Below are 225787 nucleotides of genomic sequence, written 5' to 3'. Positions count from 1 at the left end.
ATCTCCTCACCCGGCTTGTAGCCCGCTTTTTCGATCGCTTTCAGGATGAAATCCAGCGCGTCACGCGTTGACCCCAGCTCTGGTGCAAAGCCACCCTCGTCACCCAGACCGGTGGACATGCCAGCGGCGGACAGGTCTTTTTTCAGGGTGTGGAAGACTTCGGAGCCCATGCGCACCGCATCACGGATATTTTCCGCGGCAACAGGCATGATCATGAATTCCTGAATGTCGATCGGGTTGTCTGCATGCTCACCACCGTTGATGATGTTCATCATCGGAACCGGCAGAACCCGCGCCGAAGTACCACCAACATAGCGGTACAGAGGCTGGGTGGTGAAATCAGCAGCCGCTTTTGCAACGGCCATCGACACGCCGAGGATCGCGTTTGCGCCCAGGCGGCCTTTGTTGTCGGTGCCGTCCAGATCGATCATCGCCTGGTCGACCGCAACCTGATCGGTTGCGTCAAAGCCAACCAGCTCTTCCGCGATCTCGCCGTTTACCGCCGCAACGGCTTCCAGAACGCCTTTGCCCATGTAACGGGACTTATCGCCATCGCGTTTTTCGACCGCCTCATAGGCACCGGTCGATGCGCCGGATGGTACTGCGGCGCGGCCCATGGTGCCGTCTTCCAGCAGAACGTCGACTTCAACAGTCGGGTTTCCGCGGCTGTCCAGAATTTCACGGGCGTGAATATCGATAATGGTGCTCATCACTGTTGTCCCTGGCTGTGACTTACGGGTGCTGACGTCATACCAGCCGGTTTGTAAAAGTAAACCATGTTCGTTATCGCTAACGGCATTTAAATGCGCAGTTTAGGGCTAACAATTAAACTGTTTGCGCCAACGGTCTGAAATTAAAGGGCAAACGGCTTATGCGTTGATCGCGGTCGCAGCCCGTTGCAGGCGGCGTTCTCGTAAGAAGGTGTAAAGCCCTGAGCCAATAACAAAAGTAGAGCCCACAAGCGTCCAAAGGTCGGGCCGCTCGCCAAACACGATAGCGCCCACCAAAATGGAGAATAAAAGCCGCGTATACCGGAACGGCGTGACCACGGATGCATCGCCAATGCGCATTGCAATAACAATGGCGTAATAGCCGCAAACCCCAAAAAGGACGCCCGCTGCGATCATACTCCAATCGGTGGAAACAGGCGCAGTCCAGGCATCACCGTTCCACCACATCAGCAACACCCCCGCCGGCACAACAGTGACAAAGGCCTGGAAGCTGATCACGGTCGAAGGAACATTGGGATCCAGCTTTCGGGTCATCAGATCACGGGCAGCCACTCCAAGAACGGCAATCAGAACAAGCAACGCAGACGGCTGAAATCCCTGCAGACCGGGACGGATGATCATGATCACCCCCGCAAACCCCACAACAATGGCGCTCCACCGGCGCCAGCCAACCTGCTCTCCCAGAAACAGAGCCGCGCCCATAGTGATCACAAGAGGCGTCGCCTGAAAGACGGCGGCAACAGTTGAAATATCCACCAGAGACAAAGCTGTTCCATAAGACAGGGCCGACAGGGATTCGGTAGCGGCCCGTGCCAAAAACAGCGGCGTCCAGGCCCGACGGTCGAACAGATCATGCCCCTGCAGACGCGCCAGAACTGCAAAGGCAGTGGCGCTGCCCGCCGCAATAAGAATCAGGATCTGGCCAACAGGAAGCCCCACCGACAACGCCTTGATAAACATATCCTCAAGGGTAAAGCCCACCATCGCGAGCAATACCAACAGAATGCCATTCACATTATTCACTGTGATCTGCCCCCACATAGACGGCGCGAACCGAGAACCGTCTCATATGCTTGACATCGGATCCGCGGCTTGGTGCAAGCTCATATGCGACAAACCGTCATGATATGGCGTGCGACAAGGCATCACCATTCTTGATGGGAGGTTAGCTGTTGCGCTTTGGCACGCCATAAAGTTCCAGCTTGTGCCCGCGCAGCTCATAGCCCAGACGCTCGGCGATCTTTTCCTGCAGCGCTTCAATCTCGGGATCACAGAATTCGATCACCTCACCGCTGTTCAGGTCAATCAGATGGTCGTGGTGATCGCGTTCGGCATCTTCATAGCGCGCACGCCCGTCGCCGAATTCGAGGCGCTCCAGAATACCTGCCTCTTCAAACAGTTTCACAGTGCGGTAAACCGTTGCAATCGAGATCGCATCGTCCATGGTACTCGCCCGTTTGTACAGCTCTTCCACATCGGGATGATCCGCGCTGTCTTGCAACACTTGGGCAATCACCCGGCGCTGACCTGTCATACGCAACCCTTTGGCCTCACAACGGGTGATAATTGACGATGTCATCGCAGTCCTCTCTTTTCACTGCAAAAGTCTTAGAGCGTCCTGTCTCTAACGGAAATGAATGGAACCGCAAACCGGCTTTTATTGACCATAGCCGGTTGACAAGCCGGTTATCCACAGTCATTTGCCCAGCAACTGATATTCTTTGGTATGCGGACCGCCTGTAACGGGTTCTCCGCGCATGACAGCAGCCCCGCCCGAACGGCGCATGCGGCTGCGAAAGGATCACCGAGTGAGCGATTTTGCTGCAATGGAGCTGCCGCCGCAGCTTTTGAAACGTCTTGAAGCCATGGAGCTGACCACGCCGACCCCCATTCAGGGGCGCGCCATTCCCCATGCTTTGCAGGGGCGTGATGTCCTGGGGCTGGCCCAAACCGGCACAGGGAAAACCGCGGCCTTTGGCATTCCTCTGGTCGCCCAGATGCTGGAGTACGGGCGCAAGCCGGCCGCGGGCACCGTGCGCGCGTTGATCCTGGCACCGACACGGGAGCTGGTAAACCAGATTTCGGAAACCCTGAAAGCTCTCACCGAGGGCACGCCGGTCCGTGTCACCGTGATTGTGGGTGGTGTGTCGATCAACCCTCAGATCACCCGCCTGTCGCGCGGCTCTGATATTGTGGTCGCAACGCCCGGGCGTCTTTTGGACATTATGGACCGGAATGCGATCGACCTGGGATCCTGTGACTTCCTGGTGCTGGACGAAGCCGATCAGATGCTGGATATGGGCTTCATCCATGCGCTGCGGAAAATCGCCCCCCTTCTGCCCGAAGAACGCCAGACGATGCTGTTCTCGGCCACCATGCCCAAACAGATGAACGAGATCGCGTCGACTTATCTGGACAGCCCTATCCGGATCGAAGTCACCCCGCCGGGCAAACCCGCAGCCAAGGTGACCCAGTCGATCCACTTTATTGCCAAGGCCGAGAAACTGTCGCTGCTGAAAGAGCTGCTGGCAGAGCACAAGGATGAGCGCACGCTGATTTTTGGCCGCACCAAACATGGCATGGAACGTCTGATGAAGACGCTGGACAAGGCGGGCTTCTCGGCGGCGGCGATCCATGGCAACAAAAGCCAGGGACAGCGTGAGCGCGCATTGGCGGCGTTCAAATCCGGAGAAGTCAAATTCCTGGTGGCTACCGACGTGGCAGCACGGGGTCTGGATATCCCGGACGTGAAATATGTCTATAACTATGAGCTCCCCAATGTTCCGGACGCCTATGTACACCGCATTGGCCGGACCGCACGTGCGGGCAAGGACGGTCAGGCGGTTGCCTTCTGCGCTCCCGATGAGATGGACGAGCTGAAGGCGATTCAGAAAACCATGAAGATCACCATCCCCGTGGCCTCTGGCCGCCCCTGGGAAGCTATGCCGGATCCCTCCGCCGCCAAAGGGCGTCGTGGAGATGGTCCGCGTCGCGGAGGTCGCCCTGGCGGAGCTCCCAAAGGGGACGCAGGTTCCCCAGCAGGCGGCAAACCCGGTGGGTTCCGCCGTCGCAACAAGGCCAAGAAACCGGCCAAACATGGCGCGCCGTCACCCGGACGCCGCCCCAGCTGATCCTCTGCCTGCGGGACCTCTCAGGTCCCGCAAAACGTGGCCTGGACCACTTCGGTGTCCAGCGGAGGCCGCGTCAGATCCCTGTCTTCGTCCTGCAGGTTGAACGGAGTCGAGAGCACCCTGTTCAGACGGTCAAATGGTTCAAAGTCCCCCTCGACTGCTGCCGTGATCATCTGCTCGATCCGGTGATTGCGCGGGACAACAACAGGATTGGTGGCCTGCATGACGGAAATGGGATCCGCTTCGCGCGCCAGACGCGCGCGCCATTCGCCCTCCCATTGGTCAAAGGCTTCGGGCTCTGAGAACTGATCCCGTGCCCCCCCATCAGAGAGCGCACGGAATGTATTGGTGAAATCCGCTTGCCCTGCGGTCATACGGTCCTGCAAGCTCGCGATCAGGGCTTGGTCGCCCTCCTCTGCCGTTGCAAGGCCGATTTTGGCGCGGAAGGTTTCGACCCAGGCATCTTGCAAGAGCTTCGGCATGGCATGGACGATCTCTGTTGCCTCCTCTACGGCAGCTTCGGGGTCGTCCATCTGTTGCAACAGTGCCGTGGCCAGCTGTGCAAGGTTCCAGACAATGATCTGCGGCTGATTCGCATAGGCATAGCGCCCCATGCGATCAATCGACGAGAACACCTGGTTCGGGTGGAACACATCCATAAAAGCGCAAGGGCCATAGTCGATAGTTTCCCCCGCGATTGAGCAATTGTCCGTGTTCATTACCCCATGAATAAAGCCAACGCCCATCCACCCCGCAATCAGCTGCACCTGACGGTCCCGCACGGCCCTGAGCAGTCCCATGGGGCCCTGGGCCTCCGGGTAGTGGCGATCAATGGCATATTGCGTCAGAGCTTTCAGCGCGTCGGTCTGCCCACGCACAGCAAATATCTGAAAGCTCCCCACCCGAAGATGACTTTGTGCCACCCGCGTTAGAACCGCACCGGGCAGGCCGCGATCCCGCCACACCGTCTCACCCGTTTCAACAGCCGCCAAGGCCCGGGTAGTGGGGATACCCAGGGCGTGCATTGCCTCGGATACCACATATTCCCGCAAGACCGGCCCCAACCAGGCGCGCCCGTCCCCCTGACGTGAAAACGGCGTACGACCGGACCCTTTGAGCTGGATGTCGCGGCGGATACCATCAATTCCGACAACCTCCCCCAAGAGGATCGCGCGCCCATCTCCTAGCTGCGGATTATACGTGCCAAACTGATGTCCACTGTAAAGCTGCGCCAAAGGGTCTGCACCGGTGGGCACATCACTTCCGCCAAAGGCCCGCGCCATTTCCCCCGCATCACCCGCTGTGATCTTGAGGAGTTGCGCAAGCACACCGTTAAAGGCACGCAGCCGCGGGGCCTCAACCGGCTCCGGCGCAAGCTTTGAATAAAAGACCGGATCAAGGCCTGCGAAAGTGTTGTCAAATGGGATGGTGAGTGTCATGGCGCAAAGATATGCAATGCACGCAGGAATACCAGAGGCAATGGAGCACCAGATGACCGCAGATGAGATTATCGCAAAACTGGACCTGACCCGCCATCCCGAGGGCGGCTGGTATCGCCAGACTTGGGTTGCAGAAAACGAAGGTCGCCCCTCCGGGACATGTATCTATTTCCTGCTCAAGGCCGGGGAGAGCAGCCACTGGCACCGGGTAGATGCGGTTGAAATATGGCTTTATCACGCTGGAGCGCCTCTGGTTCTGTCCTTGGCCGCGGATGAGAACGGCCCAGCCCAGGATATCCTTTTGTCCCCGGATCTGGCCAAAGGCGCTCCGCAGGTGATCGTACCCAAAGATCATTGGCAGGCGGCGCGTACAACCGGCGAATGGACCCTGGTCAGCTGCACCGTCAGCCCCGGGTTTCAGTTTGAAGGATTTGAACTGGCTGCGCCTGCATTTGACATCCCACGCTAGACCAAAGGGTCGCAGACCTCACATCTGTAGAGGTATTTCGCTTAAGGCCCTGCCTGAAGCGACCCGCGCGCCGCCGCCCTTTGGGCGGCGGCGCGCTTGGCCCAACGGGACCCGGGGCTTTGCAAAAGCACCCTGGGACGGGCGGGAGCCATTTGCGGGCGGAGACCGAAACGTCCGCTCTCTTTCTACTCTTCGTCTGTCGGAATGCTCAAAATTCCTCCGCCGACGCAGGCGCTGACACCTGTTGTTCCCGGGGCAGAGGTTGGTAACCCCCGGGCAACCCTTACGGCCAAATAGGCAAAGGCCTGTGCTTCCAGCATATCTCCGTCAAGACCAACCGCTTCTACCGGCTCCACCGCGCACTCCAGCGAAACGCGTAACATCTCCATCAAGACAGGATTATGCCGCCCGCCCCCGGTGACCAGCACCTGTGCGGGGGCTTCGGGGCAATGGCTCATCCCTTCGGCCACACCAGCCGCACACATAGCCGTCAGCGTAGCTGCCGCATCCGCGTCTTTCAGCTCTCGTACCAGAGCCACCATCTCGGCGAAGTCATTGCGATCCAGAGATTTTGGCGGCATACGAGAGAAGTAAGGCTCAGCCAGAAAGAGCTCAAGCGCACCGGTTTCCACTGTCCCGGATTGCGCAACCTCTCCGCCTTTGTCCATCGGCTGCCCCAAACGCTCCATCATGAGATCGTTTACAGGCGCATTGGCTGGCCCTGTATCAAAAGCCAGAAGGGCACCGGGATCTTCGGGGCGATCAAAGCGCGGATCCACATAGGTCAGATTGCCAACGCCGCCGAGATTGAGGAAACAGACCGGCGCATCCGCCTTGATGTATTTTGCACAGGCAAAGTGAAAAAATGGCGCCAGGGGCGCACCTTCTCCGCCCATCGCCACATCATCAGATCGGAAATCCCAGACCACCGGTTTGCAAAGCACCTCTGCCAAGGCTGCTCCATCGCCGACCTGCAATGTGCCCTGAAGACGCGGCGCATGGGCCAAAGTCTGACCATGAAATCCGATCAGATCCACCGCGTCAAACGCAGCAAGAACCTCTTGATGGGCCGCATCAACAACCTTGCATGCGGCATCCACCTCTGGCCCGGACCATTTCCCGAGCGCGGCCCGAAGAACGGCCTGCTCTGCTTCTTCATAGGGACGAAAGGCTGTTTGACCAAATCCTTCAATCCGCATGCCATCGGTGACAATTTCTGCCGCATCAACACCGTCCAAAGACGTGCCGCTCATCGCGCCGACGGCCCGGACCATGCCGGTTTTCGAAATTCTCTGCCCCATCTGCGACCTCTTATTCAAAGCCATTGTGCCTCCAGCGCATCCACGCCGCTGGTTTCTTTGTTTTCCGACAGACTACAGCGAGAAGTTTCGCAGGAAAATAGGTTCCCACTCCCCCAATTGCGCTTTATACAGCCCCTCGCAATTCCATAGCCGAGGCATATCATGACCTATCATCCCAAATCGGAGTTCATCGCAACCATGATGGAACGCGGGTTCCTTGCGGACTGCACCGATTATCAGGGCCTGGATGAGGCGCTGGTGAACGGTACCGTGACGGCCTACATCGGTTATGATGCCACCGCGCAGTCGCTCCATGTGGGCCATCTGCTGAACATCATGATGCTGCGCTGGCTGCAGAAAACCGGCCATCGCCCCATCACGCTGATGGGCGGCGGCACCACAAAGGTGGGCGACCCCTCTTTCCGTTCGGATGAGCGCCCGCTGCTGGGCCCGGAGCAGATCGACGCCAATATCAACGGGATGAAGCAGGTATTTGCAAAATACCTCTCCTATGGCGACGGTGCATCGGACGCGCTGATGCTCAACAACGCGGAATGGCTGGACAATCTGAACTATTTGGAGTTCCTGCGTGACATCGGTCGACATTTCTCGGTCAACCGGATGCTGTCTTTTGAAAGCGTCAAGTCCCGCCTGGACCGCGAACAATCGCTGTCGTTCCTTGAATTCAACTACATGATCCTGCAGGCCTATGACTTCCTTGAGCTGAACCGTCGCTATGGCTGTGTTCTGCAGATGGGGGGCTCGGACCAATGGGGCAATATCGTTAACGGCATCGACCTGACCCGCCGGGTTCTGGAAAACGAGATTTATGGCCTCACCTCCCCGTTGTTGACCACATCCGACGGGCGCAAGATGGGCAAGTCTCAGGGCGGCGCGGTCTGGCTGAACGGCGACATGCTGAGCCCTTATGAATTCTGGCAGTTCTGGCGCAATACCACTGACGCCGACGTCGGACGTTTCCTGAAGCTCTATACCGAGCTGCCGGTCGAGGAATGCAACCGCCTCGGAGCCCTGCAAGGGTCAGAAATCAACGAAGGCAAGGTGATTCTGGCGCGCGAGGTTACAACATTGCTGCATGGCGCTGACGCCGCTGCGGCAGCCGAAGCAACCGCGCGTGAAGTCTTTGAAAAAGGCGGCATTGGCGACGATCTGCCCACCCTGTCCCTAAGCGCGGCGGACCTCGGAGACGGCATTTCCATCGTGCAGTTGATTGTCAAATCAGGCCTCGCAAAAACCGGCAAGGAAGCCAAGCGCCTGATCGCCGAAAACGGCGCCAAGCTGGATGATCAACCCTTGACCGATGGCGGTCTGATGATTGACGCGGCGGCGCTGTCCTCTCCGATCAAACTGAGCGCAGGAAAGAAACGCCACGCTCTGGTACAACTTCAGGGCTGAGGCATTGGACGCAAACAAGGTTAGAACAGGGGCGCAGAGCATGCGCCCCTTTTTCGTGCCTTAGGGTTACAACACAAACAGATCCAAAAGCGTCAGAATGACGAACACCGGCACAGATAATAAAATCGCGATCACAAAAGCCGCGGTTTTTGTCATGCGTGAACAGGGCGCTTCGATCCCGTATACTTTAATTCGATTTCTCATGGCTCCATTAACCATCATTTAGGTTTCACCGGAGTTAATACGGCGTATGTTTGACACCCGTCCCGCCGAGCTCATGCCGCATGACAGCCAAGCCAACGCCGACACGAATGCCAACGCGCGCGCGTTGCCGCAATCCCAGGAATTTGCCAAGGCCCTCCGGATCAGTGGGCAAAACCCGATGCAACTGGACCGCATGCAGAACATGTTGGTTCTGCGGCGCAAGATCTTTGGACGGATGCCTGTTGCGATGATCAATCGTGCAGAGCTGCAAGACCCCTCTCTGCTGTTTAAAATCCTGCAGGAAGAAGGGCTGCGACGCACGCCGGTTCTGCTGTCCCCGGAACGCCCTACGCCAGAGCTTGCCCGTCTTGGTGCTCTGCCGCTGATGACACCTGTTTCGGTTGCAGTTCTCTCCCTTGCGGGAACATCGGCGGACCGTCGGGGGCGGCTTCGACAAAAATGGCGCAACCGCCTCTGCGTGGCGGAACGCTCTGACCTTCGGGTTACGCGTCAAAACCAGCCGCTTGATGCGGATCACTGGCTCCTGCGTGCGGACAAGGCACTTCAGAAAACCCGCGGATACCAAAGCTGGCCAATCGGGCTGACTCTGGCGTATGCCAAGGCAAACCCCGGTCGGGCCAAACTGTTTCAGGCACATCTGGGAAAAGAGGTGGTCGCCGGCATTCTGGTTCTGACCCACGCCGCCCGCGCTACCTACCACGTTGCACATAGCAGTCATCTGGGCAAAACACTGAATGCCCATAACCTGTTGGTGTGGAACGCACTGGAATGGCTGGCTGCGAAAAGGATCTCTACGTTCGACCTTGGGGTGATCAACACCGAGGATGCAGAAGGTCTGGCCCGTTTCAAACTGGGTACCGGCGCAGATGTGCAAAAGCTGGGCGGCACCTGGGTCTACTGGCCACCTTTGGGGCGCAGTTTTGCCCCGCTTGCATCGCTCGACCTCAATCTCATGCGAGCCTGAGAGGTCTGAGGTCACAGCCGCTACAAACGACCCGCGCCGCGCCCTTTGGGCGCGGCGCGGGTCGTTTCGGGCATCGCCCGAAGCGAAAAACCTCTCTGCGACCGGACTTATTCAGCCGCCTTCTCTTCCAGAATCAGCCACTCTTCCTCAGCAGCCGCCAATTTCTCCTGACGTTCCACAAGGGCTTCGGTGGCCTTCTTGAACTTGATCGGCTCACGCGTGAACAGCTCCGGGTCCGCCATCAGCTCTTCCAGTTTGGTGATCTCTTTCTCGAGACGCTCAATCTCTGCTGGCAAAGCTTCAAGCCGGTGCCTTTCCTTAAAACTCAAGCCCCCTTCGGCCTTGGCCTCAGCCTTTGGCTTGGTCTTTGAGACTTTGGGTTTGGCAACCACTTCCACGGCCTCATCCGGCTGGCGCTGCGCAAGGTAGTCGCTCCATCCGCCCGCATAAACCGTCGCCTTACCATTGCCCTCCATTGCGATAGTGGTTGTCGCCACCCGGTCCAGAAAATCCCGGTCGTGGCTGACCAGAAGGACAGTCCCATCATAGGCGTCCAGCAGCTCTTGCAGAAGATCCAGCGTTTCCACATCCAGATCGTTGGTGGGTTCGTCCAACACCAGAAGGTTCGAGTTGCGCGCCATCAGACGGGCCAGCAACAAGCGGGCCTTCTCACCGCCGGAAAGGGACCGCACCGGTGCGCGCACCTGCCGTTCATCGAACAGGAATTCCTTGAGATATCCAACCACATGTTTGGGCTGGCCACGCACCATTACCTGATCCGCTTTACCTGAAATCCGCATGGACGGATCTGAAGTCAGGTTTTCCCACAGGCTAAGATCCCCGTCCAATTGATCACGGGTCTGGTCGAACAGAGCAATTTCCAGATTGGTTCCCAACTTTACCTGACCAGCGTCGGGGTCTTCCATCCCCAGAAGCATCTTCAACAGCGTGGTTTTGCCCACCCCGTTGGGTCCGACAAAGGCCACGCGATCGCTGCGCTGAACCTTCAGATCGAAATTCGACAGAATCACTTTATCGCCGAACGACTTTGCGAGACCTTCAGCCTCAATAACCTTACGGCCGGATTTGGGTCCGCTTTCCAATGCCAGCTCCGCCGCGCCCTGCCGTTTGATCTGAGAGGCCCGTTCCGCCTTCAGGTCCTGCAAGGCACGCACCCGCCCCATATTACGTTTGCGACGCGCACTGATTCCCTCGACAGCCCAGCGGCTTTCTGACTTGATCAGACGGTTGAGCTTGTGTCGGGCCTGATCTTCTTCGTCCCAGATCTTGTCACGCCAAGCCTCGAATTCGGCGAAACCTTTTTCCTGACGCCTGACCTGACCGCGATCCACCCAGAGGGTTGCACGGGTCAGAGCATTCAAAAATGCGCGGTCGTGTGAGATCAGAACAAACCCCGCGCGGGTTGAGGACAGCTCATCCTCAAGCCACTGAATCGCGGATATATCAAGGTGGTTGGTCGGCTCATCCAGCAACATCAGATCAGGGGCTTCAGCCATCAGCTTGGCCAGCGCTGCACGGCGACGTTCGCCACCAGACGCGGTCTCTACCGCCCGGGCCGGGTCAAATTTCAGCCCTTCCCCTGCCCTCTCGACCTTGTACATCTCTCCGGGTTCCAGCCCGCTGGCGGCAAAATCCCCAAGGGTGGCAAACCCCTCCATCTTGGGGTCCTGCTCCATATAGCCGACCGATTTTCCCGGCGGCACCACAATGGAACCCGTGTCGGCCTCAACCAGGCCAGCCATGACTTTCATCAAGGTTGATTTGCCCGATCCGTTGCGCCCGACAAGGGCCACCCGGTCACCGGGTTGAACCACCAGATCAAGGTCGGAAAAGATAGGATCACCCCCAAAGGTGAGAGAGATCCCGTTCATCTGAAGAAGAGGAATACGTGCCATGTCAGCCAGCTAAACCGCTGGCCACATTACGTCAACGTTCACGCATCCATCTTTTGTGGAAATGCTGGGCTCAACCGGCGACCGCACGTAGCAAACGTTTGCGAGATGCAGGAATCGCACCGATCTCCAAACCGGTGAACACATGGAGCGTGTTCATATGGGAATCGACCACAGCGTGATCACTGACCCAGCCTCCCATCAGCAGATATGTCCGCAACAAGGGCGGCATCCGAAGCATGGCTTTCTTTGCATCCGGCTTCCGCCGCAACCGGGCCGCAAATTTGAACACATTGGGCGCCTTGACCCGCGGCAACCAGCGTTTCGGAGCCAGATGGCGGTGTTTCAGCATAGCAAAAGCATCCAGATAATCCTGGGTTTCCGTCCCCGCAAAAGAGGAGCACCCAAACAGCATCTGGATATTATTCTGGTCGACAAAGGCGGTCATTGCGCCCCAGGCAACACGCAGAATATCCGCGTCATTGCAGGACGGATGGATGCAGAAACGCCCCATTTCGACCATACGACCTTCGAAGGTCTGGAGCGCAGAAAGATCATAGAACTGTGCCGAATAGCTATTTGGAACCTCTGTTCCACCACCCAACATCAGCATGCGGAAGCAGCACACCAACATGCCGGACCGGGTATCCTCGACCAGAACATGCGCGCAGCTCGGGTCAAAGTCGTCCTGATCCACCTCAGACGTGTGAAAGCAAAGTGTTCGCAAGGCCTGAGCCGCGGCGATATCCGCCTCGGAAGATGCCAGTCGGGCACGATAGCGCCCTTTGCTCAGCAACAGATCAGTTTCAGACATGCTGTCACCCCACCTCATCGGGTCATTTCATCGGAGTTGGCGTCCGCACCTTTTGCGTCCCGTTTACATAGGCTCCGTGACAGTCAAATGAAGGCCTTCCGGCGATATGAGCCGAAATCAATTGTCGTCGATAAAGTTACCCGGACCAAAGTTACCCAAGTTACCCAACAGCTGACGCAGGAAGGTTTTGTCTTCGATGCTTGAGCTTGTGACACGACGTTGCAAAGGAATGACCCGGCCATCTTCAAGTCCAAAACGTTGGACCCCTGTGACAGTGCCGCCTTCGTTGAAGTTGATGGCAACCAGCTCGCGCGAGATCGTTTTGGGCTCGAGCCCGCCGCGCTGACGAATGACGGAAGACACATAGTAATAGCCGCTTTCGTTCAAAACGCCCGACGCGGAAGGAACACCAATGGTCTCGGCCACCGAATCCTTGGTATCGATTCCGGGAACGATGTCCGCCAAATCACCTTCGCTGGGCACGTATCCGTGCTTGCGATCAATGGGGCTGCAGGCTGCAACCACTGCGAAGGCAAACGCCAGCGCTGTTCCCTTCAGAGCTGCCTTGATAGTGTTGCTCTGCTTAAAAAGACCTGCGCGCATGTACCGATAACCCTCTCTGGCTTGAACCCGGCTCTGAACCCGATTACCTAAACCAAAGCCCCGGTTCAAGAAATGAAAGAGTTCTTAATGTCACAAAGCGCTATCTTCCGCGTATCCGACCTGGATCAGAACGCGCCCACGGCCTTTGATTTACGCCCGGAGGCCGAAGCGCTGGCGAAACTTGCCACGGAATTTGGCGTCGAAGATCTACGCAAGGTGCGCTTTGCCGGTGAGATCCGCGCCCGTGGTCGCCGCGACTGGGAACTGAAAGCCACATTGGGGGCGACCATCGGACAAACCTGTGTTGTGTCGCTTGAGCCGATGAACACGCGGGTGGACGAACCTGTTCATCGTATCTTCCTGGCTGACCTGCCCACGCCCGAGGGCGCTGAGGTGGAGATGCCCGAGGATGACAGGTATGAACAACTTGGCCCCGAGATCGACATCTTCGCGCTCATGGCCGAAGCTCTGGCTTTGGTGATTCCAGAGTTTCCTCGCAAGGACGGTGCGGAACTCGGCGAAGCGGTATTTGCCGAACCTGGCGTCACACCTATGCGGGATGAAGACACCAAACCCTTTGCAGGGCTGGCCGCTTTGAAAGATGCGCTCAAGAAAGACGATTAAATTATCGCGGGCGTGCATTTTTAAGTGGAAGAGTTTTCCCGCCTGACCTAAAAACCGCTTGCGCTATTGAAGATTCTGAGTATTTTCGCGCGCTCATCGGATTTATCGTTGGACATCGGACAGGCTGCGGCCTAAACGCACGTCACACCGATTGAACACGGAACACGAAACGCGCCGCGGGCATGCCCCAAGGCCCCAATGTACAAAGGTTGAGACATGGCCGTCCAACAGAACAAAGTATCCAAATCGCGCCGCAACAACCGCCGCGCGCACGATGCACTGGTTGCTGCAAACCCGAACGAGTGCCAGAACTGTGGCGAACTGAAGCGTCCGCATCACGTTTGCCCGTCTTGCGGTCACTACGACGACAAAGAAGTTGTTGCACAAGCTAACGAAATCGATCTGGACGAAGACGCGGCCTAAGCCGTCTTCCATTTGACGTCAGGCAGGCCTTCGGATGACCGGTACCACCGCTTCCCGTCAGGATAAGTCTGACCGCATTACCATTTCGGTTGACGCCATGGGCGGAGATGCCGGTCCCTCAGTCGTGGTGGCCGGCATTGCCAAATCCGCGAAGAAGAACCCGAAGATCGGGTTCATTCTTCACGGCCCAAAAGATCAGCTTGATCCGCTTGTTGCCCGTCGCCGTATTCTGCGCGATCGGGTCGAAATTCGTGACTGCCAGGGTGTGGTCACGATGGAAGACAAGCCCAGTCAGGTAATGCGTAATGGCAAAGGCACGTCCATGTGGTCGACACTGGACTGTGTTCGCAACGGCGAGGCGGACGGTGCCGTGTCCTGTGGCAACACAGGCGCTCTAATGGCGCTTAGCATGCTGAGATTGCGCAAGTTACCGGGCATCAATCGCCCGGCAATTGCGATTCTCTGGCCGTCCCGCAACCCACAGGGGTTTAACGTGATGCTCGACGTTGGCGCCGATGTGCGGGCCGATGCCGGTGATCTGTTGCAATTTGCCTTGATGGGCGTGTCCTACACGCGCAATTCGATGGACATCGCCCTTCCGCGCGTTGGCCTGTTAAATGTGGGCACCGAAGAGCACAAAGGCCGCGCCGAGCTGAAAGAAGCCTACAGTCTGATCAGTGACAGTGCTGAAGCGGCGAATTTCGAATTTGTGGGGTTTGTCGAGGGCAGCGATATTCCCGGTGACATCGCGGATGTCATCGTCACCGACGGCTTCACCGGCAATGTCGCCATCAAGACAGGCGAAGGCACTGCAAGCCTTATTCGCACCGCGCTGCGGGAAGCATTTGAATACTCTCTGCTGTCCCGGTTTGCGGCAGTGCTGGCCCTGACCTCCCTCAAGCGCCTCTCCAAACGGATAGACCCGCGCCGGGTAAACGGCGGTGTTTTCCTTGGCTTGAACGGAACCGTTGTAAAATCCCATGGCGGCGCAGACGCCACCAGTGTATCTGCAGCCGTGAAGCTGGCATTCCGACTGGCAGAGCACGGTTTTGCACAAAAACTGGCCGCGCGGGTTGCATCCGCCGGGGAGCTTACCCAAGATGGGTCCGCCACAGTCAAGACTGGCGCACCCGAATAGACGACACATAAAAGGCAGGCACAGATGACGCGACGCGCAGTGGTTATCGGAACCGGACATTATCTCCCCGAACGCGTGGTCGAAAATGCCGAATTTGAAGACAAGCTGGACACCACCGATGAGTGGATTCGTACCCGCTCTGGAATTGAGCGCCGCCATTTTGCCGCCGACGATGAAACCACCTCTGAGCTGGCCACCAAAGCGGCGCTGGCCGCGCTGAAGGATGCTGGCCTTGACGGGTCGGATGTGGACGCCATAGTTCTTGCAACCTCCACCGCCGATCTCACTTTTCCTTCAGCCGCAACCATGGTTCAGGCCGCCATTGGGATGACCCGCGGCTTTGCATTTGACGTTCAAGCGGTCTGTGCCGGTTTTGTTTATGCCCTCAGCAATGCAAATGCGCTTATTGTTTCAGGACAGGCAAGCCGCGTTCTGGTCATCGGCGCAGAGACGTTTAGCCGCATTATGGACTGGAGTGATCGCTCCACCTGCGTGCTGTTTGGCGATGGCGCCGGTGCTGTGCTTCTGGAAGCGCAGGAACAACCTGGAACCAATAGGGACCGGGGTATCCTGTCGACGGATCTCAACTCGGATGGTCGCTACAAGGATCTCCTTTATGTGGATGGCGGTGTTGGAACGCGCACCACCGGTTATCTGCGCATGCAGGGCAACCAAGTCTTCCGCCATGCCGTTGAAAAGCTTGCGAAAACCGCTCATACCGCGTTAGATCGCGCAGGGTTGAGCGCCGATGATGTGGACTGGATTGTCCCGCATCAGGCCAACATCCGCATCATCCAGGGCACCGCAAAAAAGATGGGCCTGCCAATGGAAAAGGTGGTAGTGACGGTTCAGGATCACGGCAACACATCTGCCGCATCCATTCCGCTGGCGCTGTCAGCCGGCAAAGAACGCGGCCAGATCAAAGAAGGTGATTTGGTCGTTACAGAAGCCATCGGAGGCGGTCTGGCATGGGGGTCAGTGGTGTTGCGCTGGTAAAGCGAACTTGCGTGTAAGATTTTATAAGCAATTCATTGATATTGACAGGTAAAATCTCTGCACCCTATGTTTTTGAAAACAACGGGGACTGGAATGAGCGAGAAAACACTTACACGTATGGATTTGAGCGAGGCTGTCTTTCGCGAGGTTGGCCTTTCACGAAACGAAAGCGCACAGTTGGTGGAAAGCATGTTGCAACACATGTCGGATGCTTTGGTGCGCGGAGAACAGGTTAAGATCTCCTCCTTTGGTACGTTCAGCGTCCGGGACAAGTCCGCGCGTGTCGGACGCAACCCGAAAACAGGTGAAGAAGTGCCGATCCAGCCGCGTCGGGTACTGACCTTCCGACCGTCTCACCTGATGAAGGACCGCGTAGCAGAGGGCAACCGTAAGTAACAACGGGACCCGAACGAATGTCTAAATCACCAGATGCCTTCCGCACCATTAGCGAAGTTGCGGATTGGCTGGCGGTCCAAGCGCATGTGCTGCGCTTTTGGGAAAGCAAGTTTCCTCAATTGAAGCCAGTAAAACGGGCGGGTGGTCGCAGGTACTACCGTCCGGCTGATATGCTATTGCTTGGGGGCATTCGATACCTGCTGCATGACGAGGGCATGGCAATCAAGGATGTGCAGGCCCTTTTGCGGGAAAAGGGGGCGGCGCATATTTCAGCCAAGTCGCACCCGCTTGACGAGCCGTTCACTCCAGGCGCTGCCGGTGATCCAAACGGAGCACAAAAAAGCGCAGAGGAAGACACCTCAGCACCGCAAACACCGGACGTTCAAGCGGACGTTATGGAAGCGGCACCGGAACCGGCGGCGGATCTCGCTAAGCCTCCAGAAAGCGTTCTGGCGGATCAAACCGCTGCTCCTGCGGCAGCCGCTCCCGCAGTCCACACATCGCCAGCGGCGGTGCAACCTGTCGGGCAAGTTACGACTGCGCCAGTAGCACCAGTGGCTGCCCCGGAGGCACCTGTCATGGCTTCTCCGGCGGCGGCGGTTGGTCCGGTTGCAGCAGGTGTTCATCAACCGCAAGCACCGGCAGTGCAAACCAATCAGCCAGTGCCAACCAGCTTCTCCCCTGCTGCCGGGGCACCGTCGGCTAATGACCCCACGGGTTCGGTTTCTCCAGCGCCCCCAACCGCAGCAGCCCCGGCACCAGTTCCCACACCTGCTCCAGCTCCCACTCCTGCGCCAGCTCCTTCAACTGCGCCAGCTCCTTCAACTGCGCCTGAAAGCTCGGGCCAGACCGCGCTGGATCTTGGCCCGGTCGCGAGCCCACCGCAGGAAAACCCAACTGAAAAGGCCGAGCGTTTGCAGTCTGCGCTCACCGGATCTGCGGTGCAAACGCACACTGCAGCACCGGCTCCATCCCCAAGCACAGGAGCCCAGCCCGGCCTTTGGGATACGGCTGCTCCTCAGGACCAGAGCGCTGTTCCCCAAACACCCGCTGCTGCGACACCAACACCGATAGAGACACCCGGCGTGGTGCACGCGCCAGAAGTTGCCCCCCCTGCAATGGTGGAAACACCTGCACCGGTAGAGACGCCATCGACAGCAGCACCGGCAATGGCGGAAATACCTGCAGCGGTACAAACGCCAGCGACTGCAGCACCGACAACGATGGAAGCATCTGCTGCGATGCAAGCGCCTACAGCTGCCCCCCCTGCGCCAGCTGACAAGAGCTTTGAACAGGATTTTGCCCCGCAGACCTCAGCAGCTGCAACGCCGACGCCTCAACCAGCGGCAGCCGTTCCAACTGCGCCGAATCCGGTTTCAGCAATCACCGACCTGCCAGAAACTCAGGAAACTGAGGCACCTGCGCACCCTGCCCCTGAAGGCTTGGTGGATGCCCCCGCGGCTCCCGCAGGAGTAGCGGCCGATACCTTCGCCCCAATGACCGAAGCCGCCGATGAAAATGTAACTGCGGCACAAGACACGAACCTGACCACCGACACGCTTGCCGAAATACCCGTGTCCGCGGCGCCAGTCTATGAAACGCCAGGTGTCGAATCTGAAACCTCTTCTCCTGAAGTTGAGACAGTAGAACAGCCGTCTTTTGACACGGCTCCCGCGACGTTTGCCGCGCCTGAGACACCCGTATCTCCGCAGCCAGTTCCTCCACAACCGCTTGCTGCGCCAGCTGTACATGCTGCCCCAACCGAAGAGGTCACGGTCAGCCACGCCACGCCTGCGCCAGCACCTCATACCGCGGCGGCGCCAGCCCAGGTTGAGGCACCTGCAGAGACAGCGAGCCATCCATCAGCTCCTGCTGCCGCTCCGCAGCCGATTGCAAGCCCGCAGCCAGCAGCCGCGCCTGTGCAGGACCCCGTTTCTGTGGCCGATATTGTTGAAGAGGGTGCAGACGGGCTTTCATCCGGTGAGAATCAGGTGGAGCAAATTCCTGCGGCTGAGCCTGCAGTCGAGCTACCGGTCACAATTTCTCAACCACACCCTCCCGCAGAGCCAGAAGCCGATTCGGCTCCTTCGGGCTGGGTGACCGGCGAAGTACAGCCAGAGGACGCACCCGCACCTGAGATTGAGCATGTTGCATATGCTCAGGAGTCAACTCCCCCCGCCTTGCCGGAGGCTGGATTTACCCCTGCCCCAAATCTGCCGGAAGACTCACCAGCCGATCTTCTGCCCGCAACTTCTGCGTCAGAACCGAACGCGGGGCTGACACCACCTCCCGTCGAACCGACAGCGCCTGAGCCGTCGATTCCCTTTGTAGACGACAGCGATGCGCCCTATGTGGCGGTCCCGCCTGCCGACACGCAGAATATGGACGTCTCCCATTTTGCGGCGGCAGCGGACCACAGCAGTGTTGAGGAAGAGCTCGTTTCCACGCCGGATGCAGCAACCGAAGGTCTGGTGGATGAATCGATCACAACTGTCCAGCTTGCTATCGCGGATTCAGATGTCACCGAAGGGACCTTGGCCCCCACAGAAATAGAAGAGGCTGAACCTGCGCGTCCGCGGGTCATCGAAGTTTTGGATTTCGACCCACAGATTGCAGCTGCCTCGGTACCAAGCATGCTGTTGCGCGCGGCAAAGCTCTCTGAAATTCCCACGCAAAATCAGCAAGCTATCGCTGAGTGCATTGCGGATCTGCATACGCTTGTGCAACGGGCATAAATTTAGGCCAAGATGGAAGAAAAATGGTTTTCCCTCTTGCCCCTGCCGTCAGAACCAGTAGAAAGCTCCCTCATCGGGCTATGGCGCAGCCTGGTAGCGCGTCCGTCTGGGGGACGGAAGGTCGCAGGTTCGAGTCCTGCTAGCCCGACCAAACAACCCCGCAAAAACGCCTGGGTGGCTCTCACCCGGGCGTTTTGTGCATCTGGGCTCCGGATGCCGGACCCTTGGCCAAGAATGGCAGAACGTATGACGGGGACACAGCGTCCCTTGAGCCGGAGGACAGGATCATGACCACTGAAACCACAGGCGTTTTGCCGTGTCAGGACATTCAGATGATGCTGGATGCCGGCGAAATCCAACTGGACCGCCCGGCAGCCGAAGGACAGATTCAACCTGCAAGCCTGGACCTGCGCCTTGGCACTGTGGCCTACCGCGTGCGCGCATCGTTCCTTGCTGGCCAGACGCAATCCGTCCGCAAGCGGCTGGACGAGTTTGAGATGCATCAGATCGACCTCGAAGGCGGGGCCGTCTTGGAAAAGGGCTGCGTCTATGTGGTGCCTCTGATGGAGCGGCTGGCGCTGCCCGATGACATTTCGGCCGTGGCCAATGCAAAGTCATCCACTGGTCGGTTGGACCTTTTGACCCGGACCATTACCGATGGCGGGGAAGAGTTCGACCGGATCAAACCGGGCTACTCTGGCCCGCTGTATGCGGAAATCTGCCCGCGTTCTTTCTCGGTTCTGGTGCGGCCAGGTATGCGGTTGAACCAGATTCGCTTCCGCCGGGGACAAGCCGTTCTGCCCGACGCCGAACTGCGTGCTCTGCATGCCGAGGCTCCGCTGGTGGACGGACTGGCCGTCATCGAAGACGGTCTGGGCTTTTCAGTAGATTTAAAACTCCCCGGCACCGACCTTGTTGGATATCGCGCCAAACCCCATACCAGTGTGATCGATCTGGATCGGATCGGTGTCTATGATCCCAAAGAGTATTGGGAAGAAGTCCGCAGCGACAATGGCCGCATCATTCTGGATCCCGGTGCGTTCTACATTCTGGTGAGCCGCGAAGCCGTCCACATCCCACCGGCCTACGCTGCTGAGATGGCGCCCTATCTGGCGATGGTTGGTGAGTTCCGCGTGCATTATGCGGGTTTCTTTGATCCCGGTTTTGGTCACGCCGCCGCCGGGGGCACCGGCTCACGCGGTGTTCTGGAGGTCCGTTGCCACGAAGCGCCTTTTGTGCTGGAGCATGGTCAGATCGTCGGACGGCTGGTCTACGAGAAAATGGCGGCCGTACCGGACCAGCTTTATGGCGCCGGGATTGCCTCAAACTATCAGGGCCAGGGGCTGAAACTTTCGAAACACTTCCGCACGCCTGGCTGATCGCTCGGCCTAGGAGTTTGAATTGCGCTTGGCACGCCGTGCCTGGCGCATGGCACGTATACGCTCGCGTTCTGCACGCTCCTCGTCGCTCATCTGCCGTTTGCCGCCTTTGGGCTGATCGCTCATCGCGCGAAAGCCTGCGTCAACGCCGCGGTTTACCAGCCGTCCGATCACCCGGCGCAGAATCATATTGATCAACCAATTTGCATTCATCGCCTTGGCTCCCTTGTTCGCCTACGCCTTGTGACACAGGATTACGAAGATATTAGGGCGTCTGCTCTTTGTCAGCCGAGTCCGCCGCCGGTTTGGCGGCATCTTCTTCTGGGAACAGCTCTGCCTGTTCCTCTTCCGGCTCATCCTCATCGTCCCGCCCACCAAGAGGCAGCGCACCCGGTGGAGGACGACTTTCCAGAAGGCCGGCCGAGCGCAATTCTTTTAGGCCCGGCAAATCACGGGCGCTTTCAAGGCCGAAGTGATCCAGAAAATGCGGCGTCACCACAAAGGTCACCGGGCGCCCCGGTGTCATCTTGCGGCGGCCCAGTCGGATCCACTCCATATCCAGAAGCTGATCGATGGTACCACGCGCCACCGAAACACCGCGAATCTCTTCGATTTCAGCGCGGGTGATCGGCTGATGATAGGCGACAATTGCTAGCGTCTCGATCGCGGCACGGGACAGTTTACGTTGTTCAACCGTCTCACGCTCCATCAGGAAGCCCAGATCAGGGGCGGTGCGAATGGCCCAGGCCTCTCCGACGCGGACCACACGGACACCACGCCCTTCATAGCGGCTGCGCAAATGCGCGACGGCCTCTGCCGGATTGCAGCCATGGGGCATACGGGACGCCAGTTCGCGCAGTGTCACCGGTTCGGCGCTGGCAAACAAAACGGCCTCGACCATACGCTCCTGTTCAGCCATCGGCGGCGCGTCAAAAAGCGTATCTGTGTCCAGCTGTTCGGGTTTTTCAGCCGTGTTCTGGGCTTGGATGTCCATTATTCACCTTCGTTCAGGCTGCGCAGTTTGATTGGTGCAAAGATGTCGCCTTGCCGCAACTCCAGCTTCCCTTCCTTGGCCAGCTGCAACGCAGCCGCAAAGGTGGCCGCTGTGGCCGAGCGCCGTTTGACAGGATCGCTGTGCCACCCATCCGGCAAATAGCTGATCATATCCGTCCAATCACCGGTAAAACCGATCAGGCTGCGCATACGTTCCAACGCCTGCTCCATGGTATAGACCGACTCGCGGTCCATCACGAAGGGGCGAAAATCATCTTTTGTACGGATCCGGGCATAGGCCTGCATCAAATCCAACAGGTTGGCGGAATAGGTCACGGATTTGACACGGGTCACACCTTCGCACATGCCCCGGACAAAGAAATTCCGTCCACGTTGATCCCGCGCCAGAAGCTGTGCAGCGCAATCCCGCATGGCCTGCAACCGTTCAAGCTGGAAAGCCAGATGGGCGGCCAGCTCTTCACCGGAGGGACCGTCTTCGGTTGGATCAGGCGGCAACAGCAGCCGGGATTTCAAAAAGGCAAGCCACGCCGCCATCACAAGATAGTCCGCCGCCAGCTCGATCCGAAGCTCTTTGGCACGTTCGACAAAGGTCAGGTACTGCCGCGCGAGCTCCAGAACAGAGATCCGGCGCAAGTCCACCTTTTGCGTGCGCGACAGCATCAAAAGAGCATCGAGCGGCCCTTCAAAGCCGTCGACGTCAACAATCAACGCTTCAGCCGCAAGCCGATCTTCGACCGATTGCGTATTTTCGGAAAAAAGCGTATTTTCAGCCATATACCTGTCCGCTCATGAGAGCGGATAGTTCGTCCTCTGCGGCGGAAATGTCAAGCGGCTGAGGCATCTTTCGCATCGCCAATGCGGCGGAGGCCCGCCGCTGCGCGTCCTGCGTCATTTCACCCGCAGCTTCGGCCACCGCAGTTCGGTCTGCGAGATTCGCATTACACAGCAAAACCACATCGCATCCTGCGGCAAGGGACCCACGCGTAATGTCCTCATAGGATCCCGACAGCGCCTTCATCGAGATATCATCGGTCATCAGAAGCCCATCAAACTCCATCTCGGACCGGATCATGTCTATCAATTTGGGAGACAGTGTCGCAGGCAGGCTGTCTATAGCCTCAAAGACCACATGAGCGGTCATAGCCATTGGCAGGTCATTCAACGCCTTGAAGGCTGCAAAATCCTGTACCGAAAGCTCGGCCTGTGACGCCGAAACGAGGGGGAGATCCAGATGGCTGTCGGACACTGCCCGGCCGTGGCCCGGTATGTGTTTCAGAACCGGAAGCACGCCGCCGTCCAGATGGCCATCGGAAACTGCACGCGCAAAGGCCACCACTGTATCCAGCGTCTCACCATAGCAGCGGTTCTTCAAGAACGGATGGGTATCAGGCGTTGCAACATCGGCAATGGGTGCGCAATTGCTGTCGATGCCCAAGCTTCGCAGCTCATGCGCAATCAGGCGGTAACGCAGGTACATCGCGCGTGCCGCCCCTGCTCCGGCTTGTGTCACATGGTCCAGCGGCGCTTGCCAGTCCCGCGCAAGCGGCGACCGCAGCCGTTGTACACGGCCACCTTCCTGATCAATGGTGATCAGGCAATCGTGGCCTGCAGCTTCCCGGAAATCATCGCACAGCGCGCGCACCTGGTCTGCCGACTCAATATTGCGGGCAAACAGGATGAAACCAAAGGGTTTGGTATCGGCAAAAAGGGCTTTTTCCTCGGCTGTCAGGCGGAGCCCTTCAGCATCAAGAATTGCAGCCCCGAACCGTGTCATCGGGTGGTCACCGGAATACAATCCGCGCTGCCAGCCACCAGAGCCGCACAGAAACGACGTGCGTCAGACAGATCGGCAAAGCCCATGGCCCGCAGGCGGAAGAACGTGCGACCGCCGCTTTCGGCCCGTTGGATAACCCGTTGCTTTCCTGACAGATAGTCTGAGAATTGCGCAGAGATCCGACCCCATTCCGCCTCGGCAACTTCCACGCTTTCATAGGCTCCTAGCTGGGCCAGACGCGTGCCAGACGGCAGACTCGCCGGATCCACATCAATTGCCGACGTATCCACAGCCGCAGGGGACACAGACGTCAGGCTGGCGCGGGACAGGCTGGATGGGCGCGCAGCCGGGCGCAGTGACACGCGCACACCGGGGGCGTCAAAAACCGCAGATGCGACAACCGGTTCGATCTGGCTCAGCGGCTCAGGCGGAACAATGGCAGGTGCAAGGGCTGCAACTTCAGTTCTGGACCCCGCCGCATTTGTAGGTGTAATTGGATCGACACCATCGGTCAGCTGCGCAACCAGCGCATCAATATCAGAGCTTTGAACACCCTGGGTCACTTGGGTCGCAGGCTGGCTCGGTTCGACGTCAGCCAACGCCAGGTTAAGGTTCACCGGCGTGTGCAGCGTTTCAATCTCGCTCAGCTGGGCAAAGGTTTTGTCGTCTTCGCTCAGATCCAGTTCAGGTGGCGCAAGGGTCAGGCGATCTGCAGGAGCTTCGGCAATACCTGTGGCCGCAACCGCATTGACAGCAAGGCCTTGGTTGTCCGCAGGACGCCCGCCCGGTTCGGAGGGTGAAACCCGCAACGGCCCTTCGGCAGCGCGCACAACAGGGATCCCGGTCACATCCCGCGTGATCAGGTTATAGCCCCAGTAGCCTACGCCGATGGTCAATGCGATCGAGGCAACCCCGCCAATTATCCCCAGAGTACGGGTCCAGTCCCGTTTTGCTGCGGGCGGGACATAATCCTGCCCGGCAGCGTTCGGAGCAAATCCGTTGCTCGGCGTTGCATATAAATTGTTGTCATATGCAGACTGCGCATATGTTTCAGTCCCAGGGCCGCTATAGCCGGAATGGCCAGCGCCGTTAGACTGTTGATAAGAAGAACCGCTTTGAGACGGTTCCTGCTTTTGGAATCCGCCTTGGGAATAGGCCTGGTGCGCACCGGCCTGCGTAAAATACGCCATATCCGCCTCTCTGCCCACGCGCACACGAATGAATCGCGTGCGACGGGTCTCTTTTGAACTCTGCCTCAGTCCAGCGGTAGCGTTTATTGGTTGCGAATTTGTTTTCGCTTTATCGCATTTCTTCCGCCGGTTTCACGCCAAGAATACCAAGCCCAGCAGAAATGACAACGGAAACGGCGCGCGCCAGCGCCAAATTTGCATGTGTTGCCGATTGGTCGCCATCCGTAACAAAACGTAAATTTTGGTTTGTTTTGCCAAGGTGATAAAGGCCGTGCAGTTCTGACGCCAGATCATACAGATAGAAGGCAACCCGGTGCGGTTCATTGGTACGCGCCGCGATTTCGACCAGACGCGGCCACTCTGACAGTTTTTTGACAACTGCCAACTGCGCAGGATCCGCAATCAGCGTCAGATCCGCCGAAGACAGGACTTCATCAGAGACGTCGACATTCTGCTCTGCGGCTTTACGCAGCGTCGAACAAATCCGGGCATTTGCATATTGCACATAGAAGACCGGATTATCCTTGGACTGCTCAAGCGCCTTGTCGAGATCAAAGTCAAAGCCTTGGTCGTTCTTGCGCGTCAGCAGCATGAACCGGGTCACATCCGCGCCCACAGCATCCACAACATCGCGCAGGGTCACAAAGGTCCCTGCCCGTTTGGACATTTTGAACTCGGCCCCGTCTTTGAACAGTTTGACCAACTGGCAGAGCTTGATGTCCAGCGGCACTTTGCCATCAGACAGCGCGGACACAGCTGCTTTCATCCGTTTGACATAGCCACCGTGATCGGCGCCAAAGACGTCGATCAGCTCATCAAAACCACGAGAAACCTTGTCGTAGTGATAGGCGATATCCGGCGCGAAATAGGTCCAGGCCCCATCCGATTTCATCACGGCCCGGTCCACATCATCACCATGGTCGGTGGATTTGAACAGCGTCTGCTCGCGCGGTTCCCAATCGTCAGGCTTCTTCCCCTTGGGAGGTTCAAGAACGCCGCGATAGATCAGGCCTTTTTTCTTCAGCTCTTCCAGCGCAGCTTCAATACGACCAGTGCCATAGAGCGACTTCTCGGAATAGAAGACGTCCATCTCGATGCCCAGGAGTGCGAGATCCTCACGGATCATCTCCATCATGGCATCCGTTGCAAAAAGGCGAATTTCGTCGAGCCAATACTGCTCACCCTTGTCGATGAACTGATCGCCGTATTTTGTTTTCAGAGCTTCACCAACGGGTTTCAGGTAATCGGCAGGATAGGTCCCATCAGGGAATTCGACCGTCTGACCGTGGGCTTCCAGATACCGCAGATAGGCGGAGCGCGCCAAGACATCAACCTGAGCGCCGCCATCGTTGATGTAGTATTCGCGCGTGACATCATAGCCTGCAAAATCCAGCAGGCTGGACAGCGCATCGCCAAAGACAGCACCACGGGTGTGGCCCACATGGAGCGGGCCGGTGGGATTGGCGGATACGTATTCCACATTGACACGCTTGCCCTGCCCCATGGTCGAGCGGCCATAATCGATCCCCCCAGCGAGGACCTTGCCCAGAACACCTTGCCAGACGCCGTCCGCCAGACGCAGGTTCAAAAATCCGGGCCCCGCAACCGAGGCTTCGGTGATGCGTGCGTCTTCACCCAGTTTGGCAGCCAGCGCATCCGCAATGTCACGCGGTTTCATTTTGGCTGGCTTGGCCAGCACCATCGCGGCGTTGGTCGCCATATCCCCATGCGCCGCATCGCGCGGCGGCTCTACCGCGACATTGGCAAAGTCGAGCCCTGCGGGCAGAGCCCCGTCCGCCACCATGGCGTTTAGGTTTTCGATCACAAGCGAATGAATATCGGTAAAGAGGTTCATATCCGGCGTCCTATTGTTCACTCCAGCGGATACCCACGCCCCGGCACAGGGTCAAGCTCTCCCATGTGATTTGATCATCTCCGGCGGCTACAAACCGGGATCTAAAGCGGTGAGGACGCCGCGCGGTCAGGAAAAATCTGCGCATGCAGTTGCAGAGCAAACCGGTCCGTCATCCCAGCAATATAATCAGACACCAGGCGCACGCGTGACAACTGGTCCGGGCAGGCTTGAATTTCAGGATGCCAGCGCGCGGGCATCTCCATCGGGTTTTCCAGATAATGCGTGAAGAGATCCTCGACCACTGTTGCCACATGACGGCGCACAACCATCACCGACGGCGCACGGTACATACGGGTGAACAAGAATGCGCGGATCATTTTCAAATCCTGCCACAGCGCATCCGAGAAAGCGACCACAGGGCGGCCAAGACCACGGACATCCTCGACGCTCTCGGCACCCGCATTGTCCAAATTTGCGCGCGTGGTGTCGATCACGTCAGAAACCAGCACCCCAAAAACCCGCCGCAGCGTCTCGTGGCGACGTCGGGTTGTATCCAGACCGGGGTATTTGCGATCCACTTCGGCAAAGGCATCGCGGATGATAGGCAGCGTCGAGATGTCCTCATCCGTAAAAAGACCTGCCCGCAGTCCATCGTGCAGGTCGTGATTGTTATAAGCGATGTCATCGGCAAGGGCCGCCACCTGGGCTTCGGTGCTGGCATGGGTCTCCAGCTCCAGATCCATATCTGCATTGCAGGCCGCCAGCGCCCAAGGCAGCGCGCCCACCACCGGACCATTATGTTTGGCAATGGCCTCCAGAGTTTCCCAGGTCAGATTCAGACCGTCAAACTCCGCATAGTGTTTTTCCAGCAAAGTGACGATACGAATGGCCTGAGCGTTGTGGTCAAATCCCCCAAAGGGCTCCATCAGCGCGTGCAACGCATCTTCACCCGTATGACCAAAGGGCGTATGCCCCAGATCATGGGCCAATGCGACGGCTTCCGTCAGCTCCTGGTTCACCCCCAACGCGCCGGCGATGGTGCGGGCAACCTGTGCAACTTCGATCGAATGGGTCAGCCGCGTGCGATAGTTGTCCCCTTCGTGCTCCACAAAGACCTGCGTCTTGTGTTTGAGCCTGCGAAAGGCGCTGGCGTGAATAATTCGGTCACGATCACGTTGAAAAGGAGAACGGAAGCTGCTTTCTTCTTCAAAGATGCGGCGTCCCCGGGTACGATCCGGCATGGTAGCGTAAGGCGCGTAGGTCAATGATCTTTTCCTTGAAGTAATCTTGTCGCCTAGCCTGCACCTTTCTATATATTAAGTTCCGCTGCAACACAGCATTGGAGAGATAATATGCAAATGCCCCCCAAAGTCACAGATCGGGCTTTTGAAAGACTGGCTGAGATCGGCGCTGCCGCACAGGGCCAGGCGCTGCGTATTGCCGTCGAAGGCGGCGGCTGCTCGGGCTTTCAATATCAGATCGAACTGGATGAACCGTCACAGGATGACCTGGTGCTCGAAGGCAATGGAGAAAAAGTTGTTGTCGACAGCGTGTCCCTGCCATTTTTGGCCGATGCGATCATCGATTTTTCAGAAGAGTTGATTGGCGCGCGCTTTGTGATCAACAACCCCAATGCAACAGCAAGCTGCGGCTGCGGCACATCCTTTTCAATGTAGGGTTTGTAACGGCGGGCATTCCACGGGCCAAGTCAGGATACTCTAGATCGCGCGCCCGCCCCTGGCAAAATATTCGTAGAATTGTTCGAAGTCAGGCGCGCTTCTTTCCGCGTCCCGCAGCAGCGCACCTTCGCGTTCGGGCAAAGCTGCCAGAACGCGACCACGCGCAGACGACCACGGCAGGCATCCCAAATGTTCATCGCTATAAATAACATGGGATAATGGGCGCATAACACCAGGTGCCTTTGCGCTGTGAATACCCATTGCCCCCCCTGGAAACCGATGGGTGAAGCCCCCTTGGCCAGCTGTCATCGACCACCACGCCCCGACAAAATAGGCATGGTAATCATCATGGGCACCGTCAAACCCATTGGCATCAAATCGATATCTCGCCATAGAAGCGGTCAGCGCACACTCCCAGGCCTCTGGCACCACGACACCGGCATATCGCAACGCAATACAGACCTCAGCCAGCAAATCCATATTTTGATCCAAGAAGGCGACAGTTCCCACGTTGTGCAAGCTGATCAGCGCCTCTGGCTGCAGCTCCGGGTCCACCCGACCATATTCTGACAAGTAGAAAACAATATGGGTCAGCTCATATGCAATTTTGATATTCGGCATCGCAAACCGGGCGCTTTGGTGCATGAACGAACGCAGGCGATCCGACAGCCCCGGATCCCGCGTCCCGACGTTACGGCGCGCCAGAAGACGCTCAGCCTCTCCACGTTGCAAATCCGAGAGTTCCGCATCAACAAGGCGTTGGCTGTCCACCCATTGCGCCAAGCGCTCTCCCTTGTTGCCGCAATTTCCCAAATCCTCAAGATCCATACAGATCGAAAGATAGAACCGATAGTATTGGCGAAAGAAAGAAATACGCCTCCCCACTGAATCATAAAACGGAGCGTAAAAATCCAACGGCAACTCCACCTCCGTTTTATGAGCGCACTCCAAAATATTTAACAGCTCTGCGTTTTCTTTGAGCCAAAAAACGTCATTCTCCGCACGTCGGCATTGAGAGAAACTGTGAATAAGCGCATCACAGGGATTACAGGTCGCCTGCCTCGGAAACCGATCCGCAAGAGAAATAACTTCTGCCATAAATCACCTTCTCTCAGTGTGTTTGCGCCGGGCATTCACCCGGCGCAACAAAGACTTAGCTACCGGAAGAAAACAGCATCACAGCTTCGCCGCAACGGATGTCCGCAGTTGCCTCAGGGGCTGAACCCGAAGAAAACATCTCTGTTGAAACACCATCAAATTCCGACGTTTCAGAAACCGGAGAGGAGCCCGAGGAAAACATGCTCACACCTTCGCCCGAAAACGCGTCCACCGAAACACGAACAGTGCGGGCGATTTCTTCTTTTTTCAATGCAGTCATTTTAAACTCCTAAGTTGCAGAACCACAACCTGAGTTCGAACCAAAAATCACACTCATTCAATGAATTTATTTTTCCGCCTAGAAATTTATTGAAAGCTGCACAAAATACTCACAGGCGAAGCCCTCAGCAATCAAGGACTAATTGATTTTATTAAAATATCCTCCACAAGATTATCCGCAAGACATTTTTGCAAAGATCCTTCGCCACACCCCTTATGCACCCATGGATTGCTGCAATGCCCATCGCTACCCCTTAACGTGTGATTCCCGGTTTCAGTGTCTTCAAATTCCACCAGCTGTACCCTTGCTCCGCTTCCGAGCATCGGCGATAGACAAGACAAGCAACCAGAATGCGGAGAGCCCCGAATGAAAATCGCGACCTTCAACATCAATGGCATCAAGGCCCGGGTGAATGCTCTGTGTGACTGGCTGGATGAAGCACAACCTGACATCGCCATCCTGCAAGAGATCAAATCCGTGGATGAGGCTTTTCCACGGGATCTGTTCGAAGACCGGGGATACATTGTCAAAACCCACGGGCAAAAGAGCTTCAACGGCGTGGCCATTCTATCCAAAATGCCATTGGAGGATGTAACACGTAGCCTGCCGGGCGATGAGGAAGACGTTCAGGCGCGCTGGATCGAGGCAACCGTGGTTGGCAAACAGGCCCTGCGGATTTGTGGCCTGTACCTGCCCAACGGTAACCCTGTGGAGCTGACATCCGATGGCAGCCCGATGCCCGGCGGCAAATACGACTACAAGCTGCGCTGGATGCAGCGTTTGCAAGAACGCGCAGAAACCTTGCTGGCGGAAGAGACGCCTTTCCTCATGGCGGGCGACTACAACATTATCCCCCAAGCCGAGGATGCCAAACGGCCAGAAGCCTGGAAAGAAGACGCGTTGCACAGGCCGGAAAGCCGCGCCGCCTTTCAGCGACTGGTCAACCTCGGCCTGACCGAAGCCTTCCGGGCCCGCAATCAGGCTCCTGGCCAATACTCCTTCTGGGATTATCAAGCAGGCGCCTGGAATCGCAATGACGGCATCCGGATTGACCATTTTCTGCTGAGCCCGCAGGCTGCGGATTTACTTCTGGACTGTCAGATTGACAAAGACATTCGCGGTCGCGAGAAACCTTCGGACCATGTCCCCGTCTGGATCGAGATCGACATCTGATCCCTGCGGTGCCGCGCTGCGCCTTGGCGCAGCGCCATGCCCAAGGGGGCAACTTCGTCCAACAGACGAAGCATGGCCCGCGCGGGAGAGCCCGACGTCGCCTTCACCTGAGTCATCAAGCGGTTACGTCGTGTCTGTAGATCCAGTCGAACTGGCGCACCATTTTTTCTGGTGCAAGCTGACCGGTCAACTTCAGTCCCAGATGCGCAGGCCAGGACAAAGGCACACGCAGGTGGAATTTCCAGGCATTGCGGTTGGCTGCGTCAATCACTTTCTGCGCGCGCGCGCGCCGAAGCATCTGATACTGCTGCAATCCCACCTCGATGCTATCAGCGGTATGAAGGCTTTGCGCCAATACCCAGGCATCCTCCAAAGCGAGATTGGCGCCCTGCGCCATAAACGGGAGCGTCGGATGGGCCGCATCGCCCAAAATCGCAACACCGCCGGACTGCCAGGTTTGCGCCACCGGGTGACGGAACAAACCCCATAGCCCGGTGCGTTCCACCGCAGATAACAAACGCCCCGCATCCCCACCAAATGCCGAAAACGCCCGGCGCAAATTTTGAGGATCGTCCTCAAATGCCCATCCTTCGTCGACCCAAGCCCTCTGCTCCTGAACCGCGACAAGGTTCACATGACTGCAGTCCCGCAGCGGGTAGGCAACCAAATGACGCCCTGGCCCCATAAAAATCTGCGCCTCAGGCGGAAGACCTACTGTATTCGGGACGATCGCACGCCACGCCACCTGTCCGGTAAAAAAGGGTTTCACATCGCCATTCAGCGCCACGCGCGTACACGAATGAAGCCCATCGGCGCCAACCACAAGGTCGGCACACAGGGACGAGCCATTTGCCAACTGAACCGTTGGCCGATGTCCAGGTTCAACAGACTGAACACGTTGCAGCAAGCGCACCTGAACGCCCGCGCCCCGAGCAGCGTCAGCCAGAATGCCGATTATGTCCGACCGATGCACAAAATAATACGGCTGATCCGCGGCAAACTGATCAAAATCCAGTTTAACAACCGCATCACCATTTTTGTGCTTTCGCAGGGTTACGCCATGGGACCGCGGAGACTTCCACGCGAGCTGTTCCTGCAAGCCAAGCGCCTTGACTACAGCGACCCCATTGGGTGTAATCTGCAGCCCTGCGCCAACTTCGGAGATTTCCTCGGCCTGCTCCAGAACGGTGACCCGTGCACCATGAGCACGCAGAGACAACGCCGCCGCCAACCCGCCAATTCCAGCGCCGATAATAACGATCTTCTGATCTTTGAGATCCATGACACCTAATTCCGTGCCCCCCACCCCCTTCATAAAGAAAAAGACGCCAGAGCAAAAGAGCGCTGGCGTCTTTAACGACTTATAATACGGTGTGCGATAAGCGCACTTCAATCGTCGCGGTGGACTTTTTCCCGGCGCTCGTGACGCTCCTGGGCTTCCAGGCTCATCGTTGCGATGGGCCGGGCATCCAGGCGTTTAAGGGAAATAGGCTCACCTGTCACATCGCAGTACCCGTACTCACCTTCGTCGATGCGGCGCAAAGCTGCATCGATTTTGGCAACCAGCTTGCGCTGGCGGTCACGGGTGCGCAGTTCCAGCGCACGATCGGTTTCTTCGCTTGCACGGTCAGCAACATCGGGAATGTTGCGCGTGCCATCCTGCAGTCCCTCGATCGTGTCACGGCTGTCTGCAAGGATATCGTGCTTCCAATTGATAAGTTTGCGTCGGAAGTACTCGACCTGCCTTTCATTCATGAAAGGCTCATCTTCGGCCGGGCGATAGTCATCCGGCAGAAACACTTCTTGCTTCATTTCGGCTCCTTCGGTCTGGCCCATAATGTCCGTCTCTTTATTGCTGTTCTCAAACATATGGCGTCCCATGCCGCTGCGTTTATCCCCTCGTGGATCAATTGTCACTACACAATCCTACCAACGTGAGGTTAAAACGGCCTTTAACACCATACAAGTGGTCCAAGTTCAAGTTCCGGGAGCGAAATACATGCATTTTCAGGGCACTAAAGAATATGTTGCAACTGATGATCTCAAAGTCGCGGTTAATGCAGCGGTGACTTTGGAGCGCCCACTGCTGGTCAAAGGTGAACCGGGCACTGGCAAAACAGAGTTGGCCAAACAGGTGGCCACGGCGCTTGGCCTTCGGATGATCGAATGGAATGTGAAATCCACAACCCGCGCGCAACAGGGGCTGTATGAATATGATGCGGTCAGTCGACTTCGCGACAGTCAGTTGGGTGAAGAGCGGGTGCACGACGTCAAGAACTACATCAAGAAAGGCAAGCTCTGGGAGGCTTTTGAGGCCGACGAAAAAGTCGTGCTGCTGATTGATGAAATCGACAAAGCGGATATCGAGTTTCCAAATGATCTTTTGCAGGAACTCGACAAGATGGCATTCCATGTCTACGAGACCGGCGAAACGGTAACAGCACGTCAGCGCCCGATCATCATCATCACCTCGAACAATGAAAAAGAGCTGCCGGATGCTTTTCTGCGGCGCTGTTTCTTCCACTACATTCGTTTTCCGGATGCCGACACGATGAAAAAGATCGTCGAGGTTCACCACCCAGGCATCAAGGAAGCGCTTCTGACAACTGCGCTGACGCAGTTCTATGACATCCGCGAAACGCAAGGGCTGAAGAAAAAACCATCCACGTCCGAAGTGCTTGACTGGCTCAAACTGTTGCTGGCAGAGGATCTGTCGCCCGAGGACCTGAAGCGGGATGGCGCAAATGCGTTGCCGCGACTACATGGGGCCTTGCTGAAGAACGAACAAGACGTGCATCTATTCGAGCGTCTCGCCTTTATGGCGCGCCGCAACCGCTAAGCCGCCCTGCCCCCGCCCGTCATTCTATCGACCCAAAGCCCTTATGAGGTTCAAATAATATGCTGGTACTACTTCCTATGATCTCAGGCGTTGCGTTTGGCGCTCTGCGCGCGAAAAAACGCGGCGGCAACAAGCTGGACATGCTCCAATACGCAGCAGTCTATGCCATCATCTTTGGGCTTTCGGGACTGGCGGTGACAATTTTTGCACATCGTATTCTGAGCTAAGGCCGCCGGATGTTTCAGCCTTTCTTCGAAAACCTCAGATCCCAGTCGGTGCCGGTCTCGTTGCGGGAGTACCTGACCTTTCTTGAGGCATTGAAGGCAGGCCTTGTGACCTATGACATCGATGGGTTTTACTATCTGGCCCGCGCAGCCATGGTAAAGGATGAACGCCATATCGACCGGTTTGACCGCGCCTTTGCAACCACATTTGAAGGCCTTGAACAGATCCCCATGGAGGCAGTGGCCGAGGCCGTAGCCCTGCCGGAAGAATGGCTGCGCAAGATCGTCGAGAAACATCTGTCGGCTGAGGAAAAAGCTGAGATCGAAGCGCTTGGGGGCTTTGAAAAGCTGATGGAGACGCTGAAAAAACGTCTCGAGGACCAAAAAGGCCGCCATCAGGGGGGGAATAAATGGATCGGCACTGGCGGCACATCTCCTTTCGGCGCCTATGGCTATAACCCGGAGGGGGTGCGGATCGGCCAGAAGGAAAGCCGCCATCAACGGGCTGTCAAAGTCTGGGACAAACGCGAATTTCGCAATCTGGACAGCGATGTGGAGCTGGGCACCCGCAACATCAAAGTTGCGCTGAAACGTCTGCGTCGCTGGGTGCGCGACGGCGCGCGCGAAGAACTTGATCTGGATAACACCATCCGCTCCACAGCCGAACACGGTTACCTGGACGTCAAAACGCGACCAGAACGACATAATGCGGTCAAAGTTCTTTTGTTCCTTGATGTGGGTGGCTCGATGGATCCGCACATAAAAGTGGTGGAGGAGCTGTTTTCAGCGGCGCGGACTGAATTCAAACATCTGGAGTATTTCTACTTCCACAACTGCCTGTATGAAGGGGTCTGGCGTGACAACCGTCGCCGATGGGACCAGCAGACCGCCACCTGGGACGTCTTTCGCACCTACGGGTCAGACTACAAATGCATCTTTGTCGGCGATGCCTCGATGTCCCCTTATGAGATCGCCTATCCCGGTAGCGCCAATGAACACTGGAACCAAGAGGCAGGTCAGGTCTGGTTGGAACGTGCGCGTGAGCACTGGCCGTCCAACCTCTGGATCAACCCTGTGCAGGAACAGCGTTGGGGCAACACCCATTCGATCGGCATGATCCGGGAGATCTTTGAAGACCGGATGGTGCCCATGACACTCTCCGGCCTTGAAAAAGGTATGAAGGAACTGGGCCGCTAGACCTTTTCGGTTCCCATTACAACGAAACTCCACGCATCCTGGCATGACGCAAAGCGCGGAGTTCATCGGTGCTGGGCCGCAAAGGCTGACTGGAGCAGCGCTCAACCGGTTGATTTGGCAGTCTGGCGTGATCAAAGGCCTGATTACACAAGGTCAGCGCCAGAAGGCCGGCCGCCCCGCCCAACAGGATCGCAATCGCGCCAGTTCCCTTTTCGAGAAGTTCCAGCGTATCGGTCGGCAAGTCCAACCCTTGGATGGCAGCCTGCGCCAAACTCATCACAGCAAAGCCGACAAACCCAAGCCCCACAAACAGGAAAGGCCCAAGATCACGCACATCCGGCTGCCGTACCCGGCGTGGCAACAGCTGTGGCATTGCAAAGAACAGGCACAAGGGAGAGGTGCCCAATATCAGAATCAAATTTGGCCAGATCGCCTCGCCCCCGCCAGAAAGCGCCTGCAATCCCGTTTGATGCCCCAGAATGACCAGGAACGGCAAACCCAATATCGCTAGGCCGCGCAGGCACAGGTGATACCCGCCCAAAAGTAGACGTCGCATGATTGTTTCCAATTCTCATTTTTGCTGCTCGTTAACTCTGAATTAACCGCGTTTTCAGGCAAAAATTGGGTGGAAAGCGGTCGGCTATTGTCCTTTTCTGTGCCCGCTCCCATATCAGACCCATGCTGAAGTTTTTGCCCATATTGCTCGCGCTGATTTATGGTCTGGTGACCTATCGACTGTCTGTCTGGCGCACGCACAAGGAGCTGGACCAGAAGTCCACCGAACTGGCGGATCGCAAGTTAAAGCAGGTGACCGATCAGTTGGCGGCGGCTTTGGAACTTCCCCGCATCCCTGTGTTCATCTATGAAGTCGACCCGGCGAACGGGCTGGCCGCCCCGGATGGGCGCATCTTCATCACCCGCGGATTTTACCGGAAGTATCAGCAGAACGAAGTCACCGCCGAAGAGCTGGGGAGTGTGATTGCACATGAGCTGGGGCATGTGGCCCTTGGCCATGCCCGCAGGCGCGCAATTGATTTTTCCGGACAAAACGCACTGCGAACGGCCTTGATGATGGTTCTGGGGCGGTTCATTCCGATCATCGGGCCATGGATCGCCGGGATGCTCACCAACCTCTTGGCGGCGCGGCTGTCGCGCGGGGATGAATATGAGGCCGACGAATACGCCGCAGCGCTGTTGAGCAAGGCGGGTATTGGCATTGCACCGCAAAAGGAAATGTTCCGAAAGCTCGACGCGCTAACCCAGTCCCGTGCTGGCATGGCACCCGCCTGGTTGATGAGCCACCCCAAGACAGACGAGCGCATTGCTGCGCTCGAAAAGCTTGAAACGCAATGGGCAAGAGACGCTTAGTTGGCGAATGTGTCTCGCTCAAATGCAACAAGGCTTCCGCCTGCGATCAGGTGATCCAGGAACAGCTCGCGCACATATGCGTCGCTCTCATTCAGGAATTTGACCTCTTCGACAGTCAACTCACGCCGCGTGTACCCTTGCTCGGTCAGGCATTTGTCTACTGCGTTGCGCGCACCGTTTTCGCGGATCTGGTCGGCGGTGGCTGCAATCGTCAATGGACCAACAATAACCCCTCCCCACAGCGGGCTGAACCAATAGCTCGCGGTCAGGTTCTGGCGGGCGCCCACAGGGCCTTGCGGTGCACAGATCTCAAAGGCAGCTTTGGCATCATCCAGGCCTTTGCCAGCCTGAAAGGGCACCGAGGGTCCCGGTGCTTCGGCGCAGGCCGTCACCAGACCAACCGCGGCCAGGGACAAAATTTTGATTGCCTTGCGCGTATGGGCAACGAGAGGCAGAGGGGGAAAACGCTTGGTCATATTTCAATTCCCAAAAACAAGTGTCGTTTGTAAGCTTCTAGCAGGGCTAGCATCACAACCCCACCGAGATCAAACTGCAGAGAGTGCAGTTTTTAAAGAAGTTAAGTACTGTGTCCCAGATGCCCCCGTCTGAATGCCCCTGTCTGACGTTGCCTAGGCTTGCGCCAAAGCTTTGGCCAGACGCGGCAGACGCGCCTTTTTGAGCAATCTGCGGATGTCCCATTCTTCTTCTGACATGCTGTTTGCGGTTGCCAGCACCTTCGCTCCGACTGCTTCCAGTTTCGCCGGTTGGTCCAACCAAAACCCATATAGAAGCTCATCCGGCGTGTGCCGGGTCAGCCCTTCCTCCGTCAAAGTGTGGCGGGGAAAATCCTTGTTGTTTACCGTAACGATTCCATACGCATGGCCCGCAATCGCCGCTGCAAGCACATGGATGTCCGCTGAATCCGGCAGCCACAACCGTGCTTCCAGCCCGGCAGCAGGCGCGACCTCGGCCTTTGGCCAGATTGCCCGCAGCATCGCAACTTCACCACGTGCCTGTGCTTCGCCTTCTGGCCCAAGTTTACGCGCCGCGCGGGACCATTCCTCCAAAATACGCGCGGACCACAACGGCGTGAAAAGCCCGGCTTGGGCTGCGCCCAGGAGCATCTCGCGCATCACAGTCGGATAGATCACACATGTGTCCAGAAGCAGCTTCACGCGATTAATCCAAACGGAAGAACACAGCTTTCAGATAGCCGCTTTCGGCCAGCTGAGGCATCTGTGGATGATCCGGCCCCGCATAGCCCGTGTGCAATAGCTGTCCACGCCGCCCACCGCGACCGATACCGCGTGCGGAGGCGTTGCGGAACTTGGTCAGCTCTGCTGCGTGCGAGCAGGAACACAGGCCCAAATATCCGCCCGGTGCCACAAGCGGTGCCGCCAGTTTGGCCACACGTTCATAAGCGCGCAACCCGGCTTCAAGCGTGATCTTGGAAGGAGCAAAAGCGGGCGGGTCACAGATGACCACATCAAACTGCGCCCCTTCCGCGCCCAGCGCAGTGAGGACTTCAAAGGCATCCCCCTGACGAGCGGTAAAACGATCGCCAAACCCGCTGGCCGCAGCCCCCATCTGAGCCAGTTCAAGCGCGGCAGCCGAACCGTCCACACAAGTCGCCTGCGCTGCACCAGCGGCCAGCATCGCAAGGCCAAAGCCTCCGACATGGGAAAACACATCCAGAACCCGAGCACCCGGAGCAACCAAACGCCCGGCAAAGGCGTGGTTCTCGCGTTGGTCAAAGAACAAACCCGTTTTCTGCCCGCCCGTTAGATCCGCCATATACGTCGCGCCATTCATCGAAACCGGAACTGGTGCATCGGGCGCAGAGCCAATCATAACTTGATCCGCGTCATCCAACCCTTCCAATGACCGCGTCCGTCCTGACGCGTTCTTCAGGATGGTTTCACATCCTGTTACCGCGGCAAGCGCTGCGGTCAGCTCCGCCAAATGCGCATCTGCCCAAGCGGCGTTTGGCTGCACGACGCAGGTGTCTCCAAACCTGTCAATGATGACCCCAGGCAGACCATCCGCTTCGGCATGGATCAAGCGATAGAAAGGATCTTCATAAAGCTGTGTCCGCAAAGCCAAGGCGCGCGCGATGCGGGTTTCAAACCAGTTCTGGTCAATCTGCGCCTCGGGGTCACGGTCCAGCATCCGCGCAATGATCTTGCTGTCCGGGTTCACCGCGACAACCCCAAGGGGTCGCTGGGCTTCATCTTCCAGCACTGCCAAGGTTCCGGGCTCCAGCTTGCGCGTTCTGCGATCGGTCACCAACTCGTTGGAATACACCCACGGAAACCCGTGACGCAGCGCGCGGGCATTTGCTTTGGGTTTCAGCTTGATACGGGGGCGCATGGGCGCAGAGCTTGGATCTGTCATAAGCCCTCTTACCCAGATGTCTCGCTGTGGAAAAGAGCTAAGCGCTGCTTTGCCCCCCTTATCGTGGTCGACTACGCCATCCTCCGCGCCGCTTCGGGCGGCCCATATCCTGCAGCCCCCCTTTCAAGACATCGGTCATCGGGTGGTTCGGGTGCTCCGGCTCGAATGTCTCAAGCACCAAGCGCAGCGCATCTTTGGCATCCGTCCCGTCAGGCAGGCTGAGCGCCCAGTCCAAAAAGATACTGCGGCATTGCTCATCCGTTATTTCGTCTATGCGATAGCTTTCCCGGAACAGCCCTTTAGGGTCGAGATGCAAAAGGTCCGTCATTGATCTGCCTGTGTTGCCAAAACCGAGTCTGCGATCTGTTGGCAAACTTGATACTTCTGTTCCAAATCCTGCACCAGATCCTCCATACTGTCCTTGCCCGAGACACGGCAAATGAAGCGAGCGGCCCCTTCCCCGATGTCCCCAAGATCCAGCGGCTTATCGCTTAATAGGCGAACAGCCATCTGCACCTCCCGATACAGGTCATAGCTGTCGGCCAGTTGTTGAACCTGGTCAGCATCCAGCCAGCCGCACCGCAGGGCCGCCTGCAATCCCAGCTCGATGCCTCGCGCTGTCTCGCCTGCAAAAAGCGCGCCGGTTTGAGCCAGCAACTCAACATCAACCATGCGGCCAGCACCGTTTTTGACGTCCAGCGGACCTTTGGGCTGTTTGGCCGCCGACAGCCGGGCACGCATATCTGCAACCTCTTTTAGCACGGCGTCGCGGGCTTGCGGCTTTTTCAAAACATCAGTGCGGATCACTTCAACGTCATTGGCCAACCCCGGCGCGCCCGAAATTACCCGCGCACGGGTCAGCGCGAGATGCTCCCATATCCATGCTTCGTTGTGCTGATAATTGTCAAAAGCGCCAAGGCTGGTGGCCACGGGCCCCTGGGTGCCCGAAGGCCGCAGCCGCATGTCCACCTCATAAAGTCGCCCGCGCGCCATGGGGGCCGTCAGCGCCGTAATCAGCGCCTGTGTCAGCCGCGCGTAATAGACACGCGACGCCAGCGGGCGTTTCCCGTCCGAGCTTTCGACCTCCTGCGGGTCATAGATGACAATCAGATCCAAATCGGACTTGGCCGTCATCTGGCAAGCCCCAAGAGACCCCATCCCAAGAACAGCCAGACCGCGCCCAGGGGGAGGCCCGTGTTTCGTTGCAAACTGCCCAACGACAACAGGGGTCAGCCCCGCAATGACAACGGTTGCCAGTTCCGCATATTGTGCCCCTGCATCTCTTCCTGTGATGAGCCCCCGCAGGTGATGCACACCAATACGGAATGTCCATTCTTTGCACCAGGCGCGCGCCGCGTCCAATTTGGTCTCATAATCGTCCTCCGCCGCAAGACGGTCTGTGATCTCGTCAAGCAACGCCGCAATTCCCGGCCAGGGATCAAAGAACGCCCCCCCGATGACCGCATCAAAAACCGATGAGTTACGCGAAAGAAACCCGGCAAGCTCCTGAGAAGTCCCAACAATGTCCATCAGCAGATCAATCAGCTGCGGATTGGCCTCAAACAGGGCAAAAAGCTGCACGCCTGCCGGAAGACCTGCCAGGAACCCATCCAAAGCCAAAAGCGACTCGGAGGGCTGCGCCGTGCGGGACAGACGTGACAGCAATTCAGGGCGCAGCCGCTCAAAGATCTGAGCGCCCCTTTCGGACCGCAATGCAGGGTAGCTCCGCCAGCGCCGAATGATATCGCCATCCAAACCTTCAGGGGTTTCCAATGATTGAGGGGCTACCGCCCGCTTGTCCGGGGCGAAAAAGCGATCGGCCAAGGTCCGCACCGCCAAAATGCGCCGCCCCACGTCAGCCACCAACTCCTGCGGGTCGAGATCCATCAGGCAGGCAATACGGGCAACCCCATCCTCTGATTTTGGCATCCGGTGGGTCTGGGCGTCGTGGATCATCTGGATCCGGTGTTCCACCGTGCGATGGGCCCGGTAATGATCGCTCAGCTCATCCGCCACATCCTGCCCGAACCACCCTTTTTCAGCCAGCGCGGCCAGACCTTTGACCGTTTCGCGCGTGCGCAGATCCGGATCCCGCCCCCCCGCGATCAACTGGCGGGTCTGTGTAAAGAATTCAATCTCGCGAATACCGCCCTGCCCCAGTTTCATATCATGGCCGGGCACTTCGAGACTGCCATAGGTGCCTTTGTTCGCCCGAATGCGCAGGCGCATGTCATGCGCGTCTTGGATGGCTGCAAAATCCAGATGGCGTCGCCAGACAAAGGGGCGCAGGGTTTTGAGGAATTTTTCACCGGCTGCAATATCACCGGAACAGGCACGCGCTTTGATATAGGCTGCACGTTCCCATGTCCGGCCCAGGCTTTCATAGTAGCGTTCCGCCGCTTCCATAGCGACACAAACCGGGGTCACAGACGGATCAGGGCGCAGCCGCAGGTCTGTACGGAACACATAGCCATCGGCCGTCTTGTCACTGAGAATACCGCACATATTACGCGTTGCGCGCACCATCGCCTGACGCACCTCATAAAAATCATCCGGGTCGTAACGGGTCTCGTCGAACAGACAAATCAGGTCGATGTCAGAGCTGTAATTCAGCTCATGTGCGCCCATTTTCCCCATAGCAAGAACCGAGAGCCCCGCTGCGGAGGCTATGCCATCCTCGGACTGGCCCGGCAGTTTCTTCCGGGTAATGAGCTTTGCGATCTCGGATTTGAGGACAACATCCACGGAGAGGGCTGCAAAATCGGACAGGGCAGCTGTTACCCGTTCCAACGGCCAGTGCCCGGCCAGGTCACAAAGCGCTGTCAGCAATGCCACCCGACGTTTGGCCCGACGCAGATCTGGCTTCAGTTGATCCGGCGCAATCCCTGGCAATTCTGACATCACATCCGCAAAGGCCTGTTCCGGCGCAGCCAGCGCTTCTGGCAACCAATCCCGTTCCTGTAAGATCAGGCTTTTCAGGTATGGGCTTGTTCCCGCAGTGCCTTTGATCAGCTCCTGATGCTCGGGGGCAAGCCAGGGAAGCACGGCCAGAGTTTCCTGACCAAGAGCCTGATCAAATGCGCGGGGCGGACGGGTGATATAAAGGGCGGTGTTCATACACCCAACCTGCGCCGAGGCGAACAGAAGGTCAATCACCGACGGCGCGGCAATTCAACGCCCCGTATAAACCATATATATCAATCACCTAACAGAACACCTTAGACCATGTAAATAATTTTAACATAGACTCTTGAATACGCGGGACTGGGTTCCGATATCACTATTACGCAATGTGAATGACATTTACATCGAACTTAACCTGGAGAGTATGATGACCACCGTTTACAACGCAGTCCCCCCCCACCATGCCCAAGGGTGGTTCACTCGCTGCGAAACCTGGCTGGATGAAAAGGGAAAAGGCGCCTGGATTGCCGCAATGGTACTGGGCTTTGTCTTTTTCTGGCCCGTTGGCCTCGCCCTTCTGTTTTACATGATCTGGAGCAAGAAAATGTTTGGACACAGCTGCACACGTTCCCGCACACGCCACACGGCATCCCGTTTTAGCCGCGGCAACAGCGGCAACAGTGCATTTGACGCCTACAAAGCTGATACCCTGCGCCGCCTTGAACAGGAACAAGACGACTTTGAAGCCTTCCTCAGCCGCCTGCGCGAAGCCAAGGACAAGGCGGAATTCGACCAGTTCATGAATGACCGCGCGTCCCGCCCCGACGAGCAGGACGCAGAAGACAGCGCCGCCAAGCCTGCGTAAATTTGGGTCACCAACAGCCGTCCGGGGGCCCAATTGCCCCCCGGACTCACACAGAACGTATAAGGACACATCAGTCTATGCCTGCCCTGCCTGATCCTATCTATGCACCGGAATTTTATGCCTCGGTCCCGGCCAAACGCCTATTTGCCTGGTTTGTCGACGGTCTGATTATTTGTGGTATCTGCGCAGCGATTGTGGTGGGCACCGCTTTTATCGGACTGTTCTTTCTGGGCGCTCTGTTTCTTATGGTGGGCTTTGCCTATCGCATCGTCACGCTTGCCAACGGGTCAGCCACCTGGGGCATGCGGTTTGCGGGTATCGAACTGCGCGATATGAGCGGCGCGCGCCTGAACCTGGGGCAAGCCGTCATGCACACACTGGCCTATTCGGTTGCGCTGGCTTTTGCTCCGCTTCAGCTGATCTCGATCGTGTTGATGCTTACAACCGCCCAAGGACAAAGCCTTGGCGATATGTTTGTTGGCACTGTGATGCTCAATCGCAGAGCGTGAAAGGAGCGATAAACCATTTCAACCCGCTGTGTCTTGGCGTTACACAGCGGGCTTGTTATCATTTTAGGTATCGCTTTGCTGTCTAGGATGTAAAACATATACATATGCGCCATTCATTGCCCATCGCTCCACAGTTTTATGTCACAGCTCCTCAACCATGCCCTTATCTGGAAAACCGGATGGAGCGGAAACTGTTTACGGCACTGCAAGGTGACGGCGTAGAGCAATTGAACAATTCCCTGTCCCAACAGGGGTTCCGCCGCTCACAAAACGTATTGTATCGCCCATCCTGTGCGGATTGCAGCGCGTGCCTCTCTGCCAGGATAGACGTCAAAGCCTTCAAACCACGACGCAGTCAAAAGCGGACCTTGAAACGCAATTCCAATCTGATACGGCGTGCCACTTCGCCGTGGGCTACGGAAGATCAGTTTGAGCTGTTTCGCACCTATCTTGACAGTCGCCATTCCGATGGCGGCATGGCGGATATGGATGTTTTTGAATACGCGGCCATGATTGAAGAAACCCCGGTCCGCAGCCGGGTAATCGAATATGTAGACGAAACCACACAAAAGCTGACGGCCGTGTCCTTGACCGACGTTCTGGAGGACGGGGTTAGCATGGTCTATTCTTTCTACGACCCAAGCCTGCCCCAGAATTCGCTTGGCACCTATATGATCCTGGACCACATCCAGATCGCACGTGATGCTGGGCTGCCCTATGTTTATCTGGGCTATTGGGTGCCTGGCAGTGAGAAAATGGGATATAAGGCCAAATTCTCTGGTCTCGAGATATATAGGCAGGGACGCTGGGAAGTTCTGGAAGACCCGGAAAAGGTAATCGAGGAAAGCCAGCCCTATACACGAGACCCGATTTCGGAACAGGTTGCCAATATCCAGCTGCCACCACTTCCGGACAAATCATGAAGCAAGCACTTCACGCGGTGTCTTTGGTTGTTCCAGACTATGACACGGCGATTTCTTTTTATTGCGGAACGCTGGGTTGGACCTTGGCCGAAGACGTAGACCAAGGGCACAAGCGTTGGGTGCGGATCCTGCCTCCCGGGGCACTGGTCGGCGGATTGATTCTGGCACGCGCAGATGGCGCGCGACAGGAAGCCGCCATCGGCAATCAGTTTGGTGGCCGTGTTGGACTGTTTCTGACAACGGATGACTTTGCCCGCGACCACGCACAGATGCTGGCCGAGGGCGTAGAGTTCGAGGAAGAGCCGCGCCATGAACCCTATGGAACCGTCGCAGTCTGGCGCGATCCCTTTGGCAATCGCTGGGATCTGTTGGAGCTGAAATCCAAGCCATAAAAAAGGGGCCCATCAAGGGCCCCTTTGTCGTTTTCAAAACATCCTGTGATCAATTCGGGATCAACGCCGGCACAATGGTCACGATGGTTGGGAACAACCACAGGATTCCCAGCCCAGCGACCTGGATCAGCACAAACGGCAGGATCCCGCGGTAGATATGGCCCGTTGTGACCTCTTTTGGTGCCACCCCGCGCAGGTAGAACAGCGCAAAGCCAAAGGGCGGTGTCAGGAAGGAGGTCTGCAGGTTCACCGCGATCATGATGGTCACCCATTTCGGATCAAACGACCCGCCATAGATCACAGGCCCCACAATCGGGATCACGATGTAGATGATCTCGAGGAAGTCGAGAACAAAACCGAGGATAAACAGAACCACCATAACGATCAGGAAGACCGTCAGCTCATTGTCAAAGCTCTTGAGGAACTGCTGGATGTAATGTTCACCTCCAAAGGAGATTACCACCAGGTTCAACAGCTGTGAGCCGATGAGGATGGTAAAAACCATCGAGGTCACCTTGGCCGTTTCCCGCACCACCGGGGTTAGAACGCCGCCTTTGTACAGAACCCAGCACCCATAAATCAGGCCAAAAAGCGCATACATATAGCATGCATAGGCGACAAAGAAAGCAGCCCAGCTCTCGGCGCTTGCGCCGCCTTGGTTGATACGGAGATCAAAGTTCACACCAATCAGAACCGAAACGGCAATGGCCAGCGTCGCCCAGATGATGATCGAACCGGATTGGCCTTCTTCCTTGAGCCGACGATAGGCCGCCAGCATGATCGCTCCCCCAGCACCCAGCGCTGCCGCAGGCGTCGGATTGGTAATACCCCCCAGGATGGAGCCCAGCACAGCGATGATCAGAACCAGTGGCGGGAAAACCACGCGGATCAGATCATTCTGAGCGCAGCGGATTGCAGCCTCGCGCACGCCATAAAGCGCCAGCGCTGTCGGGATCGCCATCAAGGCAACCGTACCGCTGGCCGATGTGGTCGGCTGGATCAGCAGAACATCGACAAGTGCCAGCAACAGCAAGCCAATCGCGCCAAGGATCAACGGCTTGGCGTCACGTGACGGAGAGACCCCACGACCAATTGCAAGGGTCAGACCAAACAACACGATCAGCGTCGCCATACCTGTTCCGATAGGCGCGGCGTTTTCGATCATTGCAATCCGGTTGGCTTCGATCTCATCCGCTGTCAGCTGGCGGGCTTGCTCAACACCACCTGCTGCGTCCAACGCGGCCTGTTCCAGAACAGCTGCGTCCCACGCGGCTTGACCATGCAGTTCAATCATCGCCGCCTGACATTGCGCACCTACATTTGTACGCAGTGCAGCACCTTGCCCCGCCTCGGAGAAGCTGGAGACAACCGTGCTTTGGCTACCGATAATGTCCAATGTCCCCAGCAACAGCGCGCCGGCGATAATGGCGATCGGAATACCCAGATACCAGGTAAACGCCTCGCTGCGGGTCACAGGTTCATTGGAGCCTCCTTCGAGCACAACCGCCGGGGCTTTTTCCGGGTTCATCAACGCATAGACAAAGGCATAGCCCGCATACAAAAGCGCCAGCATGATCCCTGGAAGCAGCGCCGCCTGGAACAATGTCCCCACGGACACTACCGCGGGCTCACCCAGATAGGTCAGCGCGTCCGTACAACCGGCCTCGCGCGCACGGGCTTCCTGCGCAGTGGAGTAGAGATCCCCCGCCAGGGTGCCGAGCAGAACAATCACGATGGATGGCGGAATGATCTGACCCAATGTGCCAGAGGCCGCAATCACACCAGTGGCCAGTTCAGGGCTGTAATTGTTGCGCAGCATCGTCGGCAGAGCCAGAAGCCCCATGGTCACTACGGTTGCACCAACGATACCAGTGGAGGCCGCCAGGAAGGCACCAACAACAACAATCGAAACGGCCAGACCACCGGGCAGCGGGCCAAAGACGCGCGCCATTGTGGTCAGAAGGTCGTTTGCGATCTTGGACCGTTCCAGAGTGATGCCCATCAGAACAAACATCAAAACCGCCAGCAGGGTCTCAATTGACGCCCCCGCCAAAACACGCTCGTTGATGCGGTTCACAATGAACGACACATTGCGATCCAGAGCGGTTTCCCAACCCTGAACAAACACAGGCTCAGCGATGCGCGGCAAGTCCGGGTATCGGAAGATCGATATGATATCGGGCTTAACGCCCGAGCTGACCAGCTCACGATAGACATCGCTGTTGGTGTCAATGGCCTGGTGGATCAACAGGCCCGCACTGTCCAGCGCGGCGATGATACCAAAAGAGATGATCCCCGCGCCACCGATGGCAAAGGCCACCGGGAAACCGGACAGGATGCCTCCGAAGAGGCAGAAGAATACAATAATGAGGCCGATTTCGACGCCATCAAGACCGAATAGCATATCCGTTGTCCCTCAGATTAATGAGCGCCTTCATAGGCTTCTTCACCTTCGCCAAGGGAATCCTTGTCGAGGTATTTGTTCTCGCTGGCCGGACCTTCGATGAATTCCAGGAAGGAGCGGTAGAAGAACGCGATTGCATGGATGAATACGATGCCGGCAAAGGCAACCAACAGGATCTTGAACAGGAAGTATCCGGTAAAGCCGTTGGGGCTGAAGCCTATGGTCTCCACATTCCAGCGCAGGGCACGCGACTTCAGCAGCAGACGATCCAGCGCATCCGAAGCCGATGGCTTTGGCACGATCAGGTGACGCCACAGGAAGAACCAGCCATACATCCAGATCAACGTGGCAATCGGCAGCATAAAGATCAGTGATCCAAACATGTCGATTGCGCGTTTCGTACGGTGGCTGACAGCAGAATAAACCAGATCGACCCGCACATGCCCACCTTGGACAAATGTGTAGGACACACAAAGGGCAACAACCAACGCGTTGTAGAGTTTCAGCTCTTCCGCGTACCAGCTGATGTCAAATTGCAGCGGCACACCCACACCAAACACGATGTCCGGCCGGGTAAAAATGCGCTGCATAAAGACGATAATGATTTGCTGCACAACCAGCAGAAGCCCCGCCCAGGCAAAGAAACGGCCGATGCCGTTTGCAAAACCTTCCAGCACCCGGACACAGCCCCACATGAAGGGACGATGATACAGGCCAATTGCGGTAAACACGACCACGATGGCCATGACAGCAAAGAAAAACTCAACCGATCCGCCGTAGTAAACAAAGCGCATAATCGCTTGTTTGTCTGACCAATCCAGCCAGAGCGACGGGTGAGTTATAGCATAGGCGATGTTGTAATAGGCTTCGCCAAGGTTCTTCAGGACCCACCAGAGACCGCTCAGAACGGTCAGGATCGCGCCACCAAAGCCTGCAGAGGCTGCTTCTTGCATGTCCCCTCCTGTCTGCCCCCGGTTTTACGGGGATCGCTTCACATTTTCTTAATGCATAAACAGAGGAAGCCCCATGAAGGGGCTTCCGTCGCATCTTAGGCTGGGTTTAGCCGCCCAGAACGCGGATACGCTGTTGAACGTAGTAACCGTCCGATTTGTTGATCCAGTCCGCAGAGGTCGCCAGCGAAGCCTCGAAGGAGTTGCGGATCTTTGCGAACAGTTCGTCGCCCATGTTTTCGTCCATGACTTCGGCAGAGGCTTTGCCAAACGCATCCCAGACATCGTCCGAGAATTGCAGTGTACGCACACCTTGCGCCTGAAGACGGGCCAGTGCCGCGCCATTGTTGGAAAGGGTTTCAGCCAGCTGGTACTGGGTCACTGCCATAGATGCATAACGCAGGATCGCTTTGTGCTGATCGGACAGCTCGTTCCATACATCCAGGTTCACAGAGGACGACAGCGCCGAACCCGGCTCGTGGAAGCCCGCGGTGTAGTACACTTTTGCAACTTCCTGGAAGCCGGCGCGCTCGTCGGCCATCGGCCCAACCCACTCCAGACCGTCCAAGGCGCCAGAAGACAGCGCTTGATACAGTTCGCCGCCAGGAATGTTCTGAACGGATGCGCCCAGTTTACCCAGAACCTTGCCGCCCAGACCCGGCATACGGAACTTCAGACCATTGAAGTCAGAGGCAGAGTTGATCTCCTTGGAGAACCAGCCACCGGACTGCGAACCAGAGTTGCCTGCGATCAGGCCCTTCAGGTTGAAGATCTCGCCCAGTTCGTCGTGCAGTTCTTCACCGCCGCCGTGATAGTACCAGTTCGAGACTTCCTGTGCAGTACCACCAAACGGAACGGCGGTGAAATACGCATAGCCCGGGTGCTGTCCGATAAAGTAGTAGTCGGCAGAGTGATACATATCCGCTTGGCCAGAGGTTACAGCGTCAAACACTTCCAGCGCGCCCACCAGTTCGCCCGGTGCTTTTTTATCAATGGTCAAAGAGCCGCCAGACAGCTCACCGACCATTTTTTCCATATAGCTTGCCGCATCGTCCAGAACCGCGAAGCCGCGCGGCCAGGATGTGACCATTGTCAGCTTGCGGTTGCCCTGCGCGTATGCAGGCGCAGCCAGAGTGGTTGCAGCGGCGGCACCGCCACCCAGCGCAGACGTCTTCAGAAAAGAACGACGATCCATGAATTTCCTCCCAAAAGTCCTACTGCCATAGATCCATGGCAGTTCATTTTCAGTTCAGACACCCTAGCGGTGGAAAAATTCATGTGAATACCAAGTACTCGGTAGACGCCTCCGCAAAACCACCAAAACACTGTAATCAAACAATAATACAAAGTCATATTTGGTGTTTTTTTCTCAGATGGGCAAAAAAACTAATGCATGGGTTTGCAAAAATCCGCCGATCGCATATCGAATCTATACATGCGTAACCTTTTCCCATTCTTCCGCCCGTCCTACGGCCAGAAGCTGTCTCTGCTGGCGGCCTTGCCTCTTATACTGGCTGCGGCGGCGATATCCGTTTTGGTGACCTTTCAGTCCCGGCAACTGGCTGAGCGGGAGATTGCGGCATTGGAAACCCAGTTGCTTGAGGCCAAAAAAGCGGAGCTGCGGAATTACGTCACCCAGGCCCGTAACGGCTTTTACTATATTTACGGTTCGGCTGCCCCAAATGACGAGGAAGCCAAACGCCAGGTCGCGCGGATCCTGGCCGCGATGATCTATGGAGATGACGGTTTCTTCTTTGTGTATGACTACGACGGCAACAATATCGTCAGTCCGCGACAAACCTCTCTTATTGGCAAGAACTGGTCAGGCTTGACGGACAGCCAGGGCACGCAGGTGGTGGACGAGCTGATCAATATTGCCCGCCAAGGCGCCGGTTGGCATACGTTTTTGTGGCCCAAACCGTCAACAGGGGAAGAGGCCCAGATGATTTCCTATGTTGTAGGGTTTCAAAGCTGGCGTTGGGCTTTGGGCACAGGGGTTTTTATCGACGACGTTCTGGAAACGGTCGCATCGGCCCGGGCCGATGTGGAACACAGAATTCAACGCACCTTTTACTATATTGGCGGCATTACGATCATTGCGCTGGTGATCGTCTTTGCCACAGGTATGGTCCTGAACATCCGGGAACGACGGTTGGCTGATGCCAAGCTGAAAGAGCTGACCCAACGGGTGCTGGACGCGCAGGAGGAAGAGCGTGGCAGGGTTGCGCGCGAGCTGCATGATGGAATCAGTCAAATGCTGGTCGGGGTAAGATACGCGTTGGACATCGCTCTGAGGCGCATAAAACGTCAGGATGTCGAGGAAGCGGCAAAACCGCTGACAAAGGGTATTGAACATCTGACAACGGCAATCAGCGAAGTACGTCGCATCAGCCGGGATCTGAGGCCAGGCGTGTTGGATGATCTTGGACTGGGCCCTGCCCTGAAGGCTTTGACCGAAGACTTTGCGACACGCACGGGGATCGAGACAGAGTTTCACACGGTGGTTTTCCGCAACAGGCTGGAACAGGAAAGCAAGATCGCCCTGTACAGAATCGCCCAGGAAGCCCTGACCAATATCGAACGCCATGCTGCGGCCAGCAGGGTCGAGATCCATCTACGTGGTCATAAAAAAGGCGTCACTATGTCCATTCGGGACAATGGGCGCGGTCTCCCGCAGGACAATATGCGCAGCGGCAACGGAATCGGGCTGCGAAACATTCAGGAACGTGTGGAGCAGCTTGACGGCACCCTCAAGCTTCTGTCATCTTCCGGCCCCCAGAGCGGTACGGAAATTGTCGTGCGCCTTCCGCTCAGTAGTTTGTTACCGCCAGGACAGAATTGGTTACCGGAACCCGAAGACAAAAGCGCATAAAGCGCGCCTTGTTGTTTGGAACAGAAACAAGGCCGAGGGAGAAAAACACGTGCCAGACACCCCGACACGCGTGCTTATTGTAGATGACCATCCGATGGTGGCAGAGGGTATTCAATCGATCCTTGAAAGTTATGATGACATCGAGGTTGTCGGCTGTCTCACAAATGGGCAGGAAGCTGTTTCCCAGGTTCCGCTCCTCAAGCCTGATGTCGTCCTGATGGATCTCAACATGCCCGGCCTTGGCGGCCTGAGCGCAACCGAGATCATTCGCGAGGAGGCCCCTCAGACGCGCATCCTCATCCTCAGCATGCATGACAGCCCGGAATATATCTCATCCGCGCTCAGTCACGGGGCCGTTGGATATGTTCTGAAAGATGTTCCGACTGACGAAATCAAGATGGCAATTGATGCGGTCATGGATGGCAAGACCTATCTGTGCACCGGCGCCGAAGGCAGCCTGAAGCCCAAAGACGACGGAGACCGCGAAGCTCTGACCGGGCGCGAACAGACGATTTTGCTGCAACTGGCGCAAGGAAAATCGAATAAGGAAGTCGCGCGCGATCTGGATATTTCCGTGCGCACGGTTGAAACCCACCGCAAGAACATCAAACGCAAACTTGGCATTTCCTCCACCGCAGGTCTGACACGCTATGCAATGGAGCATGGGGTGTTGCAGGGCAGCGCCGGGTATTAAACACTACCCGGCAATCGCCGCGCCAAAGAACACCAGCGCGCCATCCTCGTCCAGCACATGGAACTCTCGCTGGCCATAAGGCTGGTCAAACGGCGCGCGGACCCGCTCTGGTGGCAACTGGTCCAAGTGGGGCTTCAACTGCTGAAACAGCCCGTCCAGATCCTCAACGTCAATGTAAAACGAATGCTCGTGCCCCAACGGTGCCCCATCCGGGCGGGGCGGGCATTCCAGCAACCGCACCGCTGCCCCATCACGCCGCAAGAAGGCGTAATTCTCGGCATGAAACCCCAGCGTGAAGCCCAGAATGTCCCGGTAAAAGCCAATCTGACGCTCCAGATCGGCGCATAATACAAATGGGGTCACCTGGATGAGTGTGGCAGACATGGTCTCTCTCCTGTGCTTTGGTATCAGAAATAGCGGAAATCATGCTGTTTGTGATCGCAAATCCACAAAAGCATCAGGAAAAAAGGTCAAAAACACTGCCCGATATTGCCGAAAGTGTCCGCTGAGCCTAGGAAAATGAAATAAAATGTCCCACGAGGGGTGTTTTTCGACCGCTTTGCCGGTTGACGCCCCCTGACAGCCGTCCTAATGTCCGCTGCAACGCAACGAGGAGCCACCCTTATGATTTCCCTAGTCGTAGTCGTAGGAACCACGCGCATGGGCCGGTAACGGTTGACCATACTCGATCCCATGCGCCTCCGATCAAAAATCGGGGGCTTTTTTATTGCTAAAGTACGCAACGCGTAAAAACGATGTCGCCAATTGGAGCAAAGCAGATGACACGTGAAATGACCGGCGCAAAGATGGTAGTCCAAGCCCTGAAGGATCAGGGTGTCGACACTGTATTCGGATATCCGGGCGGCGCCGTTCTACCGATTTATGACGAGATCTTCCAACAAAACGACATCCGCCACATTCTGGTGCGCCACGAACAGGGTGCTGTGCACGCTGCCGAAGGCTACGCGCGCTCGACCGGCAAACCCGGTGTTGTTCTGGTAACCTCCGGTCCCGGTGCCACCAATGCGGTAACAGGTCTGACCGATGCCCTGCTGGACTCTATCCCGCTGGTTGTTCTGACCGGCCAGGTTCCGACCTTCATGATTGGCTCGGACGCCTTCCAGGAAGCTGACACTGTGGGCATTACCCGCCCCTGTACCAAGCACAACTGGCTGGTCAAAGAAACCGACGCCTTGGCCGCGACGCTGCATGAAGCGTTTCATGTCGCGATCTCTGGCCGTCCCGGTCCCGTTCTGATCGACATTCCCAAAGATGTTCAATTTGCAACAGGCACCTATCAGCCACCTAAGCCGTCGACATCCCATTACCAGCCCAAGCTCAAAGGCGATCTTGATGAGATTACTGAACTGGTGGCTGCAATCGAAAAAGCCGAACGCCCGGTCTTTTATACCGGCGGTGGGGTGATCAACTCGGGTCCGGCGGCCTGCCAGCTTTTGCGGGAACTGGTGGATTCGACGGGGATTCCGATTACGTCAACCCTGATGGGGTTGGGAGCCTATCCTGCCTCTGGCAAAAACTGGTTGGGTATGTTGGGCATGCACGGCCTGTATGAAGCCAATATGGCCATGCATGGCTGCGACCTGATGATCAACATCGGCGCGCGCTTTGATGACCGGATCACCGGCCGTCTGGATGCGTTCAGCCCGAACTCGATCAAGGCACATGTGGATATCGATCCGTCCTCTATCAACAAGGTTGTGCGCGTTGACATTCCGATCGTTGGTGATGTCGGACACGTCCTGGAAGATATCCTGACGGTTTGGAAATCCCGTGGCCGCAAAGTAAACAGCGAAGCGCTGTCCAAATGGCAACAGCAGATTGGAGAGTGGCGCGCCGTCAACTGCCTGTCCTACACTCCGTCCGAGAAGACAATTAAACCACAATACGCGCTGGAGCGTCTTGAAGCCCTGACCAAAGGCATGGACCGGTATGTGGCCACCGAAGTAGGCCAGCACCAGATGTGGGCGGCACAGTTCCTGGGCTTTGAAGAGCCCAACCGCTGGATGACCTCTGGTGGCCTTGGCACCATGGGCTATGGCTTCCCCGCCACCATTGGGGTGCAGATCGCTCATCCGGATGCGCTGGTGATCAACGTTGCGGGCGAAGCATCCTGGCTGATGAACATGCAGGAAATGGGCACCGCCGCGCAATACCGCCTGCCGGTGAAGCAGTTCATTCTGAACAATGAACGCCTCGGCATGGTGCGCCAGTGGCAGGAGCTCTTGCATGGTGAACGCTACAGCCACTCCTGGTCTGAAGCGCTGCCGGATTTTGTAAAGCTCGCCGAAGCCTTTGGGGCCAAAGGGATCTGTGTCTCTGACCCCAAGGATTTGGATGATGCGATAATGGAGATGATCGAATATGATGGTCCGGTGATCTTTGACTGCCTGGTTGAGAAGCACGAAAACTGCTTCCCGATGATCCCGTCGGGCAAGGCGCATAATGAAATGCTGCTGGGCGAGGCCGAGACCCAAGGCGTCATCCAATCCGGCGGCGCCGTGCTGGTTTAATCGCTTAGAACAGGTATCGCAGGGCGTGCGCGCCCTGCCCCGGATTGAGGAAAGGGACATAAATGTCTGCTCTACATATCAAAAAAGGCTCCACCAAGCATTCCGCCTATAACCTGCGCCCGACGTTTTCGGATGTTCAGGAGCGCCATACGCTGGCATTGCTGGTGGAGAACGAACCCGGCGTTCTGGCCCGTGTAATCGGCCTGTTTTCGGGCCGTGGCTATAATATCGAAAGCCTGACTGTGGCTGAGGTTGACCACACAGGCCGCCTGAGCCGTATCACCATTGTGACGACCGGCACGCCTCAGGTTATTGAACAGATCAAAGCCCAGCTGGGGCGGATTGTTCCCGTACACCAGGTCAACGACCTCACCGTTGAGGGACCATCCGTCGAACGCGAACTTGCGATTTTCAAGGTCGAAGGTGACGGAGAAAAACGTGTGGAAGCGCTGCGCCTTGCAGATATTTTCCGGGCCAACGTCGTCGACAGCACGCTCAGCAGCTTTATATTCGAGATTACCGGCTCACCTGAGAAGATCGATGCTTTTGCAGATCTGATGCGTCCCCTTGGATTGACCGAAGTCGCCCGCACGGGGGTTGCAGCTCTGCTGAGAGGTGAGGCGTAAAGGGTTCACCACAACCCTGTAAGTCTTGAACCTAGGATACGTGAACGACGCGGCAGGCCGATCCCCGGCGGGCCGCGTTTCTTTTTCCTGTTCTGGCTCGTGCCGGAAACGGGATAAGCTCGCCCATAACAGGAACACTATTGGGGCGTTGCGTGGGCTCACCCGCACTGCGCCCTGAGATTTCCCTGTCCTCACGCCCTAATTCTGCCAGACAGGCCGCCAGAGCCGGATGTGAGTCCTCTTCCAGAAGTGTTAGATCTCTGGCGTGACGCAGTTCACCATTCACATCGACCTCAAAGGCGACACAATCGCCGTCCCGCAAGACGGGTGCATTGTCGCTATCGGTTTTGTAGAATGCGAGATCTCCATGATCTTCGCACCAGATCACGGCCCTGTTTTTGGCACTATCACACCACAAAACGACACCGATCATACCATACCTCGCCATACCAACTTGTGTGTTCAATAAAGCATATATTCCAATAAGAAAGGTGATAACTGTACTTCCAATTCTGGATTTGCCTCTGGCATTTTGTGTCAACAACACAGTGCGCTGACGCTCTTCAAATTCAAAGTGATGCCGAATGGCGTCACATTCGATCTGTCAAAGGAGAAGCTGTCGCAATCCCGCTCACTTCAAGGTAGTATACAGCGTAAGAAAAAGGACACGAGCATGCCAGAATCTGAACGCTCTCCGGTTGAATTGCGCAATGTGTTTGGAGAGAACCTTCGAAAGCTGTCCCAACGACACACGTCGATTTCGGACCTGTCGCGCAAGCTTGGCATAAATCGGACTCAGTTCAACCGCTACTTGTCTGGAGAGAGCTTTCCGCGTCCCGATGTTCTGGACAGAATTTGTACGTTTTTTGACGTCGACGCGCGCATTCTGTTGGAGCCTGTGGACACGCTGGTTCAACATGGAAAGATCCTGAACGGCCCATTTCTGTCGGATTTTTTTGGCCAAAGCGCGCAACGTGTTCCTACAGATGTATTTCCATCCGGGTTCTATAGCTTTTCACGTCGCAGTTTTGTGAATACCGATCAATATGTGCTGGGATTGATCTATGTTTTCAGAAACGAAGACAACGTGACCTTTGTCAAAGGCTTTGAAGCAAAGGATGCAATGCGGTTCCAGGGCCTGCCTCTGAGCAAAGATTTTAGAGAGTTCCGTGGATATGCTCTCCCGCATGAAGACGGAGTGTCATTGCTGATCGCACGCAGAGGCTCGCTCACCTTTTCTTTCAATTACCTGGCGCGGGCCTCCTCGATGGAGAGCAACTTCTGGTCGGGATATGTCGCACGCACAACGCGTGAAACAGAACGCGCAGAGCGCGTGACCCGTATGGTTTATGAATATCTAGGCGCGAATTTGGCGCGCGCGCTATCTGTGGCTCGTGTGGCCGGCTTTAAGTCCGCACTGGAATTGCCACCGTTCCACCAACATCTTTTGCGCACTACGGAATCGTTCCGCTAACCCGCTGTTCGGCGCGCTTGGATGACAGTTATTCAGACTGCGCATCGGCCCGGCTTTTGCCGGAGACCTTCAGTGCCAGCGTCGCGCCCATGAACCCATCCAGATCACCGTCCAGAACCCCTTTGGTGTCAGAGGTTTCATGCGACGTGCGCAGATCTTTGACCATTTGATAGGGCTGCAAGACATAGGATCGGATCTGGTTACCCCAGCCTGCGTCACCTTTGGCCTCATGTGCTGCATTGATCTCTGCGTTGCGGCGGTCAAGTTCCTGTTGGTACAGGCGCGATTTCAGCGCCTTCATCGCGATATCACGGTTCTGGTGCTGCGACTTCTCTGATGAGGTCACGACGATCCCGGTCGGGATGTGTGTAATCCGCACAGCCGAATCTGTTGTGTTCACGTGCTGACCTCCCGCCCCGGATGACCGATAGGTGTCCACGCGAATATCGCTCGGGTTGACGTCGATCTCGATGTTGTCATCCACAACCGGGTAAACCCAGACCGAACTAAAGGACGTATGTCGTTTGGCCGCCGAGTCATAAGGAGAAATACGCACCAGACGGTGTACGCCGCTTTCGGACTTCAGCCAGCCATAGGCATTGTGGCCAGTAATCTTATACGCAACGGATTTGATCCCGGCTTCTTCGCCCGGTGTTTCTGACTGCAGCTCAACCGTGTAGCCTTTCTTCTCAGCCCAACGCACGTACATACGTGCCAGCATCGACGCCCAGTCACAGCTTTCGGTGCCACCAGCACCCGCATTGATCTCCAGGAACGTGTCATTCCCGTCTGCCTCACCGTCCAGAAGCGCTTCCAGCTCTTTCTCAGCAGCGGTTTCCCGAAGCGCCTTCAGAGCGGCCTCCGCATCGGCAATAACCTCATCGTCTTCTTCCATTTCGCCCAATTCGATCAGCTCGATATTGTCCGCGAGGTCTTGCTTGATAGTTTTATACGTATCAATTGCATCAACCAGAAGCTGCCGTTCCCGCATGAGCTTCTGCGCCGCTTCGGGATTGTCCCACAGGTTCGGATCCTCAACACGGGCATTGAATTCTTCCAGGCGGTACTCTGCCGTCTCCCAGTTCAGACGCTGGCTCAACAGCTCCAGCGACTTTTCGATCTCGGTCACGGTATTCTGGGTTTCGGCGCGCATGGTCGGAATTCCTGTCACAGTGTTCAGACTGGCGTGATAAACCAGAGTGACAATGCGGGCAAGCACCTGCGCCTTGTCTCAGTCTGTTTACGAAACAGGTCCCGTTTTCCCTTTTCAACGATTTTTAAAGGGTGCCCGATCTACTCTTCTGCAATGAACTATACCCATTCTTTGTAGACTGTAGGGCAGCACAATGGCACAGGGGTATTCGGTCACCCTTGGTGACAAATCGTTAGAAAGCCGCAATGCAATTGGCGGCGTGTATACCCCTTTGACAAACCCGCCCTATCTCGGCAGCGGCGGTTGGTCATGGAACGACGTGCAAGGGAACTGGTATTTCAATCCAAACGACGGCGCAATTGACAACCTATCAGATGACAGAGCGCCCAAAACACAAGCCAATGACCCGGCCAGTTGTGCAAGAATGACCGCCACAGGAAATGTCCAGAGCATAGACGATAGCGAAAGGCTGCGCGAAGAAGGAAACAACCGCATCGCTGTTGCTCAAGACAGCCCCTGCCCCGACACGGGTTCAGACCGTGCAAGCGCCCTGTCGGGCAATGAGATCAAAATGCAGATCGACCATGACACCGCGATGGGAGCCTATGAACAACTCTTTATCGACTTCGACCAGACGACAACCACCGCAACATTTGAGTTTCAGCACCTGCGCACCACCAGCCACGGCGAAGTTGGTCACTGGAAAGCCTATAAAGGCAGCATCCTCGTTGCTGAGGGGGAGTTTTCAGCGGAGACTGACTTTGGCACCGGCAGCGTCTTCATCACTTCTGTTGCGCCGTTTGACCAGCTGGTGCTGGGCGCAACCCTTCAAGCGGACCGGCGCAACCGCCTAAGCAATACAGATACGCAGATTACCTTCATCATCCCAGTGGATACGCCAGCCCCGCGTTCAGCTGCGATCGAAGGTGGCGTTGTCAAGGACAGTATGTTTGTCGAGCCACCGGTAGTCGGACAGGCAGCAAAGACCACCGACAGCGAATTTGACCGCGATACGGGGGGAATAGGATCCACAAACTTTCTTCTGGGTGGTGAGGGCGACGATTATTTTCAATTCGTTGGCACTGGGGAAAGCAGCGCAGCAGGCATTTCTGGAGCCGGTGGAGAAGAACAGGAAAAAGATCGCAAAACGTTGAACGGCTGCACTCAGCGACCATCCGGTTTACGGAAAACGTCCGAAGTTGATCAGGGCGAGCACATGTGCGCCACTCAGAAACTACGGGACGGGACCACCGCCCGTATTTCATCGCATCAGGCGGCAAGCGGCCTTGTGGCGGGCACACTAATTGACACCTCCAACGGCCCCCGACCGGTTGAAAATCTACGACAGGGAGACCTGATCAGAACCCAGGACAAGGTGCGCCAACCTCTGTTGTGGAAAGGTGAGAGTAAGGTTTCTGCCGCAGGCCAACTGTCCCCATCCGTCTGGAAAAGCCCCATAAAGGCGGCCCAAAAGACCTCTATCTTTCCCCGCCACACCGTATCCTGATCCGCGACCGGACAGCCGGGCTGATGTTTGACGCCCCCGAGGTTCTGGTTCCCGCTTTCGCGCTGCAGGAAGACGCTGATGTATATCGGGAGCCCTGCTTGGAGGTCAGATACTTCCATATCCTGCTGCCTCAACACGAGGTGGTTTTTGCGAATGGCCTCGAGGTTGAAAGCTTCTTTCCCGGACCGCAAGCACTGTCCAGATTGCCCAAGTCGATGAAAACCGACCTCGTCGCAACGGTTACCAATTCAGGCCGGGCGTTGTTGGATTGCCACCAAACCGCACGCCCATGCCTCAACGCTGTAGAATGGCGGATGTTACGTCAGTACAAACCGCCGGAACTGACAGTGCCAAAAGTCGCTTTGGGTCCCAACACTGCAGTGCCACCAGTAGACGTAGTGACCTGACGTCCCTGCTGCTGCACTTCTTCAAACAGCGGCAAGTTTGATCCCATGGCAAACCCACCATCGAACGTCAGTCCAAAGATCGGTTGATCACCATCGCGGAAGTATTCCGCCACCACGTAGTTGCCTGATGCATCGTCGGGAAGCCGCGCGCCAGTAAAACGGTCGATCTTGATGAAATGGCCACCTTCCGGCACACGGAAGGCGCCGCCGCCGTATTTCTCGGTCGCTTTTGTCATGAACTGCTGGAACACAGGACCGCAAAGGGTGCCTCCATAGGCCCCACGTCCCATGGGACGTGGCTGGTCATACCCGATGTAGCACCCTGCCACGATGTTGGAGGTAAAGCCCACAAACCAGGCATCACGGGAATCGTTGGTGGTCCCGGTCTTGCCTGCTGTCGGCACTGGCAGGTTGATAACAGAGCTTGCCGTACCGCGATCCACAACCCCTTTCATCATCGACGTCAGCTGATACGCTGTAATCGGGTCCATCACCTGTTCCCGACGAGTTTCGATGCGGGGCAAGGCCCCTGCTGGCAGCTGCGAGGCCGCGCAATCGACACAGTCCCGATCATCATGCCGGTAGATCGTCGCACCCGAGCGGTCCTGAATACGGTCAACCAAGGTCGGCTCGACACGTTCACCACCGTTTGCAAACATCGCATAGGCTGCAACCATCTTGTAAAGCGTGGTTTCTTCAGCCCCCAGAGAGTTGGCAAGGAACGCGCCCATTCTGTCATAGACGCCAAACCGTTCCGCATAGCCCGCGACAACTTCCATACCGACTTCCTGCGCCAGACGAATGGTCATCAGGTTCCGCGATTGTTCAATCCCGGTGCGCAATGGTGTCGGACCATAGAACTTGTTTGACGAGTTCTTGGGACGCCACAGACCCTGGGGGGTATTGATCTCAATCGGGGCATCTACAACGATGGTCGCAGGGCTGTAACCGCTGTCCAACGCGGCTGCATAGACAAATGGCTTGAAACTGGAGCCCGGCTGACGTTGCGCCTGTGTGGCTCGGTTGAAAACCGAGTGCTGATAGGAAAATCCGCCCTGCATCGCCAGAACACGGCCGGAATTTACATCCATTGCAACAAAGCCGCCCTGCACTTCCGGAACCTGACGCACCGACCAGGTTTCAGGATTACCCAGTTCACCGCCGACGCCCCGCACAAGAACCACATCACCACGGGAGAAGTTGTCAAAGAAATTGCCCTTCATCCATTTGATGTCGGACCGTGGGACAGAGCCGATTTTGGAATGCCCCTCCACACCAACCTCAAGGGATTGCTCGGCAACGTTCAAAACAACCGCCGGATACCAGCTGCCACCAAGGGTGATGTCACGCGGAACCTTGGCGCCGGAAAGCGCTTCGCGCCATGCTGTTTCGTCATTCAACACGTCTTCCGGAAGGGTCACGCCGGTTCCACGCCAGATCCCGCGTTGACGGTCAAATTTCTGCAAACCGGTCCGCAGAGCCAAGGCGGCCTCATCCTGCATTTCCTGGTCGATGGTTGCACGCACAGTAAAGCCACCGGTGAAAAACTCACCCTCGCCAAAATCCTCGCTCAGCTGACGGCGGATTTCATCGGTGAAATAATCCCGCGGAGGCAGAGCTGTGCGGAAGCTCTCGAAATCACCGTTCTGTACGGATCGCAGCGGCTGCATTTTTTCAACGTCATACACGGCTTTGGAAATGTATCCGTTCTCATACATCTCTTCCAAAACAAAGTTGCGGCGCTCCAGAAGGCGGTCTTTTTGTCTGACCGGGTGGAAATCAGACGGAGCCTTGGGCATCGAGGCCAGCGTCGCCGCTTCATGCGGGGCAAGCTCTGCCAGCGTTTTGTTGAAATAGGTCTGCGCCGCCGCGGTCACACCAAAAGAGTTCTGACCAAGGAAGATCTCGTTCATATACAGTTCGAGAATGTCATCCTTTTCCAACGTCTGTTCCAGACGCGCGGCCAGGATGATCTCTTTGATTTTGCGCTCAGCCTTACGTTCACCGGACAGAAGAAAGTTCTTCATCACCTGCTGGGTGATCGTCGACGCCCCGCGCACATTGCTGCCGCGCGAACGGATGGCCTCGATCCCGGCGGCGGCGATGCCGCGCATGTCATAGCCTTTGTGGTGATAAAAATTCTTGTCCTCGGCCGAGATAAAGGCCTGCTTCACCAGCGCCGGGATATCTTCTGCTGCGGTAAACAGACGCCGTTCTTTGGCAAACTCGTCGATCAGCGTTCCTTCGCCGGAATAGATTCGGCTGATGGTTGGCGGCTGGTATCTGGCCAGCGCCTCATGGCTCGGCAAGTCGCGGCCGTAAAACCAAAAGATCCCACCCACGGTCACGGCAACAGCCGCGATTCCCATAGTTATCGTGGTAAAAATAGCGCCCCAGAAGGACAAAAAGAACCTGAGCACGTCAAAGCCTCTCTCGCAGCATTGCGCCTATATATGCGGCAGCGCCGTCGGGGTCAAAAAGGGAAACACACGCGTATCGCAGCATATCTGCTAAATCACTATATCACACATTCAACCTGCTGTGATCCGCTCGGCAATTCCCGGCTGAAATACGTCAATACCTACTGACGTACCAGCGATTTACGGGCCGCATCGTCTTCCTGCCAAACCAAGAGCCCGTTCAAAATTCCCTGCGCCACTTTTTGCCGCCAGTCCGGATTGAGGATATTATCGAGGTCTCGCTTGCTCGACAGGAACCCGATCTCAATCAGGATTGACGGAATGTCTGCGGATTTGAGAACCGAAAACCCGGCCGACCGCAGTGGACGTCGGTTCATCGGCCCGCCCTGCTTTTGAAGCTCATCCGCCACCGATTGGGCCAGGTTCAAGGATCTGGGGTGCGTCTCCACCCGCGCCAGATCGAGCAGCACGTCGACAACCACATCATCGGTATTGGTCAGATCTGTGCCGGACAGCAGTTGATTGCGCTCTTGCCGCTCTGCCAATTTGGCCGAGGCCACGTCCGAGGCTTCATCAGACAAAGTATAAATTGTCGTACCATGCGCGTAGCCAGCTGAAAGCGAATCTGCATGAAGGGAGATAAAGAGATCGGCATCCGCCGCATGGGCCAGCGCAATACGTCGTTCCAGCGAGACAAAATAGTCGTCATTGCGGGTCAGACGCACGTCGAACTGTCCAGATCGCAACAGTATGTCGCCCAGCTCCAGAGCGAATTGCAAGACCAGGTCTTTTTCAAACACCGTTCGCCCATCCACCTCAGCTTCGGCACCGGGATCAATACCACCATGTCCCGGGTCGATTACAATCAACAGCGGCGCGTCCGGATTGCTGCCAATCGGCTGTGGAATGTCTTCGGGAGCGGGAAGATCCCATCGCGGATCCTGTGGCGCGCCGGCGTTTGCGGCAAAGGTCTCTGCCGCCACGGACTCGAGTTTGATGGACAAGCGCGCGGCGGCTGTGACGGGATCCACGCTCAACGCGGCCTCTGACACAACCACAGGTTCGGCAAGTTCCATCACCATCCGCGACCAACCAGGAACATAGGTGCCGTATTGCACCTCTTTGATTAGGTCTGTGGCCCGAAACCCATCGGCCGGGAACCCGGTCCAATCTACTTCCTGGAAATCCATAACAAGCCTGCGTGGCGCATCCAGTGTGAAAACCCGATAGGGCACGCCCTGTGTGAGCGACAATTCGATCTGCACAGAATCACGCGTCTCTTTTGCAAAGGTGCCGGTCGCATCCACACGGGCAAACCCGCTAAACCCCTGCGCCAGCGCGGCACCAACGCTCAGCCCCCAAACGCATATCGCAGCCCAAAGGTATTTCATCAGCACTTCATCTCTGTCTGCTTCTTGTCGTTACAGCGGATCATGCGCTGCTCAACCACGGGACGCCATAAAAGTTTTCAAACGCTCGAGACCTTCCGCGATATCGGCGGTCGCACGTGCATAAGAGAACCGCAAGGTGGTTGCCCCGCGTACCGGGTCGAAATCAAGGCCGGGAGTGACCGCAACGCCGGCCTGTTCCAAAATGTCCTTGGCAAAGGCGCGGCTGTCGTTGGTCAGGTCCGATACATCTGCATAGACATAAAACGCTCCATCCGGTGGCGCGATCTTGGTGAAACCGGCTTCGGGCAAACCCTTCAGCATAAGCTCCCGGTTTCTGGCGTACTCTGAGAGGTTTTCACGCATCTCATCCTCGCAATCCAGTGCAGCCAACGCCGCCACCTGGCTTGCATGCGGGGCACAGATGAACATGTTCTGCGCGATCCGCTCGACCACACGCACGTGATCCTCGGGCACAACCATCCAGCCCACACGCCATCCGGTCATTGAAAAGAACTTGGAGAATGAGTTGATGACATAGCATTCGTCGGTCAACTCCAGCGCGGTGACGGCCTTGGCCTCATACTCCAGACCGTGGTAAATCTCATCCGAGATAAAGGCCGCGTTCTGTGCATGGGTGGCCTCGATCAGAGCCTGCATTGCTGACCGCCCCAACATGGTACCCGTCGGGTTAGCCGGTGACGCAACCATAAGACCTGCCAGATCAAGATCGGCAAAATCCGCAGGCACCGGCTGCAAACGTTTTTCCGGACTGGTCTGAATATCTATGGGCGTGAACCCCAGCGCGTTCAGAATTTGCCGATAGGACGGATACCCCGGTGCACCGATCCCGACGCGGTCACCGCTGTCAAACAGCGATGTAAACGCCAAGGTGAACGCCCCGGATGATCCTGGAGTCACCACAACTCGATCCGGGTTCAGATCAACATTATACCAATCACCATAAAGGGTTGCGATACGTTTGCGAAGTTCAGGGATCCCCAGTGCAACCGTGTATCCCAATGTGTCCTGCTCCAGGGCCGCAGCCAAAGCGCGCCGTGCGCCTTCGGGGGCGCCGGTGGAGGGTTGGCCCACTTCCATATGGATGATGTGGCGCCCGGCTTCCTCTGCCTGACGCGCAGCTTCCATCACATCCATCACAATGAAGGGATCCACATTAGAGCGGGTTGAGTTTCGCATTCCGATCTCCCAAGGTGCGGTCATGACCTTTGATCGTGTATACCGGCTGGCGTCAATCCCAGCGTTGGTTTTTGGGTTCGTCATGTGGCTGGCAACTGCCGCGCATGCGCAATCGATTGGCTTGCTGCGGGACGCAGATATTGAACACGGGCTCCGGCAACTGGCAGCACCGGTCTTGCGGGCGTCCGGGCTGAACCCAAATCGGGTCCGCATCTTGGTTGTCAACCAATCCACCCTTAACGCCTTTGTCATAGATCAGCGAACGATTTTCATACATTACGGGCTGATCCTGAAGGTGGACACACCCGAAATGTTGCAAGCGGTCATCGCCCATGAGGCCGCACATATCACCAATGGACACCTTGCACGCCGCCTGGAAAATCTGCGCTCGGCCCGGTCTGCGGCAGGGCTTGGAACGGCGCTGGCTCTGCTTGCCGCTGCCGCCGGTGCAGGCGACGCCGCGGCAGGTATCGCCCTTGGAACGCGCAGCTCTGCGGAACGCAGCTTCCTGTCGCATACCCGCGCCGAAGAGAGCGCCGCAGACCGCACAGCCGCTTCTGTTATGCATCAGGCGGGAATTCCGATTCAGGGCATGCTGGATGTTCAGCAACTTTTCGCCGGTCAGGAGGTACTGAGTTCCGCCAATCAGGATCCTTACGCACGATCCCACCCTTTGACACGGGACCGTATCCGCGCCGCCAAGGCTTTTGTCGCCTCTTACGGAGATCAGGGCAAACCGGATCCTCAGGCGGCCTATTGGCTGTCGCGGGTTCAGGGCAAGCTCTCGGCGTTTCTGCGGGCTCCGAAATGGACGATGCGCCGGGCCTCAAGTGATCCATACAAAGACGTCAAACTGATGCGGGAAGCGGTCGCCTATCACCGTAACAACAAGCTGGACAAGGCACTGGCATCCATCGACGGCGCATTACGTCTGCGGCCGCAGGACGGGTTTTACCATGAGTTGCGCGGGCAGTTCCTGATGGAGAACCGCCGGTGGTCGCAGGCTCTGTCCACCTATAACCGCGCTGCACAGTTAAACCCGAATGATCCGCTGATCCTCGCCAGTCTGGGCCGAGCACAATTGGCGGCCGGGCAACCACGCGCCGCCCTCAAAACCCTCGAAAAAGCGCGCACCATAGATTTCCGCAACAACGCCTTGTTGAGAGACATGGCACAAGCCTATGCAAAGACAGGGCAAAATGGTATGGCCTCCCTGGTTACCGCAGAACGTTATGCGTTGCGCGGACGGTTGGGTGACGCGCTTGTACACGCGAAACGGGCCTCTGGCCTCCTCCCCACGGGTTCCGCAGCCTGGAGACGTGCACAAGACGTGCTGATTGCTGCCGAACGTTATGAAAAAAGGAAGAAATAATGATCTCTATGGCTCGAACGCTCAAACGTTTGGGAGGCGCTGCTGCAACGGCTCTGGCGTTGTCTCAACCCGTTTCTGCCTTTGATCTTGGTGCGATGACCGAGGATGAGCGGGCGGAATTCGGCGAACAGATCCGCGCCTATCTGCTGGAGAATCCGCAGGTCATTCTGGAAGCGATCGACATCCTTGAACAGCGCAATGCGGTGGCCGAAGCCGAACGTGACAAGGCGCTTGTCCAGCACAATCTGGCCGCGCTTGTGGATGACGGCTATTCTTGGGTTGGCGGCAATCCCGAAGGCGACATCACCGTGGTGGAATTCATGGACTATCGCTGTGGTTTCTGCCGTCGTGCCAAGCCCGAGGTGGAGCAGCTATTGGCCGAAGATGGCAATATCCGTTTGATTATCAAGGAACTTCCGATCCTTGGCGAATCCTCGGTTGTGGCATCTCGCTTTGCTGTGTCCACCAAACATGTTGAAGGCGCTGAGGCCTACAAGGCCATTCATGACGCGCTGATTGATATGCCGGGTGAGCCAAACGAAGTGAATCTGGCGCGTTTGTCGGACAGTTTTGGCTACAACACAGAGGCGATCTTGGCAGGTATGAACACCGAAGAAGTCACCAGCGAACTTCGCCAAACCCGCCAACTGGCCAATAATATGTCGATCGGTGGCACGCCCACCTTTATCTTTGGCGGAGAGATGGTCCGGGGCTATCTGCCGTTGGACCAGATGAAAGCAATGATCGAAGAGCAGCGCGCGCAAAACGGTTGATCCGCAGCCCGTAGGAGAAATAAAAAAGGCACCCAGCGGCGGGTGCCTTTTGATTTGGCAAAAAACTCAATGCGCCGGGATTATTCCGCCGCCTGTGCCGCGGCCTCAGCATCCAATGCGGCAGCCTTCTTTTCGACCTCTTCAACGATGTGATCGACCATCTGTTCGTTGGACATCTTGTGGCTCGCCTTCCCAGCCAGGTAGACCATGCCGGATCCGGCCCCGCCACCGGTGAAACCAACATCCGTCATCAAAGCTTCGCCGGGGCCGTTCACGACGCAGCCAATGATCGACAGGCTCATGGGCGTTTTGATATGAGCCAGACGCTCTTCAAGAGTTTCGACAGTCTTGATCACGTCAAACCCTTGACGCGCACAGGATGGGCAGGAGATTATGTTTACCCCCCGGTGACGCAGGCCCAGGGATTTCAGGATCTCATATCCAACTTTGACCTCTTCGACTGGATCCGCAGAGAGGCTGACCCGCAGCGTGTCTCCGATTCCCATCCACAACAGCTGCCCCAAACCAATCGCTGATTTGATCGTGCCGGACATCAGCCCGCCGGCTTCTGTAATCCCAAGGTGAATGGGCGCATCGGTTGCATCGGCGAGCATTTGATAGGCCGCTGCCGACATAAAAACATCTGAGGCTTTTACGCTGATCTTGAACTCATGAAAATCGTGTTCCTGCAGGATACGAATATGTTCAAGACCGGATTCAACCATCGCATCCGGGCAGGGCTCGCCATATTTTTCCAGAAGGTGTCTTTCCAGCGACCCCGCGTTTACGCCAATCCGGATCGAGCAGTTGTGATCCTTGGCAGCTCTTACAACTTCGGCCACCCGAGCGCTGTCACCGATATTGCCGGGATTGATGCGCAGACAGGCCGCGCCTGTCTCTGCCGCCTCAATACCGCGTTTGTAGTGGAAGTGAATGTCCGCCACGATCGGAACAGGGCTTTCAGCGACAATGTCTTTCAGTGCCTTGGACGAGGCTTCATCCGGCACCGACACACGGACAATATCGGCTCCGGCTTCTGCAGCCGCCTGAACCTGTGCAACCGTGCCCGCCACATCGGTGGTCAGCGTATTTGTCATGGTCTGGACCGCAATCGGTGCATCCCCCCCAACGGGAACATTACCCACCATGATCTGACGGCTTTTGCGGCGTTCAATATTGCGCCAAGGACGGATATGGTTGATCGACATGGTCGTTTCCCACTTGCATTCACTGCGGCTTAGATACGCATGAAAGCTCCGTCCTGCAATGATCCCGCGAAAAATTGGGAGGCGCGACGATTACTCGGAAGCAGGCGCGGTTTGCAGCTCGGCCACCACTTTGGCTAAGACTCGGTGTTGATCGCTTTGAATGTCATCGACCTTTGCAAATCGTTCAGACACAGCCGACACCGAAAGTTCGATGTTTTTGCTAACCTGACCACGCTCCCCGACGGGGCCGAACTGCCCGTCATTCGTCGCAAAATAGATCGCGCTGCTCTCACCGGTTCGCAAACGCGGCGGGTTTTCCGTCAACGGCACGCTAAACGTTTGTTCAGCTTCCATTATGGATTCAAAAATCACGCTGCCATCAGCAGAAGTCACCTGCACCCAGGATGGGCGGACCGCTACCATAGTCAGGCGCGGTGCAAGGTCTGCAACCACCTGCGGAGAGGCAGGCGCAGCCTCGGATGGTTCATCCGCTGAAACAGAGGCTTCAGCCAAGGAAATGCTTGGACGATCTGGCGTCACAAAATTGCCGAACTGGTTCGGATTCAATGTGGAAATCGGCGCATCGCGGGATACCAGAACCGGGACATCCAGTGCTGGCGGACGATAGAGGCGATCCAATGCCTGAGCCGCCGGATCCTCTGCCGTTTCGGCTTCCGCATGCAGAACGCCCTGCAGCGGGTCGAGTTCAGACTGAACCGTCGGCACTTGCTCAACCGGTGCGAATTGCACCTGCTGGACTTCCTTTAAAACGGCCAGCGCCCCATAGCCGATACCGCCGATCAGCCCCAAAAGTACAACCAAAGATCCGATCGCACGCGGATCAATCTGGCTCAGCACCCCCCCGACTGAAGGGGCAAACGGCGTATTGGGAGAGACAAACGCATCACTTCCCAACCCACCCACAGAAGCGGTTGCTGCGGATCTAGGCTTGCGCCCGGAGGCATCTGCCGACATCCCGTGTGCAACTTCAAATCCGCTTTCTTCACAAAACTGGCTAAAGGCCGCCTCAGGATCCATGTTGAGATAGCGCGCATAAGAACGCACATATCCTGCAATAAACCCAGGTGTGTCAAAAACGGAAGGATCTGTGTTTTCGATAGCTGCAATGTAAGAGGCTTTGATCCGCAATTCGCGTTGCACATCCAACAGCGATTTACCCATGGTTGCCCGCTCACCACGCATAACATCTCCAAGCTTTAACTCAAAATCGTCAAAGCTCTTGGGAGAAGACGTACTTGCCCCCGCCTTGGACCTGCGCTGCGTGAGGCGCCCAATCATCCTTGCTGTCCCATCTTATCCTGCCGCAATCGACGTGGGTTTGGACAAAGTCAATATTCCGACTCAGTCGCACCCATTCGTTGAGGTTAGAATAACACACTCAAAAGTTTTTTACACAGAACAGTATGCTATCCGGCAAGTTCGGCGCGATTTAGCGCACAATGAGACCAAAGTTCGTCCATCGCACTAACCAAACGGTTAATCTCACCCACCCCATGAACTGGTGACGGGGTGAAGCGCAGACGTTCGGTGCCACGCGGAACAGTTGGGAAATTGATCGGCTGAACGTAGATCCCGAAATCATCCAACAGCATGTCGCTCAGTTTTTTGGTATGGACCGGGTTACCTACGATCACTGGCACGATGTGCGAGCCGTGATCAATGATCGGAAGGCCAAGCCCCTTGAGGCGCAGCTTCAGAACTTTTGCCATATCCTGGTGCTGATCGCGCAGCGCCTGATTCTCTTTCAGATAGGCGATGGAGGCTGCCGCGCCAGCAGCAACTGCCGGGGCCAGCGAAGTGGTAAAGATGAACCCCGGCGCATAAGACCGGATTGCGTCACACATTTTGGCAGAGGCCGCAATATAGCCCCCCATGACACCATAGGCCTTGCCCAAAGTACCATTAATAATGTCAATCCGATGGGCCAGGTTATCGCGCTCAGCCACGCCACCGCCACGCGGGCCATACATGCCCACGGCATGCACTTCATCAATATAGGTCAGCGCTCCAAACTCATCGGCCAGATCGCAGATCTCTTTGATCGGGCCAAAGTCACCATCCATCGAGTATACGGATTCAAAGGCAATCAGCTTGGGTGTTTGGGGATCATCCGCGGCCAGCAGCTGCCGCAGGTGATCAACGTCATTGTGACGGAAGATGCGTTTGGCTCCACCATTGCGGCGCACGCCTTCAATCATTGACGCGTGATTGAGCTCATCAGAGTAGATGATGAGACCCGGGAACAGTTTTGGCAGTGTCGACAGCGTTGCATCATTGGCGATATAGGCCGACGTAAAGAGCAGCGCGGCCTCTTTGCCGTGCAGATCCGCAAGCTCGGCTTCCAGCGCATTATGATAGACCGTGGTGCCGGAGATGTTGCGTGTTCCGCCCGATCCTGCACCGGTTGCATCAATCGCTTCATGCATCGCATTCAGAACAACAGGATGCTGACCCATGCCAAGATAATCATTGCCGCACCAAACAGTGATCTCTTGTTGAGACCCATCCGGACGGGTGCGCATCGCGTGCGGAAACTGACCCTTACGGCGTTCGATATCAATAAAGGTCCGGTAACGGCCTTCTTCATGAAGGCGGTTGATCGCAGCGTCGAGTTGCGCGGTATAATCCACGATAGTCTCCATCCATAGTTGCGGGCTGTCCGTGCAACCGTTTCCCCTTCTGATGGGAAAGCGCAGTCTGTAAACAGTCTGCCTGTGGTTTACAACGCGTAAGCTCCGCTGCCTTGATGCATGTCAAATAGGCTTTTTCTGACAATACAGCAACAAACATGGGCTATTTTGCACTGCGGTCAAACGTCACAAAACCGACAATTTAGTCGTAACCCGCTGATGTACAAAAAATGACCGAATCATGAGAACGTTGCCCGGCATTGCTGGAACCCGCACGCCGCCGCTGATAGCTATCTGTTCAAATCGGAACTTCCTTCAGGAGAAACTCATGTCATTGACCCCGGTACTTGAGAAGATCGACACGGATCTGGATGCAGCGATGGAGCGGTTAATGACCTTTCTGCGCATTCCCTCAATCTCTACCGACCCGGCCTATAAAGCCGATGTGGAGCGTGCCGCAGACTGGCTGGTGGCTGATTTACAAAGCATTGGCATTCCCGCAGAAAAACGACCCACCCCAGGGCATCCGATGGTCACGGGTCAGATCGGGACAGACCTTCCCGATGGTACGCCACATGTGCTGTTCTACGGTCACTATGACGTGCAGCCCGTCGACCCGCTGGAGCTTTGGGAGACACCACCGTTTGAGCCGGAACTTCAGGACACACCCCACGGCAAAGTGATCCGCGCACGTGGCGCATCGGACGATAAGGGCCAGCTGATGACCTTTGTGGAGGCCTGCCGTGCCTGGCAATCCGTTCATGGCACCCTGCCCTGCCGCATTACATTCTTCTTTGAAGGCGAGGAAGAATCAGGATCACCTTCGCTGGTGCCCTTCCTGAAAGAACACGCCACCGAGCTGCAGGCCGATCTGGCGCTGGTCTGTGACACCTCTATGGTGGCGCGCGGCGTTCCATCCATCTCCTCACAGCTGCGCGGCATGTTGAAGGATGAGTTTACCATCGTCGGCCCGCGGATTGATCTGCACTCAGGCCATTACGGTGGTCCGGGCCTTAACCCTCTGCGCGAGATGTCGAAAATCATCGCCTCCTTCTATGACGATGAGACCGGCAAAGTTGCCGTCGACGGGTTTTATGAAGGCGTCCATGAGGTGCCCGAGGATCAGCTGCGCCAATGGCAGAATTGCGGCTTTGACGAAGCGGATTACCTTGGCGGTGTCGGCTATACGCAGGCGCATGGTGAACAGGGCTATTCTACGCTGGAACAGCAATGGGCGCGCCCGACATTGGAAGTCAACGGCCTTTGGGGTGGCTACAATGGTGCCGGGTCCAAAACCGTGATCCCCTCAAAAGCCCACTGCAAAATCACCTGCCGTCTGGTTGGTGACATGGACCCAAACGCGTTGCGTGGGAAGATCCGCAAACATGTAGAGGACCGGCTGAGCGTGGATGCCAAAGTGGTCTGGGACAACGACATGGAGGGTTCCCCCGCATCCGTCATGAACCTGGAACGGCCCGAATTCGAAAAGGCACGTGGTGCCTTGTCCGATGAATGGGAACGCGAGGCCGTCTTTGCCGGGATGGGCGGTTCCATTCCCGTAGTTGGTTATTTCAAAACCGTCCTGGGACTTGATTCGATGCTGGTGGGTTTTGCCAACGAAGATGATGCCATTCATTCTCCAAACGAGAAATACGACGTCAAAAGCTTCCACAAAGGCATCCGCAGCTGGGCACGCATTCTGGACGCGCTGTCGTCCTAATTGCCTCGCAAAAGATGCAGCAGAAAGCCCCCGCCCTGTGGTGGGGGCTTTTTGCTTTAATCCGCGCGCTCTACCGGGCGTGGACGCGCATCATCATCCAAGGCCACAAAGGTAAAAACACCTTCGGTCACTGGTTTGCTGTCTTCCTGATGCCGCGCACGGCTCCAGACCCGCACTTTGATCCGCATAGAGGTGCGCCCAATCTTTTCCAGCTCAGCATATAATGACACCTCATCGCCCACAGTCACGGGCTGGTGGAACTGAATCCCGTCGACAAAAACCGTGGATGCGCGCCCCTTGGAGACACGCGCGGCAATTGTGCCCGCGGCAAGGTCCATCTGGCTCATCAGCCAACCGCCAAAGATGTCCCCGGCCGGGTTGGTGTCGGTCGGCATCGCGATCACGCGAATGGTGGGTTGGGTTTCGGGGGGCTGGACCAGATCGGCCATATCGCGCTTCCTGTGTATTAGATGCAGACTGCCTGCATGTTTCTTTTCAGGATCACTATGCACGACCAACGACTTAAGGGGAATTTGAAAAACAAAAACGGCCGCCTTTCGGGACCGTTGCAAAGAAAAGTGGCGCGGTTGACGGGGCTCGAACCCGCGACCCCCGGCGTGACAGGCCGGTACTCTAACCAGCTGAGCTACAACCGCGCATCGTATTTTCATCCCCTCCGGGGCGGACCTGATATCCTTCAGGTATGGTGAAAGTGGCGCGGTTGACGGGGCTCGAACCCGCGACCCCCGGCGTGACAGGCCGGTACTCTAACCAACTGAGCTACAACCGCGCATCAAACTTTCATGTCCCCTCCGGGGCGGTCCTGATACCCTTCAGGACTGGGAGCAGTGGCGCGGTTGACGGGGCTCGAACCCGCGACCCCCGGCGTGACAGGCCGGTACTCTAACCAACTGAGCTACAACCGCTTGCTGCTATATCCAGCGTCGCCGCTGAACGTTGGGGTGTAATATTCTCAGGCCCATGGGGCGTCAAGCGGTGAATTTGCATTTTCGTTGTTTTGGGATGTCTTTTTTTGTCAAACCCGAAACAACATCTTGAAGCATCAGGAAAAAGCCCGCTCCACAGCTGCCTTTCAGACAGCCTTGCTTCAAACAAGAACCACGGGGCGGCCCGCGACGTCATGCACTTCGGCGGTTGTTTCAAAGACTTCTTGCAACATCTGAGACGTCACAACCCGTCCCGGCGAACCATCAGCGACCACTTCCCCTGCCTTCATCACAACAATACGGTCCGCATAGGCCGTTGCGAAATTAATGTCGTGAAGAACAATCACAACTGTTCGCCCCTGCTCGTCCGCCAAGCTGCGCAGGCGATGCATCAACCCCCGCGAGGCTGAAAGGTCCAGGTTATTCAACGGCTCATCCAGCAGCAGAAAATCCGTATCCTGCACATAGCTCATCGCCACAAAGGCCCGCTGGCGCTGCCCACCCGATAAGGTCTCAAGCTGGCGGTCCGCAAAATCCCGCAGGTCAAAGAGATCAAGCGCGGTTTCCACCCAGGCGTGGTCCTGCGCGGCAGCACGGCCGCGATGATGGGGGTATCGGCCAAAGCCGATAAGATCACGCACGCTCAGACGGCTTGAGGCATTGACCTGCTGTGGCAGGATCGCAAGTTTGCGCGCCAGCGCCCTGTCATCACAGTCACCCAGCAGGAGATCATCCACCGTGATCCTGCCCTGCTGCAACGGTTGCAAACGCGCCATCAAAGACAAAAGCGTGGATTTACCCGCACCATTCGGCCCTGCCAGAGCAATCACGCCACCTCGCTCCAGTTGAAGCGTGATATTCTTCAAAATCCGCGCACCGCCGATACGGTGTGACACGCCCTGAATATCAATCATCGTTTCAACCCTTTCAAAAGAAGCCCAAGGAAAACCAGCCCCCCCAAGAACTCCACCACAACACTGAGCGGCGTGGATAAATGCATCACCCGCTCCATCACGGTCTGCCCACCGGCAAGTACGATCCCGGCCACCAATACCCCGCCGGGTAAAAGCACCGCGTGGCGATGTGTTGGCAGAACCAGATAGGTTAACGAGGTCACCAAAAGACCAAAAAACGCAACCGGTCCCACAAGCGCCGTCGAGACCGCGACGAGGACGGAAATTATCAAAAGCGCGCCGCGCTGCCCCCGCAGCGGGTCTTCTCCCAGGGAAACAGCCGCAACAGGGCCAAGCGCCAAGACATCCAGGCGAAATCGCATCCGCCAGGCCAGAACCATGGCCGCGATACATAAAACAGCCGCGACCCCCAGGACATCCAGATCTGCCCGTGAAAACCGCGCATAGGAGCTCGCCTGAATGACAGAGAATTCATTGGGGTCGATCACACGTTGCATAAAGCTGGTGATTGATCGAAACAGCACGGCCAGGATCACCCCGGTCAGCACCATGCGCATCAAATCTCCCTGCCCCTTGCGCAAGACCGTCCCAAACAACAGTACAGCTGCGCCACTTAGCAACAGGGCATTTGCCCCCATCACCAGGCGTGAATCCAACAGCAAATACAATTGCGACCCCATGACAAAGATAATGGTGTTCAGGAGCAGCAGATACAGCGCATCAAACCCCATAATGGAGGGTGTCAGAATACGATTTCCCGTTATGGTCTGGAACATCATGGCGGCCACGGCCTGAGTTGCGCCAACCAGCAACAGAGCCAGCAGCTTTTGCCCGCGAAACATCAGGGCAAACTCCCAACTGCCTTTTACGCCAGTCAAAAGATATGCGGCGCAGCTCAGGATCAGAGCAACACACAGAAGCAAAAGCCTTTTACGCAGCATTGGAACCCTTACCGTAGAGCATCCACAGGAAGCCTGCCGCTCCGACGATGCCAATCACTGTTGCCGCTGGGATTTCAAAGGGATGGATCACCAAACGGCCAACCAGATCAGCCGCCAGCACGATGGCAGCTCCCGCCAGGGCTGTAACCGGAAGGCTGCGGCGCAGGTTGTCGCCCGCAAACTGGCTGACCAGATTAGGGACCACCAACCCAACAAAGGGGATCGTGCCAACTGTCACCACGGTCAGCCCCGTTACAACCGAGACCACCACCAGACCGCTCAGCACCACTTGTTTATAGTTGAGACCAAGGTTCAGGCTGACGTCTTCCCCCAGGCCAAGGATCGAGAATTGATCCGCCACAAGATAGCAGAAAACCCCGCCAAGACCTGCGAGCCACAAAAGCTCGTACCGGCCACGCATGGCTCCTGAAAACTCTCCGGTGGTCCATATCTGGAGATATTGCAACATATCCGCCTGAAACGCGACATAGGCTGCCCCCGCTCCAATGACTCCTCCGTAGACCAGACCGACCAGAGGCACCAAAAGCGGCTGGGCCGGCGGCAAACGGCGCGTGATTGCAAAAAAGCCCAGACTGCCCAGAAGAGCCGCGAGCGAGGCCAAAGCCATCTTGATGCCCAGCCCTGCTCCTGGCATCAGAAGGGATACACAAAGAATACCTAAAATCGCGCTCTGCCCCGTGCCCGCCGTCATCGGCTCCACAAAACGATTGCGCGAAATAAGCTGCATAATCTGACCCGCAATGGCCAGAGTGGCCCCGGTCAGCAACACCGCCAGTGTTCGCGGCAAACGGCTGTCCCGGATCAGGATCCAGGCCTCACCATTTGCCAGCGAAGTGGCATTGATCCCGGACACACCTGCAAGAAGAGACGCCACACACAGGGACACCAGTGCAAGAAGTGCCAGGATCAACAGACGCATCGCCTTCAGCGCCCCTCAAAGGCTGCCGTCAACGTGTCTAGAGTACGGTTCAACGATTGTATCCCGCCCCCTGCGATATAGATGTCCGCCGAGTTCAAATAGATGACCTGACCGGACTTCCAGGCTTTGGTGTCCCGGACCAGAACATTATCCAACGTCGCCGCAGCGCTTTCACCGGGGCTGCCAATGGCGGCCAGACGGTCCACCACAATCAGCCAATCCGGGTTTGTATCACGGATAAACTCGAACGAGATGCTTTCGCCATGGGTCGACGCACCGATTTCCGGCGCGGCTTCAGGAAGGTCAACAGCCGTGTGCAGCCAGCCAAAGCGTCCGCCCGTGCCATAGGCTGAAATCTTCGGACCATTGGTCATCACCACCAAAGCGGTCCCCTGACCATGTGCGGCCTGTTTTGCATGGTCCAAACGGGCTTCAAAATCCGCCTTGAGCGCTGCGGCTTGTTCCTGACGCCCAAAAACCTTGCCATAGGCCTCGAGCCGCGCAAGAGCTTCACCAACGATATCGACACTGACGCTCATATCAATTGTGGGTGCAATACGCGACAAGGCGTCTGCCTGATCCGCAGTGCGCGCACCAATGACAATCAGCTCGGGGTTCAGCGCATGCAGAGCCTCAATATCCGGCTCAAAAAACGTTCCCAGGTCAGCCGCTTTGTCAGCGGTTTCGTTCAGATAGTCGACATATAGCTTATTCAGCGTGCCCGCCACAGGGACACCCAAGGCCGCAATTGTATCGGCGGCAGCCACATCAAACACTGCAATGGTTTTAGGCTCTTCGGGAACATCCGCCGCGCCGCGCGCGGTTTCCACGGAAAGTGTTTCGGCCGCAAGCGGCCCGGCGATCATCAGCGCAGTCGCGCAGACAAGCGTTTTGAAATCCATATCAGACCTCTTGGTCGTTCAGCAAGAAAAGGTGATTTCCGGCTTGTGCTGCAAAACGGCGGGCACTGGCTATGTTCCCTTTGCCATATCAACAAACGGAACGCCATATCTCCCGACTATTTTACTGCGAATTCGGGAAGCCGCGCAAAAGCAGAGAGATTTCGATGCGCTAAAAACCCCAGCGCAATGAAACTGCTGACGCCTAGTAACGATATATATTGGGATTAAAATGGTGGGTCGTGAGAGGCTCGAACTCCCGACATCTTCGGTGTAAACGAAGCGCTCTACCAACTGAGCTAACGACCCGGTGAAGGCGGATTTAAAGAATGTACCGGAAGAGCGCAAGAGCTGTTTCGAAGTTTTTTGAAAAAACTTCAGCCCTCTTTCAGAACGGTTTCCTGCCCGTTTTCCAGAACATAGATACAGCCCTGCTCATTTGGCAGCACGGCCATTGAGGCGCGATCCAGACCACAGACCAACCCCCGCAGGATTTGCCCCCATAGCCCGTGCGCCACAATAACCGTTGGACATTCCAGCCCCGCCAAAGTGCGCGCCACCCGGTCAGAAAAAGCATCAAACCCTTCCCCTCCCGGAGCCGCACAGAACAGATCCAAAGCATGGGGGCATGCGGCGGAAATCTCAGGGTGTGACACCGCAATTTCATCCAGGGTCTTACCTTCGAAATCCCCAGCCTGTGCCTCAGCCAGCAAGGGATCTGTCACATAAGGATATGAGCCAAGCGCCAGTCTCGCAGTTTGCTGTGCCCGCCGCAGAGGAGACACCAGACAGGGCGGCTGCGCGTCCGCCAGAATCGGAGCCAGCAAACGCGCCTGTGCCTGTGCCTGCAGGGTGCCCAATTCCGTCAGATCCGATTCCTTCTGCCCCTGCACACGGCGTGCTGCGTTCCAGGTTGTCTGCCCATGCCGCAGGAACCAGATTGTGGGAAAATCACCCATGCAAACCTCCATAATACAATGTGTAACAACGGCTAACGAGAAACCGCCAAGGGCGCAATTCCCAGCCTGCCAAGAGGTACAATTCCCTGCGCCCAATCCAGACAGGAAGGATCACCGTAAGCAACTCATTTGTAAAGGAGAATGGTGGACCAGATGAGCCGAATCTAGAACCTTTTGAAGCGGATAAAGTGTTGTCTGCGCTTGAGGATTGGTCAGAGGTTTTGCGGGCAGATCCAGAGGTCTCGCGCAAGCTGGCGGCGTTTTCTGAGGCTACGGAAAATACTTCAATTGGCGACACAAACGCTCTGCCTCCCCCACCGGAGCCAAGCCCATGAGGAAGGGCAAGGTAACAACCGAGGCGTCGCTGACGTCCGCGCACCGGGCCGCTGCAAATGGAAACATTAAAACCAAAGCATCCAAACGTCGGGAATTGTCCCCTTTGACATTGCGCCTGACCGTTGAGGAGCGTGCGCGGCTGGAAGAGCTGGCGGCGGGGATGACGCTCAGTGCCTATGTGCGGGCTTGCGTGTTTGCTGAGGAGGAACGCCTGCGGGCGGCGCGCCCTGCGGATGCTATTGCGGAGAAAAAAGCACTGGCCGAGGTGATGGGGCTGCTCGGCCATTCTCGCATCGCCAGCAATCTGAACCAATTGGCGCATCACGCAAACCTTGGCCTGATGATTGAGGATGATCGCGCCAAGAGTCAGATCGCGGAGGCCAATCAACACCTCTTAGCCATCCGAACCGCTTTGATGGCAGCGCTTGGCAAGGCGCGGAGGCGTGGATGATACTCGAGGCCAACACACGCGGGTATGGGGCGGAGCTTGCTCGGCATTTGATGAACCCGCGCGACAATGACCATGTCACTCTGCACCGCGTGGAAGGTTTTTTGAGCCATGATCTGGCCAGCGCATTTGCGGAAATTGAAGCGATTGCATCTGGCACCCGCTGCCGGAAGTATCTGTTTTCCATGTCGTTCAATCCTCCGCCTGAGGTCGAGGTGCCGGTCGAAGTGTTTGAACAGGCCATTTCTGATGCTGAGGCACGCCTTGGCCTTGCGCGACAACCCCGCGCGATTGTCTTTCATGAGAAAAACGGACGCCGCCATGCCCATTGTGTGTGGTCGCGCATTGATCCCAAGACCATGACCGCAATTCAGCTGCCGCATTTCAAACGCAAGCTGATGGGGCTGTCGCGTGATATATATAGAGATCAGGGCTGGGACATGCCCGATGGTTTCAAGCGGTTTGAGGATCGCGATCCGCTGAACTACTCCCGCCAAGAGGCAGGCCAAGCAAAACGCACGGATCGTGACCCCAAAGCGTTGAAAGCAAAGCTCCAAGATTGTTGGGCGCAATCGGATGATCTGAACAGCTTTGCCGCTGCACTGCGAGAGGAAGGCTTTCTGCTGGCACGCGGAACACGCCGTGGTTTTGTGGCCGTGGATGGCGATGGCAAGGTCTGGTCGCTGTCGCGTTGGTGCGGCGTGCGCCCAAAGGATCTGCGCAAACGTCTAGGATTACATGACAGGCTACCCTTGGTTGAAGATGTTAAGTCGCAAGCCAAAGACCTGCCAGCGCCAAAGAAACAGAAATCACCTGCCCTATTTCGAAAGCAGCGGGATGAGCTGGTGATGCGGCAGCGGCAGGAACGCGAGGCACTGATTGCACAACAAGTCCAACGGCAACGTGATCGTTTGTTGGCGCAAAGACAGAGCGCTGGCAGAGGGTTGCGCGCGCTGTTTGATCGCATGACCGGGCAGGATGTGGTCAAAAGAGACAAGGCTATATCTGAAGCGAAGGCCGCAAAGATTGCCGCCCGCGCCGAACAACAGGCCTTGATCAGCCGCCATCTGGCGGAACGCCGCGCGTTAGATCAGCACTCGCGGGAACGATCCCTACAGCCGGTCTTTGGTCGCAGCACAGATCCTGAACAACGCCTGCAGATCCGTCCCGAAGCGCTGCCATATACCGCCAAGCAATTGCGCAAAGATCCTGCACTGGTGCTAGATCATATCTCGCAGAAAAAAGCCGCGTTCACCCGCACCGATGTGTTGCGGGCAATGGCGCAGGTTTTGCCGGACCCGATGGAGCTGCAGGCTGCGACGCGACAGGCGATGGCCTCAGGTGAGTTGGTGACCCTGCAAAGCACCAGTACTTTGCAGCCGTGTTTCACCACCAAGGATTATCAAAAGGCCGAAGCGCAACTGCACGCCTCAGCCACCAAGCTGGAACAGCAAGGCGGTTTCCAGGTTCAAGACCAGCATATCACCCGCGCCATAGCAGATCAGGACAGGCGCATGATGCAGGATTTTGGCGGCAAGCTGAGCCAGGAACAACGCGGTGCCCTACATCATGTTCTCGGCGACAATCGCATGGCTTCTGTTGTTGGGCTCGCGGGCGCAGGTAAAAGCACCCTGCTGGACACCGCACGTATGGCCTGGGAACAGCAAGGCCTGCGTGTCCATGGAGCTGCTCTTGCTGGGAAAGCCGCCGAAGGATTAGAAGGTGCATCCGGTATTCCCAGCCGCACGCTGGCCTCACTGGAACTCTCTTGGAAAAACGGGCACAGCCCGATCTCCAAAGGGGATGTGCTGGTGGTGGATGAAGCCGGAATGATCGGCACCCGTCAACTGGCGCGGATTACAAAACAGATAGATGAGATCGGGGCCAAGTTGGTCTTAGTTGGGGACCCGGAGCAACTGCAACCCATCGAGGCAGGCACGCCCTTCCGAGATCTGGTTAAGAAGCACGGCGCAGCACGTCTGACGGAAATCCACCGGCAAAAGGCTGATTGGCAGAAACAGGCCTCCAAGGACCTCGCTGAGGGGCGCAGCCATCAAGCCTTGGCGCGCTACGCTGAGGAAAACGCTGTATCGATGAACACCTCCAAGAACGATGCGATTGATCACCTCGCGGCATCTTACGTCATGGACGTGGCAGCGCATGGCCCCCAGAAATCACGCCTTGCTCTGGCCCATAAACGCAAAGATGTGCACGCGCTGAACCAGGCCATCCGGTCTCAACTGCGTGAAGGACAACCACCAGACATCGAACATCTTTATCACACGGAAACCGGCCCGCGCGCCTTTGCCGCCGGAGACCGGCTCGTCTTTAGTAAGAATGACAAGGATCTGGGCGTCAAAAACGGCATGTTGGGCACGGTCACAGAAGCCAGCCAAGGGGAGCTCCAGGTCACCCTGGATGATGATCCAAAGCGCGACTTGCGCGTGAATACCCAAAAGTATCAACACTTTGACCATGGCTACGCGGTCACAATCCATAAATCGCAAGGCGCAACCGTAGATCAGGCCTATGTGCTCGCCTCGCGCAGCATGGACCAACATCTGGCCTATGTCGCCATGACCCGGCACAAGTCAGATCTGCAACTGTATCTGGATCAAAGCGATCTGCCCCAATGGGCGCAGGACAGAGATTACAGAGACCGAACGCAAGAGCAACAGCACCAAAGAACCCGCGCTGGCCCCAGCATGGGCTGACCGATCAATACGGGCGATCTGACCAGAGCCGCCGTTCAATCGGTCAGCTGTAGAGAGTAAAAGTGCGGGACCTTGCTGTCGTTGCTATTTCTGGACTAGTCGTCTGCTTTCCGCTTAGATTCCATGAAAGACAAGAAGGCTGAAGTGATGTTTAAAGTCGAACCAACAGAAGAAAGTGGCGGCGTTTGCGATTGCTGCGGCAATCAAACCCGAATGGTCTGGGGCTTTGTTCATGAAGAAGGTGGAGGAACGCTCGCCAGTTACTTCGTTCAATGGACTGTTGGAAGGTCAATTGAAGACCATCCTGCAAATTTCGATCTAATTTATGGAGCTTGGGGTGAAGGAACCAGCAAAATGGATCGATGCGCGATCTCTCTAGTCTACTTTGAGAACGAAGGCGTTCCCGGTGTTTCTGTGATCAATGCAAACGACCGACCAATCGCTTCTAGCGAACTCGTTGGATCAGCGATGAGTCGTGAAGAGCTGGTTGGCACACCTCTAGCTCAGCAGATATTCTCAATTTTTGATGCAGTAATTGTTCAAGACAATCGCTTTAGCTGACATTGGTTGCGCTGCAGCAATCCAGAAGTATGGGCTCTCAGCACCCATTCGCCGCGCTTCGCACGAACTTCTCCTTTGATGGACGCCCCACCCTATGCGGACATACAGATTACGATCAACTGGTGACGAACAGCGGGACAGAGCGGTCATTGGGCAGTACAGTTCCTCTAGCTGAGATCGCCGCTTCGTTTGTTGGCGCAGTCGATCCAGTCAGAGGCAAAAGCGACTAGAGATCGGAAATCGCATACCTTGCAATCGGCACCTCCGAATTTTCCGAAAGAAACAGCGCCGGTCTCTTCGAACGCTTCACCAATCGCCGGAAACAGCCGGTTCATATCATCTGCTACGTCGGGTGTTTCGATCCATGATCCATTGGGACCTCCGTTCTTGAAGCGCCGCGTCTTGGTACGCTTGTGTTGTGCAAAGGTCTCGGCTGTGTGAAGAGCTGAGCATCGGTTCCAGTCGACCCCGATCAGCAAGATCTTCATGGCATGGCGATCACGGAGCTTCCCTAAGGGCGTTTTCTCTCCCGTGGCCCACGCCAGACTGTGTTCCTTCAGAAAGTCGTTTGCATTCTTGCCATTGAGGCAGATCGATACAGCCGGATGGTCGCTGCGTTGGGTTCCCGGCCAGGTTCTGAAAGTTTCCGCAATGACACCCATGCCAGACGTTGGGGATTTCGCCACATCGAAGCCGGGAACCGCGCCCTCGATTTCGGTAATCTGGTCTTGGGTTAAGCGCGACGGATCAACTCCAGCAGGAAAGTAGGCGTCGGAAGAGAAACCCGGCATTCCTACAAGACCTGTTCCACCCACCGTTTCCAGAAGGCTTTCCACAATTGTTCGGGCACCGCCCACGGTAGCGCCTACGGCACTCATCGAGCCATGCACAAAAAGCCCGTCTCCGGCGTGAATGCCGAGCGAGATAAGATCATCAAGAAGGCTTGTCTGGGTATGAAATACAGCAACCATACGCCTGACTATCACCATTTCTGCGGATGCAACATCCGTCATAGTGGGCTCGTTCCCGTCATTAGCCGCACGTTGCCTGAAAGGCTGCACTGGTGGGGTCAGTTTGAAACTCTGACAGCGTTCCCCTCGCGGATGCGAGATCGCCGCCGGGTTTATCCCGGCGGCGAATTTTTTCTTTATGCTCAAGCAGCCTTTGCTTGGTTTTCTGGAGCGTCCTTGACCCTGTCGTCTGTTGCAGCCGTGGTTTTATCTTGCCGATAACTGCCCTGCGGAAACGCCATGTAGTGCGGCATCCAGTTGGGATCGGCGGGGGTACGTGTGCCATCCAGACAGGCGGTCAAAATCGTGCGGTGTGTCTTGGCGGTGGCGGTCAGGTGTTCTTCTGCGGCTTGGGCTCCGGCATAATCCCGCACCATGGCGTTTAAGGTGGCTTTGTCTCGGATCAGCGCGAAGAAAGTGCTGTCTGGCGACCAATGTTTGGACATCTCTGTGCCAAGCGTTGCGCCGAGCCTGTCGATGATTGGGCTGGTGGCGCTGAGGCTTTCGGCCATGAGGAAAGTGAGCAGCCGCAGGATGTCATTGTCGGAGAGTGTTTGCAGATGTTCAAATAACGCGCAAATTGTCGGGCGGGGTGTGAAACCTGCCTGAGGGTCTTTGTTTTCAAGCAAGGTTCCAGCGCCAAAACCAAGCAGATCAGCCATTACGTTGCGCTCTGCTTCAAAACCCTGTTGGCCTTTGTTCTGGGACAGGCTGTCTGCGATGTCATCTCGTGCGGTTTTCTGGGGATCCGCATAGACCGTCCAATGACCGGATGAGGCCAGCATATGGGCTGCGATCAGGCGCAAAGCCAAGCTGTGGTGCCCCATGAGATCCGCACGCACAGCCGCATGGCGGTGCAGATCAATGTAGTTTTGCGCAGGTTTGGTCAGTTCCGGTTTGGCATTCTCCGTTGTGGTCTTTGTCTTGCGGATGTCTTTGCGCGACAACTGGCCTTTGAACACGGTGACCTCACCATTATGGCTCACTTGAATATAGACCTTGCCGCCCTCTACCAGAGCGGTGTCCACATAATCCCACGCGGCAAAGCGCGCACCGACCTCCAGCAAGATAACATCCGCCCAGCCCTCTTGCTCCAAGCTTTGTTTCAGCGCTGCGATTGCACGGTTTTGCTGTGTCCAGAACAGTTCTACATCGTCAAAATAGCTGTCACGGCCAAAGAGATCACGGATCACTGCACCGGAATAGGTGTCCAGATCAAACAAGGCCACATCCGTTTTGATCTCTGAACCGCCAAAGAGCCATGATTTCAACCGATAACCTTGGGGTGCGGAATTGGGATCATCGCGATAAAGGCTGAGCCACGCCTTTTGCTGCGCCTTGGTGGCCATGGTCAAAGTGCGCAGACTGGCCGCGCCAATCTCCTCTTTGCGATAGAGCGTCAGGATTGGCGGCAAGAGATTACCAAGCGCCAGCCGCTGCGCAACCGCCTGTTCGCTGATGGCAAAACGTGCGGCGATATCGCCCGCATCCATGCCCTTTTTCACAAGCGCAGCAAAGGCCTTGTATTGATCGATTTCATCCATGGGCAAGCGTATGAGGTTTTCCGCCAGCGAGGCTTCAATTGCTTGGGCATCGTCACCCTCCTGCATCACCACGCAGGGCACGGGATCGGGGGTGGCATCGTCGGATAGTGCGCACAGCGCGTGGTAGCGCCGCTGTCCGGCGATCACTTCAAAGCCGTCCTCAAAGGGTTGCACCAGCAAGGGCTGCAACAGCCCCAAGGCCGCAATGCTGGCGGTTAAATCCTGCACGTCTTTTGCACCGAGTTTGCGCACATTGCGGCGTGAGGGGGTAAGCTGTTCTCGGTCAATAAATGTCAGTTCCATCGTCTGTCTCCTGTGTTGAAAATGGGTTTGGTGCCCAACTGCACCCCGAAGCCCCCGCCCTGTTTGCAGGGGCTTGCGGGTGCAGTTGGATCAGGACAGGCGATAGATCAGGTTGGTGCCGCCAAGGGTGATCTCGCAGTAGTCAAAGGAGAGATCCCGCGCGATGGTGTCATAATCGAGGTAACAGCTAAGACGTTCTGGGATGTCGCCGAACAGCCCTTCGTCAATGAACAGCTCGGCCAACTCCCGCAGGCTGTCCAACTGGTACAGATCAATGTCATAGCTGTCGGGGTCGACCTTGGGGTCAAAGGTGTATCCCCCTTCGCCCACCGCGATGATCACGCGGGTCTTTTGATCTGTGTCCCAGTCCTCGGCGCAGCTTAGGAAATCGGCGAAATTCGCTTGGTTTAAACCAATGGCCTTGGCCAGTTCCGCGTCCAGTTCCTCGCCATCAATGAACTGGATTTCGAATTCCTCCACGGGTTGGCCAAACCGATCCTGATGGCGGTGGCTCTTGTCAAAAAACTCGTCCGCGCTTTGAAAGGAAAAGTCAATCGCATCAATATTATAGGGTTGGGCATAAAGGGTAATCATATCTCTGTCCTCGCTTTTGGTGGGTTCAAAAGCCCGGAGATCAACCATCACCCCGCGCTTGAACCTCTGCCCAGCGGCGAGCGTCCAAGACAGATCAGCGATAACGCCGCCCCAGCCTGCTGGGGCGACCGCTGTTGGACGATCGGTCACAAGAAAGACGCCCCAAAGGTCAAATGCGGCCACACGGGAGGGCGGGTTCCCCGCCCGAATGGAGCGGGCAGACGCATTTGATCTATTGGGAAAGCGGCTTTTGGTGACACAAGCTGAAGGATCAGGTTCCCAAGCGTGGCACACGCGAAAAACGTGGCGGCCCCGCCGCCTCACCAGACGCGCCCGGGATCAACGCCCGGAGGGCCACGACCGCATGCGGGCGTGGTGCACGCGAGCCCGAAAAGGCGCACGACAAAAAAGGCGGACAAAACGCCCGCCTTTCTCACAGATCGACAATGTATTAAGTCAAGCCAGGTGGCGTATCTTCCAACAACTCAACGGCTTCATCCCCATCATCATTGACCGCACGCAACACCAACCGCCCATCAACGGGCAAAGCATCCATCTGCACGTTAAAGCCCTGACCATCCTTATGCGCCCAGGCCACCGCCACTTTGCTCCAATGGGATTTCTGACCATCCCCGATGGGGCGCACGGTATAACCCAGCATATAGGGTGTTTTACCCCCGTTTACCTTGCGGTTTTGATCTTTGTTCTGCTCATCATTCATATCTCCTCCAATCAATTGCAGTTAACAAATGAGAACATAAATAGAACAAATAACCGCAAACCTACAAGAAAATAGTCCTATTTACATACACATGTGTGGAAACGAAGACCGATCAACAAGCGCCTCATGCGACTGCTGCAACGCCATATCAACAACGATAACGCGCTCGCATATCAAATCCGTCGCTCGGCAGACAGGGCGGGAAGAGGACTTTCGCTACAGAAGCGAGATCCCGGCTGTGCATTGTCAATAGCCGACATTCAGTGGAGCCAAACTTTAGCATCGATCAGACTAACCGGCGTGAAGTTGAGCTTCCCTACTGCATTTCAGTCAACCTGAACCGCTCGCACCACACGTTGGACAGCTTTCTATCGCCCTGACATTGCGGTGGGGTACATCACTCCTACCTTCGTATTCAATGCGAACAGTGCGAAGATCGCCTGTGTATCCATCCCCAAAGACGTCAGACACATGCTGAGAGCCTTTGAGCGCAATTGGAAACCTGACCAATTCTGTGCAGGTTGGATGCCACCACTTTCCAAAAAACGGATCACGCCTGAGAAATTGTCCTCTAACACGGGACGCTGCTCAACAGTCCGACTCTGGTATTTGCTAACTTTTTAGGTACTCGATGATCTAGGAGCCGCGACCTCGGAAACTCAGGAAATTGCCAGTGGTAAGCTCTTCCAGCGCCTAACTCTGCCGATACAAAGTTTTTTTAAGCTCTCCACTCTTGATTGTTTCTCAACAGCCTGTACCGTCCTGTGGTAGCATTCCGCTTAGAGCTAACGAAACCGACCAGACACAAGACACAAGACACAAGACACAAGACACAAGACACAAGACACAAGACACAAGACACAAGACACAAGACACAAGACACAAGACACAAGACAAATGGCAGTCGTCGAGCGAAAAAAAATCAAAAGTTCTGCGCCAGGCCAGTACCTTGGATACGGGCTACAGCCAGTTCGTCTCTGTTATCACCTGCTCTCCGCGACCAAGGGACACAAGGTTTCCTTAGAGTACATCGATGATGTTGCGATCCACGGAACCGGGGACAACGTCTTTCTGGAGCAGACTAAAAGCGCATTATCTGGCAACCCGGCAAATGACCGTTCTCCAGAGCTATGGAAGACTTTGGCTAATTGGGCCGAACTTTTTTGCGCTGGTCACGCTAAAGTTGCCTCTGCAAACCTGTGCTACTTTGTTACTCCAGTAAAGACCGGTCCACTGGTGGAGAAACTGCATTCAGTAAATGGTTTCGAGAGTGCCTCAGACCTTCTGAAACTCTTCAAATCTAAAGCTTTTCAAAAAACACCTGGGAAAGGAATCGAACCTGAGATTCAGAGATTCCTAAGTGCTGGCGATCAAATTTGCCTTGATATCATCGTAAGGTTCAATCTGCAATCCATAGAGGATCCTGTTGAGCCAATTAGACAAACGTTGATCCCTGTACTACCAGAGGAAACAATAGATGATTTTTGTGCGGTCGCTATCGGGATGGCTAAAGATGAGATTGAGGAACTTCTGAGAAACAACGAACCGCCCATCATCGATGCGGGAAGTTTTCGAAAACGGTTTCGAGCATTCATAAGGAAGTATGATCTTTCTCAGATACTTGTGCCAACAGTAGAGGCTCCGTCTTCTCAGCAAGTTGCGGATGTGCTACAAAAACTTCCTCTCTTTGTGCGCCAATTGACATCGGTAAATGCCTCGGAGACCCTCGTGACCTCCGCAATTAGTGACTATCTCCGTGCCACATCAGACAAAGTAAATTGGGCCGACGACGGTGATATCTTTGAGGATAGCCTAAACGAATTGGACGACGCGCTTCTTCGCCATCATTTACTTGAAAAGGACGAAGTAGTGGACCTCTGCAGCCACCTCTCACCACAAGATCAAGGTCGACGACTGTACCGAAAATGCATTGGACTCGACATTCCCCTCGAAGGCAGCCCGTTACCAACATACTTCATTCCTGGAGAGTACAACGCACTTGCCAATGAACCTCGACTGGGATGGCATCCAGATTACGAAACTATTTTTCCGAATGAATGAGCATGGCCGACTCTAGCTTCAAAACCAATGCAGTAGGCCTCGTCCAAAATCCTGCACTCGGCGCAGTCTTGCTTTGGCATTTTGGGCGATCTTACCAAAAAGAAACAGTCGCAGAGCTGCCATTGCTAAACTTGCATTTCCTGGTGCTGCCATTGCTGTTGCATGCGAAGACACTTGAAAGCATTCGAACGACCTTTCCAAGTTCGGGGCTAGGACAACTTGTGGGTAAGCTTGCTGTGCAAAGAGAACAGGTCTTATCCATACACAGCAGAACCCGAAGCATGAAGGAACTTACATTAAATTCGGTTTCTACTGGGATCGCATGTCAGCTGTTACACTTGGACTACACGACCGCGAAGGTCCGAAGCAATGAAGTCAAGCCCCCTAAAGCTCCTGAACGCCTCAAGTACCATCTCAAAGGCGCAGAGAAGTTAGGAATCTGGTTCGCCAGAGTACCACTACAACAAGTTTTTTCACTTCTTCAAGTAGAACCTTAAAATGCACTTTCAGATTCTGAAATTGATCCTTTGGTCAAAAGGCGATCATAAGCCACGCGTAGTGCCCTTTGAACCAGGTATGGCAAATGTAATCAGCGGCGCCTCTAAGACAGGAAAATCTGCTGTTATCCCGATCATAGATTATTGCCTAGCGTCCGGGAAATGCAGCATTCCTGTCGGCACTATTCGCGAGGCCTGTTCGTGGTTCGGCATTATCGTTGAAACACTGGAAGGACAGAAACTGCTCGCTCGGCGCGAGCCTGGTGATGCCAAACAAACTGGTGATATGTTCGTCCTTGAAGGCGACGCAATCGAAGTTCCAGACAGGATTCAACAAAAAAATGCTTCGGCAGATGCAGTGAAGCGCAAGCTTGATCAGCTAGCTGGGTTGTCGCAAATACGCATCAACCCAGATTCGGAAGTGGGGTACCAGTCACGGGTCAGTTTCCGCGACTTAATGGCGTTTAATTTTCAACCCCAATACATCGTAGCCAACCCTCTGGCGCTTTATTTCAACGCAGATTCCGCAGAACACAGAGAAAAGCTAAAGTCGATATTCCCCTATGTTCTTGGTGCCCTTACTCCTGAAATGCTTGCTGCTAGATGGGAGATAGATCGGTTGCAACGAATGCTGCGTCAAGCAGAGGCTGCATTGCGAGCGGTACAAAACGCAGTCAACGCTTGGCGAGTAGAGACTCGTTCGTGGATACGGCAGGCGATAGAATTGGGGCTTTTGCCGCCAAATACGCTGGTGCCAGAAGACGATGTCGAACATTCGATAGACCTTCTAAGGCGGGCCACTGAGACCAATACCAGAGATTCATTTGTCACCATAGGTTCAATTGAGCCAGCCCTTCAGGAACTCAAAGCGCTGCAAAACCGCGAAAGCGAGACAGCTTTTGAACTCTCCAAATTGCGTCAGCGCTTGAACGAAGTCCAAAAGCTCGTCGAGAGCAGTGAAAAGTTTGGTGACGCCATCCGCGTCCAGAGAGATCGATTGAGCATCTCGCAATGGCTGAAAGATCGTGTCGAAACCAGCGACGATCCTCTGTTGGCCATGACCGACGGTAGGGAAAAGCTTGATGCGCTGGTGCAGGCACTGGCCGGTATTGAAATCCAGCTTCGAACTCAGCCGGGTCTATCAGATTCATTTGACAAGGAACGGCTCCGTCTCCGTGCCGAGGTTGACGACGTTACGAAACAGTTGAGTAGCATTCGTCAGGAAATAACTTTGTTGGAAAGGAAGTCGGAAGAAGTCCAAAGAGCCACGTATAGGCGTGATCGCATGGAACGCTTCCTTGGTCGCCTTGAACAAGCTCTTGAGACTTTCGAACGCGCCGACGATGCCTCGCAGCAGGCGTCCGAAGTGGCAAAACTTGAAGAAAAGATTCGGGAGCAGAGGAGAATCTACTCTGAAAGCCAGGTTGCAAGCCGTACTCGAAACGCTCTCCGACAAGTGGAGCAGTACGCTGCCACAATAATCCCCAAGCTTGATGCGGAATGGCCCAATACACCGATTGAGATTTTGGTCAACGACCTTTCTATTCGTGTAATCCATCCGGACAGAAAGGACTATCTTTGGGAAATCGGGAGTGGAGCCAATTGGTTAGCTTACCACATTGCTGTGACCCTGGCCTTTCAAAGGTTCTTTCTTGAGGTCCCAAACCATCCTGTGCCGGGCTTCCTAATGTACGATCAGCCGAGCCAAGTCTACTTTCCGACCGGGTTTGAACACCACGATAGCGACATAACTGGAAGGACAAGAGATCAAGATGTCTCTGCAATTAGATCAGTTTTCAAAGCTCTTTCACGAGAGGTTGTTGGTGCAAAAGGCCGTCTCCAAGCAATTGTCTTGGACCATGCCGGACCGGAAGTCTGGGGAAAGCTCGGAGGCATTACTCTTGCGGCGGAATGGCGTGGTGGCGAGGCACTAGTACCTCTCGAGTGGTTACCCAGAGTTGACTAGGTATGCTATTGGGAGTTTTTGATGCTGGGCACCGTCGTTGGTGAGCGGCCGCCGCAAACAAAGAATCGTTTTGGCCCGCTAGCCGCCTATCGTGAATGTGGCAGTTTGTGGACGCCTAGATGTGAGAGTTAGCAACCGGCAGCAGCGAGCCCCTCAGTCGCCGTTGTTTCTTTGCTGGGATGCCGCAGTCGCAGCCGGTTACATATTTTCACGCAGATAGGCGGCGATGGACTGATCTAACACCGCGAGGCGATGATCGAGTTTACCGCGTTTTAGACGCAAAATCTAACTCAGCAACAAAGCTATCTCGACCCGATTGGACACCGTGTCAAAGGTTTCTTGAGGCTCAGACACTGTCAAGTGTGGAGCAATGTTTTGATATTGTTGGTAGATTTGACAGCGTGACAGCGACTTGTTCTCAGAAGCATTTCTCAATGCCAGAAGCTCTGGACTTGAAAAGCCCTCTCGAATGCACCGTGACAGACACTCAAGCGGTGCGGGCGGCTCCCATGATGTAGCACTCTGAGAGGCATCCTGCTCGAGAACCTTCATTGGCAAGCTGAACGAGTACGAGATGTCGGGGATGCATCTCAAAACGAAGCGTCTTGCCGCAAGACACTTGTTGGCTTTAACGGCTTTTTGCTGATGTCTCTCTTCGATCTCAATAAGTGGCGCACCCTCCAACCAGAGCCTTGTAAAGGCTTGCAGCTTAGGAACGGCGTAGTCACGTTGCGCATCCAATTTGAGCGCCTCGTAGTGCGAGCCAAACAGTCTCGCGAGGTTCTCATGTCGAAAGCAGGCCTGAAACGCAGCTCTATCACCTGCCAGCCAATCGAAAAGTGCATCGCACCACTCCAAAATGGTGAAGTGCTTATCGCTACCGATGGCGTCAAGGAATTCTCTTAATGACTGTATGACTGAGATCGGGAAGCCGAACAGAGCCGCGATGTTTTGATCTGGTGTGATTTCGGATGCCGCAAACAGACCAGCCTCTTCGGCATATCTCATTACGGCAGACACGCGATCTTCAATCCATTGCTCGTCCTTTTTCTTACGAGCTCTGTATCCAGACAGAGTGGAACGAATTACTCTAGCGAGGGCAGCCTCGTCCGCCTCATCCTGGATCAGTGAAAGACGCGTAATGCAGTAGCGTGCCTCTTCGTCACCTGGTTCAATTCCGGCGTGGATCCGATCCATGACAGCTGTCAGCGGGTCGTCGATTTCCAAGCATTGATCCGATTGACCAAAAATCGCCAACAACGTCGTCCAGTGGTTGCCAATCGTCATTTTTTCCATGTTGATTGGCACAACTTTGCCTGGAACGACTAACACCATCCCATTGGCATTCATGCCAGCACGCCCTGCGCGCCCTGCAGCATTCAGAAGATCTTGAGCTTCCAGAACCTCACGGCGGTTCGCGGCCTCATTAAACCTACTGTCCTCGGCAATGACTACCATCTCACTAGGCAGGTTCATTCCCTGGGCCAATGTGGATGTTGCACACAAAACAGATATACCATCAGAACGCTTATAGAGGCTTTCAACCAACCTTCGTTCTTCGGGGAGCAACAAACCATGATGAATGGACGCCTGTTCCGAGACGCAATCGTCCTCAACGTTCAGATACAAGCAATTGGAAGCGCCAAATTCCAATACCGCCGCGTTGAAGAGGGTCTGTTCCGTTGAAGTAAGTTGAATGGGATCATTCGGCAGAAGTTTGGCTACTTTCTTTGCCGCGCTGTTGGCATTTTTGATTGTCTGGAAAAACACGAGCGTCTTGACGCCCATCTGGCTCGATTTTGCTGCGATCGCCGACGAGATTTCGCCTGCGTTCGGCGTCAATCGCCAATACCCATTGATACCGAGCAAGATCTCGTCTTCTAACAATTTTTGTAGGCTGTAGTCGTTCGCCTTCTTGGTCGCCCATGTTTGATGAAGACTAAAAAAGCCATAAGGCGCCGCACCAATGCTCTTCTTAACCGCGGTCGGAACTCCTTTCGTCGTGGCTGCTGCTCGTTTGGGGACGAGGTCGCTTTGAATGGCTTTGATGTCATTGTCATCGTAGACTACGCACCCTCGGATCTGTCGGGTGGGTTTCCATGACAGTGACAAAGGTAGGCATGATTTGCCTGTTAGCTCGTTCAACCAACCCGCAAGCTCGTCAGTGTTTTGCACCATAGCCGACAGCAACAAGACATCCGTCTCGTCAGCAAGTCTGATGAGGTTGAGCAAGCACAACATCGCATCGATCGGCCGACGATCTTCGGGGCGGTCAGAAGGGTGGAGCAGATGGCACTCATCAAACACAATCAATCCGACGTTCGCAAATGCTTCTTTGTCGAAGCTCATCTGGGCAAGGCACGCCTCGGGTGTCAGGACTAGTATCTCGACGGCATCTTCCTCTAAATTGGCAAGGAAAGGATCAGATTTTTCCCGATCTATCTGTGCATTCGGAAACGATTTTGCGAGCGATAGCGCGGTTTGATCGACCAAGGCCAAGGTGGGCGCCAAGAATACGACGGTTTTACCATTCAACAGGGCAACATTGATCTTCAACTCGGACAAGGTTGATTTACCAGCGCCAGTCGGAAACCCAACAACCGATGATACGCCGATTTCAAGATAACCCGCAGCGATCGCTTCCCTGTGGTTGCGCCACAGAAACGGACGTTCAATTGCAACCTTCTTTAGGCTGTCAGCCCAACTGTCTGGATCCAGCCCATTGGGGCAGGGAATGTTTACAGCCGAACTGTCCAGCAGATCGTCGGAAAGTGCAGCCAGAAGCGTTGCCAGGTGAAAAGGCCCAGGAAATCCCGAAACATATTCGGGCTGACCATCAGCGAAGACATCATGTTGATCGGACAAACACAGGTCTCTCAGCGAGATAAACAGGTCTCTTGGATTCGCTTCAGTCGCTTGACCGGCGAGACGGAGCGCGAGCGTGCGCAGTCCCACCAGAAGTTGCCGGTAAATGGACGCGACAGCTAAATCCGCAAGATCTGCCCCATCGAGGTGGTCCAATCCTGGTATCTCAATTTCAAGAATGTCTTCCAACCGCCCTCTGGCGAGCGATCTGATCGAGTTCAGAATGGCCCGTTCAATCGGGTCTGTGCTGTCTACGAAAAGGTGTTCGGAGGCCTCGCTCGCATCTGCTGTCGCTTCGGCAATCAAGAACAGCAGCACAGTGGCGATCTCAGGCGAAACATCCCGGGCGCTGAGGCGTGACGGCGCAATCGGTCGCTCCTGAAGAGCTTCTGCATTGAACCAAAGCTGGTATGCCGTCCCTGCGACAAAAGCCGCCGCCGCACGATCTTCACGCTCGATGTCTACGGTGACAAATGCCTCATTTGCCATGGCGAGCCGGCGCATTTCATCAATGACTTCGACTAGCACGTCATCCGCTTCTGCTTCTTCTATTGTTCTTAAACGAATCCGAGCGGCAGAGATTTGTGCGAATGCTTTTGAAAGAGATTTGGCAAGCGCCTCTTTCTCGAGGCCTGGAAGATCAGGGACTGTACCGATCAACGCACTTGTGTCTGGATCAAACATGCTGAGCCTCCAGAGTATTGAGTGCTGTCAAGCATCGTGTTGCTAGGTCGACAATCCATTTTCGGATGTCTTCTTGGTAGAGTGTCTCTGCGCGTCTTCTCTCGACATCGTCCGAGACATGGTTCTCGTAGTCTTTAAAAAGACGAGCGCGACCTGTCTTCGAATTGTGTGTTTCGCCAATCGTGATGGATAGCCGGTATGCGCGCGCCTTGTTCCAGATGACGTTGGCAATCGCGGAGTCTGCGTCAACATCTCGTGATGTTTCAAGGAGTTGCGTTACTTCTGATACAAGTCGATGATCTTGCGCACCCGTTTCGAAGTCATCGAATTCTGGCCAAACTGAGTCGCGAATGGTGTCGCGGGGGTTTTCTGTCGCCTTCTCTTCGCAAATTACGGCATGTGTAATCTTACTCGTATCTTTGCAAACATGTAGATGAAGTCCGTCGAACCCCTTGTCTGCATGTTGCATATGAGGTGGAGCGATAAGTTCCCCGTTACTTTGAAGATGAGCTGCGATCCATGATATGACTTGAAAGATCCAGCCATCCCGATGCCACGGGTCTTTCTGTGTTTGTGTCAAAAGCGCGCGTGCCCCTTGGAAGGCGGTTTCGTGGGGAACTCCAGCTGACGGACCTGTTGCTGCCAGCACCTTTGCGACATGTCGGTATTGCCCCAACGCAATACGGGCAATGTGCCGAGCAAGCTCATCTCCATCCCAGATGGTCCAATCAGAACCGAACCATCTGTCGTCATTACCGATCTTTGTAAACTCTATTGGCATTTCTTAGACTATAAATTTGATTAGCTAGAACAAGCTTGGCCCACTCTGTGCCAATCAGCCTATTTTCTCTCAAAATTCAATTGACTATTATGAATAGTACGCAAGCGTGTCCGTCTCGTCGAGGTACGAAACGAGCCCAGCCGACGATGTCGCACCTGCAATGGATGACCGCTTTGCGGACTGCAACTGCAGCATTACAACACTGTATTGAGTGACCGGTAAGGGTTGCAGCCGCTTGTGACCGTCGCACACCGGAACAACCCCAAATCAACCACTGGCCCCACGTTGCGCGGTTGCGTGCAACCACAGGGCCTAGACAGATGCGCCGCGCCTCCGCATACTCAAAAATGTTAATTCCGCGTTCCCGCGGCGCACAAAGGCTATTGAACCCATCGCATTCGTAGCGCGGCATGGCCCGCAGAGAGGCATTGGTATGAGCAAGAAGACCGCCATCGTTATGATCCACGGAATGGGCGAGCAGCGCCCGATGGAAACCTTGCGCGGCTTCGTCGATGCGGTGTGGAGCGACGATCCCGGCATCGTCCATCCCAGCCGGGCGGGCATTTTTTCGAAGCCTGATTTCGTCTCAGGTTCGTTTGAGCTGCGCCGTATCACGACGCGCGAGTCCAGCGCGACACCGCCTAAGCGGATGGATTTCTTTGAGTTTTACTGGGCCCACCATATGCAGGGGCACACAACCGCGATCGTGATCAGTTGGGCGCAGCGCGTCTTTCTGCGCGGGAGTGGCGATGTGCCAGCCGAACTGGTCGGGCTATGGCGCTTTGCGCTGATTTTGCTGGCGGCGGCGGCTCTGGTGCTGGGACTGTGGCTTGCGCCCAAATGGGGCCTGCCGTTTGGCCTGCCTGGCTGGGCTGCGGCTCTGGTCGGGGCGCTGGTGGCGCTGGTGGGATGGCTATTTCCCGCCAAAGTGTTGCCCAGGATCGGTGATGCGGCGCGTTACCTCGACCCCTCCCCAAACAACGTGGCGATCCGCCAGACCATCCGGTCCGAAGGTGTCGCGCTGTTGGAGGCTTTGGCAGCTAAGAAGAAATACGACCGGATCATAATCGTCGGCCATTCCCTTGGATCGGTCGTGGCTTATGACATCGTGCATTTCCTTTGGCTGCGGCTGAGCCACGAGGCACAAGTGGCCGCTCACGCCGATCCCGCGACGGCTGCGGCGCTTGCCACGGTCGAAGAAACGGCGCGCGTACTTGCCGCCGCGCCTGCCGATCAGGTTGGCACGGCCCGCATTGCGTATCGCCAGGCGCAGCGCGCTTACTTCGCTACAATCTCGGCAGACAAAGATGACCCGCTATGGCTCATCAGCGATCTGGTAACGCTCGGCTCGCCCCTGTCGAAGGCCGACGCTCTATTGGCCGACACGCCGGACGCGTTCGCCGCGCGCAAAACCTTGCGCGAGTTGCCGACGGCCCCGCCCACGTTCGAGGACGAAGGCGGCACCCCGGTCTTCACTTATCAACCGAATGCCAGCCCACACCGACGCCCGCACCACGCCGCCCCCTTTGCCGCCACGGTTTGGACAAATATCTACGTCCCTTTCCGCCGGATCGTGCAGGGCGACATCGTCTCGGGCCCCGCCGCGCCTAAATTCGGGCGCGCGGTGACAGATGTGGAACTGCGCATCGGCACGCCACCGGGATTTCGCCACAACGACTATTGGACAGCGCCCATCGCCAACACGCGGTCTGAGACGCTCAAAGCCCTCCGCGCTGCGGTGAACCTGGCGCATCTAACCGAGGAAGAGGCGCTCTGGCACGGCAAGTCTGAACAGACGCCTATCCGGGCGCACAGCCTCTGACGGTCCGCCGATGCGCTTTGTTGAACGCGACCGCGTCCCACCGCCCAAATGGTTTTTCACCAAGGAAGCGGAACAGAACCGTCGAAACCTGCTAGATTTTTTCTCGCAAACCTTCGAAGGCCTCACGCAAAAACGCATCGGGGAACCGGCAATGAAAACTGTCGTGATCGGTCTGGAGCAAGGGGTGCGCGGCGATCTGATGAAGCTGTTCGACCGGTGCTGTGCCTTTTGCGAAACGCCAGTGGGCGATGAAGCCCCGATTCATCGGTTTCGCCCGACGGCCAATGCCGAACCCGCCGTCGATACCAGCACCTCGCACCTCTACTACACTTGGTTGGCGGAAGCGTGGCAGAACCTGTACCTGATCTGCAACGACTGTCAGCCCGACCGCCCGGAGTATTTTCCAGTCAAGAACGACCGGCGCGCGCCGTTGCCCGGGGCGGAGGCTTTCGAAGCCTTCGTTGACCGCGAGGACGGCCGCTGGCCGGAGTTTCCATTGAAGGAAGCACATGTCTTTGCCGATCCCTGCTATGATGAGAAGCTGTGGCGGCACTTCCGCTTCTTGCCTCATGGAACGATCCTTGGGAGAGACCGGACCGGTCGCGCGACCATCGCCCAGTTCAAGCTGGACCGAAACAGTCTGACCCGCGATCGCGAAGCTGCCTTCCGAACTCGCCAGTTTGCGCTGGAAAACGTTTTGGCGGGCACATCTGGCGCAACACCAGACCACATATTGGGCCCGGATATCGCAGGCTTTCCCGGTGCCTCGCTGATATACTTCCGCGAGGTGCTGGGCATTGCGCTTGGTCGGTCGCGCCCCTCGGCCAACGTCACAGGTGCGCTTGAACAACTGATCCGCCTGCCCGATGCGCAAGATCGGCTGCGCGGCGCCATCGCCCGGCTGGACGCGGAAGAGAGGGACCTGATCGCCCATGAAGCCGTGGATCCTGAAGAGCTGATGCGTGCGGGCTATTATGCCCCGCCGCCGTCTTCTGCCTTGCCTGTGCATCTGGCGATCCGCAACTACAAATCGCTGGAGAAGATCGACCTCTCAGTGCCCGATGCACCGGAGGGCGGCACCAGACCCACTGCACCTTCGATGCTAATCCTGGGCGAGAACGCGGCGGGCAAAAGCACCATCCTCGAAGCCTTGGCGCTCGCGTTGATCCCACCGGGCACGCGGCAGATGTTGCGGCTCGACCCCTCGAAGCTCGTGCTTAACCCTCAATTCATTGGCGGCGAAGACCCCGCGCCCGAAACGGCAGAGATCACCCTCACTTTCCATAGTGGTGCCACCCGGGCGCTGAATATACGTGCGGGCGGCGATGCAGGAGTTGGTTTCAGCGAAGACGGTGTCGCTTCGAGCCTGCCGCTCTTTGCGTACGGCGCTTTTCGTCAGTACCTTGAAACCGAACGCCGCAACACGCGCCATAGGCATATCCGGTCGCTCTTTGAACCCAACGAGCTGCTGTCGAACCCCGAAAAATGGCTCCTCCGCCTCAGCCCGTCGGATTTCAACATGGTCGCTCGGGCGCTGCGCGACGTGTTTTCCATCGAGGCGAGCTTTGATGTGCTCGCTCGCGACGACGATAGTGTCTATGTCGTCTCTCCCATTGGGACCGACGGGACGTCATCGCGCACGCCGCTCTCGGTTGTGTCGTCGGGTTTCCGGGCGGTGCTCGCGATGCTGTGTGACATCATGCAGGGGCTCATGAACCGCAAGATCAATCGCGATTTCGAGTCGCTGGAAACCGCCACCGGGCTGGTTCTGATTGATGAGATCGAAAGCCATCTACACCCACGCTGGAAGGTGTCGATCATGACCGGTTTGCGCAAGGCATTGCCGCAGGTCTGCTTCATCGCGACCTCGCATGACCCGCTGTGCCTGCGCGGTATGCACAAGGGCGAGGTTCTCGTGCTGGAACGTGTAACCGAGACCTCTGAACAGGGCCTGCCGGTTACTACCCAAGCCTTGGTAGACCTGCCCGACAACCAGAACTGGACGATCCAGCAGCTTCTGACGGCTGATTTCTTTCAACTGCGCTCCACCGAAGCTGTGGACAGCGAACGCAACCGCGCCGCCGCCGAAGACGCTTTGGCCCGTGGCGACCGACCCGAGGACAATCCCGATGTCCGCGCTTACCTGACCGAGATCAGCGCCGCCCTGCCCATCGGCGACACAGAGGTGCAGCGCCTGGTTCACGAGGCCATCGCCGACTATCTGGCAGAGCGGAGCACTGCCACCCGGGCGCGCATCGACACATTGCGCGACGCGACCAAGGCCCGCATCCTGAAAGCACTCAGAGGCTACGATGCGCCGAATTGAGGAAAGAGGCCCAGCCCCCGATGGGTTCGAGGATCGCGCGCGTAACGAATTCGACAAGGTCGTCGCTCATCGTGCCGATCGCACCAAGAAGAAAAGCTTCGATTTCAAGGTCTACAAACACAAAGATCTTAAGGACGCGCTGCACAATCTGTTCCATGGCAAATGCGCCTATTGCGAAACCTTCTACTCCGCCACGCAGCCCATGGACGTCGAACATTTCCGCCCCAAGGGCGCCGTGGCCGAAGATGACGATCATCCCGGCTATTGGTGGCTGGCGATGAAATGGGACAACCTACTGCCCTCTTGCATCGACTGCAACCGCAAGCGAAAGCAGTTCACGCCGCATGGTGACGTTCGCCAACTCACGCTGGTCAACGAGACCGCCAACGCGTTTTCCGATCATGCGGTGCAAAATTCCGGGAAGAAAGACAGCTTCCCGCTTGCGCCCACCGGCGCCCGCGCCAACGCCCCTAGCGCCACCGCGCGCGATGATGTTGCCGCCGCAGGCAGTCCGGGTCTTGTGGGCGAGGCGGCGCTGCTCCTCAACCCGGCGGCAGATGATCCTGCACAGCACCTGGTCCATCACTTTGCGCGCGTGACCGACGATCAGGGGCGCAGCTTGCCGCCTGTGTCTTTCCTGTTGGCGGCCCCCCTGGATCCTGCCGAGCCAGACCCGTTCCGGGGAGAGGATGACCTAAGCCTGAAGGGTGCAACCTCCATCCATGTCTACGGGTTGAACCGGCTGGGCCTGGTTCAGGCCCGGACCGAATTGCTGCGCAGGCTGGAGTTTATGGGCACTCTGATCGTTCAGCTTCATGCGCTTTCCGATCAGATCGAGGACGTTCCCCCCCCGGCAGACGCCGGAACCGCTCAACTTCTGACACACGCTGCGCGCGCCTTGCGTGGATTGGCGGACGAGATCACGGCCGAGCTGGTCCAGATGGGCCGTAAAGACAAGCCGTTTTCATCGATGGTACAAGCGTGGCTGGACAGTTTCACTGGCGATTTTAGCGTCTGAGTATGGACATATGTCGCCTTTAGCTGATCGGAATCGTCCGGTCACCCCGTTCGTTTCCAATGTCGTGATGCTGGCATAAGGCAAGATGTTTGAGGCCGATGATGCACTAACAATCAACTTGGACCAGTCAGATGAGGCTGCTCACTGCGGGATCAAAAACGCTTGTAAACTGATGGAGGATCGGACCAATCCTATCGTTCAGCCAAGGCGTTGGTAGCACATGCCTGCCTTTTCTGTGCAATCGGTCTTACATGTCTGCAAGGCGCAGGAGAGCAGACCTTCTCTTCCACTGATCTAACAGCAGAAAGGCCCCGCAGAATGTAAGTTCGACCGCGTTCAGATTTTGCTCATGCAGCGAATGGCATGTGTGGATGGCTCCTGCATAGCAAGACATTTTTGATCTGATTTGTGCATTTGTCAGAAGCAGTCATGTGTCCGGCCTGTTTGCGCGGTTTTGACCGCTGGCCCTGATGGGTTCCGCAAACCAAGTTCCTATCAGCTTTACGGGCTATTATGCCCGCGCCATTCGGCGGAGTGTCTTGGCTTTGGCGGCAGACTTATGCACCATCATCTCGCGGGTCTTGCTAACTCATTGTTCCTTTCGTCTCAGGCTATAGTGCGTGGGCTGTAGGGTTCGTTGCGGGTCAGGACAGCCCAGACGATCCGGGCGGTCTTGTTGGCCATGGCAACAGTTGCGACACGCGCAGATTTGCGTTCAAGCAAGGATGTAAGCCATTTGCTGGCTCGCTCGGGGTGGGATCGTGTTTGTCGAACGAGTGATGTCATACCAACGACAAGCAATGATCGCAGATACTGGTCACCCATCTTGGTGATCCGCCCCAACTTCTCTTTACCGCCGCTGGATTTGTTGGCAGGCGTTAAACCCAGCCATGCTGCGAACTCCCGACCGTTTTTGAATTGGTGACCATCTCCAATGCTGGCGATGATCGCAGAAGCCGTCACCGCGCCGACGCCGGGTATAGTGCGCAGCAAACGGACACGCGTATCTTCTTTGGCCACTTGCTTGAGGCGCTCTTCATACCATCGGACCCGCTTATGCAGAGCCATGAGCTGTTCTGACAGATTGCGGATCACCTCGTTGGCGATGTCTGGCAAGTCGAGCACTTCCCCAAGAGTGATGTCCTCAGCAAATCCAATCACACGGGCCAGCCCTTTGGGAATGAAGATACCGAACTCCGCGACCAGACCACGCAGATTGTTGATGAGTTGCGTTCTTTGACGCACCAAAAGGTCACGCGCCCGATGCAGCGACAACAGGGATTGCTGCTCGACTGTTTTGGTCGCAACAAACCGCATGGTGGGTCGAGTCACTGCCTCGCAAATTGCTTCGGCGTCAATGGCATCAGACTTACCGCGTTTGACATATGGCTTCACATACATCGGCGGAATCAGCCGAACCTCGTGACCAAGAGCTGTCAGTTCACGGGCCCAATGATGCGCACTGCTGCACGACTCCATGCCAATCAGGCACGGATCCAGTTTTGCAAAGAACGGCAGAAATTGCGCTCGTCGCAGCGGCTTGTTGAACACGACTTCTTCGCTCGCGGTGATCCCGTGGACTTGGAAAACGTTCTTGGCCAGATCAACGCCGATTGTGGTATTTTGCATGGGGTGGCTCCCCTCATAAGCAGATTTTGACACCTGCACTATGGCGCATTGCGACGCCGGTTGAAGCAGGAGCCATCCACCCCATCAGCTTTTTTGCTTCGAATAGACTTAACCTCAATGGCCAGTCTACTCAGCGTCACAGGGCATCACGGCCTGTTCGCCGGACCCTGCTGAAAAGAACTTCCCGTCAGGTGATAATGCAAAGGTATTGGTCACAACACACCCATTTGGGTTCCTATCCATAAGCAGAAACGCCGCATTAACCGCAGGTGGAATGGGCGATAGCCGCCGATCCAGTTTATGAGTTCCGACACCGATTAACTCGACTTGTCTTATTAGGAAGTGTCGCAGCAGAAGCGCTTGTTCGGTTGGCGGTAAAACATACTGTTCATCTACCAGTCTTATATCGCATAGGCGTCTTTGAGTGCCGTCTCGAGATGTCCATTGCGTGAGCAAAACATACAATTCTGACTCTGGAGGAGCCCAAGCCTCTTGTGTCGAAGACATGCCCCAATCACGTGCATGGTGCTCCGGAACGTCGCGCTCTTCAAGGCCTGCGCTATTGAATGCCGAGCTAAATTCGATGGACAATCGACAGCGTTCGAATAGGCTTTCAAAATCTTGAATGATACTCTGAGCGTGAATTGGTTTGCCCGACAACCACAGCGTCATCACCAACAGAGCAAGGTATCTTTTCCTGAAACTCACCGAAATGCCTTCATTAGCTGAAACTCGGAATCCGACATTGGCTGCAACGTAGAATTCTTGCAAGATAGGCTCGGAACGGACCAATGCCAGCGCGGCGATGCCATCGGAGCAGGCAAGTTCAGAGCGGACATCATCCGTTCAGGCCAAGCCCTTGATATCGCAGCTTGCCACGCGGTGCCTGATCGTCGGCAGATTGTAGGCAGATATTCGAACAACTGGCGGCGAAAGCGCCAGAAGAGCCCTTTTTGCTCAATGCTGCGACAGGGACCAAAGCCCGCTTTTGGTACGCGCGGTGGAAGGAGATCAAATGACAACAGGTGCAAGTCCTTACTGTGCCTGCAGACAATCTATGGAGGACTACAGAAAAGACGTAGCAAATCCAGGTTTTGATGTGTATGTCTACTTGAACTGCGGTTTAGAGAGTTACGGAAGAGGCATCGTCCATGTGGCCAAGAACATATAATGTCTTTGTGCTGACCACAGAAGAAGTATCAGAAGCAACAGTCGAACATATTACACAAATCCTAAGCGGAAATGATGACTGCGTCGTCGTCACGCACAAACCTAACCGCACCACAAAGGCGGCTAATGGGAAAGGCTTTAAATACGAAGGGTGTAGAGTTCGGGTACGAGAGCAACAATGCATGATAGAATTGAATGATCGAACAAGTTTGGATACATACAAATATAAATTGAGGAAATCTGGTTAAGAAAAGCCTTTGCATCGTCCGGTAGCGAGGTTAATTAATTAATGTCAGGTGATTATGTATTCGTGCGGCGCTTACATTCCAGCGCCGAATATGAAAAGGTGCTAAACAACAACCTAGATAAACTTCGTCTTTGGAACGAAGCGTATCCTAATCACGAGTCCTGGATTAGGAACGTAATAACAGGTCTCAAAGAAGACGACTACGCGCGCATTGCCTATGGAGCGTTTGCCTTACTCGATCATAAGGACGAGCAATATATTCCGCTAGCAGCGTCGATGATTCTTACGAAGAAGGCCTTTACTCCGTACCTCGAGATAAAGAACCTTTCAATCTTGGATAACGAGCTGAGTGAGGCCGTTAAAGAAGGCACTGACTATAGCCGTTTCCGTGAGCGATGTATTGAAAAACTTTTGCTGGAAGCCGTAAGGTTCGCAGAGGCGAGAGGTTACGAAAAGTTAGTTTCAGAGGTGTTCAACAGTCGCCAACTAAATGGAGAAATCATCTCTCAGATGGTGCGCTTCGGATTTAACTTGGACGGCAGTCACGCTCGAAAGCATAGGCTGAACGACAGCACTGTGTATTTGTCGAGGGAAGTTGAACAAATATATTCACTTGATCCCTACGACAACATGGCAAGTGCAAAGTGGATACTAAGCCAAGTAATGCCTGGCTTTGAGAAAATAGAGCGGAGCAAAGTTGAGTTTGTTTGTGACGATGGAACAAAATTAAACGGATTTGGTTTTATCGTGTCTGTAAGGAATTTCCATACGCACCCAAAGAAGAAGTTCAACCGAGATGAGATTATAATCTGCGTGCCAGAGATTGCTTCGAGTAGGTTGACCTGTAACGTTTCTCAGATAAAGTCTGACTTCGATCTTCATAAAGTCTCCTACGTACTCAACTTTCAGCGTTCGAATAGTTTATTGCGGTCGATTAATAATTTTCTGAAGGCAACAAACGCGCAAGCGGAGTACTTCGACCGAATAGAAATTGATCGAATTTTGCTGGGTGACGCTATGGGGCATAGTGCTCGCTTGAGTGAAGAGCATTTGCAGCTACCGTATGATCAAGTAGACGGAATGATGGTTTCGTCTAATCCGAAACGTATTGAAGGAAGAAAGACGAGTTCGGCTCTCTCTCAGGGTAAGTATCCGGTCTATGTTCAATTAGGTCCTCGCGGGCGATACCTCTTTCAAGAACAATACCTTGTATTTACTTATACTTTTGATGAAGAATTGAACCCATACGAAGAGAGGGGTTGCAAGATTTGGGGCATTGGACGCATTGAAGGTACTTACTTCGTCGACATTGATCAGGAACGAATAAAGCTGAGGGAATCGGGTGATCCGAACTCAGAACGATACTCGGATGCGGACATACTTTTTGAAAACCTGGAGGCGGTTTTTGATGGAGAAACTCACGAGATTATATGGAGCAAAGAGCAGTTTTCTCAACACAACAATTATAATGCTTCTAACCAAGTGGTCGGAATTTCCCTCGATCAGTTTTATGATCTTAGTGGGGCTGGGCTATCCATTCCAGTAAAAAACCTCAAAACTACAGATTTAAGGAAAAAACTCCTAGCAGAGGATAGCGCTGTCTATCTGAGTGCTGATGAAGTAAACGCGATTTTGTCTTCAGTAACGTCGGAGCCTATCTTTCCCGGTACTGGGGCAGCGGGTGTTCGGTCTGTCGACCTTTCAAGTGCTCCGACTTTACAGTATTGCCACTCATCGCCCTCTAACAGGGATAAATTGTTTAACAACCACAGCACTTTAACCGAGATTTTTCAATCGTCCTTTAGTTTTCTCGACCCAGTACCTGTACTTTCATACAGCAGATTGTTGGCTGCCATGAGCCTCCGGCCCGAGATTTCTGTGTTGGCCGCGCACATTACGAGCAGTAACGTTCTTGAATTAGTTAGTGAAGAACCTGATCAACGCGCAGTTTCGATTGAAATGGAGGTTTTCGCTCAGGCCATTATTGACACGGGCTTCGCGCCAAAGCTCAGCGTGCTGCTGTGCTGCAACTCGACCGAGTATGCTCGAAAGATATCTGAAGCGGGTGGGTTTGCGGTTGGCTTCGAAGGCCTTTTACACGAGACGATCCCTCCAACGCTTATTCAAAGATTACTCAAAGATGTTCAGGGCAAAACCGAACTTTCAGAGTTTGATTTGAGAACATCGCTTCAAGGTCTTAGTTTAGAACAATCGGGAAAATTCAACTTCAATCTATTCCACAAAGGGCAAACACTATGTTAGACGGATACTCATGGCTTAGTGTACCTCAGCCAACCCTGAAACCTTTTGCACTTTTGACTAAAAGCAAAAGGAGCGGTTTAAGTCTGTTTAAGAGTCAGCCTGTGACCGTGGTCCACTCCGACATAAGGGCTTTGTTGCCTTCGAGCTCTGGCGGCGTGCCCCCAAGTACTGATGGCGGTAAGGTTCTATTGACAGACGCGACATTCAAGTACGGCTTTGATGGTAAAGCGACCGCCGGGGTTCCGCTGGTTTCTGGCGTTGATGGCGCAAGCATCAAAGGAAACCTAGGTGTGCAATGGACATATATTTACAGATTCAAGACTTTGGTGACAGAGTCAATTGTCGATAGGATCTCTTTCAGGAGGGAATTGAGCGAGAGTTTTTCAAAAGAATTCGGCAAAGAAAACTATGAGACAGTCAAAGGTGGCCGGGCTTTTGTTCTTACTGATTTGGTGCTCTGTAGCAGTTTCGAGGTGCGGAAAATTCGAACCAGTGAAGCAGGTATGGAAGCTCATGGGCCTTCTATGACGCAATTTGAGGTCAGTGCTGGAATGGAGAGTTCATCAGATTTGGTGCTAAATTACTCTGAGACCGTCGGAACTGCTGTGGCGTTTAAGGTATGCGAATTGGTCTACGATCCTGAAGAACGGATTGTACGGATTGGTGATGACAGCATACAAACCTACAGAGGTTCCAGTTCAAAGTCGACTGACGCTCCATCAGGTAGTTTTGAACCGCTTGTATTGCTTGACCCGCCATAACGCGCATTGAAAACTCACTGCTGTATGGCCATGAGACAATCCAGTCCCGACGGCGGATTCAAAAAGCAGACATTGGTGCAGCCACAGCGAATTGGCACTTTGTCCCGCAGACTTCCAGTTCGTCGGTTGCTCGATCGTGCACCTGCGGCGAACGGCGGCTTCGACGGGCCGCACTGCAGCAACTGACACCCCAATCGGAAGGCGGCTTTGGGCCGGGAATGTCACCAGCGAGCAGAATGCCTGCTCAATCTATGCGTCGTCGCAGCTTTGCCATTGATCGATTGCCCACGCCTCGACGGTGCACAAGAATTCTGCTCGTATCTTTGGGTCTCGGATGGCGGTGTAGGCAGAGGTCAGCCGGAATAATTCTGCTTCGCTTAGCTGGTAAACGGTTTCAATCATTTGGGGTCTCCTTTGTCGTGGTGAATGGGGTATGGTAGCCCCAACCTTTTGAAATTGCGCTGTAATGTGAGGCGGGAGACGCCCAGTAACCACGCAACATAACGGCATGGCAGGTCTTCTTCGGCCATCCAGTCGTATGCGTCTTGAATGATTTCTGGGGTAAGGCATGGTGGTCGGCCAAGGCGTTTTCCGCGTTTTCGGGCGATATCCAAACCCTCGCGGGTGCGGCGGCTGATGATACGGCGTTCAAAGTTCGCGAAGGCAGCAACCATCGTGTAGAACAGCTCGCCTTCCGCCGTGGCGGTATCAATCGGCAAAGACAAGATACGCATTTTGATACCCCGCTCACGCAGTGCCTCTGCTGTCAGCATGGCATCAATCGAACTGCGAAAAGCACGATCCAGATCCAGCACGACAAAGGTGTCGTTGTGCGAAAGCGCAGCCAATGCAGATTCAAACACCGGACGCTCATCCGCAACGGCTGAGACATACTCGACATAGAGGTGATCACATTCGGCTTCCAGCGCTGCGGTCTGACGATCCGTCGCCTGCGCCCGGGTCGAGACGCGGATATAGCCGATCCGGCGGGGTGTCTGCATCAGATGTGATCGAAAACGATCCTTTCCGATCACCTGAGTTCGCGCATCACACACGCCCGTATGCGCGGCGTAAATCCCCGTTTTTGCGTGTTGCGACGTTAGGCTGTATGGTCGCTCCAGTAAAGTCTCGCCCTGTTCAAAAATCATGGAATATGAACAGCATAGCCAAGATGGTCAAGGCAACGGCAATGGTTACCTCCCTCGCAATCTGTCCACAGGTTTCTTCTGCGGAAGGATTTACCGGAGAGGTTTTTCTCAAGCGTTCGATGGACGATCAACGCGCTTATGTCTCAACACAACTCGTGATGGCTTCTTCAATTGCAGCGCGTATCAAACCCGAAGTGTCGGACTGCATCGGACGCGTTTTCTTTGACGAACTCGGGATGTCAGAGAGCGGATTTGATACTGTGATGGCTAGGGTCGGTGAGTTTTCAGAATTCCATCCAAGTTCGGTGCTGGTCATTGTCATCGAAAACGAATGTGGTTCGTTCAATTGAAGCTTGGGAAGGCCTGCGGTGCGGACGAGAGCTGCGCCTCTTGGCTCGGTTTTGTCTCGACAGAAGCTGGGGCCGGACGCAGATCCTCAATGCGCTGAATGGCATCCCGCAGGTCATCTTTGCTCATGGGGTTGTCGCGGTCGTCATAGCGGTCGCGAATATCGCCAAGCACTTCAAATCGGTAGGTACGCCATTGATCCAATAGGTCCGTATAATCACGATGGCTTTGCTTTAAAGCAAAATACTCCTCCGCCGTTGGTGCGTTTGCAGGCCAAATGATCCCATCTGCGATTTCGGGCGGCAATTCCTGACCATCCGCTGACACAACCCGCCCATCGGCTGTTTTGAATACAGGCTGCCCATCCGGGCCACGGGCGGCGGCATTTTCCAACGCCTCAATCTGTATTTGCAAATCGATTAATTGTTGTTCGAGGTCTGAGACCGCCTGATCCGCATCATATTCTGCGGAAGACAGTTCATGCCCAAGCTGCTCATACAAGGCACGGTATTCTGGGTCATCTAGCAACCGTTCCAGAAGGTCACGAAACCGCCGCTCAGCTTTCTTGCGCCGCCCTTCTCGAGATCGGGGATCATCGTCACGCAAGAACCGCTGCACCCGCGCGCCGTCCTGACCCGACAATTCGCGTTGCAAATCATCAAGGTCTTCTTTTCGTTGTATCTCTGGCCAATCCGTCTTCTGCATAAATCCTTGCCTATAAGTATACCTTAGATCGGCAGAGAGGTGCAAATTTGAGGCGGATACGGATTACCCACGCATGCACACAACGGTTCAATTGAGACGCGCACTGGGGGATTGAACGGGGGCTTTGCCCCCTTCACAAGCCGTTTTTGGTATTACCAAAAACACAGCTTGCGTATATTCTCCTTAGCCCAATTCTTTGCAACTCTTGGGCTGCCAGGTGAACCACTTGGCGCATGATCTGGATCGCACACAGCTAAGACCATCACGGGTCCCATCGCAAGCAGGATCGGGTCATGCACCGGTTTACGATCTGAACAGATGAAGGAGAGTCCTCGGATGTCTCGAACGCAAGAACAGATAAACCACCACGTCGTTGCAAACTATGCAGGCATTGACGTCAGCAAAGACACTTTGGATTTCGCGATTTATGGCAAGGACACTCATCTGTCCGTGCCGAACAACAAACGCGGCATCCAAAAGCTCATACGAGAGTGTTTGCTGAACAATGTCGAGCTGGTCGTTTGAGAACCTACCGGCAAGTTCCATAGGCTGCTTCATAAGCAGTTGCACGATGCCGAAATCCCCGTCGCAGTCGTCAATCCGTTCCGCAGCCGTCAATTCGCGGACAGCCTCGGACAGTTGGCGAAGACTGACAAAATCGACACGCGCGTCCTCGCCAAGTATGGCGCGGTGATCAATCCACCAGCAATTGAGCCGATCTCAGACACGGGAAAGAAGCTGCAAGAACTTAAGACCGCGCGACGCCAACTTGTTGATGAGATTGGCAATCTCAAGCGCCGCCTCAAGGCCTGTGACTACGACCTCGTTCAAAAACAGTTCCGGGCGCGCCTGAAGCTGGCGCAATCTCATAATTCGGCCATTGAAGACGCGCTACGGGCAGTGATTTTAGCTGATCCCGAGCTTTCGTCGAAGTTCAAGATACTCACGTCCATCCCGAACATCGGCGCGACGACCGCTGCACGGTTGCTGGCCGATCTGTCAGAGCTGGGTCACGTGAATTGTCGCCAAATCGCAGCGTTGGCAGGTGTGGCTCCTATGAACTGGGACAGAGGTTCGCGAACGGGAACGCGTGTGACACGAGGCGGACGATCGCACATCCGGAAGGCGCTCTATATGTGCGCGGTTTCCGGCATAAATCGACGCGGCGCATACAGCAAGATCTACAAGAACCTGATCCAAAAAGGGAAACCACCTAAGGTCGCACTCACTGCGATCATGCGGAAGCTCGTCATTCGGGCCAATACCTTGGTCTCCGAAAACAGGTGTTGGGAGCATCGCCTTCCGTGATCCTGTCAGGGGTTGAATGAACTCGATATCAGGCTTGCGAAATCACAGATGCTTGCATTAATAGCTCAACGGAGGGTAATCTCGCACGGTAGAGCTTAATGAAGCTCCAACGAGCAAAAATAGAGCTCTCCATTAGAACTGTAAAAACTAATTACATTGAATGGTTTTTCGCTAAACTCGGATGTGTACTTAAATAATGGAAGAGTGAATGTTTGAAGTGAAATACACGCTTGCGGTTAGCATTTCAGTTGTTATCACAATGTATAGCTCCTCGCAATTTGGATACTTTTCTCCCCAAGAATTTATTGAGGGAATTCGGTCTTTGGTGTCGAGCGAAGTCGTTAAAACTGAACGTTTCATGTGTCGCCTGGTTGCTCCTGGCAGACTGGAACTTAATGAAACCGGTCAAGAATGCTTGGCTATCTCATATTATTCTACTGCTCAAGGACAACAAGAGGTCGAATTAAGGGCAATATGTCCCACCTACGGCCTCGTGGTCAAAGGGAACATTGATGGGACAAGATTTCGTGCATCCTTAGCAGGCCCGCGCCACTTAAGTGCCTATCATAAAGTTTATACCGATAACGGTATCGAACACGACCCAGTGTCGATAAAAGCGCCATGGTCCAACCAAGTCATCGAAATCGACGATTGCGGAATAATTAGTGACGACCACGAAAGACAGGGATGGGGAATTCCATTAGCTCCTAATCCACAGTAAATTTTAATATTTTCTAAGGTCAGGATTGATAACAAGTAGATTATGGTTGCCGCTAGTGCGATGGCTTGCACTGCGACCTCGGGAAGAAAAGGGAAAGCTTGGCCATCTGCTAGGGTCAGGACCCATTGATTTCCGCCTCGTGGCGTGATTCACCGCTGCAAAAATAGCGGTGAATATGTCTGATCTTTTCTGGCTGACGGATGCGCAGATGGCGCGTCTCGAGCCCTTTTTTCCAAAGTCCCACGGCAAGCCGCGCGTTGATGACCGGCGTGTTTTGAGCGGGATTATCTTCATCAATCGCAATGGCTTACGATGGCGCGACGCACCCGCCGCATACGGGCCACATAAGACGCTCTACAACCGTTGGAAGCGGTGGAGCGACAAAGGTATCTTTGCGCGGATGATGGCAGGTCTGGCCGCAGATCACGGCGAAAAGAAGACTGTGATGATCGACGCTACCTATTTGAAAGCACATCGAACGGCGACCAGTTTGGGCGTCAAAAAAGGGGGCGTGGGCGTCTGATCGGGCGCACCAAGGGCGGTATGAATACCAAGTTGCATGCCATCTGCGACAGCCAAGGACGCCCGCTGAACCTGTTCGTGACCGCAGGACAAGTCAGCGACTACATCGGTGCACGGGCGCTTGTCAAACGCCACAAAATCGAGAACAGCTTTGCCCGTCTCAAGGACTGGCGGCGGGTTGCGACACGATATGACAGATGCCCAAAAGTCTTCTTGTCAGCATGTGCCTTGGCAGCCGTGGTCATGTTCTGGTTATGAATCCTGACCCTAATCAAGAGGGGGAATTACCCAATCACTTGAGTGACAAATTTTGGATTTACATATATCAAAAACAAACCAACAACCGAAGTAAGGAAAATAAAAATAGGAAACCAACTTTTTCCTCCGATCCATAGCCCACTCCAAACCACACCTCCATTCAAGGTTATCCGGTATAAGCGAAATAAGTGAATTATCGCTTCGCCCACCCCCCACAGAAAAACAGGGGAGATCAAACTACTAGCATGCCAACCTACATCCGAACCTATCCCTGTCCATGCTCCCGATATTAGTCTAGCTGCAAGCAAACCATCATTCACAAATTGCAAGGCTGGCAGTCCGAATGCCAATCTATTCTGATCAGGGAGAATTCGCACAAACAAGCCAACGATTATTGAACTTGATAGTAATATCGCATTTGTAAAGGTCGGGATTCCGGAAAGTAACTCTTCACCATTCCTCAGAACTGGGTCAGTAAACCTATTTGTTTCAATCGCTTCAGCGAGGTAGCCATGAATAAAGGTGTCGACCTGCCAAATCAGAAATAACGTAACAAAGATACTTGGCAAGTTCCTCCAAAAATGCTTTCTTGGCTTTCGGCAAGTGGATATTAGCAACATTAGAGCAATAGAAGCCCCAAACGCGCTAACAATCACAAACCCGCTCCGCAATAAAAAAATCTGAATATTTGAGAGCTCACGGGCAGCAAACGGAACGTATGAAGCAACCAAATCCAAAGTAAGTAGGGCAAACAAAGGTGCAAACAATAACATTAAGTATGATTGGAAAATTACAAATGGAACAAATTTCCAACTAAGAGTATTGACCTCACTTAATTTCTCAAGTCTATCACTATAGCTGGAGTGCGTCATTTTATTCCAAAATTTCACCAGCACATTAGAGGTGGTAGACATATCCTCAAGGATAATCTCTCGCTTTAAAATATTTTCGTAACGTTCTTTAAAGACCTCATAACATACCCTGTCCACAAAATACTCTCTTTGATGCGAGTACCGCGATAAGAAAAACAACGGATACACCGAAACCCCAACCACCAGAAGCAAAAAGCCTAAAATGATAACGCTTTCCCTGGCTAGAAAATTCATCTGAGAGGCGAATTCCCCACTGGAAACACTTACCGAAAATAGCCCCCATGAAATTATGGTTAACAATGAGCAAAAAATCAAAACAGAGATACGTAGCGGATCTCTGTTTTGCAGATGAACAGCTTCATGCAGATTTACGATAGACAAACCAGAAGTACTACCCTTTCTGACGCATTTCTCCAGTTCTTCTTTAGCGATCGTAGAAAACTTAAAGAAAATAAAGTCGTAGGCCGCTGATGAACCCCTCTGGGAAATTCGAACACCAGCTAACCTTTTAGAAAAAAAATCCAAGTCAGCACTCAATAATTCACGCTCTAGGAGGGTCGCCTTTCGAGAGGTTAGGAATCCGAACAATGGCCAAATGAAGAAAAGAACAAGAAATAAAAACAAGCTAACAAATGCCAAGTATTTTAGATCAACGAACATACTGACAGGCAGTAGAGATAACGCGGTCAAAGCCAAGGGAAAGAATAAATTTTGACTTTGACTAAATTGCATTGAGAGTGGTCGTTGAGATTCTATCAACAGGTTCACATATTTCTTCTCCAAACCATCTTTACTCACAACAATCTCTCCTTACCGCCAAAATTAACTTTGCAATTACTGAAATTACAAACAGAAATCGCAAGAAAAGTTCCAACACCAAAAAACACAATCAAAAATAGAAGCCTATAAATCAAGCAAGAAATCTATCCCATCCACCTCCCAAAAAGCCCCCTCTATAGCTTCACTTGCTTTAATAAAAGCAAGTATTGCCCCAATATTAGAAGGTGTTAAGCTTGATGGATCGTCAACTTGCAAATGCACCTCCTTGATCTTCGAATGCCCGAAACCCATCATCACTCTTGGGCCTATTTCGAACTGAAGCCTAGAAACTTGCTTCAGTTCTGAAAGTTGCTCATCCCTTAACTCAGAGACGACTACATTTAAAGATTTCCCGACTGGAGCACGCAATACCAAGCGAAACACCGAAATTGATTCCGTTCCCTTCGTTTCGCGAAGCCGCTTTTGTTTGGACGTTTGTGAAAGGATCATAGCTAAATCGTCTAACGGTCGGCCTTGCAAAGAGAAAACCTTATCATTTATCGACAACACGCCTTTCGGAAGTTTACAATCTAAAAATGAGCAGTTCGACACATCGCTTCCGGTGAAATCAAAACCCTCTAAATCTAAGCCATCAAACGAAATACCCGAAAGGTTCACCCACCTAAAGTCTGTTTTGGGATCAAGCTCCAGGTGTTTTACTGAATCTAAAAAGTTCAACTCAGAGGATACCTGCAAGAAGGCAATGTTATCAAAGTCATTCTGAGTAAGACTTAAAAATGGATTACCGTGAATCAAAGCTGCACCTCTCCAACAAAGATCAAACCGCAAGAAACGTCATAACTAGAGCACTGCCTTGATTGTGCTTCAAAATGAGAAAATGAGAAAATATCAGTATAATCAGCCCTATTAACTTACTCCCCTTGCAAAACGAAACCTTTCAGAAATGAAAAATTCCTCCAAAAACAAAAAAATGATCCGATCCACCTTAAGAAGGTCTCCGCCGTTCGAATTCCATCCACATACAGCAACCCTGATTAGCTATTTTATCAATCTTGACGCCTCAAGAAATACACTGCCTTCCCATTTTAGGCAAAGTAAAATTCAGGCAAACCTAAACCTCAAATAGTTTTCAGGTGAAACTTATCAGAGACAAGCACAACCTATTCTGTGAGCGTGATTTGCGATACCTTGATATTTCGACCCTCCACCTCGAGAAATCTCTTATTTAACAGAACACAAACCAATCTATCGATCAAGTTCACACGCTCATCATCATCCTCGTCCCCAGTAACATTTGAAGAGGTGTCAATCGATCTTACATCAAGATTGTAACGCATTACCTCGGTAGATACACGAATTGATCCACCGGCGCTTGACTTAGGGGTTACGATACATACGATGTCTGAAATTGCGTTCCCAAAAAGAAATCCAAAATCATCTTTTGGTCCTATCGCAGTGTATCGGCCCCGATTATTGTCTAAGATGTAGTTTGGCAGCTCTCGTCTGCTGCTTTTAGAGAACTTAGTTGCTTCAAAATTTTGCGCCTTGATTTCGAATGCTGCGCGCGTAGTTCCGTACATGTAGAAGCGGTTACCGATTTCCTGTTCGAATATATCAAAAGTCAAGTCCATCGCCATACCTCTGTCAATATTGTTTGCAGGAAGCTCAGTCCATCTTAGGCCCGAAACATTGATCAAGGATCTATGTCTATTTTCGTCATCCAGTGTCGTTACGCCGTCGAGCTCACTTGCTTCAACGAACTCACAAATCTTCCCAATGGTTTCTTCCGCAGGCTCACCAAAAGCTCGATAGTCGAGCAATTTGGCAAATTTCTGAGCTCGAGTGTCTGCGGTCGCGTGGAGTCTGTAGTGCACTATTGCAGCATAGTGTATTCCGGATCCCTCCTCCAATTTGCTGATGTTTCCTCTGCTTATTCTACACACTTTGTTCCACACATTGCGTTCTCTGCCCTCGGCGTTCATAGGCTTGGCGACATCTATCCACGCTGGCCACCACTTGTCTTGCGTGCCATCAAGTTTAGGATCGTGATGTCTATCCCTGTACCAGAAGGCACATTTTTTAGCTGAGACCTTGTAGCTATACTCGAGATCTTTATCTTCTAGGCGTTTTGAATGTTTGATCGCATCATAGAACTTAACGAACGGGACAATAAGTTTCGTTTTCATCACCACCCCACTTAAACACTTCAGTCACTGTGTCGGAAGAATCTTTAAGGTTCAAGATCACTGTGAAGATCAAGAAGCTTGGTGCTAAGCACTAGACCTGAGCTCATCTGACGATCAACGATAAACGGCCCAAGAACGCTAGGACGGGGATGGTCATGTAGGCGATAGAATTCTCGTTGGATATCGTCGTCTGGATAAAAAGTAATTGAGGATGGGTCGTTGGTTTCGGTGTGCTCCAAACCATGATGGTGCCACTCAAAAGTACGTGGCCGACCTCGTTTGTCGAAAATTGCATGAGATGGATCACCGCTCGGAGGACTATGTAATTCATCCCCCAGCCGCACTTGTCGCACGCGCAAAACACCTGTTTCTTCGTCGTATATTTCTCTGATGTTGTACTGCGTTTGTCCTTCGCCAGGTCTAGAGTCAATCACAGTTATATCTTACTTTGAAAGATAAAATAAATCAACAAAAACATAATATTACAATATTTCCGCGATTTCTGCGGGCTTCCGAAGACTTCTGCAACTAGGCGGAATTACATGCGGTTCAAACTCTGCCAAAACATCAGATGTTGGGCAACTGTCTCAACCTGATCGGCCGATCTGACTGTCTAGGAGTTGCGCTTCTCCGCAGTGCCAAGGAGATATAAAATGGCACCTTTTTTGAACAGTAATAGAACTGTTTATTCCGTCTCAGCCTCTTTTCAAAAGGCAAGCCCCAAACAGCAAGCGACCTTGCCAGATGGTAAGTTGGTTTCAGGAGAAGTCTCAAATACCGCACTTTTTACGCAGACGGTGGAGGTTTCACAATGAGCCGCATTGTTATTGCCGCACATGCGCGCTTGCTGCGCAATCCGCTCCACGCATCCAGCCTCGCTCAGTATTGGCGCGACAAAGGGTTGAGTGCGACGGCAACGGCGGATGAGATCTCCTACACGCCTTATTATTGGCACATCGCTGGAAACTCGGTTCTGACGCATGAGGTCGAGGAGATTGATATCGAGCGCATGGACCTGTCTGACGACCCATTTAGCTACACGGTGGACGGTACGCGCGTCTTTGTTGAGAAACGCTTCTATAAGCGCGGCAAGATCAGCACAGAGCAAAGCATACCGCTTTTAAATACCAATTGGGCCTTTGGCAAAGATCCTCGCCGCACGATGAACCGCTTCTTTGCAAAGGCAAATGCGCCCAGCCGTAACCGCGTTAAGGCAAGCCAATTGTCATTGATGTTCTGGGCAGATGTTTCCCAGCGGATCCAACAAGAAGAATAACCGCCCGCCATCGGCCCCAGTCATCGCCTGATCTCTGTTTTTGAGGTCGGGCGATGATCTTATTGGGAAGGGTTTTGTTATGTCGGTTTTGGCATCGGGGATGATTGTCTTTGCAAATACGGCCTTATCTGTTGCGGGGTCTCTGGCGCTTAAACATGCGTCCCAAAGCGGGGATGCGTGTTTTGCGATTGTTGGCTGCTTGGCCTGGGCCGGAACCGCTTTGGGGGTGTTTGCCCTCCTGAACCGGGCGCATGATCTGGGCTCCATTGTGTTGGTAAGCCAAGGTCTTGGCTTTATCGCCGTGCTTGCTCTGTCGTGCATCTTCTATGGTGAGCCGTTGCCTCTGCGTCGGGCCATGGCGGTGGGCCTGCTGCTGTTAAGCCTTGCACTTGCGGCCTGAATGCGCGGCCATAATCCGCCCAGTGATGGCCCATCCGCCCCTCTCAATCCACGTATTCCCAATCCTGCGTCACCTAAGGCGCAGATAGGAGCGTGAGATGAAAGCAATCACTGACACACTGAGCGAGGCAGACGGGTTCATCCTGTCGATCTCGCGGCAGTGGATCTTGGAACTGGCAGCCCTTGGTAAAACACCTGAGGAGGTGCGCGCCCTGGCAGAACATCTGTTTCGGGCGCAAAACCCCGAACCTCAGTATCCGTTCTCAACCGCCGTTCTGACAAAACTGGGCAAGACAGCCGCGCGCATATTGAAGCAGCTTGGCGCAGAACAAGCCGCAACAGATCACATTGAAGAGTTGATCACGGCTGAGCGGCCAAAGCCCGTGCACAGGCTGTTTCGTGTGGTTGGCTTTGGAACAGCCGTGCTTTGCACCACAATGCTGGTACCCTTGGTGCTTGTCGTTGGTTCCGGGGTGGAAGAGTCTTTACTGATTGATCGTGTGACTGAGACACCACTTCTGGCGCTGACCTATGGGGTGGCCCCATTGGGCGGTGTGGTTGCGGCCCATGGGTTGCGCGACACATTCCAGACCGATAGAGCAAAACGTTGGTTTGATCGCACGATCTTTGTCGCTGCCATCGCAACCTTTGGCGCATGGGCGCATCAGTTTGGCCCGGTGTTTCTAAGCGATGTCCTTTCAGGCGGCTTTGGTACCGAGGTGGCAGATAAAACCAGCCTCAGCGAGTGGTATGCGCTGCATTTGGGTTTGGAATTTCTCGGCGGGTCTGCCGCTTATATCGCTGCAACCCATTTGCTGACCTATGGCGCGCATAAAGTGGCGCAGGTCAGTGCCAAAGCCATCACCCTAAAAGACCTGCTGTCCCAACGCAGTGAAGATGCGCTCACGGTGGCACAGCAGCGCGACGCCATGGCCGCCGCACCCCATCATTATGCTGCGGCGCTGCAGGCGTTTCAGGATCGTGTGGTTCTGAAGGTGGAGATGGCGCAGCAGTTTCTCGCAGCAAAAACAGCAACAGACAGTGTCAACGCCCTGATCGCACTCAAGCGCGATTGGCAAAGCTTTGAGGAGGAAACACATGTATAAATTGCTTTCTAAAACCCTGACGGCAAGTCTTCTGGCCAGCACGGCGCAGGCGATGGAGTTTTCCGTAGCCCTGCCGGAAACACTGCCGGAGGGACCGGAGGCCGTGCAATCTGAACTCTGGTCGTTCTTCACCGAAGACATTGGCCCTGGTGATAGCCTTTATGTTCATAATGCCTCAGACCCCGGCGAAATCGCCGTCATCCATATCCCCGATGATCCGCGATTTGAGCGGGCCAAATGGCGCATTAAGCGCTTTGCCAAAGAAGCCCGAGCGGTTGGGGCTTTTGTCAAAACCATCTCCTCAGGTGATGGGGCCACCGATCTCACCGGGCTTTTGCGTCATGAGGCCACCAGCCGCCTTGACCCTGCGGCTGAGCGGCATCTGCTGTTCATCGGCTCGGTGATCAACAGCTCAGCAGATCGCGCCGCAACAGATCCAACCTTTGATCTGCGCAAGGGGGAGACATTGCGGGTGCCCTCACCAGCCCATATCCAACAACCGCTGTCCATCTCGCCCTGGGGCATGGGCGCGGCAGGACCGACAGGTCTGCAGAATGTCTCGGTGCATATCTGCCCAATGGGTGATGCGCTGTCCTCTGATGAGGAAGCGGCATATCAGCAGTTCTGGTCCCATTACATCGCTGCACGTGGTGGCACCCTGGTGAGCTGGAGCGACAATCTGCCAAGCTGCTTTACCCGGTTTGCGGCGCAAGCCAACACGCCTTTGACGGTGGAGCCCTTTGTTGAGCCCCATGGGGCTGGTGCCGTCGAGATGCGCGAGATCAATCGCGGCGCGGTGGGATCAACAGCGGTGACAGGCGCGTATGTTGCGCGTTTTAATCTCTTTGCCTCCAAACCGCATCCCAGCCTCAAAGGGGTCGAGGTGACCACCGGCACGCTCTATATGCAAGACAACTACCCGGATCGGTTTGAAAGCGCCTGGTGCTACTTCAACATCACCAAATCCGGGATCACCCAGCGTTTTGATCTTGGCACCAAAGCCTATGGCAAACCAGTTGAGCCTGGGAGTGCCACCGCATCTGCGTTGCGGGCCAGCGGCATCTCAAGAGCGGCCTTTGAAGCGGGCAAAACTGTCTGCCAATGGCCCGCGTCGTAAGCATTTCCACGGCTCACACATAAGCTGACTCACACACAGGTTAACTTAACACGGGGCGCGCTATGCGCCCCGTCTTTTGTTTGGAGCGTCACCGCATAATCCGCCCACTCTACGCCCGCCATAAGCCCATGTGATATCGCAAAAAATCCGACGGTTCCTTCAGTTGAGGCGCACCGCGCCTCGTTCATCTGGAGGACGCTATATGACGCTGATCACACGAAGACACCTTCTGGCCGGAGCTGCCAGTTTTGCAGCAACAGGTGCCTATTCCTCAAACGGAGCCTCAGGCGGGTTTTACACTGGCTATCCAGACCAGATCACCGGCTGGAGCGCGCGCTACTTCAAGCCTGAGGAATTTGCATCCAATGGCAATGGCCTCGTGAAGATCTCCGCAAGGCTCATCGCGGAATTGGATCAGGTGCGCGACAAGCTGGAACACCCCATTATCATCACCTCCGGTTATCGCGACCCGCCGTGGAACAAAGCGGTTGGCGGCGCAACACACAGCCGTCACCTGATCTCAGACGCGGTTGATATCTCACTGCAGAGCTACAGCGCGGCAGAGCGCACCCGTTTGGCCTCGCTCTTGATGACCCACGGCTTCACGAGCTTTGGCACATATCGGCACATCCCACACATGTTGCACGCGGACATGCGCCCCAAAGCTGCAACCTGGCATTCTGGCGGCGGCACACGTCCCATGTGGCTCTCCCGCGCGATGCGCAAACATGGCTGGACACCCGGCATCGGCCCCACGCGCTGATCATCCATGCTGCGCAGCCACGGCGGCGCAGCATCCTCTCTCACACCCCTTCGTTTTGATCTTGCATATGAGGCATTCTCCATGAGTAACCGACCTGCTTTAAAACCTGTTCTACAAATCATTGGCGATCTTCTGAGCGCCGGTCTCTGCTCCTGTATGGCCTGGCTCTTTTGGACCGCAGGCGTGGGCGACTGGGCGCTGCTCAGGCTCTTTGCCGCCATCTTTGCCGCAGGCGCGCTCCAGCCGCTGGTCAAAGGCCTCTATGGCCTTCTGCGCCTTATCCTGCGCCAACGCAGCTGGGCCCGGTTCCAGCGCCAAGGTGCCGCCCCAAAGGCAGATAAGCTGGCAAGCAGCGAAGATCTCTCCACCCGGGGTATGTTCAAATGAGCCTGCCTTTCAAACGGACCAAACCTGGCACGGTCCGCGCTGCAATCGACCCCGAGGGACAGCGCCTGCTTGGGCTGGATATCGAGACCAAACAGCCCGTTTTTGCCCCCAAAGGCCACAGTTCCACCTATGCTGCCAATGGCAGCGGCAAGACCACCTCCGTTGCGGTGCCCGCCGTGATGAGCTTTGCCTGTAGTGAACCGCATAAAGCGATTGCAGTCCTGGACAGTAAAGACGGTGAGCTCGCCAGCCAACTGGCCCCGATGCTTGAACGCATGGGCCGTAAAGTGGCTGTTATTGACGATATGGGCACGCGCCCCGAGCTTGCGCATCTCAGGGTGCATCTCAACCCTTTTGGCGCGGCCTGCGCAACCTATCAGCGCGATGCGCGCGATGTGCGCTTTTCCACGCAAGCCATCGCCGAAACTCTGGTGCCCGAGCCTGCAGAAGGCGATGCCAAGAACAAATACTTCCGCGATGTGCCGCGCGATATCATCGGCTTTGCCCTCCATGCAACGTTGTCGCGCAACCCTGAGCAGGCCACACCCGGGGCGGTGGCCGGGCTGTTGAGCGATCCGGACATGCTCAAATACATCACCGAGGTGGAAGTTGCGGAAGGCAGTCCGCTGCTGCAATCCGAAGCCCGGACCCTGATTGAAGCCTCGGCGCAAGACAATTGGGGGCAACATCTCAGTGAGGCGCGCCGGGCCTTGCAGCTGTTTGCACCGGGCACACGCCTGCATGATGTCGGAACGCACAAACCAAAATCCCATTTCGAGCTAATCAATCAAGGCTATGTCATCTTCATTGTTGGCCCGCAGCGGTTCTTAAATCTCTGCGCCTCCTATTACGCTCTCCACATCCAGGCCTTTTGTGATGCGCTTTATGATCAGGCGGGCGCTTTGCGGGTCATTGCCGATGAGTTCACCAATACCCCTCTAAAATCACTTGTAGCAGCGCTAACAACGCTCAGAGCCTATGGAGGCGAGATCCATATGATCAGCCAGTCCCGCTCAGAGGTGGTCCGTAAATTTGGCGCAAAAGAAACCCAAACCATCGAGGACAACAGCATCACCATGCAGTGGCTGTCCTTCTCCTTTGATGAGGCGAGCCGCGTGTCAAAAGCGATGGGGGAAGGTCATACGGTGATGCGCGGCATCAGCGGCAGCGCCGCTGAGCTCAAAACCCAAACCAACCTCAGCCTTGCAAAACAGCCCCATATGACACCGGCTGAGCTGATGGCTCTGCCGCGCAACTGGATCATGAACCACGTTAAGGGGTTGGGGTTTTTCTTCACCGAACGTCTGACCCAGGCCAATATTTGGCCCTACTGCGATCACTACGCCGACAACGCGCTGGAAGGCGCGCGCCTGCCGTCGGATCCCAAAGTGACCTTTGTCGCGCCCGCTGGCTTTATTGGAGGTGTAGCATGATTGGACGCGGCAGTGGTGCCTGCCAGTTTCCACGCGCCTTCAAGTGCGAGCACTTCCCTGCGCGCAGGTTCGTGCTCGGGCGAGTGCTCAGTTTAATGCCCAGCCTAATGTTCAGTTTAATGTACGGAGGCGAGGCACTCAGCGTCACGCGGCATATAGATCCGATCTTTCAGTCCGAACCGCAACTGCAACGCCACCCGGGCCGAGATCTTCAACCCGGCCAGCACCGTCTCAGCGGTGGCGATGCCTCGGGCAATGGTCTCATCACAATGGGCGCGATCCTCGGAGTCAAAAAGCATCCAAGGTTCAACCGCTTGCCAGAACTGCGCGTAGCTCAGGGGCTGCAACCAGTCTTCAACGGCTTGGATATCTTCAAACATGCTCTGATCATACCACGCCCCGCACATGCCTTGCAAATTTGGAGCGTATTCTCATGAGCTTATCCCCCTATGACGCAGTACGAGAGACCTATCGGCTGGCGCTTCAACACTCCCTGCAAAGAGCTTTGGTGACCCAGAAAGATTGGGAACAGTATTTAAAGATCGCACATGAGGCAGCCACGCGCACCGATCAGGAAAACACCTCGTTCCAGCAAGACTACAAACACCGCCTGGTAGAGGCCTATGACGTCATCTTGCGTGAGCAAAATGCGCGCCAGTTGAACCACCCAAAGCCCAGCTGGGCCGTGGACACCCCACTGAGCAATGAGCGTCTCAATCTCATGGCGCGCAACCGCGTGCAGGCCGATCACGACGCGCGTCTGTTGATGATCCGCACCGATGAGATGGATCAATATCAAGACCTGTCCAAAGACTTGGCGGCCCGCGCAAAGATCCGCAGCCAGGCGCGCGATCAGCGCAAAGACCAGGCCAAAGAGGCCTTCGCCCAAGTGAAGACAAAAGATCCGCAGCACACACCCAGTCGATCCGGCCCAACCCGTTCATAACAGGAGACCAACCAGATGAGCACTCAATCAGATCAACGTGACCGCATTCAAGCCGCCCGCGACAGCTATTCGGGCAAAAGTCTGACCAACAGTCAGTTGCAGTCCGCCTGGGCGATTTCCAGCATTTTGCACAGCCAAATACAAAAAACAGGCTCGTTCCGTGAACCGCTCACAGATTACGCCCACGCCTTTGCGCGCGGTGAACGCTTTGATGCGCTGCGCGCGGAAACCATTTTGCGCGATATCTATACCGCCCGCTATGAGCAAAGCCTCAACCAAACCCGAGAAAGCCTCTTGGAGCGTGAGAAGGCCTTGCCAGAGACCGCGCAGGCCCGCGCCCTGGCACAGGCCCAATCCATCAGCGCGCGCATTCAAGACGGTGCAACCCAGCCCTTCTATCAAGCCTATGACACCGCAGCCGTGGCGCTTTCAAAAGAGCTCTCGATCACCCAGGCCGGAGCAAAGACACTGATGAAAGAGGCTTTTGAGCAAAGCCAGGGGCGCACGCTCTATGAGGTCGGCAAAGACTATGAAGACGCCTACCACCGCCCAGCCAAAGAGGCAGAGATCGCTGCTCGAAAGGCCGAACAGCTCCAAACCCGCCCGCAGGAGCGCCAGCGCACACGATAGTATGGATTAGGAAAATAATCCTGTTCAAAAAAAGACTTACGTGATTTTATGTTTCTCTTTTGTTCTCAAAGTAGAGGAGCATATGACGAAAGGAATAAAATGAAAGATATACCACAAGCCCCACCCACAACCCGTCCCAGCATTCATCTGAATTGGCAAGACTGGTTGCCCTATGTTGAGGACAGCACCGCCACTGAGGTGGAAAAACAGCAGGTTATCGAAACCCTCTGGTCCATCGTCCTCGCCTTTGTTGATCTCGGCTGGGATCTCAACACCAATCCAGAAACCCGTGGACAAAGTTTAGATCTCACCGCCGCCCTGCGCGCCGCTGTGGTACAATCAGAAGAGACTGACAAGGAGGAGCTATGACACAAAAAGCCGTTATATACTGTAGAGTTAGCAGTCGATCCCAGGAGACTGAGGGGCATGGCTTAGAAAGTCAGGAAACGCGCTGCAGATCCTATGCAGACACCAAAGGCTATGAGATCGCAGCGGTCTTTCCTGACACGATCACAGGCGGTGGGGATTTTATGAAACGCCCTGGCATGGTCGCATTGTTGTCGTTTTTGGATGCACAGCCCGATGAAAGCTTTGTGGTGATCTTTGATGATCTGAAACGCTTTGCGCGTGACACGCGTTTCCATCTGGACCTGCGTGATGCGTTTCGCAAGCGTGGTGCCATAATCGAATGCTTGAACTTCACCTTCGACGAAAGCCCGGAGAGCGAGTTTGTTGAGACCATTATGGCCGCGCAAGGCCAGCTTGAGCGCAAACAAAATGGTCGCCAAGTTGTCCAGAAGATGAAAGCACGCATGGAATCGGGCTATTACACCTTCTCAGCGCCGTTTGGATACCGCTACGACAAAACCCAGGGGCATGGAAAAATGCTTGTGCGTGACGAGCCTAAGGCCAGCATTGTGCAGGAAGCGCTGGAAGGATACGCCAACGGGCGTTTTACCAATCAGGTCGATATCCGCAATTTTCTGAACACCAAGCCGGAATTTCCAAAGGGCAAGAATGGGGTGGTGCGACAGCAGGAGGTCACGCGGCTTCTCAATCGAGAGGTCTATTGCGGATTGATCAGCTACGCGCCTTGGGGCATCTCAAAGATCAAAGGGCACCACGAACCAATAGTCTCCGCAGAGACGTTCTGGCGCATCCAGGAACGGAGAAAACACCGCGCGATTGCACCCGCGCGAAAGAACATCGGCAATGATTTTGCCTTGCGTGGGGTAGCAGTCTGCAACGACTGTGGCGCGCCCCTTCGCTCTTGCTGGTCAAAGGGCAAGACAAAACACCATCCCTACTATCTGTGTCAAACTAAGAGTTGCCAAAGCTACGGCAAGTCGATCCGCCGCGACAAGCTGGAGGGAGATGTCGGCGAACTTCTTCGCCTGCTTGAACCAAACCCGAGTCTGTTTGCGATGGCAAAAGCCATGTTCCGTACTGCCTGGGACATGCGCGCTGCGCAGGTGGCACATGAGGCCAAGACCGTTCAGAAGCAAATTGCTGAGGCACAAAAACAGATTGATGCCCTGTTGGACCGCATTGTTGAAAGCGACAGTCCAACGGTGATCAAAGCTTACGAGAAAAAGATCGACACTCTTGAAACAGAGAAGATCCTTTTAGAAGAAAATCAAGCAAACCCAACCCGTTCGACACGTGACTTTGACGCCGCGCTAGAACTCTCGCTGATGTTCCTGTCAAAGCCTTGGAAACTCTGGGAAAGTGGCAATATCGCAATACGTAGAACAGTGCTGAAACTGGTGTTTGCAGACCGTCTTTCATACTGCCGCGAAACAGGAGCTAGAACACCCCAATTATCCATGCCCTTCAAGGCTTTGACAGGTGTTTCAGGTGTCTTGGGAAGTAATGGTGGGTCGTGAGAGGCTCGAACTCCCGACATCTTCGGTGTAAACGAAGCGCTCTACCAACTGAGCTAACGACCCGTTGGGCGGGGGTTTAGCGACAGAATTATGAAGGTGCAAGTGGCCTTTGGCGGAAAATTTGAAATTTCTGCGATCTAAACCGTTGGCAGGCTGTTTCGGCGGATCATAGTGCGCAGCGAAAAGCTGGACCGTGTGTTGCGAATACCGGGCACGCGCATCAATTGCTGTTCCAGAAACCGGTCAAAATGATTGAGGTCCTTTGCAACAACCCGCAACAACATGTCCCGTGTTCCTGTCATCAGATGACATTCCATTACCTGCTCAAAAGGTCTTACAGCGGCCTCAAACGCCTGCAAGGCCTGTGCGCTCTGGTGTTCAAGCTCGACTTCCACAAAGATCGTAACCGTCAGGCCAAGCTCTTCCGGATTCACCCGCGCGCCATAGCCTTCAATCACCCCCCGATCTTCCAAAGTGGCCACACGACGGGCACAGGGCGTTGGCGACAGGCCGACCTTTTCAGACAGCTCCGCCATCGTGATGCGCCCATCCTGCTGCAGCGCGCGAAGAATCTTGTGATCAATCAAATCCATGCAGCTTTTCACCAAAATTTTTCAAATCACACAGATTATACACTAAAATCCCCCTCAAAGAAGACAGTTATTGGCGAAAACCTGCATCTCGCAGCCCTTATTATTGGTCGCAAATCAGTAGGAGAGCCACATGCAAGTGACCCCGGTCCCCAGTGACACCCACGAAGCAATCTATCACGTCAGCGCGCCTGACGTCGGTTTACTCGGTTTTATCGCCATTCATTCCACGCAGCTTGGCCCCGCAGCGGGCGGTTTGCGCATGCGCGCTTATGAAAGCCCGGAAGAGGCGCTGATGGATGTCAAGCGATTGAGCGAAGGCATGACATTCAAAAACGCCGCCGCAGGCCTGTCCCTTGGCGGCGGCAAGGCGGTCATCATTGGAGACCCGGCAACTCAGAAAACCCCTGAGCTGTTACGTGCTTTTGCTCGCGCCATCCAATCCCTGGAGGGGCGTTATATCACTGCGGAAGACATGGGGATGAGCCCATCGGACATGGCCATTTTGGCGGAGGAAACCGATTTTGTGGCTGGCCTGGCAGAGGGTGAATTTGCCAGTGGCGACCCCTCCCCCGTGACGGCTCGCGGAATATTCAACGCGATCCGCACCACCTGGACCCACAAACACGGCACCAGCGCTTTGGAAGGTATTACAGTTGCGGTCCAAGGGCTGGGCAATGTCGGCTGGCACCTCTGCAGTTTTCTCCATGATGCGGGCGCAAAACTTATTGTGACAGACGTCGATGCCGACCGGATCCAAAAAGCGCAGGAGATCTTTGGCGCGGTGGCTGTGACCACTGACGCGATCTACGCGGCGGACGCCGATATCTTTGCCCCCTGTGCCATCGGCGGCATTCTGAATGCGCAGACCATTCCACAGCTGCGGGTGAGTGTCGTGGCGGGAGGCGCCAACAATCAATTGGCAACAGACGCAGATGCGGGACGACTGCATGCCAAGGGTATTCTTTATGCGCCAGATTTCGTCGCAAATGGCGGCGGCATCATCAACGTCGCAACTGAGGTCGAGCAGATCCGGGAGCGTGAGGCATTTGTAAAATCAAAATTGCAAGCTCTGGATGAGACGTTGAAAAACATGCTTATCCAAGCGTCGAAACAGGATGTAAGCCCTGCGGATGTCGCCATTGCAACCGTAGAAGAGCAAATGGCGTCACAAGCCGCTTGAACCTGCGCGCCGCCTTCCATACAAGGCGCGCGCTACCTGTTGCGGAACAGACAGCACAGGCAGCCAATCATCCAGTTGGGGAAAACATCAAAGCGCCAGATTAAGGCGGCCTAAACAATTAGGACAACTGCAAAGGGCGGCCCGATGGCCGCCCTTTTTTGGTTTGATCATAGAGGGTCACGCTGACTTAATGCGCGGTTGCGCCCTGACCGGACTCCTTGTTTTCAATCGCAGCCTGGGCAGCGGCGGCCTCTTCGGCCTCCTCATCCCATTCGATTGGTTCAGGTGTGGCAGTCAGCGCGATTTTCAGCACTTCGGACACGTTGCTCACAGTGATAATGTCCAGGCCCTCTTTGACGTTATCCGGGATCTCCGGCAGGTCCTTTGCGTTTTCTTCCGGGATCAGCACGGTTTTGATCCCGCCACGCAGCGCAGCCAGCAGTTTCTCCTTCAGACCGCCAATCGCCAGCGCATTCCCACGCAGGGTAACTTCGCCGGTCATGGCGATATCCTTGCGCACCGGGATCTGCGTCAACACCGACACAATAGAAGTCACCATCGCCAGACCCGCACTTGGGCCGTCTTTTGGCGTGGCCCCTTCGGGCACGTGAACGTGGATGTCCCACTTGTCGAATTTAGGCGGTTTGATCCCCAGCTGCGGCGAGACAGAGCGCACATATGAGGACGCCGCCTCGATCGACTCCTTCATCACATCACCCAGCTTACCGGTGGTTTTCATCCGACCTTTGCCCGGCAGGCGCAGCGCTTCAATGGACAAGAGCTCACCGCCGACCGAAGTATAGGCCAGACCGGTGACAACGCCGATCTGATCTTCCTTTTCGGCCAGACCAAAACGATACTTGGGCACGCCCAGGAATTCATCCAGATTGTCCGGCGTGACAGTCACGCTTTCAGCTTCCTTCTTGACGATCTTGGTCAAAGACTTCCGCGCGACCTTCGCAATCTCACGCTCCAGATTCCGCACGCCTGCCTCGCGGGTATAGGTGCGGATAATATCCGTCAGCGCGTCTTCCTGCAGTTCAAATTCCTTGGCCTTGAGCCCGTGGTTTTTGACCTGTTTGGAAATCAGGTGCTGCTTGGCGATCTCGCGCTTTTCATCTTCGGTATACCCCGACAGCGGAATGATCTCCATCCGGTCCATCAGCGGGCCCGGCATGTTGTAGCTGTTCGAGGTGGTCAGGAACATCACGTTGGACAGATCATATTCCACCTCAAGGTAGTGGTCCATAAAGGTGTTGTTCTGTTCCGGATCCAGAACCTCCAACATCGCAGACGCCGGATCGCCCCGGAAGTCCTGACCCATCTTGTCGATCTCATCCAAGAGGATCAGCGGATTGGTGGTTTTGGCCTTTTTCAACGCCTGAATGATCTTACCCGGCATGGACCCAATATAGGTCCGGCGGTGACCGCGGATCTCAGACTCATCCCGCACCCCACCCAGGGCGATGCGGATAAACTCGCGCCCGGTGGCTTTGGCCACCGATTTCCCCAGCGAGGTTTTACCCACACCCGGAGGGCCAACAAGGCACAGGATCGGCCCCTTTAGCTTGGCAGACCGCTGTTGCACCGCAAGATATTCAACAATGCGTTCTTTGACCTTTTCCAGACCGTAGTGATCCTGGTCCAGGATCTGTTCAGCACGTCCCAGATCCTTTTTGACGCGGGATTTGGTGCCCCACGGGATCGACAGCATCCAGTCCAGATAGTTGCGCACCACGGTGGCTTCGGCCGACATGGGCGACATGTTCTTGAGCTTCTTCAGCTCGGCATCGGCTTTCTCGCGCGCTTCTTTGGAGAGTTTGGTTGCGGCGATTTTCTCTTCCAGCTCGGCAATTTCGCCTGCGCCTTCTTCACCGTCACCCAACTCCTTCTGAATGGCCTTCATCTGCTCATTCAGGTAATACTCGCGCTGGGTTTTCTCCATCTGAGATTTGACGCGAGTCTTGATCTTCTTCTCGACCTGCAAGACGGACATTTCGCCCTGCATCAAACCATAGACCTTCTCAAGGCGTTCGCTGACAGACAGCGTTTCCAGAAGCTCCTGTTTGCGATCAACCTCAATGCCCAGATGACCGGACACAAGATCAGCCAGTTTTGCAGGCTCAGCAGTCTCCCCTACGGCGGCCAGCGCCTCTTCGGGGATATTTTTACGGACTTTGGCATAACGCTCAAATTCATCACCCACCGTGCGCACCAGCGCCTCGGTTGTGGTGACATCGCCGGGAATTTCGGTCAGCGCCTCGACCCGCGCTTCAAAGAAATTCTCATTCTCTAGAAAATCGGTGATTTTTACACGACCCTGCCCTTCGACAAGCACTTTTACAGTGCCATCTGGCAGTTTCAGAAGCTGAAGGACATTGGCCAGAACGCCAACGTCATAAATCCCGTCGATTTCCGGATCGTCCTCGGACGGATCAATCTGGCTTGAAAGCAGGATCTGTTTGTCATCCGCCATCACCTCTTCCAGCGCGCGCACCGATTTGTCACGGCCCACGAACAGCGGCACGATCATATGTGGAAACACCACGATATCGCGCAGCGGCAGAACAGGATAGGAGGAATTGAGTGGCTCTTGCATACTCGGTCCTTTGTTTGGCAAGACGCGCAGGCCCCGGTTCCCGGCAGCCTCGGCGTCTCCTCTTTGGAGCTTTTTATGTGGTCAGGTGGCCTGTGTTTTTCAAGCAACCTGCGTTTAGCAACCACATTGCCCCTTGAAGACAGGGACCACAAGAGGGCTTTTGCGCATTAGGTTGGTAACAGGTTAACCCAAACATCCCGCCCTTGCTTTCAGCATGATTCGCCTTTTGCGAAGCTCAGAAATTGGGCCGACGTTAACTATGAAAGATACCTCTTGGCTTTACGGCTCTGCACAAAACCCGTCACGATCCATCGCGCGAGGTGCGCTGACATAGCGAAGGCGGGCTAATAACGGCAGACTCAAAAATCATAAACCAAAAATAAAATCAATAAATTATAAGAAAATTTCACCATTTCCCTCCCCCTCCAAGGGGAAAAGTTTTGCGGAAATACCCGCATTTCTTCCTGCAAAATTACGTTAACAAATGGTTAATTTTTAGTTGGCGTTGCTCACGCTTTCGTTATAACGCCAACCACCGACTGGGTTCAATTTTTAACAAGGAATAATGCTTATGAAGACCAAACTTACCTTTCTGGCTGCGACTGTTGGCTGTCTGACTGTTGGCGCAGCACAAGCTGCCACATACACCAGCCAAGCCGACTTCTTGCTGACGAACACAGCCGATGTCACAGAAGACTTTAGCAGCTTCGCTGATGTAACAAGTTCTGTAACCGGCCCCGTTACACTGTCGTCAGGGTTTACCATCAGCAGCGAATCCAACGACCTTTTCGTCTCTGCCACAGGCCAAAGCACAAACAGCTCGCAGGCCCTTGGGTCGAATTTCCCGCGATCTGACTCTTTGACCATTGACCTCGGCGGAGTGTTTACCGCTTTTGGTCTGGATATCTTCCAGAATAATGGCGGCGGTGGGCAAACAGGAAGCAACCAGGACTACACGGTCACAGCCTTTCTGAACGACATACTTGTCGATACATTTACGGCAGTGGTCGCGCCCAACGGCGGCAGCTTCTTTGGCTTTGACGACATTGGCCTTTTTGACGAGGTGAACATCTCCAACAGCAATCTGTTTGAAGTTGTCGACAATCTGGTTGCGACCAGCGAGCCCGTAGCCCCTGTCCCGCTGCCTGCGTCCTTGCCTTTGTTGCTGGGTGCAGTTGGTACAATGGCTGCTGTGCGTCGACGCAAAAAGCGCAGCTAAATTCAGAGCCCAGATTATACATCTGGGCCTGATACTCTGCCTCTAAACCCATACTATCACAACTTGAAACATCGCGGCGTGAAACGCTTGTCGCTTCACAGTGGATCGATATCTCCTTGTGCACGCACCGCATGGAAATCGGCTTCCCACGCGTCAAACGTGCCCGCCGCGATGGCCGCGCGCATGCCCTGCATGATCTCCTGGAAGTAATGCAGGTTGTGCCAGGTCAGCAGCATCCCGGAAATCATCTCGTTTGAGCGGAACACATGGTGCAGATAGGCACGGCTGTAATTGGAACAGGCCGGGCAGCTGCAGTGTTCATCCAGCGGGCGCGGATCATCTGCGTGACGCGCGTTTTTGATATTGATCTGCCCGTAGCGCGTCCACGCCTGCCCGGTCCGGCCAGAGCGCGATGGCAGCACGCAATCCATCATGTCGATGCCGCGTTTCACGGCGCCAACGATGTCATCTGGTTTACCGACCCCCATCAGATAACGAGGCTTGTCGACAGGCAGGAAATCTGGTGCATATTCGAGGCAGCCAAACATTGCGTCCTGCCCCTCGCCCACTGCCAGACCGCCAATGGCATAGCCCTCAAACCCAATGGCTTTCAGCGCTTCGGCGCTTTCTTCGCGCAAGTCCTGTTCCAACCCGCCCTGCATAATCCCGAACAGCGCATGCCCAGGGCGATCACCAAAGGCATCGCGTGACCGTTCAGCCCACCGCATCGACAGACGCATGCTTTCGGCAATGCGGTCCCGATCTGCGGGCAAGGCCGGGCATTCATCGAAACACATCACAATATCAGAACCCAAAAGACGCTGGATCTCCATTGAGCGTTCCGGCGTCAGCTCGTGTTTGGAGCCATCAATGTGCGATTTGAACGTCACGCCATGCTCCGTCAGCTTGCGCAAACCCGCCAGTGACATCACCTGAAACCCGCCACTGTCAGTCAAGATCGGGCGCTCCCAGTTCATGAACTTGTGCAAGCCACCCAGCCGGTCGATCCGCTCGGCTGTGGGGCGCAGCATCAGGTGGTAGGTGTTGCCCAACAGGATATCGGCACCGGTTGCGCGCACGCTTTCGGGCATCATCGCCTTGACGGTTGCTGCCGTCCCAACGGGCATAAAGGCAGGTGTACGAATATCCCCGCGCGGCGTATTGATCACGCCGGTGCGCGCCTTGCCGTCGGTTGCGTTCAGGGTAAATCCGAAGTCCTGTGCCATTTCATCTGTTCCCACGTGGTCCAAGGTCGCCTGAATACGCAGAGTTTGCCGATTTGCCAAGGTTGCGCAATTGCGCGCCTTACCGGAAATGCCTATGTAACTGGCACATTCCGCTTTAATCTGTTCAACAAACGCACAAAATTCATTTGAAGGAACCCACCGACATGGAACAGCTCATCATCGACCTCCTGTCGCAAAACATCGTCTTTATCGTCGCGGCAGTTCTGATTGTCCTGATCATCTTTCGCGGGGTGCGCATTGTGCCGCAATCGCAGAAGTTTGTGGTCGAACGGTTTGGCCGCCTGCATGCGGTGCTTGGCCCCGGCATCAACTTTATCATCCCGTTTCTGGACAGCGTTGCGCATAAGATCTCGATCCTGGAGCGCCAACTGCCCAATGCCTCTCAGGATGCGATCACCAAAGACAACGTCCTGGTGCAAATCGACACCTCGGTGTTCTACCGCATTCTCGAACCGGAAAAGACCGTGTATCGAATCCGCGACGTCGATGGTGCCATTGCCACAACCGTGGCCGGCATCGTCCGTGCAGAAATCGGCAAAATGGACCTGGATGAGGTGCAATCAAATCGCGCTCAGCTGATTTCACGCATTCAGGAAAGTGTTGAGGACGCGGTGGACAATTGGGGCATTGAAGTGACCCGCGCTGAAATCCTGGACGTGAACCTGGACCAGGCAACCCGTGACGCGATGCTGCAGCAGCTGAACGCGGAACGTGCGCGTCGTGCGCAGGTGACCGAAGCCGAAGGTCTGAAGCGCTCTGTCGAACTGTCGGCAGATGCAGAGCTTTATGCGGCGGAACAAACCGCCAAAGCACGCCGGATCCAAGCCGACGCTGAGGCCTATGCCACCGAAGTTGTTGCCAGAGCGATCCAGGACAACGGCATCGAAGCCGCCCAATATCAGGTTGCCCTGAAACAAGTAGAAGCGCTGACGGCCTTGGGCCAAGGCGAAGGCAAACAGACTATTGTCGTACCTGCGCAGGCGCTTGAGGCCTTTGGCGATGCCTTCAAACTGCTCAAGGGGATCAAATGATGCAGGATGCATTCTGGCTGGTCTGGTGGATTTGGGGCATCGCGGCTCTGGCCCTCTTGGTCATTGAAATCCTGGCTCCGGGTTTCATTGCGCTTGGCTTCGGCATCGGCGCGGGCTTGATCGCTGGCCTGTTTCTCATCGCACCGGATCTGGTCATTGCGCCATCATTGCTTGTTCTGTTGTTTGCGATCCTGTCGCTTGCGGCTTGGCTTGTGCTGCGGCGAATGTTCTCCTTGCCGACCGGGCAGGTCAAAACCTTTGACCACGACATCAACGACTAATCAGATATCGCAAACACACGCAAATCGCGTTTTATGAACACAAGCGCAGGCGATCGGGCGTCTTACTGCCCGCGCCCACTGGACGCCTGCGCCGGAGTTTCCTATATATTCTGTCGGATTACCATTCGAGGCACCGATGACCAACACACCTGAAACCATGGAAGGCACGCCGCTGATTGCGCCTTCAAGCGTGAACCACGCCCTCTTTGATGCGGTCGTGGCAGCCTGCCGGTCGGTGTATGACCCGGAAATTCCGGTCAACATCTATGATCTCGGCTTGATTTACACGATCGACATCACTGACGAAAACGACGTTAAAATCATCATGACCCTCACCGCACCTGGATGTCCGGTTGCAGGCGACATGCCTGGCTGGATCATCGATGCGGTCTCACCCGTGGAGGGCATCAAAAGCTGTGATGTCGAACTCACATGGGAACCGCCCTGGGGAATGGAAATGATGTCCGACGAGGCGCGCCTCGAATTGGGCTTTATGTAACCTTCCCGTGACTTGAAGCCTTGGCGTTGCGACCCTAGATTTACAGGAGACCGCGCCCAATTTTGGAGATCTACATGTTCGCTATTCCCGGCAAGCAAGCTGTCACCATGACACAACGCGCTGCGGCGCAGATTTCCAAACTTATGGAAAAGGACGGCCGCGCCGGTCTTCGCATCGGCGTCAAAAAAGGCGGCTGTGCCGGTATGGAATATACGATGGAGTATGTTGATACCGCAGACCCCAATGACGAAGTGGTCGAACAGGACGGCGCACGCGTGCTGATCGCGCCTATGGCGCAAATGTTCCTGTTTGGCACCGAGATTGATTATGAGGTTTCCCTGCTAGAAGCGAGCTTCAAATTCAACAACCCCAATGTTGCGGAAGCCTGTGGCTGTGGTGAATCCATCAGCTTTAAGGTTGACGGCAGCGCGTAACTGCCACCTTTCCCGGGTTAACCCCGGCCCGGGTCTATCTGTAATTGTCGGTGAGCGTCCGCAGTGCTATTCCCTGACCCAGTAACGGGTAAGGGAGATTACCGAAATGGCGCGCAAACTTGCAGCTGGCAACTGGAAAATGAATGGCACCCGTGCCGCTTTGGCGGAATTGGCGGCCATTGCTGAAGCAACCAAAGATGTATCCGCAGACATTCTGATCTGTCCCCCTGCCACATTGGTCAGCGCAGCAGCCGAAACCGTAATGGGCAGCAAGGTTGCAATCGGCGGTCAGGATTGCCACGCAGCAACTTCCGGCGCGCACACCGGTGACCTCAGTGCCGAGATGCTGAAAGACGCCGGTGCTACGGCTGTGATCCTCGGCCACTCGGAACGTCGCACAGACCATGGCGAAACCGACATCATCGTCCGCGCCAAGACCGAGGCCGCCCAGGCCCAGGGGCTGGTTGCGGTGGTCTGCATCGGCGAAACTCTGGATGAACGCGAAGCGGGTGATACGCTCAAAGTGGCGGGGTCCCAGCTGGCAGGCTCCCTGCCTGATGGCATCACAGGTGAAAACACCGTTGTGGCCTATGAACCTGTCTGGGCCATTGGCACCGGCAAGGTCCCGACATTGGAGCAAATCGGCGAAGTTCATGATTTCCTGCGCGCGGAATTGGTCGCCCGTTTCGGCGATACCATCGGCAATGCGATCCCTCTGCTCTATGGCGGCTCTGTCAAACCAGGCAATGCAGCCGAGATCTTTGGCGTCTCGAACGTCGATGGCGCATTGGTCGGCGGTGCAAGCCTCAAGGCGGCTGACTTTGGTCCAATCGCCGCAGCGCTTTAAGCCGACACAAGAAAAAAGGCGCCCGAGGGGACGCCTTTAGGTATTACTTGGGGCCCGCCGGTTTGTCCGGCGGGTCTCTTCTTTTTATCTCTATTTGGTGACGATCTCCGGCCCCATAAAGTGGTTGGGCAGGAAGGTCGAAATCACCGGAACATAGGTGATCAGGATCAGGAAGACGAACAGAACCGCCAGGAACGGCAGGGCCGCACGAACCACAGCCATCATCGGCATGCCCGCAACGCCCGAGGTCACAAAGAGGTTCAGACCAACCGGCGGGGTGATCATCCCGATCTCCATGTTCACAACCATGATGATGCCCAGATGGATCGGATCAATGCCCAGCTCGATTGCAATCGGGAACACCAGTGGTGCCACGATGACCAACAGGCCTGATGGCTCCATGAACTGGCCACCAATCAGCAGGATCACGTTGACAACGATCAGGAACATCACCGGGCCAAAGCCCGCAGACAGCATCGCATTGGCGATATGCTGCGGCACCTGCTCATCCGTCAGCACGTGCTTCAGGATCAACGCGTTGGCAATCACAAACAGCAGGGTCACGGTCAGCTTACCGGCCTCAAACAGCGTGTGCTTGGTGTCAGGGTGCACAAACGCGGTGATCAGAGCCAAAGGTTTCTTGATCAGCGGGGTCTTGGGCGCATTTTCCCCATTTGAGAGCGGCCCCATGTCTTTGTAGACAAAAGAGGCAATCAGGAAGGCATAGACCGCCGCAACCGCCGCAGCCTCGGTTGGGGTAAAGATACCGCCATAGATGCCGCCCAGAATGATCACGATCAGGAACAGCCCCCAGCCCGCGTCCTTGGCCGAGGCAAAGACCTCACTCCAGCCATGCCATTCGCCTTTGGGCAGGTTCTTGACCTTGGCCATCACATAGATGGTGACCATCAGGAACAGACCAGCCAGAAGGCCCGGGATCACACCGGCCAGGAACATTCGGCCCACGGACACTTCAACTGCCGCCGCATAGACAACCATTACGATGGACGGCGGGATCAGGATGCCGAGGGTGCCCGCGTTACAGATCACACCGGCGGCGAATTCCTTGGAATAGCCCACCTGACGCATACCTGCGATCACGATCGAACCAATGGCCACAACGGTTGCCGGGGACGAGCCGGACAGGGCCGCAAACAGCATACAGGCAAACACACCCGCAATCGCCAGACCACCTGGCAGGTGGCCCACACAGGCGATCGAGAACCGGATGATCCGTTTCGCCACGCCGCCCGTGGTCATAAAGCTGGACGCCAGAATAAAGAATGGGATCGCCAGAAGGGTAAAGTGACCTTCAAAGGCTTCAAACAGCGTGCCCGCGACAGAGGCCAGCGAGCTGTCGGAATAGATCAGCAGGAACAGGGTCGAGCTGAGACCCAAAGAGACCGCAATCGGCACACCCAGCAACAGGAGGCCTATCACCATGCCAAAGAGAAATACCACTTCCATCAGTCATGCTCCCCACGCTGGGCACGCACGGCTTCCAGCTCATCTTCTACTTCGTGGCTTGCAACCAGACGGTCGGCTTGGCCGCGGAAAATCTGCACAGCCGCCTGCGTGAAACGGATCACCAACAACAGCATCGAGACCGGCAACACCACATAGGGCACCACCTTCGGCAGTTTCTCGTAAGAATCGCCGTAGTTGATCATCTCTTCCAGAAAGCGGAAGGCGCCAATCATCGGAACGTCCTGCACTTCATAGAAGCTTTGCGAACGCGCGGTCTCGTTGAGCCCCGTCGGGAACCAACGGCCAGAGGTCGGCGGCAGATCCGCAAAAACCGCCCAATAGTCATAGGCGCCTTTCAGCAACAACAGCGAGAACACGATGCAGCAGGCCGCCGCAAACAGGCCAACCACGCGGCGCGGTCCCTGTGGCAACATGTTGACAATCGCGTCCACACCAAGATGCGAGTGCTTCTTGACCGCATAGGATGCGCCCATAAGAACCAGCCACGCAAACAGGAACACAGTGGCTTCGAGCGCCCACAGGATGTTCGAGTTAAAGACAAATCGCGCAATTACATTGGCGAAGGTCAGAGCTGTCATCAGCCCGATAATGATGGCAATCAACGTCTCTTCGATTGCATCCATAAGCCCGGTTGGCCCGGAATGTGCCCCCGACATAAGTCATCTCCCAAGTTTTCAGGAAAAAGAAACGGCACCGCCTGAAGGGGCGCCGCCAAGGTCAGAGGGGCGCAGAAACCCGCCCCTCTGAAATTCAAACCGGATTAAAGCCCAGTGTTTGCAGCCTGCGCTGCTTCAATCATCTCAACGCCAACATCGCCGGCGAATTTGTCCCAAACGGGCTTCATCGCTTCCAGCCACACTGCGCGCTGATCTTCGTCCAGGGTACGCACAACACCGCCAGCCGCGATGACAGAGGCTTTGGCTTCCTCGTTCACTTTGGACGATTCAGCGTTACGTGTCGCGGTCACTTCGTTCAGAATGGTCAGGAACTGCTCACGCACTTCCGGCTCCAGGCTGTTCAGCCAGTCCACGTTGGTCACAACCAGATAGTCAAGAACACCGTGGTTGGTTTCCGTGATACCGTCTTGAACTTCAAAGAACTTCTTGCCGTAGATGTTGGACCAGGTGTTTTCCTGACCGTCCACAACGCCCTGCTGCAGCGCGCCGTATACTTCAGAGAAAGCCATTTTCTGGGGTGAACCACCGATGGCTTCCATCTGCGCAACCAGCACGTCAGAAGACTGTACGCGGAACTTCAGGCCCTGCGCATCTTCGGGGGAAATCAGCGGCTTGTTTGCAGACATCTGCTTCATGCCGTTGTGCCAGAAGGCCAGCCCTTGCAGGCCACGGCGCTGCATCGAATCCAGCATCGACTGACCGGCTTCCGAACCTTGGAAAGCGTCAACCGCTTCGATGTTCTTGAACATGAACGGCAGGTCGAACAGGCGGAACTGCTTGGTGAACTTCTCGAATTTGGAGAGGGATGGCGCGGCCAGCTGAACATCGCCCTGCAACATTGCTTCGAGTACTTTATTATCGTTGTAAAGCGTCGAGTTCGGGTAGACCTCGATGCACATAACACCGTTCATCTCTTCGTTCACACGCTTTTCCAACAAAGACGCAGCAATCCCTTTGGGGTGCTTGTCGGTGTTGGTTACATGGCTGAACTTCGCGACGATCTCGCCTTCATCACAGGCTGCAAACGCAGCACCGGCGGTAGCGGACAGAGCAACGGCAGTTGCCGCAACGGTCAGGAATTTCATGATAACCTCCCAGTAAGAATTCCTGCTCCCGCCATAGACGGAAGCTTGCGGAGGACAGTGTTCGATCTCACACGGGTCTACAAGAATCGATTCGAACTTCGGAGAATCGCCAAAAATTAACAATTGTTTTCAAAGGCGTATAATTTGCGCAGCAATCTGTCGTGAGCGTTCATTTTTTAACCTGTGCGGAAACCCGCACAGGTTAAAAACCAATTGTGCGAGATTCCGCACAGATGTTAGCGCCGGTAGTCTTCGGGGCGAATCCCATAGCGCGCCAGCTTGTCATAAAAGGTCTTGCGTGGCAGTTTCAGCGCCTGTGCAGCTGCGGCCGCCCGCCCGTTCTGTCTGCCCAAAGCCGCGATCAGCAAAGACCGCTCCACCTGGGCCATTTGTTCCGCAAGCCCCAACTCGGCCGACTCGCTTACCTCTTCAGGCATGCCCAGTACAAACCGCATCGCCGCGGACATCAGAGAGCGCGCATTCCCCGGCCATTCGCGCGTCATCAAAGCCGCCAGATATTCGGACGAGACCTCAGGTGCCGCAATCCCGGCCTGCTCCGCCGCTTGCCGGACATAGTGACGAAACAGGACCGGAATATCCGCAGGGCGCTCTGCCAGGGACGGAATCCGTACCCGCATGACATCCAGACGATAGAAGAGATCCGCATTGAAGCCTCCCCCCTCAACCGCCTTGGTCAGATCCGTTGTTGTCCCCGCAATCACGCGCGCTTCTGGACCCTGTTCCAGAGCCTCAAGAACAGCGTATTGGGCATCCGTTGACAGGCCCTGCACCTCATCCAGAAACAGCGACCCCTGCGCCGCTTCGCGGCACAAGACAGCCACATCGCTCGCGGAAATAGATGCGGACGCGCGTTTTAGAAACGGCCCCTGCGCCACGGGCGACATCAGGTGGATCACCTCTGCAACTTTGGAAACGCCACTCCCCGGCGCCCCCGTCACCAGAACCTCTGCCCGAGTGGGCGCTACAGATCGCGCCCGTTGCCGCAACGCCTCTGATTGATCGGACGTACCAAACAGCATCCGCGCCGCCGCATCTCCGGTTTCCAGCTTGCGCTTCAGGTCCCGGTTTTCCAGAACCAAAGCCCGCGTCCGCAAAGCCCGCTCCAGAACCGCCAGCAGATCAGCCGAAGCGCAGGGCTTTTCAAGGAAATCAAACGCCCCCTGTGACATCGCCCGCACTGCCATGGGAATATCCCCTTCACCGGTTAAAAGGATCACCGGCAGTTCAGGATCAACTTCCAACGCGTAATCCAACAGATGAAACCCATCCCGCCCGGGCATACGAATATCCGACAGCACCACCCCGGGGAAATCAGCCGTGATGTGATCCTTGGCCGCAACAAAGGAGCCATAGGTCGCAGGTTCCAGATCCCCCAGTTCCAAGGTTTGACCCAATGCCTCGCGTACCGCAGCATCATCATCCACCAACAAAACCTTGCGTGTCATGCCGCGTCTTCCTTGTTCCAATAGTCCAGCTCAACCGTAAATAATGCGCCGCGCTCTGTGTTGATGCCGCGAATATTGCCGCCAAAGCTCTGCACCAACCCGTATGAGATGGACAACCCCAGCCCCATGCCTTCTTCGCTGGCACCAACGTCCTTGGTCGAATAAAACGGTTCAAACACCTTTTCCGGCTCTTTCAAACCCGGCCCCAAATCGCGCACGCCAACCGTCAGTTTCTTTCCATTGTGGATCACAATTCGGATCAGCCGTTCGTCCTGCTCCAGCATTGCGTCAGCGGCATTATTGATCAGGTTCACAAAGACCTGCCCCAATCGTACATCCCCGCCCAAAGCATAGACAGGGCCGTCATAAAGGGTCGGATCCCAGTCCAGTTGAATGCCATCCGCCGTCAGGCGGGGTTCGGTCAGTTCCACTGCCGTATTGATCACGTCCACCAGATCAACACGCCCCACCGGTTCGCTTTCATTTCGAGCAAAGGCACGCAGGTTCTTGATGATCCGGGCCATCCGCGCGGCAAGCTCGGCAATACGGCTCAAGTTCTCGCTCGCACGCTCGTCCTTGCCGCGTTCCAGAAATGCCGCACCGTTTTCGGCAAACTGCTGAATTGCCATCAGCGGCTGGTTCAACTCGTGGCTGATCCCCGCGGACATTTGGCCCAACGCAGAGAGTTTTCCGGCCTGAACCAGATCTTCCTGCGCACGCGTCAAGGCCGCTTCAGCCTCTTCGCGCTCATGCACTTCCCGGCGTAAATGCGCGTTGGCCTGCGTCAGTTCCTGAGTGCGGGCGGCCACACGTTCCTCCAGCTCGGCATTGGCCTGCGCCAAGGTACGCCGCCGTTCGGTTGCAAGAAAAAGCAGCGCACCAAATGCCAGACAAAGCGCCATAACAGTGGCCGCCTGCAAGGTCGCCAACCGATGCGCCGGTGAAACATCCACCAGGATTTCACCCACCAGCCCCAAAACCGGCAGGTTCATGGATTGGTGCAAGGCCCTCTCTGGCAGGTATGGATTAAAGGACGACAGCCACAGCCGATGCCCGCCAAGTGAAAGCTGCCGGATCGACCGTTCGACCCCGTGGTTATCATACAGGTGCCGCCCATCTGCTGAACGCTGCCAATACAACAGTTCAGGCCGGTTGGAGATAAAGATCTGCTGATCGGCATTGGTGAAGAACACCGCAGGCAAAGACCCCCGCCAGGTCTGTTCCACGTCTTCCACATCAGCCACAACAATCAACGCCCCCTGCACGGCGCCGTTTTCAAAGATCGGTGCGGCAAAGAAATAGGCCCGCCGATCTCCCGGTGTCAGAACTGCCGAACCACTGCCCAATGCGCCCTGCATAACGCGCTCGAAAAACGGGGTCCCCTTCACCTTGCGGCTTGGCCGGTCCTGGTCCTGGGCAACCGCTTGCCCGTGCCTGTCGACAAAGAACACGTCCAGTGCCGCGGTTTTATCCGCCGCCGCCTGCAGAAAGTCTGCCACCTGTTCAGAAGGTTCCCCTGCAGCAAGCCGCCGCACCTCGGGGTGGTCAGCCATCAGGACCGCAAGCTCCTGATAGACCTGCAATTGTGAGGTGACCCGGTCCGAGGCCAGTTCAAGGTCGGCAGCGGTGCGCTGCGCCAACCCGTCCAGAGCCTGATGAAACCCATAGGTCCAGACAATGGCGGCCAGGGTCAGAACGGCGGTCAGAAATCCGGCGATTACGGCCCAGCGGTTTTCAATAAGTCTTTGCATCATGCGCACCTTATCAAAGCTGCCTTTGCAAAGGCCAGAGATCGTGGCAAAGACTTTAAGGTATGGAAACGTTGCATCAATCTCCGACCGATCCGGATTTCATTCAGGATCCTTATCCGTTTTACAAACGGGCCCGCGCAATGGGCCCGCTGCATTACTGGCACGACTACGGGATGGTTGCGGCCTTTTCGCACAGCGCCGTGCACATGCTGTTGCGCGATCGCCGGTTTGGGCGCGAAAAACCCGAGGAACAGGTGACTGCCACCCCCGCACATCTGGCCCCCTTCATGGCGGTTGAGGCGCACTCCATGCTGGATGCGGAACCGCCCCGTCACACCCGCCTGCGCAAGCTGGTGTTGCGCGCCTTTACCTCCCGCGCCGTAGAGACCTTGCGCGCAGACATCGAAACCCTGTGTCATGATCTGATCAACGCTTTTCCGAACCAGCCCTTTGACATTCTGAACGCCTATTGCGTGCAGGTGCCTGCCATCACCATCTGCCGCCTTCTGGGCGTACCGGAGCAGGATGCGATGCGCCTGGTCTACTGGTCCAATGATATTGTGGCGATGTATCAGGCAGGGCGCACCCGACAGACCGAGGACAGTGCAGCCCGGGCCTGCGCTGAATTCAGTGCCTATCTGAAAGAGCATATCAAGGCCCGCCGCACAGATCCGCGTGACGACCTGATCACCCGGCTGATCAAGGCAGAGGAAAAAGGCGACGCCCTTAGCGAGGAGGAGCTGATCAGCACCTGCATCCTGCTGTTGAACGCCGGACATGAGGCCACGGTCTCGACCCTCGGCAACGGACTGCGGATCATGCTGCAAAGGGGATGGCAGAAAGGCTGGATTGCACCTGAAGGCATAGAACGTCTGGTCGAAGAAATTCTGCGTTACGATCCCCCGCTCCATATGTTCACGCGCTACGCCTATGAAGACGTCGAGATGTTCGGTCACACCTTCAAGCGCGGGGACCAGGTGGCCTTGTTGCTGGCGGCCGCAAACCGCGATCCTGACACCTGCCCGCGTGCGGATCAATTCGACCCGACGCGCCTGCCAAAAGTGAACAAATCCTTTGGCGGCGGGCTGCATTTCTGTGTGGGGGCTCCTCTGGCGCGGATGGAGATGCAGATCGCGCTGCCGATCCTTCTGTCCCGATGCCCGGATCTGCGCCTGACCACCCAGCCCAGCTTCGCGGACAGCTATCACTTCCACGGCTTTCCAGAGCTGATGGTAGCCATGGGATAAGGGCAAGAAACACGGATCAAGCGGCAGGCCGTTGTGCGCGGCCCATCCCCGCACCGTTCAGATTAACCGCCCAAAGGCAGCATGGTGGTGGACTTGATCTCTTCCATCGACAAAAGCGCGGTCACATTATGCACCCGCACTTCCGAGATCAGCGCCTGATAGAATTTGTCATAGGCCCGTGCGTTCTGGACCCGAACCTTGATGATGTAATCAATATCTCCCGCCAGCCGATGCGCCTCTTGCACTTCGGGACGGTCCTGCAAGGCTTTCAGGAACTTCGCCTGCCAGTCGGCTTCATGTTCAGAAGTGCGGATCAGCACAAAGAAACAAGCCTCATACCCCAGGGCCTCGGCATCCAGCAAAAAGGTCTGCTGTTTGATGACGCCGGTATCCTTCAGTTTCCGGATACGATTCCAGACTGGCGTCTTGGAACTGCCGACACGGCGCGCGATTTCGTCCAGAGATTGGCCCGCATCACGCTGCAGCTCGGCCAAAATTTTCCGATCCGTCCCATCAATCCGCACCGTCATTCCTGTTTTCCTTCCATTTCAGGACAAACCATTCTGCGCTCTGAAAGCCATAGAATAATCATTCTTATTTTCTCTTACATATGGCGGGCAAGGGGGAATATTTCCTATATCTACCATCAAGTCAAACAGCAACACGGACCAGATGAATGTCAGACCAACGCACAGAGCGCGCCAAAGCTGTTCTCCCGCACGGGCGCGGACGGTTCTGCCTGATGCCAGGCGCCGTTGCCTTTGTTGGCTCCGGCCCCGGCGATGCGGATCTTCTGACCGTCAAAGCGGTCAAATCCCTGGCTCAGGCAGATGTTATTCTCTATGACCGTTTGGTCAGCGACGAGATCCTGGAACTGGCAGGCGACTCGGCGCGGCTGGAAAACGTCGGCAAAGAGGGTTTTGGCCCGCAGATTTCTCAGGAAGAGATTTGCAGCCGTCTGGTTGCCCATGCGCAGGCGGGTCGTAAAGTTGTGCGTCTGAAATCCGGCGATCCCACCATCTTTGGCCGGCTGGACGAAGAAGTCACCGCCTGCGAACAAGCCGGTGTCTCCTATCAGATCGTGCCCGGCATTACGGCGGCCTCCGCGGCTGTGGCGGGGATCGGGCAAAGCCTGACCCAGCGAGGGCGCAACAGTTCTGTACGTTACCTCACCGGCCACGACATGAAAGGCTTTGCTGATCATGACTGGGCCGCGCTGGCACGCCCTGGTCAGGTTGCTGCGATCTATATGGGAAAAAAATCCGCCCGTTTTGTGCAGGGGCGTCTGATCATGCACGGTGCAGATCGCGCCACCCCTGTGACAATTGTTGAAAATGCCTCGCGATCCAATCAACGCGTTCTGGAAACGACGTTGGACCGCCTGCCTCACGATCTGGCAGATGCCGCATTTGACGGCCCTGCCCTCACCCTTCTCGGGCTTGCTCCGCGCGACAGCGCTGCTGCCCTTTACGATTTGCAAATGGAGCATGCATAATGCCACGCCCCTTTACGCCCAAAGTAGTGACCGCCAATGATCTGCTCGAAGGTGATGTGATCTATTTCACCGCCGACAACACCTGGACACGCAACCTGTCCGAAGCTGAGCTGATCACCGACGAGGCGGAATCGCAGCTGCGCCTTCTTGAGGCCGAAAAACAGAACCTTGTGATCGTCGGAGCCTATCTCGCGGACGCCAAGGAAGGTCCAAATGGCCCGGAACCAACGCATTTCCGCGAAGAATTCCGTCGAACCGGCCCGTCGAACTATAGCCACGGCAAACAGGAGGCCGCAGCAGATGTATAAGTACAACGCATTCGACACGGCCTTTCTGGCAGAACGCAACGCGCAGTTCCGCGCCCAGGTAGAGCGCCGCATCGACGGATCCCTGACCGAGGACGAATTCAAGCCCCTGCGCCTGATGAATGGTCTTTATCTGCAGCTGCACGCCTATATGCTGCGGGTTGCGATCCCCTATGGCACCCTGAACCCCGACCAGATGCGCACCCTGGCGCTCTTGGCGCAGAAATGGGACAAGGGCTATGGCCATTTCACCACCCGTCAGAACATTCAATACAACTGGCCGAAACTGAAAGACGTGCCGGATATGCTGGACGCGCTGGGTCAGGTTGGCCTGCACGCGATCCAGACCTCGGGCAACACCATCCGTAACGTGACCTCGGACCATTTTGCCGGCGCCGCCGCAGATGAGATCAAAGACCCCCGCCCCATTGCCGAGCTGATCCGCCAGTGGTCCACCGACCACCCGGAATTCCAGTTCCTGGGCCGCAAGTTCAAAATCGCCATCACCGGCAGCCCCAATGACCGCGCCGTGACAAAAGCCCATGACGTGGGCCTGCGCATGGTGGAAAAAGACGGCGAAGCTGGTTTCGAGGTCATCGTCGGTGGTGGCCTTGGCCGCACCCCGATGGTTGGCAAAGTCCTGCGTGATTTCCTGCCGCAGGCAGATCTGCTGCCCTATCTGGAAGCGGTTCTGGCCGTCTACAACATCCTGGGCCGTCGCGATAATAAATACAAAGCACGGATCAAGATCACGGTTCAGGAAAACGGCATTGACACCTATCGCGAGATGGTCGAAGAGCAGTTCATCCAGCGTCGCGCCGAGTTTGACGGCACGGACCAGGAGCTTCTGAAAGAGATCGAAGCGCATTTTGCCGCGCCAGAGTTCCGCACCGAGGACACGGCTGCCTATGATGCGGCCTATGATGCTGATCCGATCTTCCGCGCCTGGGCCGACACCAACCTGGCCAAGCACCGCAAAGACGACCACGCGATTGTCACCATCTCGGTCAAGGCACATGGCCAGACACCGGGTGATGCAACTGCCGAACAGATGAATGTGATGGCAGATCTTGCTGAACAGTTCGCCTATGGTGAACTGCGCATCAGCCACGAGCAGAACGTGATCCTGCCGCATGTCCATAAGTCGGATCTGCCCGCGATCCACGCCAAGCTGAAAGAGGCCGGTCTGGCCACCGCCAACGTGGGACTGATCTCGGACATCATCGCCTGCCCCGGCATGGATTACTGCGCGCTGGCCACCGCCCGCTCGATCCCGGTGGCCCAGGACATCGCAACCCGCTTTGACGAGTTGAAGCTGGAGCATGAAATCGGCGCACTGAAGATCAAGATCTCGGGCTGCATCAACGCCTGTGGCCACCACCACGTGGGTCACATCGGCATCCTGGGTCTGGACCGCGCAGGCGTAGAGAACTATCAGATCACTCTGGGTGGCGACGGCACGGAAACCGCAGCCATCGGCACGCGTACCGGTCCGGGTTTTGCCTATGATGAGATCATCCCGGCCATCGAGCGCATTATCAACACGTATCTTGAGGTGCGTGAAACCGCGGAAGAGACCTTCCTCGAAACATACCGCCGGGTGGGAATGCAGCCGTTCAAAGCCGCGCTTTATCCCGACAGTGAAAAGAAAGTGGCCTGAGGCACATGTTCACTTCTGCGGAACCACTCCAACCCGAGGCGCTCAGCGACGCTGACCGAGCCTTGGCCGAACAGGTTGACGTGCTCAACACACGCTACCGGCATCATTCGGCCACGTCGGTCATGGAAGGCGCCCTGCGAGAGGCGGGTAACATCGCCCTCGTATCCAGTTTTGGCGCGGAATCCGTGGTGTTGTTGCACATGGCGGCGGTGATCAATCCCGAGACACCGGTGTTGTTTGTGGATACCGAACTTTTGTTCACCGAGACCCTGCTGTATCAGCAGGAAGTGAGCGAACGTTTGGGTCTGCGCAAGGTCCGGATCATCAAGGCCGACGACATCGCAGAGAAGGACCCCTATGGCGCGCTGCGTTTCAGCGACAAGGACGCCTGCTGCACATTGCGCAAGACCGTGCCGCTGGCAAAGGCTCTGGACGGTTATGACGGTTGGATCACCGGTCGCAAACGCTTTCAGGCGGGCAGCCGCGCGGCGCTCGACTTCTTTGAGGTCGAGCAAGGCACCGGCCGCATGAAGATCAACCCGCTGGCCCATTGGGCACCGGAAGACGTGCGGGCCTATATGGATGAAAACCGCCTGCCCCGTCACCCGTTGGTGGCTCAGGGGTATCCTTCGATCGGTTGTGCCCCCTGCACAACCCCGGTCAAGGAAGGCGAAGACCCCCGTGCCGGCCGTTGGCGCGGCGACAACAAAGAAGAATGCGGCATCCATGTGGTGGATGGCAAATTTGTACGCACAGGAGCGTAAGAGATGAGTGTGATTGTAACCGATAACGGTTTTCTCCAGGACGATTGGACCGGCGGTTTTGAGGGCACAAATGTCCTTCAACTGGCCTCTGATGCGGTTCTCAAAGAGGCTGTATCCTCGCTCGACGGTATCGAGCTGGTTGTCGTGGATTTCCCCAGCTTCGCGGATGGCCGCGGCTTCACGCTGGCGCGTCAGCTGCGTCTGCAGGGTTTCACCGGACGCCTGCGGGCCAAGGGCCATGTGCTGGCTGACCAATACGCAATGGCGCGCCGCTCGGGCTTTGACGAGGTGGAAATCAGCGATGATCTCGCCACCCGCCAACCGCAAGAGCAATGGCTTGCCCGCGCCGACTGGAAAAGCCACAATTACCAAGCCCGCCTGCGCGGTGGCCAAGCCGCCCGCTGATACGCCAGCCAGACCACAAAACCCAGGATCTGGCGTTGGCAGCGTCACTTTTTGACCTGCCGGCGCCTGTCTGATCGACATCAAAGAGTAATCCCCGGCTCCGGTTTACAAAACCGAGAGCCCACCAGAGACGAGATGCCCCGTGACCGACGCTGCTGTTGAGACCAAACCCAAGACCCCAACCCTGCCGGACGCGCAGACCGTAACCGAAGTGAAGCACTGGACCGACCGGCTTTTCTCCTTCAAGGTCACCCGCCCTGCTTCGCTGCGCTTCCGCTCAGGTGAATTTGTGATGATCGGCCTGATGGGCGACGTGAACGAAAAGACCGGCAAGGCCAAGCCGATCATGCGCGCCTATTCCATCGCCTCCCCGTCCTGGGGCGAAGAGCTGGAGTTCTACTCGATCAAAGTGCAGGACGGTCCGCTGACCTCCAAGCTGCAGCACATCAAGGAAGGCGACGAAATCATCCTGCGCCCGAAACCGGTGGGCACCCTTGTGCATGACGCGCTGATCCCCGGCAAACGCATCTGGTTCTTTGCCACAGGCACCGGTTTTGCCCCCTTTGCATCCCTGCTGCGCGAACCAGAGACGTATGAGAAGTTCGAAGAGATCATCATCACCCACACCTGCCGCGAAGCCGGTGAGCTGACCTATGGGCGCGAGCTGATCGAAAGCCTGAAGGAAGACGAGCTGCTCAATGAGGTGATCGGCGAAGGCTTCTGGAAGAAGATCAAATACTACCCGACCACCACCCGCGAAGAGAGCGCCAAGATGGGCCGCATCACCGACCTGATGAAGTCCGGCGAAGCCTTTGCGGATCTCGGGGTCGCGCCTTTGAACCCGGACTCAGACCGCGCCATGATCTGCGGCAACCTGGCCTTTAACCTCGAACTGAAAGAAATGTTCGAAAGCTACGGGCTGGAAGAAGGCGCAAATTCGAAACCGGCACATTACGTCGTCGAAAAAGCCTTCCTGGATTAAGATCAAGACCACTCACGAAAAAAAAGCCGGGCTCTGCAAAGCCCGGCTTTTTCTGTCTGTGACGCTGTCTCACCACGGACGAACATTGGCATGCGGTCAAAGATTTGCCAAAAAGATCTTTTAGACCAAAGCGATTTTGCAAGAGAGAGCATTATGAACAACGAGCCGCCAATCACCACCGCCCCCTCACCTCTTCGCCGGTGGAGCTTTTGGGCCGCACTGGTCGGCGGCCTCGCACTTGTTATGGTGTTGTTGCAGATGACCGGTCCGGCAGTGCACCCGAACACGCCTGAAGAAACGCCGATCAGAGAAATCGCAGGAGATATCACCCGTACGGCTTGGCACGCGGTCCTTGGCGTGCAGTCCGAGGCTGCCAAGCCCCCTGTTCCGCAGCTGTGGGAACGTTTCGCGTTGTTTGTGCCAATCTTTGGCGTGACCGCCATTCTACTTGCGCTGGTGGCACTTCTTAATGGCGAACCATGGAAATTTGCCGCGTTCGGCTTTGGCTTGGGCGTTACCGCCGTTGTGTTCCAGTTTTACTGGTGGATTGTACTTCTGGTGATCGGTGTCTTGATTTTGATCTTCATTCTGCACGTTATCGGCACAATTGCCCCACTCTGACCACCCTGCAGAAAGGTCTCCCCCATCGGGGAGACCCAGGTGTTTTGAAAACCACAGTGGCTTACAGCCCCAGCGCAGATTTCACCTGATCCAATGCGGCTTGCAGCAGTTCGGGATTGTCCCGCGCCTGTGTCAGCGCTGCGGTCAGCGCGGTCTTCTTCAACGCGTCCAGTTCAGAGCCATTGACCATCTCGACAACCTTGTCGAAATCAAAACCGTCCGCAGTAAGCACCGACAAAGCACTGTCCACGGAGGGCTCGGTCACCGCTTCAACAGAAGAGGTCGCCTGGTCAACGGTATCCGAAACAGCCTCAGCTGCCACATTGGCACCTTCGGTTGCGGTTTCGGTCACGTTCTCGACCACATCCCCCACTGTTTCCGTGGCACTTTCGACAGTTTCGTTTGCGGCTTCGGTAACACCTTCCACAGCACCTGCTGCGGCATCGGTGGTAGTGTCAACAACATCAGCGGCTGCATCGGTTGCGGCCTCAACCGCATCCTGTGCGGTTTCAGTCGCCGCATCTGCAGCCTCATCCACGGCAGTTTCAACCGCCTCAGCCGCGCCATCCACCGCGCTTTCCACCTGATCCACAACCGAAGTTGCCGCATCCTCAACGGCCTCAGCCGCTTCCTCAGCTTCGGCCTCAACCGTTTCTGCGACGTCCGGCGCGGTCTCTTCGGCGATCGCAGGTGTCTCTACTTCGCTCTCAACCTGTGTCGTGTTTTGGGACTGATACCAAAGCACCCCCCCCAGTCCAACAACAGCAACTGCAGCGACAACTGTTACAGGTTTCATCGTGACTTCCTTTCGTTTCCATATCCGAACCCGGACTCACGGTGTACCTGAGCGTGAAGACCGCGCGCCTCAAGGGGGAAAGAGTTTCAAAAAACCGCATGGGCCAAGCTCTGCTGATCACAAAGCCCCCAATGGGCGGTCCTTGGCCGAGAAACACAGAGGCCCGAGGTCAAACATGGGTTGAAAACCCGGAAAAGGCCGGTCATACCCGCATTTAACTTGAATCATGTGCTTGTCGACTGTAGTTTTCAGGCACTTTTTCGTAATGACAGAAGGATAGACGTCATAGCCCGCCGACCGCACAATGCGCCGCCTCAACGTGAAACTGGCCCGCGTATCAATGATCGTATTCGCGCCCCTGAAATCCGCCTGATTGGCGCCGAAGGGGAAAACGTCGGGGTGGTTCACCCTGCCAAAGCGATGCAAATGGCTGCTGATGCCGGTCTTGATCTGGTGGAGATCTCTCCCAATGCCACACCTCCGGTGTGCAAGATCATGGACTTCGGCAAATTCAAGTACGAACAGCAGAAACGCGAGAGCGAAGCGCGCAAGAAGCAGAAGACCATCGAAGTCAAAGAGGTGAAGTTCCGCCCGAACACAGACACCCATGACTATGAAGTCAAGATGCGCAACGTCTTCAAGTTCCTTGAAAAAGGCGACAAGGTCAAAGTGACCCTGCGCTTCCGGGGCCGCGAAATGGCGCACCAGAACCTTGGCCGTGAACTGCTGTTGCGTGTTGCAGAAGACATCAAGGAAGTGGGCAAGGTGGAAAACATGCCCAAGATGGAAGGGCGTCAGATGATCATGATGATCGGCCCGCTTCCAGCCAAGGGATAATTGCCTATTCCACCGGCACATTTGAAAAATTCACAAGAACCCTCCGATCTGCGGAGGGTTTTTTGTCGATTTGGGATCTCGGTTACGAAGCCAGTAACTATTTGTCCCTAAACCCGTTGTGAATTCCTAACGGGTGAACCCAATGCATAATTTAACGGAGTTACAGAATACGGCGTTTTCGGCGGTTGGTCCCTGCCGGATTGCCGCGTTGACGCTGATGGCTTTGATGAATGAACAGACCAAGAACGCCAAAGCCGAGGAGATTTTCAAACTCTCTGCCACGCGGTTGGAAGACGCACATAGGATGCTGGGCTCCACCTTGCCAGAACTGCTGCGCACCGCCCAGCATGAGTTTCCGGAAACCCTGACGGATAAGCAAGCCAAAAGCATGGAGTCTCTGGCCCCCCTGATCAAAGTGATCCGCGGAGCTGAGGGTCAAGTGGCCAACCTGCCCGCCGCGACAGAGGAGTTCTCCAACCATTGTCTCTATGTTCTGGAACCCGCTGTTACAGACTTCCTGGCCGAAATGACACATAATCTGCTGGACACGCACAAAAAACGCAACCAGAAGCGCGAGAAAGACATGCTGGACGCGATCTCCAATGCGGAATCCGTGGGTCGCAACATTCAGCTGATCGCTTTCAACGCCTCGATTGAGGCGGCGCGGATTGGCGATATGGGCAAAGGGTTTACCGTCATCGCCAAAGAGATCCGGGAATTGTCTGGCAGAACGCAGGTCCTTCTGAACGATATCGCCGGGTTCCTTCGGGCATGATCCAAACACTTCGGGCAGGCCGAACCGGCCTGCCCGTCAGATCTTATCCTGCGCTTTCTTTAGGAGGCGGCGGTAACAGCACGGCCGGTCAGAACTTTGACCAGATGCGCGCGATAGGCCTTACTGCCATGCATGTCCTCGATCATGGTCGCAGCATCCAAGCTTAACCCGGAAACCGCCGAAGCATCAAAGTTCCCCGCCAGGGCAGCCTCTGCTGCGCTCCACCGGAACACACCGTCCTCGGAAGCGCCCGTCACAGCCACGCGCACGCCATCCGCGTATTTTGCCACAAAGACCCCAACCAGCGCAAAGCGGGACGCGGGCTGAACGAATTTCTGGTAGTTCGCGACCTGCGGGACCGGGAAACGCACCGCAGTGATGATCTCTCCCTCTTCCAGAGCGGTTGTAAACATCCCCTGGAAGTAGTCATCCGCCGCGATCTCACGCGTGTTGGTCACAACGGTCGCACCACTTGCCAAAACCGCCGAAGGATAACAGGCAGAAGGGTCGTTGTTGGCGAGCGAGCCGCCGATGGTCCCGCGATTGCGCACCGCAGGATCACCGATATTGGACGCCAGCTGTGCCAGTGCAGGATAGCTGCCAGCAACCCCGGCCGCGACTACACCATGGGGGGTCCCTGCCCCGATCGTCAGATTGCTGCCATCACCACTGACGCCCTTCAGCTCGGGCACAGCGGTCAAAGACACCAGTTTTTCGGGCATCGCCAGACGCTGTTTCATCGTCGGCAAAAGCGTCTGCCCTCCGCCCAGCGCCTGCGCCCCGTCCGCAGCCAAAGCGTTTACAGCGTCGGCCAATGTTGTCGGTTTTTCAAATTCGAACTCATACATTGTTCAACCTCACTCTTGCATTGCGGCCCAGACACGGGACGGGCTCATCGGCATGTCGATATGGGTGACGGATTTTCCGGCAGAGTTCAGCGCGTCGACCACTGCGTTGACCACAGCAGGAGGAGACCCAATCGCCCCGGCTTCCCCACAGCCCTTGACGCCCAGCGGATTGTGAGTGCAGGGCGTCTGGACCGAATGATCTACCACAAAGGACGGAAAATCATCCGCGCGCGGCATCGCGTAATCCATGAAAGACGCGGACAACAGCTGCCCGGTGTCATCATAGACGCAGTTTTCCATAAGCGCCTGACCGATCCCCTGGGCCAGCCCGCCATGGACCTGCCCCTCCACAATCATCGGGTTCACGATATTGCCAAAATCATCCGCCGCAGAAAACGCCTCGATTGTGACCTTGCCCGTGTCCGGGTCCACCTCAACCTCACATGCATAGGCTCCGGACGGGTAGACAAAGTTGGACGGATCATAAAAGGCGGTCTCTTCCAGCCCCGGTTCAATATCCTCCAGCGGATAGTTATGGGGCACATAGGCCGCCAGACAGATTTCCCCCCAAGTGACGGATTTATCCGTTCCCGCAACGGTAAAGGCCCCGTCTTTCAGTTCGATATCTGCCTCTGCGGCCTCCATCAGATGCGCCGCGATCTTCTTGGTCTTGGCGATGATCTTCTCGGTAGCGCGTACCAACGCCGACCCGCCAACCGCCAAAGAACGCGAGCCATAAGTGCCCATGCCCATCGGCGTATTGGCCGTATCTCCGTGGACGATATCGACCATGTTTTCATCAATGCCGATCATATCCGCCACCACCTGGGCAAAGGTCGTCTCGTGCCCTTGGCCATGACTGTGGCTGCCGGTCATCACCACCAGACCACCAGTTGCATTGACCCGCACAGTGGCGCTTTCATAAAGACCCGCACGCGCCCCCAATTGCCCGACCAGATTGGACGGCGCGATCCCGCAAGCCTCGATATAGCAGTTGATGCCCAGACCGCGCAGCTTGCCCTTGGCTTCGCTTTCGGCACGGCGCGCCGCGAACCCCGCAAGGTCGGCGATCTCCTCCAGCTTATCCATGGTCGCGTGATAGTCGCCCGTGTCATATTCAACGGCAACCGGCGTGGCATAGGGGAATTCGGTGATGAAATTCTGCCGACGCAATGCGATGGGATCAACCCCCAACTCTCGCGCGGCCTTGTCGATCACCCGCTCCAGCTGGAACGTTGCTTCAGGCCGCCCAGCGCCGCGATAGGCGTCCACCGGCACCGTATTGGTAAAGACCGCTTTGACATTCACATAGATCAACGGAGTCTTGTAGTTCCCCGCCATCAACGTGCCATGCAGCCAGGTGGGAACCGAAGGTGCAAAGGTGGACAGATAGGCTCCCATATTGGCGTAGGTCTCAGTCCGGATAGCGGTGAAATTATTGTCAGCATCCAGCGCCAGTTGGATCTTGGTCACATGGTCCCGCCCATGGGCGTCCGAGATAAACGCCTCGGACCGGGTTGAGGTCCATTTCACCGGCCGCACCAAAGCTTTGGCAGCAAAAGTACAGAAGGCTTCTTCCGCATAGTGGAAGATCTTGGAGCCAAATCCTCCACCCACATCAGGGGCCACAACCCGCAGCTTGTGCTCCGGGATCCCAAGCACAAAAGCCCCCATCAGCAGGCGAATCACATGAGGGTTCTGCGAGGAGGTATAAAGCGTGGATTGATCATCGGCCCGATTGTAGTCGCCAATGGCCACGCGGGGCTCCATCGGGTTGGCAACCAGTCGGTTGTTGACCAGTTCCAGCGTGGTCACATGGGCAGCCTCAGCAATCGCCTTGTCGACCGCCTCGCGGTTTTCTTCCACAAATCCCCAGTCATAACAAAGGTTTGACGTCAGATCGTCATGAACTTTGGCCGCATCGGCGTCCAGCGCCCCCTTCATATCCACCACGGCGGGCAGCTCATCCAGGTCCAATTCAATTGCTTCGGCCGCATCACGCGCCTGTTCAAAGGTTTCGCCAACCACTGCGGCGATGATCTCCCCGACATGGCGCACCTTATCCGTGGCCAGAATGGGATGGGCTGGCTCCTGCATCGGGTTGCCTTCGCGGTCGGTCACCTGCCAGCCGCAGGGCAAGCCCCCGACCCCTTCGAAATCTTTCGCGGTAAAGATGCGGATCACCCCCGGCATTGCCGCCGCATCGGCTGTGTCCAGCTGGGTGATCTTTGCATGGGCCACATCAGACCGCAGAAACGCCACATGGGCCTGTCCACGTAAATTGATGTCATCTGTGTAATTTCCGGTCCCAGTCAGAAAACGCACATCCTCGCGTCGCTTGCTGCTGACACCAATGCCTTGATCCTTGGGCATGGTCTCTCCTCCCTGGATTGCCTGCGTTTCCTCTGGCAGGCGAAAATCTTGGTCGTGATCCAAATGCCGGGCCCAATCCTCCAATCGGTCCGGCGGATCTGATTACTCGGCGGCGATCGGCTGCAATTGCCCCGAGGCCTGTAAAATAGCTTTGACGATATTGTGGTATCCGGTGCAGCGGCAGATATTGCCCTCCAGATGGGCGCGCACCTCTGCCTCGGACGGTTTGGGATTGTCCTTCAGCAGCGCCGTGGCTGTCATCACCATACCCGGTGTACAGAACCCGCATTGCAGCCCGTGGCAGTCCTGAAACGCCTGCTGCACCGCAGATAATGTTCCATCGGGTTCGGCAATGCCTTCGATTGTCGTAACCTCTGCGCCATCCGCTTCCAACGCCAGCATGGTACAGGACTTCACCGCAACCCCATCCACATGCACCGTACACGCGCCGCATTGGGACGTATCACAGCCCACATGGGTTCCGGTCAGCTCCAGAGTGTCACGCAGAAACTGCACAAGCAGCGTTCTTCCTTCAACATCCCCCTCGGCGGGGGTGCCGTTTACGGTCATTGAGACCTTCGCCATAGGTTCCTCCCTCATAGCTATGTTTGGCTGCACGGGGTCCGCGCAACATCGAAAACCGAATCGGAGAAGTCCTGTGTGCGCGATCCCGCTGAGGTCCCGGAAAGAGTGTGGCCAGGTGTCGATTTCCGGCAGTGAACCGCTGTTAGCGTCAACCAAAGCACCGTTACGAGCACTTGGCTAGGAAAACATCGCCATATAGTACTTTTTGCCTATACCTGCCCCCTTGTACTCTGGTCGTTAGTCTGCCTGTTCGCGCCGAGGTCTGGGCCGCGTGGGGATTTCTTTCAACAAACCACCAACGCCCATCATCGCGATATCATCCCCCGTTACAGGCACTCCACACAGGACCCTCTCCAACACCCAATCCGCCCCGTTCAGCGCAGGGGAACGCGCACATCCCGGCAGACCAATCACAGGCTTGTCGCCCAAATGCCCCAGAAACAACAGGTTGCCGGGGTCCACCGGCATGCCAAAACGCTCCACCACTCCGCCGGCCGCGCGCAGAGCGGAGGGAGCCACATCCAGAACATCTGATGTGGCCGAGCCGGTGAGGATCAGCAGAACCTCTTGTTTTGCCGCGCGCAGAGCCTCGGCCAGTTCAACTTCGCCATGTGGCACCATGACCCGCGGACCGATCTGAACACCCATCCGATCCAGACGCCCCGTCATTGCCGCACGCCCCTTGTCCGAGAGGGTCTGCCCCGGCACCTGCGTTTCGATCAGTGCTGCCGACCCGAACACCGGCGCCAGCCGCCGCAGGGCTCCGCTTGCGTCAGCGCCCGCATCCTCAACAGCCTGATCCAGCACGCCATAGGATATGATTTTGATCGTTGCGACCATCGTGCCTGAATCAACCCGGTGAAAATCCGGAACAGTGGCCAAAGTCACCATCGGATCCACCGCGTTCAGCGCCGCGATACGCGCGGCCTCCACTCTGATGATCCCCGGCCCCGTGGCATAAAGGTTCACCCGCCCTGCTCCGGCCGGAACGATTCTCACCCCCAGATTTTCGGAAATCGGGGCCAGCATCTGCGCCAGCTTCAAGGCAGCGTCATCTTCGTGCAGGTCGCCTGCTTCCAATGTGGCAACGACCACCTCTTCCAACCCCGCCGCCTGTAAAGCAGCCAGATCATCCTGCGTCAGCCGTGTGCCCTTGCGCAGTTGACGTGCAGGCGTCGCAACAGAATGGGCCAGCAAGCTGCCCTGCGCCTGTGTCACCGGAACCGGGCCAAACCTCATGTAAGCTTACCACGCAAAGTCGCGGTCATCTCTGCCAGAATGGAAACTGCAATTTCGGCCGGGGTTGCGGCACCGATATCCAGACCAACCGGCCCTTTGATCCGCGCACAGGCCTGCGCGTCATGGCCCGCTTCAGCCATCCGCGCCAGTCGCGCCGCATGGGTCTTCTTTGAGCCCAGTGCGCCAATGTAAAAACAGGCCGATCCCAGCGCCACATCCAAGGCCGGATCATCAATCTTGGGATCATGGGTCAACAAAACAACGGCGCAGCGCGAATCCAGCGCAAGGGCCTTCAATGCCTCATCCGGCCAATCGTCCATCAATGCAACACCCGGAAACCGCTCGGCATTTGCAAATGTTTCGCGCGGGTCCACAACGACAGGCGCATAGCCTGCAACCTGCGCCATCACCACCAGCGCCTGCGCGATGTGAACGGCTCCTACAACAATCAGACGCAGAGGCGGATTATGAACCGCCACAAAGCGCCCGTCCTCTGTCATCCCGGATCGATCCTTGGCCAGCGCGTCTGCAACGCCATCACAGGTCAGCTCTCCCTGCCCGCTCTCCAGATCAACAACATAGGCCACCGCCTGGCGACTGGCACGGCGCGCGACCAAATCCGCCAGCAGGTCTTCGGGCAGCGTTGCCCCCACCGGCTCCACCAGGACCTTGATCGTGCCCCCACAAGCCAGCCCAACGGCAAAGGCATCCGCGTCACTGACCCCAAATTCCAGAAGCGCGTGGCGTCCTGTCTCCAGAGCTTCGAGTGCCGCATGAACAACAGCCCCTTCCACACAGCCCCCCGAAACCGAACCCTCGATGCGCCCGTCACCGCCCACCACCAGTTGCGAGCCCGCCCGGCGTGGGGCGGATCCCCAGGTCTGAACCACCGTCGCAAGCGCTGCGCCGATCCCCTCCCGGTGCCAGGCCAAAGCGGTTTCCAGCGCATTTTCAACAGATTGTACGGTATTTTTCATATAAGCCTCCGCGCTCTGCTGCGCATGCCGATGACTGTCTTCCCTTTGACTTGCGCTTTCAAGAGCAAAAGTAAACCCTTGAGTGTACTTCACCTCCCGATGGGGGTCTGCTTTACTTTGACACCAACCGGTTGCGACAAGAGTTGGGCCAGCCCTTCAAGGCTCGATACAGAATGCCCCGCACAGAGCGCATCCACATGAGGCAGGATCGCCTGCGCGCCTTGGGACAAAGGCGCAAAGCGATCAAACCGCATCAACGGATTCACCCAGATCAAACGATGCGCCCGCCGGTGCAGATGCTGCATCGCTGTGGCCAGTTCATCAGGGGCATCGCATTCAAGTCCATCGGTAATCAGCAACACCACCGCACCCCGGCTCAGAACCCGGCGAGACCAGTCACGATTGAACCTGTCGATGCACTGACCTATCCGGGTTCCCCCTTCCCAATCCAAGGCACTGCGCCCGGCAGTCACCAGCGCCGCATCGACATCCTTGTGGCGCAAATGCCGTGTAATATTCGTTAGTTGTGTCCCGAAGGTAAAGCTGTGCACCAGCGCGCCATCATGACGCTGCGCGAGAACCAACGCGTGGATAAAATGCAGCAAAACGCGACTGTATTGGCTCATGGAACCGGAGATATCACAGAGCACCACGATATTTGGAACACGCACAGCTGGTCCGCTGCGAAACAGGCTCTGCAGCTCGCCGCCGGTGCGCCGCGCCGCGCGAAAACTGCGTCTGCGGTCAATCCCCCCGGCATGGGTGACCGGCACCCTTCTGCGACTGATCAGCGGCTTGATCGGCAGTTTCAACCGCGCCAGCGCCCGTTTTGCCTCGGCGAGTTCTGCGGCGCTCATCTGTTCAAAATCCATATGGCGCAGTCGTTCCTGCGCAGACATAGTAAGTGTCGCGTTGACCTCAACCTCGCTTTCGCCCTCCTTTTGGGGCTGACTGGGCGGCGGCAGACGCATGGCGTCGATCAGGGCTTCGCTGGCTCGTTTGGAACCGGGTTTGGCCGTGCTGTCCTCGCGCGCCTTGCGAAGGGCGGGCAACATCGCCGCCATCATCCGCTCCAGAAACCGGGGGTCCCGCCAGAACATGTGAAAGAGCTGATCAAAGACCTCATGGTGATCAGGGCGGGACACAAAACAGGCCCGCAGCGCCCAATAGAAATCCGCCTTTTGTGAAAGCCCCATAGTTTCAACAGCTTCCAGAGCGTTCAGAATGCGATCACTGCCGACAGGCAGGCCCGCATTTCGCAAGGCACGCGCAAAATGAGTGATGTTTTCCGCCAGTTTCGGCGCTTCCGGCACCGGAAGATCCAGCGCCGCGCTCACACCAGGCTCCGCTCGGCCTGAACCTGATCCAGGATCCGTTTGGCCGCGCTCCCCTGCATCTGCGCAATGTCGTCCTGATACTTCAGCAGCGCGCCCAATGTATCCGCCATGACCTCGGGGCTCATGGCAACCACATCCAGCGCCAGCAGGCATTTTGCCCAGTCCAGCGTCTCGGCAATCCCCGGCTTTTTAAACAGATCCTCTGTCCGCAGAGCTTGAACAACCGCAATCACCTCTTGGCTGAGATGTTCGGAAATTCCCGGCAGACGCGTTTTCAGAATTTCCAGCTCCTGATCAAAGTCGGGATATTCCACCCAGTGATAGAGACAGCGCCGCTTCAGCGCGTCATGCACCTCTCGTGTGCGGTTGGAGGTCAGAATCACAATCGGCGGCTCTGACGCGGTAATCGGGCCCAACTCCGGGATCGTTACCTGAAACTCGGACAGAGCCTCCAGCAAGAACGCCTCAAACGGCTCGTCGGCCCGGTCAAGTTCGTCGATCAGCAAAACCGGAGGACCTGCGGGATCAGGGCGCATAGCCTGCAGCAAGGGGCGTTCAATCAAATACTCCGGAGCAAAGAGATCCTGCTTGAGCTGCGCCGCCTGAACTTCCCCGGCAGCCTCGGCGGTTCGGATTGCCACCATCTGCGCGGCAAAGTTCCACTCATAAACGGCAGAGGCCACATCGAGCCCTTCGTAGCATTGCAACCGGATCAGCCGTCGCCCCAAAGAGGCCGCCAGCGCCTTTGCGATTTCCGTCTTGCCAACGCCTGCCTCCCCCTCGAGGAACAGCGGCCGTCCCAGTTTCAGCGAAAGGAACAGCACCGTCGCCAGCGACCGCCCGCAGACATATTGCTGCGCCTCCAAATCGCTCTGAAGGGCTTCGATGGTCTCGTAATCCTGCATGTCGTCCTCCCTCAGAGATCAGGAGGGCATGGCAAAAACACCTCGTCAAGGCTGCCAAAGTCGCAATTGGCATCTTGGCAACACAATTCCAAAGCCTTTTGGCCCATATTCCGCCCGGATTGACCGTTAACCATTCGCAGTGGCATCTGTGCCAGAATAGTATCGAGCCAAATGTCGGCCCGGTTTCAGAACACCCTCTGAACAGGTCATTACCGCTCATGGTCCCGGTGTTCGGGGTATAATTGTTAAGTCCTGGGACGTTGCCAGATGCGCATCACCGCTGTCACATGTGTGAAAAACGAAGGTCCATTCCTGCTGGAATGGATTGCCTTTAACCAGCTTATTGGCGTGAGTGATTTTCTGTTTTACTCGAACGATTGTTCCGACGGCACCGACCACCTGCTGGACGCCTTGGCCAAACGTGGGATTGTACAACATCTGCCCAATCCGGCAGAGGGGCGCAATTACCAGATGGAAGCGCTGAAAGACGCGCGTCATCAGCCAATTGTCACCAAAGCCGACTGGGTCTGGATTGCTGATGTGGACGAGTTCCTGAACATCCATGTTGGCAACCACACCATCCCGGATCTGATCACGGCCTGCGCGGACCCGGCTGCAATCTCGGTCAGCTTTCAGTTCTTCGCCAGCGCCGGAGTTGAAACGTTCAGCGACAAACCCGTGATTTCGCAGTTCAGTCGCTGTCACAACCCGGACATCTGGTGTGGGGAAACCGCGATCGAAGTCAAATCTCTCATCCGTAAGGATTTCCCGTTGCAATATTACGGGGCCCACCGGCCGTTCCTCAGCAAACGTCTCTCCGAAGAGGACCGCCCCCGCTGGACCGACGGCTCCGGTCGCCCCGTCCAGTTCCGGTTCCTGACCGCTGCCAATGCCCGCCGGATCCGCAAGTTTCCGGCCAAGGGCGCGCGCCAGTTTGCAACCCTGAACCACTATGCGCTGCGCTCGCTTGACAGCTATCTGGTGAAAAACGACCGCGGAGATGTGAACCGCGAGAACCGCGCATTTGATGACAGCTATTGGCGCGAACGCAATGATGGCGCACATCAGGACACCACGATCCGTCGCTACCTGCCTGCGCTGAAAGACGCGTTAAGGGCGCTGAAAAACGATCCCGAAATCGCCGCTCTTCACAAGGCCTGCGTCGCGGCTCACCGGGCCAAATGCGCCGAACTGATGACCATGGCGCGCTTTCAGGCCATGCGCGCAGGCTTACAAGAGGCCGCACCAATCACCGCCGCCGAAGAGGCACTGATTGCAGAATTGGAACTTTGTGAATGACATTGGAAGTTGTGAACCTTGGCCTGCCGAAATCCGGCACCACGACGCTTGCGCATGCGTTAAACAAGGCCGGATACCAGGTCGCCGATCACCGCCTGCGCGACCAGGAAGAAGACAAACCCGGCAAGCGCCGGATATTTGTTGCCAATCTCCTGTATCGCGGTCTTTACGAACATGATGACCCGATGGCACTGTTGCCCGGCTACACCGCCATTTCCGAGATGAGCTTTATCCATGGCAAATTCTCGGTCTGGCCGCAGTGTGATTTCATCCTGCTGCGCGCGCTCAAAGAACGCTATCCAGGCCTGAAATTCATCGCAACCCGGCGAGATGCCCAAAGCCATTCCAAATCCATCATGGCCTGGAACAACCTCGGCACCGCCCGCCTCCCCAACAGCCCCGTGCCGGGACTGCCGGTGGGATATGGCAAGACCGAAGACCAGCAGATGCGTTGGATCGACGGCCATTACGAGGCGCTGAAGCACTGGTTCCGCGACGATCCCGACTATCTCGAACTTGATGTGGCCGATGATGCTGCACAGGAAAAAGTCTCTGCCTTTCTGGGCCGCGATCTTCCCTGGTGGGGCAAGGCCAATGTGAACAAAAAAGCAAAGGCCAGCTGATGCGCATCCTCCTTCATATTGGCCTGCCACAAATGGGAGCAGAGCGGCTGCAACAAGTGCTGGCCGCCAAACGGGACAACCTGCGCAGCAAAGGCGTGCTGTTTCCCATCGCGCCGGGCAAGACCAATCAGACCCGTCTGTTTATGGCGGTGACGGATCCCGACCACGTGGACAGCCTGCGCTGGAACCGGGGCTTTTCTGCGGCGGATCAACAGGCCAAGCTGCGCGACAAACTGGCCAAGGATCTGACGCAAGAAATTGATATGGCATCGCCCCACACGCTGATCCTGTCGGCCAGCCAATTGGGGGGTGAACTTCACCGCAAAAGCGAGCTGGAGCGGCTCTACGCCTTCCTCAGCCCGTTTTCGGACGACATTCAGCTGCTGGCCCATATAGACGAACCCGCCCATGCGCTGGCACGCCATTACGCAGCGCAGGTGATGGAAGGGCGCGCTGCGCCGCTATCGCGGGAGCTTGGCCTGAGTGACAGCGACAGCTGGTGGCCCGCCGCCCTTCAGACCCTGCCAGAATCTCAGCCCGCAAAAGGCGTTTTTGAAGAAATCCAGGGCGCGCCTTTCTGGCTTGACTACGCGCGGCTGCAAGCACAATGGGAAGATGTGTTTGGAGTCGGCTGCCTGACCTTCCGCCCCTATGAGGCGGATCTGTTTTACAGCGCCGATGCCACGCAGGAACTGCGCGCGGCCTTCGGCATACAGGACCAGATTGGCAAGGCTGAGGTCACGATGCCGCCCTCCCAGCCCTCAGCTACAACCCTGTCGCGCGCGCGCCGCTATAACGCGGGCCTTCTAAAACTGATGGACCACCGTGACTGGATGGTGCCCCGTCGCCTGTGGCGCAGCCTTCTGCAAGAGCTTGAGCTGCCCCAGGATGGGCCCACGGATACCATCGCCCCCGGCTCCCTGTCTCAGGTCTCCAAACACTTTGCCGCGCAAAACAAACTGCTCCTGAAACAGCACCCCGACCTGCCTAAGGATCTGTTCAAAGCGCCCCGCGCGCGCGCCGGTTGGCAGGAGGCGGATCCGCAAATGGGTTTTCGCGCCTCGCAATACCTGCTGGCGCATCTGCCGCGCATCGAAAAAGCGGCCAAGGACGAACGCGCCGCAAAAGACGGGCACGCAGACCTGAACGCAGCCGCGCTCCATGGGCTTTCGCCGGAAGCACGCGCCCTGATGCCGCCCTTGGCCTTGCAGAACTACGCCACACTGCAACGCTCTGCCTTCAAACCTCACAACGGTGTCGGAACCGAGGATCGCAGCTTCCCGACCGAAACCTTCCCCCCCCGGCCCGATCGAACCCTGCCCGAAGGCTCCAGCGGCAATGTGATCGTCGGCTGCATGAAGAATGAGGCACCCTATATTCTGGAGTGGGTTGCCTATCACCGGGCCATTGGGGTCGACAATTTTCTGATCTATACCAACGGCTGCGAAGACGGCACGGATGAGATTCTGGGCCGTTTACAAGAGATGGGCATTCTCCAGCACCGCAACAATGATGACTGGCGCGGCAATTCTCCACAGCAGTTCGCCCTGAACCGCGCGCTCAAGGAACCGGTGATCAAGAACGCGGAGTGGGTGATCCATATTGACGTGGATGAATTCATCAACGTGCGCTGTGGCAATGGCACCTTGCAGGATTTCTTTGACCGGGTGCCCGATGCCACCAATGTCGCCATGACCTGGCGGCTGTTTGGCAACAACGGCATCACCGCGCTGGAGGACAGGTTTGTCATCGACCAGTTCGACCATTGCGCTCCGAAATACTGCCCCAAACCCCACACTGTCTGGGGGTTCAAAACCATGGTCAAAAACATCAGCGCCTATGACAAACTCAGCTGTCACCGCCCGAACAAACTGGTCGACGACAAACGTGATCAGGTCAAATGGGTCAACGGTTCAGGCCGCGACATGACCAAGGAAGCTGCCGAGAAAGGCTGGCGCTCTTCGCGCAAATCCATCGGGTACGACCTTTTGCAGCTGAACCACTATGCGCTGCGCTCTGCTGAGAGTTTCCTGATCAAACGCCAGAGGGGCCGCGCCCTGCATGTGGATCGCTCTATCGGGCTGAACTATTGGATCCGCATGGACTGGAGCGACCATCGGGACGACACGATCAAACGCAACATTCCCCGTTTGCGCGCCGAATACGACCGCCTGCTGAAAGACGCCGAATTGCAGCGCTGGCACAAACACGGGCTGGACTGGCACCGCGCCAAAGTGCAAACCCTGCACGGCCAGCCAGAGTTTGCCGAGCTCTACAGCCAGGCGCTCAAGGTGAAACTCAACAGTGTGGAGCGTGTGGCCTATGCGCTTGCTCTGGATATGGAAAGCTGATCCATGAACGATCTTTCGGACACACAACAGGTTTTGAAAAGCCGGGGGATGAAATTCCCGCTCGACAAATCCGTGCTGCCACCGCGCATCCGCGCCCTTTTGCGGGGCGACACCTACGAGGACAAGGAAGCCACTGCAATTGGCAAACTGGTCAAGAAAGGTGATGTGGTAATGGAGCTGGGCGGTGGCATCGGGTTCATGTCCACACTTGTGGCCACCAAGACGCGCGCCAAATCCGTCCACGCCTTTGAAGCCAACCCGCAGTTGATCCCCTATATCCGTCAGGTTCACGCGCTCAACAAGGCAAAGAAAGCCGAAGTCACCCATGCGGTTCTGGGCTCCGAAGACGGAGAAGCGACATTCTATGTGCGCCCCAACTTCCTGGCATCGTCCCTGTCGCCGATGGAGGATGACACGGACCAGGTAACCAAGGTTCAGGTCCCGACGCTGGACGTGAACAAGGTGATTGGCGACCTCAAACCTACCGTCCTGATCTGCGACATCGAAGGGGCCGAAGTTGACCTGCTGCCGAAAATGGACCTCAGCTCCTTGCGCGCGGTGGTGATCGAAACCCACCCGCAATGGATCGGCAAAGACGGCATTCAAAAGGTCTTCCGCTGTCTGGATGCCGCAGGGCTGGTCTTTTTCCCGCGTTGGTCCCATGGCAAAGTGGCCGTGTTCCGGTCTGATTGGTAAGACATGCGTATTCTGGCCATCCTCACGGTGCGCAACGAAGGCGCCTTCCTGTTGGAATGGCTGGCCCACCACCGCGCTGTGGGGTTTACCGATTTCCTCGTATTCTCGAACGATTGCCAGGACGGCACGGATAAGATGCTGGACCGGATGGAGGACATGGGCCTTTTGACCCATATCCGCAACGACGGGCCCTATGACAAATCCGGCATCCAGTTCACGGCGCTCAAGATGGCCGACAAACACCCGCTTGTGAAACAGGCAGACTGGATCCTGTCGCTCGACATTGACGAGTTTGTCAATATCCATGCCGGGGACGGGCGGATCTCTGACCTGTTGCAGGTCCTGCCCAAAGCCGACGCGATCACGTTGACCTGGCGTTTGTTCGGCAATGCGGACCAAGTGCGGTACAAGCACGCGCCGGTCACCGATGTCTTTAACCGCTGCGCGCCGCAGATTATCAACTGGCCCTGGCGCGCCTCTATGTTCAAGACGCTTTACCGCAACGATGGCACCTACAGGAAAACCGGCGTTCATCGCCCCCGCAGCGTCAAGGACGAAGACCGGCTGGAAACCTACCGCTGGTATGACTGCGAGGGGCGCGAACTGGGGCGCCAATTCAAGACCAAGCGGCTGTTCTCCAATTACGGCCAGCACAATTACAAATTTGCGCAGCTGAACCATTATGCTCTGGGTGCAATGGAAAGTTTTGTTCTCAAAGCCGCCCGCGGCCGGGCTGTCCACTCGGACCATATGCTGGATGTTGATTATTGGGTGGAGCGGAATTTCAACATGGATGTGGACACCTCTGTGATGCGTTACCGTCCCCTGCGGGACTCGCTGATGGCCGAAATGGCTGAGGACAAGAAACTGCAACGTCTCCAGGAAAAGGCCGTGGCGTGGCGCCACTCCCGCTTCCGTCACCTGATGCTCGAAGAGCCCTATCGCGCGCTTTTTGCCCGCCTGATGATGACCCCGCCCTCACGCGCCATTAACATCGCGACGGCGCGCACATTATCAGGTTTTGCGTCACTGGGCCGACGCACTCTAGATTCTGAACGCAAAGACTAAGCCCCCCATCAGCCAACGGGTCTGCGCTTTCACAGCGCGTCGATTATGTGTGCCCTCACACCTGATACACAGCCTCAGGTTTTGCCCAAAAAACATGCATAAACTGGCCTGTAGACAGATATTTCGTGGCGACCTAAGCTGCAGGAAAAATCATTTTTCTGAATAACGAGGTTACAACATAATGTCTGATATTGCACATGGGGGCCACCCGGACCCAAGTTGGTTTGTAGATCCGGGAAGTGGCGATTTTCTTGCGATAGTTGTGCTGGTGCTTGTCCTCGGCGGGCTTTACGGCATCGTATATCTCTATGCTGCATTCGACCGTTGGGCAGAACATCAGGCTGAAGGCACCCCGCTTGCGAAGACCATCCCAACCTTGTTAGCCATCGCCCTGCTCTATGAGATCTTCCCGCTCGACCACTTCCACCCGCTCCTGCCCCTCAGCGCTGTTCTGATTGCGCTGATGGCGGATTGGTCCCGGTTTCACCTGAACATCAAAGCAGATGCTAAGCCGGCGGCACCAGCTGTCGACACAACAGCCGAGCCGAACGAAAGGGAGCACGTCGATGTTTGAGCTTCTTTTTACGTCTTTTCCCGCAGTGATCCGCTATTTCCAACTGCGACGACGTGGCGAGGCGATCACCGTCTGGAACATGAAAACGGCAGTGTTTCTTTGGGCGCTGATGGCGTTTTTTGTGTTCACTCTGGTCTTTTACTTCCACCCCAAAACCTATGCCGGCGTGGTTCCCTACCGCACCGTTTCGGTTGTCGCGCAAACCACTGGCCCGGTAACAGAAGTAGCCGTAAACAATGGCCAGCACGTCAACGCCGGGGATCTGTTGTTCCGCATCGAAAACAGTGCCCAGCGTGCGGCTCTGGCTGAAGCCCAGGCACAGCTTTCGGTCATCGACGCAGAGGCCGCCAAAGCCGAAGACAACAAACAAGTGGCCGAGGCTGGCATCGCCGAGATCGAAGCCCGGATTGTCAGCCTGCAGGACGACCTGAACGATGCTCAGGCTCTGGTCGACCGCGGCGTTGGCACCACCAACACTGTGGTAGAGGCACGCTCCGTCCTTGAGGCCGCCCAGGCCGACCTGGAGGCCGCCCGCTCACAGCTGGATCTTGCTCTTGTTGACCTCGAACAAAGCATCCCGGCCCAGCGCAGCGCAATCCAAGCCTCAATCGAGCAAGCCGAAACGGCACTGGCCTTCACAGAAGTGCGCAGCTACATCAGCGGGACCGTCACCCAGCTTTCCCTCAGCGTCGGCAGCCCGGCGACCACTTTGGTTGTCCGCCCGTCGATGATAATTATCCCGGATCGACCCGAAAATGTGCCTGTCCGTGTCGTTGCAGGCTTCTCCCAGGTTGCCAATTCCACGATCTACGAAGGCATGCCAGCTGAAATCGCCTGTGACACCAACGCCAAACTGAGCTTTCGCAATGCGATTTTCCCGGCGCATATCGTCTCTATTCAGCCCGCGGTTGCCACAGGCCAGGTTGTACCAAGCGGCGATATTCGCGAACTCAACAACGCAGTTCAGCGGGGCAGCGTTCAGGCTTATCTGGAATTGGTACACGACGAACATGAAGCCATGCTGATGGATGGAACGGGCTGTATCGTGCAGACCTATACCAACAATCTAGATGGCGTATTTGGCCACATCATCGCGGCAACCGGCGTCGTAAAAGCCGCCGGTCTGCGCATGAAGGTGATCGGCTCCATTCTGAACGGTATCGGATTGGCCGGCGGCGGCGGTCACTAAACGCGAGCCTTCCCTCATTACCCAGGCGCGTCGCTTTCCCGGCAAAGCGGCGCGCATCTTTTTTTTGCACGCCCCTTTGAGGAGCTCCTAAAACAGGCACCCCCACATGTCTCACCGGTTCGCACAAGCCAGCGCCGACAAATCAGCCCGAGTTCTCCAAATTTTGGCCTCATTCTGCCATTAACCCTCATGGTAACTATAAACCGAACGCAGTTTTTCGGCATATTGAGGACGACGGGTATGCAAGAAGTCATCGACGCGCTGGACGAGGATCTCTCGGGGCTGAAACCAGCCCAGTGGAAAGCCCGCATGGCAGAGATTGCAGAGGAAAACGGCCTGTTCCAGGATCTGGGCGAGCGTCACTTTGCAACCTTCATTGACCAGGGCAACACCCTGCTGGTCACATTTGAAACCTTGCAGGGCATCCACAACCTCTCTGACCAGGCGCAACCTTTGGGGTTTGACCTGGTGCGCAACCTCGGCTGGTCACATCTGTGTCTGGTTTCGGATGGCGACACCTGGTTCCGCGCCGAACAGATCTATGCCTTCTTTGATCAGTTGATCGACGATGGTTTCTTTGAAGAATTTGACAATGTGGTGTTCTACGGTGCCGGCCCCTGCGGATATTCGGCTGCCGCCTATTCGGTTGCGGCGCCCGGCGCCACCGTCCTGGCGATCCAGCCCCAGGCCACGCTTGACCCGCGTATTACCGAATGGGACGACCGTTTTGTGGAAATGCGCCGCACCTCCTTTGTGGATCGCTACGGTTATGCGCCGGACATGGTGGACGCAGCGGATCACGCCTTCATTATCTATGACCCATATGAACGTCTGGACGCGATGCATGCAGCTCTGTTCGCCCGCTCCAATGTAACACGCCTGCGCCTGCCTTTTATGGGCGCTGCCGTGCAGACCCGCCTGATCGAGATGGAGATCCTTTATCCGATCCTGTCCCAAGTCGGCTCCGGCAAGCTGACGGAACTGAGCTTCTTCAAACTTGCCCGCGCACGGCGAAACAATGGCGGCTACCTCAAAGGGCTGATGGCCCATATCGACAACCAGGATCGCCCCTATCTGGTTTCGCTTCTGTGCCGCAACGTGACCCAGCGTTTGCGCGCGCCCCGGTTCCGTCGCCGCCTGCAAGGGTTGAAGAAACGCGCCGAAGCTGGGGAATTCACCTGGCCAGCTGAACGCAGCTAATCCTGCTGCCGGAATTCGCACATGCCGCTTCTTTTCCTTTGCGCGCGGCTGTGCTAACGCGGCGGCATGACCAAATCGCTGACCATCACCCGCCCCGACGACTGGCATCTGCATCTGCGCGATGGCGCGATGCTCAAGGCCGTCCTGCCTGAAACCGCACGTCTTTTTGGCCGCGCGATCATCATGCCCAATCTGGTGCCCCCGGTGGTCACTGGTGCACAGGCCGCCGCCTACCGCGACCGCATTCTTGCCGCCCTGCCCGACGGCATGTCCTTTGATCCGCTGATGGTCCTCTACCTGACCGAAGACACCGACCCGGCGGATGTCGCCGCCGCCCACGCCAGCGGTCTGGTCACCTCAGTCAAACTCTACCCCGCCGGTGCCACCACAAATTCGGCGTCCGGGGTCACAAATTTCGACAAGGTCCGCCCGGTTCTGGAAAAAATGGCCGAGATCGGCATGCCGCTCTGTGTGCACGGAGAGGTCACCAACAGCGAGATCGACATCTTCGACCGTGAAGCCGTGTTCATCGACCGGGTTCTGGATCCAATCCGCAAATCCACCCCCGGTCTACGAGTTGTAATGGAACATATCACCACCCGCGACGGGGTTGAGTATGTGAAGGCCAACGACAAGGATCTGGGCGCAACCATCACCACGCACCATCTGATCATCAACCGCAACCACATTCTGGCCGGTGGCATCAAACCCCATTACTACTGCTTGCCTGTTGCCAAACGCGAAGAACACCGCCTCGCCCTGCGCGAAGCCGCCACCTCAGGGGATGCCCGCTTCTTCCTCGGCACCGACAGCGCCCCCCATGTGGATGCGGCCAAGGAATCCGGCTGTGGCTGCGCGGGTTGTTTCACCGCCACCAACACCATGGCGCTTCTGGCCCATGTGTTCGAAGAAGAAGACGCGCTCGACAAGCTCGAAGGTTTCACCTCGAAAAATGGCCCCGGTTTTTATGGCCTGCCGGAAAACGAGGGCACGCTCACCCTGACCAAGCAGGACTCCCCCGTGACCTTCCCCGAGAAAATCGACAGCGGCGACGGCCCCGTCACCGTCTTTGATCCCGGCTTCCCGGTCTATTGGACGGCGGACTGACTAAAAACGCCGACTTCCCCGGCGACAGGGTAAGCGTTTTAACCGACCCTATCATCTTTTCAAAAATACTTCCGCCGGAGGCTCCCCCGCGTGCCTCTGGCGGAAGACTGAATGGCCCTTACGCAACCTCGGCCACCAGCCTACGAATTTCACCGCAAATCAGATGAATGTCCTGCCCGCGCAGCTGTGATGGCAGATGTTTCAGAATGTCATAGCGCTCTACTAAAACCTGCAGTTTTTCACCTTCTTTGCGCGCACAGTTCAAGGCCAAAAGCTGAAGTTCGCTGTCTGAAAGTTGCGCGCGTAGAATATTAGTGTAAACTGTTTTGTCGGTGATTTCAGAGTCATCTACCAGCTTCAACACATTGTACAAGAGACGGAAGTATCCACCGAGGTCATCCGATTGCTCTTTGTAAGAGGACCTGTATAGCTGGGCAATAGAAGTGGAAGTGTTGCCACTCGTACTTGTTGAGGTTCGAAGCATATTAGACATCTGGTCTCGACCGGATACTATAAAGCCTGTTTTGCCTTTCGGCGGGCTGGCAATACCGTTGAGATATTGGTTGAACACATTCAACAGATTGAAAAACGTCTGTTCAAACATCTGCTGCCGCAAGCTCTGGTTCTGCAGCGCCATTTGCTCTTTCTGACCCGCCTGCTCATCGCGCGTTTCTTTAAATACCTCGCGCTGCAGTTTCAGATCCTGCCGTTGCATGCGGATTTCACGCTGCTGCTGCATCAATGTCGCGATCAGCCCGACAAAAGCCGCCCCGGTGAAAAGCGAGGTGAGCGCGCCAAAGGAATCCCCCTTAGAGCCAGCATCAGCACCAAAAAACAGACGCATATAGACAGGGCTCAAAACCCATAACAACAGCGCAATCCCTGCAACACCCGCAAAGAACTCGACCGGGTATCGCCGCGTCCACACATTCAAATACCGCTTGTACCGGTCCAGCCTGTCTTTCGCGACCAGCCCCAAAACCGCCCGCCCGCCCCGCGTCAGAAAACCGGTCACCGCCGTGACCATCTTGTCCGTCTTCATCCAGATCCCCCAAAACAATTGCCACCGCCACCCTATGACCGCATAGGGTGAGCGCAACCCCTCTCGACATCGCGAGCCTGGGCCGGTATCAGCGCTCAAACCACTGACTGTCCCAAGAAGGTGCCGCCATGATCCCCACATCCTTCCCCTCCCGCGAAGAAATTGCCCGTCTGTCTGCCCGTATGCTGCTGGAAATCGGTGCGGTGAACTTCAACACGGATGAACCCTATACGCTGGCCTCCGGCCTGCCCTCGCCCAGCTATATCGACTGCCGCAAGCTGATCTCCTTCCCGCGCATCCGCTCCACCTTGATGGATTTCCTGACCATCACCGTGATGCGCAACGCAGGGTTTGAGGCCTTCGACAATATCGCCGGTGGCGAAACAGCCGGCATCCCCTTTGGCGCGCTGGTGGCGGAGCGTATGGCGCTGCCGATGACCTATGTGCGCAAGAAACCCAAAGGATACGGCCGCAACGCCCGCATCGAAGGCGTGATGACCGAGGACCAGCGTGTTCTTCTGGTAGAAGACATGACCACCGATGGCGGCTCTAAACTGTCCTTTGTGGACGCGATCCGCGACACCGGCGCTTCCTGTGGCCACACCGCGGTGATCTTCTATTACGACATCTTCCCAGAAACCACGCAGCGTCTGGGTGACCACGGGGTGGAGCTCCATTACCTCTGCACCTGGTGGGATGTCCTGGCCGAGGCCAAGGCGCAACAGGCCTTCTCCCCCGAAACTCTGGCCGAGGTCGAGAAATTCCTGAACGCCCCCCGCGCCTGGCAGGAAGCGAACAAAAAGTAACCGCCCCACCGCCAGTACGAACAGAAAAAGAAAGCCCGGTCCAGTTGGCCGGGCTTTTCAGATCGGTTGGGAAGACAGGTTGCCTGCGCTTTGTTAACATTCCTGCGCGGCCCAGCATCGCGCCTGTCTGCCTTCAAAACGTTGGACCTTGGTTGATGCCTGCACCTGCAGTGCGGGTCTGCTGCTTCCATTGCTCGTGCAGCATGGGATAGCGGCCCAGGCGGCCGATCCTCCGATCTTTGCCAGGGTCAATTTCTGCACAAAACCGCCACTCAAACCTTATCCACAGGCTTATACAATTTGCCCCCGGCGCGGGCCTTGGGGTACAAGATCAGCCCATAGGCAAGGCACGCGAGACAGCACGATATGAACGAGATCAGATCCTTTGAGGGCGACGCGCCGCTGCCCGCTCCCATGGACGATGGTGGCCAGACAACCAATGAGCTTCCCCACTCCATTGAGGCGGAACAGCAGCTTCTGGGGGCGATCCTCACCAACAATGACGTCTATGACCGCATTGCCCTGACCATCAACTCGGGCCATTTTTATGATCCCGTCCATGCCCGGATCTTTGAAGTCGCCGCCGCGCGAATCTCTAAAAATGCGCTGGCCTCTCCGGTGACGCTCAAGGCGTTTATGGAAGATGACGCAGGCCTCAAAGAGCTGGGTGGCGCGTCCTATCTGGTGAAACTGGCGGGGGCGTCGATCTCCTCCTTTGCGGTGCGCGATTATGCGCAGATGATCTATGACCTCGCGATCCGGCGCGAACTGATCGCGCTTGGCAATTCCATCGCCGATCAGGCGCGGCGGGTGAATGTGGCCTCCGAGCCCAAGGAACAGATCGTCGACGCCGAACAGAAGCTCTATTCCCTCGCCGAACAGGGCCAGACCGAAAGCGGGTTCAAATCCTTCCTCAAGGCCGTGACTGAGGCGGTGAATGTCACCAACGAAGCCTATCAGCGCGGCGGCGGCATGGCGGGGATCTCCACCGGTCTTGCTGATCTGGACAAACAGCTCGGCGGCCTTCACCCTTCGGATTTGCTGATCCTGGCGGGGCGTCCCTCGATGGGGAAGACCTCGCTGGCGACCAACATCGCCTTTAACGTCGCCAAAGCCTACAAGCGCGGGACCAAGGCCGACGGCAGCGAGGGCGCAGTGGACGGCGGCGTTGTGGGCTTCTTCTCACTCGAGATGTCGGCGGAACAGCTGGCCGGCCGGATCCTGGCGGAAGCGTCCGAGATTTCCAGCCACAAGATCCGCCAGGGCGACATGACCGAGGGTGAGTTCCGACGTTTTGTGCAGGCCGCCAAGGATCTGGAAAGCTGCCCGCTGTTCATCGACGACACGCCCGCGATCCCGATCTCGCAACTCGCCGCCCGCGCCCGCCGCCTGAAACGGACCCATGGGCTGGACCTTCTGGTGATCGACTACCTGCAGCTCTGCCGCGGCATGTCCGACAACCGCGTGAACGAGATTGCCGAGATCTCGATGGGTATGAAAGCCATCGCCAAGGAACTCAACATCCCCGTCATCGCCCTGTCGCAGCTCTCACGTCAGGTGGAAAGCCGCGAAGACAAACGCCCGCAGCTCTCAGACCTGCGGGAATCCGGCTCGATCGAGCAGGATGCCGACGTGGTGATGTTCGTGTTCCGTGAGGAATATTATAAAGAGCGCGAAAAACCCGGCGATCACGAACTGGACAAGATGGAAGAGTGGAAAACCGCGATGGAGCGCCTGCACGCCAAGGCCGAAGTCATCGTCGGCAAACAACGCCACGGCCCCATCGGCACGGTTGAACTCTCGTTCGAAGCCCAATTCACCCGCTTCGGCAACCTGGCAAAGTCTTGGCAACAGGAGCCTGAGGGGTATTGATCTGAGGACGGCCCTGCCTCTACGCCGGTGACCTCATTCAATCCGATCTTCCAGCGCGGAACAGGGCAGCAGCCCGTTTTTGTCGGCATTCAGAAACAGACCATTTTGGCATTCACTTGTTTGCCTCAACCTTACCGCCGCTCCAGGTTTTTCCGGGAACACCGCCTTGGCGGCCGAAGGAATATGACTGCGCACCGCATAGGGACCATGGGGCCACGTCTTATAGGAGGCGATGTAAAGGCGATGAATATAGGCCGTTTCCGGTGGCGCATTTTTGGGTCCCGTATAGAGGCGTCGCCACGCACCAGATACATGATCGGACAAGCCGTCGCCATGTTCCGCATTTGATTTGGCCCCATGCGCCTTGACCCAGATTTGCGCCAGCTGTTTCGACTGTTCGGGCGTCATACCCTCTAGACCGACGCTGCATTCGGCACTCTGGCGTTTGTCGTACTGAGCCACTTCATAGAATACTGTGACAGTAGGATCCGGCGCGACGATCGACCCCAATTCGGTTGTGGCACCACCAAAGGTCCGGCTCCGCGTATCGCTCACCTGAAAACCCGCTTTACGAAAGTTGCTTAATACCCGATCCGGGCTGGAAACCGTCGAACACGCCCGCACTGCGCGTTGCGCCACGGCAAAGCTCTGCGCGCTAGCCGGAACCGCGCTGATGTAGGTTGTATCAACAGGCGGAATACCGCAGCCAGCCGCACCCAGAACACAACAAACGGCAAGGAAGTTCTTCATAGTGATTTCCCGAAAGAGTTTTACTACTGCAACCTATACAACATATGCAAGCAAACGCTACGCAATAGCAGCCACAAAGAACGCTTTGGGGACGCGGGAACCAGGATCCTAAGTGTTCTAACTTGGCACAGTTACCCGGCAACAGGGCGAGAACTTCCCGCCCATTAAGTGCAGGCAAAACTTTCCCACTTGACCTGTCCGGCGCAGATGTCATGAACGGCGCATGAGTACGGCAAAATTGACAATTGATCTGGACGCGCTGGTCACCAACTGGCGGTCTCTTGATGCAAAGACCAACTGCGAGACCGCCGCAGTGGTCAAGGCGAATGGCTATGGGCTGGATGCGGCCCGTGTCGGCAAGGCGCTGGCCGCAGCGGGCGCGCGCAATTTCTTTGTGGCAGCAGCTGAGGAAGGCGTGGTTCTGCGCCGTGCCTTGGGAGCGGGTCCCGGCATCTCGGTCTTTTCCGGCCATATGGAAGGCGACACCAAACTGTTGCAGGATTTTCAGCTCACTCCGATGCTGAATTCGCTCGACCAGATGCTGCGCCATTTCGAACGCCTGCCCGGCCACCCATTTGGCGTGCAGCTGGATACGGGGATGAACAGACTTGGCATGGAGGCCCCCGAATGGGCTGCCGTGCGTGATATTGCTCTGGGTCAGGGACCGGTTCTTTTGATGTCACATCTCGCCTGCGCGGATGAGCCGTCACATGGGATGAATGCCCACCAGCTCAAGACCTTCCATGACATGACCGATGGCATCGAAATCCCGCGGTCGCTTTCAGCCACCGGCGGGCTGCTCCTGGGACCGGACTATCACTTTGACCTCTGCCGTCCGGGCATTGGCCTTTATGGCGGGATGCCCTTTGCGCAGGCCATGCCCGTGGTGAAACTGGATCTTCCGGTGATCCAGACCCGCGAGCTCGTCCCCGGTGAAACGGTGGGCTATGGCAATACCTGGACCGCAAAACGCCCCACCCGCATTGCCACCGTGGCGGCCGGCTATGCCGACGGGCTGATCCGCGCCATGGGATCCGGCGGCATCCACGTCTATGCAGAGGCCACCCCCTGCCCGGTGGTGGGCCGTGTCTCCATGGATCTGATCACCGTCGATGTCACCGATATTGCCGAAGTACCCGCCAGCCTGTCGCTGATCAACGAGGCGCAGACCGTGGATGTGGTGGCCGAAGCCGCAGGCACCATCGGTTATGAAATCCTGACGTCGCTGGGACACCGCTACGCCCGCAGTTACAAAGGCTAGAACCCGATGTCGCCAGCAGCTCTCCTCGCGCAGATCGGCCGCGCCGTCCTGAATGCGCTTGCCTCGGTCGGGCGCGTCTCGATCTTTGCGGCCTCCAGTTTCAGCCATATGATCCGCCCGCCCTATTACCCGCGTGAGTTCCTGCTGGCGCTGCTGCAAATCGGCTGGCTGTCGCTGCCTGTTGTGGGCCTTACGGCCGTCTTTACCGGTGGCGCACTGGCCCTGCAGATCTACTCCGGTGGCGCGCGGTTCAACGCAGAAGCGGTGGTGCCGCAGATTGTGGCCATCGGTATGGTGCGCGAACTCGGCCCCGTGCTTGCAGGTCTGATGATCGCCGCGCGGGTCACCTCTTCCATTGCAGCCGAAATCGCCACCATGAAAGTGACCGAGCAGATCGACGCGCTGGTGACGCTCTCGACCAACCCGATGAAATACCTCGTCGCTCCCCGCGTGCTGGCAGCGCTGCTGACCGTGCCGCTGCTGGTGGGCGTGGGCGACATCATCGGCATCATGGGCGGCTATGTGGTGGCCACACAGAACCTGGGCTTTAACCCGGCGGCCTATCTGAAAAACACTGTCGATTTCCTAGAATGGCTCGACATTGTCTCCTCCCTGACCAAAGGTGCGGCCTTCGGCGTGATCGCCGCGCTGATGGGCTGTTACTACGGCATGCAATCGGGCCGCGGCGCTCAGGGCGTGGGCCGCGCCACCAAATCCTCGGTAGAGGCGGCGGCCGTGCTGATCCTCGCCGCCAATTTTGTACTCACAGGGATGTTCTTCTCGCTATGATCCGTCTGGAAAACGTCCACAAAACCTTTGGCGACAATCAGGTGCTGCGCGGCTTTGATCTTGAGATCGCAAAAGGCACCTCCATGGTAATCATCGGCGGCTCCGGCACAGGGAAATCCGTGTCGTTGAAATGTGTCCTGGGCCTCATCACCCCCGACAGCGGCAAGATCCTGGTGGACGGTCAGGACGTGACCAAAGCCGACCGCGACGCCTTCCTTGCACGCTTTGGCATGTTGTTCCAGGGCGCGGCACTCTTTGACTCCCTGCCTGTCTGGCAAAACGTGGCCTTCCGCCTGCTGCGCGGCTCCCTCGCCCGCCCGCGTGACGAGGCCCGCGAGATCGCCATTGAAAAACTGCGCCGTGTGGGTCTGAAACCGGACGTCGCCGACCGTTTCCCGGCGGAGCTTTCCGGCGGCATGCAAAAACGCGTGGGCCTTGCCCGCGCCATCGCCGCCGACCCCGAGATCATCTTCTTCGATGAGCCCACCACCGGTCTGGACCCGATCATGTCCGGCGTCATCAATGACCTGATCCGCGAGATCGTGGTTGAAATGGGCGCCACCGCCATGACCATCACCCACGACATGACCTCAGTGCGCGCGATAGCCGACAATGTCGCCATGCTCCACGGAGGCAAAATCCGCTGGACCGGCCCGGTGGCAGAAATGGATGCATCTGGAGACCCTTACGTGGAGCAATTCATCTCCGGCAGCGCAGAGGGTCCGATTGAAGCGGTGCGGTAATTTACAAAATCGGATGTATGAATGGACGATTTACTTAGAAGACTCGAAAACTGCATCAAACTCGATCAGATCGATAACCGTCTAATTTACAGAATTAAAACTAATGCTTCTGGGTTCGCTGAGCACTTTCAGACCGGAGTGTATAGTGTTGTAGAGGCTTACGACGGCTTCGTTTCAGAGGGTGACTACATCGGGGCGATCAAAGAGATGGAAAAACTCCTCGGACTATTAGAGGGGTTAAATGATTTAAATAGCGAGACAACGAGCAGAGAAACAGGTGCGGACGAGTTGGTTCCCAAGTTCCAACTGGAAAAAGAGGATAAAGCCCGCGTGCTCGAACTCTGCACCCAGATGCGCAAAATTGTACTGGCAACAGAAGTCTTCGACCAGCCTCACAAGCGCCGCCTTCTCAATCGAATTGCCGGTATTGAGCACCAAGTTGAACAACCCAAAGGACTTTTGGACGTTGTGCGGTCAGGCGTCTCTGATGTTGGTGAAACTCTAGGAAAGTTCGGGACCGATATTAAACCTTTAACGGACCGAATGAACGAGGTCGCGAGCATAGCACGATCAAGTTCAAAAGAGTACGAGCAAATTCCGGTACCGGAAGAACTACCGCAGTTACCCCCACCGGAAAATTCAAAAGCAGAAGAATAGTCTGTTTCGTTCTGACCAAACGTTTAACCGGTCTGGGGCTCCGCCCGTTCGGACCTTAAACTGTCCCCCGGACAGTTTATCCCTGCGGGAGCCGGTCCTCACTGTTGCACATCCACCGTACGCCCCCGTTGCACTCGATTAACTGCGCCCGGCTAAACTCGCAAATGTTCGAACACCCGCCTTGGGTCTGGCACACCCGGGGCACAGGAAGACCTCAGGAGATACGGGAGACCGCACGGGACCTCAAACCACCTTTTGACCGGGATTAAAGCCCCCGTGATCAGGTGCCAGCCCCGCGCAACATTCCGAGCGCTCTGAATGGGGAGAGATCCCCACCCCGGCCCTCCGCCCCCGGCGGCCGCCACCCTTCTTTTGCCCACTACAGCCTGCTTTCATCTTTTTTCAAATACTTAAATCACCTTGGCAGGCTCCACAGCGCCCCGCATCAAATCTCCCCCGACGCCCACCCTAAGGGTTGATTGGGCCAAACGGTGTACCCAAATTTTCACCAAAGCGTTTTGCACCCACAGTTATCTAATGATAGATGCACCCTCATGATCCTGCGCCTTGCAACCCTCTCCCTGCTGATCCTCTATCCGGTCGCCTGGTTCGCACCTCTGATGCGCGCGGGGCTTTTGCCCGTGTTCGGCCTCTCAGAAATCAGCGTGATGACCGGGTTGCAATCTCTGTGGAGCAAGGACATCTTCCTCGCCCTTGTCGTTACCCTCTTTGCGCTTTTTGCACCCTATGTAAAAACCATCGGCCTTGCTCTGGTTCAATGGCACCTTCTGGACCGCCGCGCCCTGCCCGTGCTTGATGTGCTGGGCAAACTGGCAATGGCAGACATCTTCCTGATTGCGCTCTATATCACCCTGTCAAAAGGCATTGGCCTCGGCACCATTGAAACCGCTTGGGGGCTCTATCTCTTCAGCTCCTGCATCCTCCTGTCGATGGCCCTGTCGCTCTTAACTGCAAAATTCCCCCCGCTTGCGCAGACGTCTCAATAGGGGGCTCTGCCCCCTCGGGCTTAAGCCCTCACCCCCGAAGTATTTTTGAAAAGATGAAATGGGATACTGTCACAACCGCGCCGCGTCAGCGGCGCCGGGCCCAACAGGAAAAGATCATCTGTTGATGATCGTATGACTGGCGGGAGCCTTCGCCTCTTGAACAAAACCTGAACATCAGGCAAACAGAGATCATGGCAAAGACTTCTTTTTCTTGCTCCGCCTGTGGAGCCTCCTTCTCCAAATGGTCCGGTCGCTGTGAGGCCTGTGGTGAATGGAATACGATTAGCGAAGACAAAGGGCTGGCCGCCGGTGGCCCGGCCAAGAAATCTCTGGGCGCAAAACGCGGCCGTGCAATCACTCTTACCGATCTGGCCGCCCATGAAACCCCTCCCCCGCGCGCGGTCTGTGGAGTTGGCGAACTGGATCGCGTTTTGGGGGGCGGCTTGGTCGCAGCCTCAGCCATTCTGGTGGGCGGCGATCCCGGCATCGGCAAATCCACGCTGTTGTTGCAAGCTGCCGCGCAATTTGCACATAGCGGGCTCAAGACGATTTACGTCAGCGGCGAGGAGGCCTCGGCTCAGGTCCGTATGCGCGCTCAACGGCTGGGTTTGGCCAAGGCTCCGGTGAAGCTGGCTGCGGAAACCAACCTGCGCGATATTCTGACCACGCTCGAACAGGAAGCGCCCCAACTGGTGATCATCGATTCGATCCAAACCATGTGGGTGGACAATGTCGACAGCGCCCCGGGCTCTGTTTCTCAGGTGCGCGCGGTCGCACATGAGCTGACAAGTTTTGCCAAACGCAATGGAATCTCGGTTGTGATGGTTGGCCATGTCACAAAGGAAGGCCAGATTGCAGGCCCCCGCGTGGTCGAGCATATGGTCGATACGGTCTTATATTTCGAAGGCGAGCGTGGTCACCAGTTCCGCATCCTGCGTGCTGTCAAAAACCGGTTTGGTCCGGCGGATGAGATCGGCGTCTTTGAAATGACCGGCCAGGGTCTTTCTGAGGTCACCAACCCCTCAGCGCTGTTTTTGTCCGAACGCGGCGAACCGGCACCGGGATCCGTGGTGTTTGCCGGCATCGAGGGCACCCGGCCCGTTCTGGTGGAGATGCAGGCCCTCGTCGCGCCGTCGCCGCATTCGCAACCCCGCCGCGCCGTGGTTGGCTGGGACAACGCCCGCCTTGCGATGATACTGGCGGTTCTGGAAGCCCGCTGCGGCATCCCCTTTGCCGGATTGGATGTCTATTTGAATGTGGCAGGTGGCATGAAAATTCAGGAACCCGCCGCCGATCTTGCGGTGGCTGCAGCCTTGCTTAGTGCTCGCGAAGATGTGTCCTTACCTGCGGATACTGTTATTTTCGGAGAAATTTCCCTGTCTGGTGCCCTTCGACCGGCTCCTCAGACCGAAAACCGGTTGAAAGAGGCGCAAAAACTTGGTTTCACCGCAAGCATAGCTCCAAGCGGCGGCAAATCAGTTTCGGTGGAGGGTCTGACTTTCAGGAAGACCTCTGATCTGGCTGGTTTTGTCGGCGAATATTTCGGGGCTGGATAGAGCCGCAAAAATCAATCGCGTAAGAACAGGCGAGGGACATGGAAGATTTCACCATAGTCGACGGGGTCGTGGCCCTGGTTATTGTAATTTCAGCTTTGCTTGCCTATTCGCGCGGCTTTGTGCGCGAGGCCATGGCCATTGCGGGCTGGATCGCGGCGGCGATCCTCGCCTTTATCTTTGCCCCCCAGGCCGAGCCGCTGATGGCAGAGATCCCCGTAGTTGGAGAGTTTCTGGCCGACAGCTGCGAACTGGCCTTGATTGCCGCCTTCTTTGGGGTGCTGGCAATTGCTCTGATTATCGTGTCCTTCTTTACCCCGCTGTTCTCGAGCCTGGTGCAGCGGTCGGCCCTTGGGGGAGTGGATCAGGGCATCGGCTTCTTCTTTGGTGTCTTGCGCGGCATCCTATTGGTGGCCATCGCCTTCTTCCTTTATAATGTGGTGATGACCGGGCAGAGTTTTGCAATGGTGGACGACAGCCGATCGGCCGTGGTGTTTGAGCGCCTGATCGGCAAGATCGAGGACCGCAACCCCGAGGAAGCATTGGGATGGGTGACATCCAAATATGAAACCCTGATGTCGCACTGCGAGCAGTAACGCTCCACCTGTCTTGACCGGAAATTATGGGCACCCATCGGGTGCCCTTTTTGTTTTATCAACGCAGCCCACAGAGTTACCCACACTGGACGTTAACCATAATTAACCCACCGGAAAGGCATTAACCTTTTGTTAATAAATGAGAATCAGGAATCACTCTTCACGTTATCCCCAATAGGTTTTTGGCAAATCTGGTTAAGAAATCCACGCAACAACCCGTCAAAGGTTAACAAAACCAGTGAAAATCACGACATTTTCACACAAAACGGAACAATTTCTATTTTAGCCCAAAGCTTGCCCCATTTTCGGCCCAATTCCCCAGCCACATAGGATCAACACAAGAACAGGCACGAGGGGCATCACATGTTTCTGGATCATTTCAGCGCTTTCGCGGACTTCCAACCGGTTGATTTCGCAGCAGATATGCCCTCCACCCGTTTTGGCGCCCTGTCGCGCAGCCCGGTTCGTCCCCGCAGCGGTGGTCTGTTGCCCCATATGCAAGTCGAGACGGAAAACGGCTTTGTTCAGGCGCGACAGTTAAAAGCCGGTGACATGGTTTTCACCTATGACGGCGGCTGTCAGGAAGTAATTACCGTTAAACACTCCGTGCCGCGTCTGACCTCGATGATGCATGTGCCGGCAGGTGCCCTGGGCAATGACCGCGATATGAATTTGCCCGCTGATCAGATCATCGCGCTGGACGAAGCGACAGCTGAGGAGTTGTTTGACGTGCCGGTTGTTCTGGCCAAGCTGGTTTCACTGGCAGGATACAAGGGCATTACCCCGGCCATGCCGCAGCGTCTGGCCAAGATCCATATCACCTTTGCCGAGGAAGAACTGATCTGGAGCGAATGTGGCATGCTTTTGCATGTGGCAGATGAGGAAGGCGCGGCAGAAGCCTTCTGGCTGCTGTCTCTGGAAGAAACCCGCGCGCTGGTGGCCTCCAGCCAAGACCGCAGCCTGCCAGAAGTTTCCGAAATCGTGTCAGCGGCCACACAAACAAATACCCTGCCAACCTGGCTGCAACAGCTGAACACTCTGGCTCCGACCCGGCTTGCGGCCTGAGCCGGGAAACAAAATCCCGAATTTCACGCGACTTGGCAAAATGTGGCGTTTTGGAAGGCTCGACCGGAAGAACCCGGTTCGGGCCTTTGCTTTAATTGTGATCCTTTGATGACAGCGGGCGTCAATCGTTCTATGTGGAGGCAAGACCCCCTGAATCGGATTCGGAGCCAACATCTTGATGATGCCGCAGCGACCCGCCTGCCCTTTTGCCGTTTGTGCAACGGTCAAAGCATACCGCGGGTTTGATGCCTTTGGTGCAGATCGAACAGACAGTTTCGCAACTACAGGCTTGAACTTATGAGCCGCGATCCGGTAAGCGCCCGTCGTGACGTGCGCCCTGGTTCAGTGATGGTGGCGAAACCGGGAACATACACACAGCAACGCCTAAGTGGAAATGGAGCCATTCTATGTGCGGGATTTTGGGAATCGCAAACCGGGACTCAGATGTCTTCGCGGAGATCTATGACGGCCTGCTGATGCTGCAGCATCGCGGTCAGGATGCATCCGGCATTGTGACCTATAACGGTGAGTTCTTCCGCGAGCGGAAAGAGAACGGTCTGGTCAAGGACGTCTTTGGTCCGGAAAACGCGGAAACGCTGGTAGGCAAGATTGGCATGGGGCATGTACGCTACCCCACCGCCGGGTCGCTCAGCGCGGCAGAAGCGCAGCCGTTCTTTGTGAACGCGCCTTATGGCATCTATCTGGTCCACAACGGCAATATCACCAATACCGCTGAACAGCGCGAGAAGGTGACCGCAAAATACAGCCGCCATCTGCGCACCACTTCGGATTCCGAAATCCTGCTGAACGTTCTGGCTGACAAAGTCGCCGACGCAATGAAGGTGAACGGCAACGCCGAGCCGGTTCGTAATATCTTTGCCGGTGTAAAGATGACCATGGAGCGGGTGCAGGGCGCCTATTCCGTGATCTGCATGATTGCCGGTGTCGGCATGCTGGCCTTCCGCGATCCAAACGGCATCCGCCCCTTGTCGGTGGCCAAACGTCCAGCCCAGGGAGACGGTGATGATTATGCCTTTGCCTCCGAAGATGTGGCCTTTGGCATCAACGGGTTCGAGAAGATCCGCGACGTCAAACCGGGTGAGGCAATCCTGATCGATCTGGACGGTAATATGCATTGCCATCAGGCCGTCGAAGGCAAGCTCACCCCCTGTATCTTTGAATACGTCTATCTGGCCCGCCCCGACACCATGCTGGACGGCGTCTCTGTCTATAAGACTCAGCTGCGAATGGGTCAGGCTTTGGCCAAGCAGATCAAGGATGCCAACCTTGAGATCGACAGCATCATCCCGGTGCCGGATTCGGCCCGCCCCGTGGCCCTGGAAGTGGCCAATTCCACCGGCATCCGCTACCGCGAGGGTCTGGTCAAAAACCGCTATGTTGGTCGGACCTTCATCATGCCGGGCCAGCAGCAGCGTAAGAAATCCGTACGCCGCAAGCTGAATGCGATCCCGCTGGAGTTCAAAGGGCTGAACGTCCTGTTGATCGACGATTCCATCGTGCGTGGCACCACCATCAAGAAGATCGTGGAAATGTGCCGCGAAGCCGGGGCGAAACGGGTCTATGTGGCCTCTGCCTCGCCGCCGGTGAAATACCCGAACGTCTACGGCATTGATATGCCAACCAAACACGAGCTGATCGCCAATGGCCTCAGCATCGAAGAGATCCGCGAAGAGCTGGGTGTTGATGGATTGTTCTATCAAAATCTCGAGGATCTGGTCTGGGCCGCCAAGGAAGGCAACACCGAGATCGAGACTTTCGACTGTTCCTGCTTTGATGGCAAATACGTCACCGGTGTCACCCAGGAGTATCTGGACGCGCTGGAAAACAGCAGCCGTGTCAGCGACAAGATCAAGGACATGCCCGAAGCCGGCAGCTCCTGGAACAAGGCGCAGTTGGCCTCAAGCTAGGGGTACGATCAAGGGCACGTCTCAAACTAGGGTTTGAACTCTGTCCCATTGCAGAGTATGACGCCGCTCACATCAGTTCACCAAAGACGCTGGTCTTCGCATCAGCGTCTTTTTCTTTTGCCACCTGACAGCACGGGAACACCATTTGGATCCGCATTTCGCACGGCTTTTGACGTCGCACCGTACGTGCAAATGTTGTGGCGCGACATTTGCCCAATTGCTCAGCCTGTCCTGTGACCGGCCTGACATCTGTGGCGATGACCTGGTGGTGCAGGACAATTCGGCGATCCTGACAGAGACAGGCGATGTGCTGACCGAAGATTTCTGCCGTCTGGGCGATTTGCATTTCCTGCGCGCGGTTTTGGCCTTGCCGATCAATTGTTCCGGCGGCGCTGAGTTCATTCTGGGCACCTGGGCCAGCGTGTCAGAGGATGATTTTCACACGTATCTTGAACTGGTGGACATGCAGGAAGCTGACACGATGGGCCCCCGACCGGCCTGGCTGGCAAATGCAATCCCCCAGCACGAAAGCCAGCCGCCAGCGGCCCGCATTCGCCCGCGCGAGGATGGTCAGTATCCCGACCTGGATGTGATGGAGACCTCACATTCGCTTTATGCGCTACAATCGCGTGGGATGGAGTTCGAGGAGCTGCTGGAGCTGCTTTATGCCTATGGGCATGACCTTCCCTCGCTCCTCTATGATGCCTGATTAACTGCACGCAGGTCGTTGGTTTCAAGGCCTGCCCTTGGCCGTTTTGGTACTGATGCGCGCCTTCCCGCCGCTTCCTTGCAGGGGTTTCAGCGAGGATCTGCAGGTTTTTTGTCCAGACCTTTTGGTTACCCGAGACCGTTGATAGATGCGCCCGATCCTCGGCATGCCGAGGGTTCAGACCCCTCATTAGGAACAGGCACAGACTCTATGGTCTCACAAACACAGGCCCAATCTAAGGCCGAGACACAGACCCAATCTAAGGCCGAGACACAGGCAGAAGACACCCCGGACATGGTGGCGCAGGCTGCAACCCAGGAAAACGCCCTGCCCCATGGGGGCACGGTTGTCTTGGGAATTTTTGGCTCTGCATCGGCGCCCGAGGCCTTGGTACGCACATCCGGCGGGCGGATCCGGCGGATCAAAACCGGCAGCCGTCTGGCTTCAGCGCAGGTGGTGGCGATTGATGAGCGCGGGCTGGTTTTGCAACGCGGCGCCCGCAGCCAACGGCTGGAAATTCCCGGCGGTTAGTCGCACCCGTCACTCTGCCCCTTGACCCTCTCGCCCGCGCACCCCAAGAAAGCGACATGACACAGAAACTCGCTTTGATCACCGGCGCCTCACGCGGCCTCGGGGCAGCCTTGGCCGAGGCGCTTGCCCCCACTCATCACATTCTTGCAGTCGGTCGCACCACCGGCGCATTGGAAGAGCTGGACGACAGGATCCAGGCCAAAGGCGGAACTGCAACGCTTGCGCCGATGGATATCACGGTACCAGAGGCGATGGCGACGCTCTGCCGTGGGATCCATGACCGTTGGGGGCGTCTGGATCTTTGGGTCCATACCGCCATTCATGCCGCTCCGCTCAGCCCGGCAAATTTCGTGGCGACCAAGGATTGGGACAAAAGCCTTGCGATAAATGCAACGGCAACCTCGATTCTGATCCCCTATGTGGCACCGCTGTTGGGACAATCCGGTCAGGCGGTGTTCTTTGACGATCCCCGCGCCGGAGAGAAATTCTTTGGCACCTATGGTGCAACCAAGGCGGCGCAGATGGCGCTGGCCCGCAGCTGGCAGACCGAAGGTGAGCGCATCGGCCCAAAGATCAAGATCCTGGCACCTGCGCCCATGTCAACCGCTCTGCGCGCCCGCTTCTTCCCGGGCGAAGACCGGGACGCGCTGGCCACACCACAATCCGAAGCCGAACGCCTGCTGCCTCAGATCCTCGCAGACTAAGCTCCCCGTTTTTGGTCGAACAAACCGGCGCGGCTCGCGCAACCGCGCCGCGTGGAACACGCGGCGCCCGGCCCAAGGGAAGGCTGCGCATCTTGGATGCGGATCTCTTCGCGCGGGAGCCGCCCGTGGTCCCACTGGCCGGGACCTGAACTAGGACCAAATCAGGGGAGAACCGGGCAGCGACCGGGAGCTGCGAACAGAACGCCCCCCGTCTAAAGCGCTCTGCAATCCAGCTCCTCCCCAAAGATCACCGTGCTTTCCACCGATCAGCCCCACGCAAACCCTTGCCCCCTTGCAGCGCAGGCCATATTCAGTTTGGCAACAGATGATCTTGGGACATGGCATGCGCATTCTGATTACCAACGACGACGGCATCAACGCACAGGGGCTGCAAACCCTTGCGGAAATAGCCCAAACCCTGGCTCAGGACGGCGGCGAGGTCTGGACCGTGGCCCCTGCCTTTGAACAGTCGGGGGTTGGCCATTGCATCAGCTACACCCACCCTTTTATGATTTCCGAACTGGCCCCCCGCCGCTTTGCCGCCGAGGGATCTCCGGCGGATTGTGTGCTGGCTGGCATCCATAATGTCCTGGGCGGCTGCCTGCCTGATCTGATCCTCTCCGGCGTCAATCGCGGTAACAACTCCGCCGAAAACGCGCTGTATTCCGGGACCTTGGGCGCTGCGATGGAAGGGGCTCTGCAGGGCGTGCCCTCTTTTGCCCTGTCACAGTATTTTGGTCCCGACAACAAGGACCTTGCCAACCCGTTTGAAGCCGCCGCAGCCCATGGGGTACGCGCCATTCAAAAGGTTCTGGCCGCTGCGCCGCAAAACAACAGCGCCTATCAGCTGTTTTACAATATTAACTTCCCCCCGGTTCCGGCCGACGCCGTCAAGGGGCTGCGCTTTGCGCCCCAGGGTCTGCGTCAGGGCACGGGGTTCAGCGCTGAAAATTCCATCTCCCCCAACGGGCGTCATTACACCTGGATCAAAGGCGGTGATCAGCGCGCAGCGACAGCTGCGGGCAGTGATGCGGCCTCAAATCTGGACGGCTATGTCTCAATCACCCCGATGCGTGCGGATCTGACCGCCCATGATGTTCTGGAGGCGCTGAAGTCCGAAGCATGACCCAAGGTCCAGATCCCGAAACCAAGATGCAGTTCCTGTTTGCGCTCCGCTCCAAAGGCGTGACCGACCAGCCCGTACTGGAAGCGATGGAAGCAATCGACCGGGGTCTTTTTGTGCGCGGCCTTTTTGCCGAACGCGCCTATGCGGATATGCCATTGCCGATCTCCTGCGGGCAGACCATCTCTCAGCCGTCGGTGGTTGGGATCATGACGCAGGCGCTGCAACTGTCGCCGCGGGACACGGTCCTGGAAGTGGGGACCGGGTCGGGCTATCAGGCGGCGATCCTCGCGCGGCTGGCACGCCGGGTCTACACCATCGACCGTCACGCCCGGCTGGTGCGCGAAGCCCGTGAGGTACTGGACCGGCTTTCAATCTCAAACCTCACCTCCATGGTGGGGGATGGGTCGCACGGGATGCCCGAACAGGCCCCCTTTGATCGTATAATTGTGACCGCCGCCGCCGAAGATCCGCCGGGTCCGCTGTTGGCGCAGCTGAAGGTTGGCGGCATAATGGTCCTGCCTGTTGGGCAATCCGACCATGTTCAATCGCTTATTCGTGTGCATAAAACCGCCGATGGGCTGAAATATGACGAATTACGCTCTGTTCGCTTTGTTCCTTTGCTTGAGGGACTGGGCAAAGAGACCTAATGAATTGATGTATACCATCCAGATGTCATAGGGCACAGTGCAACAGCCCGGATGTGACGCGCAAGAGATGGACCAGTAAACCGGTGTGACCCTTGTTTTGATCGCACCGGGATATGAGGAGAGCAAAGATGACCGTGACCATCCCACGTTGCCCGCGACGCGCAGGACTGCGCATGGGGTCCGCCCTTGCTCTGGTGGTGGGGCTGGCCGCCTGTGACGGCTCCCCTTTGGATTATGATCTGCGCGGACGTGTGGGTGGGTTTTCGACCAGCCCTGCCGCCCAGAACGCCACCACCAGCCGCCCGGCCGCAGATGCGCGCGGGCTGATCAGCTATCCGTCCTATCAGGTGGCCGTGGCCCAACGTGGCGATACGCTGGCCGATGTGGCAAATCGCATTGGGCTGCCCGCCTCTGAGCTGGCACGCTACAACGGGATGCAACCCACCGACACATTGCGCAAGGGTGAGATCATCGCCCTCCCCCGCCGCGCCCCCGATGTGGTTCCCCAATCCGAAACGATTGCCCCCGGTGGCGTCGATATTGCAGCCCTGGCGGGCCAGGCGATCGACACCGCGCCGCTGGCCTCTTCGAACCCGGGATCTGCGACGCCGACGACCCTGCAACCAACCCAAAGCGCCCCTCAGGCTCCGACGGTGCAGAACGGCCCGGAACCCATTCGCCACAAGGTGGAGCGCGGCGAGACCGCCTTTACCATCTCGCGCCTCTATCAGGTGCCGGTGAAATCCCTAGCGGAATGGAATGGTCTGGGCAGCAATTTTGCAATCCGCGAAGGGCAGCATCTGTTGATCCCGGTCAAAAACCAGGCCGCCCCCAAGCGCGAAGAACAGCCAGAGGTGCCGGTCGTCACCGCTCCGGGCGAGGGCACTGCAACCCCTACCCCTCCAAGTTCGACCAAACCCTTGCCCCAGGAAAAGATCGAACCGGCCGCCGTAAAGCCGGAGATCGTTCCCGAGGTCAAAGTGCCCGAGCCGACCCAGAAGGCGGATTCGGCCATGGTCTACCCGGTGCGCGGCAAGATCATTCGCACCTACAACAAGGGTAAGAACGACGGCATTGATATTTCGGGCCCTGCCGGTGCCACGGTCCGCGCCGCCGACGCAGGCACAGTTGCGGCAATCACCAAGGATTCCAACGGCATCCCGATTATCGTGGTCCGCCACAATCCCAAGGTTCTGACCGTTTATGCCAATGTGGACAAGATCGAGGTGAACAAGGGCGATACCGTGCGACGCGGTCAATCCATTGCAGCCCTGCGCGAAGAGGCAAACCCCTACGTGCATTTCGAAGTCCGCAACGGTTTCGACAGCGTGGACCCTCTGCCGTATCTGAACTGATCAGGCGGTCCAGACCCGGTGTTCGTAAAGTCGGCTCTGAGCCCAACTTGACCGATGCTGCACCGTGCGCAAGTGTCCGTTTGAAGCGAAGCAGAGATATACAAGGTAAGTTCCCACATGAAACGTTGTACCATACTCGCAAGTTTCTTTTTGTCTGCGGCGCAGCCCGTCTCAGCACAAGATGTACAATGGCAATTGGTCGATACCGGAGTCTTGTCCCATTCCTTTCACGGTGAGGGAATAGAGATGCGCATCCAACCCGATCCAGTTCCTAACGGATTGTTCGGTAAAGAAAACTTGGATGATCTCCTTTTGGCTCTTTGCAATCACTATGCGCCATCTGTCATTCCATTCGTACAGCAACAAATGGGTATCGAAGATCCAAACTTCATTGCTGTACGCATCGTTTCAGGGGGTGCGGCAGGGCGCTATGTCTTGGAAACCTACGCAATTTCTGATGGGCAATGTGGAGCGGCTCTTTAACTGGTTTGCGATTGAAAAGCCGCCATTGGCGCAGTAGCAGCAAAATGGCGCTTCGTCCCGCCCCCCTCTCTCTCGGCGCTTTTTGATGCTCGGTCGGAGGTGCGTGCGGGAGATCCGGCGGACGCAACCCGGATCTGTACCTGCTCGGCGGCATTGCCTAGGTTAATGCCACACCATGTCGTCCTGCCAGATCTGTGAAGAACTGCCAGGCCACGCGGCCTGAGCGGCTGCCGCGGGTGGCTTGCCATTCGATGGCCTCGGCGCGCAGGTCTTCGCCCGAAATTTCAACGCCATAGGCGCTGCAATAGCCCTGGATCATCGACAGGTATTCGTCCTGATCACAAGGATGAAAACCCAGCCAGAGGCCAAAACGGTCCGAGAGGGAGACTTTTTCTTCGACCGCTTCAGAGGGGTTGATGGCGCTGGAGCGTTCGTTTTCGATCATATCACGCGGCATCAGGTGGCGACGGTTGGAGGTGGCGTAGAACACCACATTGTCAGGCCGGCCTTCGACACCGCCGTCCAGAACCGCCTTGAGGCTTTTGTAATGCTGGTCATCGTGGCTGAACGACAGGTCGTCACAATAGAGGATAAAGCGGCAATCACTGCCGCGCAGGTGGTTCAACAGACGGGCCACCGAGGGCAGATCCTCTCGTTGGAGTTCCACCAGTTTGAGGTTTGGGTGATCCGCTGTAAGATGGCCGTGTACCGCCTTCACCAGCGAGGATTTTCCCATGCCACGTGCGCCCCACAAAAGCGCGTTATTGGCTCCATACCCCTGGGCAAAGCGGCGGGTGTTGTCCAAGAGCGTGTCACGCGCCCGGTCGATCCCTACCAGAAGGTCCAGTGCAATCCGGTTGACCTCAGGCACCGGCGACAGGCGATCCGGGACAACGTGCCAGACAAAGGCCGAAGCCGCCGTAAAATCAGGGGCCGCCAGCGGTGCGGGTGACATCCGCTCCAACGCATCTGCAATTCGGGCCAATGTAGCTTCATCCATCGGGTCTGTCCTTTGTGCAATTGACCAATTTAAAACCATGTTCAGCGGGCAACGACAAGCATGGCGAATTGCCAAAACGCCGCGACGTCCTAGGTTCAGACGGGATGCACCGCCCGGCGCGCGCTCAAACGAGCGGCGCAGGGTTCGGGCTGATCATGCAAACCGGACATTTTTAGGAAGGGATACCAACCATGCTCTACCCCATTGCAACGCTTGAGACAGAGACATTGAACGCGATCAAAAGTCTGGAACAGGATCTGGGCAGCCCGGTGGTGGCGCTGGCAGAGATCAGGGCGGATTCGGCCGAGCTGTCCGATGAAAAACTGCGCAAACTGAAACAGCTCGAGGTGCAGCTGGGGCTGGTTCTGGTCGCCGTGCAACCGAATTGATCCCGCCACAGTTTTTGCACAAGCGCCAAATAAAAACGCACCCGGCGATCGGGGGCGTTTGGTGTTTCAAAGACGGGAGACAGGGATTATTCCCCGTCGACCTCATCATCGTAATACCCTTCGGCTCTGAGCTTGGCCTCGCGCTTCTTCTCAACCCGGCCCACGAGGAAGATCGACACTTCGTAAAGACCATAGACCACGGTGAAGAGTATCAGCTGCGTCACCACATCCGGCGGTGTCACAAGGGCCGCCAGCACCAGAATGGCCACCATCGCGTATTTACGCACAGAGCCAAGCCCCTCGGCGCTGACAAGACCAGCTTTGCCCATCAGGGTCAGCAGAACGGGCAGCTGGAAACACAGACCAAAGGCCATGATGAATTTGAGCGTGATGTCCAGGCTCTCGTTCACCTTGCCAAAGAAGGTAATTTTCACCCCCTGCGCGGCTTCTGGCACAACGGCCACATCCGCCGGAATGGTGTCAACGCCATCCCCAACCAGATTGGCAAAGACCGAGGCCACATCAGCAAACCCCAGGAAGAACTGCATCGCCAGCGGTGTCACCACAAACTGGGCAAAGGAAGCGCCCAGCAGGAACATGACGGGTGAGGCCAGCAGGAAAGGCAGAAACGCCCCCTTCTCGCTTTTGTACAGCCCCGGCGCCACAAAGCGCCACAACTGGTAACCGATCACCGGGAATGACAGCGCAAAGCCCCCGACCATAGAGATCCGAAACAGCGTGAACAGATACTCCTGCGGCGAGGTATACTGGAGCGTAGGAGATGGATCACCCAAAGCCCGCAAGCTCTCGACAATCGGGTCCACCAGAAAGTTCAGCACATGTTCGGCGATGAACTCCCCCTGAACGGGAACAAAGAAAAAGCTGATTGCAATGATAAAGGCAACGACGGCCCGGATCAGCCGGGTCCGCAATTCTGCCAGATGTTCGATCAGCGGAGCCGCTGAATCGTCAATGTCTTCTGATTGGCTCATGTATTAAGCCTCGTCCTTTGGCGGTGTATTGAGCGCCGCTTCTGCCGCATCGGCCTTGGCCATGGCTTCCTGTGCCTCGCGCGCTTTTCGTTCTGCAGCAGCGCGGGCGGTGGCGGCCTGAATACGCTTGGCGTCATCGGCACGCTGGTCGGGCAGGCCGCCGGATGTGCTGCCGTCCGGATCTGCCGCGCTGCCAAATTTTGTGGGATCAACCGTGTCGCGCAGGTCTTCTGCGGCCTTACGCATGGTGTCGCTGACCGCTCCCATCGGGTTTGTTGCGGTCTTGAACCCCTGCGCCATATCCTTGACCCCGGCCTCATCGGCGGCATCATTCATGGCGCGGCTAAACTCGCGCGCCATGCCCCGTGCCCTGCCGACAAACCGGCCCACATTGCGGAACAGAACCGGCAGATCCTTGGGACCAACGACAATCAGCGCCACCACCCCAATGACCAGAAGTTCGGTCCATCCAAGATCGAACATAAGCGGTTACGCCTTGTCTTTTTCGGTCTCGGGCGTCACGTCCTTGGCCGTTTCTGCCGCGTCTTCCTCAAGCTCTTTGGTCCCGTCGTTCACACCCTTTTTGAACGCGGTAATGCCCTTGCCGACTTCACCCATGAGCGACGAGATTTTGCCACGACCAAAAAGCACAAGAACAACAACTGCAATCAGCAGAAGACCCGGAAGGCCGATATTTCCAATACCCATGACGAACACTCCTTATTGTTGTCTGTGGCACAGCCGCGCCACCAATCTCTGTTATCCCCAGTGTTAGGCCGCGCCTGCCGCCAATGCAAAGCTCTGCACCCGGATGAGACCGCGCTGCGACGCAGAATAGCGTTTTATCTCGGCGATCGCACACCCAACTGACAGGTTTATGTCAGTTGCTCCACGCTATGAGAAGCCATCACATCACAAAAGGAGACTGATGATGACACAGACTGTGGCCGAGACCGTGACCTTTGAACTGGCAGAGACAGTTGCACGCGAAGAGTTCCTAGCGCAAATCCAAGGAACCGAGGCGTTTGTGCGCAGCTGCCCGGGCTTTATCTTTCGCCGCCTAAGCTGCGGTCAGGACGGGCGCTGGACCGATACGGTGATCTGGCAGGATATGGAAACGGCACAGGCCGCCGCCAAATCATTTGAGGCACAGCCGTTTCTGCCAGCGCTGATTGCCTCCATGAAACCGGGCAGCATCCAGATGCGCCATGAATTGGTACATTGGACGATGCAAGCCACCTGATCCCCTTGACGTCTGACGGCTCCATGCGCCAAGGGTAGGCCATGCGCCGCACGGATCGACTGTTTGAAATCATACAGATCCTGCGCGACGGGCAGTTGCACCGCGCGCAGGACATTGCCGAACAGCTGGAGGTGTCGGTCAGGACGGTCTACCGCGATATGGATACGCTTGTGGCTTCGGGCGTTCCGGTCGAAGGAGAGCGCGGCGTTGGCTATGTGGTGCGCGAACAAATCACCCTGCCGCCCGTGAACCTCACCTCCGAAGAGCTGGAGGCGCTGAACCTTGGAATGGCCATTGTGGCAGAGGCGGCAGATCCGGATCTGAAACGCGCGGCCTTGTCCTTGGCGGACAAAATCGACGCGGTTCTGCCGACCCAGACCATTGCCGAAGCGGATGCCTGGAAATTCGCAGTCTACCCCTTTGCGGATGCGGCGCGCGGGTTCTCCCATATGTCGACCCTGCGGGCGGCGATCAAAGCGCGACAGAAACTTGCGCTGCGCTACCGGCGCATTGACGGAACACTGACCGAACGCACCATTCGCCCACTTCATATGGAATACTGGGGCCGGGTCTGGACCCTGACCGCCTGGTGCGAGACACGCGCGGCCTTCCGGGTGTTCCGGGTGGATCTGATCGAAGAGGCCAGCGCCTTACCCGAACTGTTCGTGGATGAGCCGGGAAAGACCCTGGCTGACTTTGTCCCCCAGAACCAGGCCACACAGACTTCATCTTCTTAAAAATACTTCCGCCGGAGGCAGCCGGGTACAGCCCGGCTCTCTGACGTCCCCTCTTGTCACTTTGGGAAGATAAAACACCGGCGGCGCGGCACGGTCAGCCACAGGGCACGACCGGGTTCCGGCAGGAACACATTGGGCACGGTCGCCTTGAGGATGGAGCCGTCGAAATCCATTTTGAACTCCACCAGACTTTCATGCCCCAGAAACCGCGCGCGCGCCACGGTTGCCCGTGCGGCGACCCCATCGGTGGCGGTGGGCAGCGGACCCGTGCCGTTGCGGTCGAAATCAATGCGCACATGTTGCGGGCGAAAGACCAGTTCAACTTCGGTTCCGTCCGGGTGACCCGGGGCCAGAAACTGGCCAAAAGGCGTATCCACCAAGGCGCCCCGAACAGTGCCGCACAGCACATTTACGTCACTGAAGAAACCAACAGCCGCCTTGTCCGCCGGGCGGGTATAGACATTATAAGGCGCGCCCTGCTGGACGATTTTGCCCCTACGCATCAGGGCGATTTCATCCGCCATGCGCATGGCTTCTTCGGGTTCGTGGGTGACCAGCAGAACCGCCGTATCTTCCTCTTTCAAAAGGCTCAGAGTCTCGTCCCGGATGCCGTCCCGCAGGCGGTTGTCCAGTCCTGAAAACGGTTCATCCATCAGCATGATCCGGGGCCTCGGAGCCACGGCACGGGCCAATGCAACACGTTGCTGTTCACCACCGGACAGCTGATGCGGATAGTCGTCGATGTACCGCCCCAAGGAGACCTTTGCCAAAAGCTCTTCCACGCGGGCACGTTTCTGGTCCTTGGGCCCTTTTAATCCAAAGGCCACGTTGTCCGCGACGCTCAGATGGGGAAACAGGGCAAAGTCCTGAAACATCAAACCGATCTCGCGACGCTCTGGCGGCACGCGGTAGACCGTGTCGCAGATCAGCTGACCATCGACATAGATCTCACCCTCGTCCTGCATCTCCACCCCGGCGATAATGCGCAGGGTTGTCGACTTGCCGCAACCCGACGGCCCCAGAAGACAGGTCACCTGCCCCGCCTGAATGGTCAGCGAGACATCATCCACCACAGGGCGTCCGTCAAAAAACCGGCGGATATTGCGGATTTCAAGGCGGGGCGCTGTCCCTGCAATGACGGGCTGAGCAGATGTATTCATAGATGCATTGGCCTTTTGCGTGGGTCGGGACTGTCACCGGCATCTGCCGCAAATAGCAATCCCGACAAAATCACGCAAGATCAGCAACAGGGTTGCCCCCCACCCTCTGTGTCAAAGGAGAAGGGCGCATCACCGCCGCAGCCGTCAAAAATCCCGTAATGGGTGTCGAAATTGCCGATAAACTCGAAATGCTGTGCAAAGCGCGTGCTCTTGAGCATCATCCAGGTGTTACCGCAGACCGGGAAGACCTTGCCGGTTTCCATCACATGGTGGCTGTCCAGCGTAAAGGCATGCGGAGCGTGGTCCACCGTGCCCTTGTAGATCACCGCCTGGCCATAGTCTTCGCAGGCGGTTTCCAACGCGGGCAGTTTGAACAGACGATAGGTGGCCGACACAAAAGAGAGCGGCGCAACGCGGTCCTCCAATGCCGGGTTCTCGATGGTCAGCGGACGGGCTGTGACCAGGCGCGGATCGCCAAAACCGGCACCTTTGGCAATGGTCAGGAAGTCATTCCAATAGAGCGCGCCCGAAAGGCATTCCCCATAAAGCACCTCATCCTCGGCCATGTCTTTGGGGATGCGACGGTCTGCGTAGACGTCCGAGAAATACATCTCTCCGCCTTCTTTCAGCAGATGCGCCGCGCCGCGCAGCACCGCGCCTTTGTCGGTGGCAAGGTTCACCACACAGTTTGAGACAATAATGTCAAAGCTGCCCGGCTCCAGGTCCAGTTCGTCCAGCGTTTCGATATAGCCGTGATGGAATTCCACATTGGACTGAGCATAGCCAAATTTTTCGGCGTGATACGCCTGATGGCGTTTGGCCACATCCAGCTGAGCCGGAGTCATGTCGACCCCCACAACTTTGCCGGTTTCCCCCACGAGTTTTGACAAAGCATAGACATCACGCCCTGCCCCGCAGCCCAGATCCAGAATACGCGCACCCTGCAAGGCTAGCGGCGCAATAAGACCGCAGCCGTAATAGCGCATCAGAACTTCGTCATGGATCTGGCCCAGAACCCGTTTGACGTAATCGGGCATGTCATCCGGCGTGCAGCAGGCATTTGTCTGCAAGTCATCGCTGCCTTGCAGCACCTCACCGTAATAGTTCTGCACAGTCTCATGTTTCATCCGGGCGCGCTCCTGTTTCTTCGCCCAACTGAGCTACGCATCGCATGGGAAGCGCGCAAGAAATGGGCGCGCGCTGTCACGCAACAGTGATCTGGTACGGGGAATTGTTTCCTATTCCGTCAGGTCAAATGCTGTTTCTGCGCGCACCACACCGTTCACCATCACCTCGATCCGGTGGGATCCAGGATAGAGCGTGAACGTGGAGGCATTGCCTTTGAGCGGGTGTTTCTTGGCCAGTTTCAGCGTGCCATCTTTAAGCTTCGCCTGTTTCAGCTTGAACACTTTGCGCCGGGTGCTGCCATTTGGTTTGGGGAAATGCAGCACGTAATCCACCAGAACCGGAAGATCGTCGGCAGCCGTCAGTTCACAGCTGATTTGAAGCGCTGTGCCGATCTGCACAGACGGGCTGGCGAGCGACAGATCCACCGCTACATCGGCGTCGGGACGATAGCCCAGCATCTGCATGGCCTCCGGGTGGCCGTCCTTGATCAAGCCGCGCAGGGCGTGGGTGGTCATCCAGCGCAGTTCCTTGTCGTCTTGTTGCTTCTGCGCAGCCCACTTGCGCAGGCGGGCCAGAACCAGCTCTGGTTCCTTTTTCGAGATGTCGTTCAGATGGTTTGCCACCGACCGGGTGACAAAACGGGTGCTGTCGGCGTGCAGAACATCCAGAATCGGCAGAGGGTCCGAAAGGGACAGCCCCACGTTTTCGCCCCACGGCAGGCGCGGGCGTCCGCCTTCGCTGGCCAAGCGGCGCACGTGATAGTTTTCATGGGCCGCCCAATCCTGCATCCGGGCGAGGGTCAGATCCTGCCAGCGGTTCAGAAAGGGTCGGATCGCCCATTCCATGCTAAACCGCTGGGTCAGATCGCACAAAAGATCAAGGCCAAGCTCGGGGTGGTCCTCCAAGCCTTTGGCCACGACAAATTCGCCCAATGGCGCAAAGATGAAATCGCCAAAATCATCATCGCGCAGGGTCGGATCCAGTGGCGGCGGCAAGGCGGCGCGCAGGGTCGGCGCGATATCTGGCAGATCGCCGGGCAGGAATTGGGCCAGAACCTCTGCGATCCAGGCAATACGTTCTTTGAGCTCAAGATCAGGAAGACGGCTCATCACCTTGCCATCAAAGTCTTTTTCCTGAAAATCGGGATCTGCGGCGGAAAAAAGCCCGGCGAGATACCGGACTTTTTCCTGGTTAAATAATTGATCTTTTAACGAAAAACCTGATGCCATGATTACAATGTCGCGTTGGTTGATCCGCCGTCCAGCAGGATGTTCTGCCCAACCATGAACCCTGCATGCTGTGAACACATAAAGGCACAGGTTGCGCCAAATTCCTGACGGGTGCCATAACGTCTGGCGGGAATGGTTGCCTCGCGGTTGGCTTTAGCCTGTTCCATCGAGATGCCTTGCTGGCTGGACACGCCCTGATCCAGCGACACCGCGCGGTCGGTTGCGTGAATGCCGGGCAACAGGTTGTTTATCGTCACACCATGTTCGGCAACCTGACGGGCAGTGCCAGCCACATAACCAGTCAGCCCCGCGCGGGCTGAATTGGACAGCCCCAGCACCGCAATCGGCGCTTTTACGGATTGCGAGGTGATATTGACCACCCGGCCCCAGCCGCGGTCGATCATACCCGGCAGCGTGGCTTTCATCAGGGCAATCGGTGCCAGCATATTGGCATCAAGTGCCGCGATAAAATCATCACGGTCCCAATCGCTCCACACGCCCGGAGGGGGGCCGCCCGCATTGGTTACAAGGATATCAATCTGTCCTGCGGCCTCAAGAACCTTGGCGCGGCCCTCTTCGGTGGTGACATCGGCGGCAACCGCCGTTACCTCAACACCATAAGCGTCGCGGATCGCCTGGGCCGAGGCCTCAAGCGCTTCTGTCCCACGTGCGTTCATCACAAGGTTTACACCGGCCTCTGCAAGCGCCTCGGCGCAGCCCAGACCCAACCCTTTACTACTGGCGCAGACCAGCGCCTTCTTACCAGAAATCCCCAGATCCATGATCTTTCCTTTCTGAACATGTTCTTTGCCGCGCGACACTTACACAGGCAGAACCGTCTGACCAGCCCTGCGTCGCCATGAAATGTCCCGAGGCAGGACCGCAAATGGCCACATTCTCAGATTAAAGTTTTACATATCGTCCATATTGAGAAATCAATGCGCACCACTTCGTTTCACTCGCACGCTCGGTTAACAAAATACACCATGCCCGGAGATTCTGCCTCTATCCTGTCCATCCCAGCCTATCGCGCGGATCAGTTCCGCGTGGAATCAGGGGCAAACATGGGGGATGATCTGGGTGTCATGGATGATCTGGTGCTGGATGACGTCTATGAGCTGGTCGCAGCAGACGCCCCGCGTCGGCTGAGCGTTGCGGCCTTTCGTGACGGGCATCTGTCTGTGGCCCGGGATACGCAGTTGGGGGCTGCGGGGGCGGATCTGCATTTGGATTGTGTGGTGACCCTGATGCCTGCACGCGGCGCCAACGTCGAGGCGCTGGTCGCGGTGGAAGTCGACAGTGACGGCATGATTGCCGAGATCTACCTGATTCCTCTGGCCTCGCTGATACCTGATCAAGGGTATACGCTGGTGGCCGCAGATCGCCACAGCACGCGGCGCAAGCTGGCGCAGATTGCCTGCGTTTCCTTTAGCCGGGGCACCCATATCACGCTGGCCTCTGGCGCCCAGCGCCGGATCGAGGACCTGAAAGTCGGCGACCGGGTACTGACCCGCGATGACGGCCCGCAAGAGATCCGCTGGATCGGCCAGAACACGACCCAGGCCGTCGGGCCGCTGGCTCCCATTCTGATCCGCAAAGGCGCGCTGAATAACGCAAACAACCTGGTGGTCAGCCCGGATCATAGGTTGATGGTCTATCAGCGCACGGATGCGATCGGGGCAGGCGTTCCCGAAATTCTGGTGCGCGCGCGGGATCTGGTCAACGGCACCTCGGTTGTGGTGCAGGACGGCGGCTATGTGGATTATTTCCAGATCCTGTTTGACAGACATCACATCATCTATGCCGAGGGGATCGCGGCGGAGACGCTGTTCCTTGACCCGTTCACCGAGCCGGCGCTGCCTGCGGATTTGCTGTCGGAGATGCGCCCGCTGGACGCGGTCAATCATCCCTTACCCTATGTTGAAACCGCCAAGGGGCAGTTGCCCAAGGGGGATGCCGCGGCAATCCTCAAGGATGCATCCCGCCGGTAATTTCATCACACACCCCCAAGTTGTACGATTTTGCGCAGCTTTGCCTGTCACCCGATTTACTCAATCCTGTGGCAAACTTATCCTAGGGATATGATTTTAGCAGCGCCTTTGGCGCTTTCTCATAGTTTCGGGGATTACGATGTATCTGGAAACCTCTGCACTTCCCAAGTTCAAGACCGAAGGCCAACACTCGATCTCTGGACTGTCGTCCGGAGCCTTTATGACTGTGCAGATGCATGTGGCGCATTCTGCCGATTTCATAGGGGCTGGCGTGATTGCCGGCGGCCCCTATCGCTGCGTCGAAAGCTATATGCATGCGGCCAACAAACCCGCCGATGCCTATGTTCTGAACGCGCTTTACGTGGCAATGAACCCGCTGACCAAGGACACCGCTCCAAATGGCAAAGAGCTGGCGGACAAGGCGCGCTGTACCGATGACATCGACGATCTGACGAACCTGAAAGACGACAAAGTCTATATTTTTACCGGCTCCAAGGACCGGGTCGTGCGCTCTGTTACAGTGGCAGCGACGCGGGATTTCTATGTGGAGCTGGGCGTGCCGGACAAGAACATCGCGTTCGACGACACGGTGCCCGCAGGCCATTCGATCATCACCGTCAATGATACCGACAGCCCGCTGGGGGCAAACAAACCGCCCTATATCAACAAGGGGGATTTCATCCAGTCCCACAAGCTGCTGGAACATATCTATGGCAAACTGAAACCCGCAGCCCATCACACCTATGGGCGCTATGTGCAGTTTGAACAGGAGCCCTTTTGGGGAGATGAAGGCACGCGGGCCAGCATGGCGAAATACGGCTACGCCTATATCCCCTCAGAGGTCGACAAGGGCACGGCTGAGGCAAAAGGCGTCCATATCGTGATGCATGGTTGCAAACAGGGCTATTCCTACGTGAACTATGTCAACGGGCTGGCGGACAAAGCCAATCAGCCCCCCTATGGGACACGTTACATCACCACAACCGGCTATGTGGAGATGGCCGAAGCCAACAATATAATCCTGCTGTTCCCGCAGGCTGTCGGCACAGACACCAATGCGGCGCAAAACCCCGAAGGGTGCTGGGACTGGTGGGGCTATAGCGACACAGATTCTCCTGTGCCGGACTATTATTCCCAAAAAGCGGTTCAGATCAGTGCCATCCACGGGATGCTCTCCCAGCTGGCCTCTCTGTAACGCAGCGACGTAACGTCCCGAAAAGGATCAGACCTATGTTTGAAGACCACATCGTCAAACCCTGTGAAGTGCAGGCCAAAAACGGCATGCGGGCCATGGGCACGCTCAAAGACGCGGCTCTTCTGGCCACCAAGATGGATCGCCCCAACACAATGTTTGAGGCGATGTCCCTGTTTTTCAGCGCCGGCAAGCGCGGGATTGAAATGCAGCAGCAATGGCAGGAAGACTGGAAGGACTGGGCGATCTATGCCTCCAAACTGCCGGGCGCGGACACCACCTCGAAACTGGCCGACCGACAAAGCAATATCGTCTTGCAAGCCTCAGCCCAGATGAGCAAGCAGACCACCCAGGCGCTGGAGCTAATGGATAATATCTTTGTCGGCTATTCCTTCTGGATCAGCCAGCAGGTTGAAAAGGCACAGGACGGAAAAGACACCTGAAGGCTCTCTGAAACAGGCCCGGAAAGTCGCAAAGCTCCCTTTGTTACAAAGGGGGCTTTTTCTTGCTCATGTCTCAAAAACTACCTATATCCCCGCTCATGTTGGACACCGCTAAAAATCGCCCCGAATTGCCACCCGAAATTGCCCGTCGCCGGACGTTTGCGATCATTTCGCACCCTGACGCGGGCAAGACCACGCTAACGGAAAAATTCCTGCTGTATGGGGGTGCAATCCAGATGGCCGGCCAGGTCCGCGCCAAAGGCGAAGCGCGCCGGACTCGGTCGGACTTTATGCAGATGGAAAAAGACCGCGGGATCTCGGTCTCGGCCTCGGCGATGTCCTTTGATTTTGACGGCTACCGCTTCAATCTGGTGGATACGCCCGGCCACTCGGACTTCTCGGAAGACACCTATCGCACGCTGACCGCTGTGGATGCGGCAGTCATGGTGATTGACGGCGCGAAGGGCGTGGAAAGCCAGACCCAGAAGCTGTTTGAGGTCTGCCGCCTGCGCGATCTGCCGATCCTGACCTTCTGTAACAAGATGGACCGGGAAAGCCGTGACACGTTTGAGATCATCGACGAAATCCAGGAAAATCTGGCGATTGATGTGACACCCGCATCCTGGCCCATCGGTGTGGGCCGCGACTTCATCGGCTGTTACGACATGCTGCGCGACCGGCTGGAGCTGATGGACCGCGCCGACCGTAACAAGATCGCTGAAAGCATGCAGATTGATGGTTTGGACGATCCGAAACTGGCTGAGCATGTGCCCGAACATCTTCTGGAAAAGCTTCTGGAAGAGGTGGAAATGGCGCGTGAACTGCTGCCAGCCCTTGATCCAGAAGCGGTGCTGGAGGGGCATATGACGCCGATCTGGTTCGGCTCTGCCATCAACTCATTTGGTGTCAAGGAACTGATGAGCGGTATCTCTACCTATGGTCCCGAGCCGCAGGTACAATCGGCACAACCACGGGAAATCGCGCCCGAGGAAAAGAAAGTCGCGGGTTTTGTGTTCAAGGTGCAGGCCAATATGGATCCCAAGCACCGCGACCGGGTGGCCTTTGTGCGGATGGCATCCGGCCATTTCAAACGCGGCATGAAACTGACCCATGTGCGGACCAAGAAACCGATGGCCGTGTCCAACCCGGTTCTGTTTCTCGCCTCGGACCGGGAACTGGCCGAGGAAGCCTGGGCCGGTGATATCATCGGCATTCCGAACCACGGCCAGCTGCGCATTGGCGACACGCTGACCGAAGGTGAGGCGCTGCGGGTGTCTGGCATTCCGTCGTTCGCGCCGGAACTGCTGCAAGGCGTGCGCGCGGGCGACCCCATGAAGGCGAAACACCTGGAAAAAGCCCTGATGCAATTTGCCGAAGAAGGGGCCGCCAAAGTGTTCAAACCGGCGATTGGCTCGGGCTTTATCGTTGGGGTTGTGGGGGCGCTGCAGTTTGAGGTTCTGGCAAGCCGGATCGAGATGGAATACGGCCTGCCGGTGCGGTTTGAAGCCTCGCAGTTTACCTCGGCCCGCTGGCTGTCCGGTGACAAAGCCGATGTGGAGAAATTTGCCGACCGCAACAAACAGCACATGGCCTTTGACCATGACGGCGACCACGTCTTCCTGACCCGTCTGCAATGGGACATCGACCGCGTGGTCCGCGACCACCCCGAGCTGAAGCTGACCGCAACCAAAGAAATGATGGTCTGATCTGATTGGAAAAGGGAGCCCGCCGGGCTCCTTTTTTATTGCAGCGACATCCCTTTGCCTGTGAGATCGCCAGCCTGAGTGTGGTCACAGATACGACGTCGCGACCCTGCGGTAGATTTAAGTAGTAAGCAGTCTTTGCAAAACTCCAAGAAATGGCCACCTCGGTGTCAGCTAACATTTCCGTTTTTCGAGCGCTGCTTTTGTAAAACAAGGTGATTTCGCTGATAGTGTTTAATTGGGACCACAAGTAGCCAAGCAAAATGTTTTCCAGGCACTGATGCCCCCCCCTGACAGACCGGAAACTGACCAATTGAAACCGTTTAAATTTGATTTGGAAGCGCCCTTCTACAATGCTTCCTTTGCGCTGTATCGTGCACAAAAAGAAAACATGGAGGTGTTCCAGAAATGGCGTACGGTAATGGCTGCCTTCGACAAGTTACGCGGATACCGAGACCCAGTTGCGGACTCAAACGTTGGGATAGATGTCCTACTTAGAAGTTTCGAGGACGAGTGCCACAGAAGAAACAAGGATGATATTGGTTACAAGGACGAAACTGCTGGGTTACAGTTCCATTTCCAGCTGTCGCGTTTGTGGGTATCGGCCACCTACGAATACTTGCGAACTCTTCACTCTACTCTCCTGAAAAGTGACGGCCGCAATGGAGAGTGCGTAAACACAGGACATGTTGGATGTGGCAAACGTTCCTGCACGTGTTGCGCCGTTGGTCACCTGAAGAATGATTTTGCAGTTGTTCGTGTGCCCATGACTAAGAATGCGGACGCTGGTGATGTATTGAGGCCCCCACTTGCCCAAGGGGAAGTCGAACTGCTAAAAGAGCAACCTGTCCCAGAACCTCCCCCGCATAGTCCATACCTGTTAGAAGATGAGGGAATGACCGATGAGGGAGTTATTGCCTGGGTCAAGCTAGATAAGCGCATGCAGCGGCGACGAGAATTCACTAGGCGCAGTTTATCAGATAGCGTTTTGAACCTTGATCTCACGTAATCGACCTACAAGAATTATGCGTCTCTACTAGGTAATATCTGCGCATATGAGCGCAGTAGATGTTACTGTTTCTACGCCTCAGAAACGCCCACATTGAGCTGACTTCAGCGATTTGTACTACTGAGGCGCAAGGCTTCAACCTTGCCTTCCCGCCCCCGGCTCGGCATGCTCGATGCTGTTTGATCCAACAATGATTGCGCCGCCAATTTGACCCGAATGACCGATCCCCAACCTCTCCCCCGCTGGGGTATTGTCTCCACCATCAAGGCGTCGGCGCAGGATGTTTTGACCTTTGTGGCCTATCATCTGGAACAGGGAGCGCATCGGGTCTGTATCTATTTGGACACCCCCTGCCCCGAGGCTTTTGCCCATTTGAAGGCGCATCCCAAGGTTCGCGTGATCCATTGCGACGCGGCCTATTGGAAGCGCCAGCGGCGGGACCGGCCAGAGGCGCATCAGCTGCGCCAGACCTTCAATGCCACCCGCGCCTATCGCAAACAATGCAAGGATCTGGAGTGGCTGGCCCATATCGACGTTGATGAATTCCTTGTCAGCCCTGTTTCCATTTCCGCGCAATTGCGCGCTTTACCTGAGGAGGCGATCACAGCACGGGTGCGCCCGGCCGAAGTGTTGGACCATTCGGATCGGTATTTCCGCAGATCCATCCGGGACGCCACCCACGGCAAGGATCAGACGCAGGCTTTGTATCCCAACTGGGGGGCGTTTGTGGCCGGTGGCATGTTAAGCCACCGGGCCGGCAAGATCTTTGTACGGACCGGCATTGAGGGGTTGAAGCTGCGCATTCATCGCAGCTTTGTGGGTGATCTGAAGGATCCTTGTTTGGTCGAACTTCCCGCCATGGACCTGTGCCATTTTCATGCGCGCAACTGGGCGCATTGGCTGAACCACTACCGATTTCGCCTCGAAAAAGGGGCTTATCGCGCGGAGCTGCGTGCATCCAATACTGTTTTGCGCGATGCGCCCACGATGCATCAGGTTCTGGCTGAGCTGGAGGCCACCCACGGCGAAGACGGGCTGCGTGCCTTTTACAATGAGTTTTGCGTCAATAGCGAAGACAGGCGGAATCAGCTGCGGGATTTTGATCTCTTATGCGATCACAACCTCGACCTGCAGGCGGCACTTTGGAACCAATTTCCGGACTATGCTCGCTCTGTTGCCCAAATATCCTAAGTTTGACTAAGATCTTTAATATCCGACGCTTGGTTTGACGCTGAGCTTCGTTTTTGCTATGCGCAGCGACAATTGTGAGACGGGTAACTGCTTACCCGCTCCTTAAACGCGATGACGCGCGGGCCAGGTTTGTGTCCGCAACAAACGGATACATATGACCAAATTTAGTGATCTAAACCTGAACCCCAAGGTTCTTCAAGCTGTCGAAGAAGCCGGGTATGAAACCCCCACACCTATTCAGGCAGGGGCTATTCCCTCTGCCCTTGAAGGCAAAGACGTGCTTGGGATTGCTCAGACCGGCACCGGGAAAACCGCTTCCTTCACGCTTCCGATGATCACCCTGCTGGCCCGTGGCCGCGCCCGCGCCCGGATGCCGCGCAGCCTGGTTCTGTGCCCGACCCGCGAGTTGGCGGCGCAGGTGGCCGAGAATTTCGACACCTACACCAAGCACCTGAAGCTGACCAAAGCGCTGCTGATCGGCGGCGTCTCCTTCAAAGAGCAGGAAGCGCTGATCGACCGTGGTGTGGATGTTCTGATTGCAACGCCCGGCCGTCTTCTGGACCATTTCGAACGGGGCAAACTGCTGCTGACCGGTGTTCAGATCATGGTGGTGGATGAAGCCGACCGGATGCTGGATATGGGGTTCATCCCCGATATCGAACGCATCTTCAGCCTGACGCCATTTACCCGCCAGACTCTGTTCTTCTCGGCCACTATGGCGCCTGAGATCGAGCGGATCACCAATACCTTCCTGTCCGCTCCGGCGCGGATCGAAATCGCCCGTCAGGCAACCACATCCGAAAATATCGAACAGCATGTGGTGATCTTCAAAGCCTCCCGCCGTGACCGTGAGGGCAGCGAGAAGCGCAAAGTGCTGCGCGCCCTGATCGAACAGGAAGGCGACAGCTGCACCAATGCGATTATCTTCTGCAACCGGAAAACGGATGTGGATATCGTTGCCAAAAGCCTCAAGAAATACGGCCATGACGCGGCACCGATCCACGGCGATCTGGATCAGGCCCAGCGGACAAAAACCCTTGACGGTTTCCGTGAGGGAGCCTTGCGTATTCTGGTGGCTTCCGATGTGGCAGCCCGTGGCCTCGACGTGCCGAGCGTCAGCCATGTGTTCAACTATGATGTACCCGGCCATGCCGAGGATTACGTGCACCGCATTGGCCGAACCGGCCGTGCAGGCCGTCAGGGGAAGGCCTTCACGATCTGCGTCCCAAAGGACGAAAAAGCTCTGGCCGCTGTTGAAACTCTGGTGAAAAAAGAGATCAACCGGCATGAAAACCCGGTGAAGCCAGCTCCCAAGGCAGAAAAGCCCAAACCCACAAAAGATGTGGCCGAGAAACCCGCCCCTCAGGACAAGCCCAAGCAGGAGAGCAAATCGCGCTCCCGCACCGGTGACAGCAGCGCCAAGCCTCGCGACAATAAGTCCAGCAAACGCTCCTCCGGGCGCCGCGATGACCGGAACGTAGTTGGCATGGGCGATCACCTGCCCAGCTTTATTGCGCTCAGCTTTGCGGAACGCCGCGCCAGCTGATCCCTGTCTGATGATGAGACACTGCAGAAACCGCTCCATTCGGGGCGGTTTTTTGTTTGTGGTGATTTTGAGTAAAATCAGGAGCCTTGCATAAATAGCATGGCGGGCTTTCCCACTTGGCTGACGTTATTGGGAAACGATGGGCGTATAGACAGGGCAACATTTGAATCGCGCCATAATTGATGGACACCGCTATGATGACTGAATCCACGTATACCCTCACCGCCGCTCAGATCCGCGATATCGAGGCCCGCGCCCACGAGCTGCGCGCACAGGCATTTGCCGGCATGCTGAGCCAGATCCTGCGCTTCTTCACGCGTTCTCTCCGTCAGGCAACAGCCTGCCCCAGCTGCGCACGTCCCCTGCGCGGCTAATCCCACGGCCTCTTCTGCCCCAACAGAAGACAAGAACGCAACAGCGCCGCGGACCCGATAGGGTGCGCGGCGCTTGGCCCAACTGGGCTTGCGGCATCTTTGATGCAGCAAGCCCCGGGCGGGAGAACCACCCGGAGACTTTGACCGGATCAGCGCATTCGGCTGATAATTACGGTAACTTCCGGTTTTTTGCCGATCTCCGACATCGACGTTTGACGTGCGATCCGGCGCAGATTCTCTTCCAATTTATCATCATCGCGCAGTGTCTTGGCGTCCGCGCGCATCAGGAACTGGTTCAGATCCTCTTCCATGACTTCAACCAGAGACGCGCGACTTAGCCCAACCTCGGGCAGGCCACGGATATCGCACCAAGGCTCGCCCATGGCTTCGTCATCTTCGTCCAGAATAACGGTGATCACCACCAGACCATTCAGCGCCATGCGGATACGATCACGCACAATCCCATCCATGGCACCGTATTTTATGGACCCATCGAGATATTTGCGCCCTGTCTCGATATATTCCACCACTTTCGGCGCATCACCGGACAGATCCAGCATCATCCCGTTGACCGCCACGGTGCTGGCCATGCCCTTTTCCTCTCCCAGCTGTGCATGGCGGCGCAGGTGGCGGTGTTCGCCGTGCATCGGCACCAGGATTTTGGGCTTGATCAAGTTATGAAACAGCTCCAGATCCGGGCCATTGGCATGGCCGGACACGTGATACAGACCCGAGCTGTCATCCACCACTTCCACACCGCGTTCCGAGAACTGGTTGATAATGCGAATGACGTCTTTTTCATTGCCAGGAATGGTTTTGGAGGAAAACAAGAAGGTATCGCCCTCTTTCAGCTCGATTCCGCGGTATTTTCCGCGTGCAAGCTGGGCAGTGGCAGCGCGGCGTTCGCCCTGGCTGCCGGTAGTGATCAGCATCAGATTGTCGCGCGGCATCTTATTGGCATCTTCTGCCGACACAACCGACGGGAAATCGGTCAGCACACCCGTTTCAGTAGACGCTTCGATCATCCGCTGCATCGCGCGGCCCAACAGCACAATGGAGCGCCCGGCCCGCGCGCCTGCTTCGGCCAAAGTCCGCACCCGCGCCACGTTTGATGCGAAGGTGGTTGCTGCCACCATGCCGCTGGCCCCAGCCACCAGTTTGGTAATCGCCTCTGGCAACTCTGATTCCGAGCGGCCGGGATTGGGGGAAAACACGTTTGTGGAATCACACACCAGCGCCTGAACGCCGTCTTTGGCGATCTCGGTCCACATGTCCGGGTCAAAGGGCTCCCCAACCATCGGGTTCGGGTCCAGTTTGAAATCGCCGGTGTGGATCACCCGGCCAGCAGGCGTGTCGATCACCAGCGCGCCGCTTTCGGGGATCGAATGCGACATGGGCGCAACCGAGACCTTGAACGGCCCGTGTTCCTGCACTTCCGGCCAGGGAGAGACGGTTTCAACCACGTCAACATCCAGCCCCTGATCGTCCAACTTGCGCCGGGCGAGATTTGCCGTGAAGGCCCGCGCATAGATCGGCGTGTCGAGTTCGGTGTAAAGATGCCCAACCGCGCCGATGTGATCTTCGTGGCCGTGCGTGATATAAATTGCGTCAAGCCGGTCTTTGCGTTCGATCAGCCAGCTCATGTCAGCCATGATCAGATCCACGCCCGGCGTGGTATCCATATCCGGAAAGGTCACGCCAAGATCGACAAGTATCAAACGTTCCTTGCCAGGTTTGCCATAGCCATAAACATAGGCATTCATGCCTATTTCCCCTGCCCCACCCAAGGGCAGGTAAATCAATCTGTCAGTGCTCATTCCTGTGCGCCAATGTCCTTGTTGTATTTATGAATGATCTGCAGCCCATGCATCGTGAGGTCTTCCTCAAACGCATCAAACAGATCAGCGGATTGCTGGAATAACGGCGCCAGCCCGCCTGTAGAGATAACCTTCATGGCAGTGCCACGTTCAGCTTTGATCCGGTCGCAGATCTCACGCACCAGACCAACATAGCCCCAGAACACGCCGGATTGCATACAGGCGACCGTATTGGTGCCGACAACCCTCTGGGGCTTGGAAATATCAACATGGGGCAGCGCTGCTGCCGCCTGATGCAACGCCTCAAGGCTGAGGTTCACACCCGGTGCAATCACCCCTCCCACATAGGCTCCGTCGACGTCTACCACATCAAAAGTGGTCGCGGTGCCAAAATCGACGACGATCAGATCTCCGCCATGTTTATCAAACCCCGCCACCGTGTTCACCAGCCGGTCCGGTCCAACCGTTGTGCCCGTGTCCACGCGCACATCAATCGGCAGGTGACAGTCAGGTTTGCCCACGACAATGGGGCGCGTGTTAAAATAGCGATCTGACAGAACACGCAGGTTAAACACCACCCGTGGCACCGTGGAGGAGATGATCATATCCGAAATTTCAGCGTCAATGCCCTGCAGTTTCATCAGGGTATTCAGCCAGACGTAATATTGATCCGCCGTGCGTTTCCAATCGGTTGCCGTGCGCCACATACCCAGAAACGCGCTGCCATCCCACAAGGAAAACACCGTGTTTGTATTGCCGCAATCAACCGCCAGAAGCATCAGCCGTCCCCGAAGTTCAGAAAAAAATCTCAGCCGCCGCAATGGTGACGCGGCCTTTGGCGGTGTTTAGTACCAGATTGCCCTCGCCGTCCACCGTCTCAAAGGTGCCTTCGCGCTCTTCTTTGCCGGTGCGCGCCACAATCACCTCTCCCAACCGGGCGGCCCGGTCCAACCAGGCTGTGCGGATCGGCTCGAACCCAAAGGTCCGGAACTGCTGTTCATACCGCGCATAGGCCTCGGCTAGGACATCCAGGAACTGTTCCGGCGTGACCTGCACACCGGTTTCACCATGGATGGAAACAGGCCAAACGGCCTGAGGCTCCAGCCATTCTTTCATCGGGGTTTCCATCAGATTGACCCCAATCCCGATAAAGAGGTTTTCAACGCCGCCCGCCGACCCACTGCTTTCCAACAGGATGCCGGCGAGCTTTCCCCCATTCAGAAGCACATCATTGGGCCATTTGAGAGACAGTTTTTCGGATCGCCCTGTCACCCCTTCCACCGCATCATAAAGAGCAAGCGCCGCGACAAAGCTGCGCAGTGCCGAATGGGCAGGATCACCATCGGGACGCATTACAAGCGTGGCGGCAAAATTCCCCTTGGGGTCTTTCCAGTCCCGTCCCCGACGCCCGCGGCCTTTGGTCTGTTTCAGCGCCAGAATCCATTCAGGGCCCATCAGATCGGGCGCAATCCGTGCGCCTTCGTCCAGGGTGCTATCCACTTCGGGCAGAATGCGTTTTCCGTAACCTTCCGGCCAGCTCATGTGCGGTTCCTCATGCAAAAGGCCCGGTCGCACGACCGGGCCTTCCCAAATTGCCTTACGCCAATATCAATTGACAAGGGCCGTTGCCGCGGAAAGCGCCGCGCCTTCGATGCCAAACTGATAAATCACGCCTACAACCATCAGGATTGCCGACGCAGAGAGCGCAACACCCAGAATTGGGGAGCCTTTGGTCTCCAGCTCGGCACCATCAGAGCCGAAGTACATGAAGTAGACGATACGCAGATAGTAGAAAGCACCAATCACAGAGGCCACAGCCGAGGCGATCACCAGACCGGTGAGGCCCGCATCCACGCCCGCGCGCCAGACGCCGTATTTGGCAAAGAAGCCCAGCATCGGCGGCACACCAGCCAGCGAGAAGAACAGAACCAGAAGCGCCAGCGCCTTGCCCGGCTCTTTCTTCGAGAACAGGTTCAACGCATTGATATCCGTGACGGGTTTGCCGTCTTTCTCCATCATCAGGATGAAAGAGAAGGTGCCGACGTTCATGGTGATATAGATGACCATATAGACCAGCATCGCTGCGACGCCTTCTTCAGTGCCCGAGGCGAGACCGATCAGAGCGTAGCCCATATGCGCGATGGAGGAATAGGCCATCAGCCGTTTGATGTTGCGCTGACCGATGGCGGCAACCGCGCCCAGGAACATCGACAGGACCGACAGTACCACAATCACCTGTTGCCAGTCGCCGATGGCCGCGCCAAAGGCGTCAAACATCAGACGGGCAAACAGCGACATCGCCGCCACCTTTGGTGCAGTGGCAAAGAAGGCGGTAACCGGGGTGGGCGAGCCTTCGTAGACGTCCGGCGTCCACATGTGGAACGGCGCGGCGGAGACTTTGAACGCCAGACCCGAGATCAGGAAGATCAGACCAAAGAGCAGACCAACTGTCACCTCACCCTGTTCAGCAACCTCGATGATGCCCGAGAACTTGGTTGTGCCGGCAAAGCCGTAGACCAGCGATGCACCGTAAAGCAACAGGCCCGAGGACAGCGCGCCCAGCACGAAATACTTCAGACCGGCCTCAGTCGATTTGGCGCTGTCACGGCGCAGGGAGGCCACCACATAAAGCGCCAGCGACTGCAGTTCGAGCCCCATATACAGCGACATCAGATCGCCCGCGGAGACCATCATCATCATGCCGACAACGGAAAGGGCCACCAAGATCGGGTATTCAAAGCGCAGCATGTCGCGGCGGCTCATGTATTCCTGCCCGATAATCAGCACGATGGCCGCAACGATCAGGATTGCCGACTTGGAAAACCGCGCAAAGGCGTCATCCACGAACATGCCGTTAAACGCCACATTGGTGCCTGCAGGCAGGCTGGCGATCACAATCGCCAGAACAACCATCAGCGCGGCGGTGGCCCAGACCAGGACACCCGCCAGTTTGTCTTTGACCGTATAGACCGCGGCCAACAGCGCGCCCATGGCAAAGAGCGCCAGAATAATCTCTGGCAGGATAACGGAGAGATCAGCTTGGATCATCTGCCTTGCGCTCCTTTAGTGCGAAGCAATCTGGGTCGCAACGGGCGAGGTGTCCGCAGCGGCCAGAGATTGGTTAACGTTGTCGACCAGCGCCGCAGTGGACGGGCCAATGATGTCGGTGACGAGCGCAGGATAGACGCCCAGGATCAGGGTCATGGCCACCAGAGGTGCAAAGATGAACTTTTCACGTGCGGTCATGTCGCTGATGGTCTTGAGGCTGCCTTTGATGAGGTCACCAAAGACCACCCGACGATAAAGCCACAGCGCATAGCCGGCCGAGAAGATCACGCCCGAGGTCGCAACAAAGGCCACCCAGGTGTTTTTCTGGAACGTGCCCATCAGGGTCAGGAATTCACCGATGAAACCCGAGGTGCCCGGCAGGCCCACGTTGCCCATGGTGAAGAACATAAACACAAGCGCATAGGCCGGCATACGGATCACCAGACCGCCATAGGCGTCGATGTCACGGGTGTGCATCCGGTCATAGATCACGCCCACACAGAGGAACAGCGCCGCCGAGATGAAGCCGTGGCTGAGCATCTGGAAGATTGCGCCGTCGATGCCCTGTTGGTTCATCGCAAAGATCCCCATGGTCACAAAACCCATGTGCGCCACGGACGAATAGGCGATCAGCTTTTTCATGTCTTCCTGCACCATCGCCACCAGCGAAGTGTAGACAATGGCAATGGCCGACATCCACAGGATCACATCGGTCATGACCTCTGCCCCAACAGGGAACATCGGCAGGGAGAACCGCAGGAAGCCGTAACCGCCCATTTTCAGCATGATCGCCGCTAGCACAACCGAACCCGCGGTTGGCGCTTGAACGTGTGCATCCGGCAGCCAGGTGTGGACCGGCCACATCGGCATTTTGACCGCAAAGGAGGCAAAGAACGCCAGGAACATCAGCGTCTGCATGCCACCCACAACATGGATGCCCAGAACATCAAAGGAACCGGCCGAGAAGCTGTGCGACAAGAGCGCCTCGATATCGGTGGTGCCCGCATCCGTGTACATGGCGACCATCGCCACCAGCATCAGCACCGAGCCGAAGAAGGTATAGAGGAAGAACTTGAAGGACGCATAAATCCGGTCCTTGCCGCCCCAGATGCCCACAATCAGGAACATCGGAATGAGGCTTGCCTCAAAGAACAGGTAGAACAGCACCAGATCCAGCGCCATGAACACGCCCAGCATCATCGTTTCCAGAAGCAGGAAGGCGATCATGTACTCTTTGACGCGGGTCTTCACATCCCAGCTGCACAGGATGGTCAGCGGCATCACAAAGGTGGTCAGAAGGACAAACAGAACCGAAATCCCGTCCACGCCCATCTTGTATTTCAGCCCCATCAGCCAGTCACGTTCCTCAAGGAACTGAAAGCCGGTGTTGGCTGGATCGAACTCGACATAGAGGCCAAGGCTCACCAGGAAGGTGATGGTTGTGGCAAAGAGCGCCACATATTTGGCATTGCGTTGCGCCGCCGCATCATCGCCACGCAGGAAGATCGCCAGAATGACCGCTGCCAGCGCAGGAATAAAGGTGACGATAGAGAGGAGATTGTCCATCAGTGCGATCCTCCGCCGATCGACATCCAGGTGACCAGGGCCGCGATGCCCAGCACCATCCAGAAAGCATAAGTGAAGATGTAACCCGACTGTGCGCGACCGGCGAGGCGGGTGAAGAAGGGGATGACGCCCATGGCAAGCCCGTTCAGGAACCCGTCAATGGTGCCGCCATCGCCGCGCTTCCACAGGAAACGTCCAAGAGCCAGCGCCGGTTTGACAAAGATCGCGTCATAGAGCTCGTCAAAATACCACTTGTTCTTGAGGAACAGATACAGGGGCTTTTGCTGCTCGGCCAGGCGTTTGGGCAGATCCGGTTTTACGATGTAGAACAGGTAAGACAGTGCAAAGCCCAGAACCATTGCGATGAAGGGTGCCACTTTGACCCATTTGGGGGCCGCATGGGCATCGTCCAGCACGTGGTTGTCAGGAGCGATGTACAGCGCGCCCTCACCCGGTTTGCCAGCAAACACATAGTGATGTTCACCATGATCGTCCGCATGCGCGTCACCGTGATCACCTGCGTGATCATCCTTTGCAGCATGTGCGTCACCATGATCATCCGAGTGACCGTGGTCATCATGGGCCTCGGTTTTGGCGTGGTCCTCGTGGCCTTCTGCATGCGCCGAAGCCTCAGCCACTGGGATACCATAGAATTTGCCCACCTTGTCCGCGTGGCCAAAGAAGCTGCCGTACCAGACCATACCGGCCAGCACCGCACCCACCGCCAGAACGCCAAGGGGGATCAACATGACCATCGGGCTTTCATGCGCATGATCATGGGTGTGTTTGTCACCGCGCGCCTCACCATAGAAGGTCAGGAAGATCAGACGCCAAGAGTAGAAGGACGTCATCGCCGCCGCGATCACCAGCATCCAGAAGCCATACATCGACCCGCCGGCATAGGCGCTCTCGATGATCGCGTCTTTGGACAGGAAGCCCGCAAAACCAATCTGCGTCAGCGGGATGCCAACACCGGTGATGGCCAGCGTGCCGATCATCATCGCCCAGAAGGTATAGGGGATCTTTTTGCGCAGATTGCCATAGTTCATCATGTCCTGCTCATGGTGCATCGCGTGGATCACAGAGCCCGCGCCCAGGAACAGCATCGCCTTGAAAAAGGCGTGTGTGAACAGGTGGAACATGGCCGCCGAATACATGCCAACGCCTGCGGCCACAAACATGTAGCCCAGCTGCGAACAGGTCGAATAAGCGATCACGCGTTTGATGTCGGTTTGAACCAGACCCACGGTCGCCGCAAAGAAAGCCGTGGTAGCCCCCAAAACGGTGATAAACGCGGTGGCCTGCGGCGCGACTTCCATCAGGGGCGACATACGACACACCAGGAAGACGCCCGCAGTCACCATGGTTGCCGCGTGGATCAGCGCCGACACGGGTGTAGGACCTTCCATCGCGTCCGGCAGCCAGGTGTGCAGGATCAGCTGCGCCGATTTACCCATCGCGCCCACAAACAGCAGGAAGGCCAAGAGGTTCGCCGCGTTCCATTCCGTCCACAAGAAGGAGACAGAAGTTTCGGCCAGCATCGGCGTGGCGGCAAAGATGTCGCCAAAGTTGATGCTGTCGGTCAGGAAGAACAGGCCAAAGATACCCAGCGCAAAGCCAAAGTCACCCACACGGTTCACAATAAAGGCTTTCATCGCCGCGGCACCGGCCGAAGGCTTGCGGTAGTAAAAGCCGATCAGAAGATATGAGGCAACGCCCACGCCTTCCCAGCCAAAGAACATCTGAACCAGATTGTCCGAGGTCACAAGCATCAGCATCGCGAAGGTAAAGAACGACAGATAGGCAAAGAAACGCGGCTTGTAGCTTTCGCCCTCTTTCCATTGAGGATCATGATCCATGTAACCAAAGGAATAGAGATGAACCAGCGCCGACACGGTGGTGATGACGATCAGCATGATCGCGGTCAGACGGTCGACCCGGAACTGCCAGGACGTATCCAGATTACCGGACTGGATCCAGCGCAGGATCTCAACCGTGTAATACCCGCCCTCATGCGCGGTAGGATCAAAGGTGAGGAAGGTGATCCAGGACAGCAGCGCCGTCAGGAACAGAAGCGCGGTTGCTGTCACAATCGCCGCTTTTTCGCCAATAAACCGGTGGCCAAAGCCGCAGATTATGGCCCCGACCAGCGGAGTAAAAAGAAGGATGGTTTCCATGACGCCTTAGCCCTTCATCACGTTGATGTCTTCGACAGCAATAGTGCCGCGGTTACGGAAGAAGCAGACCAGGATCGCCAGACCAATCGCAGCCTCGGCGGCTGCCACAGTCAGGACAAACAGGGTAAAGACCTGCCCTACCAGATCGCCCAAGAAAGAAGAGAAGGCGACCAGGTTGATATTCACTGCAAGAAGCATCAGTTCGATGCTCATCAACAGGATGATGACGTTCTTGCGGTTCAGGAAGAGCCCAAAAATGCCGATAACAAATAGCGTCGCCGCAACGGTCAGATAATGTTCAAGTCCGATCATAGGCCCTGCCCCGGTTTGATGTCTTTCAGCTCCATGGCCTTGGCCGGATCTCGGTACATCTGGGCCAGAACATTCTGGCGTTTGACGTCCTGGCGATGGCGCAGGGTCAGAACGATGGCGCCGATCATGGCAACCAAAAGGATCAGACCCGCCAGCTGGAACAGAAGGAAATACTGGTCATAGATAATAAGGCCCAGGGCCTCGGTGTTGTGGCGATCGACCGGCACCGGCTGCGCCAGCAAATCAGACGCGGCAGGTGCGGTTTCCCAAGCGCCGTAGGCCATGACAAACTGCATCAGGATAACCAGACCAATCAGAAGTGCCAGCGGCATGTATTTTGCCATCTCGGCCTTCAGCTCGGCAAAATCCACATCCAGCATCATCACCACAAAGAGGAACAGCACCGCAACCGCACCGACGTAAACGATGATCAGCAGCATGGCGACAAATTCCGCCCCAAGGAGCACAAACAGCCCGGCCGAGGAGATAAAGGCCAGGATCAGCCACAACACCGAGTGAACCGGCTGGCGGCTGATCACAGTGAACAGCCCGCCGGTAATGGCGCTGATGGCGAAGAGGTAAAAGGCAAATACGCTCATGTCTCATCGTCCCTTTTTTCGTCCATGACTGATTGCGCAAGATCCAGCGCCCGGTTCATGGCCGGAATGCCGGCAAAAACCGACATCTGTCCGATCGTTTCAACGATCTCTTGTTTCTTTGCGCCCGCCGCAATGGCGTGGCGCACGGTCTGACGCAGGGCTGTATCCGCCTGTGCGCCTTGGCAAATCAAACCGGCCAGTGTCAGCAACAGCCGGGTTTTGGCATCCAGCCCGTCTTTGTTGACGGTGTTGCCGAACATCATTTCCATGACCTCTTTGGGCATGGTTGGCCACAGCCCCTCAAACCCTTTGAACGCCTCGGACGGAGAAAACTCCTCAAGCGCGGGGTTCAGCGCTTTGGCCATTTCCTGCGCCTGTTCCATCATGGCTTCAAACGGGTTCTTGGGATCTGTCATCGGTAGGGCGCATCCAATTCGAGGTTACGGGCAATTTCTGCTTCCCAGCGTTCGCCGTTCGACAGCAGCTTGTCCTTGTCGTAAAACAGCTCCTCGCGGGTTTCCGTGGCGAATTCGAAATTCGGACCCTCGACAATTGCATCCACCGGGCAGGCTTCCTGGCAGAAACCGCAGTAGATGCATTTGGTCATGTCGATGTCATAGCGCGTGGTGCGGCGGCTGCCGTCTTCGCGGGGTTCCGCGTCGATGGTGATCGCCTGCGCCGGGCAGATCGCTTCGCAAAGCTTGCAGGCAATGCAGCGTTCTTCGCCATTCGGATAGCGACGCAGCGCGTGTTCGCCGCGAAAACGGGGCGACAAAGGCCCCTTTTCATGCGGGTAGTTCAGCGTCGCTTTGGGGGCAAAGAAATACTTCATCCCCAGTTTGAAACCGACCCAGAAATCCTGCAGCAGGAAATATTTGGCGGCGCGGGTGTAATCGATTTGGGTCATATCAGCCTCCGGTCGTCCAGCGTGCGAAGGCACCCCAGAACCAATCGAAACGTGCAGCAAAGGCGACAAAAACCACCCAGAACAGCGAGAACGGCAGGAAGACTTTCCAACCCAGACGCATCAGCTGGTCGTAGCGGTAGCGCGGTGTGATCGCTTTCACCATTGCAAAGAGGAAGAAGAAGAACGCCATCTTGGCGACCATCCACAGCGGGCTATCCGGCAGGAATGGAATGGGCGAGAGCCAGCCGCCAAAGAACAGAAGCGACGTCAGCGCGCACATCAGGAAGATGGCGATATATTCACCGGCCATGAACAGCAGGAACGGTGTTGAGGAATATTCCACCTGATAGCCCGCAACCAGTTCCGATTCCGCTTCGGGCAGGTCAAACGGCGGGCGGTTGGTTTCCGCGAGGCAGGAGATGAAGAACAGGAAGACCATCGGGAAGTGCGGCAGCCAGTACCAGTTGAACAAGCCAGCCGAGCCATCCTGTGCGCGCACGATATCGCCAAAGTTCATCGAACCGGTGGAAATGATCACACCGATGATGATCAAGCCAATCGAGACCTCATAGGAAATCATCTGCGCGGCAGAGCGAAGCGATCCCAGGAACGGATATTTGGAGTTTGACGCCCAGCCCCCCATGATCACGCCGTACACCTCGAGCGAGGACACAGCAAACACATAGAGGATCGCCACGTTGATGTCCGACAGAACCCAGGTGTCGTTAAACGGAATAACGGCCCAGGCGATCATCGCCAGAACAAAGGACGCCATTGGAGCCAGCATAAAGACGGTGCGATCGGCACCGGCCGGGATCACAACTTCCTTGACCACATATTTCAATGCGTCAGCCACGGTCTGCAGCAGACCATAAGCGCCCACCACATTGGGGCCCCGGCGCATCTGCACCGCCGCCCAGATCTTGCGGTCGCCGTAAACCAGGAACAGAAGCGAGAGCATGACAAAGGCAACAACGGCAAGAGTTTGTGCCACTATCAGAACAGCAATGCCGCCTGGGGTGTTAAAGAAATCAGCCATAGGTCCTCACACCGTGGGTATTCCGTTAGCCTCGCAATCCGCGACCACGACTTCGGCGTCGATGGTGCGCAGGCCGCGCGGGAGAGAAGGAGAAATGGTATAGACCGCGTCTGCGTGCCAGATACCATCCTGTTGTTTCAAATTTGTGCGCAGATGACGGGCAAAACCGTAGCCCCGGATCAGCGCATATTGCGCCGCTGCACATTCCGCATACATATCAACGTCATTGGCGTTGCGTGCGCCTGTCATCTCGACATTGAATTGCACCAGATCCCCATTCAGCAGGCGCGTTTCAACACCCCGGTAGCCGGGGGTGAACTCGCCCTGGCGGCCTGCTTCTGCGCAGCCCGCCAGGGCAAGAAGGGATATGATGCTGGTGCGGATCACTCTGCTGCCATTGCCTGTGTGTTCAGTGCTTTGGCCTGGGCCGACAGCTCTGCCATCAGTTGCGAGGCACGCGCAATCGGGTTGGTCAGATAGAAGTCCCGGATAGCTGGCAGGAAATCCGCCTTGCCCATTTTCTCAACCGGCAGCGCTTCGCCTTCGTTTTCAACCACTTCGTCGATTTTGGCGAGATGGGGAACTTCGGCAATCAGCGCGCTGCGCAGTTGTGCAAGGCTGTCAAACGGCAGCTTGGCATCCAGTTCCGCAGAGAGCGCCCGCAGGATGGCCCAGTTTTCCTTGGCCTCACCCGGTGCAAATCCGGCCCGCATGGCCAGTTGAGGGCGACCTTCGGTGTTTACAAACAGCCCGTTTTCCTCGGTATAGGCAGCCCCCGGAAGGATCACGTCGGCGCGCATGGCACCGCGATCCCCGTGGGATCCCTGGTAGATAACAAACGCACCGCCTTGGTCGCGGGGGTCAATGTCGACCTCATCTGCGCCGAGGTTATAGATGACCTCGACACCATCCACCGCAGCGGCCAAGCCGCCTTCGGTGACGGCGCCGATATCCATTGCACCGACGCGGCTGGCGGCGGTGTGCAGAACCATGAGTTTGGAGTTCGTGTCAGCCGCCAGTTTCTGAGCAGCTGCCAGAACCGCCAGACCGTCCGCCTCTTGCAGAGCGCCCTGCCCTACGATGACAACAGACGGGGCGTCTTTGACAGCACCATAGTCTTTGTCCAGGAGCCCTTCGAGCGCCTCACGGTCGGTGCCGACGTGGGCGTATTCATAAGTCAGATCCGCCGCCGGGCCGACCAGACCCACTTGCGCCCCCTTCAGCCAGGCTTTGCGGATGCGCGCGTTCAGCACAGGTGCCTCATTGCGCGGGTTGGTTCCGATCAGCTGGATGAATTTTGCGTCGTCAATATCTTCGATGGTGGCATTGCCGACGTAGCCCGCGCGGTTGCCGATGGGCAGACGTGCGTTGTCGGTCCGGCACTCAACCTTGCCACCCAAACCTTCGATCAGCTGTTTCAGGGCAAAGGCGGCCTCAACCGAGACCAGATCCCCCACGAGACCTGCGATTTTCTTGCCCTTGACGTTTTCGGCAACAGCCGCCAGCGCTTCGGGCCATGTAGCGGGTTTCAACTTGCCATCGACACGCACGTAGGGGCGGTCCAGACGTTGGCGACGCAGACCGTCCCAGACAAAGCGGGTTTTATCGGAAATCCACTCTTCGTTCACGCCGTCGTGGTTGCGCGGCAGGATGCGCATCACTTCGCGCCCTTTGGTGTCAACACGGATGTTCGCCCCCAGCGCGTCCATGACGTCGATGGTTTCGGTCTTGGTCAGCTCCCACGGGCGGGCGGTAAAGGCGTAAGGCTTGGAAGTCAGCGCCCCAACCGGGCAGAGGTCAATGATGTTGCCCTGAAGGTTCGAGTTCAGCGTCTGATTCAGATAAGAGGTAATCTCGGCATCTTCACCGCGACCGGTCTGGCCCATCTGCGTGATGCCTGCAACCTCGGTTGTGAAGCGCACACAGCGGGTGCAGCTAATGCAGCGGGTCATGGTTGTGGCAACCAGCGGACCCAGATCCAGATCGTCACAGGCGCGTTTGCCTTCCTTGAAGCGGGAACCGGCCATACCATAGGCCATCGCCTGGTCCTGCAGGTCGCATTCGCCGCCCTGGTCACAGATCGGGCAATCCAGCGGGTGGTTGATCAGGAGGAACTCCATCACACCTTCGCGGGCCTTTTTGACCATGGGAGAGTTGGTTTTCACCTGCGGTGCCTGCCCTTCGGGACCGGGGCGCAGGTCACGTACCTGCATCGCACAGGAGGCGGCAGGTTTCGGCGGGCCACCGACGACCTCTACCAGACACATACGGCAGTTACCAGCAATCGACAGACGCTCGTGGTAGCAGAAGCGCGGGATTTCGATACCCGCCTCTTCGCATGCCTGGATAAGGGTCATCGCCCCATCCACCTCAATCTCATTTCCGTCAATGTTGATCTTGCGGAGGTCAGACATGGTCTATTTCGCCCTCAGTAAAACGCCGATTGCGCTGTTGTTCTTAATTTCCGCGCGACCGTACGCGCAGAATGTTTCCGGTTGGTCATAGACAACGCCATTTTGCGCCAGGAGCTTTTCACCCTTGGCCCGCATGCGCGCCTTCTCGGACTTGGATTCCACATAGGCGCGGATTTCCTTGTCCGAATAACCCAATTCATTTGCGCGCGCCTTGAGACGACGCAATTCGCCCAAGCCCTTCATGTAGCGGGGGCCAATACTGTCACAGTGATCCGCGACCTCTTTGGCGACGGCGACCGCAAACAGCGGGTTTTCGATTTCAGCCACGTCCCGCAGGGAGGGGCGTGCAGACCCGATCTGGGGCGTCAAAACCGCAACGGCAGTGGCCAGCAGCACAGAAACAATACGCATGGAATTCTCCTTCAACTTGGAGACACCACAGGTTTGAAACTGCGACCCGTTATTCAATAACGGCTGGCCCAAAGAGCCGGGATATGACGCAAATCCGCTCACGCGTCACAGGTCCCGGTATAAACCGCGTCGTCGCCATCCAGACGCAGGTCCTGTTCAGGATCCAGAGGGTCCACGGCCCAGACAATGTCAGAGCGACCGTAATTTTCGATGCAGTAGCTTGTGCCTTCGTGATGCACGGCCTGGCGCGCGCCTTTAGGCGATTGCAGCGCATTTTTCACAACCACCTGGAATTCAGCTAAGGTGGCTTTCTTGTCGAGGGCTTTGGAGGAGGTCCGGAAGGCAACGCCATCATAACGCACACGTTTGTCCCGCGAGGTTACGCTGCCACAGCTCGCCACAACAAACGCTGTACACAGCAAAGCTGTCGCAACCCGATATGCCTGTTTACGTGCCATTCTGACTCTCGTCCTTAATTCTCTTCACCGCCCATATTGGCCGAGCAGCGTCTGTTCTTATTCGGCGGCCATTGCGCCCATGCGGCCGGTTTTCTGCGCCTTGATACGATCTTCGATCTCTTCGCGGAAGTTCTTGATCAAACCCTGGATCGGCCATGCAGCCGCGTCGCCAAGCGCACAGATCGTGTGGCCTTCGACCTGTTTGGTCACATCCCACAGCATGTCGATTTCTTCCAGCTCGGCCTCGCCCTTCACCAGACGATCCATCACGCGGTACATCCAACCGGTGCCTTCGCGGCACGGTGTACATTGACCGCAGCTTTCGTGTTTGTAGAAGTAGCTGAGACGCGCGATGGCTTTAATGATGTCTGTGGACTTGTCCATGACGATGACCGCCGCTGTGCCAAGGCCTGACCCAAGTTCACCGCGCAGGTAGTCGAAATCCATAATCGCATCGCGCATGTTCTCACCGCGCACGCAAGGAACAGAGGACCCACCGGGGATCACAGCGAGAAGGTTGTCCCAGCCGCCACGGATGCCGCCACAATGCTTCTCGATCAGCTCTTCAAAGGAGATCGACATGGCTTCTTCGACGACACATGGGTTGTTCACATGCCCCGAGATCGCAAACAGCTTGGTGCCGGCGTTATTCGGGCGGCCAAAGCCTGCAAACCACTCAGCCCCGCGACGCAGGATGGTGGGCACGACGGCGATGGATTCCACGTTGTTCACGGTTGTCGGGCAACCATAAAGGCCAGCACCCGCCGGGAATGGCGGCTTCATGCGCGGCATGCCTTTTTTGCCTTCAAGGCTTTCAATCAGCGCGGTTTCTTCGCCGCAGATATAGGCCCCTGCCCCGTGGTGCAGGAACACATCGAAGTCCCAGCCGGAACCGGCCGCATTCTTGCCCAGCAGACCGGCATCATAGGCCTCGTCAATGGCCGCCTGCAGCGCTTCACGCTCACGAATGTATTCACCGCGCAGGTAGATATAGCAGGTATGCGCGTTCATAGCGAAAGAGGCGATCAGCGCACCTTCGATCAGCGTATGCGGATCATGGCGCATGATCTCGCGGTCCTTGCAGGTGCCGGGCTCGGATTCATCCGCATTGATCACCAGATAAGACGGGCGACCATCGCTTTCCTTGGGCATAAAGGACCATTTGAGGCCGGTGGGGAAACCCGCACCACCGCGCCCACGTAGACCAGAGTCCTTCATGGTCTGGATGATCCAGTCACGCCCTTTTTCAATCAGGCCAGCAGTGCCGTCCCAATGGCCACGGGTCTGCGCGCCTTTAAGCGTGCGTTCGTGCATACCGTACAGGTTGGTAAAGATCCGGTCCTGGTCCTTCAGCATGTCTGCCTACCTTTGGTTCTTTCGTTCACTGGCCCTGACGCATGCGCCAGAGTTGAAAAATATTGACCACTGCATAGATCAATCCCGCAAGCGCTGCGAAATCAAAAAGCAAAGCGTAATTCCCAGGCAGCCCCAGCGCGGGGCCAACAAAGAGAGACAGGATCAGCCAGAGGCAAATGGTGGCCGCGATCACAATCGCGATGTGCCGTCCTTTTGCTGCGATGGCTTGTTCCTTATCCACGCTCATATGGTCCTATGTGTCAGGCTCCGCCCTTATTGGGGCAAAGCGGTTTATTCGTCGTAAATGCCGTCTTTCTTGGCCTTTTTGGCAAACTCGGTCTCTTCACCGGCTGCCAGTTTCCGGGCCTGATCAATCCAGCCGTCGCGTTCGATGCGCCCTTTGAATTTCAGGCGACTGTCAACCCAGGCAACTTCTGCCTCGGTCCAGGCGGCCACCTGATCATAATGGAAAAAGCCCAGTTCATTCAGGGTTTCTTCCAGCTTGGGGCCAACGCCTTTTAACAGTTTCAGATCGTCTGCCTTGCCATCCCGGGCGGCTTTCAAGGTTTCCGGTTCTTTTTCCGCAACAGTAGCTTCGGCCTTCGGCTCTGGCTTGGCGGCGGCTTTCTTAGCCTCAGCAGCCTGTTTTACCGCAGGCTTTGGAGCATCAGGCGCTTTGGGCGTCGGCTCAGCCGCAGCGCGGCCCGCAACAACACCGTCTTTGCCAATCCAAGGGGTCAACAGGGGCACTTCATCCCCCTGGATGCGCTTCACGCCGTCTTTGACATCCATTTGAAGCTGCACAGAGGCGTTATGTTGCGTCTTGCCGCTGTCATATTCGGCGAGCGAGGTCAGACCGGCTTTTGGCTCAGCCGCGTAACGGCCGTTTTGTGGACCCGGCGCAACCAGCTTGCCAGCGGCCAGATCGTCCAGCATCTGAGCAAAACCTTCGGCGGTCAGATCTTCATAGTAGTCTTTGCCGATCTGGGCCATCGGAGCGTTGGTGCAAGCACCCAGGCATTCGACCTCTTCCCAGGTAAACTTGCCGTCTTCCGACAGGGTATACGGCTTGGGCGCGATCTTTTCCTTGCACACCGCAATCAGATCTTCGGCACCGCAGATCATGCAGGAGGTGGTGCCGCAGATCTGCACATGCGCAACAGACCCCGTGGGCTGCAGTTGGAACATGAAATAGAACGAGGCCACTTCCAGCACGCGGATATAGGCCATCCCCAGCATATCGGCGATATATTCGATGGCGGGTTTGGACACCCACCCTTCCTGTTCCTGCGCGCGCCACAACAGCGGGATCACAGCCGAGGCCTGACGACCTTCGGGGTATTTGGTGACCTGAGCCTCGGCCCAGGTTTGGTTGTCCGGGGTAAACGCAAAGCTTGCGGGTTGTTCAGAGTGCAGACGGCGCAGCATTAGCGGTCGATCTCCCCAAATACGATATCCATGGTGCCGATGATAGCTGCAACGTCGGCCAGCTGATGACCTTTGGCAACGTGGTCCATCGCCTGCAGATGCGGGAAGCCCGGTGCGCGCAGTTTGGCGCGGTAGGGTTTGTTGGTGCCATCCGCCACCAGATAGACGCCGAACTCGCCCTTGGGCGCTTCGACGGCGGCGTAGACTTCGCCAGCGGGGACATGGAACCCTTCGGTATAGAGCTTGAAGTGGTGGATCAAGCTCTCCATCGAGGTTTTCATATCGCCACGCTTCGGCGGGGTCAGCTTGCCACGAGCCAGCACATCGCCGGTGGCTTCGCGCAGCTTGTGGATCGCCTGACGGATGATCGACAGCGACTGGCGCATCTCTTCCATACGGCAGAGGTAGCGGTCAAAACAGTCGCCGTTCTTGCCAACCGGGATCTGGAAATCAAACTCGTCATAGCATTCATAGGGCTGCGCACGACGCAAATCCCACGGCAGGCCAGAGCCGCGCACCATCACACCGGAGAAACCGAATTTCTGGATCTCATCCTCGGTGATCACGCCGATGTCGCAGTTACGCTGTTTGAAGATCCGGTTTTCGGTCAAGAGCCCATCAATGTCATCGAGCACTTTGGGGAATTCAATCGCCCATTCTTCGATATCGTCGAGCAGCTCGTCCGGCAGATCCTGGTGGACACCACCGGGGCGGAAGTAGGCAGCGTGCAGACGCGCGCCACAGGCACGTTCGTAAAACACCATCAGCTTCTCACGCTCTTCAAAGCCCCACAGCGGCGGGGTCAGCGCGCCCACGTCCATCGCCTGGGTGGTCACGTTCAGAAGGTGGTTCAGGATACGGCCGATTTCCGAGTACAGCACCCGGATCAGAGACCCACGGCGGGGCACTTCCACACCGGTCAGCTTCTCAATCGCCAGACACCATGCATGTTCCTGGTTCATCGGCGCCACATAGTCGAGGCGGTCGAAATACGGCAGGTTCTGCAGGTAGGTGCGGCTTTCCATCAGCTTTTCGGTGCCACGGTGCAGCAGACCCACGTGCGGGTCGCAGCGTTCCACAATCTCACCGTCCAGTTCCAGAACCAGACGCAAAACACCGTGCGCCGCCGGGTGCTGCGGGCCGAAGTTGATGTTAAAGTTACGGATTTTCTGTTCGCCGCTCAGGGCGTCGACACTACCGTCGTCAAACTTGGAGCCGTCCATCATTTCGCCTCCCCCTCTTTCTCATCGCCGGGGAGGATGTATTCGGCACCTTCCCATGGGCTCATGAAATCAAACTGGCGATATTCCTGGACCAGTTTCACCGGTTCATAGACGACGCGTTTCTGGGCCTCGTCATAGCGGACCTCGGTATAACCGGTGGTCGGAAAGTCCTTGCGCAGCGGGTGGCCGCGGAAGCCATAGTCGGTCAACAGACGACGCAGGTCCGGGTGGCCGGTGAAGAGGATGCCGAACATGTCAAACACTTCACGCTCGAACCAATTGGCCGAGGGGTGAACGTCTACAATCGACGGGATCATTTCATCTTCGCGCAGGGAGACCCGCAGGCGAATGCGCTGGTTCGTGTACATCGACAGGAAGTGGTAAACCACGTCGAAACGTTTAGCGCGCTCCGGGTAGTCCACTGCGGTGATGTCCACAAGGGTCGAGAATTTGCAGGCAGGATCGGCCAGCAGAAACTCAACCAGACCCACGATATTTGTGGGTTTCACATCCACATTCAGCTCGTCATGGGTCACATCCCAGCCCAGAACGCATTCGGGGCGTCTGGCTTCGATCTGTGCGCCAAGCTCTTTCAGTGCTTCAGTCATTTCAAAAACTCCAACCAAAGCCGATCAGCGGACCAGAGTGCCGGTACGGCGAATCTTACGCTGAAGCTGCATCAGACCGTACAGAAGCGCTTCTGCGGTCGGAGGGCAGCCGGGCACATAGATGTCAACCGGAACAACACGGTCACAGCCGCGCACAACAGAATAGGAATAGTGGTAGTACCCGCCACCGTTCGCACAGGATCCCATAGAGATCACATAGCGCGGCTCTGGCATCTGGTCGTAAACCTTACGCAGCGCCGGCGCCATCTTGTTGGTGAGTGTACCCGCAACAATCATAACATCAGACTGACGCGGAGAAGCGCGCGGAGCGATACCAAAGCGTTCACAATCATACCGTGGCATCGCCACATGCATCATTTCA

At 56.4% G+C, this 225787-nt stretch carries 218 protein-coding genes, 6 tRNA genes and 3 pseudogenes (2 of these 227 only partly in view); 116 read left to right on the top strand and 111 right to left on the bottom strand.

The genetic code is table 11. The features are described from left to right. The 3 genes from eno to ACXAEW_RS13625 all read right to left on the bottom strand — a co-directional run. Window positions 1-710: the 5' portion of a phosphopyruvate hydratase gene (gene eno, locus ACXAEW_RS13635; protein ID WP_474941837.1), read on the bottom strand. It extends 568 nt beyond the left edge of the window; 710 of the gene's 1278 nt are visible here — the first part of the coding sequence; its start codon is at window positions 708-710; its stop codon lies off the left edge, out of view. A 159-nt stretch (window positions 711-869) separates the two neighbouring features. Beyond that, window positions 870-1754 (bottom strand): DMT family transporter, encoded by an 885-nt coding sequence (locus ACXAEW_RS13630; RefSeq protein WP_474941836.1) that lies wholly within the window; start codon window positions 1752-1754, stop codon window positions 870-872. A gap of 142 nt (window positions 1755-1896) precedes the next feature. After that, window positions 1897-2310 (bottom strand): Fur family transcriptional regulator, encoded by a 414-nt coding sequence (locus ACXAEW_RS13625; RefSeq protein ID WP_474941835.1) that lies wholly within the window; start codon window positions 2308-2310, stop codon window positions 1897-1899. A 229-nt stretch (window positions 2311-2539) separates the two neighbouring features. Between ACXAEW_RS13625 and ACXAEW_RS13620 the strand changes: the two genes are divergently transcribed. Then, complete coding sequence (locus tag ACXAEW_RS13620; RefSeq protein ID WP_474941834.1) at window positions 2540-3862, top strand: DEAD/DEAH box helicase; 1323 nt, start codon at window positions 2540-2542, stop codon at window positions 3860-3862. Window positions 3863-3882: 20 nt separating this feature from the next. Here the strand turns inward: ACXAEW_RS13620 and ACXAEW_RS13615 are convergent, their stop codons facing one another. After that, window positions 3883-5301 (bottom strand): protein adenylyltransferase SelO, encoded by a 1419-nt coding sequence (locus tag ACXAEW_RS13615; RefSeq protein ID WP_474941833.1) that lies wholly within the window; start codon window positions 5299-5301, stop codon window positions 3883-3885. Between the two features lie 52 nt (window positions 5302-5353). Between ACXAEW_RS13615 and ACXAEW_RS13610 the strand changes: the two genes are divergently transcribed. Then, window positions 5354-5770, top strand: coding sequence for a cupin domain-containing protein (locus ACXAEW_RS13610; RefSeq protein ID WP_474941832.1), 417 nt, complete (start codon window positions 5354-5356; stop codon window positions 5768-5770). Window positions 5771-5955: 185 nt separating this feature from the next. Here the strand turns inward: ACXAEW_RS13610 and ACXAEW_RS13605 are convergent, their stop codons facing one another. Next, a complete protein-coding gene (locus tag ACXAEW_RS13605) occupies window positions 5956-7071 on the bottom strand; it encodes an anhydro-N-acetylmuramic acid kinase (RefSeq protein WP_474941831.1) in 1116 nt (371 codons plus the stop codon). A 162-nt stretch (window positions 7072-7233) separates the two neighbouring features. Here ACXAEW_RS13605 and tyrS point away from each other — a divergent pair, with 162 nt between their 5' ends. Together tyrS and ACXAEW_RS13595 are read left to right on the top strand one after the other, a co-directional pair. Continuing rightward, window positions 7234-8487 carry a tyrosine--tRNA ligase gene (gene tyrS / locus ACXAEW_RS13600; protein ID WP_474941830.1) on the top strand — a complete coding sequence of 418 codons (1254 nt, stop codon included), beginning with the start codon at window positions 7234-7236 and terminating at the stop codon, window positions 8485-8487. A 250-nt stretch (window positions 8488-8737) separates the two neighbouring features. Beyond that, window positions 8738-9676: a GNAT family N-acetyltransferase gene (locus ACXAEW_RS13595; protein WP_474941829.1), complete on the top strand. Its 939-nt coding sequence runs from the start codon at window positions 8738-8740 to the stop codon at window positions 9674-9676. Between the two features lie 107 nt (window positions 9677-9783). Here the strand turns inward: ACXAEW_RS13595 and ACXAEW_RS13590 are convergent, their stop codons facing one another. From ACXAEW_RS13590 to ACXAEW_RS13580, 3 genes are all read right to left on the bottom strand, one after another. Beyond that, the gene (locus tag ACXAEW_RS13590; protein ID WP_474941828.1) at window positions 9784-11592 is read right to left on the bottom strand and encodes an ABC-F family ATP-binding cassette domain-containing protein; all 1809 of its coding nucleotides are present in this window, start codon (window positions 11590-11592) and stop codon (window positions 9784-9786) included. 70 nt (window positions 11593-11662) lie between these two features. Then, window positions 11663-12403, bottom strand: a complete 741-nt coding sequence (locus ACXAEW_RS13585; RefSeq protein ID WP_474941827.1) for a GNAT family N-acetyltransferase — start codon at window positions 12401-12403, stop codon at window positions 11663-11665. Between the two features lie 117 nt (window positions 12404-12520). Next, on the bottom strand, window positions 12521-13006 hold the full coding sequence (locus ACXAEW_RS13580; RefSeq protein ID WP_474941826.1) for an outer membrane protein assembly factor BamE: 486 nt from the start codon (window positions 13004-13006) through the stop codon (window positions 12521-12523). Between the two features lie 87 nt (window positions 13007-13093). Here ACXAEW_RS13580 and ACXAEW_RS13575 point away from each other — a divergent pair, with 87 nt between their 5' ends. The 8 genes and pseudogenes from ACXAEW_RS13575 to ACXAEW_RS13540 all read left to right on the top strand — a co-directional run bounded on the left by ACXAEW_RS13575 (window position 13094) and on the right by ACXAEW_RS13540 (window position 20697). Beyond that, complete coding sequence (locus ACXAEW_RS13575; RefSeq protein ID WP_474941825.1) at window positions 13094-13630, top strand: YceD family protein; 537 nt, start codon at window positions 13094-13096, stop codon at window positions 13628-13630. Between the two features lie 216 nt (window positions 13631-13846). Then, entirely contained in the window at window positions 13847-14053 is a 207-nt protein-coding gene (rpmF, locus tag ACXAEW_RS13570) for a 50S ribosomal protein L32 (protein ID WP_474941824.1), read from the top strand. Window positions 14054-14087: 34 nt separating this feature from the next. Beyond that, entirely contained in the window at window positions 14088-15191 is a 1104-nt protein-coding gene (gene plsX, locus ACXAEW_RS13565) for a phosphate acyltransferase PlsX (RefSeq protein WP_474941823.1), read from the top strand. Between the two features lie 24 nt (window positions 15192-15215). Continuing rightward, a complete protein-coding gene (locus ACXAEW_RS13560) occupies window positions 15216-16187 on the top strand; it encodes a beta-ketoacyl-ACP synthase III (RefSeq protein WP_474941822.1) in 972 nt (323 codons plus the stop codon). A gap of 93 nt (window positions 16188-16280) precedes the next feature. After that, a complete protein-coding gene (gene ihfA, locus ACXAEW_RS13555; protein ID WP_474941821.1) occupies window positions 16281-16583 on the top strand; it encodes an integration host factor subunit alpha in 303 nt (100 codons plus the stop codon). A gap of 17 nt (window positions 16584-16600) precedes the next feature. Next, window positions 16601-16844 (top strand): annotated as a pseudogene (locus tag ACXAEW_RS13550) (MerR family transcriptional regulator); the annotation flags it as partial. 2548 nt (window positions 16845-19392) lie between these two features. Beyond that, window positions 19393-19469 (top strand) — tRNA-Pro (locus ACXAEW_RS13545). A gap of 136 nt (window positions 19470-19605) precedes the next feature. After that, window positions 19606-20697 (top strand): 2'-deoxycytidine 5'-triphosphate deaminase, encoded by a 1092-nt coding sequence (locus ACXAEW_RS13540; RefSeq protein WP_474941820.1) that lies wholly within the window; start codon window positions 19606-19608, stop codon window positions 20695-20697. Window positions 20698-20706: 9 nt separating this feature from the next. Here ACXAEW_RS13540 and ACXAEW_RS13535 read toward each other — a convergent pair whose 3' ends face one another. The 7 genes from ACXAEW_RS13535 to ACXAEW_RS13505 all read right to left on the bottom strand — a co-directional run bounded on the left by ACXAEW_RS13535 (window position 20707) and on the right by ACXAEW_RS13505 (window position 27795). Continuing rightward, window positions 20707-20910 (bottom strand): hypothetical protein, encoded by a 204-nt coding sequence (locus ACXAEW_RS13535; protein ID WP_474941819.1) that lies wholly within the window; start codon window positions 20908-20910, stop codon window positions 20707-20709. Between the two features lie 52 nt (window positions 20911-20962). After that, the gene (gene scpB, locus ACXAEW_RS13530) at window positions 20963-21691 is read right to left on the bottom strand and encodes an SMC-Scp complex subunit ScpB (RefSeq protein WP_474941818.1); all 729 of its coding nucleotides are present in this window, start codon (window positions 21689-21691) and stop codon (window positions 20963-20965) included. Further along, a complete protein-coding gene (locus ACXAEW_RS13525; protein WP_474941817.1) occupies window positions 21691-22485 on the bottom strand; it encodes a segregation and condensation protein A in 795 nt (264 codons plus the stop codon). Before ACXAEW_RS13525 ends, scpB begins: the two co-directional genes overlap by 1 nt. After that, a complete protein-coding gene (gene nagZ / locus ACXAEW_RS13520; RefSeq protein ID WP_474941816.1) occupies window positions 22478-23485 on the bottom strand; it encodes a beta-N-acetylhexosaminidase in 1008 nt (335 codons plus the stop codon). Before nagZ ends, ACXAEW_RS13525 begins: the two co-directional genes overlap by 8 nt. Next, on the bottom strand, window positions 23482-24675 hold the full coding sequence (locus ACXAEW_RS13515) for an SPOR domain-containing protein (RefSeq protein WP_474941815.1): 1194 nt from the start codon (window positions 24673-24675) through the stop codon (window positions 23482-23484). Before ACXAEW_RS13515 ends, nagZ begins: the two co-directional genes overlap by 4 nt. Before the next feature lie 109 nt (window positions 24676-24784). Next, entirely contained in the window at window positions 24785-26530 is a 1746-nt protein-coding gene (argS, locus tag ACXAEW_RS13510) for an arginine--tRNA ligase (RefSeq protein ID WP_474941814.1), read from the bottom strand. Window positions 26531-26631: 101 nt separating this feature from the next. Beyond that, entirely contained in the window at window positions 26632-27795 is a 1164-nt protein-coding gene (locus ACXAEW_RS13505) for a deoxyguanosinetriphosphate triphosphohydrolase (RefSeq protein WP_474941813.1), read from the bottom strand. 87 nt (window positions 27796-27882) lie between these two features. Here ACXAEW_RS13505 and ACXAEW_RS13500 point away from each other — a divergent pair, with 87 nt between their 5' ends. Continuing rightward, window positions 27883-28206: a HesB/IscA family protein gene (locus ACXAEW_RS13500; protein ID WP_474941812.1), complete on the top strand. Its 324-nt coding sequence runs from the start codon at window positions 27883-27885 to the stop codon at window positions 28204-28206. Window positions 28207-28248: 42 nt separating this feature from the next. Here ACXAEW_RS13500 and ACXAEW_RS13495 read toward each other — a convergent pair whose 3' ends face one another. Both ACXAEW_RS13495 and ACXAEW_RS13490 read right to left on the bottom strand, forming a co-directional pair. Further along, a complete protein-coding gene (locus tag ACXAEW_RS13495) occupies window positions 28249-29307 on the bottom strand; it encodes a DUF6902 family protein (RefSeq protein ID WP_474941811.1) in 1059 nt (352 codons plus the stop codon). Between the two features lie 55 nt (window positions 29308-29362). After that, a complete protein-coding gene (locus tag ACXAEW_RS13490; RefSeq protein WP_474941810.1) occupies window positions 29363-29587 on the bottom strand; it encodes a hypothetical protein in 225 nt (74 codons plus the stop codon). 366 nt (window positions 29588-29953) lie between these two features. Between ACXAEW_RS13490 and xth the strand changes: the two genes are divergently transcribed. After that, window positions 29954-30760, top strand: a complete 807-nt coding sequence (gene xth / locus ACXAEW_RS13485) for an exodeoxyribonuclease III (protein ID WP_474941809.1) — start codon at window positions 29954-29956, stop codon at window positions 30758-30760. A gap of 115 nt (window positions 30761-30875) precedes the next feature. Here the strand turns inward: xth and ACXAEW_RS13480 are convergent, their stop codons facing one another. After that, window positions 30876-32042, bottom strand: a complete 1167-nt coding sequence (locus ACXAEW_RS13480) for an FAD-dependent monooxygenase (protein ID WP_474941808.1) — start codon at window positions 32040-32042, stop codon at window positions 30876-30878. Window positions 32043-32149: 107 nt separating this feature from the next. Continuing rightward, complete coding sequence (gene dksA / locus ACXAEW_RS13475) at window positions 32150-32572, bottom strand: RNA polymerase-binding protein DksA (protein ID WP_474943036.1); 423 nt, start codon at window positions 32570-32572, stop codon at window positions 32150-32152. A gap of 187 nt (window positions 32573-32759) precedes the next feature. Between dksA and ACXAEW_RS13470 the strand changes: the two genes are divergently transcribed. From ACXAEW_RS13470 to ACXAEW_RS13460, 3 genes are read left to right on the top strand one after another with little or no spacing between them, the layout of a single operon-like run. After that, window positions 32760-33599, top strand: coding sequence for an AAA family ATPase (locus ACXAEW_RS13470; protein WP_474941807.1), 840 nt, complete (start codon window positions 32760-32762; stop codon window positions 33597-33599). 59 nt (window positions 33600-33658) lie between these two features. Next, window positions 33659-33826, top strand: a complete 168-nt coding sequence (locus ACXAEW_RS13465; RefSeq protein WP_474941806.1) for a hypothetical protein — start codon at window positions 33659-33661, stop codon at window positions 33824-33826. Window positions 33827-33835: 9 nt separating this feature from the next. Then, window positions 33836-35020 carry a vWA domain-containing protein gene (locus tag ACXAEW_RS13460; RefSeq protein WP_474941805.1) on the top strand — a complete coding sequence of 395 codons (1185 nt, stop codon included), beginning with the start codon at window positions 33836-33838 and terminating at the stop codon, window positions 35018-35020. A gap of 16 nt (window positions 35021-35036) precedes the next feature. On the opposite strand, the gene ACXAEW_RS13455 is transcribed toward ACXAEW_RS13460, so the two are convergent. Beyond that, window positions 35037-35576, bottom strand: a complete 540-nt coding sequence (locus tag ACXAEW_RS13455; RefSeq protein WP_474941804.1) for a hypothetical protein — start codon at window positions 35574-35576, stop codon at window positions 35037-35039. A gap of 122 nt (window positions 35577-35698) precedes the next feature. Between ACXAEW_RS13455 and ACXAEW_RS13450 the strand changes: the two genes are divergently transcribed. Continuing rightward, window positions 35699-36388: a M48 family metallopeptidase gene (locus tag ACXAEW_RS13450; protein WP_474941803.1), complete on the top strand. Its 690-nt coding sequence runs from the start codon at window positions 35699-35701 to the stop codon at window positions 36386-36388. Here ACXAEW_RS13450 and ACXAEW_RS13445 read toward each other — a convergent pair. From ACXAEW_RS13445 to ACXAEW_RS13425, 5 genes are all read right to left on the bottom strand, one after another. After that, window positions 36385-36864, bottom strand: coding sequence for a hypothetical protein (locus ACXAEW_RS13445; RefSeq protein ID WP_474941802.1), 480 nt, complete (start codon window positions 36862-36864; stop codon window positions 36385-36387). The genes ACXAEW_RS13450 and ACXAEW_RS13445 overlap by 4 nt on opposite strands. 153 nt (window positions 36865-37017) lie before the next feature. After that, complete coding sequence (locus tag ACXAEW_RS13440; RefSeq protein ID WP_474941801.1) at window positions 37018-37563, bottom strand: RSP_2648 family PIN domain-containing protein; 546 nt, start codon at window positions 37561-37563, stop codon at window positions 37018-37020. 4 nt (window positions 37564-37567) lie between these two features. Then, window positions 37568-38782, bottom strand: coding sequence for an RSP_2647 family RNA methyltransferase (locus ACXAEW_RS13435; RefSeq protein WP_474941800.1), 1215 nt, complete (start codon window positions 38780-38782; stop codon window positions 37568-37570). A 58-nt stretch (window positions 38783-38840) separates the two neighbouring features. Continuing rightward, window positions 38841-39110, bottom strand: coding sequence for a hypothetical protein (locus ACXAEW_RS13430; protein WP_474941799.1), 270 nt, complete (start codon window positions 39108-39110; stop codon window positions 38841-38843). Continuing rightward, window positions 39107-41899, bottom strand: a complete 2793-nt coding sequence (locus tag ACXAEW_RS13425; protein ID WP_474941798.1) for a [protein-PII] uridylyltransferase family protein — start codon at window positions 41897-41899, stop codon at window positions 39107-39109. Before ACXAEW_RS13425 ends, ACXAEW_RS13430 begins: the two co-directional genes overlap by 4 nt. A 214-nt stretch (window positions 41900-42113) precedes the next feature. On the opposite strand from ACXAEW_RS13425, the gene ACXAEW_RS13420 reads away from it, so the two are divergent. From ACXAEW_RS13420 to ACXAEW_RS13405, 4 genes are all read left to right on the top strand, one after another. After that, window positions 42114-42551: a DUF2852 domain-containing protein gene (locus ACXAEW_RS13420; protein WP_474941797.1), complete on the top strand. Its 438-nt coding sequence runs from the start codon at window positions 42114-42116 to the stop codon at window positions 42549-42551. 77 nt (window positions 42552-42628) lie between these two features. Then, window positions 42629-43060, top strand: a complete 432-nt coding sequence (locus ACXAEW_RS13415) for an RDD family protein (RefSeq protein ID WP_474941796.1) — start codon at window positions 42629-42631, stop codon at window positions 43058-43060. A 104-nt stretch (window positions 43061-43164) separates the two neighbouring features. Then, on the top strand, window positions 43165-43983 hold the full coding sequence (locus tag ACXAEW_RS13410; protein WP_474941795.1) for an arginyltransferase: 819 nt from the start codon (window positions 43165-43167) through the stop codon (window positions 43981-43983). Continuing rightward, the gene (locus tag ACXAEW_RS13405; protein ID WP_474941794.1) at window positions 43980-44375 is read left to right on the top strand and encodes a VOC family protein; all 396 of its coding nucleotides are present in this window, start codon (window positions 43980-43982) and stop codon (window positions 44373-44375) included. Before ACXAEW_RS13410 ends, ACXAEW_RS13405 begins: the two co-directional genes overlap by 4 nt. A 49-nt stretch (window positions 44376-44424) precedes the next feature. On the opposite strand, the gene ACXAEW_RS13400 is transcribed toward ACXAEW_RS13405, so the two are convergent. The 3 genes from ACXAEW_RS13400 to ACXAEW_RS13390 all read right to left on the bottom strand — a co-directional run bounded on the left by ACXAEW_RS13400 (window position 44425) and on the right by ACXAEW_RS13390 (window position 48924). After that, entirely contained in the window at window positions 44425-46779 is a 2355-nt protein-coding gene (locus ACXAEW_RS13400; RefSeq protein WP_474941793.1) for a TRAP transporter large permease, read from the bottom strand. Window positions 46780-46796: 17 nt separating this feature from the next. Beyond that, a complete protein-coding gene (locus ACXAEW_RS13395; RefSeq protein ID WP_474941792.1) occupies window positions 46797-47732 on the bottom strand; it encodes a TRAP transporter small permease subunit in 936 nt (311 codons plus the stop codon). 106 nt (window positions 47733-47838) lie between these two features. Then, complete coding sequence (locus ACXAEW_RS13390) at window positions 47839-48924, bottom strand: TRAP transporter substrate-binding protein (RefSeq protein WP_474941791.1); 1086 nt, start codon at window positions 48922-48924, stop codon at window positions 47839-47841. 240 nt (window positions 48925-49164) lie between these two features. On the opposite strand from ACXAEW_RS13390, the gene ACXAEW_RS13385 reads away from it, so the two are divergent. Together ACXAEW_RS13385 and ACXAEW_RS13380 are read left to right on the top strand one after the other, a co-directional pair. Continuing rightward, the gene (locus tag ACXAEW_RS13385) at window positions 49165-50601 is read left to right on the top strand and encodes a cache domain-containing protein (protein ID WP_474941790.1); all 1437 of its coding nucleotides are present in this window, start codon (window positions 49165-49167) and stop codon (window positions 50599-50601) included. Window positions 50602-50650: 49 nt separating this feature from the next. Next, window positions 50651-51295, top strand: coding sequence for a response regulator (locus tag ACXAEW_RS13380; protein WP_474941789.1), 645 nt, complete (start codon window positions 50651-50653; stop codon window positions 51293-51295). Between the two features lie 3 nt (window positions 51296-51298). Here the strand turns inward: ACXAEW_RS13380 and ACXAEW_RS13375 are convergent, their stop codons facing one another. Continuing rightward, the gene (locus ACXAEW_RS13375) at window positions 51299-51679 is read right to left on the bottom strand and encodes a bleomycin resistance protein (RefSeq protein ID WP_474941788.1); all 381 of its coding nucleotides are present in this window, start codon (window positions 51677-51679) and stop codon (window positions 51299-51301) included. Between the two features lie 395 nt (window positions 51680-52074). Between ACXAEW_RS13375 and ACXAEW_RS13370 the strand changes: the two genes are divergently transcribed. Then, the gene (locus tag ACXAEW_RS13370; RefSeq protein ID WP_474941787.1) at window positions 52075-53826 is read left to right on the top strand and encodes an acetolactate synthase 3 large subunit; all 1752 of its coding nucleotides are present in this window, start codon (window positions 52075-52077) and stop codon (window positions 53824-53826) included. 62 nt (window positions 53827-53888) lie between these two features. Continuing rightward, window positions 53889-54452: an acetolactate synthase small subunit gene (gene ilvN, locus ACXAEW_RS13365; RefSeq protein WP_474941786.1), complete on the top strand. Its 564-nt coding sequence runs from the start codon at window positions 53889-53891 to the stop codon at window positions 54450-54452. Window positions 54453-54483: 31 nt separating this feature from the next. Here the strand turns inward: ilvN and ACXAEW_RS13360 are convergent, their stop codons facing one another. Beyond that, a complete protein-coding gene (locus ACXAEW_RS13360; RefSeq protein WP_474941785.1) occupies window positions 54484-54885 on the bottom strand; it encodes a hypothetical protein in 402 nt (133 codons plus the stop codon). Between the two features lie 240 nt (window positions 54886-55125). Here ACXAEW_RS13360 and ACXAEW_RS13355 point away from each other — a divergent pair, with 240 nt between their 5' ends. After that, complete coding sequence (locus ACXAEW_RS13355) at window positions 55126-55926, top strand: helix-turn-helix domain-containing protein (protein WP_474941784.1); 801 nt, start codon at window positions 55126-55128, stop codon at window positions 55924-55926. Between the two features lie 28 nt (window positions 55927-55954). Here the strand turns inward: ACXAEW_RS13355 and prfB are convergent, their stop codons facing one another. Beyond that, entirely contained in the window at window positions 55955-57079 is a 1125-nt protein-coding gene (prfB, locus tag ACXAEW_RS13350; RefSeq protein ID WP_474941783.1) for a peptide chain release factor 2, read from the bottom strand. A gap of 193 nt (window positions 57080-57272) precedes the next feature. On the opposite strand from prfB, the gene ACXAEW_RS13345 reads away from it, so the two are divergent. Together ACXAEW_RS13345 and ACXAEW_RS13340 are read left to right on the top strand one after the other, a co-directional pair. Then, window positions 57273-58586 (top strand): Hint domain-containing protein, encoded by a 1314-nt coding sequence (locus tag ACXAEW_RS13345; RefSeq protein ID WP_474941782.1) that lies wholly within the window; start codon window positions 57273-57275, stop codon window positions 58584-58586. Further along, window positions 58517-58993, top strand: a complete 477-nt coding sequence (locus tag ACXAEW_RS13340; RefSeq protein ID WP_474943035.1) for a Hint domain-containing protein — start codon at window positions 58517-58519, stop codon at window positions 58991-58993. Before ACXAEW_RS13345 ends, ACXAEW_RS13340 begins: the two co-directional genes overlap by 70 nt. On the opposite strand, the gene ACXAEW_RS13335 is transcribed toward ACXAEW_RS13340, so the two are convergent. The 3 genes from ACXAEW_RS13335 to ACXAEW_RS13325 form a co-directional block, all read right to left on the bottom strand. Continuing rightward, on the bottom strand, window positions 58909-61413 hold the full coding sequence (locus ACXAEW_RS13335) for a penicillin-binding protein 1A (protein WP_474941781.1): 2505 nt from the start codon (window positions 61411-61413) through the stop codon (window positions 58909-58911). The two genes, ACXAEW_RS13340 and ACXAEW_RS13335, sit on opposite strands and share 85 nt — an antisense overlap. A gap of 161 nt (window positions 61414-61574) precedes the next feature. After that, window positions 61575-62804, bottom strand: coding sequence for an N-acetylmuramoyl-L-alanine amidase (locus ACXAEW_RS13330; protein ID WP_474941780.1), 1230 nt, complete (start codon window positions 62802-62804; stop codon window positions 61575-61577). Between the two features lie 51 nt (window positions 62805-62855). Then, the gene (locus ACXAEW_RS13325) at window positions 62856-64001 is read right to left on the bottom strand and encodes a pyridoxal phosphate-dependent aminotransferase (protein ID WP_474941779.1); all 1146 of its coding nucleotides are present in this window, start codon (window positions 63999-64001) and stop codon (window positions 62856-62858) included. Window positions 64002-64023: 22 nt separating this feature from the next. On the opposite strand from ACXAEW_RS13325, the gene ACXAEW_RS13320 reads away from it, so the two are divergent. Both ACXAEW_RS13320 and ACXAEW_RS13315 read left to right on the top strand, forming a co-directional pair. Beyond that, the gene (locus tag ACXAEW_RS13320; RefSeq protein WP_474941778.1) at window positions 64024-65373 is read left to right on the top strand and encodes a M48 family metalloprotease; all 1350 of its coding nucleotides are present in this window, start codon (window positions 64024-64026) and stop codon (window positions 65371-65373) included. Further along, window positions 65373-66146: a DsbA family protein gene (locus ACXAEW_RS13315; RefSeq protein ID WP_474941777.1), complete on the top strand. Its 774-nt coding sequence runs from the start codon at window positions 65373-65375 to the stop codon at window positions 66144-66146. The genes ACXAEW_RS13320 and ACXAEW_RS13315 overlap by 1 nt, the downstream gene beginning before the upstream one ends. 80 nt (window positions 66147-66226) lie before the next feature. Here ACXAEW_RS13315 and ispG read toward each other — a convergent pair whose 3' ends face one another. From ispG to hemA, 3 genes are all read right to left on the bottom strand, one after another. Then, complete coding sequence (gene ispG / locus ACXAEW_RS13310; RefSeq protein WP_474941776.1) at window positions 66227-67354, bottom strand: flavodoxin-dependent (E)-4-hydroxy-3-methylbut-2-enyl-diphosphate synthase; 1128 nt, start codon at window positions 67352-67354, stop codon at window positions 66227-66229. 90 nt (window positions 67355-67444) lie between these two features. After that, window positions 67445-68653 (bottom strand): helix-turn-helix domain-containing protein, encoded by a 1209-nt coding sequence (locus ACXAEW_RS13305; RefSeq protein ID WP_474941775.1) that lies wholly within the window; start codon window positions 68651-68653, stop codon window positions 67445-67447. A 128-nt stretch (window positions 68654-68781) separates the two neighbouring features. Next, entirely contained in the window at window positions 68782-70005 is a 1224-nt protein-coding gene (gene hemA, locus ACXAEW_RS13300) for a 5-aminolevulinate synthase (RefSeq protein ID WP_474941774.1), read from the bottom strand. Window positions 70006-70333: 328 nt separating this feature from the next. Between hemA and ACXAEW_RS13295 the strand changes: the two genes are divergently transcribed. Beyond that, window positions 70334-71725, top strand: a complete 1392-nt coding sequence (locus ACXAEW_RS13295; protein WP_474941773.1) for a dipeptidase — start codon at window positions 70334-70336, stop codon at window positions 71723-71725. A gap of 56 nt (window positions 71726-71781) precedes the next feature. Here ACXAEW_RS13295 and ACXAEW_RS13290 read toward each other — a convergent pair whose 3' ends face one another. From ACXAEW_RS13290 to ACXAEW_RS13245, 10 genes are all read right to left on the bottom strand, one after another. Then, window positions 71782-72174: an acyl-CoA thioesterase gene (locus ACXAEW_RS13290; protein ID WP_474941772.1), complete on the bottom strand. Its 393-nt coding sequence runs from the start codon at window positions 72172-72174 to the stop codon at window positions 71782-71784. Between the two features lie 130 nt (window positions 72175-72304). Further along, window positions 72305-72381 (bottom strand) — tRNA-Asp (locus ACXAEW_RS13285). Window positions 72382-72438: 57 nt separating this feature from the next. Then, window positions 72439-72515 (bottom strand) — tRNA-Asp (locus ACXAEW_RS13280). Window positions 72516-72574: 59 nt separating this feature from the next. Beyond that, a tRNA-Asp gene (locus tag ACXAEW_RS13275) sits at window positions 72575-72651 on the bottom strand. 182 nt (window positions 72652-72833) lie between these two features. Beyond that, a complete protein-coding gene (locus ACXAEW_RS13270) occupies window positions 72834-73586 on the bottom strand; it encodes an iron ABC transporter ATP-binding protein (RefSeq protein ID WP_474941771.1) in 753 nt (250 codons plus the stop codon). Further along, entirely contained in the window at window positions 73583-74527 is a 945-nt protein-coding gene (locus ACXAEW_RS13265; protein ID WP_474941770.1) for an iron chelate uptake ABC transporter family permease subunit, read from the bottom strand. Before ACXAEW_RS13265 ends, ACXAEW_RS13270 begins: the two co-directional genes overlap by 4 nt. Beyond that, window positions 74517-75467 carry an ABC transporter permease gene (locus ACXAEW_RS13260; RefSeq protein WP_474941769.1) on the bottom strand — a complete coding sequence of 317 codons (951 nt, stop codon included), beginning with the start codon at window positions 75465-75467 and terminating at the stop codon, window positions 74517-74519. The genes ACXAEW_RS13265 and ACXAEW_RS13260 overlap by 11 nt, the downstream gene beginning before the upstream one ends. Window positions 75468-75472: 5 nt before the next feature. Further along, window positions 75473-76369: a siderophore ABC transporter substrate-binding protein gene (locus ACXAEW_RS13255; protein WP_474941768.1), complete on the bottom strand. Its 897-nt coding sequence runs from the start codon at window positions 76367-76369 to the stop codon at window positions 75473-75475. Window positions 76370-76599: 230 nt separating this feature from the next. Continuing rightward, window positions 76600-76675 (bottom strand) — tRNA-Val (locus tag ACXAEW_RS13250). Between the two features lie 68 nt (window positions 76676-76743). Next, complete coding sequence (locus ACXAEW_RS13245) at window positions 76744-77325, bottom strand: histidine phosphatase family protein (RefSeq protein ID WP_474941767.1); 582 nt, start codon at window positions 77323-77325, stop codon at window positions 76744-76746. A gap of 331 nt (window positions 77326-77656) precedes the next feature. Between ACXAEW_RS13245 and ACXAEW_RS13240 the strand changes: the two genes are divergently transcribed. The 3 genes from ACXAEW_RS13240 to ACXAEW_RS13230 all read left to right on the top strand — a co-directional run bounded on the left by ACXAEW_RS13240 (window position 77657) and on the right by ACXAEW_RS13230 (window position 81384). Continuing rightward, window positions 77657-78112 (top strand): plasmid mobilization protein, encoded by a 456-nt coding sequence (locus tag ACXAEW_RS13240; RefSeq protein ID WP_474941766.1) that lies wholly within the window; start codon window positions 77657-77659, stop codon window positions 78110-78112. Then, window positions 78109-80823, top strand: a complete 2715-nt coding sequence (locus tag ACXAEW_RS13235) for an AAA family ATPase (RefSeq protein WP_474941765.1) — start codon at window positions 78109-78111, stop codon at window positions 80821-80823. Before ACXAEW_RS13240 ends, ACXAEW_RS13235 begins: the two co-directional genes overlap by 4 nt. 123 nt (window positions 80824-80946) lie before the next feature. Further along, window positions 80947-81384 carry a hypothetical protein gene (locus ACXAEW_RS13230; RefSeq protein WP_474941764.1) on the top strand — a complete coding sequence of 146 codons (438 nt, stop codon included), beginning with the start codon at window positions 80947-80949 and terminating at the stop codon, window positions 81382-81384. Between the two features lie 167 nt (window positions 81385-81551). On the opposite strand, the gene ACXAEW_RS13225 is transcribed toward ACXAEW_RS13230, so the two are convergent. The 4 genes from ACXAEW_RS13225 to ACXAEW_RS13210 all read right to left on the bottom strand — a co-directional run bounded on the left by ACXAEW_RS13225 (window position 81552) and on the right by ACXAEW_RS13210 (window position 85556). Then, on the bottom strand, window positions 81552-82397 hold the full coding sequence (locus tag ACXAEW_RS13225) for an AAC(3) family N-acetyltransferase (RefSeq protein WP_474941763.1): 846 nt from the start codon (window positions 82395-82397) through the stop codon (window positions 81552-81554). 140 nt (window positions 82398-82537) lie between these two features. Beyond that, window positions 82538-84241: a ParB/RepB/Spo0J family partition protein gene (locus tag ACXAEW_RS13220; RefSeq protein ID WP_474941762.1), complete on the bottom strand. Its 1704-nt coding sequence runs from the start codon at window positions 84239-84241 to the stop codon at window positions 82538-82540. Window positions 84242-84331: 90 nt separating this feature from the next. Beyond that, window positions 84332-85018, bottom strand: a complete 687-nt coding sequence (locus ACXAEW_RS13215; RefSeq protein WP_474941761.1) for an antirestriction protein ArdA — start codon at window positions 85016-85018, stop codon at window positions 84332-84334. 268 nt (window positions 85019-85286) lie between these two features. After that, the gene (locus ACXAEW_RS13210; RefSeq protein ID WP_474941760.1) at window positions 85287-85556 is read right to left on the bottom strand and encodes a hypothetical protein; all 270 of its coding nucleotides are present in this window, start codon (window positions 85554-85556) and stop codon (window positions 85287-85289) included. 897 nt (window positions 85557-86453) lie between these two features. Between ACXAEW_RS13210 and ACXAEW_RS13205 the strand changes: the two genes are divergently transcribed. The 3 genes from ACXAEW_RS13205 to ACXAEW_RS13195 all read left to right on the top strand — a co-directional run bounded on the left by ACXAEW_RS13205 (window position 86454) and on the right by ACXAEW_RS13195 (window position 90080). Further along, window positions 86454-87617: an ABC-three component system protein gene (locus tag ACXAEW_RS13205; RefSeq protein WP_474941759.1), complete on the top strand. Its 1164-nt coding sequence runs from the start codon at window positions 86454-86456 to the stop codon at window positions 87615-87617. Next, window positions 87614-88114, top strand: a complete 501-nt coding sequence (locus tag ACXAEW_RS13200; protein ID WP_474941758.1) for a three component ABC system middle component — start codon at window positions 87614-87616, stop codon at window positions 88112-88114. The genes ACXAEW_RS13205 and ACXAEW_RS13200 overlap by 4 nt, the downstream gene beginning before the upstream one ends. A gap of 79 nt (window positions 88115-88193) precedes the next feature. Next, entirely contained in the window at window positions 88194-90080 is a 1887-nt protein-coding gene (locus tag ACXAEW_RS13195) for a DUF3732 domain-containing protein (RefSeq protein ID WP_474941757.1), read from the top strand. 285 nt (window positions 90081-90365) lie between these two features. Here the strand turns inward: ACXAEW_RS13195 and ACXAEW_RS13190 are convergent, their stop codons facing one another. Together ACXAEW_RS13190 and ACXAEW_RS13185 are read right to left on the bottom strand one after the other, a co-directional pair. Continuing rightward, the gene (locus ACXAEW_RS13190; protein WP_474941756.1) at window positions 90366-93629 is read right to left on the bottom strand and encodes a DEAD/DEAH box helicase; all 3264 of its coding nucleotides are present in this window, start codon (window positions 93627-93629) and stop codon (window positions 90366-90368) included. Next, window positions 93622-94410, bottom strand: coding sequence for a hypothetical protein (locus ACXAEW_RS13185; RefSeq protein WP_474941755.1), 789 nt, complete (start codon window positions 94408-94410; stop codon window positions 93622-93624). The genes ACXAEW_RS13190 and ACXAEW_RS13185 overlap by 8 nt, the downstream gene beginning before the upstream one ends. Before the next feature lie 433 nt (window positions 94411-94843). Between ACXAEW_RS13185 and ACXAEW_RS13180 the strand changes: the two genes are divergently transcribed. From ACXAEW_RS13180 to ACXAEW_RS13170, 3 genes are read left to right on the top strand one after another with little or no spacing between them, the layout of a single operon-like run. After that, window positions 94844-96232, top strand: coding sequence for a hypothetical protein (locus ACXAEW_RS13180; protein ID WP_474941754.1), 1389 nt, complete (start codon window positions 94844-94846; stop codon window positions 96230-96232). 10 nt (window positions 96233-96242) lie between these two features. Beyond that, window positions 96243-98558 carry an AAA family ATPase gene (locus ACXAEW_RS13175; protein WP_474941753.1) on the top strand — a complete coding sequence of 772 codons (2316 nt, stop codon included), beginning with the start codon at window positions 96243-96245 and terminating at the stop codon, window positions 98556-98558. Beyond that, on the top strand, window positions 98545-99576 hold the full coding sequence (locus ACXAEW_RS13170) for an HNH endonuclease family protein (protein WP_474941752.1): 1032 nt from the start codon (window positions 98545-98547) through the stop codon (window positions 99574-99576). Before ACXAEW_RS13175 ends, ACXAEW_RS13170 begins: the two co-directional genes overlap by 14 nt. Before the next feature lie 606 nt (window positions 99577-100182). Here the strand turns inward: ACXAEW_RS13170 and ACXAEW_RS13165 are convergent. After that, entirely contained in the window at window positions 100183-101205 is a 1023-nt protein-coding gene (locus tag ACXAEW_RS13165; RefSeq protein ID WP_474941751.1) for an IS110 family RNA-guided transposase, read from the bottom strand. A gap of 126 nt (window positions 101206-101331) precedes the next feature. Beyond that, entirely contained in the window at window positions 101332-101976 is a 645-nt protein-coding gene (locus ACXAEW_RS13160; protein ID WP_474941750.1) for a hypothetical protein, read from the bottom strand. A gap of 688 nt (window positions 101977-102664) precedes the next feature. Between ACXAEW_RS13160 and ACXAEW_RS13155 the strand changes: the two genes are divergently transcribed. After that, entirely contained in the window at window positions 102665-104884 is a 2220-nt protein-coding gene (locus ACXAEW_RS13155) for a hypothetical protein (protein ID WP_474941749.1), read from the top strand. After that, window positions 104878-105645 carry a hypothetical protein gene (locus tag ACXAEW_RS13150; protein WP_474941748.1) on the top strand — a complete coding sequence of 256 codons (768 nt, stop codon included), beginning with the start codon at window positions 104878-104880 and terminating at the stop codon, window positions 105643-105645. The genes ACXAEW_RS13155 and ACXAEW_RS13150 overlap by 7 nt, the downstream gene beginning before the upstream one ends. A gap of 249 nt (window positions 105646-105894) precedes the next feature. Here ACXAEW_RS13150 and ACXAEW_RS13145 read toward each other — a convergent pair whose 3' ends face one another. Beyond that, window positions 105895-106047: a hypothetical protein gene (locus ACXAEW_RS13145; RefSeq protein WP_474941747.1), complete on the bottom strand. Its 153-nt coding sequence runs from the start codon at window positions 106045-106047 to the stop codon at window positions 105895-105897. After that, complete coding sequence (locus tag ACXAEW_RS13140) at window positions 106044-106646, bottom strand: recombinase family protein (protein ID WP_474941746.1); 603 nt, start codon at window positions 106644-106646, stop codon at window positions 106044-106046. The genes ACXAEW_RS13145 and ACXAEW_RS13140 overlap by 4 nt, the downstream gene beginning before the upstream one ends. Before the next feature lie 5 nt (window positions 106647-106651). Between ACXAEW_RS13140 and ACXAEW_RS13135 the strand changes: the two genes are divergently transcribed. After that, window positions 106652-107143, top strand: coding sequence for a hypothetical protein (locus ACXAEW_RS13135; protein WP_474941745.1), 492 nt, complete (start codon window positions 106652-106654; stop codon window positions 107141-107143). On the opposite strand, the gene ACXAEW_RS13130 is transcribed toward ACXAEW_RS13135, so the two are convergent. Further along, window positions 107136-107846 carry a hypothetical protein gene (locus ACXAEW_RS13130; RefSeq protein ID WP_474941744.1) on the bottom strand — a complete coding sequence of 237 codons (711 nt, stop codon included), beginning with the start codon at window positions 107844-107846 and terminating at the stop codon, window positions 107136-107138. The two genes, ACXAEW_RS13135 and ACXAEW_RS13130, sit on opposite strands and share 8 nt — an antisense overlap. Window positions 107847-108182: 336 nt before the next feature. Between ACXAEW_RS13130 and ACXAEW_RS13125 the strand changes: the two genes are divergently transcribed. The 5 genes and pseudogenes from ACXAEW_RS13125 (at window position 108183) to ACXAEW_RS13105 (ending at window position 110655) form a co-directional block, all read left to right on the top strand. Continuing rightward, window positions 108183-108371 (top strand): hypothetical protein, encoded by a 189-nt coding sequence (locus ACXAEW_RS13125; protein ID WP_474941743.1) that lies wholly within the window; start codon window positions 108183-108185, stop codon window positions 108369-108371. A gap of 15 nt (window positions 108372-108386) precedes the next feature. Next, window positions 108387-108644 (top strand): annotated as a pseudogene (locus ACXAEW_RS13120) (IS110 family transposase); the annotation flags it as partial. A 102-nt stretch (window positions 108645-108746) separates the two neighbouring features. Next, window positions 108747-109154 carry a transposase gene (locus ACXAEW_RS13115; protein ID WP_474943034.1) on the top strand — a complete coding sequence of 136 codons (408 nt, stop codon included), beginning with the start codon at window positions 108747-108749 and terminating at the stop codon, window positions 109152-109154. A 208-nt stretch (window positions 109155-109362) separates the two neighbouring features. Beyond that, on the top strand, window positions 109363-109875 hold the full coding sequence (locus ACXAEW_RS13110; RefSeq protein ID WP_474941742.1) for a hypothetical protein: 513 nt from the start codon (window positions 109363-109365) through the stop codon (window positions 109873-109875). Between the two features lie 175 nt (window positions 109876-110050). Beyond that, a pseudogene (locus tag ACXAEW_RS13105) lies at window positions 110051-110655 on the top strand (IS5 family transposase). A gap of 26 nt (window positions 110656-110681) precedes the next feature. Here ACXAEW_RS13105 and ACXAEW_RS13100 read toward each other — a convergent pair. From ACXAEW_RS13100 to ACXAEW_RS13090, 3 genes are all read right to left on the bottom strand, one after another. Further along, window positions 110682-112325, bottom strand: coding sequence for a hypothetical protein (locus ACXAEW_RS13100; RefSeq protein ID WP_474941741.1), 1644 nt, complete (start codon window positions 112323-112325; stop codon window positions 110682-110684). Between the two features lie 105 nt (window positions 112326-112430). Beyond that, window positions 112431-113135, bottom strand: a complete 705-nt coding sequence (locus ACXAEW_RS13095) for a pentapeptide repeat-containing protein (RefSeq protein ID WP_474941740.1) — start codon at window positions 113133-113135, stop codon at window positions 112431-112433. A gap of 332 nt (window positions 113136-113467) precedes the next feature. After that, window positions 113468-114493 carry a hypothetical protein gene (locus tag ACXAEW_RS13090; RefSeq protein WP_474941739.1) on the bottom strand — a complete coding sequence of 342 codons (1026 nt, stop codon included), beginning with the start codon at window positions 114491-114493 and terminating at the stop codon, window positions 113468-113470. Between the two features lie 653 nt (window positions 114494-115146). Here ACXAEW_RS13090 and ACXAEW_RS13085 point away from each other — a divergent pair. From ACXAEW_RS13085 to ACXAEW_RS13050, 8 genes are all read left to right on the top strand, one after another. Continuing rightward, window positions 115147-115308, top strand: coding sequence for a hypothetical protein (locus ACXAEW_RS13085; RefSeq protein WP_474941738.1), 162 nt, complete (start codon window positions 115147-115149; stop codon window positions 115306-115308). Then, window positions 115305-115769: a hypothetical protein gene (locus tag ACXAEW_RS13080; RefSeq protein ID WP_474941737.1), complete on the top strand. Its 465-nt coding sequence runs from the start codon at window positions 115305-115307 to the stop codon at window positions 115767-115769. Before ACXAEW_RS13085 ends, ACXAEW_RS13080 begins: the two co-directional genes overlap by 4 nt. Before the next feature lie 79 nt (window positions 115770-115848). Continuing rightward, complete coding sequence (locus tag ACXAEW_RS13075) at window positions 115849-116169, top strand: hypothetical protein (protein WP_474941736.1); 321 nt, start codon at window positions 115849-115851, stop codon at window positions 116167-116169. Window positions 116170-116266: 97 nt separating this feature from the next. Next, a complete protein-coding gene (locus ACXAEW_RS13070) occupies window positions 116267-117274 on the top strand; it encodes a hypothetical protein (protein WP_474941735.1) in 1008 nt (335 codons plus the stop codon). After that, a complete protein-coding gene (locus ACXAEW_RS13065; RefSeq protein WP_474941734.1) occupies window positions 117267-118391 on the top strand; it encodes a hypothetical protein in 1125 nt (374 codons plus the stop codon). Before ACXAEW_RS13070 ends, ACXAEW_RS13065 begins: the two co-directional genes overlap by 8 nt. Window positions 118392-118593: 202 nt before the next feature. Then, window positions 118594-119154, top strand: a complete 561-nt coding sequence (locus ACXAEW_RS13060) for a D-Ala-D-Ala carboxypeptidase family metallohydrolase (protein ID WP_474941733.1) — start codon at window positions 118594-118596, stop codon at window positions 119152-119154. An 81-nt stretch (window positions 119155-119235) separates the two neighbouring features. Continuing rightward, window positions 119236-119541 (top strand): hypothetical protein, encoded by a 306-nt coding sequence (locus tag ACXAEW_RS13055; protein ID WP_474941732.1) that lies wholly within the window; start codon window positions 119236-119238, stop codon window positions 119539-119541. Further along, a complete protein-coding gene (locus tag ACXAEW_RS13050; protein WP_474941731.1) occupies window positions 119538-120974 on the top strand; it encodes a type IV secretory system conjugative DNA transfer family protein in 1437 nt (478 codons plus the stop codon). The genes ACXAEW_RS13055 and ACXAEW_RS13050 overlap by 4 nt, the downstream gene beginning before the upstream one ends. A 116-nt stretch (window positions 120975-121090) precedes the next feature. Here ACXAEW_RS13050 and ACXAEW_RS13045 read toward each other — a convergent pair whose 3' ends face one another. After that, window positions 121091-121354 carry a hypothetical protein gene (locus ACXAEW_RS13045; RefSeq protein WP_474941730.1) on the bottom strand — a complete coding sequence of 88 codons (264 nt, stop codon included), beginning with the start codon at window positions 121352-121354 and terminating at the stop codon, window positions 121091-121093. A 53-nt stretch (window positions 121355-121407) separates the two neighbouring features. Between ACXAEW_RS13045 and ACXAEW_RS13040 the strand changes: the two genes are divergently transcribed. The 4 genes from ACXAEW_RS13040 (at window position 121408) to ACXAEW_RS13025 (ending at window position 124436) form a co-directional block, all read left to right on the top strand. Next, window positions 121408-121920: a hypothetical protein gene (locus ACXAEW_RS13040; RefSeq protein WP_474941729.1), complete on the top strand. Its 513-nt coding sequence runs from the start codon at window positions 121408-121410 to the stop codon at window positions 121918-121920. Between the two features lie 15 nt (window positions 121921-121935). Further along, window positions 121936-122550: a hypothetical protein gene (locus ACXAEW_RS13035; RefSeq protein ID WP_474941728.1), complete on the top strand. Its 615-nt coding sequence runs from the start codon at window positions 121936-121938 to the stop codon at window positions 122548-122550. 99 nt (window positions 122551-122649) lie between these two features. Further along, window positions 122650-122919 (top strand): hypothetical protein, encoded by a 270-nt coding sequence (locus tag ACXAEW_RS13030; RefSeq protein WP_474941727.1) that lies wholly within the window; start codon window positions 122650-122652, stop codon window positions 122917-122919. Continuing rightward, on the top strand, window positions 122916-124436 hold the full coding sequence (locus ACXAEW_RS13025) for a recombinase family protein (RefSeq protein WP_474941726.1): 1521 nt from the start codon (window positions 122916-122918) through the stop codon (window positions 124434-124436). Before ACXAEW_RS13030 ends, ACXAEW_RS13025 begins: the two co-directional genes overlap by 4 nt. Here ACXAEW_RS13025 and ACXAEW_RS13020 read toward each other — a convergent pair. Further along, a tRNA-Val gene (locus ACXAEW_RS13020) sits at window positions 124424-124499 on the bottom strand. The two genes, ACXAEW_RS13025 and ACXAEW_RS13020, sit on opposite strands and share 13 nt — an antisense overlap. Before the next feature lie 74 nt (window positions 124500-124573). Continuing rightward, window positions 124574-125029, bottom strand: coding sequence for an Lrp/AsnC family transcriptional regulator (locus tag ACXAEW_RS13015; RefSeq protein ID WP_474941725.1), 456 nt, complete (start codon window positions 125027-125029; stop codon window positions 124574-124576). 130 nt (window positions 125030-125159) lie between these two features. Here ACXAEW_RS13015 and ACXAEW_RS13010 point away from each other — a divergent pair, with 130 nt between their 5' ends. Continuing rightward, a complete protein-coding gene (locus ACXAEW_RS13010) occupies window positions 125160-126209 on the top strand; it encodes a Glu/Leu/Phe/Val family dehydrogenase (RefSeq protein ID WP_474941724.1) in 1050 nt (349 codons plus the stop codon). 187 nt (window positions 126210-126396) lie between these two features. Here the strand turns inward: ACXAEW_RS13010 and lon are convergent, their stop codons facing one another. Continuing rightward, a complete protein-coding gene (lon, locus tag ACXAEW_RS13005) occupies window positions 126397-128808 on the bottom strand; it encodes an endopeptidase La (protein ID WP_474941723.1) in 2412 nt (803 codons plus the stop codon). A 571-nt stretch (window positions 128809-129379) separates the two neighbouring features. On the opposite strand from lon, the gene ACXAEW_RS13000 reads away from it, so the two are divergent. After that, window positions 129380-130027 (top strand): VPLPA-CTERM sorting domain-containing protein, encoded by a 648-nt coding sequence (locus tag ACXAEW_RS13000; protein ID WP_474941722.1) that lies wholly within the window; start codon window positions 129380-129382, stop codon window positions 130025-130027. Between the two features lie 95 nt (window positions 130028-130122). On the opposite strand, the gene tgt is transcribed toward ACXAEW_RS13000, so the two are convergent. After that, window positions 130123-131253, bottom strand: coding sequence for a tRNA guanosine(34) transglycosylase Tgt (gene tgt, locus ACXAEW_RS12995; RefSeq protein ID WP_474941721.1), 1131 nt, complete (start codon window positions 131251-131253; stop codon window positions 130123-130125). Window positions 131254-131417: 164 nt separating this feature from the next. Here tgt and ACXAEW_RS12990 point away from each other — a divergent pair, with 164 nt between their 5' ends. The 5 genes from ACXAEW_RS12990 (at window position 131418) to tpiA (ending at window position 134366) form a co-directional block, all read left to right on the top strand. Continuing rightward, a complete protein-coding gene (locus ACXAEW_RS12990; protein ID WP_474941720.1) occupies window positions 131418-132305 on the top strand; it encodes an SPFH domain-containing protein in 888 nt (295 codons plus the stop codon). Continuing rightward, on the top strand, window positions 132305-132586 hold the full coding sequence (locus tag ACXAEW_RS12985) for an NfeD family protein (protein WP_474941719.1): 282 nt from the start codon (window positions 132305-132307) through the stop codon (window positions 132584-132586). Before ACXAEW_RS12990 ends, ACXAEW_RS12985 begins: the two co-directional genes overlap by 1 nt. A 136-nt stretch (window positions 132587-132722) precedes the next feature. Then, window positions 132723-133085 carry an SUF system Fe-S cluster assembly protein gene (locus ACXAEW_RS12980; RefSeq protein ID WP_474941718.1) on the top strand — a complete coding sequence of 121 codons (363 nt, stop codon included), beginning with the start codon at window positions 132723-132725 and terminating at the stop codon, window positions 133083-133085. Window positions 133086-133159: 74 nt separating this feature from the next. Further along, window positions 133160-133519 (top strand): HesB/IscA family protein, encoded by a 360-nt coding sequence (locus tag ACXAEW_RS12975; protein ID WP_474941717.1) that lies wholly within the window; start codon window positions 133160-133162, stop codon window positions 133517-133519. Window positions 133520-133625: 106 nt separating this feature from the next. Continuing rightward, complete coding sequence (tpiA, locus tag ACXAEW_RS12970; protein WP_474941716.1) at window positions 133626-134366, top strand: triose-phosphate isomerase; 741 nt, start codon at window positions 133626-133628, stop codon at window positions 134364-134366. Between the two features lie 90 nt (window positions 134367-134456). Here tpiA and ACXAEW_RS12965 read toward each other — a convergent pair whose 3' ends face one another. The 5 genes from ACXAEW_RS12965 to ACXAEW_RS12945 all read right to left on the bottom strand — a co-directional run bounded on the left by ACXAEW_RS12965 (window position 134457) and on the right by ACXAEW_RS12945 (window position 140833). Next, a complete protein-coding gene (locus ACXAEW_RS12965) occupies window positions 134457-135833 on the bottom strand; it encodes a TRAP transporter large permease (RefSeq protein ID WP_474941715.1) in 1377 nt (458 codons plus the stop codon). Next, window positions 135833-136510: a TRAP transporter small permease gene (locus ACXAEW_RS12960; protein WP_474941714.1), complete on the bottom strand. Its 678-nt coding sequence runs from the start codon at window positions 136508-136510 to the stop codon at window positions 135833-135835. Before ACXAEW_RS12960 ends, ACXAEW_RS12965 begins: the two co-directional genes overlap by 1 nt. Before the next feature lie 104 nt (window positions 136511-136614). After that, window positions 136615-137616, bottom strand: coding sequence for a DctP family TRAP transporter solute-binding subunit (locus ACXAEW_RS12955; protein WP_474941713.1), 1002 nt, complete (start codon window positions 137614-137616; stop codon window positions 136615-136617). A 236-nt stretch (window positions 137617-137852) separates the two neighbouring features. After that, window positions 137853-139082 carry a sigma-54-dependent transcriptional regulator gene (locus ACXAEW_RS12950; RefSeq protein ID WP_474941712.1) on the bottom strand — a complete coding sequence of 410 codons (1230 nt, stop codon included), beginning with the start codon at window positions 139080-139082 and terminating at the stop codon, window positions 137853-137855. Beyond that, on the bottom strand, window positions 139079-140833 hold the full coding sequence (locus ACXAEW_RS12945; protein ID WP_474941711.1) for a sensor histidine kinase: 1755 nt from the start codon (window positions 140831-140833) through the stop codon (window positions 139079-139081). Before ACXAEW_RS12945 ends, ACXAEW_RS12950 begins: the two co-directional genes overlap by 4 nt. 62 nt (window positions 140834-140895) lie before the next feature. Between ACXAEW_RS12945 and ACXAEW_RS12940 the strand changes: the two genes are divergently transcribed. After that, window positions 140896-142080 carry a cytochrome P450 gene (locus ACXAEW_RS12940; RefSeq protein ID WP_474941710.1) on the top strand — a complete coding sequence of 395 codons (1185 nt, stop codon included), beginning with the start codon at window positions 140896-140898 and terminating at the stop codon, window positions 142078-142080. A 62-nt stretch (window positions 142081-142142) separates the two neighbouring features. Here ACXAEW_RS12940 and ACXAEW_RS12935 read toward each other — a convergent pair whose 3' ends face one another. After that, entirely contained in the window at window positions 142143-142610 is a 468-nt protein-coding gene (locus ACXAEW_RS12935) for an Lrp/AsnC family transcriptional regulator (protein WP_474941709.1), read from the bottom strand. 212 nt (window positions 142611-142822) lie between these two features. On the opposite strand from ACXAEW_RS12935, the gene cobA reads away from it, so the two are divergent. The 7 genes from cobA (at window position 142823) to ACXAEW_RS12900 (ending at window position 148312) form a co-directional block, all read left to right on the top strand. Further along, window positions 142823-143575, top strand: a complete 753-nt coding sequence (gene cobA / locus ACXAEW_RS12930; protein WP_474943033.1) for a uroporphyrinogen-III C-methyltransferase — start codon at window positions 142823-142825, stop codon at window positions 143573-143575. Then, entirely contained in the window at window positions 143575-143883 is a 309-nt protein-coding gene (locus ACXAEW_RS12925; RefSeq protein WP_474941708.1) for a DUF2849 domain-containing protein, read from the top strand. Before cobA ends, ACXAEW_RS12925 begins: the two co-directional genes overlap by 1 nt. Continuing rightward, window positions 143876-145540 carry a nitrite/sulfite reductase gene (locus tag ACXAEW_RS12920; RefSeq protein WP_474941707.1) on the top strand — a complete coding sequence of 555 codons (1665 nt, stop codon included), beginning with the start codon at window positions 143876-143878 and terminating at the stop codon, window positions 145538-145540. Before ACXAEW_RS12925 ends, ACXAEW_RS12920 begins: the two co-directional genes overlap by 8 nt. A 5-nt stretch (window positions 145541-145545) precedes the next feature. After that, window positions 145546-146304: a phosphoadenylyl-sulfate reductase gene (locus tag ACXAEW_RS12915; protein ID WP_474941706.1), complete on the top strand. Its 759-nt coding sequence runs from the start codon at window positions 145546-145548 to the stop codon at window positions 146302-146304. A 3-nt stretch (window positions 146305-146307) separates the two neighbouring features. Further along, the gene (locus tag ACXAEW_RS12910; RefSeq protein WP_474941705.1) at window positions 146308-146709 is read left to right on the top strand and encodes a DUF934 domain-containing protein; all 402 of its coding nucleotides are present in this window, start codon (window positions 146308-146310) and stop codon (window positions 146707-146709) included. A gap of 142 nt (window positions 146710-146851) precedes the next feature. After that, window positions 146852-147691: a ferredoxin--NADP reductase gene (locus tag ACXAEW_RS12905; protein WP_474941704.1), complete on the top strand. Its 840-nt coding sequence runs from the start codon at window positions 146852-146854 to the stop codon at window positions 147689-147691. 153 nt (window positions 147692-147844) lie between these two features. Next, on the top strand, window positions 147845-148312 hold the full coding sequence (locus tag ACXAEW_RS12900) for a hypothetical protein (RefSeq protein WP_474941703.1): 468 nt from the start codon (window positions 147845-147847) through the stop codon (window positions 148310-148312). 61 nt (window positions 148313-148373) lie between these two features. Here ACXAEW_RS12900 and ACXAEW_RS12895 read toward each other — a convergent pair whose 3' ends face one another. Continuing rightward, window positions 148374-149108, bottom strand: a complete 735-nt coding sequence (locus ACXAEW_RS12895) for a translation initiation factor 3 (RefSeq protein ID WP_474941702.1) — start codon at window positions 149106-149108, stop codon at window positions 148374-148376. Window positions 149109-149336: 228 nt separating this feature from the next. On the opposite strand from ACXAEW_RS12895, the gene infC reads away from it, so the two are divergent. Both infC and ACXAEW_RS12885 read left to right on the top strand, forming a co-directional pair. Further along, window positions 149337-149945: a translation initiation factor IF-3 gene (gene infC / locus ACXAEW_RS12890; RefSeq protein WP_474943032.1), complete on the top strand. Its 609-nt coding sequence runs from the start codon at window positions 149337-149339 to the stop codon at window positions 149943-149945. Between the two features lie 142 nt (window positions 149946-150087). Further along, window positions 150088-150720 carry a methyl-accepting chemotaxis protein gene (locus tag ACXAEW_RS12885; protein ID WP_474941701.1) on the top strand — a complete coding sequence of 211 codons (633 nt, stop codon included), beginning with the start codon at window positions 150088-150090 and terminating at the stop codon, window positions 150718-150720. A gap of 59 nt (window positions 150721-150779) precedes the next feature. Here ACXAEW_RS12885 and ACXAEW_RS12880 read toward each other — a convergent pair whose 3' ends face one another. From ACXAEW_RS12880 to ACXAEW_RS12850, 7 genes are all read right to left on the bottom strand, one after another. Beyond that, window positions 150780-151568, bottom strand: coding sequence for an FAD binding domain-containing protein (locus ACXAEW_RS12880; RefSeq protein ID WP_474941700.1), 789 nt, complete (start codon window positions 151566-151568; stop codon window positions 150780-150782). Window positions 151569-151577: 9 nt separating this feature from the next. After that, the gene (locus ACXAEW_RS12875) at window positions 151578-153941 is read right to left on the bottom strand and encodes a xanthine dehydrogenase family protein molybdopterin-binding subunit (RefSeq protein WP_474941699.1); all 2364 of its coding nucleotides are present in this window, start codon (window positions 153939-153941) and stop codon (window positions 151578-151580) included. 102 nt (window positions 153942-154043) lie between these two features. After that, the gene (locus ACXAEW_RS12870) at window positions 154044-154526 is read right to left on the bottom strand and encodes a (2Fe-2S)-binding protein (RefSeq protein WP_474941698.1); all 483 of its coding nucleotides are present in this window, start codon (window positions 154524-154526) and stop codon (window positions 154044-154046) included. Between the two features lie 237 nt (window positions 154527-154763). After that, window positions 154764-155765 carry a molybdopterin-binding protein gene (locus ACXAEW_RS12865; RefSeq protein ID WP_474941697.1) on the bottom strand — a complete coding sequence of 334 codons (1002 nt, stop codon included), beginning with the start codon at window positions 155763-155765 and terminating at the stop codon, window positions 154764-154766. Further along, on the bottom strand, window positions 155762-156742 hold the full coding sequence (locus tag ACXAEW_RS12860; RefSeq protein ID WP_474941696.1) for an XdhC family protein: 981 nt from the start codon (window positions 156740-156742) through the stop codon (window positions 155762-155764). The genes ACXAEW_RS12865 and ACXAEW_RS12860 overlap by 4 nt, the downstream gene beginning before the upstream one ends. Window positions 156743-156831: 89 nt before the next feature. After that, window positions 156832-158079: a vWA domain-containing protein gene (locus ACXAEW_RS12855; RefSeq protein ID WP_474941695.1), complete on the bottom strand. Its 1248-nt coding sequence runs from the start codon at window positions 158077-158079 to the stop codon at window positions 156832-156834. Then, on the bottom strand, window positions 158076-158984 hold the full coding sequence (locus tag ACXAEW_RS12850) for an AAA family ATPase (protein WP_474941694.1): 909 nt from the start codon (window positions 158982-158984) through the stop codon (window positions 158076-158078). Before ACXAEW_RS12850 ends, ACXAEW_RS12855 begins: the two co-directional genes overlap by 4 nt. Window positions 158985-159251: 267 nt before the next feature. Between ACXAEW_RS12850 and ACXAEW_RS12845 the strand changes: the two genes are divergently transcribed. The 9 genes from ACXAEW_RS12845 to pyrC all read left to right on the top strand — a co-directional run bounded on the left by ACXAEW_RS12845 (window position 159252) and on the right by pyrC (window position 169091). Further along, window positions 159252-160283: a glycosyltransferase family 2 protein gene (locus tag ACXAEW_RS12845; protein ID WP_474941693.1), complete on the top strand. Its 1032-nt coding sequence runs from the start codon at window positions 159252-159254 to the stop codon at window positions 160281-160283. Then, window positions 160280-160906: a sulfotransferase gene (locus ACXAEW_RS12840; RefSeq protein WP_474941692.1), complete on the top strand. Its 627-nt coding sequence runs from the start codon at window positions 160280-160282 to the stop codon at window positions 160904-160906. Before ACXAEW_RS12845 ends, ACXAEW_RS12840 begins: the two co-directional genes overlap by 4 nt. Then, on the top strand, window positions 160906-163257 hold the full coding sequence (locus ACXAEW_RS12835; protein ID WP_474941691.1) for a glycosyltransferase family 2 protein: 2352 nt from the start codon (window positions 160906-160908) through the stop codon (window positions 163255-163257). The genes ACXAEW_RS12840 and ACXAEW_RS12835 overlap by 1 nt, the downstream gene beginning before the upstream one ends. A 3-nt stretch (window positions 163258-163260) precedes the next feature. Continuing rightward, entirely contained in the window at window positions 163261-163953 is a 693-nt protein-coding gene (locus tag ACXAEW_RS12830) for an FkbM family methyltransferase (RefSeq protein WP_474941690.1), read from the top strand. Window positions 163954-163956: 3 nt separating this feature from the next. Next, window positions 163957-165021, top strand: coding sequence for a glycosyltransferase family 2 protein (locus tag ACXAEW_RS12825; RefSeq protein WP_474941689.1), 1065 nt, complete (start codon window positions 163957-163959; stop codon window positions 165019-165021). A gap of 181 nt (window positions 165022-165202) precedes the next feature. Next, window positions 165203-165595 carry a hypothetical protein gene (locus ACXAEW_RS12820; protein WP_474941688.1) on the top strand — a complete coding sequence of 131 codons (393 nt, stop codon included), beginning with the start codon at window positions 165203-165205 and terminating at the stop codon, window positions 165593-165595. Continuing rightward, complete coding sequence (locus ACXAEW_RS12815; protein WP_474941687.1) at window positions 165588-166784, top strand: HlyD family secretion protein; 1197 nt, start codon at window positions 165588-165590, stop codon at window positions 166782-166784. The genes ACXAEW_RS12820 and ACXAEW_RS12815 overlap by 8 nt, the downstream gene beginning before the upstream one ends. 240 nt (window positions 166785-167024) lie before the next feature. After that, window positions 167025-167984 carry a phosphoadenosine phosphosulfate reductase gene (locus tag ACXAEW_RS12810; protein ID WP_474941686.1) on the top strand — a complete coding sequence of 320 codons (960 nt, stop codon included), beginning with the start codon at window positions 167025-167027 and terminating at the stop codon, window positions 167982-167984. Between the two features lie 66 nt (window positions 167985-168050). Beyond that, window positions 168051-169091, top strand: coding sequence for a dihydroorotase (gene pyrC, locus ACXAEW_RS12805; RefSeq protein ID WP_474941685.1), 1041 nt, complete (start codon window positions 168051-168053; stop codon window positions 169089-169091). A 118-nt stretch (window positions 169092-169209) separates the two neighbouring features. Here pyrC and ACXAEW_RS12800 read toward each other — a convergent pair whose 3' ends face one another. Then, window positions 169210-169935 carry a putative phage abortive infection protein gene (locus ACXAEW_RS12800; RefSeq protein ID WP_474941684.1) on the bottom strand — a complete coding sequence of 242 codons (726 nt, stop codon included), beginning with the start codon at window positions 169933-169935 and terminating at the stop codon, window positions 169210-169212. A 326-nt stretch (window positions 169936-170261) separates the two neighbouring features. Here ACXAEW_RS12800 and ACXAEW_RS12795 point away from each other — a divergent pair, with 326 nt between their 5' ends. Both ACXAEW_RS12795 and ACXAEW_RS12790 read left to right on the top strand, forming a co-directional pair. Further along, a complete protein-coding gene (locus ACXAEW_RS12795; protein WP_474941683.1) occupies window positions 170262-170939 on the top strand; it encodes an orotate phosphoribosyltransferase in 678 nt (225 codons plus the stop codon). A gap of 366 nt (window positions 170940-171305) precedes the next feature. Then, the gene (locus ACXAEW_RS12790) at window positions 171306-172811 is read left to right on the top strand and encodes a replicative DNA helicase (protein WP_474941682.1); all 1506 of its coding nucleotides are present in this window, start codon (window positions 171306-171308) and stop codon (window positions 172809-172811) included. 33 nt (window positions 172812-172844) lie between these two features. Here ACXAEW_RS12790 and ACXAEW_RS12785 read toward each other — a convergent pair whose 3' ends face one another. Then, window positions 172845-173561 (bottom strand): hypothetical protein, encoded by a 717-nt coding sequence (locus ACXAEW_RS12785; protein WP_474941681.1) that lies wholly within the window; start codon window positions 173559-173561, stop codon window positions 172845-172847. A gap of 223 nt (window positions 173562-173784) precedes the next feature. On the opposite strand from ACXAEW_RS12785, the gene alr reads away from it, so the two are divergent. From alr to ACXAEW_RS12705, 16 genes are all read left to right on the top strand, one after another. Next, window positions 173785-174822, top strand: coding sequence for an alanine racemase (gene alr / locus ACXAEW_RS12780; RefSeq protein ID WP_474941680.1), 1038 nt, complete (start codon window positions 173785-173787; stop codon window positions 174820-174822). A gap of 6 nt (window positions 174823-174828) precedes the next feature. Further along, the gene (locus ACXAEW_RS12775) at window positions 174829-175611 is read left to right on the top strand and encodes an MlaE family ABC transporter permease (protein WP_474941679.1); all 783 of its coding nucleotides are present in this window, start codon (window positions 174829-174831) and stop codon (window positions 175609-175611) included. Further along, the gene (locus ACXAEW_RS12770) at window positions 175608-176354 is read left to right on the top strand and encodes an ABC transporter ATP-binding protein (protein ID WP_474941678.1); all 747 of its coding nucleotides are present in this window, start codon (window positions 175608-175610) and stop codon (window positions 176352-176354) included. The genes ACXAEW_RS12775 and ACXAEW_RS12770 overlap by 4 nt, the downstream gene beginning before the upstream one ends. 21 nt (window positions 176355-176375) lie before the next feature. Then, window positions 176376-177011, top strand: a complete 636-nt coding sequence (locus ACXAEW_RS12765; RefSeq protein WP_474941677.1) for a hypothetical protein — start codon at window positions 176376-176378, stop codon at window positions 177009-177011. A gap of 554 nt (window positions 177012-177565) precedes the next feature. Beyond that, on the top strand, window positions 177566-178018 hold the full coding sequence (locus tag ACXAEW_RS12760; protein WP_474941676.1) for a paraquat-inducible protein A: 453 nt from the start codon (window positions 177566-177568) through the stop codon (window positions 178016-178018). A 191-nt stretch (window positions 178019-178209) separates the two neighbouring features. Continuing rightward, on the top strand, window positions 178210-179574 hold the full coding sequence (radA, locus tag ACXAEW_RS12755) for a DNA repair protein RadA (RefSeq protein ID WP_474941675.1): 1365 nt from the start codon (window positions 178210-178212) through the stop codon (window positions 179572-179574). Between the two features lie 38 nt (window positions 179575-179612). Next, the gene (locus ACXAEW_RS12750) at window positions 179613-180167 is read left to right on the top strand and encodes a CvpA family protein (protein WP_474941674.1); all 555 of its coding nucleotides are present in this window, start codon (window positions 179613-179615) and stop codon (window positions 180165-180167) included. 363 nt (window positions 180168-180530) lie between these two features. Next, complete coding sequence (locus ACXAEW_RS12745; RefSeq protein ID WP_474941673.1) at window positions 180531-181232, top strand: Hint domain-containing protein; 702 nt, start codon at window positions 180531-180533, stop codon at window positions 181230-181232. Between the two features lie 407 nt (window positions 181233-181639). Continuing rightward, on the top strand, window positions 181640-183160 hold the full coding sequence (gene purF, locus ACXAEW_RS12740) for an amidophosphoribosyltransferase (protein WP_474941672.1): 1521 nt from the start codon (window positions 181640-181642) through the stop codon (window positions 183158-183160). Window positions 183161-183305: 145 nt separating this feature from the next. Beyond that, a complete protein-coding gene (locus ACXAEW_RS12735) occupies window positions 183306-183869 on the top strand; it encodes a DUF2199 domain-containing protein (protein ID WP_474941671.1) in 564 nt (187 codons plus the stop codon). A 210-nt stretch (window positions 183870-184079) separates the two neighbouring features. Beyond that, the gene (locus ACXAEW_RS12730) at window positions 184080-184400 is read left to right on the top strand and encodes a hypothetical protein (protein ID WP_474941670.1); all 321 of its coding nucleotides are present in this window, start codon (window positions 184080-184082) and stop codon (window positions 184398-184400) included. A gap of 56 nt (window positions 184401-184456) precedes the next feature. Continuing rightward, window positions 184457-185104 (top strand): SDR family NAD(P)-dependent oxidoreductase, encoded by a 648-nt coding sequence (locus tag ACXAEW_RS12725; RefSeq protein ID WP_474941669.1) that lies wholly within the window; start codon window positions 184457-184459, stop codon window positions 185102-185104. A gap of 343 nt (window positions 185105-185447) precedes the next feature. Then, complete coding sequence (gene surE, locus ACXAEW_RS12720) at window positions 185448-186230, top strand: 5'/3'-nucleotidase SurE (protein ID WP_474941668.1); 783 nt, start codon at window positions 185448-185450, stop codon at window positions 186228-186230. Further along, window positions 186227-186877: a protein-L-isoaspartate(D-aspartate) O-methyltransferase gene (locus ACXAEW_RS12715; protein WP_474941667.1), complete on the top strand. Its 651-nt coding sequence runs from the start codon at window positions 186227-186229 to the stop codon at window positions 186875-186877. Before surE ends, ACXAEW_RS12715 begins: the two co-directional genes overlap by 4 nt. 128 nt (window positions 186878-187005) lie before the next feature. Beyond that, entirely contained in the window at window positions 187006-188232 is a 1227-nt protein-coding gene (locus tag ACXAEW_RS12710) for a peptidoglycan DD-metalloendopeptidase family protein (RefSeq protein WP_474941666.1), read from the top strand. Between the two features lie 117 nt (window positions 188233-188349). Beyond that, the gene (locus ACXAEW_RS12705; RefSeq protein WP_474941665.1) at window positions 188350-188715 is read left to right on the top strand and encodes a hypothetical protein; all 366 of its coding nucleotides are present in this window, start codon (window positions 188350-188352) and stop codon (window positions 188713-188715) included. A 157-nt stretch (window positions 188716-188872) separates the two neighbouring features. On the opposite strand, the gene ACXAEW_RS12700 is transcribed toward ACXAEW_RS12705, so the two are convergent. Next, window positions 188873-189715 carry an ATP-binding protein gene (locus ACXAEW_RS12700; protein ID WP_474941664.1) on the bottom strand — a complete coding sequence of 281 codons (843 nt, stop codon included), beginning with the start codon at window positions 189713-189715 and terminating at the stop codon, window positions 188873-188875. 191 nt (window positions 189716-189906) lie between these two features. Between ACXAEW_RS12700 and ACXAEW_RS12695 the strand changes: the two genes are divergently transcribed. Further along, a complete protein-coding gene (locus ACXAEW_RS12695; RefSeq protein WP_474941663.1) occupies window positions 189907-190104 on the top strand; it encodes a hypothetical protein in 198 nt (65 codons plus the stop codon). Window positions 190105-190190: 86 nt separating this feature from the next. Here ACXAEW_RS12695 and tatC read toward each other — a convergent pair whose 3' ends face one another. Genes tatC through ACXAEW_RS12680 form a run of 3 tightly spaced genes read right to left on the bottom strand, consistent with a single transcriptional unit; the run spans window position 190191 to window position 191804 of the window. Beyond that, window positions 190191-191096, bottom strand: coding sequence for a twin-arginine translocase subunit TatC (gene tatC, locus ACXAEW_RS12690; RefSeq protein WP_474941662.1), 906 nt, complete (start codon window positions 191094-191096; stop codon window positions 190191-190193). Window positions 191097-191099: 3 nt separating this feature from the next. Further along, window positions 191100-191579 (bottom strand): Sec-independent protein translocase protein TatB, encoded by a 480-nt coding sequence (gene tatB / locus ACXAEW_RS12685; RefSeq protein ID WP_474941661.1) that lies wholly within the window; start codon window positions 191577-191579, stop codon window positions 191100-191102. A 6-nt stretch (window positions 191580-191585) separates the two neighbouring features. After that, complete coding sequence (locus ACXAEW_RS12680) at window positions 191586-191804, bottom strand: twin-arginine translocase TatA/TatE family subunit (protein ID WP_474941660.1); 219 nt, start codon at window positions 191802-191804, stop codon at window positions 191586-191588. A 223-nt stretch (window positions 191805-192027) separates the two neighbouring features. Between ACXAEW_RS12680 and ACXAEW_RS12675 the strand changes: the two genes are divergently transcribed. Both ACXAEW_RS12675 and ACXAEW_RS12670 read left to right on the top strand, forming a co-directional pair. Beyond that, on the top strand, window positions 192028-192339 hold the full coding sequence (locus tag ACXAEW_RS12675) for a hypothetical protein (RefSeq protein ID WP_474941659.1): 312 nt from the start codon (window positions 192028-192030) through the stop codon (window positions 192337-192339). Between the two features lie 41 nt (window positions 192340-192380). Next, window positions 192381-193076 carry a helix-turn-helix transcriptional regulator gene (locus ACXAEW_RS12670; RefSeq protein WP_474941658.1) on the top strand — a complete coding sequence of 232 codons (696 nt, stop codon included), beginning with the start codon at window positions 192381-192383 and terminating at the stop codon, window positions 193074-193076. 56 nt (window positions 193077-193132) lie between these two features. Here ACXAEW_RS12670 and ACXAEW_RS12665 read toward each other — a convergent pair whose 3' ends face one another. The 4 genes from ACXAEW_RS12665 to ACXAEW_RS12650 form a co-directional block, all read right to left on the bottom strand. Continuing rightward, entirely contained in the window at window positions 193133-194236 is a 1104-nt protein-coding gene (locus tag ACXAEW_RS12665; protein ID WP_474941657.1) for an ABC transporter ATP-binding protein, read from the bottom strand. Between the two features lie 80 nt (window positions 194237-194316). Next, window positions 194317-195363, bottom strand: a complete 1047-nt coding sequence (locus ACXAEW_RS12660) for a methyltransferase domain-containing protein (RefSeq protein ID WP_474941656.1) — start codon at window positions 195361-195363, stop codon at window positions 194317-194319. A gap of 111 nt (window positions 195364-195474) precedes the next feature. After that, on the bottom strand, window positions 195475-196593 hold the full coding sequence (locus tag ACXAEW_RS12655) for a hypothetical protein (RefSeq protein WP_474941655.1): 1119 nt from the start codon (window positions 196591-196593) through the stop codon (window positions 195475-195477). Window positions 196594-196595: 2 nt separating this feature from the next. After that, window positions 196596-197375: an SDR family oxidoreductase gene (locus ACXAEW_RS12650; protein ID WP_474941654.1), complete on the bottom strand. Its 780-nt coding sequence runs from the start codon at window positions 197373-197375 to the stop codon at window positions 196596-196598. A gap of 204 nt (window positions 197376-197579) precedes the next feature. Here ACXAEW_RS12650 and ACXAEW_RS12645 point away from each other — a divergent pair, with 204 nt between their 5' ends. The 8 genes from ACXAEW_RS12645 to ACXAEW_RS12610 all read left to right on the top strand — a co-directional run bounded on the left by ACXAEW_RS12645 (window position 197580) and on the right by ACXAEW_RS12610 (window position 206042). Further along, the gene (locus tag ACXAEW_RS12645; protein ID WP_474941653.1) at window positions 197580-198584 is read left to right on the top strand and encodes a Hint domain-containing protein; all 1005 of its coding nucleotides are present in this window, start codon (window positions 197580-197582) and stop codon (window positions 198582-198584) included. A 139-nt stretch (window positions 198585-198723) separates the two neighbouring features. Then, window positions 198724-199779: an extracellular catalytic domain type 2 short-chain-length polyhydroxyalkanoate depolymerase gene (locus tag ACXAEW_RS12640; protein WP_474941652.1), complete on the top strand. Its 1056-nt coding sequence runs from the start codon at window positions 198724-198726 to the stop codon at window positions 199777-199779. A 35-nt stretch (window positions 199780-199814) separates the two neighbouring features. Beyond that, a complete protein-coding gene (locus tag ACXAEW_RS12635; RefSeq protein WP_474941651.1) occupies window positions 199815-200219 on the top strand; it encodes a hypothetical protein in 405 nt (134 codons plus the stop codon). Between the two features lie 98 nt (window positions 200220-200317). Further along, window positions 200318-201925 carry a peptide chain release factor 3 gene (locus tag ACXAEW_RS12630; protein WP_474941650.1) on the top strand — a complete coding sequence of 536 codons (1608 nt, stop codon included), beginning with the start codon at window positions 200318-200320 and terminating at the stop codon, window positions 201923-201925. A gap of 310 nt (window positions 201926-202235) precedes the next feature. Continuing rightward, window positions 202236-202931, top strand: a complete 696-nt coding sequence (locus ACXAEW_RS12625) for a hypothetical protein (protein ID WP_474941649.1) — start codon at window positions 202236-202238, stop codon at window positions 202929-202931. A 216-nt stretch (window positions 202932-203147) separates the two neighbouring features. Continuing rightward, complete coding sequence (locus ACXAEW_RS12620) at window positions 203148-204122, top strand: glycosyltransferase family 2 protein (protein ID WP_474941648.1); 975 nt, start codon at window positions 203148-203150, stop codon at window positions 204120-204122. 154 nt (window positions 204123-204276) lie between these two features. Next, window positions 204277-205668, top strand: coding sequence for a DEAD/DEAH box helicase (locus ACXAEW_RS12615; RefSeq protein WP_474941647.1), 1392 nt, complete (start codon window positions 204277-204279; stop codon window positions 205666-205668). 197 nt (window positions 205669-205865) lie between these two features. Next, window positions 205866-206042: an RSP_7527 family protein gene (locus ACXAEW_RS12610; RefSeq protein ID WP_474941646.1), complete on the top strand. Its 177-nt coding sequence runs from the start codon at window positions 205866-205868 to the stop codon at window positions 206040-206042. 149 nt (window positions 206043-206191) lie between these two features. Here ACXAEW_RS12610 and ACXAEW_RS12605 read toward each other — a convergent pair whose 3' ends face one another. The 21 genes from ACXAEW_RS12605 to ACXAEW_RS12505 form a co-directional block, all read right to left on the bottom strand. Then, window positions 206192-207859 carry a ribonuclease J gene (locus ACXAEW_RS12605; protein ID WP_474941645.1) on the bottom strand — a complete coding sequence of 556 codons (1668 nt, stop codon included), beginning with the start codon at window positions 207857-207859 and terminating at the stop codon, window positions 206192-206194. Next, window positions 207856-208638, bottom strand: coding sequence for a type III pantothenate kinase (locus ACXAEW_RS12600; protein WP_474941644.1), 783 nt, complete (start codon window positions 208636-208638; stop codon window positions 207856-207858). Before ACXAEW_RS12600 ends, ACXAEW_RS12605 begins: the two co-directional genes overlap by 4 nt. Window positions 208639-208654: 16 nt before the next feature. Beyond that, on the bottom strand, window positions 208655-209401 hold the full coding sequence (locus ACXAEW_RS12595) for a biotin--[acetyl-CoA-carboxylase] ligase (RefSeq protein WP_474941643.1): 747 nt from the start codon (window positions 209399-209401) through the stop codon (window positions 208655-208657). Between the two features lie 66 nt (window positions 209402-209467). Beyond that, window positions 209468-210907 (bottom strand): NADH-quinone oxidoreductase subunit NuoN, encoded by a 1440-nt coding sequence (gene nuoN / locus ACXAEW_RS12590; RefSeq protein ID WP_474941642.1) that lies wholly within the window; start codon window positions 210905-210907, stop codon window positions 209468-209470. Window positions 210908-210922: 15 nt separating this feature from the next. Further along, a complete protein-coding gene (locus ACXAEW_RS12585) occupies window positions 210923-212473 on the bottom strand; it encodes an NADH-quinone oxidoreductase subunit M (RefSeq protein WP_474941641.1) in 1551 nt (516 codons plus the stop codon). Next, the gene (gene nuoL, locus ACXAEW_RS12580) at window positions 212473-214650 is read right to left on the bottom strand and encodes an NADH-quinone oxidoreductase subunit L (protein WP_474941640.1); all 2178 of its coding nucleotides are present in this window, start codon (window positions 214648-214650) and stop codon (window positions 212473-212475) included. The genes ACXAEW_RS12585 and nuoL overlap by 1 nt, the downstream gene beginning before the upstream one ends. A gap of 6 nt (window positions 214651-214656) precedes the next feature. Beyond that, window positions 214657-214962: an NADH-quinone oxidoreductase subunit NuoK gene (nuoK, locus tag ACXAEW_RS12575; RefSeq protein WP_005624625.1), complete on the bottom strand. Its 306-nt coding sequence runs from the start codon at window positions 214960-214962 to the stop codon at window positions 214657-214659. Next, window positions 214959-215561, bottom strand: a complete 603-nt coding sequence (locus ACXAEW_RS12570) for an NADH-quinone oxidoreductase subunit J (RefSeq protein ID WP_474941639.1) — start codon at window positions 215559-215561, stop codon at window positions 214959-214961. The genes nuoK and ACXAEW_RS12570 overlap by 4 nt, the downstream gene beginning before the upstream one ends. Then, entirely contained in the window at window positions 215558-215977 is a 420-nt protein-coding gene (locus ACXAEW_RS12565) for a carboxymuconolactone decarboxylase family protein (RefSeq protein ID WP_474941638.1), read from the bottom strand. The genes ACXAEW_RS12570 and ACXAEW_RS12565 overlap by 4 nt, the downstream gene beginning before the upstream one ends. Beyond that, entirely contained in the window at window positions 215974-216468 is a 495-nt protein-coding gene (gene nuoI / locus ACXAEW_RS12560) for an NADH-quinone oxidoreductase subunit NuoI (protein ID WP_474941637.1), read from the bottom strand. Before nuoI ends, ACXAEW_RS12565 begins: the two co-directional genes overlap by 4 nt. Window position 216469: 1 nt before the next feature. Further along, the gene (gene nuoH, locus ACXAEW_RS12555; RefSeq protein ID WP_474941636.1) at window positions 216470-217507 is read right to left on the bottom strand and encodes an NADH-quinone oxidoreductase subunit NuoH; all 1038 of its coding nucleotides are present in this window, start codon (window positions 217505-217507) and stop codon (window positions 216470-216472) included. A 6-nt stretch (window positions 217508-217513) separates the two neighbouring features. After that, window positions 217514-217894, bottom strand: a complete 381-nt coding sequence (locus tag ACXAEW_RS12550; RefSeq protein ID WP_474941635.1) for a hypothetical protein — start codon at window positions 217892-217894, stop codon at window positions 217514-217516. Then, a complete protein-coding gene (nuoG, locus tag ACXAEW_RS12545) occupies window positions 217891-219921 on the bottom strand; it encodes an NADH-quinone oxidoreductase subunit NuoG (RefSeq protein ID WP_474941634.1) in 2031 nt (676 codons plus the stop codon). The genes ACXAEW_RS12550 and nuoG overlap by 4 nt, the downstream gene beginning before the upstream one ends. A gap of 3 nt (window positions 219922-219924) precedes the next feature. Then, entirely contained in the window at window positions 219925-220332 is a 408-nt protein-coding gene (locus tag ACXAEW_RS12540; protein WP_474941633.1) for a DUF5333 domain-containing protein, read from the bottom strand. Between the two features lie 98 nt (window positions 220333-220430). After that, window positions 220431-220790, bottom strand: coding sequence for a hypothetical protein (locus ACXAEW_RS12535; protein ID WP_474941632.1), 360 nt, complete (start codon window positions 220788-220790; stop codon window positions 220431-220433). 57 nt (window positions 220791-220847) lie between these two features. Beyond that, window positions 220848-222146, bottom strand: coding sequence for an NADH-quinone oxidoreductase subunit NuoF (gene nuoF, locus ACXAEW_RS12530; RefSeq protein WP_474941631.1), 1299 nt, complete (start codon window positions 222144-222146; stop codon window positions 220848-220850). A 25-nt stretch (window positions 222147-222171) separates the two neighbouring features. After that, on the bottom strand, window positions 222172-222393 hold the full coding sequence (locus ACXAEW_RS12525) for a DUF5337 domain-containing protein (protein WP_474941630.1): 222 nt from the start codon (window positions 222391-222393) through the stop codon (window positions 222172-222174). A gap of 44 nt (window positions 222394-222437) precedes the next feature. Continuing rightward, window positions 222438-223574: an NADH-quinone oxidoreductase subunit NuoE gene (nuoE, locus tag ACXAEW_RS12520; protein WP_474941629.1), complete on the bottom strand. Its 1137-nt coding sequence runs from the start codon at window positions 223572-223574 to the stop codon at window positions 222438-222440. Next, the gene (locus ACXAEW_RS12515; RefSeq protein WP_474941628.1) at window positions 223574-224797 is read right to left on the bottom strand and encodes an NADH-quinone oxidoreductase subunit D; all 1224 of its coding nucleotides are present in this window, start codon (window positions 224795-224797) and stop codon (window positions 223574-223576) included. Before ACXAEW_RS12515 ends, nuoE begins: the two co-directional genes overlap by 1 nt. Beyond that, window positions 224797-225405: an NADH-quinone oxidoreductase subunit C gene (locus tag ACXAEW_RS12510; protein ID WP_474941627.1), complete on the bottom strand. Its 609-nt coding sequence runs from the start codon at window positions 225403-225405 to the stop codon at window positions 224797-224799. Before ACXAEW_RS12510 ends, ACXAEW_RS12515 begins: the two co-directional genes overlap by 1 nt. A 24-nt stretch (window positions 225406-225429) precedes the next feature. Further along, window positions 225430-225787 carry the 3' portion of a NuoB/complex I 20 kDa subunit family protein gene (locus tag ACXAEW_RS12505; protein ID WP_474941626.1) on the bottom strand. 176 nt of this gene lie beyond the right edge of the window, so the window shows 358 of its 534 coding nt (coding positions 177-534); its start codon lies beyond the right edge, outside the window; the stop codon is at window positions 225430-225432.

It is taken from the genome of Epibacterium sp. ABZ3_068, from assembly GCF_056159265.1.
The sequence above is the reverse complement of the archived record's forward strand: the minus strand, read 5'-3'. Positions and strand labels throughout refer to the sequence as shown.

What these genes read in the sequence shown, in the direction of transcription:
- ACXAEW_RS13625 (WP_474941835.1), bottom strand. Translation starts at nt 2,310, where the DNA reads ATGACATCGTCAATTATCACCCGTTGTGAGGCCAAAGGGTTGCGTATG.
- ACXAEW_RS13615 (WP_474941833.1), bottom strand. Translation starts at nt 5,301, where the DNA reads ATGACACTCACCATCCCATTTGACAACACTTTCGCAGGCCTTGATCCG.
- ACXAEW_RS13610 (WP_474941832.1), top strand. Translation starts at nt 5,354, where the DNA reads ATGACCGCAGATGAGATTATCGCAAAACTGGACCTGACCCGCCATCCC.
- ACXAEW_RS13605 (WP_474941831.1), bottom strand. Translation starts at nt 7,071, where the DNA reads ATGGGGCAGAGAATTTCGAAAACCGGCATGGTCCGGGCCGTCGGCGCG.
- tyrS (WP_474941830.1), top strand. Translation starts at nt 7,234, where the DNA reads ATGACCTATCATCCCAAATCGGAGTTCATCGCAACCATGATGGAACGC.
- ACXAEW_RS13595 (WP_474941829.1), top strand. Translation starts at nt 8,738, where the DNA reads ATGTTTGACACCCGTCCCGCCGAGCTCATGCCGCATGACAGCCAAGCC.
- ACXAEW_RS13590 (WP_474941828.1), bottom strand. Translation starts at nt 11,592, where the DNA reads ATGGCACGTATTCCTCTTCTTCAGATGAACGGGATCTCTCTCACCTTT.
- ACXAEW_RS13585 (WP_474941827.1), bottom strand. Translation starts at nt 12,403, where the DNA reads ATGTCTGAAACTGATCTGTTGCTGAGCAAAGGGCGCTATCGTGCCCGA.
- ACXAEW_RS13580 (WP_474941826.1), bottom strand. Translation starts at nt 13,006, where the DNA reads ATGCGCGCAGGTCTTTTTAAGCAGAGCAACACTATCAAGGCAGCTCTG.
- ACXAEW_RS13575 (WP_474941825.1), top strand. Translation starts at nt 13,094, where the DNA reads ATGTCACAAAGCGCTATCTTCCGCGTATCCGACCTGGATCAGAACGCG.
- rpmF (WP_474941824.1), top strand. Translation starts at nt 13,847, where the DNA reads ATGGCCGTCCAACAGAACAAAGTATCCAAATCGCGCCGCAACAACCGC.
- plsX (WP_474941823.1), top strand. Translation starts at nt 14,088, where the DNA reads ATGACCGGTACCACCGCTTCCCGTCAGGATAAGTCTGACCGCATTACC.
- ACXAEW_RS13560 (WP_474941822.1), top strand. Translation starts at nt 15,216, where the DNA reads ATGACGCGACGCGCAGTGGTTATCGGAACCGGACATTATCTCCCCGAA.
- ihfA (WP_474941821.1), top strand. Translation starts at nt 16,281, where the DNA reads ATGAGCGAGAAAACACTTACACGTATGGATTTGAGCGAGGCTGTCTTT.
- ACXAEW_RS13540 (WP_474941820.1), top strand. Translation starts at nt 19,606, where the DNA reads ATGACCACTGAAACCACAGGCGTTTTGCCGTGTCAGGACATTCAGATG.
- ACXAEW_RS13535 (WP_474941819.1), bottom strand. Translation starts at nt 20,910, where the DNA reads ATGAATGCAAATTGGTTGATCAATATGATTCTGCGCCGGGTGATCGGA.
- scpB (WP_474941818.1), bottom strand. Translation starts at nt 21,691, where the DNA reads ATGGACATCCAAGCCCAGAACACGGCTGAAAAACCCGAACAGCTGGAC.
- ACXAEW_RS13525 (WP_474941817.1), bottom strand. Translation starts at nt 22,485, where the DNA reads ATGGCTGAAAATACGCTTTTTTCCGAAAATACGCAATCGGTCGAAGAT.
- nagZ (WP_474941816.1), bottom strand. Translation starts at nt 23,485, where the DNA reads ATGACACGGTTCGGGGCTGCAATTCTTGATGCTGAAGGGCTCCGCCTG.
- ACXAEW_RS13515 (WP_474941815.1), bottom strand. Translation starts at nt 24,675, where the DNA reads ATGGCGTATTTTACGCAGGCCGGTGCGCACCAGGCCTATTCCCAAGGC.
- argS (WP_474941814.1), bottom strand. Translation starts at nt 26,530, where the DNA reads ATGAACCTCTTTACCGATATTCATTCGCTTGTGATCGAAAACCTAAAC.
- ACXAEW_RS13500 (WP_474941812.1), top strand. Translation starts at nt 27,883, where the DNA reads ATGCAAATGCCCCCCAAAGTCACAGATCGGGCTTTTGAAAGACTGGCT.
- ACXAEW_RS13495 (WP_474941811.1), bottom strand. Translation starts at nt 29,307, where the DNA reads ATGGCAGAAGTTATTTCTCTTGCGGATCGGTTTCCGAGGCAGGCGACC.
- ACXAEW_RS13490 (WP_474941810.1), bottom strand. Translation starts at nt 29,587, where the DNA reads ATGACTGCATTGAAAAAAGAAGAAATCGCCCGCACTGTTCGTGTTTCG.
- xth (WP_474941809.1), top strand. Translation starts at nt 29,954, where the DNA reads ATGAAAATCGCGACCTTCAACATCAATGGCATCAAGGCCCGGGTGAAT.
- ACXAEW_RS13480 (WP_474941808.1), bottom strand. Translation starts at nt 32,042, where the DNA reads ATGGATCTCAAAGATCAGAAGATCGTTATTATCGGCGCTGGAATTGGC.
- dksA (WP_474943036.1), bottom strand. Translation starts at nt 32,572, where the DNA reads ATGAAGCAAGAAGTGTTTCTGCCGGATGACTATCGCCCGGCCGAAGAT.
- ACXAEW_RS13470 (WP_474941807.1), top strand. Translation starts at nt 32,760, where the DNA reads ATGCATTTTCAGGGCACTAAAGAATATGTTGCAACTGATGATCTCAAA.
- ACXAEW_RS13465 (WP_474941806.1), top strand. Translation starts at nt 33,659, where the DNA reads ATGCTGGTACTACTTCCTATGATCTCAGGCGTTGCGTTTGGCGCTCTG.
- ACXAEW_RS13460 (WP_474941805.1), top strand. Translation starts at nt 33,836, where the DNA reads ATGTTTCAGCCTTTCTTCGAAAACCTCAGATCCCAGTCGGTGCCGGTC.
- ACXAEW_RS13455 (WP_474941804.1), bottom strand. Translation starts at nt 35,576, where the DNA reads ATGCGACGTCTACTTTTGGGCGGGTATCACCTGTGCCTGCGCGGCCTA.
- ACXAEW_RS13450 (WP_474941803.1), top strand. Translation starts at nt 35,699, where the DNA reads ATGCTGAAGTTTTTGCCCATATTGCTCGCGCTGATTTATGGTCTGGTG.
- ACXAEW_RS13445 (WP_474941802.1), bottom strand. Translation starts at nt 36,864, where the DNA reads ATGACCAAGCGTTTTCCCCCTCTGCCTCTCGTTGCCCATACGCGCAAG.
- ACXAEW_RS13435 (WP_474941800.1), bottom strand. Translation starts at nt 38,782, where the DNA reads ATGACAGATCCAAGCTCTGCGCCCATGCGCCCCCGTATCAAGCTGAAA.
- ACXAEW_RS13430 (WP_474941799.1), bottom strand. Translation starts at nt 39,110, where the DNA reads ATGACGGACCTTTTGCATCTCGACCCTAAAGGGCTGTTCCGGGAAAGC.
- ACXAEW_RS13425 (WP_474941798.1), bottom strand. Translation starts at nt 41,899, where the DNA reads ATGAACACCGCCCTTTATATCACCCGTCCGCCCCGCGCATTTGATCAG.
- ACXAEW_RS13420 (WP_474941797.1), top strand. Translation starts at nt 42,114, where the DNA reads ATGACCACCGTTTACAACGCAGTCCCCCCCCACCATGCCCAAGGGTGG.
- ACXAEW_RS13415 (WP_474941796.1), top strand. Translation starts at nt 42,629, where the DNA reads ATGCCTGCCCTGCCTGATCCTATCTATGCACCGGAATTTTATGCCTCG.
- ACXAEW_RS13410 (WP_474941795.1), top strand. Translation starts at nt 43,165, where the DNA reads ATGCGCCATTCATTGCCCATCGCTCCACAGTTTTATGTCACAGCTCCT.
- ACXAEW_RS13405 (WP_474941794.1), top strand. Translation starts at nt 43,980, where the DNA reads ATGAAGCAAGCACTTCACGCGGTGTCTTTGGTTGTTCCAGACTATGAC.
- ACXAEW_RS13400 (WP_474941793.1), bottom strand. Translation starts at nt 46,779, where the DNA reads ATGCTATTCGGTCTTGATGGCGTCGAAATCGGCCTCATTATTGTATTC.
- ACXAEW_RS13395 (WP_474941792.1), bottom strand. Translation starts at nt 47,732, where the DNA reads ATGCAAGAAGCAGCCTCTGCAGGCTTTGGTGGCGCGATCCTGACCGTT.
- ACXAEW_RS13390 (WP_474941791.1), bottom strand. Translation starts at nt 48,924, where the DNA reads ATGGATCGTCGTTCTTTTCTGAAGACGTCTGCGCTGGGTGGCGGTGCC.
- ACXAEW_RS13385 (WP_474941790.1), top strand. Translation starts at nt 49,165, where the DNA reads ATGCGTAACCTTTTCCCATTCTTCCGCCCGTCCTACGGCCAGAAGCTG.
- ACXAEW_RS13375 (WP_474941788.1), bottom strand. Translation starts at nt 51,679, where the DNA reads ATGTCTGCCACACTCATCCAGGTGACCCCATTTGTATTATGCGCCGAT.
- ACXAEW_RS13370 (WP_474941787.1), top strand. Translation starts at nt 52,075, where the DNA reads ATGACACGTGAAATGACCGGCGCAAAGATGGTAGTCCAAGCCCTGAAG.
- ilvN (WP_474941786.1), top strand. Translation starts at nt 53,889, where the DNA reads ATGTCTGCTCTACATATCAAAAAAGGCTCCACCAAGCATTCCGCCTAT.
- ACXAEW_RS13360 (WP_474941785.1), bottom strand. Translation starts at nt 54,885, where the DNA reads ATGATCGGTGTCGTTTTGTGGTGTGATAGTGCCAAAAACAGGGCCGTG.
- ACXAEW_RS13355 (WP_474941784.1), top strand. Translation starts at nt 55,126, where the DNA reads ATGCCAGAATCTGAACGCTCTCCGGTTGAATTGCGCAATGTGTTTGGA.
- prfB (WP_474941783.1), bottom strand. Translation starts at nt 57,079, where the DNA reads ATGCGCGCCGAAACCCAGAATACCGTGACCGAGATCGAAAAGTCGCTG.
- ACXAEW_RS13345 (WP_474941782.1), top strand. Translation starts at nt 57,273, where the DNA reads ATGGCACAGGGGTATTCGGTCACCCTTGGTGACAAATCGTTAGAAAGC.
- ACXAEW_RS13330 (WP_474941780.1), bottom strand. Translation starts at nt 62,804, where the DNA reads ATGAAATACCTTTGGGCTGCGATATGCGTTTGGGGGCTGAGCGTTGGT.
- ACXAEW_RS13325 (WP_474941779.1), bottom strand. Translation starts at nt 64,001, where the DNA reads ATGCGAAACTCAACCCGCTCTAATGTGGATCCCTTCATTGTGATGGAT.
- ACXAEW_RS13320 (WP_474941778.1), top strand. Translation starts at nt 64,024, where the DNA reads ATGACCTTTGATCGTGTATACCGGCTGGCGTCAATCCCAGCGTTGGTT.
- ACXAEW_RS13315 (WP_474941777.1), top strand. Translation starts at nt 65,373, where the DNA reads ATGATCTCTATGGCTCGAACGCTCAAACGTTTGGGAGGCGCTGCTGCA.
- ispG (WP_474941776.1), bottom strand. Translation starts at nt 67,354, where the DNA reads ATGTCGATCAACCATATCCGTCCTTGGCGCAATATTGAACGCCGCAAA.
- ACXAEW_RS13305 (WP_474941775.1), bottom strand. Translation starts at nt 68,653, where the DNA reads ATGATTGGGCGCCTCACGCAGCGCAGGTCCAAGGCGGGGGCAAGTACG.
- ACXAEW_RS13295 (WP_474941773.1), top strand. Translation starts at nt 70,334, where the DNA reads ATGTCATTGACCCCGGTACTTGAGAAGATCGACACGGATCTGGATGCA.
- ACXAEW_RS13290 (WP_474941772.1), bottom strand. Translation starts at nt 72,174, where the DNA reads ATGGCCGATCTGGTCCAGCCCCCCGAAACCCAACCCACCATTCGCGTG.
- ACXAEW_RS13270 (WP_474941771.1), bottom strand. Translation starts at nt 73,586, where the DNA reads ATGATTGATATTCAGGGCGTGTCACACCGTATCGGCGGTGCGCGGATT.
- ACXAEW_RS13265 (WP_474941770.1), bottom strand. Translation starts at nt 74,527, where the DNA reads ATGCTGCGTAAAAGGCTTTTGCTTCTGTGTGTTGCTCTGATCCTGAGC.
- ACXAEW_RS13260 (WP_474941769.1), bottom strand. Translation starts at nt 75,467, where the DNA reads ATGCGTCTGTTGATCCTGGCACTTCTTGCACTGGTGTCCCTGTGTGTG.
- ACXAEW_RS13255 (WP_474941768.1), bottom strand. Translation starts at nt 76,369, where the DNA reads ATGGATTTCAAAACGCTTGTCTGCGCGACTGCGCTGATGATCGCCGGG.
- ACXAEW_RS13245 (WP_474941767.1), bottom strand. Translation starts at nt 77,325, where the DNA reads ATGGGTGATTTTCCCACAATCTGGTTCCTGCGGCATGGGCAGACAACC.
- ACXAEW_RS13240 (WP_474941766.1), top strand. Translation starts at nt 77,657, where the DNA reads ATGAGGAAGGGCAAGGTAACAACCGAGGCGTCGCTGACGTCCGCGCAC.
- ACXAEW_RS13235 (WP_474941765.1), top strand. Translation starts at nt 78,109, where the DNA reads ATGATACTCGAGGCCAACACACGCGGGTATGGGGCGGAGCTTGCTCGG.
- ACXAEW_RS13230 (WP_474941764.1), top strand. Translation starts at nt 80,947, where the DNA reads ATGAAAGACAAGAAGGCTGAAGTGATGTTTAAAGTCGAACCAACAGAA.
- ACXAEW_RS13225 (WP_474941763.1), bottom strand. Translation starts at nt 82,397, where the DNA reads ATGACGGATGTTGCATCCGCAGAAATGGTGATAGTCAGGCGTATGGTT.
- ACXAEW_RS13220 (WP_474941762.1), bottom strand. Translation starts at nt 84,241, where the DNA reads ATGGAACTGACATTTATTGACCGAGAACAGCTTACCCCCTCACGCCGC.
- ACXAEW_RS13210 (WP_474941760.1), bottom strand. Translation starts at nt 85,556, where the DNA reads ATGAATGATGAGCAGAACAAAGATCAAAACCGCAAGGTAAACGGGGGT.
- ACXAEW_RS13205 (WP_474941759.1), top strand. Translation starts at nt 86,454, where the DNA reads ATGGCAGTCGTCGAGCGAAAAAAAATCAAAAGTTCTGCGCCAGGCCAG.
- ACXAEW_RS13200 (WP_474941758.1), top strand. Translation starts at nt 87,614, where the DNA reads ATGAGCATGGCCGACTCTAGCTTCAAAACCAATGCAGTAGGCCTCGTC.
- ACXAEW_RS13195 (WP_474941757.1), top strand. Translation starts at nt 88,194, where the DNA reads ATGGCAAATGTAATCAGCGGCGCCTCTAAGACAGGAAAATCTGCTGTT.
- ACXAEW_RS13190 (WP_474941756.1), bottom strand. Translation starts at nt 93,629, where the DNA reads ATGTTTGATCCAGACACAAGTGCGTTGATCGGTACAGTCCCTGATCTT.
- ACXAEW_RS13185 (WP_474941755.1), bottom strand. Translation starts at nt 94,410, where the DNA reads ATGCCAATAGAGTTTACAAAGATCGGTAATGACGACAGATGGTTCGGT.
- ACXAEW_RS13180 (WP_474941754.1), top strand. Translation starts at nt 94,844, where the DNA reads ATGAGCAAGAAGACCGCCATCGTTATGATCCACGGAATGGGCGAGCAG.
- ACXAEW_RS13175 (WP_474941753.1), top strand. Translation starts at nt 96,243, where the DNA reads ATGCGCTTTGTTGAACGCGACCGCGTCCCACCGCCCAAATGGTTTTTC.
- ACXAEW_RS13170 (WP_474941752.1), top strand. Translation starts at nt 98,545, where the DNA reads ATGCGCCGAATTGAGGAAAGAGGCCCAGCCCCCGATGGGTTCGAGGAT.
- ACXAEW_RS13165 (WP_474941751.1), bottom strand. Translation starts at nt 101,205, where the DNA reads ATGCAAAATACCACAATCGGCGTTGATCTGGCCAAGAACGTTTTCCAA.
- ACXAEW_RS13155 (WP_474941749.1), top strand. Translation starts at nt 102,665, where the DNA reads ATGTCAGGTGATTATGTATTCGTGCGGCGCTTACATTCCAGCGCCGAA.
- ACXAEW_RS13150 (WP_474941748.1), top strand. Translation starts at nt 104,878, where the DNA reads ATGTTAGACGGATACTCATGGCTTAGTGTACCTCAGCCAACCCTGAAA.
- ACXAEW_RS13145 (WP_474941747.1), bottom strand. Translation starts at nt 106,047, where the DNA reads ATGATTGAAACCGTTTACCAGCTAAGCGAAGCAGAATTATTCCGGCTG.
- ACXAEW_RS13140 (WP_474941746.1), bottom strand. Translation starts at nt 106,646, where the DNA reads ATGCAGACACCCCGCCGGATCGGCTATATCCGCGTCTCGACCCGGGCG.
- ACXAEW_RS13130 (WP_474941744.1), bottom strand. Translation starts at nt 107,846, where the DNA reads ATGCAGAAGACGGATTGGCCAGAGATACAACGAAAAGAAGACCTTGAT.
- ACXAEW_RS13125 (WP_474941743.1), top strand. Translation starts at nt 108,183, where the DNA reads ATGTCTCGAACGCAAGAACAGATAAACCACCACGTCGTTGCAAACTAT.
- ACXAEW_RS13110 (WP_474941742.1), top strand. Translation starts at nt 109,363, where the DNA reads ATGTTTGAAGTGAAATACACGCTTGCGGTTAGCATTTCAGTTGTTATC.
- ACXAEW_RS13090 (WP_474941739.1), bottom strand. Translation starts at nt 114,493, where the DNA reads ATGAAAACGAAACTTATTGTCCCGTTCGTTAAGTTCTATGATGCGATC.
- ACXAEW_RS13085 (WP_474941738.1), top strand. Translation starts at nt 115,147, where the DNA reads ATGGCACCTTTTTTGAACAGTAATAGAACTGTTTATTCCGTCTCAGCC.
- ACXAEW_RS13080 (WP_474941737.1), top strand. Translation starts at nt 115,305, where the DNA reads ATGAGCCGCATTGTTATTGCCGCACATGCGCGCTTGCTGCGCAATCCG.
- ACXAEW_RS13075 (WP_474941736.1), top strand. Translation starts at nt 115,849, where the DNA reads ATGTCGGTTTTGGCATCGGGGATGATTGTCTTTGCAAATACGGCCTTA.
- ACXAEW_RS13070 (WP_474941735.1), top strand. Translation starts at nt 116,267, where the DNA reads ATGAAAGCAATCACTGACACACTGAGCGAGGCAGACGGGTTCATCCTG.
- ACXAEW_RS13065 (WP_474941734.1), top strand. Translation starts at nt 117,267, where the DNA reads ATGTATAAATTGCTTTCTAAAACCCTGACGGCAAGTCTTCTGGCCAGC.
- ACXAEW_RS13060 (WP_474941733.1), top strand. Translation starts at nt 118,594, where the DNA reads ATGACGCTGATCACACGAAGACACCTTCTGGCCGGAGCTGCCAGTTTT.
- ACXAEW_RS13055 (WP_474941732.1), top strand. Translation starts at nt 119,236, where the DNA reads ATGAGTAACCGACCTGCTTTAAAACCTGTTCTACAAATCATTGGCGAT.
- ACXAEW_RS13050 (WP_474941731.1), top strand. Translation starts at nt 119,538, where the DNA reads ATGAGCCTGCCTTTCAAACGGACCAAACCTGGCACGGTCCGCGCTGCA.
- ACXAEW_RS13045 (WP_474941730.1), bottom strand. Translation starts at nt 121,354, where the DNA reads ATGTTTGAAGATATCCAAGCCGTTGAAGACTGGTTGCAGCCCCTGAGC.
- ACXAEW_RS13040 (WP_474941729.1), top strand. Translation starts at nt 121,408, where the DNA reads ATGAGCTTATCCCCCTATGACGCAGTACGAGAGACCTATCGGCTGGCG.
- ACXAEW_RS13035 (WP_474941728.1), top strand. Translation starts at nt 121,936, where the DNA reads ATGAGCACTCAATCAGATCAACGTGACCGCATTCAAGCCGCCCGCGAC.
- ACXAEW_RS13030 (WP_474941727.1), top strand. Translation starts at nt 122,650, where the DNA reads ATGAAAGATATACCACAAGCCCCACCCACAACCCGTCCCAGCATTCAT.
- ACXAEW_RS13025 (WP_474941726.1), top strand. Translation starts at nt 122,916, where the DNA reads ATGACACAAAAAGCCGTTATATACTGTAGAGTTAGCAGTCGATCCCAG.
- ACXAEW_RS13015 (WP_474941725.1), bottom strand. Translation starts at nt 125,029, where the DNA reads ATGGATTTGATTGATCACAAGATTCTTCGCGCGCTGCAGCAGGATGGG.
- ACXAEW_RS13010 (WP_474941724.1), top strand. Translation starts at nt 125,160, where the DNA reads ATGCAAGTGACCCCGGTCCCCAGTGACACCCACGAAGCAATCTATCAC.
- lon (WP_474941723.1), bottom strand. Translation starts at nt 128,808, where the DNA reads ATGCAAGAGCCACTCAATTCCTCCTATCCTGTTCTGCCGCTGCGCGAT.
- ACXAEW_RS13000 (WP_474941722.1), top strand. Translation starts at nt 129,380, where the DNA reads ATGAAGACCAAACTTACCTTTCTGGCTGCGACTGTTGGCTGTCTGACT.
- tgt (WP_474941721.1), bottom strand. Translation starts at nt 131,253, where the DNA reads ATGGCACAGGACTTCGGATTTACCCTGAACGCAACCGACGGCAAGGCG.
- ACXAEW_RS12990 (WP_474941720.1), top strand. Translation starts at nt 131,418, where the DNA reads ATGGAACAGCTCATCATCGACCTCCTGTCGCAAAACATCGTCTTTATC.
- ACXAEW_RS12985 (WP_474941719.1), top strand. Translation starts at nt 132,305, where the DNA reads ATGCAGGATGCATTCTGGCTGGTCTGGTGGATTTGGGGCATCGCGGCT.
- ACXAEW_RS12980 (WP_474941718.1), top strand. Translation starts at nt 132,723, where the DNA reads ATGACCAACACACCTGAAACCATGGAAGGCACGCCGCTGATTGCGCCT.
- ACXAEW_RS12975 (WP_474941717.1), top strand. Translation starts at nt 133,160, where the DNA reads ATGTTCGCTATTCCCGGCAAGCAAGCTGTCACCATGACACAACGCGCT.
- tpiA (WP_474941716.1), top strand. Translation starts at nt 133,626, where the DNA reads ATGGCGCGCAAACTTGCAGCTGGCAACTGGAAAATGAATGGCACCCGT.
- ACXAEW_RS12965 (WP_474941715.1), bottom strand. Translation starts at nt 135,833, where the DNA reads ATGGAAGTGGTATTTCTCTTTGGCATGGTGATAGGCCTCCTGTTGCTG.
- ACXAEW_RS12960 (WP_474941714.1), bottom strand. Translation starts at nt 136,510, where the DNA reads ATGTCGGGGGCACATTCCGGGCCAACCGGGCTTATGGATGCAATCGAA.
- ACXAEW_RS12955 (WP_474941713.1), bottom strand. Translation starts at nt 137,616, where the DNA reads ATGAAATTCCTGACCGTTGCGGCAACTGCCGTTGCTCTGTCCGCTACC.
- ACXAEW_RS12950 (WP_474941712.1), bottom strand. Translation starts at nt 139,082, where the DNA reads ATGACACGCAAGGTTTTGTTGGTGGATGATGATGCTGCGGTACGCGAG.
- ACXAEW_RS12945 (WP_474941711.1), bottom strand. Translation starts at nt 140,833, where the DNA reads ATGCAAAGACTTATTGAAAACCGCTGGGCCGTAATCGCCGGATTTCTG.
- ACXAEW_RS12940 (WP_474941710.1), top strand. Translation starts at nt 140,896, where the DNA reads ATGGAAACGTTGCATCAATCTCCGACCGATCCGGATTTCATTCAGGAT.
- ACXAEW_RS12935 (WP_474941709.1), bottom strand. Translation starts at nt 142,610, where the DNA reads ATGACGGTGCGGATTGATGGGACGGATCGGAAAATTTTGGCCGAGCTG.
- cobA (WP_474943033.1), top strand. Translation starts at nt 142,823, where the DNA reads ATGCCAGGCGCCGTTGCCTTTGTTGGCTCCGGCCCCGGCGATGCGGAT.
- ACXAEW_RS12925 (WP_474941708.1), top strand. Translation starts at nt 143,575, where the DNA reads ATGCCACGCCCCTTTACGCCCAAAGTAGTGACCGCCAATGATCTGCTC.
- ACXAEW_RS12920 (WP_474941707.1), top strand. Translation starts at nt 143,876, where the DNA reads ATGTATAAGTACAACGCATTCGACACGGCCTTTCTGGCAGAACGCAAC.
- ACXAEW_RS12915 (WP_474941706.1), top strand. Translation starts at nt 145,546, where the DNA reads ATGTTCACTTCTGCGGAACCACTCCAACCCGAGGCGCTCAGCGACGCT.
- ACXAEW_RS12910 (WP_474941705.1), top strand. Translation starts at nt 146,308, where the DNA reads ATGAGTGTGATTGTAACCGATAACGGTTTTCTCCAGGACGATTGGACC.
- ACXAEW_RS12900 (WP_474941703.1), top strand. Translation starts at nt 147,845, where the DNA reads ATGAACAACGAGCCGCCAATCACCACCGCCCCCTCACCTCTTCGCCGG.
- ACXAEW_RS12895 (WP_474941702.1), bottom strand. Translation starts at nt 149,108, where the DNA reads ATGAAACCTGTAACAGTTGTCGCTGCAGTTGCTGTTGTTGGACTGGGG.
- ACXAEW_RS12885 (WP_474941701.1), top strand. Translation starts at nt 150,088, where the DNA reads ATGCATAATTTAACGGAGTTACAGAATACGGCGTTTTCGGCGGTTGGT.
- ACXAEW_RS12880 (WP_474941700.1), bottom strand. Translation starts at nt 151,568, where the DNA reads ATGTATGAGTTCGAATTTGAAAAACCGACAACATTGGCCGACGCTGTA.
- ACXAEW_RS12875 (WP_474941699.1), bottom strand. Translation starts at nt 153,941, where the DNA reads ATGCCCAAGGATCAAGGCATTGGTGTCAGCAGCAAGCGACGCGAGGAT.
- ACXAEW_RS12870 (WP_474941698.1), bottom strand. Translation starts at nt 154,526, where the DNA reads ATGGCGAAGGTCTCAATGACCGTAAACGGCACCCCCGCCGAGGGGGAT.
- ACXAEW_RS12865 (WP_474941697.1), bottom strand. Translation starts at nt 155,765, where the DNA reads ATGAGGTTTGGCCCGGTTCCGGTGACACAGGCGCAGGGCAGCTTGCTG.
- ACXAEW_RS12860 (WP_474941696.1), bottom strand. Translation starts at nt 156,742, where the DNA reads ATGAAAAATACCGTACAATCTGTTGAAAATGCGCTGGAAACCGCTTTG.
- ACXAEW_RS12850 (WP_474941694.1), bottom strand. Translation starts at nt 158,984, where the DNA reads ATGCAGGATTACGAGACCATCGAAGCCCTTCAGAGCGATTTGGAGGCG.
- ACXAEW_RS12845 (WP_474941693.1), top strand. Translation starts at nt 159,252, where the DNA reads ATGCGCATCACCGCTGTCACATGTGTGAAAAACGAAGGTCCATTCCTG.
- ACXAEW_RS12840 (WP_474941692.1), top strand. Translation starts at nt 160,280, where the DNA reads ATGACATTGGAAGTTGTGAACCTTGGCCTGCCGAAATCCGGCACCACG.
- ACXAEW_RS12835 (WP_474941691.1), top strand. Translation starts at nt 160,906, where the DNA reads ATGCGCATCCTCCTTCATATTGGCCTGCCACAAATGGGAGCAGAGCGG.
- ACXAEW_RS12830 (WP_474941690.1), top strand. Translation starts at nt 163,261, where the DNA reads ATGAACGATCTTTCGGACACACAACAGGTTTTGAAAAGCCGGGGGATG.
- ACXAEW_RS12825 (WP_474941689.1), top strand. Translation starts at nt 163,957, where the DNA reads ATGCGTATTCTGGCCATCCTCACGGTGCGCAACGAAGGCGCCTTCCTG.
- ACXAEW_RS12820 (WP_474941688.1), top strand. Translation starts at nt 165,203, where the DNA reads ATGTCTGATATTGCACATGGGGGCCACCCGGACCCAAGTTGGTTTGTA.
- ACXAEW_RS12815 (WP_474941687.1), top strand. Translation starts at nt 165,588, where the DNA reads ATGTTTGAGCTTCTTTTTACGTCTTTTCCCGCAGTGATCCGCTATTTC.
- ACXAEW_RS12810 (WP_474941686.1), top strand. Translation starts at nt 167,025, where the DNA reads ATGCAAGAAGTCATCGACGCGCTGGACGAGGATCTCTCGGGGCTGAAA.
- pyrC (WP_474941685.1), top strand. Translation starts at nt 168,051, where the DNA reads ATGACCAAATCGCTGACCATCACCCGCCCCGACGACTGGCATCTGCAT.
- ACXAEW_RS12800 (WP_474941684.1), bottom strand. Translation starts at nt 169,935, where the DNA reads ATGCGTCTGTTTTTTGGTGCTGATGCTGGCTCTAAGGGGGATTCCTTT.
- ACXAEW_RS12795 (WP_474941683.1), top strand. Translation starts at nt 170,262, where the DNA reads ATGATCCCCACATCCTTCCCCTCCCGCGAAGAAATTGCCCGTCTGTCT.
- ACXAEW_RS12790 (WP_474941682.1), top strand. Translation starts at nt 171,306, where the DNA reads ATGAACGAGATCAGATCCTTTGAGGGCGACGCGCCGCTGCCCGCTCCC.
- ACXAEW_RS12785 (WP_474941681.1), bottom strand. Translation starts at nt 173,561, where the DNA reads ATGAAGAACTTCCTTGCCGTTTGTTGTGTTCTGGGTGCGGCTGGCTGC.
- alr (WP_474941680.1), top strand. Translation starts at nt 173,785, where the DNA reads ATGAGTACGGCAAAATTGACAATTGATCTGGACGCGCTGGTCACCAAC.
- ACXAEW_RS12775 (WP_474941679.1), top strand. Translation starts at nt 174,829, where the DNA reads ATGTCGCCAGCAGCTCTCCTCGCGCAGATCGGCCGCGCCGTCCTGAAT.
- ACXAEW_RS12770 (WP_474941678.1), top strand. Translation starts at nt 175,608, where the DNA reads ATGATCCGTCTGGAAAACGTCCACAAAACCTTTGGCGACAATCAGGTG.
- ACXAEW_RS12765 (WP_474941677.1), top strand. Translation starts at nt 176,376, where the DNA reads ATGGACGATTTACTTAGAAGACTCGAAAACTGCATCAAACTCGATCAG.
- ACXAEW_RS12760 (WP_474941676.1), top strand. Translation starts at nt 177,566, where the DNA reads ATGATCCTGCGCCTTGCAACCCTCTCCCTGCTGATCCTCTATCCGGTC.
- radA (WP_474941675.1), top strand. Translation starts at nt 178,210, where the DNA reads ATGGCAAAGACTTCTTTTTCTTGCTCCGCCTGTGGAGCCTCCTTCTCC.
- ACXAEW_RS12750 (WP_474941674.1), top strand. Translation starts at nt 179,613, where the DNA reads ATGGAAGATTTCACCATAGTCGACGGGGTCGTGGCCCTGGTTATTGTA.
- ACXAEW_RS12745 (WP_474941673.1), top strand. Translation starts at nt 180,531, where the DNA reads ATGTTTCTGGATCATTTCAGCGCTTTCGCGGACTTCCAACCGGTTGAT.
- purF (WP_474941672.1), top strand. Translation starts at nt 181,640, where the DNA reads ATGTGCGGGATTTTGGGAATCGCAAACCGGGACTCAGATGTCTTCGCG.
- ACXAEW_RS12730 (WP_474941670.1), top strand. Translation starts at nt 184,080, where the DNA reads ATGGTCTCACAAACACAGGCCCAATCTAAGGCCGAGACACAGACCCAA.
- ACXAEW_RS12725 (WP_474941669.1), top strand. Translation starts at nt 184,457, where the DNA reads ATGACACAGAAACTCGCTTTGATCACCGGCGCCTCACGCGGCCTCGGG.
- surE (WP_474941668.1), top strand. Translation starts at nt 185,448, where the DNA reads ATGCGCATTCTGATTACCAACGACGACGGCATCAACGCACAGGGGCTG.
- ACXAEW_RS12715 (WP_474941667.1), top strand. Translation starts at nt 186,227, where the DNA reads ATGACCCAAGGTCCAGATCCCGAAACCAAGATGCAGTTCCTGTTTGCG.
- ACXAEW_RS12710 (WP_474941666.1), top strand. Translation starts at nt 187,006, where the DNA reads ATGACCGTGACCATCCCACGTTGCCCGCGACGCGCAGGACTGCGCATG.
- ACXAEW_RS12705 (WP_474941665.1), top strand. Translation starts at nt 188,350, where the DNA reads ATGAAACGTTGTACCATACTCGCAAGTTTCTTTTTGTCTGCGGCGCAG.
- ACXAEW_RS12700 (WP_474941664.1), bottom strand. Translation starts at nt 189,715, where the DNA reads ATGGATGAAGCTACATTGGCCCGAATTGCAGATGCGTTGGAGCGGATG.
- ACXAEW_RS12695 (WP_474941663.1), top strand. Translation starts at nt 189,907, where the DNA reads ATGCTCTACCCCATTGCAACGCTTGAGACAGAGACATTGAACGCGATC.
- tatC (WP_474941662.1), bottom strand. Translation starts at nt 191,096, where the DNA reads ATGAGCCAATCAGAAGACATTGACGATTCAGCGGCTCCGCTGATCGAA.
- tatB (WP_474941661.1), bottom strand. Translation starts at nt 191,579, where the DNA reads ATGTTCGATCTTGGATGGACCGAACTTCTGGTCATTGGGGTGGTGGCG.
- ACXAEW_RS12680 (WP_474941660.1), bottom strand. Translation starts at nt 191,804, where the DNA reads ATGGGTATTGGAAATATCGGCCTTCCGGGTCTTCTGCTGATTGCAGTT.
- ACXAEW_RS12675 (WP_474941659.1), top strand. Translation starts at nt 192,028, where the DNA reads ATGACACAGACTGTGGCCGAGACCGTGACCTTTGAACTGGCAGAGACA.
- ACXAEW_RS12670 (WP_474941658.1), top strand. Translation starts at nt 192,381, where the DNA reads ATGCGCCGCACGGATCGACTGTTTGAAATCATACAGATCCTGCGCGAC.
- ACXAEW_RS12665 (WP_474941657.1), bottom strand. Translation starts at nt 194,236, where the DNA reads ATGAATACATCTGCTCAGCCCGTCATTGCAGGGACAGCGCCCCGCCTT.
- ACXAEW_RS12660 (WP_474941656.1), bottom strand. Translation starts at nt 195,363, where the DNA reads ATGAAACATGAGACTGTGCAGAACTATTACGGTGAGGTGCTGCAAGGC.
- ACXAEW_RS12655 (WP_474941655.1), bottom strand. Translation starts at nt 196,593, where the DNA reads ATGGCATCAGGTTTTTCGTTAAAAGATCAATTATTTAACCAGGAAAAA.
- ACXAEW_RS12650 (WP_474941654.1), bottom strand. Translation starts at nt 197,375, where the DNA reads ATGGATCTGGGGATTTCTGGTAAGAAGGCGCTGGTCTGCGCCAGTAGT.
- ACXAEW_RS12645 (WP_474941653.1), top strand. Translation starts at nt 197,580, where the DNA reads ATGCCCGGAGATTCTGCCTCTATCCTGTCCATCCCAGCCTATCGCGCG.
- ACXAEW_RS12640 (WP_474941652.1), top strand. Translation starts at nt 198,724, where the DNA reads ATGTATCTGGAAACCTCTGCACTTCCCAAGTTCAAGACCGAAGGCCAA.
- ACXAEW_RS12635 (WP_474941651.1), top strand. Translation starts at nt 199,815, where the DNA reads ATGTTTGAAGACCACATCGTCAAACCCTGTGAAGTGCAGGCCAAAAAC.
- ACXAEW_RS12630 (WP_474941650.1), top strand. Translation starts at nt 200,318, where the DNA reads ATGTTGGACACCGCTAAAAATCGCCCCGAATTGCCACCCGAAATTGCC.
- ACXAEW_RS12620 (WP_474941648.1), top strand. Translation starts at nt 203,148, where the DNA reads ATGACCGATCCCCAACCTCTCCCCCGCTGGGGTATTGTCTCCACCATC.
- ACXAEW_RS12615 (WP_474941647.1), top strand. Translation starts at nt 204,277, where the DNA reads ATGACCAAATTTAGTGATCTAAACCTGAACCCCAAGGTTCTTCAAGCT.
- ACXAEW_RS12610 (WP_474941646.1), top strand. Translation starts at nt 205,866, where the DNA reads ATGACTGAATCCACGTATACCCTCACCGCCGCTCAGATCCGCGATATC.
- ACXAEW_RS12605 (WP_474941645.1), bottom strand. Translation starts at nt 207,859, where the DNA reads ATGAGCACTGACAGATTGATTTACCTGCCCTTGGGTGGGGCAGGGGAA.
- ACXAEW_RS12600 (WP_474941644.1), bottom strand. Translation starts at nt 208,638, where the DNA reads ATGCTTCTGGCGGTTGATTGCGGCAATACAAACACGGTGTTTTCCTTG.
- ACXAEW_RS12595 (WP_474941643.1), bottom strand. Translation starts at nt 209,401, where the DNA reads ATGAGCTGGCCGGAAGGTTACGGAAAACGCATTCTGCCCGAAGTGGAT.
- nuoN (WP_474941642.1), bottom strand. Translation starts at nt 210,907, where the DNA reads ATGATCCAAGCTGATCTCTCCGTTATCCTGCCAGAGATTATTCTGGCG.
- ACXAEW_RS12585 (WP_474941641.1), bottom strand. Translation starts at nt 212,473, where the DNA reads ATGGACAATCTCCTCTCTATCGTCACCTTTATTCCTGCGCTGGCAGCG.
- nuoL (WP_474941640.1), bottom strand. Translation starts at nt 214,650, where the DNA reads ATGGAAACCATCCTTCTTTTTACTCCGCTGGTCGGGGCCATAATCTGC.
- nuoK (WP_005624625.1), bottom strand. Translation starts at nt 214,962, where the DNA reads ATGATCGGACTTGAACATTATCTGACCGTTGCGGCGACGCTATTTGTT.
- ACXAEW_RS12570 (WP_474941639.1), bottom strand. Translation starts at nt 215,561, where the DNA reads ATGAGCGTATTTGCCTTTTACCTCTTCGCCATCAGCGCCATTACCGGC.
- ACXAEW_RS12565 (WP_474941638.1), bottom strand. Translation starts at nt 215,977, where the DNA reads ATGACAGATCCCAAGAACCCGTTTGAAGCCATGATGGAACAGGCGCAG.
- nuoI (WP_474941637.1), bottom strand. Translation starts at nt 216,468, where the DNA reads ATGACCCAAATCGATTACACCCGCGCCGCCAAATATTTCCTGCTGCAG.
- nuoH (WP_474941636.1), bottom strand. Translation starts at nt 217,507, where the DNA reads ATGGCTGATTTCTTTAACACCCCAGGCGGCATTGCTGTTCTGATAGTG.
- nuoG (WP_474941634.1), bottom strand. Translation starts at nt 219,921, where the DNA reads ATGTCTGACCTCCGCAAGATCAACATTGACGGAAATGAGATTGAGGTG.
- ACXAEW_RS12540 (WP_474941633.1), bottom strand. Translation starts at nt 220,332, where the DNA reads ATGCGTATTGTTTCTGTGCTGCTGGCCACTGCCGTTGCGGTTTTGACG.
- ACXAEW_RS12535 (WP_474941632.1), bottom strand. Translation starts at nt 220,790, where the DNA reads ATGGCACGTAAACAGGCATATCGGGTTGCGACAGCTTTGCTGTGTACA.
- nuoF (WP_474941631.1), bottom strand. Translation starts at nt 222,146, where the DNA reads ATGCTGAAGGACCAGGACCGGATCTTTACCAACCTGTACGGTATGCAC.
- ACXAEW_RS12525 (WP_474941630.1), bottom strand. Translation starts at nt 222,393, where the DNA reads ATGAGCGTGGATAAGGAACAAGCCATCGCAGCAAAAGGACGGCACATC.
- nuoE (WP_474941629.1), bottom strand. Translation starts at nt 223,574, where the DNA reads ATGCTGCGCCGTCTGCACTCTGAACAACCCGCAAGCTTTGCGTTTACC.
- ACXAEW_RS12515 (WP_474941628.1), bottom strand. Translation starts at nt 224,797, where the DNA reads ATGGACGGCTCCAAGTTTGACGACGGTAGTGTCGACGCCCTGAGCGGC.
- ACXAEW_RS12510 (WP_474941627.1), bottom strand. Translation starts at nt 225,405, where the DNA reads ATGACTGAAGCACTGAAAGAGCTTGGCGCACAGATCGAAGCCAGACGC.